The organism is Halosolutus halophilus (assembly GCF_022869805.1).
In the GTDB taxonomy this organism is placed as follows: domain Archaea; phylum Halobacteriota; class Halobacteria; order Halobacteriales; family Natrialbaceae; genus Halosolutus; species Halosolutus halophilus.
This window is the reverse complement of sequence record NZ_CP094974.1, coordinates 3,787,214-4,007,611: the sequence shown is the minus strand read 5'-3', so window position 1 is coordinate 4,007,611 and position 220,398 is coordinate 3,787,214. Positions and strand designations below refer to the sequence as shown.

Below are 220,398 nucleotides of genomic sequence, written 5' to 3'. Positions count from 1 at the left end.
GATATCTGCCTGGTCGAGCTCGTCGTTGTCCTTGAACTCTTCGATCGAGGGCGGCGGCGCGAGAGTAGCCATCCGCGTGCAGTGGCGGAGGAGTTTGAGATGGCGATGTTCGCCGATCTCCGAGGGAACGAGCCGGATGTTGTCGGAGAACTTCAGGAGGTGTCGACGATCGGCCTCGAACTGGACGTACCGAGCGTCTTCCCCGTTCGATCGGAGGCGTTCGCGAAGAGTATCGACCTCCGCACGAGGGTCGGAATCTGTCATGAAATCATGAATGTCCCAATGGATTGTAAGGGTTTGGCTAGATGCCGGCCCTTGGCTTATTCCACATTCCGTACAATCTTTCCGAATTATAGGGGCCAGACGCGTCGGAACGCGTCTCTCGTTTCCGTTTCCGTTCTTTCCGATAACTGTGATGTGCCACATTCCGCGATAGCGTCCGCTCTAGTAGAAGCGAAGGGGATTGACCGCGTGAGCCCCAGTCGATCCTACTCGGGGCCCGCGATCGACGCGTCCTCAGTACATCACCGAGCGTCCCGAACTCGAGGAGGACGCCGAGAACACGGTCTCTGCACCCGATCCGGAGCCCGCCGGAGAGGAGCAGACCGAGAACGTTCCGGTCCCAGACCCTGACCGATCCGAACGAGCATCTTGGAACGGTGGCGGAGTTGCTCGTTGGCAAGGGGTCGGCGGTAAAAACGGGTTGCGAGTTCTCTACCCCAGCACTGGCACCGCCAAAAGCACATTACCCGACGCCGCTCTCCTGGAGTAGTTAGGGATGCCAATTTCTCTGAACCGGAGTCAGCAGTTGGCCTCCCGAACTCCTCGAGCGCGATCAGTGTCCAACGCTACTGGGTTATCCGTTCATCCGCCCGATCGCGCGTCGGTGTCTGGATTCGTGGGAGCTAATGCTAATACCGGATCGGTTGCGATGGAGGAACTGACCGCAAACGCGGTGTCGGCGACTGAACCGACGTTCTGACGGATCTACAGCCCCGTCTCCATCGATCGACGTCGAGCACAGTTCGGACACCACAGGGAGCCATCGGTCCGAGAGAATTCTCGCTCGCCACAGTCAGCACAGCGGCCGTCTGGATACTGCATCGATAGTGACTGGACAACCTCGTGGTATCAGTTTTTGGATCGACTCGGCTCCTGCATCGCGTGCTGTCGCTGATCAGAATTCGACCGAAACGCGGGCCGGTCGCGATTTGAACCACGCCGAGACGGTCCTGGTCGTTCGCGTTGCTCACTTCCGGGGCTGGGACTCGTCTACTTCAAAATCGCTACGGGTCCGTTGCTGTCGACTCCCGGATTGTTCGTCGACGGAAAGCGGGCCGGGCGCGATTTGAACACGCGACCGTCTGGTTAAAAGCCAGACGCTCTGCCAGACTGAGCTACCGGCCCTGCGATTCGTACTATCGGTGAGTAGCGGTTAAACGTTTCTTTCTTCGTTGCCTGCGAGTGTCAGTGACAGCGACGGGTGTCGGCACCCGCCGCGGCACCGGGGATTACTCGAAGTACTCTTCGAGTGCCGCCGTGACTATCTCGCCGGGGTCGACGCCCTCGATCGAGGCGCGTCGACGGAGATCACGATAGCTCGCCGGTGAGAGCGCGACTTCGAGTTGCCCGAGTTGCACGCCGTGGTCGGCGAGTGCCCGCTCGATCGGCGTCCCGTCGTTGACGGCGCTGGCGACGCTACGGACTTCCCGGACGGTGAGGTCGCCGTCGAGGGCCGCCCAGGCGAGCAGGAGGCGCGCTTCGCCACCGACGCGGGCGATGTGTTTGGCGGCGGTCGGCGCGATCCGTCCGAGGGCGACCTGCTTTCGGACCGATCGCGGCAGGTCGTGGACGCGAGCCCACTTGCGGACGAACGAGACGGTCGTGTCGCCGCCGGCGCGTTCGGCGGCGGCCTTGTAGGACCCTTCGCCGCGGACGAGCGCGGCCGACGCGGCGGCACCGCGAAGCATGTAGAGGTGATCGCCGGCGGTGTCGCCGCTGGCGAACTGGCGGACGGTGTCGGCGGCGTCCGCGACGCTGTCGGGGTCGGTCGGATCGAACTGGACGGCCTCGCGGGCGTGGGGACCGGTGACCGATTCGTCGCCCCGGATGACGGGTGCGCCGACCGGCGATTCGCGGTCCGTCGGGATCGATCGACCGTGTTCGTCGCGGTCGATGGGTCGATCACCGGGACGGTTGTCGGTCATGGGATCTGGATACGGGCCTCGAGAGCAAAAAAGTCGCTACCGTGGCGAATATCTCGGCTCACTCCTCGCGCTGCTCGGCGAGGTGCTCCCAGATTTCCGTGCAGCCGGCCCCTTCCTCGACGTCGTCGAGGTGGGTGTCGTCGCGTTCGTCTCCGTCCTGCTTGCCCGGGTCCGGTTTGCATTCGACTGCGTCAGTCATCGGTCGCTCTTCGGGCGGTGAGTGCATAAGTACCGCTTCGCCCGCAAGCGATACCCGTACTCGGCCGTAGGGGTGATTGATGCCGCTATCTCGGTCGCCGACGAGAGACGGACGTCGCCGTCGGACTGCGAGCGCGGACCGCGTGGTGCGCCCACGGCAGGGTGGTGTCGATCCTGGTAGCGCTACGGGGGACCGTGCCACCGACCGGTGGCCGACGTGACGGCGGGCGGACGGCCGAACGGCGCGGCAAAAACGGCCGGTAAGCGTGGCGCTCGAACGAGCGGTCCCGGCCGTCGACGTGTCGACGGCCGGCGGCGATCGCGGACTCAGCCGTCGACGATCTGATCGTACTCATCGGGAAGCTGCGTGTGGGCGTCCGCGAGTTCCGGATCGGCTGCGGTCTCGCGGATCGCGCCCGAGACCGCGCGCCAGGTCGGTCGCGTCGCTCTCGTCAACGTCGGCGCGCACGACTGTCCAGCCACGTCGATCGATTGCTGATCGATACCGTCGACGCGTCCACCGCTTACGTCGCGGCCGTCGCGCGGGGCCGGATTTCGAGTGGGGGGTCGTTCGTCGTCGTGGACGCCACGGCCGACGGTGAAGATTCCGTCTGCGTCCAGATCTGGTACGAACTGGACGACGTGGCCGAGGCGTAGCTGCCGAAACACGCGTCGGAACTCGCGTGACGTCCGGACTGGTTGGCGGCCGACTTCGAGCGCCACGCCGATCGAGTCGCGGCCGCGGAATGACCTGCCGTCGCAGGCTCGCGACTTTTTCTGGCGGCCGGCGAACGAGTTCCGTGGTCACAGCATGAGCATGGACACGATCCAGGACCTGTTCGAGCACGGCCTCGAGGACCTCTATCACGCCGAGCACCAGCTACTCGACGCGCTCGAGGACCTCGAGTCGAACACCGAACGCGACGAGATCGCGAGCGCCTTCGCCGAACACCGCGAGGAGACCCAGGGGCACATCGATCGGATCGAGGAGGTGTTCGAGATGTTCGGCGAGCCGCCCGAGAAAGAGGAGTGTGAAGGAATCGAGGGGCTAATCGAGGAATACGAGGAGTTCACCGAGGAAGACCCGTCACAGGAGGTGCTCGACTACCACAATATGGCGGCCGCCGAGAAGACCGAGCACTACGAGATCGCGGCCTACGGCAACCTGATCCCGCTCGCGGACCAGCTCGGAATGGACGAGGCAGCCGATATCCTCGAAGAAAACCTCCGCGAGGAGCAGGACGCGCTCGACGAACTGAAAGCGCTCACCGAGGAGTTCGAGATGGACGCGATCCCGGCGGAGTGATTCCATGGGCGAGAACGATCCGGACGAGGACGCGGAGACCCAGTACGGCGGCACCGAAGACGAGGAGCCGACGACGTCGATCGACGACGACGAAGACGACGAGAACGCGGACGGCGAGTGACGGTCCTGATCGGCTCCCGGCCGATCGCTCTCAATTCTTGCAGTCGACCAGTACGCGGGGTTTCGGGTCGGACCGACGACGGATCGCGATCGGAACGGGCCGTCGATCGCGGACCGACGAACGATTCTCGGCGGTGAGAGGGTGCGAAGCGGTCGCCACCGTCGTCCGTCCGGATTCGCCGCTGGGTAGCGCTCGACGGTTCGAGTGTCGTCTCTGGCGTCGGAAATCAGTCATTACTTCTGTGTTTCTTGATGGCATATAGCACACGTATAGGGCCCTGCAGGTGGTGTGGCCGGTGTGAGTCGAGATGGCTGACGTTCCAACCAAAACGGCACGGGCGGAGTGGGGCACCAGGTTCGGGTTCCTGATGGCGATGATCGGCGCGATGGTCGGAGCGGGGAACATCTGGCGGTTCCCGTACGTGATGGGGAACAACGGGGGCGGCGCGTTCGTCCTCGCGTTCCTCACGTTGCTGTTCGTCCTCGCGGTCCCCGGACTGATGGCCGAGGTCGCGCTCGGCCGGTACACGAACAAGGGCGTCATCGGGGCCTTCCGCGACGTCGTCGGTCGCGGTGGCATGGTCGGTCTCGGCGTCGTCGTCTTGCTGGTCAACGTCGCCCTGATGTCGTACTACTCGCCGGTGATCGCGTGGACGCTGTACTACGCGGTCCACTCGCTGCTGTTCACTTTCACGGGGGCCGGCTTCGAAGCCGAGCCGTTCATGCTCAGCCTCTTCGATAACGCCGCGCTGATGATCGGGCTGCACACGGTCGTGATGGGCTCGATCGCCGCGGTCCTCGGACTGGGTATTCGACGGGGCGTCGAACGGATCGTCGTCTACGCCGTGCCGGCGCTCGTGTTCTCGCTCGTCATCATGGCGATCCGGGGCCTGACGCTTCCCGGGGCGACCGAGGGGATCACGTTCGCGTTCACGATCGACTGGGCGTACCTGACCTACAGCGACACCTGGATCGCCGCGCTCGGGCAGGCGCTGTTCTCGACCGGCCTCGGCTGGGGGATCGCGCTGACGATCGGCAGCTACCTGCGGGAGTACGACGACGTCCCGCTCGGTGGCGGCGTCTTCACCGCGATCGGCGAGTCGAGCGTCGGCATCCTCGCTGCGCTGGCGATCTTCCCGATCGTCTTCGCCGTCGGCGTCGAACCCGACGCCGGTGCCGGACTGGCGTTCGTCTCGCTCGTCCAGGTCTTCCCGGAGATTCCGCTCGGCGGCTTCGTCGCCATCCTGTTCTTCGTCGGCTTCTTCCTCGCGACCTTCACCTCGGGATTGCTGATCACCGAGGTGAGCGTCACGACGCTCGCCGAGGAGACGCGGTTCAGCCGCACCCAGACCGTGCTCGGGGTCTGTGGTGGAATCTGGCTGCTCGGCCTTCCGAGCGCGTACTCCGTGGACGTCTTGGACTACCTCGATTTCGTCTTCGGCAACTGGGGGCTGCCGCTGGCGACGCTCATGATCATCGGCATCATCGGCTGGGTGATGGGCCCCGAACGGATCCGCCTGCTCACGGTCAACCAGAACGCCGGCGTCTACATCGGACGCTGGTGGAACCCCGTCATCAAGTTCGTCATCCCCGCCGTGATGCTGTTCATCATGGCCTACTTCGCGTGGGAGAACCGCGGAACCCCCGAGTTCTACGGCGGGATCGCGGTGCTCGTCTCGTTCCCGATCATCGGCTACGCGATCATGTCGATCGTCGAGGGCCGACGTGGCCAACCGGACACTGCCGAAGTCCCCGGAGGTGACGACTGATGGCGCTGACGGCCGAGGTGATCGCGATGCTCGCCTTCACCCTGATCGCGTTCTACGGCGTCGCCGGCTGGGCGCTCGTCCGAACGCTGCGCCAGGAGGGAGAAAAAGTCGAGATCCTCGAACACCAGGTCCGGATGGACACCTACTCGCCGAAGGCGCTCGCCGAACTCCGCGAGTGGATCGAGGAGAACCCCGACGATCCGCTGATCGACGAGGCACGCGACCAGTACAACGAGTGCGTCGAGGCACTCAGAGAGACCGATCGGCACTTCTACGACTGGTCCGACGCCGAAATCGAGCGACTGGACACGGTCTGACGCGGGACGCGTACTTCTTTTATCGCTCGCTGTGTACCCACGCCTGTGACACTCCCCGTGTCGGGTTCGAACGGAACCGAGGGGCTGTCGATCCGGCCCGCAGAACGTGCAGACCTGCTCGCAGTCGTGCGCATCGAGAACGCCTCGTTCTCCCAGCCGTGGCCGTACGACGCGTTCGAACGGTTCCTCGGGGAACCCGGCTTTCTCGTGGCGACCCGCGACGGCCGCGTCGCCGGCTACGTCGTCGCCGACGTGACCGAGAACTTCGGCCGCGACCTGGGCCACATCAAGGACATCGCCGTCCACCCCGATCGTCGCGATTCCGGGATCGGCTCGGCGCTCCTCTCGCAGGCGATCGGCGTCCTCGGGGCCTACGGTGCCGACACGGTCAAACTCGAGGTCCGCGAGTCCAACGAGGACGCGAAACGCCTCTACCGCGAGTTCGGCTTCGAACCGCTCCGGCGGGTGCCGGGCTACTACGACAACGAGGAGGACGCGATCGTGATGCTCCGGAAACTGGATTGACGCGTGCGATCGGCCGGGGCGGCCGGGTTCCGCGTCGATCGGTCCCCCTCGAACCGAGGACGGGGACGTTTTACACCGCCCGCTCGTAGTCACGACCATGGGATACGCCTGCCCGGTCTGCGACGCCGAACAGGCCGACGCGGAGCACCTCGCGAACCACCTCGCGGTCACCGCCGCGCTGGGCCGCGAGGACCACCGCGACTGGCTCGAGGAGTACGCCCCCGACTGGGCCGATCGCGGCCCCGAGGACCTCGGCGAGATCGTCAGCCAGTACGCCCCCGAGATCGAGACGCCCGAGTTCGAGTCGGGCCACGGTCACGGGCCGACCTTCGAGGACGAACTCGCAAGGCAGAGCCGCGGGCCCGGTCGCGGCGCGATGACGAGCGAGGCCGAGAGCGTCCTCGAGGAAGCCCGGGAACTGACCCGGCAGATGCAAGACTCGAAGCCGGAGTCGGGGGGCGAAGACGCCGATCGAGACGACGGGGCGGGTCCGGACGGCGAGGGGGGCAGCGACGCGGGTACCGGAGACGGAAACGAAAACTCGTAACTCCCCCTCGACCGACTGGTCGCGTATGCACACGGTGGGGACGTTCAGTTTCGAGTCGGCCGCCGAGGCGCGCGATCGGTACGAGTCGATCGGGCCCGCGGCACAGACGGTCGTCCGCGAGGTCGCGACGGCCATGGAATTCGATCGCGAGGAGTACGACGAGCGAGTCACCGGCGCGGTCGTCGAGACGGCCCGGGATGCGCTCTTCGCGAGCCTGCTCGAAGTGCAGGTCGGCTCCCGCGAGGAGTACCGCGACTGGCGCGAGGTCTACGACGGCGCGGTGACCGAGGTCGGCCACGAGAACGTCGAACGGGTGGTCTGGCACGCCGGGCCCGAGGGCGAGGCCGTCGCGGCGACCTTTCAGGACGAGGAGGCGGCGGCGATCGCGACGCTGCGTCGACAGGCGTTCGGACGGCTCTATCGTGAACTCGTCGCGGGGACCTGACGGCGGGAGCCCAGCGGTTGTCGATCGCCACCCGCAGACCGGCCGTGACCGTCGGCGCGTGCGCAGGGTCCCGTTCCGGTAGCGGGCCCCCGATCGACGCTATTTATCACTGGATCCTGTAGGGCCGGGTATGGTCGAAGCCGCCGGTATCGATCTCCTCAACCTCCTCCTCGTGCTGACGCTGGCGTGGATCTTCGGGCTCGCGGTCGAGCGGGCCGGCTATCCGGCGCTGATGGGGGAACTCCTCGCGGGAATCGTCTTCGGACCGGCGGTGCTGGGAGTGTTACACGGGGGCGAAGCGATCGACGTCCTCTCGGAACTCGGCGTCTTCTTGTTGATGATCTACGTCGGCATGGAGGTCGACATCCACGACCTGTTCGAATTGGGCCCGCAGTCGCTGATGGTCGCGTTCGGCGGCTTCGTCGTCCCCTTCGGTCTCGGCTACCTGGTCGGCGCGGTCATCGGCGCGACGATCGAGCAGTCGCTGTTCATCGGCATCGCGATGGCAGCCACGTCGCTGGCAACGAAATCGCGGATCCTGGTCGATCTGGACATCCTCGATACGCGTATCGCGGGCGTCCTCCTCGGTGGCGCACTGCTCTCGGACGTGGGCGTGATGGTCGTGTTCGCCGGCGTCATGGGCTTCGTCGAAACGGGTGACGTGACGATCGTGGATCTCGGACTGGTCGCAGGGAAGGCGCTGCTGTTCTTCGCGGCCGCGCTGGTGGTCGGCGAGCGGTTCCTGCCGTACCTCTGGGGACAGCTCCAGACGTGGATGGAATACCACGAGTTCGTCGACAAGACCTCCGCGTTCACGATCGCGCTCGTGATCGCGCTCGTCTTCGCCTTCTTCGCGGCGCTCGCCGACCTCCACATGATCATCGGCGGGTTCGTCGCCGGGCTATTCCTGCGACAGTCGGAACTCGAGCCGGACATCTACGAGCACATGTACAGCGTCATCTACGATCTGGCGATGGGCTTTTTCGCTCCGATTTTCTTCGTCTCGGTCGCGTTCGAACTGACGCTCGACGTGTTCACGCGACATCTCGACTTGCTCGTACTCGTCATGGTGGTCGCCTTCGTCGGCAAAATCGCCGGCAGCTGGCTGTTCGCCCTCCCGACCAAGCTCTCCTCGAGGGAAGGTCTCGTCATCGGGTTCGGGATGAACGGCCGTGGAACCGTCGAGATCGTCATCGTCACGGTCGCGCTGTCGGCGGGCGTTATCGGACAGGAGTTGTTCTCGGTGCTCGTCTTCATGGCCATCTTCACGACGACGCTCGTCCCGCCGACCGTCAAGTGGGGCGTCGACTGGCTGCGGCAGGCGAACGAACTGGTTTCGACGGACGGGGTCGCCATCGATGCGGATTCGGAGTTCGGTGACACCTGATCGTGATCGTCGATCCGCGGACCTCCGCGATCGCCCGACGCAGCATCTACTCTGGACCTCCGCGATCGCCCGAAGCGGCACCTATTACAGTCGGGGACGAGAGATTCCATCCGATGACCGTACCCGACGACTGGGACCTCCGCGAGGAAGTACCCGAGTACGAGACGCCGTGGTACGACGGGGGCTACGACCTGCTCGAACAACCGGACGGCACCGAGAAACGGTACTACTGGGCCGACCTCCCGCCCGCGGTGGTCGTGGTGGCCCGGATCGACGCCGGCGTCCTCGCCGAGGCGACCGGGGACGGGGCCGTCGACGGCGGCGCGGACGGCGACCACCTCCTCTTCGTCGAACAGTTCCGGCCGACGATCCGCGAGACGCACCTCGAACTCCCCGCCGGGATCGTCGAGGACGGCGAGTCCTACACGACGGCCGCCGCGCGCGAACTCGAGGAAGAGACCGGCTTTCGCCCCTCGAGTACCGTCCTCCTGCAGGAGTTCGCCGTCGCGACCGGCGTCCTCCGGCACGATCGCGGGGTCGTCTACGCGGAGGGACTCGAACCCGGTCGACGCGAACTCGACAGCAACGAGTTCCTCTCGGTGACGACGGTCCCGATCGACGCGGCGCTCGGTCGGGCCCGCGAGCAACCGGCCAACGACTCGACGCTGACGGCGCTGTTGCTGGCGAAAGAAGACGGATTGCTCTGACCGGTGGTCGGCTCCGATCGCGTTGCAGGCGTCCGAGAGCGAGAACCGACCCGTGGGCTTATTCTTTCAGGGTTCCAACGACGATCTGATGGACGGCGAAATCTCCCCGGCGGAGGTACAGCAACTCCTCGAGGACGACGCAGACGTGCGAATCGTCGACATTCGCGACGAGCGAAGCTTCGAGCACAGCCGCATTCCCGACAGCGAGAACGTCCCGTTCCACGAACTTTCGAGTCGCATCGAGGAACTCGAGGGCGCGGACCACATCGTCACCGTCTGCCCGCACGGCGAGGCGAGCGTCCAGGCGGCCAGACTGATCGGGTCCTACGAGGGCACCGCCGACGCGCGCGTCGAGAGCATGGAAGGCGGCCTCGAGAAGTACGGCCTGCAGTACGGACTCGTCGCCGACGAGGACGCGTCGGAGGAGTCGACAGCGGACGCGGAATCGCCGTTCTAGGGCGAGTCTGTTCTCGCCGATCGGCGAGCCAGCGGCTCCGCGGGCGTCGGTCGCCGAAGAACGGAAATCGGTCGCGTCGTGATGCGTAGACGGCCGTGGTTCGGAAGTCGTCTCAGATCATCGCGGGCATCAGGCGACGTTGAAGCCGCGGTCCCGAAGGAACTCTTCGATGCGGCCCGTGTGGTTGCCCTGCAGTTCGATGTGGTCGTCCTCGACGGTGCCACCGCAGGCGAACTTGGACTTGAGATCCGACGAGAGACTGTCGAGATCGACGTCCTTCGGATCGAATCCTTCAACGATCGTTACCTCTTTACCGTATCTGCGCTCGTCAATGCGGATGTTGAGCTGTTGTTGGCCCTTGGCCACGTCCTCGCAGACGCAGAGTTCCTCGGGCAGCCCGCACGTCGAGCAGACTTCCGACATTACGTTCGACCGTACGAAATGGGCATATTAAACACTATCGGGACCCACACGCCGTCGCGCGGTTCTTTTTCAGTGTGACGAGAATGTATTCCCGTCACTGGCCGCCCAGCGCCGGGAGCCGATCGCGAACCAGGTCGTCGACGATCCCCATCGCCGCGTCAGCCGTCTCGCGATCGACGCCCTCGCCGTAGGTCGCCCGCTCGTAGGTCCGGACGACCCGGGCCGTGCGGGGATCGAGGTCGTCGTGCTCGGTCCGCAGCGCCGCCAGGTACTGTCGGCGCGACTCCGATCTCCGGCGTGGTCGGTACTGGTGTCCGAGGAGCCCTTCGAGTCGGCGATACGCGATCCGGGCGTCCTCGTCCGGGTCGTCCCCCCGCCGCTGCCAGTACAGCCGGAGCGCTCGCCGCGCCCGCGCCGTCGCGCTGGTTCGGTGGGCACCGGCCGCCAGCCCGACGAGGACCACAAGCCCGATCGCGGCCGTCTCGCGCGTGACCGGGACGGGGCTGCTCGCGTCGTCATCGTCGGTGCCCGTCCCGTCGCCTGGTTCGGTGCCAGAATCGGCGTCCGATGGATCGGTCCCGTTGAATTCGGAGGGGTCCGTCTCGTTGCCGTCGGTCGGATCGGACGTTTCGTTGTTCGTCTCGTTGCCGTCGTCCCGGGGATCGTCGGGATCCGGCTCGTCCTCGCCGTCGTCGATCGGGACGTCCTCGCTGGCGTCGGTATCGACGTTCTCCCGTCCGTCCTCGCGGGCCTGCTGGAGTCGCTCGTTGTGGACGTCCTCCCGGGCGTCGCCCGGGGTCGGATCGAACGCGACCCAGCCGTGGTCGGGGAAGTAGACTTCGACCCACGCGTGGGCGTCTAACCCGCGAACGACGTAGGTGTCGTCGGCGACCTGCTGGCCGGTCGTGTAGCCGGTGACGTACCGGGCCGGCACGCCCTCGGCCCGCAGCATCTGAACCATCGTGGTCGCGAAGTAGACGCAGTAGCCCTCCTCCATCTCGAACAGGAACTCGTCGGCGATGTTGCCCCCCGGCCGATCGACCTCGAGGGAGTAGTCCTTCGACGAGCGCAGGTACGACTCGATCGCGACGGCCTTCTCGTAGGGGTTGTCGGCGTCGCCGGTCACTTCGGCAGCCTGCTGCTCGAACCGGCGGGACGTGCTCTCGGGGAGTTGCAGGTAGTCGGACGCGTGGTCCGGGTAGTCCGTCCCGGCGGTCCGTAGCGCATCGGGGTCGCGGTCGATCGCTGCGCTCTGGACGACGTAGCTGTCGCCCTCGAGCAACGGTTCCGCGGGGCGGGGCTGACCGTGGGACGATACCATCGTCGTCCGGGTTATTCCGCCCTCGATGGCGAGCGGCTGTGGTGCGGTTGGCATGACGCCCAGTTCCGTCTCGGCGGTGACCCGTTGCGTGACGGTCTCGTATTCGCCGGGCGGTACTCCGAGCTGATCGTCGTAGGTCGTGTCCTGACCGGTCCGGACCCACTCGTCGCCGGTGAACCGATCGTAGACCCCCGTTCGCCAGTAGGACGGCTGTTCGGATTCGACCGTGAACCGGACCTCGGGCGAGAGGTCTACTGTGCCGCCGATCGCGGACCGTTCGTCGGCGAAGTCGATCGTCCCCTCGAGCGTGCTGGTGTCCCCCTGCCCGGTAAACGCCGGACTGGTCGTCTCCCCCGGCACGAACGTGACCGACAGCGAGAGGACGACGATCACCGCGACGAGAACCGCGAACAGGTCCGCCTGGGCGATCGAACCGCCCCGGCGTTCGAGTTCGCCGAAGCCGACGGCACCGGTGGCTGCGAGGGTGCCGAGCAAGACGACGGGCGTCTCGGCGTCCCCCGTCAGGACCAGGAAGAGCAGCGCGAGGCCGCCGGGCACGACGCTCAGGTCGTACCGGCCCCGGAGCGCGAGATACCACGAGAGGAAGACGGGGCCGGGCGCGAACCCGAGCGCCCAGACGTCGGCCGCGACCATCCGGAGCAGCGGGAGGCCGGTCGCCAGCGCGGCGCTGTCGGCGAGGAGTTCGTCGGTCGCCGACAGCACGGTCCCGATCCCGACGCCGGCCGTCGAGAAGTAGTACCAGAAGCCGAACAGGGTGACGGCCGCGGCGGCCCCCGTCGCGGTTCGCGGCCGGATCGTTCTGGCAAGGACCGTCGCCCCGAGCACCATCGCCGCGACGAGTAACAGGAGCGTCCCGGTGCCGCCCACGACGCGAGTCACGTCGCGCAACACGCTGACGTACGACGCCGTCAGCACCAGGACACAGCCGAGCGCAAGCAGTCGGAACGTCTCGGGGCCGATGGCTCCCTCGGTATCCAGTCCGATCGTCCGGTCGCGGGCGTCGGTACTCATGCGGTCACCCCCGACGAGGGACCGTCGTCCGCGCCTCCCCGGTCCGTCGTTCCGGTCCGTGTCCGTTCGTCTCGGTTCCCGTCCCTTCCGCCACGGCCGCGGAGCCGATCGAACGGGATCGTGCGGTCGTCGACGACGATCCGCGTTCCGTTCGCGTCGGCCTGGACGAGCACGTCGGCGTTCGTCCGCGCCCGTTCGTCGAGTTCGCCCGCCTCGACGACGGCGAGCAGTCCGAGGAGGTCGTAGTGGTGGTCGTGGCCCGATCCCGGCTGGCGGTCCGCCGCCGGGAGGGTGACGCCGACGTTCACGCCCTCCTCGAGCAGGTAGGTGGCGACGCTGGCGACCGCGGTCGCCAGGTCGTCGACCCGGGTCGGGGTACACTCCGCGGCGACGACCGCCGATCCGGCGTCGTCGTCGTTGACGTACTCCGTGACGACCAGTCCGTCGTCGGGGCGCTTGGCGGCTGACTTCCAGTGGACATCCCGCAGGGAGTCGCCGCGCTGGTACTCCCGGAGGTGATCGAACTCCTCCCGATCGCGCCGGGTCGCCGCGTCGGCGAGCAGGTGCAGGTCTCGATCGGTCCCGCCCCGGAGGTCGTAGACGGGCGGATAGACCAGGACTGACGCCGTCTCCTCGTATTCGAACCGGCGCTCGACGAGTCCGAAGAGATCGACGACGCTGATCGCGAGGGGGCCGACCCGGCGGTCGCCGCGTCCCTCGAGTCGGAGGTCGTAGCTGAACTCGGTCTCGCCGTCGAGTGTCGTCATCTCGGCCGGATCGGTCGTCGCCGTCAGGCCGTCGTCGACGGCGTCACGAACGGTCGCCGAGACGGCCCGCTCCGTCTCGATCGTCACCGCGATCGTCCGGGTTTCGCCGACGAACCCCTCGGCGACGGCACCGCGCCTGACGCGCGGCCGGTCGGCCAGGGCGGTCGTGATCGTTCCGGCGACCAGCACGACGAGCAGCGGCGTGACGACGGCGTTCAGGGCGCGGGGGCCGTACTGCCACCCCATCGCGATCGAGCCGACGACGACGACGACGACGGCCCAGCCACGTCGCGTGAGTCTCATGGGACGGGGACGTGCTCGAGTGCGTCCGCGACGACGTCGGGCCCGTCGCGGTCGCGGCTGTTCGTCTTGATCCGGTGGGCCAGCACGAGCGGCGCCTCGGTCGCGACGTCGTCCGGGATGACGTACTCTCGACCCTCGGTGACGGCGCGGGCCTGGGCGGCACGCAACAGCGAGATCGTTCCGCGGGGACTGACGCCGATGTGGGCGTTCTCGCGGGTGTATCCGACCAGTCCCGTCGCGTACTCCCGGACCGGCTCGTTCACCCTGACCCCCGCGACCGTCTCGCGGGCGCGCACGATCGTTTCGAGGTCGGCCACCGGTTCGAGCGACTCGATCGGGTGGTGGCCGACCGTCCGGCCGAGCAGTTCGGTCTCCTCCTCGGGTCCGGGGTAGCCGAGCGTGAGTTTCTTCATGAACCGATCGATCTCGGCGAAGGGGAGATCGTAGGTCCGGTTGGGTTCGACGGCGTTCTGGGTCGCGATGACGACGAAGGGGTCGGGTAACGCGCGGGTGTCGCCGTCGACCGTCACCTGCTCCTCTTCCATCGCCTCGAGCAGCGCGGCCTGCGTCTTTGGGGGTGCCCGGTTGATCTCGTCACCGAGGACGATGTTGGCGAAGACGGGCCCCTCGTTGAACTCGAACTCGCGGGTCTTCTGGTTGAACACGTTGACGCCGGTGACGTCCGTCGGTAGCAGGTCGGGGGTAAACTGGACTCGCCGGAACGTACAGTCGATCGACGTCGCGATCGATCTGGCGAGCATCGTCTTCCCGACGCCGGGGACGTCGTCGAGCAGGACGTGGCCGCGGGCGAGGATGGCGGTGACGACGTGTTCGATCGCGTCGTCGTGGCCGACGATCACGCGGGAGACGTTGGCCTCGATCTCTGTACAGAGATCGGCGACGGTCGATACCGGGAGGGCGTTGTGGTCGGGAGTTGCCATACCGCTGGAGTTCGGGGCTGGAGTGGGATCGGTCATAGATGAATCGAACGGGGACCGGAGACGCTGCTGTTGGTACGAAATCAGCGACACCGAAACATATGCTTTGTGTCGGATCGTGTTACTGTTCACCGGAACGATCGGTGCTCGCGTGACTGTCCGTCGGTCCACCCGGACTCGCGTGACGGCGGGTCCGTCCGACCGGGGTTGGCGAGTGGCGCCGCTGATCGGTTCGACGATCGGAAAACGATACCTCCTGTGACCTGGCTAGAGTCGTTCGACGTTCTCCGCGCGCGGCCCCTTCTCGGCCTCGACGATGTCGAACTCCAGTTCCTGACCCTCCTCCAGGTCAGGACCGCCGACGTCTTCCATGTGGAAGAACACGTCCTCGTCCGCGTCCTCAGTCTCGATGAACCCGTAACCGCCAGTGTCGTTGAAGAATGCGACCGTACCTTTCGCCATTGCAGGTCTACCAAACCACCTCGAAGATATAAATGTTCGGGAGAATACCGGTTGTTGCCCCGCGAGAAGCAAGTCGTTACCGCCACCAGCCGACGATTACCAGTTTTTGCAGTCGGGGCAGACGACCGCCCCGTCGTCCCGCCAGATCCGATCGGTCGTGCGATCACAGCGCGTGCACGTGTACTCGCCCCACGCGTAGGTCGACAGCGACGCCGCGTCCGTGGCGGGGTCGGCCTTATCACCGTCGTCCGACGCCGGATTCGAGGGAGACGTCGCGTCCGACTCCTTGGGAACAGTCTCGGGATCGTCGGTCTCCTCGTCGACCCCGGACGAGGCGAAATCCGAGAGCGTCGCGTCGTCGGTCATACCCATCGGTACGCACGGCGGAGGCATAGAAGCACCGACGGCGGCGGTGGCCTGTACGACCGGAATTCGGCGGGACGACGCCCGCGACCGGTCGGGAGGGCTTCCGGAGGCGCTCTCCACCGATCGATCGGCGCGTCCCTCGAGGGACTCACCGCTGGACCGGCACGGCCAAGTATTATCGGTGACAACCCCCGGACATGGACACCGTCACGCCGCTGAACGTCATCGTGGACAACCTCGTCGAAATGACCGAGCTCTTCACCAAGGTCGCGATGGGCGACGGACTCGCACCCCTGCTCGTCCTGATGGGGACGCTGCTGATCGTCTTCTCGGTCGCCGTTTTCGGCGCGTTGACCCTCGGTGCCGTCGGCAGCCTCTTCACCTCGAGCTAGTTCGGGCTCGATCGCTCTGGCCTACGCTTGCTCCTTCGTTGCGCTGGCCAGCGCCTCGCTCGCCCGTTCGATCGCGTCCTCCAGGTCCGGCCCGAGCGGCGAACCGACGACGATCCCGTCGACGTGTTCGAGGGCGGCCGCGAACTGCGCCGCGACCTGTTCCGTCGTCCCGGCGATACAGAAGGCGTCGATCATCGACGGCGTCACGTGGCCGAACGCCTCGTTCAACTTCCCCGCCTCGAGCGCGTCACTGACCGCGCCCGCCGCCTCGCGATCGATGTCGTGTCGATCGAGCACCGGATCGGCCGCGCCGCCGACGATGAACGCGACCGGTGGACGGGCCGCCTCGCGGGCCGCGTCTTCCTCACCGGCGACGCTCGCGCTCGCGAAGGCGAGCGACTCGAATGGACCGTGCGCCGCCGGCCGCTCTGCCAGCCCGTGCTCGATCTGGCCCGCTGCCCACTCCAGGTCGCGGGGATGGGCGGCGTTGACCAGCACGCCGTCGGCGTGTTTCGCACTCATTCGGAGCATGTGCGGGCCCTGTGCACCGACGTAGACCGGAATCTCGGCGGGGTCGAGATTGAGCGAGGCGTCCCGCACCGTGAACGTCCCCTCGTGGGTGACGGTCTCGCCCGCCCAGAGGTCGCGCGCGAGGTCGAACGTCTCGAGAACTCGACGGAGCGGACTGTCGCGATCGACGCCGAGGGTCGCGAGCGAGGATCGATCGCCGGCGCCGACGCCGAAGACCGCGCGGCCGTCGCTCACCTCGTCGATCGTCGCAGTCTGGGCCGCGAGTTTGACCGGGTGGGTCTCGTAGGGATTGACGACGCCCGGTCCCAGCCGTATGTCGTCCGTGGCGTCGGCCATCCGCGAGAGGACGACGAACGGATCCCGGTTGAAGTAGTGGCTGCTCGCGAACGCGACGTCGAACCCCTGATCCTCGGCCAGCGCCGCGAGCGAGGCGATCCGATCGGGCGGGTGTTCGGGGGTGAGTTCGATGCCCCAGGTCGTGTCCCCGCGCCCGTCAGCACTCATTCGGTATCTCCCCACTCCCACTCGCGGAGTGCCTGCCGGACGAGGTCGTCTTCGACGTCCCGGAAGAGTTCGTCGCTTCCCTCGAGGTCGCCGAACTCCCAGCCCCGGACGGCGACTGCGGGGGTCCCGTCCGCTCCCTCGCCGGTGACGAGATTCGCGGCTGCCGCGAGCTCGTCGACGACGGACTGGACGGTAACGCCGAGTTCGCGGCCGTCGCGATCGAGTTCGCCGCGCCAGTCGCGGCTCGCGGGCATCCCCGCCCAGCCGAGCGCGACGCCGCGCTGACCGTGGCGGAACGGCCGCCCGCAGGTGTCCGTCACGATCACCGCGACGTCCTCGACGCCCCGATCCTCGAGCCCCGATCGGATTCGCTCGGCGCTTTCGGCCGGCTTTTCCGGCAGCAGGAGGATGTCGTGGTCCGGCACGTTCGACCGATCGATCCCCGCGTTGACGCAGATGTGGCCGAAGTGCGTCTCCGTGAGCAGGAAGGGACAGTCGATCAGCAACTCGGTGCTCTCCTCCAGGACCGCCTGGGCGAACCGCGGATCCTTCTCCTCGCCGGCCACGTCCTCGATCCGGCGGGCGATCTCCTTCGCACGGCCGCTGACGGGGTAGTCCTCGAGATTCGCCGTGCGGCCCTCGGCCTTCGAGACGATCGTGCTCGCGACGGTGAGCACGTCGCCGGGTTCGAGGGCGGCCCGATCGGCGACGAGCGCGGCGACGTCGTCGCCGGGACGGATCTCGGGCAGGTCCGTCACTGGCTCCAGTTCCATACCGGAGGGTGGGCCAGCGACGTGAAAAACGCACCGTCACCGGAGAATCGAGCCAGCGACGGTCACGACCGATCGTCCCGGTCGGTCACCTTGCCGGCCGCCCGATCGGCCTCGATCGCCTCCTCGTCTCGATCGCTCGGATCGCCGTGCCCGCCGCCGCCGGGCGTTCGAACGGTAACCGTCGTCCCCGCCTCGACGTCGACGGTCGTCTTCGCCGGGACGGGGTCGCAGTCGATCAGATTCTCCCCGGTCGAACCGTCCTCGCCGCCGGCGACGCCTTTCGGGGCGTGACGGCGGCGCTCCGTGAGCAACGAGACCGTCGCGTCGGTCTCGACGGTGACCGATCGCTCGAGTCCCAGCCCGCCGCGGAACTCGCCGCGTCCGCCGCTGTCCGGCCGGAGCGCGTACCGTTCGACCCGCAGCGGGTACTCCGTCTCGATCGACTCGACGGGGGTGTTGAGCGTGTTCGTCATGCCGACCTGGACGCCGTCCATGCCGTCCCGGTCGGCGCGCGCGCCGAATCCACCGCCGATCGTCTCGTAGTACGTAACGGAGCCGTCACGCGCGCCGATGGTCAGGTTGTTCATCGTCCCCTGACCCTGTGCGGGGACGCGATCGGGCGCAGCCTCGGCGAGCGCGGTGAAGACCACGTCGGTCACGCGCTGGCTGGTTTCGACGTTACCGCCGACGACGGCCGCGGGCGGGTCGGGATTCAGGAGCGATCCCCGGGGCGCGTGGACGCTCACGGGTTCGTAACAGCCCTGGTTCGGCGGGATCTCGGGGTCCGTGATACAGCGGACGACGAAGTAGACCGCGCTCTTCGCCACGGCGAGCGGGGCGTTGAGGTTCCCCGCGACCTGGTCTGCGGTGCCCGAAAAGTCGACCGCGATCGTCTCGCCGTCGATCGTCACCGCGACCGAAATCTCGATATCCTCGTCGGTAACGCCGTCGCCTTCTAGGACGTCGATCGCCTCGTAGGTCCCGTCCGGCAGCGCCGCGATCTCGTCTTCGATCCGTTCGCGGGAGTAGTCGATCACGGCGTCGAAGCCGGCGAGGACGGTCCCGCGGCCGTGTTCGTCGAACAGCGCCGCGAGTCGAGTTTCGGCGCGGTCGTTCGCCGCCAGTTGTGCCCGGAGGTCGGCCCGGCGCTCGCGTGGATTACGGACGTTCGCGAGCACCAGCGATCGAACGTCTTCCCGGACCTCGCCGTCCTCGACGAGTCGGATCGGCGGCAGTCGCAGTCCCTCCTGATAGATCTCCTGCGCACCGGCGGGCATGCTTCCGGGAGCCATCCCCCCGACGTCGGCGTGGTGGGCCCGGGAGACGGCGTAGCCGACGATTTCCCGGTCGTCGGCGTCGTCACCGCTGACGCTCCCGTCGCCGTCGTGACCGTCGCCGCTGCCGGGCGCGATCGGCGAGACCATCGTCACGTCCGGCAGGTGGGTCCCTCCTGTGAACGGATCGTTGAGCACGAACACGTCTCCGGGCCTCGGGTCGTGCTCGCGCACGGCGTCGACGGCCGCGGGCATCGCGCCGAGGTGGACCGGGATGTGCTCGGCCTGGGCGATCATTCGCCCCTCCGAATCGAACAGCGCCGTCGAGCAGTCCCGGCGCTCCTTGATGTTCGGCGAGTACGCGCCGCGAATCAGGGTCTGACCCATCTCCTCGGCGACGCTCTCCAGTTGGTTGCGTAGCACTTCCAGCGTTACCGGATCGATACGTTCGTCGGAATCGGTCGCGTCGTTCGGCCCCGTCATCGATCGTCCACCTCTCGTTCCGTCGCTCGCGTCATCTCGAACGTCCCGTCTCCGAGGATCTCGCCCGCCCACGCCGGCGGGACGACGGTCGTACTTTCGGCCTGTTCGAGGATCGCCGGCCCGGACAGCAGCGTGCCCGCTTCGAGCCGATCGCGATCGAAGACGGTCGTCTCACAGGGCCCGGTTCCGGGGAAGTGCGCTTCGCGGGTGTCGACGAGCGCGTCGCCCTCGCCGTCGTGGCGGACGGTCGGTTCGGTACCGGGGACGGTCGCCGTCGCACGCAGGGTGACGACCTCGATCGCCTCGTCCATCGCGTAGCCGTAGGCCCGCTCGTGGGCGTCGTGGAAGCGGTCAGCGATCGTCCCCCGATCGACTGTCCCCTCTACCGGGACGGTCAACTCGAAGCTCTGCCCGGCGTACCGGCAGTCGGCCGCGCGCTCGACTCGCGCCCGATCGGGATCGGAGGCGTCCCCGAGTACGTCGGCGACGAGATCGTCGTAGACCGACTCGAGCGATCCCGTATCCGCGGCTTCGAGGTTCACGCCGACGGTTCGGGCCGCGTCGTAACTTTCGTCGGCCGCGAGCAGCCCGAACGCGGAGAGGACGCCGCCGGGTCGCGGGACGACGACTCGATCGATCTCGAGCGCGTCCGCGAGCGCGGCGGCGTGCATCGGTCCCGCGCCCCCGAAGGCCACGAGCGCGAACTCGCGCGGGTCGTGCCCCCGTTCGACCGTCACCGATCGGATCGTCCGGGTCATCGTCGCGTTGGCCACGCGGTAGACCCCGCGGGCCGCCTCGAGCGCGCCCTCGAGCCCGGCCGCGTCGGCCAGCCGTTCGAGCGCGTCGTGGGCCGCCGCGACGTCGAGGGTCATCTCGCCGCCGAGGGCGGTCTCGGGGCCGATGAAGCCAAGCACGACGTTCGCGTCCGTGACGGTGGGGTCGGTCCCGCCGCGCCCGTAACAGGCCGGCCCGGGGTCGGCACCCGCCGATCTCGGGCCGACCCGGAGCGCGCCGCCGGCGTCGACCCACGCGATCGAACCGCCGCCAGCACCGACGGTATTCACGTCGACCATCGGCGTCCGGATCGGCAGCCCATCGATCTCCGCGTCGGTCGTTCGTTCGGCCTGCCCGCCCCGGACGAGGCTCACGTCGCTGGAGGTGCCGCCCATGTCGAAGGTGACCAGTCCGTCCACGTCGGCGTCGTCGACGGTCGCCGCAGCGCCGACGACGCCCGCCGCGGGACCGGACAGCACCGTCGTGACGGCGTGCTCGCGGACCGTCTCGGCGTCGGCGATGCCGCCGTTCGCCTGCATGATCCGCGGGGCCGGAACCCCGACGTCTTCGGCCTCGTCGACTACCCGGCCGACGTAGCCGTCGATAGTCGGGCGGACGTAGGCGTCGACGGCGGTCGTTGCGGTGCGCTCGAACTCGCGAAACTCCGCGAGCACCTCGTGGGAGACCGAGACGGGGACGTCGAGTTCGTCGCGTAGCGTCTCGGCGACGATCGCCTCGTTCTCGGGATCGGCGTAGGCGTGGAGCAGACAGACGGCGACGGCCTCGACGTCCCGCTCGCGCAGCGTCTCCGCGAGGTCGCGGACCTCGTCGGCATCGACCGGTCGCTCGACGCCGTCGGTCGTCGTTCGCTCGTCGATCTCGAACCGCCGCTCGCGGGGGACCAGCGGGTCGGGCTTCTCGGCGTCCAGGTCGTAGAGGGACGGCCGGTCCTGACGACCGATCTCGAGGACGTCACGGAACCCCGCGGTGGTGACGAGCGCCGTCGTCGCCCCGTCGCGTTCGAGCAGGGCGTTGACCGAGACGGTCATCGCGTGGGCGAAGTCGTCGATTCCGGCCGGTTCGATGCCGGCGCGGTCGCAGGCCTTCCGGATGCCGTCGAGTACCCCGACGTGCTGGGCTCCGGTAGTTGGCACCTTTGCGGTGACGAGTCGATCGTCGACCGAGAGGGCCACGTCGGTGAACGTTCCCCCGACGTCGACGCCGATCCGGACCGCGTCGCCGGCCGTTCCGCGTTCGTCACAGGTCATCGCTGTGTCCTCGTTCGTACCGGAGCCTTGTCACGGATTCGTATTGGCTCTCCGTCGATCCCTACGCGGTTCGCAGGTCGACGGCGAGACTGCCGTCGTCGACGGTCGCGACGAACATCGTCGCCCGATCGGCCGGACTCGCCCCCGTCGCGCTGCCCGGGTTGAGCACGCGAACGCCGTCGACGATCGTGTCGACCACCTCGTGGGTGTGGCCGGCGACGGCGATCGGATCGGCGGACGATCCCGTTTCCGCGCGGGCCGCGTCGACGACTCGATCGTGCCACCCGGCCGGCGAACCCGTGCCGTGCGTGACGACGAACGTCGCGCCGCCGAGATCGACCGTCGCCGCGTTCGGCAGGTCGAGCGTCGCGGGGTCCACGTTACCGCGAACGGCCGTCAGGTCGCCGTCTGCGAGGTCGACGACCCGATCGTAGCTCTCGTTCGAGTCGAAATCGCCCGCGTGGATCGCGTGATCGGCGCGGCGAATCTCGGCCGCGACCCAGTCCGGGATGGCCCGCGCCCGCGTCGGCACGTGGGTGTCGGCGATGATCGCAATGCGGGACATATCCGACCGTTCGACGCCCGGTCCCGAAAGCGATTCCCTTCCGGCACCCGTGCCCTCGCGTATGACCGATCCAGCGGGAACGGACGCCGGCGATGGAGCGAACGGGTCCGGGGACGGGAACGGTGCGAGCCACGTCGTCACCGCGTTCCTCCGACACCGCGGGATGGTACTCCTCCTGCGCCGCAGCGACGCCGTCGGCACTTACCGGGGCCAGTGGGGCGGCGTCTCCGGCTTCGCGGAGGGCGACCCCGACGAACAGGTTCGCGTCGAGATCCGCGAGGAGGTGGGACTCGATCGGGAGGCCGTCTCGCTCGTCCGATCGGGCCGCCCCGTCAGGTTCGAGGATCCGGATCTGGGTCGTGGGTGGGCCGTCCACCCCTATCTGTTCGACTGCGGGACGCGCGATGTCGACCTGAGCGAAGAACACGACGCGTTCGAGTGGGTCTCGCCCACCGCGATGCTCGATTTCGACGACGACCGCGAGACGGTGCCAGAGCTGTGGACGGCCTACGAGCGGGTGGCACCGACGGTCCGATCGATCGCCGCCGACGACGAACACGGCGCTGCAACGCTCTCGATCCGGGCGCTCGAGGTGCTGCGCGATCGAGCGGGGCTGGTGGTTCAGGAACGGAGCGAGGCGACGTCGCCTCGGAACGGCGAACGGGGACCCCGCGAGTTCGGTGCCGACCCCGAGGGCGAGTGGGACGAACTCGCGGAACTCGCCCGGCGACTGCTCGAGGCCCGGCCGTCGATGGCCGTCCTCAGAAACCGGGTGAACCGGGCGATGGCCGAGGCGGGCGAGAGCGAGGCCGAGCCACCTGGCGCGCCCGCCGTGCTCGACGCGACGCTCGCGGGGATCGATCGCGCCCTCGCGGCCGACGACGACGCCGCGGCGACGGCGGCCGATCGAATCCAGGGATCCGTCGCGACCCTCTCGCGATCCGGGACGGTCCTCGATGCACTTCGAGAAGCGGCCCCCTCACGGGTGTTCGTCGCCGAATCCCGCCCCGCGGGGGAGGGAGTCGACCTCGCGGAGACGCTCGCCGACGATTGCACCGTCACGCTGCACACCGACGCGGCCGTCGCTCACGTCCTCGCCCGCGAGGACCCCGATCGGATCGTCGTCGGTGCGGACGCGATCCTCCCCGACGGCTCCGTGGTGAACAAGACCGGGACCCGGACGCTCGCGATCGCGGCCGATCGGGCGGGGATTCCGGTCTCCGTCGTCGCCGCCACGGACAAGGTCTCGACCCGCGACGAGGTGAACCTGGAGTCGGGCGATCGGCAGGCGGTGTACGACGGCGACGCGTCGATCGACGTCCTGAATCCGACGTTCGACGTGACGCCGGCCGACTGCGTGACCGAGTTCGTGACCGAACGCGGGGTGCTCGATCCCGGCGAGAGTGGGGCGATCGCCGAGGAGTTGCGCGATCTCGAAACGTGGCAGTCGAACGTCGAAGCGACAGACGCAAACCCCTCGACCCGTTAACTTCGGGTGGCGGCAGTGACGAGGTGTTACCCCCACTGAGCCCCGTGTGACGAGGGTTTTTCCCGAGCCGCCACTTCAACTCGGAGTCCGTTCGTCCAAAGCTTGAACCTCACCTCGTCCGTACCGGCGGGCATGCAGATCGATCTCGATCGACTCGGCGTCCACGACTCCGTCGAAACGGTGTTTCCACCCGCTGAACTGGCCGATTTCCTCGCCGGTCTTCCCGTCGACGTCGCCGTCGTCGACGACGACGAAATCGACACTTGCGACGCGATCGTCACGCTCGAACACCGGGACGCGTTCCTGGATCTCGACTGGGTTCACTCGATCCAGGCGGGCGTCGATCGGTTCCCGGAAGACGAGTTCGAGGCCGACGGCGTGGTGCTCACGAACAGCACGGGGATCCACGATCGGACGATCGGCGAGACGGTCGCGGGCTACCTGCTCTCGTTCGCCCGCCGGCTTCACGATCACGTCGCCGACCAGCAGGAGCGTCGCTGGGAGCGCCCCGAGTGGGACGAGGCGTTCACCCTTCCCGGGACGACCGCCTGCGTCGTCGGGACGGGGACCCTCGGGAGCGGCGTCGCGGACGTGCTCGGCGCGCTCGGCGTGCGCGTGACCGGCGTTCGTCGCTCCGCCGATCCCGTACCGGGATTCGAGCGGATCTACGCGACCGACGACCTGCACGACGCGATCGCCGACGCCGACTTCGTGATCGTCACCGTCCCGCTGACTGACGAGACGTACCACCTCTTCGGGGCCGAGGAGTTCGCGACGATGCGCGAGGACGCCTACTTCGTCAACGTCGCCCGCGGGTCGGTCGTCGACGAACCGGCGCTGATCGACGCTCTCCGGAGCGACGCCCTCGCGGGTGCCGCGCTCGACGTCTTCGAAACCGAACCCCTCCCCGAGGACTCCCCGCTGTGGGGGATGGACGAGGTGATCGTCACGCCCCACTGTGCGGCCTACACGCGGGACTACTTCCGGGACGTCGGCGAAATCGTCCGCGAGAACGTCGATCGCCTCGGGACTGGCGAAGAACTGCACAATCGAGTCGTCTAACCTCACCAAAACTCACAGCCGATCGCACCGCGAGCGCCACACCGCGGCGCGAGCGGACCGACGATCGATGTGAGCGAGCGACCGCGCGGAGCGAACGGAGAGAGGAGTGCTTTTGATCACCCCGTTGCCGAGCGAGCGACGCGAGTGAGCGCAGAGCAAAAGGTTGGGTTAGAAGAATTTAAACAGGTCGTCCCGGTTCTGCTCGTGGAGGTGGCTTCGGACGGCCTCGTTCAGCGGTTCGATCCGGCCCTTCTTGGCGGTGATCGGAGCGATCGTGTCCTGCCACTGTTTCCACGGCGGGTAGAGGCCGAGTCGATCGCAGAGTTCGTTCAGGCGCTCGTCCCTGTCGTCGACCTTGTCCATCTTGTTGACGGCGACGACGACCGGAATTCCGAGATCCCGGAGGAAGTGGAACATCTCGACGTCGTAGGGGATCGAATCGGGGCCGGAGTGGCGATCGATGATGTCGATAACGCTCTTGCCGTCGACGACGAGGATCGCGACGAGGATATTGTCGGCGTACTCCTCTATGTAGTGGACGATATTCGTCTTGATCTGTTCCCGGTAGTCCTCGTCGACGCCGCTCATGAACCCGAAGCCGGGAAGATCGGTGATGACGAAGTCTTCGGAGGCCCAGTCGTAGTGGTTCGGCTGACGGGTGACGCCCGGACTGCCACCGGTGTCGAAGTTGTGCCCCGTCAGTTCGCGCATGAGCGTGGACTTGCCCACGTTCGAGCGGCCGACGAGGGCCACCTCGGCGTCGCGATCGGGGCGCGTGTCGAACATACGTGGCGGTACGGTCGAGAGGGGATATAAGCTGCGTGACGGGAGTCGCGTGGGCCGCCTGTCGATCTCCTACAGGCGGGCGCCGACGAGGAAGCCGATCCCGATCGACGCGGCGGCGAACAGGACGAGGGCGACGAGTCGTCGCCGCGAGGGGGATCGATCGAGGTCGACGTGGCGACTGTCACGGGCGGTCCGGACGCCGAGCCACGCGAGCGACGCGCCGCCGACGGTCATGGCGACGGTGACGAACGGTGAACTCGTCGCGCCGGCCCTGACGGCGGTCCAGAGCCCGAACACACCGACGGCGGTCGCGACCGTCACGTGCGACGCGCCGAGCAGGACGTGCCTGGGCACGGTCACCGAACCGATCGTCAACTCGCTCGCGAGGCCGCTGGTGATCGACAGGACTGCCCCGAGGATCAGTCCCGAACAGAGCACGAGGACGATCGGATCGGCGAGGACGGTGAGGTCGAAGGCGGCGAGAAACGCGGAGACGAGGACGAGCAGGAACCCACCGAACCACGGGGCGGTACGGGACATCGTAGATCCGGATTTCACAACTCGGTCAAAGAAACTACCGCCGATTCGCCGAGCGTGATCGCAAGACTGTCCACGGAAGCATCGGGCTGCGTGGGAAAGTACATCAAATTAAAACCCCCGGACACGTCAATCCTCCACGTGCGGCTCGTACAGTTGACGGTTCCGACGGGCAAGCGCCAGACCATCCTCGAGATGCTCGACGATCGGGGGATCGACTACGTCGTCACCGACGAGGAGAGTAGCCGAGACTACACCGCGGTGGTCTACTTCCCGTTGCCGGCGGCGGCCGTCGAACCGATCCTCGACGAGGTTCACGAGGCCGGGATCGACGAGGACGCGTACACGGTCGTCGTCGACGCGGAGACGGTCGTCTCTCGGCGGTTCGCGGAATTGAAAGCGGAGTACGAGGAAAGCGACGTCGATTCCGATCGGATCTCGCGTCAGGAGTTGCAGGCCGAGGCCGACGAGCTAACGCCCACGTTCGAGATCTTCGCGACGATGACGATCATCAGTGCGGTCGTCGCGACGGCGGGGCTGTTGCTCGACTCGCCGGCCGTCGTCGTCGGCTCGATGGTGATCGCGCCGCTGATCGGGCCGGCGCTGGGCGCGAGCGTCGGGTCGGTGATCGACGACGAGGAACTGTTCCGTGAGAGCGTCACCTACCAGGCCGTCGGGATCGTGCTCGCGATCGCGGCGGCGGCGGTATTCGCGTGGACCGTCAAGACGACGAACATCGTCCCACCCGGCCTCGACATCGCCGCCGTCGACGAGATCTCCGAACGGCTCTCGCCGGACTTGCTGTCGCTCGTGATCGCGCTCGGGGCCGGCGTCGCGGGGATCGTGAGCATCGCGACGGGAATCTCCGTCGCGCTCGTCGGCGTCATGATCGCGGCGGCGCTGATTCCGCCCGCCGCCGCGGCGGGAGTCGCCATCGCGTGGGGCCAGCCGTCGGCCGCGATCGGGTCGACGGTGCTCGTGCTCGTCAACGTCCTCTCGGTGAACCTCGCCGGACTCCTGACGCTGTGGTACGTCGGGTACCGGCCGGACAACCTGTTCGCGCTCAGCGAAACCGAATCGCGCGTTCGGAGACGTGTGATCGGACTCGTCGTGATCGTGCTTATCTTCGCGGTCTTTCTCGGGGCGATCACCTACTACTCCTGGGAAGCCGGGAACTTCGAGAAGGACGCCCGTCAGGAGGTCGAACTCACCCTCGAGGAGGAGTACGAGCAGTTCCAGTTGCTCAGCCTCGAGGTCGTGATGAACGACGAGTACCCGTTCCGCGGGCCGGAGCGGGTCGTCGTCACCATCGGCGTCCCGCCGGGCGAATCCGATCCAGACCTGGCGAACGTGATCCACGAGCGAGTCAACCGCCACGCCGACGAGCCAGTCGCCGTCGAGGTCAGGTACGTCCAGGTCGTCGAGCGGTGACCGGCCGGCGATCGCCTCGTCGTCGACGGGTCACGAAACTGCCGGCAACGACGCGAACCGCCCGGATCGTCCCGAGACAGTTTACCGCTCCCGTAGCCGATCGAGCAGCGGAACGCGATTCGAATCGGCGTCGGCGCCGTAGCGAGCGTCGTCGTTGCTCGTGTCGGCGCTGTCGCGTTCGGTGCTCCCGAATCGTCGACGGAGCCACGTTCGCGGCCCGCCGATCCGGTTGATGAGATAGGTCGGGAAGTAGAGCGCGATCGCGCCGAGCGCGAGGAATCCGAGTCCCCCGACGTAGTTCCCCGATCGAAGGAACCCGATGCCGACGACGAACATGGGGCCGGCCATCGGGACGCCCGCCGCTATCTGGAGCATCCAGAAGAGACCGGGCCCCTTCATCGCGATCGTCCCTCCGGTGTCGATCTGTTCGCGATCATCGGCTCATCCCTCGAACGGCAACTCCGGTTCGTAGTCGATCGTCTCGACGGCCGCGTCGAGGACGTCCGCGACGTTCTCGCCGGTCTCGACGCTCATGACGTGGTCGGCGTCGGGATCGTCCGTCCAGCGCCCGCGCCGATCGACCTTGTTCGCCACCGTCAGCACGGGGACGTCCTCGAACTGGGCGACGATCGAATCGCGCAACTCGAGTTGCGATTCGAGCGGGTAGCCACACTCGCCGCTCGGGTCGACCAGTACGAGCATGCAGTCGCCGAGGTGCTCGATGGCGCTGACCGCCTGGGTTTCGATCTCGTTTCGTTCCTCCGGGGGTCGATCGAGTAGGCCGGGGGTGTCGACGATCTGGTAGCGGATGTGGTCGCGTTCGAAGTGGCCGACGCCGATCCCCTTCGTGGTGAAGGGGTAGGAGGCGGTCTCGCCGCGGGCGCTCGTGACGTCGTTGACGAACGAGGACTTGCCGACGTTCGGGTAGCCGGCGACGACGATGGTCGGTTCGTCGGGATCGATGTCCGGCAGGTCCCGCAGGTCGTTCCGGGACTCGTTGATGTACAGCAGTTCGTCGTCGATCTGCTCGACGATATCCGCGAGGCGAGCGAACGCCTGTTTGCGGTGCTTGCGTGCGGTATCCACGTCGGTCTTGCGCAGCCGCGGCTGGTACTCCTCGTGGATCTCTCGGGCCTTCCGGCTGGCCCACATTACTTCCGAGAGGCTCTGGCGGAGCCTGTCGACGTCGACGATCGCGTCGGCCAGTTCGTAGTAGAACGGGTGCACGTCGTCCTCGTATTCGAAGTCCGGCCACGCCGTGACCACGTTCTCTAAGTTGTCCGAGATGATGTTCGCGGCCGTCTGGAGCATCGACTGCTGGGCCTCGAGGCCGCCCTTGGCCCTGCCGGCCCGCGCCGCCCGCGAGAACGCTTTGTCGATCAACTCTTCCGACGTGGGCGTCGTCGGAAGGTCTTCGAAAATCATGTCCAGCACTAGACCGCCCGCCCATAAAAGGCCGTTCGTTACGCGCCGATCGAACCGAGGGTCGCGCTCGCGCGTTCGACGGGGCCGTCCGGAGTATGTCCGCCGGCAGTTTATCTTCGCCGCCCCCGTACGCACGGGTATGACAGACTGGCGTGCCGTCATCATCGGCTTCCTCGTCGTGACGGTGCTCGGAATCGTCGGCCTCGCGCTGCCGGGAATCGGCCAGCTCGGCGCCGGCCTGATTGGCGGGTTCGTCGCCGGCTACCTGGCGGGCGGCGGCCTCGGGAGCGGCTTCTGGCACGGCCTGCTCGCGGGCGCGCTCGGCGGAATCCTCGGCGGGCTGCTCGTCGCTCTCGTCGTGGCGATCGCCGGCTGGGGATTCGGCCCCGCCGGCGGGATCATGGGCGGATTCGCCGGGTTCGGTATCTTCGCGATGGCCGTGATGATCTCGCTGATCATGGCCCTCGAGAGCGCCGTCGCGGGCGCGATCGGCGGCGTGCTCAATCCCGGCACGCCCGATCGGCCCGCTCGCCGGTACTAGCACATCGTCGAGCGGCCGCCGACCGGGCCCGCCGACGGCCCCGTCACTGCGAGTCCTGGAGCGCTCTGAACGCGTCCCGCTCCGCGTCGATCTCTCACTGCGTGCGGACGCCGAGTCGCCGACAGACCGGGACCGGCGGACACCTGCCCTGGAGCGTGTGCTGAAACGGGGACGCAGCGACGACGGCTGACGGCGCGAGGTATCACCGATCGACCGTCGCTCCGAGGCCGAGCGAGAGCAGAATCAGCGCCGACGCGGTCGCTTCGAGCGTTCGTTCGACGTCCCACTCGCGATCACCGTTCAGGCCGAGGCCATTTCCCGGCAGCTCTCGGCACACTCCGGGAGGACCTCCGCGCAGGCCTGACAGTGTTCGTGATCGTGCTGTTCGCACTCCTCGGCACACTCCTCACAGAGGTCCGCACAGAGTTCGCCCAGTTCCTCGTGGTAGCCCGAATTGCGGGCCATGAACCGCGCGTGCAGCGAGGCGACGTCCGCCACGTCCCGGCAGAGCCGGATGCAGCGGGCCATGCCCTCACCCTCGTCCGCACAGGCGTCGGCACACCACTCACACACCTGTGCCGCCTCGAGACAGTTGTCGATACACTTCTGCATCTGGTCGTCCGCGTGCTCGATCTGTTGGATTGCCATCGAGAGTATCGATGGCCGGGAGTGGGATCAATCTGTTACGAGAGACTGCAAGCCCCACCGTCGGGACCTCGCCGCCGGACGTCTCGATCGGAGCTATCGACCCTGCGATCGGGCGTCTCGCTCGATCACCGCGTCGGTGTCGACTCGTCGTCGGGGTCGCTCGGCGTTCGCCGGTCGGATCGATCGCCGTCGCCCGACTCACCCTGGTTCGCATCACCCGTACTCGCCGGGGTCACGTCGGGCGGTCGGGCTCGTGCGGCCGGCTCGTCCGCCGTGTCGTCGCTCGCTCCCGGCGAGACCGCCGGGACGTCGACGACGTTCAGCGCGCGGCGCACGACGTCGCGGCCCTCGACGCCATCGACGGTGGCTTCGGTCGAGAGTACGACTCGGTGTGCCATCGTCGGCCCCGCGAGGCGTTTGACGTCGTCCGGGACCGCGAACGTCCGGCCGTCGATCACGGCCGCCGCCCGGGCGGCCTCGAAGACGCGCTGGACGCCCCGCGGCGAGACGCCGGTTTCGGTGCGGTCGTCCCGGCGGGTCGCCCGCGCGAGATCGATGATGTAGCGACGCAGTTTCCGGTCGACGGTGACGTCCTCTGTCAGTTCCTGCAGGGCGCGGAGTGTCTGTGGCGTCACGATCGGGTCGACGCTGGGTGCGAGCGACCGCCGGTTGGCGCGGCGCTCGAGCAGCCCCATCTCGCCCTCGACGTCGGGATAGCCCAGCGAGGTCTTGACGCTGAAGCGATCGCGCTGGGCTTCCGGGAGTCGGAAGGTCCCCTCCTGCTCGATCGGGTTCTGCGTCGCGATGACGACGAACGGCTGTGGCAGTTCGTAAGTCGTCCCGTCGACGCTAACCTGGCGTTCCTCCATGGCTTCGAGGAGTGCAGCCTGCGTTTTGGGTGGCGCGCGGTTGATCTCGTCGGCCAGCACGACGTTCGCGAACACCGGCCCCTTCGCGAACTCGAACTCGCCGGATTGCTCGTCGTAGATCGTCGAGCCGGTCACGTCCGCGGGGAGCAAGTCGGGCGTGAACTGGATGCGCGTAAACTCCAGTCCCATCGACTCGGCGATAACTCTGGCCGTCACCGTCTTCCCGGTTCCCGGGACGTCCTCCAACAGGACGTGGCCGCGGGCGAGGACGGCGGACAGCATTGCGTGGAGCACGTACCGATCGACGACGGCCGCCTCCTCGATCCGTTCGACGACGGCCCGGACCGCGTCGGCGCCTTCGTCGGCCGTGACGTTCGACGACGTCTCGTCCATACCCGACAGTCACGCTATACGTTTAAGAACTTCCTGTCTGCGATTTATCACTGCCGGGAGTACGCGTTTCGGAGTCCGTCGAGTCGATCGCGGTTTCCGTCGAGTCGAGCCCGAATACAGCTTATCCGCGTAACGGGAGCAAGAGAACGATCGCGCCGAGGGCGACCGCGGCGACGGCAGCGGTTCCGCCGACACCGGCGAAGACGCCGCTCCGGAGCGTCTCGAGGCCGACGGCGAGAAGCGTCGCCGCGACCCCGACGCCGATCGCGAGGACGCCGTGGAACAGTTCGAGCCGTCGCGTCTCGGGGATGTGGCCGAGTTCGCCGGTCACGCCGAGGCCGAACGTCGAGACGTCCCAGACGATGGCCGCGCCGGCGATACAGGCGAACACGAGCGCGGGGTGGCCCCGACCGAGTCCGATCGCGGCGATCACGAGGCCGGCGGCCGCGATCGCCGGCCCGCCGGCGCGGTCGGGGAGGATGCCGAGCCAGACGGCGACCACGCCACAGCCCACGACGACGACGAACGCGATCGGACCGACACCGAGGGTCAGGGCGACGAGTCCCACGACGATCGGCGTGAACAGGTACGGGAGGATCGCGATCGGTGCCACCACTGCGAGGGCGATGCCGACGGTGATCGCGGCACTGCGACGGGTAGTCTCGGTGCTGAACCGACGGGTGAGTCCCCGGAGCAGCACGGCCAGCAGGCCCGCGAGCACGCTGCCCGCTGCGATCGCGACGGACGGCCCGAGCACGTACCACGACGAGAGCGCGGCGAGGGCCGGGCCGACGATCGGCCCGGACAGCGGGAGCGCTGTGAGCCAGCCACCGAGGCCGAGCACGATCAGCGCGACGAGCACGACGGGCCCGCCGAGCAACACGGCCAGCAGGAGCCGACGCAGCGTCCCGAGACGCCGTTCCATTGCGGCCCGGCGATCGCGGCGGGTCAACTGCAGGACCGGGAGCCACCGGAGCGCGAGCAGAACGGCACCCGCCGTCGCTCCGAGGACGAACAGGAACCCGCCTAGCGAGAGCAGGGGAGAACTCTCGCCGATCAGCAGTTCCAGGCTTCGGCGGCCGACGACTCCGACGGCGACGATCGCTCCCAGGGCGAACGCGGCGACCAGCATCGAGGCGTACGTCAGCGCCGCCCCCTCGACGCTTCGTTTCACCCCGTCGTTACCGACGTCCGCCCAGGCGGCGCCGATCCCGAGCAGTGCGAGGGCGAAGCCGCTCACCGCGACCCCCTCTCGCGTCACGAACGGCGCGACGACGAGCAGCAGTATCGTCGCCGAGCCGAACGTCACCAGCAGGGCGTGACCGACGAACAGGTGGCCGAATCCCGCCCGATCCCGCTCGAGGAGGCCGAACCCGGCGACCGTCATGCCGACGACGAGCGCGAGCGTCGTCACCAGCGAGGGCTGGTCGAGCACGACGCCGGCGACGCCGACGAGCGCCACGATCACGAGGGTCGCGAGCCACAGGCTCGCCGCCCGCGGTCGTCCCTCGTCGCCGATCGCCGACGGTCGATCGAGACGGGGCCCCGCGATCGACATCTAGTCTTCACCTCCTGCGCCCGGTCCCCGGACCGGGCCAGTAGTACCGCCGCTACCGCCGCCGGTGGCCCCAGCGGTCAGCCGGCCGGAGAGCTTCGCGGCGGCGGCGAAGGCGTGCTCGATGATCAGCGGTAACGGCGTCCCGCGTCGCCAGTCGAACGTGCGGGCCCCGGCCGTCTGACACCGGGCGAGCCGCGTTCGCCGGCGGATCTGCGCGTGCTGGCCGCTGGCCGTGTTCTCGGGGACGATGTCGGGCGAGAGGACGACGGTGGGCAGGCCCGCACCGCGCCACGTCTCGACGCCGCCGATCGGGACGTCGTCCAGCAGCGGCGAGAACAGCGCGATCTGTGCGTCCGCCGGTGCGAGCTCGATCAGTTTGCGGTGCTGCTCGGCGGCCCGGTTCGCCTCGTAGCGCTCCGGGGCCGTCATCGACTCGCCCGGATTGCGTTCGCGGACCTCGCTCGGCGTCGTCGCGTCGGTCGCCAGCCGGAACAGATCGAGTGCGCGCGATCGCTGTTCGCGGCCGTTGCGCGGCTCGAGCCAGGCGAGCCCGGCGGGGCCGTCCCCCTCGAGCCCGACGATCGCGACCCCGACGTCGTGACCGTGTGCGAGCAGGTCGGTCAGCGCCCGCGTCGCCGCGTAGGCCGCGAGTTCGACGCCGGTGGGCCGACCGCGTCCGGCGACGACGTGGTTCGGACTCCGGGCGTCGACGACGAGGATCACCGAGGCGGCGACCTGCTGTTCGTAGTTGACCGTCGCGAGTTCCCCCCGCTTGGCGTACTGGCGCCAGTTGATCCGGCTGGCGGGATCGTCCGGCTGGTACTCCCGGGAGGAGTGGAAGGCGACGCCCTCGCCGGGCCGATCGGTCGTCAACTGGCCGATACGCTTTCGACCCGTCTCCTCGATCGGCGGTGCGTCGGCGTCGAGCCGACAGCGGAGCGTCTCGTCGCCCGCGGGAGCGGGAGTCGTCGTCGTGACTGCGCTCGCCCCGAGGCCGCGAACCCGGATCCGTGGCGGCTCGAACGCGTACTCGCCGCGCCGAGCGACCACGACGTACTCGACGGCGACGGTTTCGCCCGGTTCGAGCGTCGTCCCCGCACGCGGCGACCCGTCGAGGACGGCGAGATCCCGCGGGACGCCGTCGACGAGCCGGACGTCCGGGATCGTTCGATCGCTCTCGTTCGTCACCGTGAGGGTCACGGTGACCGGTCGTCCGGGCGGCGCGGGCGTCGGGGCCACCGACCGGGTAACGGCACACTCGCCCTCGTCGGGCGGGCGCACGCGCGAGAGCGCGCCGGCGGCCACGTAGGCAAGCGGGATGACAGCCCCCAGCAGCAGTACGCCGTTCCCGTCGGCGAGACCGGCGATCACGAGCGCGATCGTCGCAGCGATGGCGCCGCGCCACCGTCGCTGTCTCCTCGCCGGACTCCTCTCGGGTTGGTCGTCGTCTGTCTCGGCCCGTCCGGACGCTGCCTCGTCCGACGCGTCCGTTCTCGGTAAGTTGCCCGGTCGTCGATCGCGCCGCCGTCGCCGGTCACTCGTCGGACCCCCTCTCCGCGTGGTCGGGTCGGTGGTCGCGTCGCGTTCGGACGCCGTTTCGACCGTCGCGTTCGGCGCGGTTTCGTCGGCTGGTCCGGACGCCGCCCCGTCGGGTGCGTCGGGCGCGTTCGGCTCGGTTCCGTCGCTCGTCCCAGCTACCGATCGTGAGTCGGTCGCCGATCGGTCGGCTCCGGTCTCTCGATCGGGAGTCCGTGGTCGCGGCCCGCGTGCGATCGCGTCCGGGTCGACGGCGCGCTGTAACTCGCCGCCGGCACCGCGTTGTAACTCCTCGAGGCGGGGCTGCAGGACCGGGACGGATCGCGGGGCGGTCTGTCCCGGCACCGTCGGCAGGGCTTCGTCGGCAGCCTCGGCGACGGCAGCCGTCGCCCGCCGGATTCGGCGGCGAACGACGCGCTCCGGGAACAGCCACGCGCGCAGCCGATCGCGAAGCGGGCGCGGCGGCGGGTCCACGTCGGGCGACAGCACGCTCGCGGCGATCCGATCGTCGGTCCAGTTCCCGTCGTCGATCGCCTCCCGGGCGGCCGACCGGGACCGGCCGCCCTGTACGAGCGCGTCGGACAGCGTCTTCCGGAGGACGGGACGCGCGACCGCGAACCCGTCGTCGACGGTGTCGGACTCGCGAGCGGTTCTGCCGGCCTCCTCGACGACCCTCGCGAGGCCGTCGCTCGAGAGCGGCGGCTCTCGATCGGTCCGTTCGGGTGCCGGCGTCGCGAACCGATCGTCGTCGGCCCACGGAACGGCGGGGCCGGTCCCGCTCGCGTCGGGCGTCCCGCGGATCTTCCAGAGTCCGACGGCGATCGCGACGAGTGCGAACAGGATCGTCCCGCCCGTGGCCCCGCCCGACCCCGTCGGCTGGCTCCCGAGCCCGATCGTGATCCCGACCGCGACGAACGCCAGTCCGACGAGGACGACGAGTGCCGTTCGGAGCCGCGTCACGGCCGATCACCGCCCGTTCTCGATGACGAGCGATCGGGGTCCGTCTTCGATTCCGTTCCCGGTCCTCGATCGGAACTCGTTCTCGAGTCCGTCTCCGGCGCTCGATCGGGGTTCGGCTCCTCGTTCGACCCCGATCGATCGTCGGCCCGGCCTCCGTCCGTCGTCGTGGTGTCCCGCGTCAGCGCCTCGACAGCCTCGGCGGCGCGCTCACGGATGCGGTCCGACAGCGGCCGCTCGCCGTACTCGACCTCGCGGAAGAGCGTCGTCAGCTCCCGGACCGGCTCGCGCGGGTAGCCGGCCTCGTAGGCCGCGCGTTCGATCTCGCCTGGGGTGCGCGTCTGCCACTCCCCGGGAGCGACCTGCCGGGCGAAGGCCCGCCACAGCTCCCGGAACGAGGGCTGGGCCTCGTCGCCGGTCGCGTCGACGGCCGACGTCGACACGGCGTCGGCGGACTCAGTTCCGGTCGTCGACGGCTCGTCCTCGCCGGTCGATCGCAACCGGACGACGGCGACGACGGCGACGGCGAGTATCGCGGCCGCGACGAGGACGCCCCGCGCGCCGCCGACGACGTAGCCACCGAAGAGCAGCGGGACGGCCGCGACGACGATGACGAGCGCCCCGGTCGGGTGTTCCCGGAGCCACCCCGCAACCCGGCCGATCGCGGCGATCCCTCGCCTCGAAAGCGATCGGAGCCAGCCGGCCACCCTCGCGCGGAGGGCCGGCACCGATCGCGGGAGCGACGCGACCCACGCGCGCACGGTACCGGCGTCCCCCCGGAGGCGATCGATCAGCGTCTCGAGGTACCCGACCAGCGCGAGCGCGCGAGCGACGACCCACGCGGTGACGCCGCGCGTCGCGTCGCGGACTGCAGGCGGCTCCACCCCGGGGCTCCCGTCGCGAACCGCGACGGCACCGAGTCCGATCGCGGCGGCGGCGCCGAGGGCAGCGAGACCCGCGACCGGGCCGTAGAACGCCTCGACGACGAGGACGACGACCAGTCCGGCGACGAGGCCGGCGACGGCGATCGGACCGCGGACGCCGTGGGTCCGGTACGTCACGGCCCCGATCCCGGCGACGGCGATCGACAGCAGGAGTGCGACGCCGCCGTAGGCTTCGAGCAGGGTCACGGTCGCGGTCTGGTCCGTCGTGCCGACCGTCACCGTCGCCGTCGGATCCCGCGGCAACTCGACGGCCAGCATCCCGTCTGCGCCGGTTCGCCCGCGCTCTTCGCCGTCGATCGTGACGGCGGCGTCCGGAACCGGCTCCCCGTCGATTTCGGCCGCGACGTAGCCGTCGCTCCCCGGAACGGGTGCGAGGCCGCCGGGCAACAGGGCCGCCTCGAGGAGCAGGACGTCGACGGTCGCCGCGCCCGCGAAGTCACCGCGTTCGACCCGGACGTCGATCCGCTCGCTGCCGTCGTCGGGGACGGTGATCGTGGCGGTGCCGTCCGCGGCCGTCTCGGTCACCTGATCCCCGTCGACGGTGACGGTCGCCCCCCGCATCGGTTCGTCCTCGATGACCGCCCGGATCTCGATCGGGTCGCCGGGGTAGGGATCGTCGGCGACGGTGATCTCGACGTCGCCGTCGACCTCGTACTCGACGGTGCTGTTCGACTCGTCGCTCTGGGCGGCGGTCCTCGCCGATCCCGACAGGGCCGTCCCCGAGGTGGTGGTCTCATCAGCCGCGTCCGTCGACGAAACCGCCGCGTCCGGGAACGTGGCCGCCGCGCCCGACGACGAGACCGCCGGCCCGACGGCCCGACAGCTCGGGTCGCCTTCCGCACCGACGTGAACGATCAGTTGCTCGGCGTAGGGAACCTCCCCGGTCACCCGACCCCGCTCGTCCGTCTCGCCGATCGATCGGTCGTTGAACCGGACCGGGACGTCCGCGAGCGGTTGGCCCCGGTAGCTGATCATCGCCGTCACCTCGCGGCCCGGCACCGGGTCCCGATCGAGCGCGACCGTACACGTGTCGGTGACGCGATCGCCGTCCGGATCGATCGTCGTCTCTCCTCCGTCGCCGGGATCGAGGTCGAGCCAGTCGAGCAACTCGGTCCAGTCGAAGGAGATACCCGGGTCGTCGGTGCCGTCGCCCGAACCGGACCCGGGGTCGGGATCGATCTCGGTATCGGGATCGGCGTCGCCCTCCGGTTCCGGGGGTGTCGCGCCGTCGCCGGCGAACCCCGGCGAAAAAAACGCCGCGAGGACGAGTGCGAGCGCGGCGAGCACGACGAACGATACCTGCCGGTAGTCGAACCGATCGCCACTGGATTCGTCGCCCCTGGAATCGGCTGCCACGTGAAGTCACCTCGTCGTTCGAATCGGACCGTCGACCTGTCGTTCGTGCAACGTGTGGGTATCACCCCTCCCTCACCAAGAAACTAACCCGTCGATTGGGGGCCGGGCCGACGACGGCACGGGCGGATCCCTCGCCGTTGCCCCGTCGACGGCGCGGGGCAGTCCGCTCACCGACGAGCCCGAAGCTCCGCTTCGAGGTCTGCGAGATCCATGTCTTTCATCGAGAGCAACACGAGCAGGTGATAGACGATGTCGGCGGCCTCGTAGGCCACTTCCTCGTCGTCGTCGTCTTTCGCCGCGAGGACGAGTTCGGTCGTCTCTTCGCCGAGTTTCTCCAGCACCGCGTTCTCGCCCTTCTCGTGGGTGAACAGCGACGCGGTGTAGGACCCCTCCGGAAGCGTTTCCTTGCGATCCTCGATGACGGCAAACAGCTCCTCGAGTATATCCTCCATCTACATCTCACCGGATACGTTGCGGATGTCTTCCAGTTGCTCGAACTTTTCGCTGTCGTCTCGGCCGTCCTCGAAGACGTCTTCGGTCACTTCGATCGACGCGTTCGTTCGGGCGGCGAGCGCCAGCGAGTCGCTGGGCCGGGCGTCGATGACGGTCTCGCCCCGCGGCGTCTCGACGTGGAGATCGGCGATGTAGGTCCCGCCCTGCCCGTCGTCGCGTTGCTCGATCTCGCTGACGACGACCCGATCGATCCGGCTGCCGAGTTCCTCCATCACGTCGAGCAGGAGGTCGTGGGTCAGCGGGCGACCGATGTCGTCGGCCTCGAGGCCGCGGGCGATGCTGGTCGCCTCGTTGAACCCGATGAAAATCGGCACGACGTCGTTTTCGTCGTCGACGGCGAGGACGACCACTGGGACCGGTCCCTGGGGCGTCCCCGCGACGCGGACCGCATCGATGGATGCCTTCATACCCCCATGGATGCGTGCGAGGATGAAAAACCTGCCCGACAGCGAGTGCATGCACCGCGAGTGTCGGGCCGAGCGGTCCCGACGACGTGACCGATCGCCGTCCGCCGACTGCGTCAGTGTATCTCCTCTCCCGCCGGTACCGACGCGTCGTCGTTCTCGAAGAAGGCGAGCCCGTGAATCCGGCTGTCGGGGGTCAGTTCGGGATGGAAGGCGGTGCCGACGATCGGCCCGTCTCGGACGGCAACCGGCCGATCGTCCCACGTCGCGAGCACCTCGCACTCCCCGACCGCGTCGATCGCCGGGGCCCGGATGAACACCGCCGGGTACGGTTCGTCGTCGGCGAGACCGGAAACGGACAGCGGCACCTCGAAGCTGTCCTTCTGGCGGCCGAAGGCGTTTCGCTCGACGCTCACGTCGAGCAATCCGAGTTCGTCGACCCGATCGTCGCCCGCGTCGGTCGAGGCGACGATCAGCCCGGCACACGTCGCGAGCAGCGGCTTGCCGGCGTCGACGTGCGCGCGGATCTCCGGGGCGATCCCCTCGCTGTGGACGAGTCGGGAGATGGTCGTCGACTCGCCGCCGGGCATCGCGAGCAGGTCGCAGTCGGGGACGATCCCGGACTCGCGGATCTCGCGTACCGTAACCTCGTGGCCGTGCGCCCGTGCCGCCCGCTCGATGGCGTCCGCGTGTTCCGCGACGTCGCCCTGGACGGCGACGACGCCCGCAACCAGTGTCATGCGCTCCGCTATGGACGGGCCGTTCAACTACCTTACGAGGTTTCGCGCGTGACTCGGCCGGGTTCCGTGTAGCTCAATCCGGACCGGACGCCGTGACGCGCCGACCGAGAACCGCGCCGACGACCGCGGCCGCGAGGCCGGCGACCAGGGCGATCGTTCGTCGATGCACGGCCGCCCAGAGCTGCAGGCTTCGATCGCGGGCCCGCTCGTCGAACGGGCCGTGAGCGCCGAAATCCCCCGAGACCGGGTCGCGGAGGTTGTGTTCTCGATCGGGGTCGACGGGCTCGTCGGTCTGCTGGGCGTCGTATCCCCCCTGTGCGAGGTATCGGTCGAGTCGCCGCGGAACGAGTCGGTTGCCGAGGATCGCCTTCAGCGTCGGCCAGCCGACCCACAGTTCGTCCCGTCCGTGATCGACGGTCCAGACGATCGCGCGGGCGGCGACCTCGGGCTGGTAGATCGGCGGTACCGGCTGTGGCTCGCACGGCAATCGACTCTTCGCCCACTCGAACTGCGGGGTGTTCATCGCGGGCATCTGTACCATCGAGAGTTGCACGTCGCAGTCGTCGTGGATGAGTTCCGTCCGCACGGATTCGGTGTACCCCTGGATCGCGTGTTTCGCCCCGCAGTAGGCGGACTGGAGCGGAATGCCGCGGTACGCAAGCGCCGAACCGACCTGGACGATCGTCCCCTCGTCGCGCGGGCGCATCCGATCGAGCGCGGCCTGCGTGCCGTAGACGTATCCCAGGTACGTGACCTCGGTGACGCGACGGTACTCGTCGGCGGTCATCTCCGCGGACGGCGACAACACCGACACCATCGCGTTGTTCACCCAGACGTCGATCGGTCCGAACGTCTCCTCGACGGCTTCGGCCGCGGCCTCGATCGCGTCGGGATCGGCCACGTCGGTCGGGACGGTGATCGCCTCGCCGCCGGCCGCCTCGACGTCTTCGCGCGCGCCTTCGAGGCCGTCCTCGCCCCGCGCGAGCAGGCCGATTTTCGCGCCGCGTTCGGCGAACGCGCGAGCGGTGGCTCGCCCGACGCCGGCCGATGCGCCCGTGACGACGACGACTTCGGATTCGGTGGGTTCGGCTTCGGATACGGTGGATTCGGACATGGTCAGCTACTGAGGGGATTCAGTCGATCGACCGTCTCGACGGTCGCGTAGCGCTCCCAGCCGCCGTAGCGGTCCGCGATCGGGCCGCGCGGAACGCTGAGGACCAGGACGAGCGCGCCGGCGACGGTGGCGTTGATCGCGGCGATCGTCGGGACACCGGCGAGCAGCCACGGAGCGACGATGATCCACCCGGCCAGCGGGACGTTCAGGAACCGGACTGCCCGGGCGGGTTCGCCGGTCGCGATCACGGTGAACGAGACGACCAGCGAGCCGATCAGGTGGCTGCTGTCGGCCATGAGCCCCGTCGTCCCGAAGACGGTCGGCGAGAGCATGAGCCAGACGCCGAGGGCCATCGCGGCCAGCAGCGTCCACGGGATCGAGACGCCCCAGAACGGCTCGCGGATCGGGGAGTCGTCGATCGGCCGCGCCGTCGTCTCGTCGACGCCGGACTCCGCTTCGGGGAACGTCCCGCCCATCCAGAAGGCGGTCCAGAGGCTGTCGCCCTGTCGCATCAGCCGGACGAGGAACTGGCCCATCGCGACGATCTCGTCGACCGTCAGCGAGATCATCCACAGCATGCCGAAGGCCGACAGGAGACAGAGGGTACACCAGGTCCCGACCATGATCGGCTGCATGATGACCAGCAGCACCTGGACGAACCCGAGGGGAATCACGACGACGCCGAAGAAGGCAACCATCCACGGCATCGTGCGCCAGCGTCGCCGATCGCCCATGAATCCCATCAGGGCCTCGATCGAGTAGGCGACCGCGCCGAGGCCGGCGTCGGAAACCGGAAACGCCGCCGACACCTTCGACGTGAGGATCTGCTCGGTGCCCGTGCCGTACAGCGGATCCCACGCGCTACTGATGTACTCCAGCTGGAATGCGGCCATGTACCACGAGGCGAAGAAGCCGAAGATCCCGAGCGCGATCAGCGGGGCGCGCTGTGCGCCCGTCGAGGGGTTGTACGACCAGCCCGGGGGAACGGTCGGGCCGTCCATCTCCGAGCGCATCACGATGATGATCGAGAACGTCATCACCATGATGCCGACGAGGGTGTTGTTGGCGTACGCCGCGGCCGTCGGCGCCCAGAACACGATCGGCGAGAACACCAGCCAGAGGCCGACGAAGCCGTTGGCGTAGTTTGCGTAGCCGCTCTCCCGGTAGATCGTGAGGCCGGCCAGCGCAATGAGGACGACTCCGCTCACGATGCCGTTCCACCGCATCAGCGCGCTCTCGTACCCCAGCGTCGGCGTGCTCGCCAGGAGCCAGAACCCGAGCGAGATGATGGCGTACTGGGGCCAGATCTCCTCCGTCGGGTGGGCGAGCATCATGTCGCCCGGCCGCATCGAGCCGTCGTCCTCGCCGTTCCGATCGCCGCTCTCGTCGCCGTTTCCACCGTCGTCGGTCCGCGAGTCCCGTATTCGTCCGTCGGTCGTCACGGCGGTCGATTCGTCGTTCGAGTCGTGGTGTCTCTCGTCGCTCATTGGCCTGGTGTCTCTCGTTCGGTGTCGTTCGACTGGCGGACGATTTCCCCGCCGGACGCGGCAGCGTCGAGCGACTCGTCGAGGCCGAGCGGGGCCGGTGACGCCTCGCTCGAACCGGCCGCGTTTCCGAGGTAGAGCGCGCCGTTGAGGAGCCCGATGTGACTGTACGCCTGGGGGAAATTGCCCCGCTGTTCGCCGGTGTCAGGATCGATCGCCTCGGCGAGCAGGCCGAGGGAACTGGCGTATTCGAGGAGCCGTTCGAACCGCTCGGTCGCGTCGGCGGTCCGTCCCGATAACGCGAGCGCGGTGACGAGCCAGAACGAACAGACGGCGAACGGACTCGCCTCGCCGGGGAGCCCGTCGTCGCCCTCGTAGCGCCGCACGAGGCCGTCGTCGGTCGTCAGTCGGTCGATCGTCGCGTCGATCGTCCCCTGGACGCGATCGTCGTCGGGAGGGAGGAAGCCGACGACCGGAACGAGCAGATTCGCCGCGTCGAGCGTCTCCTCGTCGCCGAACGCCCGGACGAAACTGTTCGCACGCTCGCTGTATCCGCGCTCGAGGACCGCGTCCCGGACGTTCCGACGACACGCCCGCCAGCGATCGACCGGGGCCGACACGTCGTCGCCGGCGGCCTCGGCGAGTTTGATCCCGCGGTCGAGCGCCGTCCAGCACAGCACCTTCGAGTAGACGAACTGCTCGTAGTCGGACCGAACCTCCCAGATGCCGGCGTCGGGCTCGTCCCACCCCTCACAGACGTAGTCGATCAGATCGCACATCACCGCCCAGTCGTCGGTCGTCACGGGTTCGCCGTAGCGGACGCTCTCGTAGATCGCGAGGATCAACTCGCCGTAGACGTCGAGCTGGTGCTGGTTCTTCGCCGCGTTCCCGACGCGCACGGGGGCCGAACCGCCGTGTCCGCTGAGGTGATCGAGGGTCCGCTCCTCGGGGACGTCTTCGCCGTGGAGGCCGTAGACCGGCGGAACCGCCCCGGGATCGTGCTTGCGACAGTGATCGAGACAGAGTTCGAAGTACGATCGCGCCTCCGCCAGGTGGCCCAGTTCGGACAGCGCCCTGACCGTAAAGGCCGCGTCGCGGATCCAGTTGAATCGGTAGTCCCAGTTGCGGACGCCGCCGAGGTCCTCCGGCAGCGAGGTCGTCGGGGCCGCACACACCGCGCCCGTCTCGCGGTGGATGAGGAGTTTGAGAACGAGCGACGATCGAACCGCGAGATCGTGCCACGGCCCGCCGACGGGACAGTTCTCCCCGTCGCAATCGTGAATCCATTCTCGCCAGTAGTCGACGGTGTCCCGGAGCGTCTCCCGGTGGCACGACGGCTCGAGTGGAATCGCCGCGTCGTACCCCAGGACGAGCCAGCGCGTCTCGCCGGCCTCGATCGTCACCGTCGCGCTCGCCCCGTGCCCGTCGGCCGACGGATCGAGCGGGACGTCGCTCGAGAGGACGGCCCGTTCGTCGTCGCCGATCGCGACGACGCCGTCGCCCGTCGCGCCGTCGGTCGCCGGGTCGACCGCGGGTACGTCCCGCGCGTAGTCGAATCGCGGCTCGAACTGGACCTCGAACTCGAGCGGCCCGTCGTCACAGTCCAGTTTCCGGTAGACTGCGGGCGGATCGTCCGCCCCGGTCGCTTCGGCGACGGGCACGAAGTCGGTCACCGTCGCGGTGCCGCCTGCGGTCTGGAACGTCGTCTCGAGGACGTTGGTCCGATCGCGGTACCGCTGGACGGACTCGAACGACTGCGTCGGTCGAACGGCGAACCGCCCGCCGCGATCGGCGTCCAGCAGCGCGGCGAAGACGCTGGGCGATTCGACGTGCGGGAACGGACACCAGTCGATCGAGCCGTTACGGCCGACGAGAGCGACGGTGTTTCCGTCACCGATAGCACCGTAGTCCTCGAGTCGTTGGTATTCCATGGTCACTTGCGATCTCGGATCGGTTCGCGCACGGATCGGTCTCCGATCGCCAGACGATTCGTCCATATCGGTCCATCACGGTCTCTTTTTGGCAGTCATACGAAGGGACGACTCGGTGCCGGCGAGGGTCGCGACGTACGCGTTGTAGCCGGCGAAGCTCGCGACGACGGTCCCCGCGACGACGTCGTTCCACAGCGCCACTCCCTCGAAGCCGAGCGCGAACGGCGCGACGACGAGCCAGAGCCCCAGGATCGCGACGAGTCCCGATCCGATCGCACTCGCGGGGCGCCGTCTGGTCGCTCTGGCGTAGTTGGTGCCGGCCACGAGGACGATCACGGCGCCGACGATCGCGTCGTTCCACCGACCGATCGCTGGCGCGTCGAAGACGATCGGAGCGACGAGCAGCCAACAGCCGATGGCGCCGTTGCCGACGGCGGTCCATCTCGTGGTCGCGTCCATGGTCTCGAGTTCGCATGTGCGGCGATCGTAGCTCGCGTTCGAGTCGGTCGTGGCTCGCGTTCGATCCGATCGTGAGCGAGTGGCGATCGGAACGACGAATCGCGACCGTAGCGGTCTCAGGCCGACGCCATGTTCCGGCAGGTCTCTGCACACTCCCGGAGGACGTCCGCACAGACCTGACAGTGCTCGTGATCGTGTTGCTCGCACTCGTCGGCGCACTCGTCGCAGGCGTCGGCGGTGATCGCGGCGAGATCGGAGCTGTAGCCGGAGTTTCGGGCCATGAACCGTGCGTGCATCTCCGCCAGGTCGGCGACGTCCCGGCAGAGCCGGAGACACTCGGCCATCTCCTCGCCGTCGTCGGCACTCTCGTCGGCACACCACTCGCAGGCCTGCACGCACTCGAAACAGCTGTCGATACACTCCTGCATCTCCTCGTTCTCGCTCACGTGGTCGATCTGGGTCAGTGCCATTGCGGTCGATCGGAGGACCGCGATCCGTTTTGTTAGCCGCTTCCCACGACGCGCCGACCGAACGGTGAGGGACAAAATCCGCGACGGGCGCGGCGGTGTGACCGATCGGTGAGGACGGGGTTACGACGAATTACCGCCGGCTGGCGCGTCGGGTTCGCCGGCGAGCGATCGGACTCGACACGGTCGGATAGCCCGTCGTCGGTCCGATTCCCGCGTCGTCGCACCACTGAAATCACAGGCCGCAGGTTAACGGCTCCCGGAACTGTAGCCCGCGCTATGACCCACTCCGTCGTCCACCTCCTCGGGGTCCCCTTCGCGATCGTTGCCGGTACCGGGGCCGGGGTGTTCGCGCTCCTGTCCTGGGGCATCTTCCGGAACTCCCCCTTCGGGACGGCGATCGCCCTCCTCTCGCTCGGGATGGTCGCCCTGACGATCTACCACACGATGCTGCTCGTCGCGGGTCCGGAATCGCTGGCCCTTCACGTGCTCCGGAGCGCGGTGAACACGGTCATCGCGATCTTCCTCGGGTTGCTGATACTCCGGCACCGCCAACTCCGCCGGACTCGATCGGGAGGTGAGGCCTCGTGGACGGACTGACCCCCTTCGCCTGGTACAATCTGGCGATCGGAATCGTCGTCTCCCTCGAACTCCTGTACTTCCTCTCGCTCGAGGCGTCGACGACGGCGTACCGGCGGTTCGTGCTCGTTACCGTCGCCGGACTGGTCCTGGCCGTGATCGGCGGGCCGGTGGCCGAACTGGTCGCGCCGTCGCTGGTCCACTGGATCCACGGGATCGCCGCGCTGCTGGTCGTCCTGGGCCTCTACGATCCCGTGGCGAACGACGTGCGGACGACGGCGTGGAACCGAGCGCTCCTGAGCGAGCCGTCCCGCATCCGCCGGCCGGCCGAGTGGATGACGCCGATGGACGACGAGATCCTCGGCGCGTTCCACGGCACGGACCTCGTCCTGGCGCCGTCGATCGTGGCCTTCAACACCGGGTTCAGCCGAAAAGAGGTGAACCGTCGCCTGATCGAACTGGAGACACACGGGCTCGTCGAGAAGGTCGAACGGGGGAAGTATCGGCTGACGCGACGCGGCGAGCGATACCTTCGCGGACAGTCCCACGCCGCTCCGGCGACGGCGGACGAACCCGGCGTTCGGGGGTAGTCGGTCCACGCGAGACGGCCGGCGCTCGTCGTGCTCGGTGCGCGATTGGCGAGAAGGTGGGTGATGCCGACGTTACGAGACGAACGTCAGCAACTGGACCAGTACGCCCAGCATGACGCCGAACGCGATGACCGTCTTCGGATCGATACGGATGGCGTTCGAGTCCTCGGAGTCGAAGTACCGGACGAGTCCGGCACTGGACATCAGCCCACCGCTGTTCTGTCCTCTGTCCATACGCGTTCGTATGGCTCCCCGGAACTAAGTCTTTCGTTGCTCCCCGGTCCGATCGGGGCGGACCCGTCGCAACCGGCCCGCGATCGCCGTATCGTTCATTATCGAGTCCGTCGACAGTTACGAGCGAGGTATGATCGACTCGGCACTGGTCGACGACGTCAGGGAGATCATCGCGACGGACCCGGCGGGGTTCGGCGAGCGCGTCGACGCCGAAGCCCGGCGGCTCGAGGCCGACGTTCGCGAGGGGATTTTCGACAACCCGCAGGCGATCGTCGGCCTCGAGTACGAGTTATACGGCGTCGATCGCGAGACGGCCGCACTGCGTCGGGTCCCGCGCTGGTTACTGCGATTCATCGGGTTCGGCAAGGAGATGGGACTGCACAACGCGGAGATGAACACCAGCCCGCAGCCGCTGAACGCGTACGGGCTGGCCGCCCAGCACCGGGAGGTACAGGCGCGGCTCGCGGCCGCGCGGGAGCGGACGCGAACCGAGGGGATCGACCTCGTCAGCGACGGCATGTGGACGACCCCGCCGACGGGCGAGTCCGCGCGTCGCTATCTCACCGACACCGTCGATCGCGAGGGGATCACGGTCTCGACGAACGTGAGCGACGACGTTCGCTATCAGGCGATGTCGAACGCGCCGTATCCCGCCGGGATGGAACTCGACGCGCCCCACGTCGACCTGTCGGCGGAGACCGTCGGCCTCGAGTCGCTGATCACGTCGATCCAGCCCCACTATCAGGTCCCGCACGCGCCGGATCTCCCGGAGTACTTCCGGTACGCGATCCGGGTGGCGGGGCCGCTGCTCGCGCTCGGGGTGAACTCGCCGTTCTTCCCGCCCGAACTCTACGCGGACGACGCCGATCCCGACGCGGTGCTCGCCGACGGCCGGATGGAACACCGGATCGGCGTCTTCGAGAGCGTGATGAACCCGCCCGACGACGCGGACGTCCCGCCCAAGGTCCGCTTCCCCCGGGACGTCGAGAGCGTCGCGGAGTGTATCGATCGCATCGCGGCGGATCCCCCGATCGTCCCGGACGAACTCGCGGATCGCGGCCGGTTCGACGATCGGTACCGGCACCTCCAGTACAAACACGGGAGTTACTGGCGGTGGGTCCGGCCGGTCTTCGACGCGCCGACGAAGGCCGCGGCGAACGCGCGGATCGAGTTCCGGCCGCTTCCGGCCCAGCCGACCGTCCGCGACAGCGTCGCCTTCCTCGCGGCGTTCGCCGGGCTCATGGAGAGCCTCCCCCGGCGCGACCACCCGGTCGGAACCCTCTCGTGGGAGCGGGCGCGCGAGAACTTCTACGCCGCCGTTCGCGACGGCCTCGACGCGGAGCTAACGTGGATCGACAGCAACGGCGAACCGACGACCGATCGGAGCCGACTCTACGATGAACTCCTCGCGGCGGTGCGGGACGGCCTCGAGACCCGGGGACTCGACGAGGCGACGATCGATCGCTATCTCGAGCCCCTGTCGGCGCGGTTGGAGCACGGCACGACCCCCGCCGCGTGGAAGCGTCGCCGCGTGGCGGACCGACTCGCGGACGGCGCGTCGCTCGCGGACGCCATCGCCGGCACGCAACGGCGCTACGTCGACCACCAGCGCGAGACGCTCCTCGAGGGGTCGTTCGCCGACTGGCTCGCCTGAGGCGACGCGTCGACGGCGCCGGCCCCCGACGTCGCGTTACGACTCGGTGACGTCGGCGATCCGCGTCGTCCCCGTGGCCCGCGAGATGTGGACGTTGAACGCCCGGTCGTCGGTCTCCGCGTGAACGATCCAGTAACCGCCCATCTCGTGTGGCTCGTCGTCGATTTCGAGGGCGGCGGCGTCGATCCCTTCGGCCTCCTCGAGCGCCGTCCGGGCGGTGTCGATCGCCGCGTCGGCGTTCCCGACGGGTTGCTCGTCTTCCTCGGCTCGCGTGACCAGGACGGAACAGTCCGCGTTGCGCACCACGTGCTCGGTCACGCTCCCGAGCAGGAGTCGATCGATTCCCTTGCGGCCGTGGGTTCCCATCACGATGACGTCGATACCGTTGACGTCGGCGTACGTGAGGATCCGTTCGCGAGGATCGCCCTCCTCGACGGTCGTGACGACCTCGAGATCGTCGGGGGCGCGTTCGGCGACGCCCTCCGTCAGCGCGCGGCCGTGTTCGCGCATCGACTCGGAGACCTGGCTCTCGGAGAGACTCCAGGGCGTCTTCTCGTCGACGTCGACGGCGAACAGGACGTGAAGCGTCGCGTCGAACCGGTCAGCGATCTCGATCGCCTGTTCGACCGCTCGCGATGCGGGTTCGCTCCCGTCGGTGGGCACCAGAACGTGCTGATACATAGTCGGTGGTTCGACTGGCAAATATAAATTCGTGGGGCAAATGACCGGCCACCGAGAACGGACGGTCCGGATCGCTGGCCGGCGATCCCTGACCTGACGAACGGGTGACAGTACCGCGGCCCGCTGTTGTGCCACCCTCGTACGACTGGGAAACCCTTATGCGCGCTGCGTTGGAACTAGCGATGAACCGATGACTGTCACACTCAAGGACTTCTACGCGGACTGGTGTGGCCCCTGCAAGACCCAGGACCCGATCCTCGAGGAACTCGAGGACGACTGGGAGGGCCGATTCGAAGTCGAGAAAATCAACGTCGACGAACAGCAGGACGTGGCAAACGAGTACCAGGTACGCTCGCTCCCGACCCTCATCATCGAGAACGACGACGGGATCGTCGAGCGATTCGTCGGTGTCACGCAGCGCAACGATATCGAAGACGCGCTCGAGTCGGCTGGCGCGTAAGGAACGGACGATTCGTGCCGCTCGTTTTGTAGTCGACGTCACTCCGCAGTCACCCGTCGCGATCGAGCGGCGGCCGTCGCGTCCGTACGTTGCACACAATACGCGTCCAGTCGAATATCGAGTTCTATCGATTCCTATAGTAATGCGGCCTATTTCCTTGCACTTTCAACCAGTAATTGCGGACATTCCAGAACATTCATGGTGTGTCACTTCGTCCCCTCGAGTATGAAGCCCGACCTGGAGTCGTTCGGGGAGGAACTGGAGGACGTTCCAGAAATCGTCGCTTCGATCGACGAGATCGACGGCCGCCAGCACGTCGTCATCGCCGACATTACGCGAGACGACGTCTGGATGACGATGCCGGAGGCGGAGGCGCTCTCGACCGACGAGTGGCGGTAACGCCACGTCCTGCCCGCGCCGGTTCGGTCTGTCGCGGTCGCGGGCCGTTCCGATCCGACCGTCGTTCGGGTCCGACGCGATCGATCGTTCCGCTCACGGATTCCAGCAGCGTCGACCGACGGGTCGGGGCGTATCAGCCGGTAGTGAGCGACGCGTCGGTGCCGGGGTCGATCGCTAAACCCACTTCACGCCGACGTCGTGCATGTCCTCGTTGTACTTCGCGATGTTGATGACCAGCGGCGTGACGCTCTCGACCTCGGCGGCGTTGGCCAGCGGGCCGACGTCCAGGGCGCGCAGGCCCTCGATCTCGTTCGCGAGGGCCAGCACGGACTCCTTCGCGTCCTCGTCGTCCGCGACGACGAGCGTGTCGAGGTCGAGGTCGTTGTCGAGGTCCGACAGCGCGTCGGCCGCGAGGTTGTGGAAGGCGCCGACGACCGGTACTGCGTCGGGCGCGCGCTGAGCGACGAGTTCGGTGACGCTCCCGGCCCCGGGTGGATGGTAGTGGAGGCCGTCCTCGTCGCCCTGCATCCCGACGGCGGGCGTGACGAGGATCGTGTCCTCGTCGAGGCTGTCCGCGACGGCCTCGACCGTGTCGCCGGCGTAGTACGGCGGCACCGAGAGAACGACGACGTCCGCACGGTCCGCGGCCATCTCGTTCGCGAACCCCTTGACGGTCGATTCGGCACCTCGGTCCGCGAGTTCATCTTCGTACGCCGCGACCGCGTCGCGGGCCTTCTCGGGATCGCGCGAACCGATGAGGATCTCGTGGTCCGTATCGCGTGCAAAGCGCAGCGCGAGTCCTTCGCCGATGTCGCCGGTTCCGCCGAGTAGTGCGATTCGCATACGCCTGTCTCGGCACGGCACCCGAATAAAATGGTGGGGGTTCGGCCGATCTCGCCGGGATCACGGTTCGCGATCGGTGCGTTCAGCGGCTCCTCTCGTCGCCGGTTTCGACGGGATCGTTGGTCTCCGCGGTCGAGACCTCGACCGTCTCCTCGTCCCCTCCATCGTCCGGGACCGTTCCGATCTGCCAGGTATCGTCCGGCGAGGCGACGGTCCCGTCCGTACAGATCACCCACGGGACGACGCGACAGGTGTGACAGAGCCGATCGGCCGCGACGGAGAGCCGCGCGGTGTCCGACGCGCCGGCGAGGGCGGTCACGTCGAGGATCACGTCGGCCTGGGTCAGCCACCAGACGACCCGATCGAGGCCCCCGTCGGGGTCGGTCACGTCGAGTTCGAACGTGGCGGTCTCGTCGCGCGTGTACGAGTGTTCGTCCGGGTCCGGACTGCGGGCGTCGATCGACGGCGACGCGTTCCCGTCGTCGGTCACCGTAACCGTCCAGTGAGCCGCGTACGTTTCCGCCCCGTCGTCGGGAACGACGGCCGCGGCCACGTCGTGCGTCCCGGGCGACTCGAACGCCTCCCGCCAGTAGTGAAACCCGGTCTCCGCGTCGTAGGCAGCCTGCCAGGGCCCGCCGATCGCTCCGCCGGCGCGGTCGCCGTCGACCCACCAGACGGTCGTCCGTGAGGCGTCCGACTCGACGGTACCGGCTTCGAACAGCACCTCGGTCCCCGGCTGGACGGCGAGATCGCGATCGGGACGCCCGTCGGAAAGCGTCGCCGCGCCCGTCACGCCGACGGTCCGTTCGGCCGCGTCACCCTCGGTTTCCACTCGAACCGGGAACTCGGCGTCGGCCGGGACCGGGTACGTGTAGAAGCCGTGCGTGACCGTCGTCGTCTCGCCGGCCTCGATCGTCGTCCGCACGCGGCCGACGCGTTCGGGATCGTCCCCGACGACCAGGGAGACGTCGGTCCGGACGTCGCTCGTTCCGGTGTTTTCGACGGCGGCGGTCACTTCGAGGTAGTCCCCCGCACTGACGGGCGCGTTCGTCTCGACGATGGACACGTCGAGCGGAGTGCCCTCGCTGGGTCTCGCCGCCGGCCCGTCGTCAGCGCTCCGATCGGCACCCGTTCCGCGGACGACGGTTCCTGTCGAGAGAAGTACAGCTCCGGTCGAGACGCCTGTCAGCATCCGGCGTCGCGTTGGTCCGCTCATCGCGCCCATCTACCCCGCGTCGGTGATATAAAAGCGCGCTACCGTTGCGGGTGAAAGCCGCCGTTTCGAGCGCCGGTTCGGCCCCGTCTCCGCGGGTGACGCCAGTAGGCGCCCCCTGTGACGGTTCCACTGCGCGGAACTGTCCGCCCCCGCCGGTGACTCCGATCGAACTGGGGCACTCGCGTGCGCTCGAATCACGGTGCGTCGTCCTCGTCCGGATTCATCGCCGCCCCCAGTCCGCTGTCGTAAGCGTCGCGGTTCCGGACCTCGCGGATGCGCTGGTCGAGTCGCTCTTCGAGGGCCCGCCGGCGCTCCTCGTCGACGTCGGGGTCGTTTCCGAGCGCCTGCAGGTCCTCGCGAGCGGTTCGCAACACCAACACCGCCTCCTCCGTTTCGAGATCGGTCGCCCGAGCGAGACTCCGTTCGACGTCCGCGAGCGTGGTTCGGGTCACGGACGTGGCTTCGGGACCGAGTCGGGTGAACCCTGGCCCGTCAATGGTCGGGTCCCGGGGCGGCGACGCCGGATCGAATCCGTATCGCCTTCCCGTCTCGAGGCCCCGGAACCGGTATGGAACTCTCGATCGTCGATCTCGCGCCGATCCCGGAGGGTGGCACCGCGACGGACGCGTTCGAACACACGGTCGACCGTGCCAGGCAGGCCGAACGGCTCGGCTACTCGCGGTTCTGGGTGGCCGAACACCACGACTTCACCGACTCGGTCGCGAGCACGACGCCCGAAGCGCTGATTCCCCACGTCGCCGCGAAGACCTCCGACATCCGGGTCGGCTCCGGGACCGTGCTGCTCAACCACTACAGCCCGTACAAGGTCGCGGAGACCTTCAGCGTCCTCGACGCGCTCGCCCCCGGTCGAATCGACCTCGGCCTCGGTCGAGCGACGGGCAACCCGACGAGCGACTTCGCCCTCCAGCCGGATCGCAGCCAGCGACGGCGGACCGGCGACGATCACGCCGAGAAGATCGACGAGGTCGCGAAACACCTCCACGACGGGTTCGACGACGAGCACCCGTTCAGCGACCTCGAACTGGCCCGATCGGGCGACTCCGTGCCGGACGTGTGGGTCCTCGGCTCGAGCCCCTCGAGTGCGAAGATCGCCGGCCAACTGGGACTGCCCTACTGTTTCGCCGCGTTCATTCGACCGGAGCCGGCCGTCGAGGCGTTCGAGACGTACCGGGATCACTTCGACCCGTCGCCGTACGGCGCCGGCCCGGCCGAGCCCGCCGGCATGCTCGCGGTGAACGTCACCTGCGCCGAGACCGACGAGGAAGCGGCGCGGCTTCGCGCGACGACCGAGGCGTCCTCGCGCCTGCTCCGGAGCGGGCGGGTCGACCGGCTACCGATCCACTCGGTCGAGGGGGCGATCGACGTGCTCGGATCGGTCCCCGAACCGACGCGGACGCCGATCGTGCCCGGCGAGTGGCCGCGAGCGATCTCCGGCAGCCCGGAGACGGTGCGCGACCTGCTCGAGGAACTGACGTCGCAGGTCGGCGTCGACGAGGTCGTCGTCCAGAACCAGCTCGCCGATCACGAGGACACGCTCCGATCGCACGAACTGCTCGCCGACGCAGTCGGCCTCGAGCCCCGCCGAGGGGCCCGGGTCGGGTGACTTCTTGCCGTCCGTCGAGGGAGCATAGCACCCATTATCCCGACCACCGTTCTCGGGGTATGTCCAGTCCTGCCGTCATCGCGCACCGCGGCTACGCGGGCGTCGAACCCGAGAACACGATCGGTGCGGCGGTCCGCGCGGCCGATCGGGACGAGACCGCCATGCTCGAGATCGACGTTCAGCCCGCCGCCTGTGGGACGCCGGTCGTGATCCACGACGAGCGTCTCGACGGGACCCGCGACGGCCGCCCGCTCACCGACGCCTCGGGGCTCGTGTGGGAGACCGACCTCGAGACCGTCCGAGACGCGCGGGTGCTCGGTACCGACGAGACGGTCCCGACGCTCGCGGCGTTTCTCGAGGCGATTCCCGCCACCGTCGGCGTCAACGTCGAGTTGAAGAATCCCGGCACGGCGGACCTGCGGTTCGCCGAGTCGCTCGCTCCAAACGAACGCGCCGATCGTCGCGCGGTCTGGGAGCCGTTCGTCGATCGCGCGATCGACGACTGCGACGCCTTCGAGGGCGAGATCCTCTTCTCGTCGTTCTGCGAGGGCGCACTGGCTGCGGTTCGCGACGTCGCGCCCGACTACGCCACAGCGCCGCTCGTCTGGGACGATCTGGAGGCCGGAATCGAGATCGCCCGCCGCTACGACTGCGAGGCGATCCACCCGCCGCGGAACGCGATCGCCGGGACGCCGCTCGCGACCACCGAGTACGGGGGGTTCCCGGGCGGCGAGCCCGCGATCGACGTCGTCGAGCGCGCCCACGGCGAGGGTCGGGCCGTCAACGTCTGGACGATCGAGACCTGGACCCAGTTCGACCAGTTGGCCAGGGCGGGCGTCGACGGGATCGTCGTCGAGTACCCCGGGGTTCGCGAGGCGGGAACTTCGCGGTGAGGACGCTGGGTCGGGGATCAGTCGTCCGACTCCTGCGGTGGGAACGCCTCTCGATCGGGCTTCTTCGACAGGTCCTCGTTGGCCGGCCCCTCCAGTACCTCGCCGTCGGGGCCGAATCGCGAGCCGTGACAGGGACAATCCCAGCTACACTCGCCGTCGTTCCACTCGACGAGACAGTACATGTGCGTGCAGACGGCCGAGACGGCGTGCAGGTCGCCGTCGTCGTCGCGGGCGCAGGCGATCGGCTTTCCGCCCTCGCGGAAGACCCGTCCCTCGCCGGGATCGAGCGTCGACCGATCGGGCGTGAGCAGCGCCCGCGCCCAGTCGGTGAGGAACTCGCTCGCGGCGTCGGCGTTCTCGGTGACGGTCTCGCTGAACGAGGGCTTCGGCGTGAACCGGAGCGGATCGAACAGATCCAGCGTAGGCGGGCTCTCGCCGGCGATTTCTGCGGCGAGCAGGCGACCGGCGGTGACGCCGTTGGTCATCCCCCAGCCGCGAAAGCCGGTGGCGACGAAGACGTTCTCGGTGCCCGCGCCGGCGCGACCGACGAACGGAACTTTGTCGGCCGGCCGGTAGTCCTGGGTCGACCACCGATAGACGATCTCGTCGACGGAAAACCGATCGCGCGCCCAGCGGGCGAGCCTGCGGTAGCGATCGGCCGTCGAGCCTCCCTGGCCGGTCTTGTGGTTCTCGCCCCCGACGAGCAGGAACGTGCCCTCGTCGCCCCGATGGGTCCGGACCGATCGGTAGGGGTCGCCGGACCGGTAGTACATCCCCTCGGGTGGCTCCCCGTCGAGCCGGATTCCGAGCACGTAGGACCGTTTCGGGTACATCCGCGCGAAGTACCCCGCCCGATCGAGGATCGGGAAACCGGTTGCGACGACGACCTGCCGCGCGGTGACGGTTCCCGTCTCGGTCCGGACGCGACACGGAGTGCCGGGCTCGACGTCCGTGACGCGCGTTTCCTCGAAGACGGCCGCGTCGTCGTCCGCGCGGAGTTCGTCGGCGATCGCGAGCAGGTACGTCCGGGGATCGAACCACGCCTGGTCGTCGAACCGGACGGCGGCCGCCGCCCGCTCGAACGGCGGCACGGACGTGACGTAACTGGCGTCGATCCCCGCTCCGCGGGCGGCGTCGGCCTCGCGCTCGATCTCGTCCGGGCTGTCGCTGTAGAGGTACGAGGGGTGGCGCTCGAACCCGCAGTCGATCCCGAGGTCGTCGATTCGTCGCTCGACCGCGTCGATCGACTCCTCCTGGACGGTCGCGTACCGGCTGGCCCCCCGGCGGCCGAACTCCCGGCGCAGGTGGTCGTAGATCAACCCGTGCTGGCTCGTCAGCTTCGCGGTCGACTTGCCCGTCACGCCGGTCGCGACCCGATCGCGTTCGAGCACGGCGACCGAGTGGCCGCGATCGCGCAGTTCGATCGCCGTCGAGAGGCCGGCGATGCCGGCTCCGACGACGCAGACGTCGACCGTCCGATCGCCCTCGAGGGATTCGGCGGGTGGGTCGTCGTCGAGCGTGGTCGCGAGCCAGACCGAGATCGGTTCGCCCGGGAGGTCGTCGCCGCGGGAAAACTCCTCGCGCATTGGTCCATCCCGCTACACCGACGACGCCGAAAAAACGATGGGCGGATGCTGACGGGGTGCTGGTCCGTCGACCTGCGGAACGGTCGCTCGGCGATTTCGGGAGCGTGGTACCGGTCGCTACTCGGCGTCCAGCGCCGCCGCGATCGATTCGAGTTCGTCCTTCCGGAAGGGGCGATCGGTGCGGTCCGGGTCGTCTTCGTCCAGAACGTCGAGTTTCCAGAGAATTCCCGATCGCATCTGCGATTTGGGCGGGAGCGTGTGCGTCTCGATATCGTAGTTTACGGCGTCACAGATCGCGGCGAGCGCTTCTTTGGTGAACGCGGTCGATTCGACGCGTTCGTACCTCCCCACAGCCACTCGGATCTCGTTCCGGAGGTCGTTGACGGTTGGTGTCATACGGTCCGTAATGGCTGGATTCGTCGTGTAAATTTCGGTCGGGGTGTCGAACTGCCCGGACTCGGCCGTGTAAGCGTTTGACGATCGCTTTCCCGTCCTGGATCGTCGTTGCTCACTGGTCGTGCGAACGGAGGGCCGGAATATCTATCTTCTCTTGATCGTGGGCACGCTGCTCTTAGCATACGGTGCGTGGAGAGGTGTAACTGATGACAACCTTCATGAATTAATCATCGGAATGCTAGTTGTATGAGAGAGAATGAACGCCCTGAGCAAACTCGCCGCGTAACGATGAGTCAGCGCGGATACAAAGCCCCCAAGTTCCTCGCCAGACTGCTCTCGGGGCGCAAGAGCGACGAGTAGCGTACTCACACGTTTTTTCCTCCCTGGCGGCGATGCGACGACCGAAAATCTCCGGGACGCGACTGATACCGTTGCAGATAGAGACGGGGGCAACGGCCGAGGGAGCGGCCGCCGGAAGCAGAGAATCCGGACGGAATTGAAACGCCGTTCGCCTGTACTTACCGGCCTATCTCCTGCGAATAGGCACACGAGGTGGTGTGAACGAACAATGACGCCCGATACTGTACCGGCCGCAACCCGCCTCGATCACGCTTCCCCGAGCAGATCGGGGACCTCGTTGACGGAATCGAGGACCGCCGTCGCACCTTCGGCCTCGTACTTCCGACGGCCTTCCTCTCCGGTCAGTCCGCCGGTGAGGACGCCGATTCCGTGGTACTCTCGATCGGGGTCCGCCTCGTTCGCGTTCACGGCGGTCCGGACGTCGTCTAGCGTGTCCCCGACGAAGGCGACGCCGTCGGCGTCGAACCGCTCCGCGAGGACGGTCAGCGCCCGTGGATGGGGTTTCCCTTCCTCCCAGTCGTCCATCGTGAAGCGGTGCTCGATCGGAATTTCGTCGTCGAGACCGACCCGATCGAGGGCGATTTCGGCCTCCGCTTCCGGGCGGCCGGTCAGGATCCCGACGTCGTAGTTCGCGAGCAGGGTCTCGCGCGCCTCGTCCGCGAGGAGGACCGGTTCGTCGTGGATGAATCCGCGCGTCTCGAGGTCGGGGTCGCCGCCCTCGATCCCGCGGTAGAGGTCCGCCCCGAGGTAGAGTTGCTGGAAGACGTCCCGGAGCCGATCGGTGTCCAAACGATCCGTCACCCGCTGGGTGGCCCGCGCCCCGATCGCGTCCCGGACGACGGTCTCGGCCGCCTCGAGGCCGCCGCCCTCGGCGGCGACTTCGGCGGTAAAGTCCTCGATCGAGTCGCGGTACCCCTCGCCCGTCGCGAGGACGTAGAGCGCGGCGGCGTAGGTCAGTTCCCAGTCGTTGTTGAACCCGCCGGCGTCCTTGAACAGTTGAATGTCGGGTTTGCGGATCGTCCGCTCGTGGACGTGCTCGATCGAGTCGACGATCGCCCGCCGGTAGGAGTCGGCGACGTCGACGAGCACGCCGTCGACGTCTAACACGACGGCGTCTGCGTTCATACCCGTCCACTCGACTCGCCGAGAATAAAGGCGGTCGGATTCGGATCGCGAGGGCCGGGACGCCAAACCCCGGTCGTGGGACACGAACACGCGCGGCGAGGCGCTTCGTCTCGCTGGCGCCGCTCGGGCTACTCTAGCCGGTGCTGGCCGCGGCGCCGACGTTAGCGGGTCCGTGCTGCCGATCACCCTCCTGCTCCGCCCGGTCGACCCCGATCGCGACTATCCGGGCGGTCCGTCTTCGGCGGAAACCTCCGTCCATCGGAAACCGACTAACCGACGCATCGCATTCACGATGGATTCCCCGACGACGTGGTCGCGGTCCTCGAACGTGATTCGAGGAGCACGTGCGCTGGCACGCCCCTCATTTTTCCCTGTCGCCGTGGGACGTTCCACGATGGACGACAACGAACGCCCCATCCCACGACGGCAAGCGTTACGCGGCGGCGCGACGCTGTTCGGAATCGCTGGACTCGCGAGCGGGATCGGCTCGGCGGAACTCGAGCAGTCGTCGCAGGACGACGACGCGCAAGCGGAAACGCTGATCGCCTCGGACGGACGGGTCGACGTCGGACCGGACGAGAGCTTCGAGACGTGGCTGTACGACGAGCAGATCCCCGGTCCGGAACTCCGCGTGAGCGAGGGGGAGACGCTCCGCGTCTCGCTGGAAAGTCAGTTGCCCGAGGGGACGACCGTTCACTGGCACGGCGTTCCCGTCCCGAATCCGATGGACGGCGTTCCGAACGTCACGCAAGAACCCGTCTCGTCCGACGAGACGTTCGAGTACGAGTACGAGGCGTCGCCGGCGGGAACGTACGTCTACCACAGCCACGTCGGGTTGCAACTCGACAGGGGCCTCTACGGACCACTGATCATCGAAGCGGAATCACCGCACGTCGAGTACGACCGCGAGTACACGCTGCAGATCGACGATTACCTCGCGGAGAGTCCGGCCCTCGACTCGATCGAAGCGCCGCCGGGCGGAGATGGCGTCGGACCAGGCGGAGACGGCGACGGAATGGGTCCAGGCGATGGTGGTGGACCGGGAGACGGAATGGGGCCCGGCGATGGTGGTGAACCGGGTGATGGAATGGGTCCCGGCGATGGCGGCGGGCCGGGAGATGGCGGCGGCATGGGACCCGACGACGGAATGGGGCCCGGCGACGGACCGAACGGAAACGGCGATGGAATGGGCCCCAGCGATGGCACGGGTCCCGACGACGGCATGGGTCCCGATAGTCAGATGCTGGGCCAGCGACCGCCGTACGAGGGGCTGCTCGTCAACGGCCGCCTCCCCTCGGACCCGCCCGTGTTCGACGTCGAGGAGGGCGAACGCGTTCGTCTTCGGTTCATCAACCCCAGCAGTACCACGACGTATCGCGTCGGCGTCGGCGGCCACTCGCTGACCGTGACGCACGCCGACGGCCGACCGGTCGAACCGGTAGCCGTCGACTCGTTCGTCATGAGCATGGGCGAACGCTACGACGCGATCGTCGAGGCCGATTCCCCCGGCGAGTGGTCGATCGTCGCGGAACCGGTCGTCGGAACCGAAGAGCCTGCGGAGGCGAGGCTCCGGTACGCGGACGCGGACGGGGACGGGACCGCTGAACGGCCGCAGTTCGACGGCCGACGACTGGAGTACGACGATCTCGAGGCGCTCGAGCAACTGGATCTCGGCGGTAGCCCGGACCGGACGTTCGACCTCACGCTGTCGGGCGGAATGATGGGCGGCTCTGACTCCGACGCGTGGACCATCGACGGCGAGACGTACCCGGACGCCGACCCGCTCGAAATCAGCGAGGGCGAGCACGTTCGAGTCCGCATGATAAATCGCAGTCCGGCGATCCATCCGATGCACCTTCACGGTCACTTTTTCCAGGTCGGCGACGCGGTCAAGGACACCGTTCTCGTCGCGCCACACGGCGATCGGGTGACCTTCGACTTCCGGGCGGACAACCCCGGCGACTGGCTGTTCCACTGTCACAACGTCTATCACCTGGAACGAGGGATGGCTCGCGTGTTCGAATACGAGTGAGGGACGCGACCACGCGATCGCGTGGTGCGGTCGTTCGTCGCGCGCTCGCCTCGCGCTCCGGGGCGGACCGTCTCGTCGAACGTATTGCGGCGTCCCGCCGACGATGAAGCACACGCCCGACGCGTCAGATCGGACCGATGCCGACGAGCCACGACGCGCACAACAGCAGGCCCACTGCGTAGAAGAGGTCGGCCCACAGCCACGACAGCAGGTTCACGACGTAGATTACGACGACGACAGGGATCCCGAGCAGGACGATCGGCGATCGGCGCCACTCGGACCGCGATCGGGTCCAGAGGGTGTTCGCGTCGCCCGTACTCGGGAACGCCGACACGCCGATCGAGAGTCCAAACCAGGCCAGCCCGATCCCCGTCGCGATCGACCAGGCCGGAGTCGTTCCGGGGTCGCCGATCGTCTCGACGAGCGCCGCGAGCGCGAGGAAGACGGTGAACGCGATGAGGGTGTTGACGAGGAACGGGGCGACGCTGATCACGAAGGTGTCCCGGTATCGCGCCGGCTGTTCGTGGCGGACGTAGCCCGCCGGATCGCCGAGCCTGAAGTAGACGACCTCGACGACGGTGACGCCGACGAGATCACAGGCTCTCTTGTGGGCGAACTCGTGGACGACGATACCCGGGATCGCGAAGAGTCGCTCGCCGAGCCAGAGCAGGTAACCGACGCCGATCGCTGCCGCGACGAGCACCGCGACGGCTGCCACCGCGGCGACGGCGAGCAGCGCGTACTCGGACACCATCGATCCCTGAACTGTTCCCGGTCCGGATAAATCGTTCGCGTCTCGGTCCGGCGCGACGGATCACGTCTCAGGGCGACGACGATCGGGCGACGTACAGCGTCCCCTCCCGGATCGTCGTCCGCTCGACCGGGACGGCGGGTTGGTCGCCGCCCAGCGTCGTGAACAGGAAGTCGGCGTCGACCGCGCGGGCCACGTCGAGCGCGGGCCGGTGAAGTTCCGGCGGCAGGTTCCGGGCGTAGATCGCGTCCGCGTCGGCGTAGACCCCGCGATCGGGGTCGACGACGTCGTCGCGGACGAATCGCACGCCGTCGGGGACCTCGCGATCGTAGACGTCCGTTGCGGTGACGACAATCCCCCGTTGGGCGAGCGCCGCCGCGAGGTCGGTCCGGCGGCCGATCCCGACCTCGACGACCCGCTCGTAGTCGCACAGGTAATCGCGCATTGCCCGGGGATCGCGACGAGAGTGGGACACGGCGGGACGTTTATGCTGTCCGCGGCCTAAGCCCTTGCTATGCTCGTCGATATCGTGCCGGTCGGCAACGTCCCTGCACGGGTCAAGCGGGTCGCCTCGTCGGGGTTGCGATCGGTCTACGACTGCGACGTGACGATCAACGAGTCGCAGTCCGTTCCAAACGGCGCGTACGACTCCGGCCGGAACCAGTACTGTGCGGAGACGTTCATCCAGCTCGCCGAGCGCGTTGGCCGCGGTGAGAAGAACATCGCGATCACCCCCCACGACCTCTTCTACCGGCGACGAAACTACGTCTTCGGCCTCGCCTATCTCGACGGCAGCGGCAGCGTCGTCTCGACCTACCGACTCCAGACATCCAGTGACGGCGGCTTCTCGAACAAGAGTGCGTCCGACATCTTCCAGGATCGCGTCCGCAAGGAGATCGTCCACGAGATCGGTCACACCTACGGCCTCGAACACTGCGACAACAACCGCTGCGTGATGAACTTCTCGCCGACGGTCCGCGAGGTCGACATCAAGGAGAAGTCGCTGTGTGGTAGCTGTCAGCGACTCATCGGCTGAAATCGGGCACCGACAGCCACGACGTCCCGTCGGCTTCGGTACTCGCCCGCGAGTCGTTTCGTCTCGATCCCTCGTCACGTCCCGATCCCGGTTCGGACCGCGTGTGCGTCTCGAAAAAGCCCCACGTGAGGCGACTCGCATCGATCGCATCTGGGGCGGTGTAGTCACCCGGGCGGCCACCCGCCCACGCGTGGCCCATCCCGTCGACGAGCCACTCTTCGACGATGACGTTTCCGGTCGAGTCGCGGAACTCGCGTCGCGTGTAGCCGTAGGCACCGAACTCGCCCTTCTCGACGACGGCCGGAGCCGCGTCGACGAAGTCGTCCGCGGGTCTCTCGTTCGCAAGCCTCCCGTCCGCAGCCCCCCGATCGTGGCGATAGGCGAGGTTGCTCGCCCGCAGCGCCTGTGCGCTCGCCTGTCGCCCGTTCTCGACGGCGACCGTGTCGTCGGCCGTCCCGTGAACGACGATCGTCGGAATTCTGCGGGCGCGATCGCCCATCGCCTCGTACGCTTCCCGACCCTGCCGTTCGGGATCGGCACCGCCGCGGCGCATCCGGGAGAGCGCCGTGAGTGCGCTCGAGGCCGCCCCGTACGCGAGGCCGGCGTGGACTCCCGCGGCCGCGAACCGATCGGGGTAGGCAGCGATCGCGTGGGCCGCCATCGCCCCGCCGGCGGAGAGGCCGGTGACGTAGATCCGCTCCTCGTCCACGGGGTAGTCGTCGCGAACCGCGTCGACGACGGCGACGACGTCGGCGAGTTCGCCACGCCCTCGCGACGTGTGGTCGTCGTCGAACCAGTTCCAGCACCGTCGCGGGTTCGCGAGGATCGACTGCTTCGGATACGCGACGAGAAATCCTTCCTCCTCGGCGACGGCGTTCATCCCCGTCTCCTCGGCGAACTGGGCGGGCGTTTGTCGGCAGCCGTGTAGCATGACGACGAGGGGGCGTCGGTCGGTTGGCTCGTCACTGCTGACGCCGCCCGGGACGAACAGCCCGTACCCGCGGCCGTCGATCTTCCGGGCGAGGAACTCGCTCCCGTCGTTCGGTGACGCGATCGGCGTGAGCACGCCGGCATCGGCTCCCGAACCCGTCTGCCGGAGCAGCGTTCGTCGATTGGGGGGTTCCCGGGCGGCAGCGTCGTCGCTGGCGGTCATTCGTCGCCCTGTTCACAGTTCCACTATAAAATATGTGGACGTTCTCGCGCGTCGATCGATAGCGCCTACTGGTACTCGGGTAGCCGATCGGACCGATCCGATCCCTCGACGAACGGCAAGTCGGTCACCGTCGCGGGGACCTCCTCGCCGCCGACGCGAACCGTCACCTCGTCGCTCTCGAGTCCGTACTCGACGATGGCGAGCGCGATGACGTCCTCGAGCAGCGGGCTAACGCCGGCACGCGTCACGTCGCCGATCGAGGCGTCGCCGTCGAAGACGGCCGCGCCGGAGTCGGGGACCGGCGGGCCCTCGCTCTCGTCTCCAGTCTCGCCGCCGATCGTCAGCCCGATCAGCTGTCGGCTCGGCTGGCCCCGGTTCTCGACGCGGGAGACGACCTCCTGGCCGACGTAACAGCCCTTCTCGAAGTCCAGCGCGTTGCGCAGGCCGAGCACGTTCGGGATCGTCCCCTCGAGTTCGGTGTGGAACAGCGGCGAACCGGCCTCGAGACAGAGCGTGTCCCACGTTCGATAGCCGAACGGCGCGGCGTTGAGCCCGTGGTTCAGCAGGGTGTCGTAGACGGCCTCGGCGTCGTCGGCCGCACAGATCACCTCGTAGCTCTCCTCCCCGGAGAGCGCGTCGGTGCGGATGACGGTGACGCCCTCGTCGCCCATCGTCCCGCGAACGAACGAGTAGCGCCGCTCGGGCGAGCCAGCCTTGTTGAGGACGCTCGCGATCTTCTCGGTGGCCTTCGGGCCGTGGATCCCGAAGATGGCGTAGTCCTCGGTCGCGACCCGAATGTCGACGTCCTGAATGAACACTTTCTCGGACCACTCCTCAGCGAGGCTTTCGGCCTCCGTCGGCGGCGTAAAGAGCAGCAGTCGCTCGCCGGCGTTGTAGACGTAGAGTTCGATCTCGATCCCGCCCTGCGGGTCGAGCACGAGCGCGTAACAGCCCTGGCCGTCCTCGTCGGGTACCCGATTCGAGACGACGTTGTCGACGTACTCGACGCGATCGTCCCCTTCGACCACGATCACGCCGTAGGCTGTCTCGAGCAGTCCGACGCCGTTGCGAACGGCGCGGTGCGTTCGCTCCGGCCGCCCGTAGTGTTCGACGATCGTTCGGCCGTCGCGCTCGCCGAAGGTGGCCCCGAGATCGGTATGAATAGACTCGATGACGCTCATGCCTTCACAGACGTGCCTGGCACCCACAGGCGTTTCGATTCAAAAAGGAATTCGTTCGCGAAGCCACTCGCCGATCGACTGGTCGGGTTCCTCCTCGGTGGGCGCGTCGGGGACGACCCGCTCGTCGGGTTTGATCACCGTCTCGTCGACGTCCGACTCGGCGACGATCAGGTCGTCCGCCTTCAGCGTCCCGAGGGCCTCCTCGAGTTCGTCGATGTCGACTTCGACGGCCGCCCGGAGTTCGAAGACAGTCATCCCCTCCTCGGCGCGATCGACGAGCGCATCGAGTACCGCGACCTCCGTTTGCGCGCGGTTCCGGTACTCTCGCTTTGCTTTCATCTAGCTGTACATTCGACGACCCGGGATTTGACGTTTGCCGTTCGAGCGATAGCCGACGACGGGCGAAGCCGCAACGCGTGCGATCGGGTCGCCGCCGGACCCCGTTCCGACGGGTTCACGTCGAGCGATCGATTCCAGTCATCGATCGGCACTGTGCTCACGATTGATATAAATATGCAGTACGTTTTTTATGCCATGACCGGGTACGGTGTGACAATGGTCATGCGATGTTCGCTGCTCGGACACGACTACGGTGAATCCGAGGTCGAACGCGAGCGCGAAGAACGGGGCAGTGAGGTCGTCGTGACCGTCCAGGAGTACGAAGAGTGTGCCCGCTGTGGTAACAGACACGTTGTCAGCGAGAACACCGAGGTAACGAGCCTCAGTACCGGGGCGGACGCCGATCCACGACCCGACGATCCCGACGCCGACGCGACCGACGCCCAGTTTATCGACGCCGAGGCGGACGCCGACGTCGCCGGAGAAGACGACGAAATCGCCGTTCCCACGGACGAGAACGGTGACCCGGTCACGGACGACGGCGAAATTCTCGAGGACGAACCCGCCGACACCCGCGGGGACCGCGGTCACGGCGAGTGGCCCGACTCCGACGACGTCGGACCGCCGATCGGTGCCGAGCGCGAACCCGAGGAGTGGCCCGACCGCGACGAAACCGAACCGATCGACGACGACGCGGTCATTCTCGAGACGGACACGACGACCGAGGCGGCCAGCGATTCCGACCCGGTCGGCGTCGACGCGGAACCGCCGGACGCCGAAACGATCGAAGCCGAGCACGGCGGCGAGGTCGAGGCCGAGACCGGCGCCGAGTCGGGAACCGGCATCGAGCGGGCCGCGTCCGCACCCGCGCCGGCCGACGGCCGGGAGGGCCCCGCCGAGGACGCCCCGACCGAACTCTACTGTCCCGGATGCGGGCACGTCGCGGGGAGCAGGCGCAGTTCGCTCAGGACCGGCGACATCTGTCCGGAGTGTCGAAAGGGCTATCTCAGCGAACGACAGCGGTAACCGGAGACCCGAGACCACCGGCACCGATCGCCGCCGGCGAGCGGTTCGAACGGCGTCGTCCGTCACTGGCGATAACGTGTCGCAGGTCCACAACGTCGGCTATGAAAAGAGGTAAACACTCCGCCGTGTATTCCCTAATCCATGAAGGAGTACAAGATGCGCCGCGGTGAATATCTCGAGGAGCGAATCCCCGATATGGAAGCGACCATCGAGGACTACTTCGGTCCGATCACGGGCACCGAGGAGTACAAGGGGAGTGACCTGTACGTCATCGGGGAACCCGACAACCCCGTCTTCGAGAAAGTCGTCGTCGGGGCCGTCGAGTACTCCGGCAAGAAGGACAAACTCGGTGTCGAGTTCTACGAACGCGATCCGACGGAACTCGGCCCCGACGAACTCGAAGCCGCCGGCGAGGCCGTCGACGCGAAAAACGACTTCCTGCTCGAAGCGACGGGCCGTGACGCCAAATCCCGTCGCGACTCGATGAAGCGGAAAGTCGAGGACGATCCGGACCACGACTTCTAACCACCGACCTTTTGCTCTGCGGTCTCTCGGACTGTCCGGCAGCTATGCTGCGGCCAGCGCGACGTCCCTCGGCAAAAGGTCGATCGAAAGCCCCTCCCCTGGCTCGCGGCTCCGCCGCTTGCCTATCCGCGGCGCTTCGCGCCGCGCTCTCCGGGTCGGTCGTCGGCCCGCTCGCGGTGAGTTCCGGTGGAACAGCCTTCCCCGGGTCAGAACGACCACCGTGGTTCCGGTGGTCGTTCTTCCCGGCCGGTCGTCCCGACCGTGGAATCCGACGGATCGCTTCGAAACGGCTATCCGCGTGACGTCGAATCCCTCGAGTGATGGAGTTCACCGCGTTCCTCTTCGCGACGCTTCTCGCACACGTCGGGTTCGCGGTCTTCGTGACCGCTCACGCCTTCTGGACCGATCGCGACGCCGGCAAGTGGCCCTTCCTCACGCTGGCGTTCGGGCTGGCCGGTATCGCGGCCTACTTCTTCTACGACGAGACGGAGTCCGGACGGATCTGAGACCGGGCCTCGGGTCGCGGGAAAATCGAAATCGAACTATCAGGCCAGGAAGACGTGGCGCGGCCGATCGGCGAGCACGTCGCGGCCGAACTCGACGGTCTCGGAGAACGCGTCGCTGCGGAAGAATTCCATGGCGTCCTCGCGGGAGTCCCACCGGCTGGCGATGAACATGTCGTTCTCGTCCTCGAGGTTTTCCAGCAGGTCGCTCTTGCGGTGGCCGTCCATGTCGGCGAGCAGACCGGCGACGTCGCTGAAGGTGTCGACGAAGTCCTCGCGGTGGTCGGGTTCGACGGTGTAGAACATGCCCATCGTCCCCCAGGAGTCGTCGCTCGCGGGGCCGTCGCCCCGCTCGCCATCGGTACCAGCGGGCGCCCCATCGTCACCGGCTTGTCGAACGATGTCGGGAAGGTCGGCGAGGAATCCCGCGGCCGTGTTCGCGGCGCGCTCGGTTTCCCAGAGGCTGACGACGGCCGTCTCAGCGTCCGACGCGTCGTCACGCGGCTCGCGGGCCCCCCGCTCGCCGTTCCGAGGCGGCAGAGCCGCCTCGTTCGGCTCGTAGACGGCGGTCTTCACGTGCGTGTCGTAGTGATCGAAGTTCGTCCGCAGCCCCTCGACCTCCTCGAAGATGGCGTCGGGGTCTGCCGCGGAGTAGAGCACGACGGCGTGGACGTCCTCGCCGTGTGGCTGGCCCGCGTAGACGCCGATCTCTTCGAGTTCGCTTCGGACGTCCTCGTCACTGGCGTCGCCGTGGCCGCCGGACTCGTCCCCGCCGCGCGGATGACCGCCCGACTCCCCGTGTGGATGTCCGCCGGAATCGCCGTAGGTGTGGCCGTCGGACGGCCCGTGTGGGTGTCCCTGCTCGCTCTCGTCCTGCGGGATCCGATCGCCCGCGAGGTACGCGCCGAGCTGTTCGGGCGGGAATCGCCGTGCAGAGAGGAATCGGCCGAACTCCGCGAAGCGGGAACTCGAGGGATCGAAGCGCATCTCGTAGAGCAGTTCCTTCACGTCCATCGGATCGTCGCCGAACAGCGTGATCCCCCACTCGAAGTCGTCGAGGCCGATGCTGCCGGAGATGATCTGGGTGACCCGACCGGCGTAATCCTTGCCGATCTCGCCGTGGTTCGAGAGGTAGTCGGCGCGCTCGTCGAAGGGGAGTTCGTACCAGTTGTGGTCGGGTCCCCGTCGCTTGCTCATCGGGTAGAAACTCAGGAAGTCCGCGTCCGGAATGTCGGGTTTGAGCCGCGACTCGATGTACCGTTCCATCCCGGCGTCCTCCATCTCGCCGTCCTCCTCGAAGAACTCCTGGGACATGTACCCCGAAACCTCCGTCACGGAGAGATACGAGTCCGCACGCTCGGTGAACTCCGCGAGCGCCGTCCCCTCGAACTGGCGCTCGATCGCGTCGAGGTCGCCGAGCGACGGTCGCAGGTGCAAGAACAGCAGGTCTGCCTTGTGCCCGAGCACCGAGAACGTCGCCGACTCGCCCTCCTCGGCGTCCGCGACGGCTTCGCGGGAGGCGAGGTAGTCGATTCCCTCCTCGATCGCCCGCGTCCGTTCTCGCTCCGGGGCCGCCCGCCAGGCGTCCCAGTCGATCGACCGGAAGTCGTGCAAGACGTACCAGCCCTCTTCGGTCTGTGGCGGTTGCCGTCGGTCCATAGACGCCGGTTGGGGCGGCGACGCCAAGAAGGACCGGGTTTCGGCCCGGCGGTGCCGAGTCGCCGGACTGACCGTGAGATTTGAAGTCGTCAGAAGCCATTTACGTCCGACGGAGTAACGTCTCAGACACATGCGGAAAAGTGGGCCGCCGAAAGGAGTCATCGCCTATCTCGTTCTCGAGTTGCTCGAGGAGAAACCGCGGTACGGGTACGAGATTCTGAAAGAAATCCGCGAGATCAGCGGCGGCCACTGGGAGCCATCCTACGGTTCGGTCTATCCCATCCTCTACAAGTTCGAGGAGAAGGGGTGGGCCGAGCGGATCGAACGCGAGGACGAACCCGATCGGAAGTACTTCGAACTCACCGATTCGGGGGCCGAGGAACTCGCGGAACGCCGGGAGAGCAGCGCCGAGAAGGCCCGCGACTTCGCCGACGTCATCCTCGGCTTCTTCCACGTCTACGCCGCGTTCGCGACGGACGATCGGTTCGAGATTCCCGACCGAGACGGCGAGTGGCGGTTCGACGAGACGTTCAGCCAGTGGGTCGTCGAACAGGTCGTTCGCCACCACGAGCACTACTTCGATACGGAGTTCGAACGCATCGAGGACACGCCCGAGGAGTTCTACGATCGCCACGGGATCGAGCCCGAGGATTGAGCGACGGGAACGATCGCCAACAGCGGGAGCCGATTAGCCCGCGAGCAGTCCCGGCGCGAACAGCATCGCGAGGAAGCTGACCAGCATCGTGAGTCCGACGGAGGTCGTCACCATGCGAACCATCCCCCGGGTCGGATCGATCGGCAGCCGGGAGACGATCGCCTCCGTACTGGTCCGGAGGATGTGGCCGCCGTCCAGCGGGAAGGCGGGAATACAGTTGAAGAAGCCGAGTTGAACGTTGATCCAGCCGGTCCAGAACAGTACGTTCGCGAGGACGAAGACGGTGCCGTCCCCGAACGCGGCGAGTGCCCCCTGGGCCTCGTAGAAGTTCTCGATCCCGCCCGTGAAGCCGGCGAAGTTGAACGGGAGGCCGCCCGCGATGCCGATGATCGGCAAGAGCAGTGCGAGTCCGATCTTCCCGAGGAAGCTGTCGGTGATCGGGCCGAACCGGGTTTCGCCGTCGCCGCCCAGCATGGCGAGGTACTCGTCGGCGGGATAGAGCTGGACGCCGAGGTCGCTCACCGTCAGCCCGGAGACGCCGGGGTTCGGGGAGATACCCAGGAAGCCGTTGTCGGACTGGCTGTGCTCGCCGAGGGTGACGGTCGTTTCCTCGCGCTCGCCGTCGTGGTAGCCGACGACGGTGACCTCCTGGCCCGCGTTCGTCTCGTCGAGCGCCGACTGGAGGTCGGCGTAACTGTGGATCCGCTCGCCGTCGAAGGAGGTGACGACGAACGGACCCTCGATCGGTCCGATCGTCCCCGCGAGCGGTTCGTCCTCGATCACCGTGACTGCGGCCCCGATCGGCACCTCGAGATCGACCTGTTCGTCGGAGTCGCCCCGTTCGACCGTGAGGGTAACGACCTCGTCGTCGCCGACGGCGTCGTAGAAGCCGCGTTCTGTCGCGACCGCCTCGCCGTCGACGGCGAGGATCGCGTCCCCGACGGCGAGTCCCGTCGGGCCGTCGTCCATCGCCGCGGTGACGAGCAGCGATCGATCGACGGGGACCGTCTCCTCGCCGTTGAGTTCGACCGAGAGCTGGTCGCCCTCGGCGGCCTCGATCCGGTCCGCGAGGTCGGCGTTCGACTCGACGGGCTGGCCGTCGATCGCCGTGATCCGGTCGTTGGGCTCGATGCCGGCGTCGGCGGCGGGCGAGTCGGACGCGACGCCACCGACCGCGGCCCCGGGTGCGACGGCGATCGAACCGGCGATCGGCCCGAACAGCAGCGCGAAGGCGAGGAGCGTGATCGCGAAGTTGTTGGTGACGCCGGCGGCGAACATCCGCGTCTGGCCGCCGCGGGAGGCCGACTTGCTGCTCTCCTCGTCGGGTTCGACGAACGCCCCGATCGGGAGGATCGCGAGCATCGCGACGCCCATCGAATCGATGTCGATGTCCTCGACGCGACAGAGCAGGCCGTGGCCGCCCTCGTGGACCACCAGGCCGACGAGCAAGCCGATGACGATTCCGGGGGTCGCCGAGAGCGGCAGGAAGTCGTTGACGCCGGGGATGACGAGGACGTTCCGGGGTTGCTGAACGGTCGAGGAGACCTGTGGCGACGTGAGTGAGGTCAGCGCGGCCGAGAGCAGAAAGACGAACATGCCCACCATCACCACGAGCGAGATGCCGATCCCGAGGTTCGCCCACGCGCGCCAGAATCGCTTCGGCCGCGCGAGCCTGGTGAGAAACGCCCGGCCTCGTTTCGTGTGAATCGTCAGGATCGGACCCTGGGTCGCGACGAAACCGGGCAAGAGATCCATCTGTCGGAGCAGGACGATCCCGAGCCAGTAGATGGCGAGCCCGATGGCGGCCCACGTGAGGAGTTCCGAACCGAAGAGTTCGGGTGGCGAGACGAAGAGGGGGACGGCGTGTTCCATCGACCGTAAGTCCGGGAGGCGTTCTCAAATGGCTTTTGTCTGGCTGCCGGAATCGAATACGGCTGTCGTCTGGCTGCCGGAATCGAATACGGCTGTCGTCTGGCGGCCGAAATCGAACCCGGTATCGATCGGACTCCCCCTCGAAACCGACGTCCGCGCTATCGCTCGCGTCGAAGCCGGTCGACGACGAACTCCCGATCGACCTTCGCGAGGAAGGGGCCGAGTTTCGGCCCCTGCTCCTCGTCGAAGAAGAGCCGGTAGCCGGCGGCGAAGAAGTCACCGACGTCGACGTCGTGGCGCTTCGCGGTCTCGTAGATCTCGCCCTGGATCTCGTCGGGTTCGTGACCGGCCTCGATGAAGTCGGCGAGTTCCGCGAGCGCGTCCTCCGTGGCACTGTCGAAGTCGTGGTCCGGAATCTCGGTGCGCTTGAGTTCGTAGTCGAACTCGTTTTCGGTCCGGCGCGCCCAGTTTCGGGCCTTTTCGACCCGATCGAGAGCTCCCTCGACGGCCCACTCGGGGGCGTCCTCGGGGATGTGTCCCTCCCGGCGGGCGATCTCCTCGCGCAAGTCGGGGTCGTCCGTCATGCCGAGCACCGCAGCGAAGGTGTAGGGAAGGCGGACGCGCTCCGCCCTGGGTTCTTCGACGACGAGGGGGTAGACGCGATCGGCGAAGGCCTGCTCGTCCTCGTCGGCCTCGATCTCGCCGAAGTAGACGGCCTCGAGTCGATCGAACTCGTCGACCAGCTGGTCGAGGCGTTCGATGCTGAAGTCCCGCGCCTTCGCGGGGTCCTTCGCGAAGAAGTACCGCAGGACTTCGGGTTCGAGCAGTTCGAGCACCTCCGAGACGAGGATCACGTTCCCCTCGGAGGAGGAGAACGGCTCGCCATCGAGGGTGAACCACTCGTAGACCATCGGAACTGGCGGTTCGATCCCGAGGACGTTGCGCGCGACGTCCTGCCCGCTGGGCCAAGACCCCTCGGCGTGGTCCTTGCCGAACGGTTCGAAATCGACGCCCAGCACCTGCCACTGGGCGGGCCACTCGAAGCGCCAGGGGAGTTTGCCCTCGCGCAGCGTCGCGGTGCCCTCGTGGCCACAGCCCTCGATCGTGCGATCGCCGGCGTCCATGTCGGTGCACTCGTAGTCGACAGTGCCAGCGTCACCTGCGTCTAAATCGACGCTCGTCACCGTCTCCGTAATCTTCCCGCACTCCTCGCAGATCGGGTTGAACGGAACGTAGTCCGCGTCGACCTTGTCCTGGTACTCGGCGAGGACCTCGCGTGCCCGGTCCTGGTGTTCGAGGACGTAGCGGGTGACCGCCTCGAGGTCGCCGCTCTCGTACAGGTCCGTGTCCGAGAGCAGGTCGATCGGAACGTCGAGCGCGTCGGCGCTGTCCTGGATGATGGTCGCGAAGTGGTCGCCGTAGGAGTCACAGCAGCCGAACGGATCGGGGATATCCGTGTAGGGAACGCCGAGGTTGCGCCCGAGTGCGCCCGCGTCGACGTCGCCGAGATCGACGAGGTTGCCCTCGAGGTCACAGAGCGTGCGCGGCAGTTTCCGGAGCGGGTCGCGATCGTCTGCGGTGAAGACCTGCCGGACCTCGTGGCCGCGTTCGCGCAGCACCTCCGCGACGTAGTAGCCGCGCATGATCTCGTTGACGTTGCCGAGGTGTGGAACGCCCGAGGGCGAGATGCCGCCCTTGATCACGATCGGCTGATCGGGTTCCCGACTCGCGGGTCGTTCCTCTCCGCTCGTACTGTCCGTGGCCTCCCGCTGGTCGGCCACGCGCGCTTCCACCCGGTCGGCGACCGCGTCCGCCCAGAAGGCGTGGCGAGCGTCGTCGCCGTCCTCGCGCTGGAGGGTGTACGGACTCTCCGCGTCCGGGGCTCCTTCCGAGTCCGTGGTGCCGTCGTCCTGTTCGGAACTCATCGTTCGTTCTGGGCCCAGTAGGTCGGCTCCTCGCCCGCCCCGGCGGGGATGACGTCGGTCCCCTCGTGGTCACCGTGCCGGACGGCTCGCGCGATCCGATCGGGATCCGTCCCGTCGAGGACGATCGTCCGCATCCCCGATCGTTCGATGATCTTGGCCGCGAGCAGGTCGACCGGCGCGGAGGCACCGGCGTTCATCTCGAGGCCGGCGATCACGTCGACGAGGTCCGCGGCGGAGAGTTCGTCGTACTTCGTCGCGTCGGCGTCCTCGTTCGGATCGGCGCTGTAGACGCCGGGTACGCTGGTCGCGTAGACGAGCAGGTCGGCGTCGACGTACTCCGCGAGCGCAGCGCCGACGGCGTCGGTCGTCTGGGCCGGTGCGACGCCACCCATGACACAGACGTCCCCCCGACGAAGTGCCTCGCCGGCCTCCTCGTAATCCTCGGCGGGTGCGGTGACCGCGTCCTCGCCGAGTGCGGCGATGAGCAGGCGGGCGTTGAGCCGGGTGACGTCGATCCCCAACTGGTCGAGTTCGATTTCGTTCGCCCCCAGGTCGCGGGCGGCACCGATGTACTCGCGGGCGACGCCGCCGCCCCCCACGACGGCACCGACGCGACAGCCGTCCGCGACGAGGTCTTCGACGACGGCGGCGTGTTCGGCCACCCGATCGGCACCGGGTTCGGGCACGAGTACGCTCCCGCCGATAGAGACGACCACTTTCATGCTACAGCGGTGTAGCCGGGAGGCGATCATAAGGGTTGTCAACTGCAGAAGCACCGAGAACCGATCGCTCGGCAGGGAGTGACAGCCACGTCGACCGGGACGGGTGGGGACCCTCGCCGCCTCACTCGTCGAGCGGGAGGACGAGCGCCTCCCCGTCCCGATCGAAACTCGTCCCGAACTCGGCGGAGAGTTCGCGCACTCGATCGCGGGACCAGGCGGCCGCGTCCGGACTCGCTTCGTGGACCGCACAGCCGTCGATCTCGGTCGGCCGGAGCCGCAGTTCCGTCGGCGTCCCGTCGCCCGTCACCGACGCCTCGAACAGGAACCCCCGATCGTTGTGCAACTCGGCGTCGACCGCGTAGTCGTCGACGAAGTCGCCAGCGTCGTAGACGATCGGGGCCCCCTCGTGGACCTCGATCCCCTGGAAGACGTGGGCGCTGTGGCCGTGAATCAGGTCGACGCCCGCTTCGACCAGCCAGCGACCGAATTCCCGAAACGATTCGGGCGGCTCCGTGACCATGTTCGGCCCCCAGTGTAGTGACGCGACGAGCAGGTCCGGATCCGTCTCGCGTGCCCGTTCCAGCGCGTCCTGGACTCGGCGGCGCGTTTCCTCGTCGTCGACGTTCATCTCGATCCAGGCAGTTCCCGGCGATTCCTCGTCGGCCGCGTACTCCGGGGTGTTGTCGGTGAACGAGACGAACGCGAGATCGACATCGCCGATCGACACGACGGCCGGATCGAGCGCCTCGTCGATCGTTTCTCCCGCGCCGGCGTGGGCGATGCCCGCCTCGTCCAGGTGGTCGATCGTGTCCCGCAACGCCACTTCCTCGTAGTCGAGCACGTGGTTGTTCGCGAGCGCGCAACCGTCGACTCCGGCGCGCTCGAGCGCCGGCACGGCCCAGTCGGGGTTCGCCCGGAAGTGAAACGGGCGGTGGGTCCGTTGCCACTGCTGTCCGCGGGTCGAGAGCACGCACTCGAGGTTGATCACCAGTCCGTCGAGCGCGCGCAGTCGATCGAGGACGGATCCCCACACCGCGTCGATGGAGCGCCGACGCTGGCGATCGTCGACGAGTCGACCGAGCATCACGTCGCCGGTGAAGCCGATCCGGTGTGTCATATCTGCACGTACGCGATCCGGCGGGAAAGAGTTGACAGGGACGACGCGCGGCGACAGCTACAAAGTGTGACCGCACCATCTATTCGTATATGTACGTACTCGGCTGTCTGGACCGGGGGGCCGGCGACGAGAGACACGAGCAGGTCGTCGATCGGGTCGTCGATCGACTCGCCCGCGACGGGCGAGTCGGGGTGGTCCGATATGACGCGACCATCGCGGACGGCGCTCACGAGGCGCTCACGATCGGCGGCGACGTCACCTACGGGCTGGGTGCCGACGGCGACTGGACCGCCTCGGGGACGGGGATGTCCGTCGGCGACGCCATCGACGCGCTGGCACCGGACTGTGACTACGCGGTCGTCACCGGCGTCCCGGACCTCCAGTACCCCGTGCTCGCCGTGGGCCCCGACGACGCCGACGAACGGGACGACGTGCTCGCGACGGTCGAACGGGCCGGAGAACTCGACCCGGACGAACTCGTAACGGCACTCGAGGCCACGGACCCACACGAGACGCTCGACTCGCTCGTCGCTCGCGTCAAACGCTCCCCGGAGGCCGAGCGATCGGGTGCCATCGCGACCTTCACCGGCCGAGTGCGCGCGAAAGACGACCCGGACGACGCCCGCACGGAGTTCCTCGAGTTCGAGAAGTACGAGGGCGTCGCCGACGGACGAATGGCCACGATCGAAGACGAACTCGAATCGCGGGACGGCGTTCTCGCGGTCGAACTCCACCACCGGACCGGCGTCGTCAGGGACGGCGAGGACATCGTCTTCGTCGTCGTCCTCGCGGGACACCGCGACGAGGCGTTCCGGACGGTCGAAGACGGGATCAACCGCCTGAAAGACGAGGTGCCGCTGTTCAAGAAGGAAGTCACGGTCGAGGACGAGTACTGGGTTCACGAACGTTCGTGATCGTTTCGCATCGACCGCAGAGATTTTTGCATCCGAACCGTGATCGATCACAAGGGTTCTCGCGACCGTTCCGCGACCGATCGCAAGGGCTTTCTATTCGGCTATCGATGGTAGATTCAAGTTACGGAACTGACGCAGTGACGGACGATCCGACGCGATCGTTGCCAGCACGATAATACATTAGAATCGGTTTTAAAAAATCTAACCGATTCTGAGGACTTCGTAAAAGTTACTGTGAACTAGACTAAAAGGTCCATTAACCGCTGTATATCTGAATGCAATCGAAACGCCGCTAACCATCCGTTCTTTATAACATATCTCTCCCACAACGGGTGGATGTCGATGAGCACGACAGCCCACCCCTCCACGGAAAGCAAAGAACACCGCCTGAAACGCTACCTGCGCGAACGCGCAGAAGACGGAGAACTGTACTTCAAAGGGAAGTTCATCGCAGACGACGTCGGGATGTCCCCGAAGGAGATCGGCGCGCTGATGGTCAAGCTCTCGGAATCCGCGACCGATCTCGAGATCGAGAAGTGGTCGTACACGAGCGCGACCACGTGGCGCGTCGAACCCGCCTGATCGTCCATCGGTACACGCACGCGTAACACAGCCGTACACCTCACCCAACACCGTACACCTCACCCAACACCGTACACCTCACCCAACAGCACACCCTGCGATCACCGCATCGCCCGCCGTGCCGGCGCGTCGGTCGCCGACGCCATCCGGCATCGCCGACGACCCGACGATCACGCCTCGACGCTGCCGCCCGACGTGCTGGTCCCCGTCGGCGCGTCTCGCTTCGTTCCTGTCGTCACGACTGGTACGTCGGCGTGAGGACGCACCTCCCGTCGAAGACGGGAACTCCTGCCGACGACAGTCGATTTATACGAGGGGACGAGTAATCACGAGTGATGGAGGACGTCGATTCGTCCAGGTTCGAGCCGTCCGCGCGTGACGGACCGGTACTCGATGCGGGCCCGCCGATCGATCGCATCGAGTCCGTGTTTGCCATCTACGAGACGCGAACCGAGGACGACCGACTGGTCTACTACGGCGATCCGCTCCACCCGCCGGAGCAGGTGATCCGCGAGCTGTGGCCAGCGTTTCGGGAAGCGGGGTACGAACCGGAATTGACGATCCGCCACGGCGAGTACGTCCTCGTCGCCGAACCGACGGAGATCGGCATCGACGGGGTTCCGTGGACGAACCTGCTGCTCTTCCTGGCGACGATCGTCTCCACGCTGTTTGCCGGCGCCCAGTGGTACTACCTCGATCCGGGCTCCAATCCGACGGAGCTGGTACGCGCGTGGCCGTTTACCGCTGCGGTGCTCGGCGTCTGGAGCGTCCACGAGATGGGCCACTACGTGATGAGCCGCTACCACCGCGTCGACGCCTCGCTGCCGTACTTCATCCCCGTCCCGTCGCTCATCGGGACGATGGGTGCGGTGATCAAGATGAAAGGGCGGATGCCCGATCGGAAGGCGCTGTTCGACATCGGCGTCGCCGGACCGCTGGCCGGGCTGATCGCGACGATCGCCGTCACCGTGATCGGGTTGCACCTGCCACCCGTCACCGCGCCTCCGGGGATAGTCAACGATCCCGACGCGATCCAGATTAGCCTCGGCTATCCGCTGTTACTGGAGTGGCTCGCGGCGCTGTTCGACCAGCCGCTGTACCGGGACGATCCGACGACCGCGGTGAGTCCGGTCGTCGTCGGCGGCTGGGTCGGGATGTTCGTCACGTTCCTCAATCTGATCCCGGTGGGCCAGTTAGACGGCGGCCACATCCTCCGGGCGATGGCCGGCGAGTTCCAGGAGACGATCGCGGCGATCGTTCCGGGTGTCCTCTTCGGTCTCGCGGCGTACCTCTACTACGTGGTGGGACACGGCTGGTACGGGGTGTTCATCTGGGTGTTCTGGGGACTGCTCACCGCCGTGATCGCGGCGGTCGGTCCCGCCCAGCCGGTCGACGACGAGAGCCTGGGCCGCGGCCGGTTCCTGCTGGGCGCCATCACGTTCGCCCTCGGTGCGCTCTGCTTCATGCCGGTCCCGATCGAGATGATCGGGTAGTCGGTCGCTGGCTGCCGATGGTCTCGGTCCCGGTCGTCCAAATCGACGGTGAGATATCTCAGTGCGTGTACCCGCGATCGGCCAGCGGCTCCCCGTCCAGCGTGACCCCGTCCGCGACGACGGAGCCGATCGGCGTTACCGGGACGGTCGTCGCCGCACGAACCGTCTCGACCTCGGTCTCGGGGATCGTACAGACGAGTTCGAAGTCCTCGCCGAACGTCGTCGCCCGTTCGAGTGCCTCGTCCTCGCCGGCAGTCGTTTCGGCAACGGCATCGTCGATCGGGATCGGGTCCGACTCGATGGCGAACCCGCAGTCGCTCGCGTCCGCGAGCTGGTGGAGCGATCGGGCGAGGCCGTCGCTCGAGTCCATCATGGCCGTCGCGTGGGGGGCGAGCGCCCGGCCGGTAGCGACCCGCGGCTCGAACCGGAACAGGTCGTTCCCGCGGTCGTGATCCCCCCGATCGAAGAAGGCGAGCGCCGCCGCAGTTCTGCCCAGCGTCCCGGTGACGCAGACGACGTCGTCGGGCCGGGCTCCGCTTCGACGGACCGGGTCGGCCGTTCGTCCGATGGCAGTCGTCGAGACGGTGAACTCGTCGTGGCCGTCCAGGTCGCCGCCGACGTACTCGGCGCCGACGCCCTCGCAGACGTCGCTCGCGCCGCGAACGAACGCGAGCAGCTCCTCGGGATCGAATTCCGGCGCGGCGTAGGCGGCGACCGCAGCGATCGCCTCGGCACCCATCGCCGCGACGTCCGACAGCGACGCCCCGACGGACCGCCAGCCGGCCGTATACCTGGTCGTTCCGTCCGGAAAGTCCGTCCGCTCGTGGAGCATGTCCGTCGTCACGACCAGCCCGTCGACGATCGCCGCGTCGTCGCCGACGGGATCGAGTTCGTCCGCCAGTAGTGCCAGGGCGGCACGTTCGTCCATACCGACCGTTTCGCGTCCAGGGCGAAAAACGACCCGGACCCGTCGAGAACGGCGACCACGCTCGCAGAATACGATGGCCTTAAATGCCGCCGACGGGAATCACACGCCAATGGCTACGATGTACGACGTTCCGGCGGACGACCTCATCGAGGCGCTCGCCGAGGACCTCGAGGACCGACTCGACGAACCCGACTGGAGCGAGTTCGTAAAGACCGGCGTCGATCGCGAACTCCCGCCCGAACAGGAGGACTTCTGGGCGACCCGCGCCGCGAGCCTCCTGCGCAAGGTCGCCGATCGCGGACCCGTCGGCGTCGAACGACTCTCGACCGAATACGGTGGCTCGAAGAAGGGCTCGACCCGCTACCGCGTCGCACCCGACAAGCGCGCCGACGGCTCGAAGAACCTCATTCGAACCATCCTCCAGCAGCTCGAAGACGAAGACCTCGTCGACATCGCGGAGGGTGAGGGCCGCCGCGTCACCCCCGAGGGGCAGAGCCTGCTCGACGACACCGCCGGCGAGGTCCTCGAAGAACTCGATCGCCCGGAACTCGAGCGCTACGCGTAGACGATCACCGAGTAGTTTCGTTTTCACGACGTCGCTCACGTCGAGAGATCTCACTTTCCGCGGTCCGTAATCATTTTCCCGTCTGCAGGACAAAACTGGGATATAGCTATGAGCGGATCACCCGACGAGGAGAAACTCGAGGAACTCCGACAGAAGAAGATGGAGCAGCTCCAGGAACAGGCCGAGGCCCAGCAGGACAGCGAGGCCCAGGAGGCCGCCCAGCAGCAGGCCGAGGCCCAGAAGAACGCGCTCCTGCGCCAGCACCTGACCGACGACGCCCGCAAGCGGCTCAACACCGTCAAGATGAGCAAGCCGCAGTTCGGCGAACAGGTCGAACGGCAGGTCGTCACCCTCGCTCGATCGGGGCGCATCCAGGGCAAGATCGACGACGCGAAGATGAAACAGCTCCTCCAGGAGCTCAAGCCCGATTCGAAGAGCTTCGATATCAAGCGCCGGTAATGGACCTCGGACTGCTCTACAGCGGCGGGAAGGACTCGACGCTCGCAGCGCTTCTCCTCGACGAGTTCTACGACGTCACGCTGGTGACCGGCCACTTCGGCGTCACCGACGACTGGCGTCACGCCAGGGACACCGCGGAGACGGTCGGCTTCGCCTTCGAACGGCTCGATCTCGATCCCGACGTCGCCCACGAGGCCGTCGATCGGATCCGCGAGGACGGCTTCCCCCGCAACGGCATCCAGCTGGTTCACCAGCACGCCCTCGAACGGCTGGCCGGCCAGGGGTTCGACGCGATCGCCGACGGAACCAGGCGGGACGATCGGGTGCCGACGGTCTCGCGCGCGCAGGCCCAGAGCCTCGAGGATCGTCACGGCATCGAGTACATCGCTCCGCTGTCGGGCTTCGGCCGGACCGCAGTCGACCAGCTGGTCGACGCCCGTCTCGAGGTGACGGTCGGCCCGAGCGAGGAGATCGACCGGGCCGACTACGAGGCCGAGTTGCGATCGCTCGTCGCCGAGGCGGACGGGCCAGAGCAGGTAGCCGACTTCTTCCCGGCGCACGAGCAGACGTACGTCACGGACGTTCGCTGACGGACCGGCCCGTACTGGTATTCGCGACCGGCCGCGAGATCCCGGTGACGGCGGGAACGTTAATGAATTCATTACTGTTCGTTCCGTACGATAGTCGCGCCATAACGAAACCCGATGTCGTGGGAGGTGGACGCATGAGCGAACGCACGCCAGTCCAGGAGGTCTTCGCGGACGTCGACCCCGATCCGGACGCGATCTTCGAGGCGGCCGGTGCCGACACGCCGGCGGAGCTAATTGCCGGCGGCGGGAGACACGATCCGGTCGGGAACGACGCCGACGAGACGGGCGTCACAGACCTGCTCGGAAACCTGAAGGACGCGGCGGTCGAACCGACCGAGGCATCGGACGACCGGGGAGGGGCCGACGATCGGAGACGAACCGACGATCGAGAACCCGACGACGATCGATGTACGCCCGCGATTTCGTCCGGCGACTCGGCGACGGTTCCGGGGACCGCACCCGAGGAGTCGTCGACCGAGATGGAGATCACGTCCGGTGAACCGTCTGTGACGGTCGTTCCGGGTGACGGGGCCGTCATCGACGATCTGCTGGGTATCGATCCGACGCCGGATAGTCCGACGGCCGACCTGGAACTGGTCGGGCGCCCGACGGTCACGCGTGTGGCCAGCGACGCGTTCGGCGGGTCCTGATCGGCCGTCCCTCCCGACGGTGAGTCGATCTCGGACGGAGACCCCCGCTACCGGGTGCCGATCGGTGAAGACGATCGTCGCGTCGGCGAACCGGGCAAGCCACTCTCGAGGAGTCTCGAGGAGTACCTGACTACCGTACGGTCCTCCCGAGTATTTCGAGAATCACGTGGCAGGAGTATCGACCGAACCGATCGGCAGGGCGAATCGGACGGTCGGGACGCGGAATCGAGCCCAAAGGAAGGATAGAAGTTCGCCCTCGGCGAACGCCCTGTCATGTACGACCGGATCAAGGGCTTTCGAGACTTCTATCCCGGCGAGATGGCCGCGCGGCGGGCGACCATCGACGTCCTGGAGGAGACCGCGCGGAGGTACGGCTTCCGCGAGATCGGGACCCCGGCCCTCGAGCGGGCCGAGATGTGGACCGACAAGAGCGGCGACGAGATCGTGGACGAACTGTACGCGTTCGAGGACCAGGGCGGCCGCCACGTGACGCTGACCCCGGAACTCACCCCCACCGTGGCGCGGATGGTCGTCGCGAAACAGCAGGAACTGTCGAAGCCGATCAAGTGGTTCTCGACGCGTCCCTTCTGGCGCTACGAGCAGGTCCAGCAGGGTCGCCAGCGCGAGTTCTACCAGACGAACGTCGACATCTTCGGCTCGAGCGAACCCGAGGCCGACGCCGAGATCCTCGCGTGGGCGGCCGACGCCCTGACCGGTCTCGGCCTGACCGAGGAGCACTTCGAATTCCGCATCTCTCACCGGGACATCCTCGGCGGCGTCCTCGAGACGTACGACGCCGACGTGGACGTCGACGAGGCGATCCGGGCGGTCGACAAGTCGGAAAAGATCTCACGGGCCGAGTACCACGACCTGCTCGTCGAGGCCGGCCTCACGTACGACCAGGCCGCCGAGTTCGACGACCTCATCGCCAGCGGCGACCTCGACGCGGTCGAGGCGTTCGCCGAGACCGATCGCGTCACCGCCGCCGTCGAGAACCTCCAGAACGTCCTCTCGGCCGCCGAGGATTTCGGCGCGCGCGAGCACTGTACCATCTCCCTCGAAACGGCCCGCGGGCTGGACTACTACACCGGCGTCGTCTTCGAGTGTTTCGACTCCACGGGCGAGGTCTCCCGATCGATCTTCGGGGGCGGCCGCTACGACGACCTCATCGAGGGGTTCGGCGGCCAGCCGACCCCTGCGGTCGGCGTCGCGCCGGGACTCGCGACGCTGTCCCTGCTCCTGCAGCGGGCGGGGGTCTGGCCCGACGAGGAGGTCCAGACCGAGTACTACGTCCTCCAGGTCGGCGACACCCGATCGGAGGCCGCCCGGATCACTCGGGAACTGCGCGATCGCGGCCACGTCGTGGAGACGGACATCGCGGGGCGATCGTTCGGCAGCCAGCTCGACTACGCCGACTCGATCAACGCCGAGACGGTCGTCATCGTCGGCGAACAGGACCTCGCGAACGACGAAGTGACGATCAAGGACATGGACTCGGGCGACCAGGTCCAGGTTCCCGTCGACGAGTTCCCCGGCGATCGGGACCGGCCGACCTACGAGGACGTCGCCTGAGCGACTCACGTCTGCGTGCGAAGCATCGCTATTAAAGACCCTCCATCGAGTGGGGGAATCGATCGCGTTCCTGCCGAATGGGAGTTACAGCCGGTATTAACCTCCGAGAGAGCCAACTCTCATCTGTGAGGTGACGACCAATGGCAACCAATCAAGCAACCGTACAGTGGCTCGGGAAACAGCAGGAGTTCGAGTACGCCGACTCGGTCGCCGGCTACGTGATGGTCGGCGTGCGACTGATCGTCGGGTACTGGTTCCTCACCAGCGGGTGGGGGAAGTTCGCGTTCGTCGCGGGTGAGCCGTTCAACGCGGCCGGCTACCTGCAGAACGCCGAGTCGCCCATCGCGTGGCTGTTCGAGATCGTCGCCGGGACGCCCTGGCTGCTCGAGTTCACCAACGTGATGATCCCCCTCGGCGAGTTCCTCATCGGACTGGGACTCGTCCTGGGAGCGCTCGTGCGCCTCGCCGCCTTCTTCGGCGGCGTCCTGATGACGTTGTTCTACCTGGGCAACGCCGACTGGGCGCACGGCTACGTCAACGGGGACCTGATGGGTCTCATGTTGTTCGTGATCGTCGGCGTCTTCGCCGCGGGCCGCATCCTCGGCGTCGACGCCTACCTCGAACAGCTGGAGTTCGTGCAACGGCGGCCGTGGCTCCGCTACCTGTTCGGCTGATGGCGCGGGGGCCATGCCCGGCCGACCACTCGAACCGCTACCAGTGACTCTCTCCCGGATGTCCGAGACTCGACCACTGTGCCCGGCGATCGGATCCCGTCCGCTCGCCGTTCGATAGCAACCGACCGTTTCTCTCGGGTGCGAACCCGATCGATTCTCCCGTCCCCTACCGGCGGGACCGATCGACGGTCCCCGACCCCGGATCGATTCGATCGCCGGTCGTGACGCGGTCGGCCGCGTCACGCCGCTCGATCGGGCTGTGGCCGGTCTCGACGTAGTGGTCGATCATGGCCCGCCCGAGTTCCGTGATCTCGTCCTCGCTCGCTTCTCGCTGCCAGTCACAGGCATCACAGTACGCGATCGGCACGGTCGTGATTTCGAGGGCGATCGGGCTGAATGCGCCGGTTCATATGTCGCGCGTATTTGTTCTCGCCGGAGCCCTGGAGCGGCCGGGCCGGGCCAGCATTAACTATCGGGCCAGTGTACGGCATCCGATGGTCGACACGCCGAACGTCCTGCTCGTCCTCACCGATCAGGAGCGCTACGATTGCAGTGCACCGGACGGGCCGCCGGTCGAGACGCCGACGATGGATCGCCTCGCGAGCGAGGGGATGCGATTCGAGCGCGCGTGCACGCCGATCAGCATCTGTACGAGCGCTCGCGCGTCGCTGCTGACCGGGCAGTTCCCGCACGGACACGGGATGCTCAACAACAGTCACGAGGCCGACGCGATCCGGGCGAACCTGCCGTCCGTGATCCCGACCTTCTCGGAGGCGCTCGCGACGAGCGATAGCGGCTACGAACTCACGTACACGGGCAAGTGGCACGTCGGCAACGATCAGACGCCCGAGGATTTCGGCTTCTCCTACCTCGGGGGAAGCGACGTCCACCACGACGACATCGACGACGCGTTTCGCGAGTACCGCGAGGAGCGCGGAACGCCGATCGACGAGGTGGAGTTCGAGGAGGCGGTCTACACCGGCGGCGGCGAAGGCACCTTCGTCGCCGCGAAAGCCCCGATCGACGTCGAGGACACCCGCGCGTACTTCCTCGCCGAGCGGACGATCGACGCGATCGAGGCCCACGCGACCGACGGTCGGGACGGTCACTTCTTCCACCGGGCGGACTTCTACGGCCCACACCACCCCTACGTGATCCCCGAGCCGTACGCCTCGATGTACGACCCCGACGCGATCGAGCCGCCGGAGAGCTACGCGGAGACGTTCGACGGGAAGCCCCAGGTCCACGAGAACTTCGTCGACTACCGCGGCGTCAGGGGGTTCGACTGGGACATCTGGGCCGAAGTGATCGCGAAGTACTGGGGGTTCGTGACGCTGATCGACGACCAGCTAGAGCGGATCCTCGACGCCCTCGAAGAACACGGCCTGACCGACGACACCGCGGTGATCCACACGTCCGATCACGGCGACTTCGTCGGCGGCCACCGCCAGTTCAACAAGGGGCCGCTGATGTACGACGACACCTACCGCATCCCGCTGCAGGTGCGCTGGCCGGGCGCCACCGAGCCGGGATCGGTCTGCGAGTACCCCGTCCACCTGCACGATCTCGCGCCCACCATCCTCGAGATGGCCGACGTCTCGATCCCGGAGTCGTTCCACAGCCGCAGTCTCGTTCCGCTGCTCAGGGGCGACGACCCGGACGGCCGGCCCGACTCGACCTTCGCACAGTACCACGGCGAGGAGTTCGGCCTCTACACCCAGCGAATGGTCCGTACGGACCGATACAAGTACGTCTACAACGGCCCCGATATCGACGAACTGTACGACCTCGAGCGCGATCCCGCCGAACTCCAGAACCTGATCGACCACCCCGAGTACGCCGACGCTCGATCGGCGATGCGGAAGCGACTGATCGAGTGGATGCACGAGACGGACGATCCCAACCGCGGCTGGGTGCCGGACGCGTTGCAGGAACCGTCGTGACGCGATCGGGAGATTGCCTCCGGTCGGAAACGGGGCCGCGGACCGGAAGCGTACGTTTACGGTGCCGAAGCGGGTACCGTCCCACACATGATCGCCGACACCGACGGGACGGAGGGCGTCCGATGACGGGGGACAGTTCGAGCGAGCGAGCGGCCGCCCTTCGCGAGGAGGCGGCCGAGTACGAGGACCTGGCCGACGCGCTCGAGGACCTGGTCGTGGAACTTCGCGACGAACCGATCCCGGAGTCGCGACTCGAAGGGTTGTTCGACGAGGCGAGCACGAGCAACCCGGACATCTGGAACACCGTGACGGCGTTCATCGACGTCGAGGACGGCGACGCGATCGTCACGGACGAGTCGAAACTGGCACAGGGAAGCTGGGCACCCGAAATCGTCGAGGGCTGTGACACGATGGTCACGCTCGACATCGAGTACGGGATGATGCCCGACGACTTCAAGTACCGCGTCGGGAAGAAGCTGAGCCAGCAGATCGAGGAGTTCCGCGACCAGGCGGCCGAGGCGCGAGCGAAGGCATCCGAACTGGAGGAGAAAGCGGACGACGTCTGAGGCCGTCCCGTTACTCGATCGGAACTCGTTCTCGCTCGAACCGGTCGTCGATACCGTCCGCCCGCCAGCGCCACGAGCCGACTTCGAACGGCTCCAGCGAGACGATCACGTACGATCGATCGGGCCACGTGGCCCGCGCTTCGTCGGTCGCGCTCGGACGCGGCGGGCCGCGGGGGTGGGAGTGATAGAAGCCGACGATTTCCTCGTCGCGGTCCTCGAGGCGCTCGAAGATCGCGAGTTGCTCCTCGGGGTCGATCCGGTAGCGCGTCCGGGGTCGATCGGCGACGTTTGCCGCGGGATACTGCGATCGAACGCGGCTCCGGCCGTCGGGGTCGTACTCCCCGCCGAGAACGCCACAGATCTCGTCGGGGCGCCCCTCGCGGGCGCGTTCGACGATCGCGTCGCGAATCGCCGTCGGGAGAACGATCACGGGTTCAGTCGACCTCGGCTCGCGAGTTGCTCGCGGTGTCAGCGTCGCCAGTCTCCGCGGTATCGGCGATCCCCGTTCCGATCGACTCGAGGTCGTCGAACGGGACCGCGACGTCCCGGTCCGGCGCGCCGAACCGATCGGGTCGGACCATTCCTGCGATGGCCTCGAGCGTGTCCACGAGCCGCGGACCGGGCCGATTGAGGTAGTGGTGGCCGTCGAGCGCCCAGACACGCCCGTCCCGTACGGCCGCGAGATCGGTCCACCCCTCGCGATCGGTGAGGTCGCTCCGGTTCGCGGCGATCTGGTCGAGCCCGAACCCGCAGGGGGCGACGATCACGACCTCGGGATCGTACTCGCGAATATCGTCCCACTCCCGCGGGCGAGAGCGCTCGCCGACGTCGGCCAATCCGTACTCGCCACCCGCCCAGTCGACGAGTTCGGCCGTCCAGTGGCCCGCGATCATCACGGGATCGGTCCAGTCGAAGATCGCTACTCGCGGGCGTTCGCCGGCGTCGATGTCTGCCGTACGCTCCCGGACAGCGTCGATGCGCTCCTCGAGTTCCAGTCGGACCTCTCGAGCGCGATCTTCGCGGCCGGTCGCCCGGCCGATCCGATCGAGGTCGTCGAGCACGTCCGCGACGGAGTGGGGATCGGTGGTGACGACCTCGGGATCCGCGTCGTCGTCGGACTCCGTCCGACTGCTCGAGGCGCGTCGCGCCTCGTTGATTTGCTCGATCGCGTTCGCGACGACGATCTCGTCGACCGCACAGACGTCGCACATTCCCTGCGTGACGATCAGGTCCGGATCGAGATCGTCGAGCGTCTCGACGTCGACGTCGTAGACGCCGTCCTCGGTCTCTGCCGTTTCGAGTACCTGCCGATCGATCTCGGCGCTCGAGGCGTCGGCGTCGATTCGCGATCGGGTAATCGACGGGAGCGACTCGACGCCGGGGGGATAGTCGCACTCGTGGGAGACGCCGACGGGTTCGATGCCGAGCGCGGCGACGGTCTCGGTCGCCGAGGGGAGCGTCGTGACGATTCGCATACCGGTGGTAGGGACGCCGAGACCAAAAACAGCGGCGTCCCGGCGGTCGACGTCAGGGCGCAAGGTCGGGCCTCGAGGCGAAGCGTCAATCGTCGTCGGCAGGACGAGATTCGTCGTCGTCGCCGGCTGAACCGAGTCCGACGTCATCGTCGGTCGCGTCCGCGTCCGCACCGGGGTTCCCGTCCTCGATCTCGATCTCGGTCACCGATCGGGAGCCGATACCGGCGTCCGAACCGACGCTTTTGGCGGGTTCCTCGACGTCGAACTCGTCGGTCCCGAGTTCCTCGCCGTCCGCGGTGACCGATCCCTCGTCGATCTCGATGACGACGCCGTCGTGGTTCGGTTCGCGGCCGACGAGCTGGTTCGTCGCCATCTCGACCTCCCGGTTGACCGCCCAGACGAACCGGAGGACTGACTCGAGTTCGGTACCAACCTGTCGGACGGTCCGATCGGCCGACAGTTCGCCGAGGCTCCGGGCACCCTCGGGGTGGAGGTACTGGATCGGGTGGTCGTTCGGCACCTCCCGCAGGTCGACGTCGAACGACCAGAGGTACGGCAGCAGTTGCACCGCGTACCCCTGCGGTTTCGGTGCGCGCCGCCCCGCGGCGGTCAGGGCGATATTCACGGCGGGCGATTCCGCGTCGGTGTCGAAGTACAGGCCGTCGAAGCCCGGGATCGAGACTCGCATACGCGAACGGTCGGACTCGCCGCGGGTGAGTCCACAGTCGGCATGTTCAGCCTCGTTTTATACGAGCGATTCGCGTTCGTCGATCCCGGATCGACCGCTCCCCCTGGAAACCGATCGTGAGCACTCAGAACGTGTCGACGAACTTGTCCCGCCGGTAGAGGTCGAGTTCGCTCACGCTCGCCCCCTCGCGCGAGGCGGCGAAGACGATCGCGTCGGCGATTTCCTCGGGTTCGGTGGCCTCGTTCGGGTCGAAGGCCTCGGCGAACGTCGTCCCGTCCGCGGTCTCGAACTCCGTTCGAACCTCGGACGGATTGACGACCGTGACGCCGACGCCGTCGCCGCCGACCTGCGCGGCGACGCTCTTGGCGAAGCCCCGGACCCACCACTTCGAGGCGGCGTAGACGGGGTTGAACGATCGGGGGTACTGGCCGGCGAAGCTCCCGACGAAGATCAGGTGGCCCGACCGCTCCCGAACGTGTGGAATCGCCGCCCGCGTGGCGTAGAAGACGCCGTCGACGTTGGTCTCCTGCATCGTCTCGAACTGCTCGGTCGTCAGTTCGGCGACGTCGGTCCCGCGGGAGAGGCCGGCGTTGTTCACGAGCACGTCGATGCCGCCGAAGGTCTCGACCGTCTCGGCGATCAGGTCGTCGACGGCGGCCTCGTCGCGGACGTTCGTCGGGACGACCAGCGTCTCGGCGTCGTGGGTCGTCTCGAGTTCGTCGGCGAGTTCCGCCAGTCGGTCCTCGCTGCGGGCCGCGAGGACGACGTTCGCGCCCCTGTCTGCGAGCGCGCGACAGGTCGCCGCGCCGATACCGGAACTCGCGCCGGTAACGATCGCCGTTCGCTCATCGAGTCGGTTTTCCGATGCCATGTGGCGGTCATCTCCGGCCAGGACATTGGGTGCTTCGAAGAAGCGACGCCACGACGTGTTCGTCCGGTTCGACTCGAACTGCGACGCCGTCGTGGCACTGCGCCGGCGTGGTGGAGATTCTCGCGCGACCGCCAGTTCGATACCGTTTTGATGCGAGTAGCGTGAGCGTCGGTATGAACGAGGATCTTCGGTCGGGCGTACTCGACGCGCTCCCGCTTCAGCTCGGGATCGTTCCGTTCGCCCTCGTTACCGGAATCGCGGCCGCCGACGTCGGCATGACGCCGGCGCAGGCGGTCGGAATGTCGGCCATCGTGTTCGCGGGGGCGTCCCAGCTGGCCGCGATCGAACTGCTCGGCGCGAACGCGCCGCTGGCGGTCGTCGTCGCGACTGCGGTCGTGATCAATCTGCGGATGCTGATGTACTCGGCGTCGATCGCACCGCACTTCCGAACGTACCGCCGTCGGACTCGCGCGTACCTCGCCTACCTGCTCACCGATCAGGCGTACGCGATGTCGATCGCCGAGTACGCCGACGATCGCGACCGTGACAGGCGGTCGTACTATCTGGGAGTCGCCGCGAGTATCTGGCTGGTCTGGATCGTCGGCACGGCCCTCGGGGTCGTCGTCGGCGCCGGCGTTCCCGAGTCGTGGGGGCTCTCCTTTGCCGTCCCGCTGGTCTTTCTCGCACTCCTGGTTCCGGCGATGAAAGACCGCCCTCGGACCGTCGCCGCGATCGCTGGCGGCGCAGTTGCCATCGTCGCCGCGGACGTTCCGTTCAATCTCGGGCTGCTGGTCGGCGCACTGGCGGGGATCGCAGCCGGGTTGCTCTCGGCGAGGGGCGTCGATCGATGATCGACCGCGGTCCCGTCGCAATCTGGGGCGTCATCGTCGCGATCGGCGTCGCGACGTTCGCCGTTCGATTCTCCTTCATCTACCTGTTCGGACGGATCAGCGAGATGCCGACGCGCCTCCAGAAGCTGCTCCGATTCGTTCCGGCGGCGGTGCTCGCAGCACTCGTCGCACCCGCACTCGTCACGCTCGGCCCGACCGTCCAGGCGACGCTCCTCGACGAGCACCTGCTCGCTGGCGCGGTCGCCGCCGCGGTCGCGTGGCGGACGGAGAACGTCTTCGCAACGATCGCCACCGGGATGATCGCACTGTGGGTGCTGCGATTCCTCGTCCTCTGAGTCCGACGATTCGGTCTGCGATCGACCCGGGACGGAACGGCGATCGAATCGCAGGTCTGAGCCGTCGCGTGTCGGATCGCCGCGAACGATCGCCGCACTCGTTCGGCGGGAGGCGGCCGATTCAGTAGCCGCCGAGGTCGTACAGGTCGCCGTACTTCGACCGGACGTAGTCGAGGAAGTAATCCGCCGTGAATTCCTCGCCGGTCGCCCGCTCGATCAGGTCGGGGGTGGTGTACTGTTTGCCGTGCTGGTGGACGTTCTCGCGGAGCCAGCCGTTCAATTCGTTGAAGTCACCCTCGCGGACGGCGTCGTCGAGGTCGCCGAGATCGTCTTCGGCGGCGGCGTACAGTTGCGCCGCGAGGACGGAGCCGAGCGAGTAGGTCGGGAAGTAGCCAAAGGAGCCGTGCGACCAGTGGATGTCCTGCAGACAGCCCTCGGCGTCGGTCTCCGGACGGACGCCGAGGTACTCCTCGTACTTGTCGTTCCACGTTTCGGGAACGTCTTCGACGTCGAGGTCGCCCGAGATGAGCGCGCGTTCGATCTCGAACCGGATCACGATGTGGAGGTGGTAGGTGAGTTCGTCCGCCTCGACGCGAATGAGGTTGTCGTCGTAGACCTGGTTCGCGGCCTCGTAGGCCTCCTCGGGGGAGACGTCCTCGAGTTCCGGGAACCGATCGCGGGCGATCGGCAGGAAGTGGTCCCAGAAGGGACGCGATCGGCCGACGTGGTTCTCCCAGAGGCGGGACTGTGATTCGTGGACGGAGAGGTCGCGCGCCTCGCCGAGCGGGGTGCCGTAGCCCTCGTCGGGGAGCCCGAGCGTGTAGTTGGCGTGGCCGAACTCGTGGATCGTGGAGGTGATCGACCCGAGCAGGTCGTCCTCCTCGAAGCGGGTCGTCACGCGGGCGTCGAACTGGGTGCCGGAGGAGAACGGGTGCGGGGCGGTGTCGAGGCGGCCGCGATCCCAGTCGTAGCCGAGCGAGTCGAGGACGTCGCGGGCGAGCGCCTCCTGATCGTCGTCCTCGAATTCGCCCGCGAACGCATCGGTCGCCAGGTCCGCGTCGCTGTCGTCGATCGCGTCGATCAGCGGGACGAGTTCGTCGCGCAGCCGTTCGAGCACCCGTTCGGCCGTCTCGAGGTCGAGGTACGGCTCGTACTCGGCGAAGAGCACGGCGTAGGGATCGGCGTCGGGATCGATGTGGTTCGCGTACTCCCGCTTGAGTTCGACCAGTTTCTCGAGGGTGGGCGCGAAGTGGTCGAAGTCGTCCTCTTCCCTGGCCTGCTTCCACGTCGGGTGGGCGTTCGCGGTCGTCGCGGAGATTTCCTCGACGAGTTCCCCCGGGACGCTGGTCTCCCGATCGTACTGTCGGCGAACCTCACGGACGACCGCGGCCCGATCGTCTTCGAGGTCGCTCCCCTCCAGTTCGTCGAGCAGATCCCCGGTCTCGTCCGCGGTCAGGAGGTCGTGGCTGAGCGAGGACAGCGTCGAGAGTTGTTGTGCCCGTGCGGGCGTCCCCTCGTCGGGCATTACGACCTCCTGATCCCACCGCAGGATGCCGGCGGCGTTGCCGACGTTCGAGATGCGGGTGACCCGCTCTTCGAACCGTTCGTACGTATCGTCCGTCTCCTGTGAGGCCTGATCTGTCGCCATCGAGACCTACTTGCCGAGGCAATGGTATCAACGTCGTGGTCCCCGTTCCGCCCTGCCGTAACGGCACGGATCGCTTCCCGTCCTCTCGGAACGACTCGACTACCGAATCGCGTGACCGTCCAGCTACCGATTCGTTCACGCGCTCGCGGGCGGCCACGGCGAGAGAGAATACTCTGAAGTGGGCGTAGAACGTGCAAGCCGTGACCTGTTCGCTCGGACTGACGTGTTTTCGAGATATGGTAGTCGCATCATCAGTCATCGTGTTCTTCGTCAGCCTGCTCATCGGCGCGCTCGGCATCTACGTCGGTGCGCGAGTGATCGTCGGCGCGGGCAATTACGATCACGCCATCGTCACCGCCCTGATCGGAGCGATCGTCTGGGCGGTCGTCGGCTTCTTCGTCGGCTGGATCCCGCTTCTGGGGCCGTTGCTCGCCCTGCTGGCGTACATCGCCGTGATCAACGTCCGGTATCCGGGCGACTGGACCGCCGCTGCGATGATCGGCCTCGTCGCGTGGGTTACCGTCCTGATCGGCCTGTACGCCCTCGCTGCGGTCGGGATCACCGGGTTCGAAGCGGTCGGCATCCCCGGCGTCTGACCGGCTTCACCACGGGTCCGGACACACACCGTTAACCGCCTCGACGGACAAGACACGGCAAATGGGATTCTTCGAGGACCTCGGGCGAAAGGTCGGCCAGTTCACCCAGGAAGCGAAACGGACCGCGGCCGAGGAGGCACCGTACGCCTGCGAGGACTGCGGGGAGCGGTTCTACGCGGACCAGGCGGAGTGCCCGCAGTGCGGGAGCGAGAACGTGACGGAACGCGAGGCGCGATCGGACTGCGAGTGAAGCGAGGGCGGATTCCGAGACGAATTCTTCCATTTCGTTTCTCTGCTCCTGAAACTGCGCTCGCTCCTCCTCGATCTCCGCTCGAACGGTGACGGGGCCGGTTCCGTGGATTGTACTGTCTTTTTCACTATCCCCTGTCCAGTATCCGAACGGTTACCGGAGCCAGCCCTCGGCCGCCCGTCGGTAGATCTCGGTACAGCGCTCGAGGACGTCGATCGAGACGCTCTCGTCGTCGGTGTGGGCCTCGCCGGGTTCCGCCGGCCCGCAGACGACACACTCCGTCCCGGCCCGGGCGAGCCAGCCGGCGTCGGTCGCGTGCGGTTTCGTCACGAGTTCGGGTGCGCCGGACTGGGCGGCGTCGGCCGCGTCGAGGACCGTCTCGGCGAAGGCTTCGTCCCCACACCGCATCGGCGGCAGGTCCTGTTCGACGGTCCACTCGACGCCAGGGAGTTCCTCGACCCGTTCGATCGGGGCGCGTTCGCCGGGAACCGTCCGCTCGTCGACCGTGATCGCACAGCGATCGGGGACGACGTTCCACGCGGTCCCACCCTCGATTTCGGTGACGACGACGCTACCCGTGATCGTCTCGCCGGCGACCTCCATCGAGGGCGGTTCCAGATCTCGGATCAGGTCGACGGCGTCCGTCGCGCGGTAGATCGCGTTCTCGCCGGCCTCGGCCTCGCTGGCGTGAGCGGATTCGCCGCTGGCGGTGATCGTACTCCCCCGACGGCCCTTGTGGACGACGGCGACGTCGGTGACGCCGGGCGCGGAGTACCCCGTCGAGCCTTCCCCGACGATCGCGTAGTCGGGCGCGAACCCCTGCTCGATCGCGTGGCGTGCGCCGACGCCGCCGACTTCCTCGCCGACGAAACTCGCGAAGACGAGTTCTCCGGCCGGATCGGCGTCGCCGAACTCCGGCCGGTGCTCCGAGGTGCCGGGGACCTCGCTGTCTCGAAAGGCGATCATGGCCGCCGCGACGGCCCCCTTCATGTCCGCGGTCCCGCGACCGTAGAGCCGACCGTCGCGTTCCTCGACGACGTACTCGCCGCTATCGTCGCCAGCGTCGGTCACCTGCGAGTCCGCCGGCGCGACGACGTCGTGGTGGCCGACCAGTGCCAGCGTCTCCCCGCCGGTTCCCTCGCGTGCGATCACGTTACCGACCTCGTCCCGCCGCACGTCGGCGTCGGTCTCCCGGCGGAGCCAGGTTTCGATTCGATCGCCAGCCCCGGTCTCGTCCTCGTGGCTCGGGATCGAAACGAGTTCGCGCGTCAGATCGACGATCGTCATGCGGGCGTCTTCGGAGGCCAGGGAGTTGAGACCACCGGCGGCGGCACCGTCCCGCACGCGCAAGCGGCGCCTCTCACTGCACCTTCTCGTACACCGGCGTTCGATCGGGATCGTCGTCGCTCGTCAGCCGATCCACGCTCTCGCCGACGTCCTGCAGGCTCGCGGTCTGTTCCTGGCTGGCCGCGGCGACCGACTCGGCTGCGCCGGCCACCTGATCGGCCGTCTCGGAGAGTTCGGCGATCGAATCCGCGATCGACTCGACGCTGCGTGCCTGCTGGTCCGTCGCCGCCGCGACGTCGTCCATGCCGGTCGCCGTCGACCGGGCCGACTCGTGGATCGCCTCGAGCGAGTCGACCGTGTCGCGAATCCGTTCGGTTCCGGTGTCGACCCGCGCGACCGTTTCGTCTGCCGTCTCGATCGTGGCTGCAGCGTCAGCCCTGACCGATTCGACGGTATCTTCGATCGCCCGGAGGTCGGACTGGGTCTGCTCGGCGAACGACCCGACCTCGTTCGCGATGACCTCGAGCGCGCTGGTCGCCTCGGACCCGCTCGGGTCGCGGGACGCCTCGATCCTGGCGTTCTTCGCGAGCATCGACGTTCGTTTGGCGAGGTCGTCCAGCCGATCGACGATCCCGTCGATCTCGTCGGTGCGGTCCTCGAGCGACGAGACCGCCGACGAGACGTCGTCGACGGCCGTTTCGATCGTCTCGAGTTCCGCGAGCGCCTCGTCGGCCGCGTCGACCCCGTCGGCGGCGAGGCGCTCGGTGCGCTGGCTCTCGGCGTGAACCTCGTCGGCGATGCTCGCGACCGCGTCGATCGCAGCGCTCGCCTCGCCGACCTCGCTCGCCGCCCGATCGATCGACGCAGCCTGGGTCGCCGCGTGCGTGCTGATCGTCTCGGCACGCTGTGCGACGACCGCGCTCGCCTCGCGCAGTTCGTCGATCGGCTCCTGGACGTCGGCTTCGACGTCACGTGCGAGCCGTTCGCGGCGCTCGATCGAATCCTCGAGGCGCTGGGCGTAGGAGTCGAGGTACGTGTCGGTGGCGACCTGCAGGTCGAGGTTGAGGATCCGCAACAGCGCGAGGACGTCCATCATCCCGTCGTCGATCGCTTCCCGGATCGTCTCCTCGAACGACTCGTCGAGACCGCCCCCGTCGTCGCGTTCGCTCTCGCCGAGGCCCAGTGCGCCGACGAGCCGATCGAGACCGTCGTCGCGCTCGGTCTCGCGGTCCGCAGCCCACTCTTCGATCGCAGCGACGACCTGGTCCTGGACGCGCTCGTTCAGCCGCGACATGATGAGGTCGTAGTAGACGCCGTACTGCCCGACGTAGTGTTTCAGGGGCATGTCGAGCAACTCGTGGAGTTTGCCGATCCGGGCCCGGTTCTCGAAATACGCCCGGTCGTAGTCGCCGGTCGCGAGCGAGACGAGATAGGCCTGCTGGGTCCGTTTGAGGGCATCGACGCCCTTCGGCGATCGATCGATGATCTCGCGGGTCTCCTCGTACTGGAGGAGATTCTCGTAGAAGTCGTCGGCGATCGCCGTCCGATTCTCCCGCAGGAGTTCCTCGAGGTCGGAGAGACGGCGTTCGTCCTCCCGATCGAAGCCGATAAACTCCTTTCGCCGGGCGATCTCGTCCTCGTCGAGTCCGATGTCCTCGACGAGTTCGTCGACGTCGAGATACGGGTTCAGTCCGCCACGACCGAACGACACGTCGGAGTCCATGCACGAAAGCGTTCGGCTCCGGTGTTAAGCTTCGCCGTCACTTCCCACCGGACTGGAACGTCACGAAGTTCCGAAAGGTACCGGAAACAGCGACGATCCGCGGGGCAAGTCGCTCTCCGCGGGTGAACACCCTTATGAGCGTACGTGACCGAGTTCGGGTATGCACGTCGTGCCGGATACGAGCGTGGTCATCGACGGCCGCGTCTCGGCGACGATCGAAGACGGGCAGTTCGAGGGAGCGACGATTTCGGTGCCGGAAGCCGTCGTCGCGGAACTCGAAGCGCAGGCCAACGACGGAATCGAGACCGGCTGGGACGGGTTAGAAGAGCTCCAGCGGCTCGCCGACCTCGCCGACGAGGGCGTCGTCGACCTCGAGTACGTCGGCGAGCGGCCCAGCGCGATCGAGCGCGGCCACGCCTCCGAGGGCGAGATCGACGCGCTCATCCGCGACATCGCAGAGGATCTCGAGGCCACGTTCATCACCAGCGACGTCGTCCAGGCCGAGGTCGCCCGGGCGAAGGGCCTCGACGTCGAGCACATCTCCCCCGAGTCCAGGGACGTCGGTACGCTGTCCGTCGAGGAATTCTTCGACGACCAGACGATGAGCGTCCACCTCAAGACGGACACGGTGCCGATGGCCAAGCGCGGCGAACTCGGCGAGATGCGCTACGAACCGATCGCCGACGAACCGACCGACGAGGAACAGATGGACGAGTGGGCTCGCGAGGTCGTCGACGGCGCGAAGGAGGCCCCGGGCGGCTTCATCGAGCTTTCGGAACCGGGCATGAAGATCGTCCAGTTCCGGGACTACCGGATCGCGATCGGCCGCCCGCCGTTCGCGGACGGCATCGAGATCACGGCCGTGCGGCCGATCGCCCAGACCGACATCGAGGACTACGAGCACGCCGACGAACTCAAGGAACGACTCCTCGAGCGCCAGCGCGGCGTCCTCATCTCGGGGTCGCCCGGTGCGGGGAAGTCGACGCTCGCCCAGGCGGTCGCGCGCTACCTCAACGACCACGAGTACGCGGTCAAGACGATGGAGAAACCGCGCGACCTGCAGGTCGGCCCCGAGATCACCCAGTACACCGAACTGGGCGGCGAGATGGAGAAAACCGCGGACGCGCTGTTGATGGTCCGGCCCGACTACACCATCTACGACGAGGTCCGCAAGACCAACGACTTCGAGGTCTTCGCGGACATGCGTCTCGCGGGCGTCGGCATGATCGGCGTCGTCCACGCGACCCGGCCGATCGACGCCCTTCAGCGACTCATCGGTCGCGTCGAACTGGGGATGATCCCCCAGATCGTCGACACCGTCGTCTACGTCGAGACCGGCAAGATTGCGAAGGTATACGACGTCAAGACGGAAGTCAAGGTCCCGGCGGGGCTGACCGAGGAGGACCTCGCCCGGCCGGTCATCCTCGTCACGGACTTCCAGACCGGCGAACCCGAGTACGAGATCTACACGTTCAACCGGCAGGTCGTCACCGTTCCCCTCACTGACGAGGAGGGCAGTCCCGCCAGCGAGTCCGGCGTCGATCGCATCGCCAAACAGGAGATCGAACGCGAGATCCGATCGGTCGCGCGGGGCTACGTCGACGTCCAGCTCAAGAGCCAGGACACGGCCGTCGTCTACGTCGAGGAGGACGACATCTCGAGCGTCATCGGCAAGGGCGGCGGTCGCATTACCGACATCGAGAACCGGCTCGGGATCGACATCGACGTCCGGACCCACGACGAGAACCCGAACTACGGCGCGGGCGCTGGCGGCGCTGGCGGAGGCAGCGCGAACGGCGGCGGTACCAGCGGGGCCAGTGGAACCGGCCAGATGGTCCAGCCCGAGATCACCTCCCGCCACATCGTCATCCCCGTCGACGGGAACCACGGCGAGACCGTCGAGGTACAGGCCGCCGGCGACTACCTCTTCACCGCGACGGTGAGCCGCGGCGGCGAAATTCAGGTGTCTCGGGGCAGCGCGATCGCCGACGAGCTAGAGCAGGCGATCGATCGGAAGGACCCGATCACGGTCGTGCCCTCGTAGGTACTCCTACCGCGAGCGTTCGATGCTCGACTCTCGGGTCGGGTTCGGGCCGAGCCCTATGGCGACCAGATCCGCTGTTCTCGATCCAGTAGCGTCACGACGACGACGTGCGGGAGCGTCAGCACGGCCATCGTCACCAGATAGACCGCGAGGACGTCAGCGACGGACGCGGGAGTCCGCGGGACGGAGATGCCGATACCCACGAGTACGATCAGTCCGCCCGCAGTCAGCGGGGCGGCGTCACGGGCGAACTGCCGCCACGCGGTCCCGATTCCCCCTCGTTCGAGCGCCGCACCGGCGACGGGGTCGACGAGCATCGTTCGAAGGCTGTGCCGGAGGGCGTGCCAGAAGCAGAAGTAGAGGCCGATCGCGAGGATCGGTGGCACGACCGCGAAGTACGCGACGAGGCCGATCGTCTCGGTCAGATCGACCAGCCACGGGCCACGGCCATCCGGCCCCGATCGGACGAAGCCGAGGAGCAATGCGAGCGCGATCGCAGCACCGAAACCGATCGCGACGGCCGTCCGGACCGGCGGAGTGAACGCTGGCTCGAGCGCAGCCGCCGCGTCGGGGTCGAACAGCCCGACGAGCGTCTCGGCGACGAAGGCGTACTGCGCCGGAAACGCGAACAGCGGGACGAGCATCGGGATTCCACCCCGGACGACGAGGGCGAGGAGTCGGCCGAGTCTCGCCTCGAGGTGCTCGGCGCCGACGAGTGCGAGCAGGGCGTAGACGTCTCCCTGTCCCCAGTGGACGACCGTAACGAAGATGAACAGGACGAACGCGGCGGCGGGGGCGAGAAACCAGACGACGGCGTACGCGGTGCCGACGAGCAGATAGAGGAGGCCGACGAACGCGAGCGAGCGGGCGGTGACGGGGTCGCCCCGAGCCCTCGGCAACACGAGGTGATCGACGGCCCCGTGGGGCAACCCGAGGACGACGACGCTGAGTGCCAGCGGAACGTACTGGTAGGCGAGCGGCGGCGAGCCAGCGACGGCCGTAATACAGATCGCGACGACGATGGGAAGCAGGCCGAAGCCGAGGCTCAGGCGGGCGGCCCGCCGTCGGCCCGCGGCACCTGCGCGGGTGGCACCGCTGCGAGGGATCGTGTCACCGGTCATCGGAACTCGCGGCGAATCGGGCCACCACCCCGGAGAGGGACGGGTGTTCGTGGACGCGATCGAGCAGCCACATGTACATGACGATTCCCTGAACGATGAAGGCGTTGGTTACGAGAAAGAACAGCGCCTCCTCGGCGGGGAGGCCCAGCAGCGTGTATCCGATCGTGTGCCCATCCGAGATGACCCAGATGCCGAGTTCGATCGCGATCCGGTCGACGATCCAGAGGTAGATCGTCGGGACGGCGATAGCGACCACTACCGGTCGACGAACGGTCCAGAGGTACGTGAGGCCGAATCCCCACTGGACGGCGAGGACCGGACCGGCCCAGAGCAACAGCCACCCGAGGTAGTACGTCGAGGTGTCGCCGGTCAACGACCATCCGACGCCGGCGATCGAGAGGCCGCCTGCGATGCCGACCAGCCGATGTGCGAGGGGGATCGCCAGCGACCGATCGGCAGTTGCTGGCACCTGAAACAACCAGAACGCGGTCAGTGTCGGCTGGAGGACGAAGAAGAGGTACTCCTCGATCGGAGTGTGCCAGACGGTCGCGACGACCGCCCCCTCGCCGTACCACCAGACGCCCTCGGGGATCAGGTGATTCGTCAACGGCGTCGTGTAGACGAGGGCGAGGCCGATCATGATTCCGAGTCCGGAGAGCGGTCGAACGCCCCGCCAGGCCCGATCGCGTCGGAGCGTGAGCCAGCCCAGAGCCAGGATCGGCGGCAGGACGAAGGCCAGGTGAACACCGGCGTACGTGAGTGGAACGGTCATGAGCGTGTGCCGTCGGTTCTGCCCGGAACGGGGGTCCCGTGACCGGGCTAGGGCCAGCGCCGGCAAAGCCCCGAATCCAAACTGGTTAGGGACGATCGGGACACGAGGCCGCAGGTCGGCACCAGTACGAGCGCTGGACCGGGACCGGTTCGGTCAGTCGTCCGTCGACGCGAGCCCTGGCATGGTGGCACCGTAGTCCGCACCACCGGTGATCGAATCCGGTTCGTCGACGACGTAGAACATGGCGAGGAACGTCACGACGTACTTCGTGATAACGTCGAGGATGCTGTAGCCCCACGAGGTGATCGCGACGTCCAGGATCGCGAACCCTTCGACGCCGAGCGCCCAGAGGATCGGGTAGCCGAACCAGCCGACGACGGTGAGGAGTTTGAGCGTCCGGAACAGGTCCGTCGTTCCCGCCCGCTCGGCCTCCGCGGTCCAGTCGACGAGGATGACGTACACGATCACGAGGAAGAAGATCGACCCCAGGACGAACCACCACCAGCGCAGCACCAGCGAGGACGTCGTCAGGGCGGCCGCCAGGCCGGTGACACACATCGCGATCGTGAACGCACAGGTCGTGAGGATCTTCGGCCAGTTCGACCCGGCGATCATCCCGAGCGCGATCAGGATGAACGGCGTGGAAAAGGTCCACGTGAGGTACCGACCCCACATCACCAGCACGCCGTCCTGGCCGGCCGTCGTCGCACCCGCCGCCGGGTGGCCCGCCGGCATCTCGACGACGCCCAGCGTCAGCCCCGACGTGAGTCCGGTGTAACTCGAGATCGAAACGACCGAGATCAGCATCAGCGCGGTCGCGATCGCCTTCGATCGCGGATCGGTGAGGTTCCGTCCGAGATAGGCGATTCCGAGGATCGTGAGTCCGGCGAGGACGATGTTGACGACGAACGACAGCGCGAGTACGGTGTTGTCACCACTGAAGACGTACTCGAACAGTTCCGCGTCGGTCGGGCCGTTTTGGAGGACGTGAGTTCGTACGCCGAACGCGAACGCGGCTAGTGACTGCATGCGTACAGGTTACTTCAGCATCATTACACATAAACGGGTGTCCGTGCCGATACAGATACTCACGGGCGTTGAGCGATCAGCGATCGGTGAGAGCCGCGGTGGCGACGAGAGACGAGCGAGACGCGGCGTCGCACTCGATCGGGTTCGAGCGAGCGATGCGGAATTCGTCACGCGGCCGCGGCGGACGGCGTGACGGCCCGTTTCAGGACGGAGCGGCTCCGGAGCAGGACCACCCCGAAGCCGACCTTCGCCGAGAGGTCGAGCACCATGAACGCGGCCGTCTCCCAGTACAGCGGGAGGATGCCGAACGTCCCTTCGGTGCCGAGGATCCAGACCACTGGGTAGAGGAGCCACAGCACGATGACCAGGTTGCGAAGGGTGCCGAACAGCGACGCGGCCTCAGGAGACCGGTCGCGCGCGTTCTTCGAGAGGGTCCCGACGAGGACGTACAGCAACGCGAGCAGGGCGCCGGTGCTGATACCCCACCACGCGATCCGGGTGCCGGGGGTCGCCGCGAACGTCGCGATCGCGCCGGTCCCGATCATGAAGACGTCCAGACCGATCAGCGTCGCGATCGTGTTTCGGTTCGCGCCGGCCAGCAGCGAGAGGTCGAGCAACAGGAGCGGTGTCGTGAAGAGCCAGTCGGCGTACCGCGCCCAGTAGATCGTGAGCGCCTCGTCGCCGACCATCACCTCGGTGACGCCAAAGCCCGTCGCCATCGCGAAATACATCGCCGCGGCGATCGTCGTGATGAAGATCGTGACGATGTAGAACTCCTGCATCTTCGGGTCGCGAACGCCGCGCCCCTGACCGATGAAGTACAGGGTTCCGAGGGTCATTCCGATCGTTCCGATCCACAGCCACAGGGATTCTGGACCGACTGCTACGGTCATACCCGAAGGTAGCGACGTACAAAATATACCGGTTAACCCTAACGAAGATAACCACCAGTCAGGAGTGTATGTCCGGAATTTTGACTCCGGACGCGAAACCGGAGTGTATATTTCGATGCCCCGTGTTCGGCCACCTGACCCGACGGCCGATCACGCTTTCGAACCGATGACCTCGACTGACCCGGACGATCCGATCGCGGACGCACTCCTCGGCGAGTCGACGTACGAACGACTTCGAGTGGAGCGATACGCGCTGATCAAGCCACGGATTCCGCAAAAGCTCGTCTACCAGAGCGGTCTGTTACTCGCGCTCGCGCTCGTCGTGCCGATCACCGCCACCTATCCGTCTTCGGTACGAGCAGCCTTCCCGGGCGGCGAGCCACTGTGGGCGTCGCCGCTCGTCCTCTGGGTCGGCGTGTGCGCCGGCGGGATCCAGCTGGGAACCGCGACGTGTCTCGTCGCGGTGGCGATCGCTCGCCGGAGCCGCGAACCACAGCTCTCGGAGTCACAGGCGCACACGTTACTGAACGTCGAGGACGTCGCGTCGATGTTCGGGCTGGCGACCGGGGGGTTCGCCATCTTGCTCACGGTCGGATTCTTCTTGCTCGGCCACGTCGGCAGCGAGACGTTCGAAGCGGTCATCGTGGCCGCCCCGCGAAACCCGTACGGACAGACTGGCGTCTCGGTCCCCGTGATCGCAGTCGGCACGGCAGCGGCGATCAGTTCCGGCGTCGTCTACCTGCTCAGCCGGCATCTCGCGTCGAAGTCGGCCTGAAAACGCGGACCTGGCGAGGTCGCTCGAGCACCCACCGCTTCGCGAGTCCGGACGTTGAGGTATCGATCGGCGATCGTTTCACCAGAATGGATACGACCTATATTTGTTTAAGGAAAACGCACTTATGGGGACACACGTTTCGATATATCGTGAAATGGTTGTGGTCTGGATCACATGACTGCCGATATCGTTACGAACGATCGTCTGCGCACTGCCGCCGAGGATCGGGCACGAACCGGGTCGTTCATCACGGGCAAGGCGGAACTCGAGGCGGTTCGACGGTCGATCCGATCGGATATCCGTGACATCGTTTCGGACGCGGACGCGACCGGCGTCATCGTCGCGATGAGCGGCGGAATCGACTCGACCGTGACGACCGTACTGGCCGTCGAGGCGCTCGGCGGCGATCGCGTCCTCGGACTCGGACTGCCCTGTCACAAGGCCGACGAGGCCGGTACCAGCGAGGCCCGGACCATCGCGGACGGACTGGGCATCGAGTTCAGCGAGATCCAGTTGCGACCGCTGCTCGAGGCCTTCGAGGAGACGGCCGCGAGGGACCTCGAGTCTCCGGTGGCGAGAGTGGAGAGCGATCGACCGCACGAGCGCAACTACGCGATCGGGAACGTCGTCGCTCGATTGCGGATGTGCTGTGCGTACTACGCGGCGAACCGCCGGTCCCGCCTGGTGCTCGGCACCGCGAACCGATCGGAGTTGCTGCTCGGCTACTTCACCAAGTACGGCGACGGCGCGGCCGACGCCTACCCGATCGGCGATCTGTACAAGACGGAGGTCCGGGCGCTCGCGAAACGGCTCGGCGTGCCGCGACGGATCGTCAGCAAGGAACCGACCGCCGGCTTCTGGGCCGACCAGACCGACGCGGAGGAACTCGGTGCGAGCTACGAGGTCATCGACCCCCTGTTGCGCCGACTCGTCGACGAGGGTGCGTCGATCGAGGCGGCGGCCGACGCGGGCGGGATCGATCGCGGAACCGCTCGCGACGTCGCGTCGCTGTCCGCCGCGACCGCTCACAAGCGGGCGTTGCCACCGACGCCGGGGATCGCCGGTCGCACCAGCGATTCGGGCCCGTAGCAGCCCCGCGGGCCACTCGAACCGGGGACGCGCCCGGAACAGTTGACGGCGAACCGATCGCAGTCCAGTCGCTACCGGTCGGATTCCGTCCGGTACACCTCCGGGTTGCGCCACCAGAACAGCCCCCACGAGAGCAGGAACCCAGCGCCCATCGCGATGATGTCCCGCGCGAAGTCCCACAGGCCGAGGTCGACGATCACGACGAGCGCGATGGCCGAACCGAGCGCCGCACCGCTGACCACGAATAGCACGTCGCCGACGATGTGTTCCCGCGAATTGTCCCAGTAGTGTTGTCGGTCCTCGTCCTGCCAGACGCCCACGTAGATCAGGACCGGCGACATGGCGCTGATGATCGTGATCACCTGGTAGTCCTCCGGCAGCGGGAGCAGGAACACGTTGACCAGCGAGGCGACGGTCGACGCCATAATCAGCCCGAGTAGCAGCCAGCCCCACTGTGGTATCGTCTCCTTGTCCATGCACGGGGACGGTCACCGCGGGAAAATAATCCTGCCGTTTGGTCGACGTTACTCGGCGCAGCAGGCGTCTTTCTTCGGGGACTCCTCGACGCCGTTGCCGTCGGCCGCGACCGGTTCCTCGATCCGGTAGAGGCTCTGGCGGGCGTCCGCAAAGTAGATATCCTCGTCGACGATTCCGATTTCCTCCAGGCGTTCGAGTGCGTATCGCACTGTCCGGGCCGAGAGCATCGATTCCTCGACGATCTGTTTCTGCGTCAACGGACCGTCGTACTCGAGAACTTTGAAGACCAGTTTCGCGCTCGGTGGCAAGTCTTCGATTTCCTCCCCGTCGGTCTCTGCCATATTACGATTCGAAAGCACCCAGCAGTATAAAAGTTGAGCCTTACAGGGAGGGTAATCCAGGATAGGTTTCTATACCACTCCCGGCGAAAAATACACATCTGGCGTCTGAAGCGCGAATTATTGTCATATTTGACCACTCAGTCAGTCAGGGGCGGGAGACCCGACTCCCCGTCGGCAGCCCCGGTTATCCTTCGCCGATCATCCGATCTTCGTCCGCCCACTCCTGCTGGCGCAGTTCGTACTTCTGGGTCTTGCCGGTCGCCGTCTTCGGCAGTTCCTCGACGTACTCGATCCGGCGGACGACCTTGTAACTCGCGAGTCGATCGCGCGTGAACGCCGTCAGTTCGTCGGCCGCGACCGGGGGATCGTCAGGATCGCCGTTCGACGGCACGACGAACGCCTTGGGCGTCTCGCCCCACTCCTCGCTCGGGGCCGGGATCACCGCCGCGTCCGCGACCGCGTCGTGATCGAACAGGGTGTCCTCGAGTTCGATGCTCGAGATGTTCTCCCCGCCGGAGATGATGATGTCCTTCTTGCGATCGCGGAGCGCGATCATCCCGTTCTCGTCGACGGTCGCGAGGTCGCCCATGTGGTAGTAACCTTCGAGGCGATCGGAGAACGCCTCCTCGGTCTCCTCGGGTTTGTTCCAGTAGCGATCCATCACCTGGTTGCCGCGGACGACGACCTCGCCCAGGGTCTGGTCGTCCTGTGGAACGTCGTTCCCGTCCTCGTCGACGACGCGGACGTCGGTGCCGAGCACGCCCATTCCCTGGCGCTTCTTGATCTCGAAGCGGTTCTCGTCGTCGATGAGGCGCTTGGCGTCGGAGATCGTGATGAGCGGGCCGGTCTCGGTCGCCCCGTAGAGGTGCTTGAGGTACCAGCCGAACTCGTCCTCGACGGCCCGGATGGTCGCCTCCGGCGGCGCGCTTCCCGCAGTCGTCACCCGGACCCGATTATCGCCGCTCATCGAGGGCTCGTCGTTGTTTTCGTAGTAGTCGATCAACTGGTTGAGCACCGCTGGTGCGGCACAGAGGAAGGAGACGTCTTCCTCGCGGATCGACGAGACGACCTCGTCGGCGTTGACACCGCGCGTACAGACGTGGGTCGCACCCATCCCGGTCACCGCGTAGATGTGCCCCCAGCCGTTTACGTGGAACATCGGCAGCGTCCACAGGTAGATGTCGTCGTCGGTGATCTCGTGGTAGATCGACATCAGGTAGGCGTGGATCGTCTCCGTCCGGTGGGTGCGGCAGACGCCCTTCGGATCGCCGGTGGTCCCTGACGTGTAGTTGATCGTGATGATCTCGTCCTCGGCCATCTCGGGCCGATCGAAGTCGGTCCCGGCGTCTGCGAGCACATCGTCGAACTCCTCCCACGAGCCGTCGACGGCGTCGGCGTCGTTCGTGACGAACGTCTCCGTCGGCACGTCGTCGCGGATCGCCTCGATCTTCTCGGCGTACTCGTAGTCGGCGTAGATCGCGTCGACGCCGGCGTCCGCGAGAATGTACTCGTAGTCGTCGGGCGTGAGCCGGTAGTTCAGCGGCGTGAAGATCGCCCCGATCCCCATCGCGCCGTAGGCCGCTTCGAGGTGGTAGTGCGTGTTCGGATCGAGCACCGCGACTCGATCGCCCTTCTCGATCCCCCGCTCCTGGAGTGCCGCGGCGAACCGATCGGCGCGCTCGCCGAACTCGGCGTAGGTGAACCGCTCGCCGTCGGCGCCGACGATCGCGGTCTCGTCGGCGTAGTAGGTCCGTGCCTGGTCGAGAAAGTCGGTCACTACGAGTGGCGTTTCCATACGGATCCTTCAGAAACGACAATGATACACATTTCGATCTATCGCTCTCGCCCCCTGGCTTCGATCGCAGTGTGACAGCCAGCAGCACTTCCGCCGATCGTGTGCCAGCACCCGAACAGCGCTCGGACGCGGTGATCGGCCACCGAAGCCTTCGGCGTCGTCGAACGCTGGCAGTCGACGCCAGTGCCTGTCGAGCGGCGTGTTACTGCGGGGCGGTCGGAGTAGAACGGGGCTACGGGACTGATGCAGAATGCGAACGGCTTTTTACCGCCGATGACTGAGTTCGGTGCATGTCGACCGAATCGATCAGCGACCGACGCGAACACATCCGTTCGATCAGCGTGACGGCCCTCGCCGCGCTGATCGGCGTCGGCGCGGCCCTCGTCTCCGCGACCTGGATCGGGCTCTCCAGCGACGCGGCGACGGACACGCGGGCGCTGATGCTCATCGCAGGCGCGATCCTGGTACAGTTCCCGCTGCTCGGCGCGTCGGGGATCTACGACGAGGACGAAGTGGGTCCGAAACACTACCTCTTCGTCACGTTCATGACGTTCTCCATGTGGTTCGTGACGTGGGGAATCCTGCTCAGCGCGGGGGCAGGCAGCTGACATGGCCGACGACAGCATCGCCGTCGTAGATCTCGATCGGTGCCAGCCCGATCGGTGTAGCTACGAGTGCAAGAACTACTGCCCGCCGAACCGGACGGGCAAGGAGTGTATCACGCTCCGGGGCGAGGAGGCCGCCCAGGGCCAGCCCGACCAGGTCCACATCTCCGAAGAGATCTGTCTCGGCGAGAGCTGTGGCATCTGCGTCGAGAAGTGTCCCTTCGACGCGATCGAGATCATCAACCTCCCCCAGGAACTCCAGGACGATCCCGCCCACCGCTACGGCGAGAACGCGTTCTCGCTGTACGGACTTCCCGCACCACAGGAAGGGCAGGTCACGGGGATTCTGGGTCCGAACGGGATCGGGAAGACGACCGCCGTCCGTATCCTCGCCGGTGAACTCGAACCCAACCTCGGTCGTCACGAGGAGTCGCCGGGGTGGGACGAGGTCCTCGAAGCCTACCGCGGAACCGAACTGCAGGACTACATCGCCGACGTCCGCGACGGCGAGGTTACCGTCGCCCGGAAACCCCAGTACGTCGACCAGATTCCCGAGCAGTTCGACGGCAACACCCGTCAGCTGCTGGAGCGAACCGACGAGCGCGGTGCCCTCGACTCGATCGTCGAACGGCTCTCGATCGGTCCCGTCATGGAGCAGTCGATCGACGACCTCTCCGGCGGCGAACTCCAGCGCGTCGCGATCGCCGCGACGCTGGCCCGCGACACGGACTTCTACTTCCTCGACGAGGTCACGCCCTACCTCGACATCGGCCAGCGCGTGACCGCGGCGCGGCTGATCCGCGAACTCGCAGAGGACGAGGACAAGTCGATGCTCGTCGTCGAGCACGACCTCGCGATTCTCGACCTGCTCGCGGACACGCTCCACGTCGCCTACGGTGAACCCGGCGCGTACGGTGTTATCACGGCACCCAAGTCGGTCCGCAACGGGATCAACGAGTACCTCTCGGGCTACCTCGAGAACGAGAACATGCGGATCCGGCCGGACCCGATCGAATTCGAGGAACACGCGCCCCGGACCGCGACCCACGGCGACGTCCTCGTCGAGTATCCCGACCTCACCAAGAGCTACGGCGACGGCGAGTTCACGCTCGACGTCGACGGCGGCGAGATCCGCGAGAACGAAGTGCTGGGCATCGTCGGCCCCAACGGGATCGGGAAGTCGACGTTCGCGAAGCTGCTGACCGGCGATCTGGAGCCCACCGCGGGCGACGCCGATCTCGACCTCGAGATCTCCTACAAGCCCCAGTACGTCACGATCGATCAGCACATGCGGGTTGACGCCTTCCTCTCCTCGATCACGGACCAGTTCGGCTCCTCCTACTGGAACACCGAGATTGCCCAGCCCCTGCAGCTAGAGCGGATCATGGAACAGAACCTCTCCGATCTCTCCGGCGGGGAGCGCCAGCGGGTCGCGATCGCGGCCTGCCTCTCCGACTCCGCCGACCTCTACCTGCTCGACGAACCCTCCGCACACCTGGACGTCGAACAGCGGGTCCAGGCCACGAGCGCGATCCGGCGCTACGCCGAACAGCAGGATGCGACCGTCATGGTCATCGACCACGACATCTACACGATCGACCTGCTCGCCGATCGCTTGATGGTCTTCGACGGCGAACCTGCGGTCAACGGCCGCGCCAGCGCACCTCAGCCCATGCGCGACGGCATGAACGAATTCCTCGCGAACCTCGAGGTCACGTTCCGCCGCGACGAGCGCACCTCCCGGCCCCGGATCAACAAGCCCGAGTCGCAACTCGATCGAGAGCAGAAGCGCGAGGGCGAGTACTACTACGCGCCCTGAGTGCGGTCTCCATCCTCGTTCGGGTTCCGTTCCTCGAGAATCGTCTCGGGATCGACGACGTCGACTACTTCGGAACCCACCCGTGGTGGACCGGGCAGGCCGACGACGAGACGCCCGACGACGCGATTCTGTTGCTCGATCCGGACGCGATCGACCGCGGAATCGTCGGCACCGACCGTTGACGACATCCTGTCCATTGCTACCCACGATACTATCTGCGGGTCTATTGTGGCTCCAATATGCGCTACCTGGAGATTACGGTCCCGAAGGGGAAGCGACCGGCCGTGCTCGACATCCTCGAGGACGAGGGGATCGACTACGTCGTCAGCGACGAGACCAGCGGCAGGGGATACGCCGCGGTCGTCCGGTTTCCGGTCCCGACGCAGGCCGTCGAACCGCTTCTCGATCGCCTGAAGCGGGTCGGCATCGGCGACGAGGCCAGCGTCGTCGTGATCGACGCCGAGACGGTCATCTCCGAACAGTTCGCGACGCTCCGGGACCAGTACACGCACGGCAGTCAGGCGGGCGCGCGCACCTCCAGACAGGTGCTTCGCACGAAAGCCGACGAACTCACGCCGCCCTTCGCGATCTACGCGGTCATGCTGCTCATCAGTGCCGTCGTCGCGACGTCGGGACTGCTGGCCGACTCGCCCGCGGTCGTGATCGGCGCGATGGTCATCGCGCCGCTTCTCGGCCCCGCGCTCGCCGCTAGCGTCGGGATCGTCACCGGCGACGATCGACTCAAGTTGACCGGCTTTTCCTACCAGGTCGTCGGCGTGATGATGGTCATCCTCGCCTCGATCGGTCTCGCCGCGCTCGCCCGCCTCGCGGGACTCGAACCTGGGGGGGTCGACATCGTCGTCGCCACTGAACTCCAGGAACGGGTCGCACCCAATCTGTTCTCGCTCGCGGTGGCACTCGGTGCCGGGATCGCCGGGATCCTGAGCCTCACGAGAGGGTTTTCGGAGGCCATCGTCGGCGTCATGATCGCCGCGGCGCTGATCCCGCCGTCGGCCGCGGTCGGGATCACGGTCGCCTGGGGCATGTACGGCGCGGCGATCGGCGCGGGCGTACTCGTCATCGTGAACGTCCTGTCGATCAACCTCGCCGCGCTGGCCACGCTGTGGATCGCCGGCTATCGGCCGCAGGGGCTGTTCGAGGTGTCGCCGACCCGGACGCCGACGTACACCTACGCGGCGATCTTCGGGATTGGGCTGCTGGTGCTCACCGCTCCGCTCGCCAGCGTCACCCTGCTGGATTTCCACACGACCGAACTCCAGTCGGCAGCCGAGGACGAGGCCGAGACGGTACTCGCGGAACCGGCGTACGGCGACCGCGAGGTCGACGAGGTCGAGGTCGAACTCGACGGCGACTACCCGATCCAGTCGGTCGATCGGATCGTCATCACGGTGACCGGGCAGGACCCCGGACCGGAGCCGGGGCTCGCCGATCGGCTTCACGAGGAGATCAGGCCCCACAGCGACGAGCCGCTGGTCGTCGAGGTTCAGTACATCGTCGCCGAACGGCGCGGTAGTAGTGATGACGCCGATCGGCAGCTCGTTTCGGATCTCGAACAGTGACGCCGCAAACGAGCCGTGAAAAACGGAGTTACGCCGCCGGCTCGACGTTCTGGTTCATCCGGAACAGGTTCTCCGGATCGTATTCCGTCTTCAGTTCGACCAGCCGATCGTGGTTCGCTCCGTAGGCGAGGTTCTCTTCGCCCTCGCGCTCGCTGATGAAGTTCACGTAGACGCCGCCGGTCGCGTACGGGGCCATGGCGTCGAAGAACTCCCGGGACCAGGCGATACACCGATCGTCGTCCGCGGGATCCTCCCAGCGCGTGTGGACGTTCATCCCGTATTCCGCGTCGCGGTGGGGAAACGCCGTCGCGTCCGCCGGGACCCGTCCCATCGCGCCGCCGATCTGCCCGAAGAAGATCTCGGACTGCGGTGACGGGAGGTCTCGTGCGTACTCGATCACGGTATCGATGGCGTCGTCCGAGACCGTACTGAAGTTGTGTGACTTCCAGTAGTTCCGTGCACCCGGTTCGAGCAGTGGATCGAACGCTTGCTGGAACGCCGCGTAGTCGTGTGGTCCGACGGTATCGGCGATCGGATCGCCGTACTCCCGGATCGGAGCGAGCACGTCCTCGCCGTCCGCCATATCACCGGCGTAGAAGGGGACCACGACGAGGACGTCCTCCCCGTGGACGTCCTCCGGAAGGAACGGGAGCGGTGGTGCCTTGCGCAGGACCATCCAGACGGTCGACTCGTCCGGTGCCGCCTCGTTGAAGTCCCGCACGTGCCGGATGACGTCCGGCGCGTCCGCGCCGTGGTAGACGACCATCCCGGCGAGTACCTCCGGTCCGACCTCGTGGAGGTCGAACTCGAACGACGTGACGACGCCGAAGTTGCCGCCGCCGCCGCGGATCCCCCAGAACAGGTCCGCGTTCTCGTCCTCGCTCGCGTGTCGCAGTTCGCCGTCCGCAGTCACGACGTCGACGCTTCGCAGGTTGTCCACGCTCATCCCGTACCTGCGAGTGAGCCAGCCGAACCCGCCGCCGAGCGTGAGCCCCGCCACGCCGGTCGTGGAGTTGATTCCGAGCGGGGTCGCCAGACCGAACGCCTGGGTCTCGTGATCGAAATCGGCGAGCGTCGCTCCCGGTCCGACGCGGGCCGTCCGTGCGTCCGGGTCGACACGAACCTCCGTCATCGCCGAGAGATCGAGCATCAGACCGTCGTCACAGACCGCGTTTCCGGCGATGTTGTGGCCGCCGCCGCAAATCGCGAGGAGCTGGTCGTGTTCGCGTGCGAAGTTCACCGTCCCGATCACGTCCGACACCCCCATCGCGCGAACGATGAGTGCCGGCGATCGATCGATCATGCCGTTCCAGATCGATCGCGCCTCGTCGTAGTCTGGATCCCCTGGCTGGAGCAGGTCGCCGTGAAGCCCCTCGCCGAAGCCGCGTATTGCACCGTCGTCTACGGGCGTAGTAGTTACTGCCATGTCGCTCACACTCCGTAGGTCACGCGGGGGGATATAGTTTCACATAACCAATAATTAAGATATGATCCGAACCGTGAAACACCCGAAATTCGTCCTCTCGGGCCGGGATTCGAGGTCGGGAACCGGCTCGCGGCGCGTCACCGCCCGGTCATATCCGCGTCGTAGATCGTCGTGTAAATCGTATAACCCCTTTATTCTCGTCGACGGCGTACCTGGTTCATGGCATCGGTAGGCAAATCACCAGGTGAGAAGGCGCTCGCCTCCCTCCCGGGCGGGGCCGTTCGATCGTTCGAAGCCGACTTCTTCGGCGACGTGGTTCTCCCGGCGGACCCGGAGTACGAAGAGGTTCGACGGATCTGGAACGGCATGATCGATCGGTATCCGGCGATCGTCGCCCGCTGTGACGGCACCGCGGACGTCGTCGCGGCGGTGAACTTCGCCCGCGAACACGACCTGCCGCTCGCGGTCCGCGGCGGCGGCCACAACGTGGCGGGAACGGCCATCTGCGACGGTGGCATCGTCGTCGACCTCTCCGCGATGAACGGCGTGCGCGTCGACCGCGAGAAACAAACGGTCCGCGTCGAGGGCGGCGCGACCCTGGGCGACGTCGATCGCGAGACGCAGTTGTTCGGTCTCGCGACGCCCCTCGGGGCCGTCTCGGAGACCGGCGTCGCCGGACTGACGCTCAACGGCGGCTACGGCCACCTGACCCGGCAGTACGGCCTGGCGCTGGACAACCTGCGGAGCGTCGACGTCGTGACCGCGGACGGCCGGGTCCGGACCGCCAGCGCCGATCGGAACGCGGACCTCTTCTGGGGGATCCGCGGCGGTGGCGGGGCGCTCGGGGTGGTCACCTCCTTCGAGTTCGACCTCCACGAGGTCGGCCCCGAGGTGTACGCCTTCTTCGAGTGGTTCCACGGCGACGACACGGCAGCGCTGATGGAGCGCTACCTCGAGTGGACCGCGGACGCGCCGCGCGAGGCCGGCGTGCTCGCGTTCACCGCACACGTCCCCGACCTGGAGGAGTTCCCCGAGGAGTCGTGGGGCGAACCCGCCATGGCGATGCTCGGATCCTACCGCGGTGACCTCGCGGACGCCGACGACGTGTTTCGCCCGCTCCGGGATGGCGCGACGCCGATCGCCGACCTCAGCGGGCCGATGGACTACGCCGACCTGCAGTCGATGCTCGACGAGGACTACCCCGACGGACTGCGCTACTACTGGAAGTCCATCTTCCTGACCAAGGTCTCCGACGAGGTCGTCGACCTGATGCGTCGGTACACCGAGTCGGCCCCGTCGGCGCTCTCGACGGTCGACCTCTGGCATCTCGGCGGGGCGGTCGCGGAGGTGCCCCGGGATGCGACCGCGTTCTGGCACCGCGACAAGCCGTACATGCTCACCTTCGAGGCGAACTGGGAGGAACCGGCCGACGACGAGGCGAACGTGGCCTGGGGCCGCGACGGGATCGCGGACGCCTCGGACCTGCCGGTCGCGTCGGGGAGCTACGGCAACTTCCCGGGCATGAACGAAGATCCCGCGAAACGGCGCTTCGGCGACAACTACGAGCGACTGGTCGACCTGAAGACCGAGTACGACCCGGAGAACCTGTTCGGCGGGAACGGGAGCGTCGCCCCTCGGACTGCCGTCGACTGATGGGACGGCGTTCGTCGGTTGACGCTAGTAACTCGCCACCGTCGCAGACGGCCGCTCGGAACGAACGACTCGTCCGGGACCACTTCGCGGCAGTGTGGAACGACGGCGACCTCGGGCCGTTCGACACCGACGCGGTGAGCGACGACTACGTGTTCCACCACCAGTCGGACGACGACTACTCGGTCGACGAACTGCGGGGGGCCTGGGCGAACTGGCACGAGGCGTTTCCGGACCTCGGAAACGAAATCGAGGACCTGATCGCGACCGCGAACAGGGTCGTCGTTCGCTACCGGTTTTCCGGAACTCACGGGGCGGAGGCCATGGGCGTCCAGGCGACGGGGATCGCAGCCGAAACTGCTGGTATCGTCGTCTTCAGGGTCGAAGAGGGGCAGATTCTCGAGGCCTGGGCGATCGACGACACGTACGGACTCTTGCAGCAACTCGGTGCCATCACGGACGGCTGACGGAGAACTCGCGACCGTGTCTTGACTGCCGAGCGATACGCTCCCGATGCGTGTGCGTGGTCACCGGACCACACGGACGTTCCGAGCAGACACTCCGTTGCACCGGACGACGAGTTTGCAGCGTCTGCACGAACGGCACTGGTTGTCAGAAAGTCACTAGATACCTATCTTACCCTGACAATTGTACCGGTTCTCTGTGGAGGCACACCCGATATGGTATCAGAGCGAACACGACAGGAGATCGAACAGTCTCTTGGGCAGGTCCCAAGCTGGATAGAGATCCTTGCAGAGCCAGCGAGCGACCACAGTTGGGGGCTCTTTCGAGATCTTCAGCTCGGGGAGACCGAACTGTCCGAACGGGAGAAAGGGCTCATCGGAGTCGCTGTCGCATCCGCCATCAGCTGCCCTTACTGCACCTACTTCCACAAAGAGGAAGCGCGGATGGCGGACGTCACGGAGGACGAACTCGAAGAAGCTGTCAACCTTGCCTGTGCTACCCGGTACTTCTCGACGCTGCTCCACGGGAACGAGGTCGACGTAGACGACTTCGTCGACGAAACGTCCGAGATCGTCGACTACATCGAAGAGCAAGAGAGTGCCCCAGCAGACGACGACTGAATCGATCGTCTTCCGCAGTCGTTTTTCGCTCGCATCGGACGGAGACGAACTGCGAACCGGATCAGGGGTGAGCCGTGCTTCCAGCCGGTCCTCGCTACGACGAGCCACGAACGCTCCGTAGAACCTGTTCCGGGCGATCGAATCGATTCTCCCCGCGTCGGCAGAACGAGGCCGCGGTCGTGTGGCGGGAGCCGATCAGAGCTGGGTCGCCTCGACAGCGGCGAGCCCGTCGTTCTGCTCGACTTCCCAGACCCGCAGGACGAGGTGGGCCTTGCAGTAGTACTCGACCGTTCTGTTGCCGGTTTCGAGGTTCCTGAGGACGAGCTGGCAGTGCTCGTCACCCGAGCAGTCTGGGGAGAGTTCACACATGGTCGATACTCTCTCTACTGCGCTCGCCGATAAGTCTCTGTTGGTGGTCGAGATCGGTAGCGTCCGTCTCCGCCCGCCGTGGGATCCCTACGGGCCGTTTTCCGCCCGATCCCCGAAATTGCCGGTTTCGGTGCGCTTCCGCGTCGAACGCGGATTCGACCCGCCCCTCCCGACGTGGCACGTCAGGCCCGCGAGAGTAACGCTTTCAGGTGCTCCGTCGAGAACAGCGAGGTCGGCCGGTCCATGTGGACGCCGATCTCGCCCGAGAGGGTCCCGAGCCCGACGCGCTGGACCGGCTCCGGGAACGAGTACGCCCGCCGGAGCCAGTGGCCCAGTTCCATCTCGCGCTTCAGGTCGTCGCGCCACGCGTGTTCGTAGGCCGCGAGCGTCGTCGGCCGATCGGGGTCGATCTGCCGGGCGGCGTGGTCGGCGCTGGTCATGCCGTAGAGGATGCCGCCGCCGGTGAACGGTTTGGTCTGGGCGGCCGCGTCGCCGATCAGGAAGCCCCGCCGGGTCGTCACCCGATCGGGCGGGCCGATCGGGATCGCGCCCGAGCAGCGATGGGCAACGTCGATTTCGTAGCCGTCGATCAACTCCTCGAAGTGCTTGGTCACCTCGACGCCGGGCGGCGCGGCCAGCCCGTACTCGACGCCGGCCTCGCCGCGGGGGATGCGCCACGCGAAGAAGGTCGGGGCGGTGAGGTGGACGTCGACGAAGTCCTGGTGGTCGTTCTCCTCCGAGAACGCCAGCACGCCGTGGAGGAGTTCGCCGGGCTCCGAAAGGCCGAGCGCGTCCCGGACCCGCGAGCGGGCCCCGTCGCAGCCGGCGACCATCTTCGCCTCGTGCGTGACGGTGCCGTCCGGCCCGCTGGCGACGACCTCGACCCGATCGCGGTGTTCCGTCACCTCGGTGACGGTGCGTTCCTCGCGGACGTCCGCGCCCGCCTCGCGCGCGAGGTCGGCGAGGTGGCGGTCCAGTCCGACCCGATCGATGACGTTCGAGGCGACCTCGCGCTTGTAGAACGGGTAGGCGTCGCTGTGGGGGCCGCCGACGTGGAACCGCGCGCCGTAGATCTCGTTCTGGAACAGCTCCGCGCGGGCTCCCTCGCCGGTGAAGTTCCAGACGTCCGTACTGACGTGTCCGGAGCAGGCGAGCGGCGTGCCGACGGTTCCCTTCTCCAGGGCGAGCACGTCGTACCCGTCTTCGGCGGCCCGGCGGGAGAACCGCGCGCCGGCGGGGCCGACGCCCACGACCACGAAGTCGTACATATCTGGCCACTTTCTCCCGGCAGGTAAATATACTGCGGAGGGTCGCGACGCGTGATCGGGACGGCCGATCGGCCTCGGAGAGCACCCGCAAGCGTCCGGGACGGGCCCACGACTACAACTATGTGGGCGGCGCTGGTCCCCACAACTATGTGTGGCTCGGTAGCAGACACCGACCTGATCGACCTGAGTATCGGTCTCGAGGATGGCGTCGACAGCGAGCCGTTCCCGCCGAGCGTCGACGCCTTCGATCACGAGACCGGCGCGGAGCGACTCGCGGCCACGCTCCAGGAGCAAGGCTACGACGTGGCGGCCTCCGATTTCCCGGACGGGATGGGACTGGCGTGGGAGACGGTTCACGCGATCCCCCACGCGGGCACCCACCTCGACGCGCCGTGGCACTACGGGCCCGCCGTCGACGGCGAACCGGCGAAGACGATCGACGAGATCCCCCTCGAGTGGTGTCGCGGGAACGCGGTCGTCCTCGATTTCCGGTGGAAAGCGGCCGGCGACGAGATTTCGGTCGCGGATCTCGAGGACGCGCTCGCGGAACTGGGCCACGACCTCTCGGCCGGCGAGATCGTCCTGATTCAGACCGGTGCCGACGAGTTGTGGGGGACCGCCGAGTACCTGACGGAGTTTCCCGGCATGAGCGCGGCCGGCACGAAGTTCCTCGTCGAGCAGGGCGTCCGGGTCATCGGGACCGACGCCTACGGCTTCGACAAACCGTTCACGTCGATGGGCGAGCGTTACGAGGAGTCGGGCGACGAGGCCGAACTCTGGCCGGCCCACCTCGCCGGCCGCGAGGTCGAGTACTGCCAGATCGAGAAGATGGCCAACCTCGACGCGCTCCCCCGGCGGACCGACGTCCCGATCGTCGCCGTCCCGATCGCGATCGAGGGTGCCAGCGCGGGCTGGGTGCGGCCGGTGGCGATGCTCGACGGCGATGGCGGTGCCGGCGGAGGTGACGCGGCGTGAAACTCGCCACCTTCGAGGTCGAGACGGCGATCGGTCCCGTCGAGCGCATCGGGGCGGTCGACGCGTCGAGCGAGGACGCGGCCACTGCCGCGGGCGAGGCCACCCTGATCGACCTGACGGCGGCCTACGGCGCGGCCCTGGCGGCCGAGGGCGAACCCGCTCCGGCCGATCTCGCGCGGGCGCACGTTCCCCCGGAGATGATAGCCTTCCTCGAGCGCGGCGAACGGGCGATCGACGACGCCCGGGCGGCCCTGGCGTACGCGGCCGAGACCGACGCCGAACGAGGGCCCGGCGGTGCGCGGCTCCGGTACGACCCCGGCGAATACGACCTGCTCGCGCCGCTGCCGCGGCCGAACACGCTGCGGGACTTCATGGCGATCGAGGAACACGTCGAGAACAGCCTCGGCGGCGAGATCCCGGACGTCTGGTACGAGCTACCGGTCTGTTACAAGGGGAATCCGGACAGCGTCGTCGCGCCCGGCGAGACGGTCCAGTGGCCCGACTACTCACAGATTATGGACTACGAACTCGAAATTGCAGCCGTGATCGGGAAACGCGGCCGCGATATCGACGCCGCGGACGCCGAGGCGTACATCGCTGGCTACACAGTCTTCAACGATTTCAGCGCCCGCGACATCCAGGGCCGGGAGATGGAGGGGCGGCTGGGTCCGGCCAAGGGGAAGGACTTCGCGAACGGACTGGGCCCGTATTTCGTCCCACGTGAAGACATCGACGCGCTCGAGGACCCGATGACCGCCCGCATCGACGGCGAAGTCTGGTCGGAGGGCACAGTCGACGAGATGTACCACTCCTTCGCCGAGATCATCGAACACGTCTCCCAGTCCGAGACCCTGTATCCCGGCGACGTCATCGGCAGCGGAACCGTTGGCGAGGGCTGTGGCCTCGAACTCGGGCGGTGGCTCGAGGACGGCGATACGATCGAACTCGAGGTCGAGGGAATCGGCGTGCTCGAGCACACGGTCGTCGAGTGAGGTCGGCTACGACCGCCGGAACGGATGCGGGCCAGCGCTTCCGGTGTCCGAGGGGCTTACACCGTCGCGTCGCTAGGGAGGGCATGATCCTGTACTGGCACCGGCGCGATCGCCGCACGATCGACAACCGCGGACTGGCCGCCGCGATCGACGCCGCCGACACCCCCGTCCTTCCCGTCTACGTCTTCGATCCGGCCGTGACCGCTGAACTCGGCGATCGCAAGCGCGCGTTCGTCGATCGGACCGTCCGGGCGCTGCGCGAGCGCTATCGCGACCTCGGGAGCGACCTCGTCGTCCGATCGGGCCCCGCAGCCGAGGTACTGCCTGACCTCTGTGCCGAGTACGATATCGATCGCGTCGTCACGACCGCGTGTTACGACCCGAACCGACGAGCCCAGTCGACGGCGGTCGAGGCCGCGATCGACGTGCCGCTGGAATCGCGCGTCGATACGGTGCTCGTCGATCCCGGGACGCTCGCGCCCTCCTACCCAACCCACAGTCAGTTCCACAACGACTGGCAGACACGACCCAAACCGGCACCCGCCGAAGCGCCTGCGGCCACCGACCTCGCCGACGTCACCGACTCGGACCCGATTCCGATCGCCGCCACCGATATCGAGCTTCCGGAACCGGGCTACGGCGCCGCCCGCGAGCGACTCGACGCGTTCTGCGAGTCTGGAATTTACAGCTACGGCGACACCCGTGACGATCTCGCACTCGCCGTCGAAGCCCCGTCCGGCGCCGTCTCTCGACTCTCGCCGTATCTCGCCGCCGGCGCGATCGGCATCCGGGAGGTCTGGGACGCCGCCACCGACGTTCTGGAATCGGTCGATGGGAACGATCGATCGAACGTCGAGAAGTACGCTTACGAACTCTCCTGGCGGGAGGCGAACTATCATCTGCTGTACTACAACCCTGACCTCGCGAGCGAGAACTACAATGAGATCCCCAACGAAATCGCCTGGCGAAACGACGACGCCGAGTTCGCGGCCTGGACCCGCGGCGAGACGGGGTACCCGCTCGTCGACGCGGGGATGCGCCAGCTCGAAGCTGAGGGGTACGTCCACAACCGACCCCGGCAGGTCGTTGCGAGCTTCCTGACCAAACACCTCCTGATCGACTGGCGACGCGGCGCGGCGCACTTTCGCGATCGGCTCGTCGATCACGATCCGGCCACGAACGCCGGCAGCTGGCAGTGGATCGCCTCGACGGGGACGGACTCGGTCGACGTACGGATCTTCGATCCGGTGGCCCAGCTCGCGACGTACGATCCGGAGGCGGCGTTCGTTCGGGAGTACGTCCCCGAACTCGCCGCCCCGTCGATTCCGGCCGAACGGATCGTCGAGTGGCCCACGCTTCCGGCTGCGATTCGAACCGATCTCGCTCCCGACTACGCGGCTCCGATCGTCGATCGAGACGCGGCGTACGAACGGGCCCGGCGGGTCTTCGAGACGGCGCTCGGAAAACGGGGTGAGTGAGACGATGGTGTCCGACGGGGGTCAGTCCCGCTCGAGCAGTTCCCACAGCCGATCGGCGTCGCCCTCGAACCGATCGAGCAGCGCGCGTATCTCGGCGCGGTGATCGTCGGTGACCGCGACGTGGACCATTCCCTCGTCGGGCTGGCCGTAGACGACGCTCGCGCCCTCGGGGGCGGCGACGATCGCGGGGAGGACGACGAGGTCCTCTTCGCCCTCGACGAGGATCGTGGTCGGTTCCCCGCGTGCGAGTCCCTCGTTGAGGGCCCGGACGACGTCCTCGGAGATTTCGGCGGGCGGGTTCACGGCCTCTATGTGGGTCGACTCGGTGACGGTCTCGCGGATCTCCTCGTCGACGGCCGACCGCTTCGTCCGCTCGTCGACGAGCGCCACGTCCGGCGGCCGGCCGGCCTGGAGGAAGTGGTAGGTGACGACGTCCCCGACGGTGATCAGCGGCCCGTCGATCGCCTCGAGAAGCACGTCGGCGTCGGTCTCGATCGGGCCCAGCGGCTCCTTGAGTTCGTGCCGGAGGTCGTCGGGCAGGATCAGTAGCTGGTCGTCCGTTTCGGACGCCTCGCTGGAGTCGTCGCGAGTCACGTCTACCGGACCTTCAGCGCGTAGGCTCCCGGTTCGTCGACCTGCATCTCGGATGCGATCTCGCTGTCCTCGGGGTGGGCGATGACGACGTATCCCGCCCAGTCCTCGGTCAGCGACGAGGAACCACAGCTCTCACAGGAGTCGGCGTCCGCGTTGTTGACCCGGTGACACTCTCGACAGACGAGACGATCGGATGCCATCGTTATTCACCTGCGGTCGCTTCGCGCTTTTCGTATTCTTCCTCGAGCCAGCCGTGCTTGCCGAGGCCGGGCTGTTTCGCGGTGAGCCCGATCTTCGAGTCGCGGGGATTGCGCTCGTCGATGCTCTTGGTGACGATTCGCGCCCGGACGGCGTCGTCGACGCCGAGGGTGCGGTTGGATTCGTTCGAGGCGAGTTGCTGGTTCTCGCCGTCGAACGCGAGGTACTCGTCGCTGATCTGGGAGACGTGAAGCAAGCCGTCGACGGGGCCGATCCCGACGAACGCACCGAACTCGACGACCTCGACGATCGTCCCGTCGACGACCTCCTGCATCTGCGGGTCGAAGGTCACTGCGTCGAACTCGGCCTCGTAGTAGACGCCCGGCCGGTTCGGGAGTACCGTTCCCTCCCCGATGTCGTGGACCTCGGTGACGGAGACGACGCTGCCCACCTCTTCGTCCATGCGTCCTTCCAGTTTGTCCTGCAGCAGTCGCTTCACGAGATCCGGCGAGACGTCGCCGAGTTCCTCCGGCGGTACTTCTACCGTGTCTTTCAGCCTAACCCGTTTGTACATCTATGGTTGAGTGATCGCCAATTTGTTTCTCCCGCGTAATGCAATTACCGGTATACTCGCCTCGAGCACCCGGTCGCGCAGCGGGCGATCGTTCGTGACGACGTAGTCGACGTTGCCCTCGCGGGCGAGTTCGACCAGTGCGTCGTCGGCGTACGATGCTTCCGTGTCGACCACGAGACAGCGTTCGGTCGCCAGATCGTGTCCGACGTTCGCGGCCGTCCCCTCCGTTCCCCCCTTCTCGGAGAGACGTCGGAGTTCTTCGACGACCGGCTGTGGCGTCGTGGGCTCGTAGTCGTCGACGAGCCGATCGAGTTCGTCGAACAGCCGAACGTCGAGTTCGACCGGCATCATCAGGGCACTCGTATCGAGGGCGACCCGCGTACGCATACTCGTTCGTTCTCGCCTCGTAAACCGCTATCCCTGCAACGTTCCCAGCCCGATCAACCGCCACCGGGCGCCGATGCGGCGGTTGATCGCGATCTTCGCGCCCGGTTCGGCACAGACTGGCCGCTTGAGGTTGACCTCGCACTCGCCCTCGCGAGCGCTGGTCACGGCACCGACGGTCGTCGACGTCCCGACGGTCATCATCAGGGGTTCGCCGGTGCTGATCTCGTCGATCTCGCCGCCGTCGGTCCCGACGACGCGATCGAGGAGGTCGACGTCCATGGTGAACCCGTCCCACGTCTGGGGTAGCGTCCCCGGCGGCCCGGCCAGTCGCCCGGCCAGCGCGTCGCCTTTCGTCAGGGCGGGATCGAGTCCCGTCCCGACGCCGAGCAGTCCGCCCGGCGTGACGGTGTCGGCGTTCTTTCCGCCGGCTTGGAGCGATCGGATCGTCGTCTCGATCGGAACGTACTCGGTCTGGCCGCCCTCCTCGACTTCGCGGCCGGGGCGGATCTCGATTTCGTCGTCGACCTCGAGTTCGCCCTGGACGAGACTGCCGCCGAGGACGCCGCCGGCGAGGTCGTCGGCGGTCGTACCCGGCTTGTTGATGTCGAAACTGCGGGCGACGTGCATCCGGGGGTCGGCGTCCGGATCCCGATCGGGCGTGGGGATCTCCTCTTCGATCGCCCCGATCAGCAGGTCGAGGTTGACCTCCTGGCCTGCCGAAACCGGCACGACGGGAGCGTCTTCGGCGACGGTCCCCTCGACGAACGCCTGTATCTCCTCGTAGTTCTGCCGTGCCTGGTCGGTGCTGACGAGGTCGACTTTGTTCTGGGCGATGACGATGTTCTCGATCCCGATGATGTCGAGTGCCATCAGATGCTCCTCGGTCTGGGGCTGTGGGACGGGTTCGTTCGCGCTGACGACCAGCACGGCCCCGTCCATCAGCGAGGCCCCAGAGAGCATCGTCGCCATCAGGGTCTCGTGCCCCGGGGCGTCGACGAACGAGACGGTCCGCAGCGGCTCGCTTTCCGAGCCGTCCGGACACTCCTCCTCGACGGTGTAACACCCGGGCTCCTCGACGCTCTCGCAGTAGCGGAACGTCGCGTCGGCGTAGCCGAGTCTGATGGAGATACCGCGTTTCATCTCCTCGCTGTGCTGGTCCGTCCACGAGCCGCTGAGGGCTTGCACCAGCGTCGTCTTGCCGTGATCGACGTGACCGACGAGCCCGATGTTCACCTCCGGTTGTCCATTTCCTACCATAAGACGGTGAGTAATCTTGGGAGTAGCTATCCCCGTGCGCCTGATAAAGGTTGCGAGCTACACCTGCGTCTTCGGGCATCCCGATCGATCGGGACGCTTCGCCGGCTTCGAGTTTGTCGACCAGCGCGGCGACCTGCCGCTCTCGTACGGATCTCGCGAGTCTCGATCGACGATCGCGTCCGCGAGGTCAGTGGACTCCGGCTGTACGTCGGACCCGGAGTCCGCTCCAGCGAACGTCGACAGCGCCTTCGTCACGGCTATCGAACCGATCCGGGGTCGAACGCATTACGGCTGTCGAACGGAGGTGAGGGCGAATGGGCGTGGGTTCGAATCGTTCGATGCGGAGTACGTAGTTCACAATAGAACTATTAGGAACGGTTATCCCAGCTGCTGAACGTCTGTTCCGTATGGGCACCGACTCGCTGAAATTAGGGTTCGTCTGTGTGCAAAACGCCGGCCGGAGTCAGATGTCCGCCGCGTTCGCGGAACGGGAACGAACTCGTCGCGGGCTCGAGGACGAGGTCGAAATTCTGACCGGGGGAACGCGCCCCGCAGACGAGGTCCATCCCGAAGTCGTCGAGGCCATGCGGGAACTCGATATCGACGTGTCCGATCGGTCCCCTCGTGAGGTGTCGACCGCCGAACTGAACGACTGTACGGTCGTCGCGACGATGGGGTGTTCGACGCTCGATCTCGACGCCGACGTGGCCGTCAGGGACTGGGCACTGGACGATCCGCACGGGAAATCCGCGGACGAGGTACGGGCGATCCGGGACGACATCGAACGCCGAGTCTCCGACCTCTTCGACGAGTTCGTGGACGACGAGTAGCCGTCTGCCCTCCCGCCGTGTTTCGATCGACTCTTGTCGCCGTGTTTCCATCGTCCCTTCGCTTCGGATTCCGCTGACCCGAACGATACGGATCGGACGTGGAAACAGTGCCGTCTGACGACCTCACGGTGCAGTAGATTCAAGTATCGTCTCATTGGACGGCGAGATATGGCCCGTTCGAACGAATCAGCGCTGGAACAGGAAACGGTCTACAGGGAGTACATCAAGGACGTCCGGATTCTCGAAGTCGAGTCTCCCGACGACGAACCGGGCTATCGGTTCGAGGCACCGAATCACCCCGGTCTGGAGTTCGAGACGCCCGAGAAGGCGACGCTGTACGCCGACGTCTACTTCGACACGAACGGGTTTCGCGAGGCGGGAACCGGCGAAATCGGCATTCCACCGGCGATCGTCCAGTCGGGAATCGACGTGATCACCGCGTACATGCTCGCCCAACCCGACACGTCCAAAGACTGGGTCGCCTCGTTCTTCGGTTCGACCCACGAGGAAATCGACACGTACGTCTCCTGGGTCCGGACCCGGGCCGAGGAAGTCCGGCGAAAGGCCCGCGAAGAGGGCATCGAGTGATCGAACTCCCCCCTCGTCAACACGCAGGCATGACCGCGTCGTCGTGCCGTGTTTCAGATGCTTGGTTGATGTACCAGAAATATAATACAAACGTCGAAACCGAATACAGTATGTTACCTACGTATTTGTATAATACTGAACGTACACTTGTTTGTAAATATTATAAAGCTTGATATTCGGGTCCGATGGCACTTCGCTTGCATGGTAGAATTTACCAGACGAACGCTGATCGAGACGTCGGTCGCATCGGCAGTCGGTTCCGGGTTCGTCGACGTCGCAGGCGCACAGAACGACGACGAGTGGGAGGACTCGCCGACGGGCGGCGCACCCATGGTCAAGGGCCGGATCGATCGGCTGGCTCATACCGCACTCGGCGCCGAGGTCACCGGGCCGTTCGTGTTCGAGAACGGCGAGATGTTGTTCAGCCTCCAGCATCCCAGCACGGACAACCGCCCGCCGTTCGGGACCGCGGGCGTCGGCTGGCTGGCCGGACACCGGTTCGAGTCCAACGGCAGGAACGACGAGTTCGACGAGCTGGAACCGCCCCGGACGAACGAGCAACAGCAGCAGGTTCGCGTCGCCGGCGGCGAGTACGAACTCCTCGTCCAGAACGGCGATCCGATCGAGAACGGGACCGCGCGGTGGGGCCACCCGGAGACGCCTGACGGGACGCCGGTCGCCGAGTTCGCCGGCAGCCGGTACGGCGCCTACGGGAGCAACCCCGACATGAACTTCTTCGTCGCGACCGACGACGAGGGACTCGAGGGATACCTGTTCACGAACGTCGAGACGAGCCCCGGGAGCATCGTCCGGACGCCGATCTACCGGGATGAGGACGGCTGGGAGGCCGATCTCGACAACGCGATGAACCTGGAGAACACGGCGGCGTTCCGCGAACTCGGCGGCACCCGGATCAACTGCTACGGCGACAAAGCGCCGTGGGGGAACCCGATCTCCGCCGAGGAGGATTACGTCCACCCGCGGGCTTCCGGTCCGGCGACGATCGGCGAGATCCTGGAAGCGGGGTCCGGCGTCGGGCTCCGCGGTGCGAGTTCGTTCTTCAACCGCCCGAACCCCGCCGAACTCCCCGACGCACTCGCCGAGTTGTACGGGGACGAGAGCTGGTATCCACAGGGCGCGTGGGCGCTGGGCGGCGTGGAGATGCTGTCGTACTATCTCGGAGCCGATCCGGTCGACCAGGAGGACGGCGAGAACACGCACACGCCGATCGGCGAGGGGTATCCCAATCCGTACCGGACCGGGTACTGCGTCGAGATAACCGACCCGACGGCCGACGAACCGACGCCGGTCAAACACTACAACTGGGGCCGGGCCGCCTGGGAGTGTCCCGAGGTCCTGCCCGACGAGCGGACGGTGTACCTCACCTCCGACGGCTCGAACAAAGGCCTCTACAAGTTCGTCGCCGAGGAACCGATCACGAGCTACGACGATCGGATGGACGTCCGGGGCACCCTGTACGCGATCGAGGTCACCAACGCGCAGGCCGCCAAGAACCTGCCGCCCGCCGCGGTCAATCTGGAGGTCGACTGGATCGAACTCGGAACCGCGACGAACGCGGAGGTCGCCTCCTGGATCGCCGACTACGACGACGTCACCCAGGTCGACTACCTCGAAACCCACGCCGAGACGGACTGGGAGGACGACCTCGAAGCCGCGCTCGAGGAGGCCGACCGCGAAGTCGTCGAGAACGGCAATCGCGACTACATCACCGACGAGGAAATCGTCGAGTGGGCCGCCCAGTACGAGCGGCACGGACCGGACGGCGTCGACGAAGACCTCCGTCGGGTCCCCTTCCTGGAGACCCGGGCGGCGGCGAAGGAGATCGGTGCGACGATCGAGTTCCGCAAGGCCGAGGGGAGCGATACCATCGACGACGCCCAGCCCGGCGACTACCTGTACGTGGGGATCTCCGAACTGAACGACGGAATGGCCGACGACGATGGGTCCCTCCGGATGGAGCGCGTCGACGGCGGCGTCGTCTATCGGGCAGAACTCGAGGCCGACTACGACATCTCCCGGCTCGAACCGGTCGTCGTCGGTGCCGACGCCGCCGACCCGGCCAGTACCGCCGACGACGCCATCATCAACATCGACAACGTGATGGTACTGCCGGACCGGCGCGTGCTGCTCTGCGAGGACAACTCGCCGCTCCGCCGGAGTTACACCAACGACAACCTGTGGGTCTACGAACCGTCGACCCCACGAAATCGACCGAATCCCGATCGGTGATCGTGGCCCGATTCCGATCGGGGACCGGGCGCCCACTCGAAGCGGTAATCGCACGGCTGCCGTAGGCGTACTGGTCGCTCGAGGCGATCGGTCTCCAGCGAAATCGTCCCTGTTTTTCGCGATCTCGGACGAGATCAGTCCTCGACCGACGATTCCGCTCTCGCGTCGGCGATCTCGATCCCGTTCTCGGCGGTTCGGCGGATTTCTCGCCCCACCGTTCCGTGCAGGTAGGCGTCGGAGTCCGCTCGCACGGACAGGTCGTCATCGAGTCGGCGACTCGTCTCGCGAACGGCGGCCGTCGCCTCGTAGGCCCGTTCGGTCTCGCCGCCCAGCGCCAGTTCGACGACGGTTCGCGCGTCGGCTCCGACCGCCTCGAGTCGATCGGCGATCGCGTCCCCCGGCGGCCCCGACTGTCGCGTCGTCACCGACGCGATCTCCGCGGCGTGATCGGCGATTCGCTCGAGCTGTCGGGCGATCCGGTAGTCGCGAAAGGCGGCCATCCGATCGGTTCCGAGCCGGTCGATCTCGTGGACGTTCTCGAGTCCGCGGTGGAATCCCCGACCGACGAACGCGAACAGTCGATCGACGTCGTCGTGCCGATCGATCACTCGGCGGGCGAGATCGGTATCGTCGGTCAGGACGGCGTCGATGGCATCCTCGTACAGTTCCAGGGCGAGTCGCTGGGCCTGTGCGATCGTCTGCGGAAGCGACACCTCGCTGCTGTCGAGCAGATCCGCGACGGTCAGGCGGTCGCCGGCATCCGCCTGAATCGTGATCCCGATGAGTCGAGTGACCGTCCGTTCGAGTCGCCGGCGGACCTGCGGGTCGGCGTCGTCGAGTCCGGTGACGGTGATCCGATCGCAGCCGGCGGTGTACGCGCTCTCGATCCGCCGCAACACCGTCTCGTCGGCCGCGGTGCTGGCGTCGACGGTCACGGTTCGATCCCGCGACGACAGCGTCTCGGTCGCGGCGACCAGTCGATCCGCGTGCGGGTAGAGATACATCGGTTTCCCGGACTCGAGGCCCTGTTCGAGCGCCCACTCTTTCGGGAGGGACACGACGAACGTCGACGTCCCGGCGAGCTGTACCGTGCGTTCGACCGGTTCGAACGCGGTCTTCGAGAGCTGGTTCCCACGCATCAGTAGATCAGTTCGTCGTCGTTGTCGACCATGTACAGCGTTCGAGCCGCGATGTTGACCGCGTGATCCCCGACGCGTTCGATGTCACGGATCGTCAGCAGCATCCGGGAGACGTCCTCGAGCAGGTCGTCGTCGTCGCGCTCGGTCTCCACCAGGTCCTGCACCACGATCCGACTCGCTCGCTCGCACCGATCGTCGATCTCGTCGTCCATCGCGGCGACGTCGTGGGTCGCGGCGGCGTCGTCCGCGGCGTACGCTCGCATGGCGTCCTCGACCATCGCGACGGTCTCGGTGCCGACGTGTGTGATGTCGACGTCGGGGTAGCGGTCCCGTTCGGCCTGCTGGGTGTACTCGGCCAGGTTGACGGCGAGGTCGCCGATCCGTTCCAGGTCGGTGATGATCTTGAACGAGGCGGCGATAAAGCGCAGGTCTCCCGCGACCGGCTGCTGGAGCGCGAGCAACTCGATACAGTCCTGTTCGAGGTCGAGGTAGCGCCGGTTGATCTCGTGATCGCCGACGATCAGTCGCTCCGCGAGGTCCTCGTCTTTGGACTCGTAGGCCTCGATCGCGTTCCGGAACCGGTGACAGACGAGGTCGCTCATCTCGAGGACGTCTTCGCGCAGTTGCGTTAGCTGCTGCTGGTACTCGTTTCGTGACATGGTTAGCCGAACTTGCCGGTGATGTAGTCTTCGACGCGATCGTGTGCGGGGTTCTCGAAGATTTTCGCGGTGTCGTCGAACTCGACGAGTTCGCCGCCGGTGAGGAAGACGGCGGTCTTGTCGGAGATGCGGGCGGCCTGTTGCATGTTGTGCGTGACGATCACGACCGTGTACTCCTCGGCGAGGTCGGCGATCAGGTCCTCGATCTTCGAGGTCGCGATCGGATCGAGCGCCGAGGCCGGTTCGTCCATCAGGATGACTTCCGGATCGGGCGCGATCGCGCGGGCGATGCAGAGCCGCTGTTGCTGGCCGCCCGAGAGATCCAGTCCGCTCGAGTCGAGTTGATCCTCGACTTCCTCGAGCAACGCGGCCCGTTCGAGGGCCCGGTGAACGTTCTCGTCGACGTCGTCGGCCTTGTCCTGGACTTCCAGTCCGAAGGCGACGTTGTCGTAGATCGACTTCGGGAACGGGTTCGGCGACTGGAAGACCATCCCGATCTTCCGCCGGAGCGCGACGGGATCGACGTCCTCGTCGTAGACGTTCTTCCCGTCGAACAGCAGTTCGCCTTCGACGCGGGCCGCGTCGATGAGGTCGTTCATCCGGTTGATCGAGCGCAGGAACGTCGACTTCCCACAGCCGGACGGCCCGACGAGTGCCGTCACCTGGTTCTCCGGGATCGCCATGTCGACGCTCCGGAGCGCCTGCACGTCGTCGTAGAAGACGTCGACGCCTCTGGCCTCGATGATCGTCTCGGTACTCCCGGACGTCGATCGGGCGTCGATATCGAACGATTCGTCGAGCAACGATGCGCTCTCGGCGTCGGATGGGCTGGACTGGTCGGAGACGGCCGTTCCGCTGCCGTCCGTTCGCCGTTCGGTACCGTCGTCGGTCTGAGGTGTCTCGTTTCGGGTCATCTTACTCGTGTCGCTGGTACTTGTTCCGGAGCAAGATCGCCGTGCCGTTCATCATCAACAGCACGACCAGCAGGACGAGGACGCCGGCGGCGAGGACGCCGTGGTAGAACTCCGGCTTGGCCAACCTCGCCCAGGCGAAGATCTGTCGCGGCATCGCACTGAACAGGCTGAAGAAGGAATTCGGCGAGATGCGAACGACCGCCGCGACCCCGACCATCAGCAACGGCGCAGTTTCGCCGATCGCACGACCCAGCGCCAGGATCGTCCCGGTCAGGATGCCGGGCATCGCCCGCGGCAGGACGACGGTCCGGACCGTCTGCCATCGGGTCGCTCCCATCCCGTAGGCGGCCTGCCGCTGGGAATCGGGGACCGCCTGGATCGCCTCCTGTGCGGAGACGATGACGATCGGCAGGATGAGCAGACCGACCGTCAGACCGCCGACGACGACGATTCCGGGTCGCAGCCCGGCCGTGTTGACGAACAACGCCAGGCCGAGCAGCCCGTAGACGACCGACGGAACCCCGGCGAGATTCGCGACGTTGATCTCGATGAGTTCGACGATCGATCCGGGGAGCCCCTCGGTGGGTGCGTACTCCTCGAGGTAGATCGCGGCGCCGACGCCGACGGGGAACGCCGCGACGGCGACGACGATGATCATCATCACCGACCCGACGAGCGCGGGATAGATCCCGGCTTCGCGGGGCGTCCGGTTGTGGGCGGTGGTCAGGAACTCCCAGTCGAGCCAGACGGTCGGCCCGCTCAGGTCGGCCACTCCGACGACGGCGGCACAGACGGCCACCCCGATCGCGATCGCGACGGGAAACGCCAGTCCGGAGACGCCGTCCCCGCGCCTGAGAACCTGTTCGACGTACAGTCCGACCGGAACGGCGACGACGGTCGTCAGAACGATCCACGACGTCGCCGAGAGTCCGACGAGCGGCGCGGCGACGAGTCCGAGGGCGGCCACGACGACCGTCGCGCCGCCGGCGATGACGCCGGCGCGATCGCTCTTGCGCACGCGACGAATGCGCCAGCCGACCGCCGCCGCGATCGGGGCCGCGAACGTTCCGAGCAGCGACAGCGACGCCATCGGCAAGACGGGTGCCGAAAGGATCAGTTCCCGAAGGCTCGGTACGAGACCCGGAACTCCGACCAGTGCCAGCAGGGGAACGACCGTGACGACCGCGGCTCGCTCGAGCGCGCCGGCGTCCCGACGGCGGTCGTGGAGCGCGATCGCGCCGGCGGCGACGGCGGTGGCGACGACGAGCGCGAGCCACCCGTGTGGGCTGACGATGTGTCTGAAGACGATTCCGACGCCGCCGGCCAGCAGGGTCGCGGCGATCGGGAGTCCGAGCGCCGTGTACGCGACTTCTCCCGCCGGCGGGTCGTACCGGTAGTAGTACCCGGCCAGCCCGAGCGCCGGGAGCAGGACGGTCACGGCGACTGCGCCCCACCAGGCCGGATCGGCCGTCAGGGGTTCGATCGCGTCGGTCGCGACGTAGGCGAGGAACACGAACACGAGGAACAGCGCGAGCAGGGTCGCACCGAGACAGGCGGCCTTGAACAGCAGGCCGCGGACCTGGCTGACCTGCCCGTCCGCACCGAACCAGGCCCCCGTCGACTCGTCGGCGGTCGCCATCAGCGGCTCACCTCCTTCGCGGGCGCGGTTCTCGGATCCTTGGTCGTCGATCGTCTCATTGGTACTCCTCCCGGTAGCGTGCGGCGATGCGGTTGCTGAGCAGGTTCATCGTGAAGGTGATCGCGAACAGCGTCAATCCGATCGCGAACATCGAGTAGTAGCCGGCGGTGCCGCCGGATAGGTCCGTGGTGACCGCCTGCACCATGGCGGCGGTCATCGTCTGGCCGGAGTTGAAGAGGTTCGCGAGGGGATTCGAGGGATCGAACATGCGCGCTCGACTGCCGCCGGCCACGACGACGATCATGGTCTCGCCGATCGCCCGCGAGAGCGCCAGAATGTACGACGAGAAGATGCCCGATATGGACGCGGGAAGGACGATCTTCGTCGACACCTCGAACTTCGTCGCGCCGAGGCCGTACCCTGCCTGTCGGAGCGAGTCCGGGACCGCGCTCATCGCGTCCTCGCTGATCGAGGAGACCATGGGGATGATCATGATCCCGACCATGATCGACGCGGAAAGCAGGTTGAACAGGCTCAAATCGAGTCCGATCTGCTGGAGCCACGGCGTCAGATACACGAGCGCGAAGAAGCCGTAGACGACGGTCGGAATCCCCGCGAGGATCTCGAGCGCCGGTTTCAGTACCGATCGCATCCGATCGCTGGCGTACTCGCTCAGGTAGACCGCGGCCGCCGTACCGATCGGAATCGCGACGAGCGCCGAGACGATCGTTACCACGAGCGTGGCGCTTACGAGCGGCAGGATCCCGAGAATCGGGTTCTCGCTCCGCAGGACCCACTCCGTGCCGGTGAAGAACGCGACCGGCGCGACGCGTTGGAAGAAATCCACCGCGTCGATCGCCAGGGTCGCGATGATGCTGACCGTCACGAGAACAGTTAGCGCTGCACAGGCGAACAACAGGCCGTGATACAACCGTTCCTTTGCAATCCGTCCGTGTGCCGATCGGGTGAGATCGGCGTCGATTGGTGTATTACTCATACCAGTTCATTTAGATGCGAAAAATCGGTGTCGATAGCCGCGTTACTCGCCGGCCGCGTCTTCGAGTTTACTCGTGTTCTCGTCGACCATGTCCTGATTCGAGGGCACGTACCCGACCTCGTCTGCGATCCAGTCGGCATTCGAGTTCTCGAGGTAGTAGTTGATGAACTCGTAGACCTCCTCGCGCTGGAGGGCCTCCTCGGAGGGATAGATGAACAGCGGTCGAGACATCGGGTACGTCCCCTCGCTGGCCGCCTGCAGGCTCGGCGATCCGCAGTCGTCGCCCTCGCTCTTTTTGATGTCGATTGCTTTGACGCGGTCCTCGTTCTCGGAGTAGTAGGCGTAGCCGAAGTAGCCGATCCCGTACTGGCTGTTCTCGAGGCCCTGAATGATGGTGTTGTCGTCCTCGGTTCCTTCGTACTCGGTGGTGTGACCCCCGCCGTTGACGTTCTCGCTGAACCAGTCGTAGGTTCCAGAGGTGGTGTCGGGTCCGTAGCGTTCGATCTCCTCGTCGGGCCATTCGGAGTTGACGTCGGCCCACGTCTCGGCGGCGTCCTCGCCCCAGATCTGGGCCAGTTCGTCGAAGGACATGCAGTCGACCCAGTCGTTGTCGGGGCTGACCGCCATCGTGAGCGCGTCGCCGGCGATGTGCATTTCGATCGGCGTGACGTCGTTTTCGGCGCAGTGGTCTTCCTCCTCGGGCTTGATCGGCCGCGATGCCCCGTTGACGTCGGCGTCGCCGGGACAGAAGTGGTTCTCGAACCCGCCACCGCTGCCGGTCGGGTCGACCGTGACGTTGACGTTCGGGTACTGGTTCATGAATCGCTGTGCCATCTCGTCGGAAATCGGGAAGACGGTACTCGAGCCTTTGACGACGACTTCGCCCGAGAGTTCGCCGCTGCCGTTTTCCGCATCGGTCTCGGAGCAACCCGCGACTGCGATCGCCCCTATCGCCCCGCTCGACGCGAGGAACTTCCGTCGAGAGACTGTACCCACCGACCGCCCGGACTGATTGTCCGTCATCGGGTAGACGATTGTACAGCCCATATAAATACGATTCTAATTTCTATATATTGTATTTGCGGTATCTATAGTTGCGGACGTACGGGTCCGGAGCGATACGTACGAGTACATAGTGTTTCGTACTCGCCCGTCGTGTGGCCTGTAATGCTCCTTCTCGCGCCTCGAATCGCGGTTCGGGCAAGCGAGTTCTCCGATCGGTTCTCGGTTCGATTCGCAGTCCCGGTACCGTTCGATCGCAACTCTCGTCGGGATACCCGTCGCTCTTGGTTGGTATATAGGGCTATATTGATAGACGCTAACAACGGTAGCTTCACGTAGCCATCGGTACCAGTTCCCTCCGCAAAACGCCCCCAAAGCGCCTCTTTCGTGAGCTACTGTGGTGTCTCTATATAATCAGAGTGATTTATGTTCTCGGAGTCCAGACCCACCTCCCATGGAGACGCGCAAGGTCCAGGTGACCGGCGGATCGACGTACACCGTCTCGCTCCCGAAGACGTGGGCCACGGCTAACGACATTTCCAGCGGATCGACCGTCGAGATATACGCGCAAGACGACACGCTGATCGTCACGCCACAGCGCGAAACCAGCCACCAGGAGGGGACGCTCGACGTGGCGGCGCTCGACGGCGAGCAGTTGACCCGCGCCGTGCTGACGATGTACGTCAGCGGCTTCGACGTCATCCGACTCGAGGCGAACCGGATCACTACCGACCAGCGGCGGGCGATTCGAAGCGCCATCCAGGGGCTCATCGGCGTCGAGATCGTCGACGAAGGAACCGACTCCGTCGTCGTCCAGGACCTGCTCGACTCCTCGGAGCTGTCGATCGTCAACGCGGTCACCCGAATGCGGCTGATCGCGACCGCCATGCTCGAGGACGCGGTGACGGCGCTCGTCGAGAACGACGACGACGTGGCCCGCGACGTGATCGAGCGCGACGACGATGTCGATCGACTCTTCCTCGTCGTTTCGCGGATCTTCCGTGCGACCCTGCGATCGCCGCGGGCCGCCGAAGGGCTCGGCGTCTCTCGCGAGGACTGTTTCGACTTCCACTCGAGCGCGCGACAGCTCGAACGGGTCGCCGATCACGCCGTCAAGATCAGCCAGCTCGCGCTGAAACACGAGTCGATTCCCGAAGAGGTGGCGGAGGCGCTGCTCGATCTCCACGCGGATGCCGCCGAGATTCTCGAGCAGTCGATGGACGCCCTGTTCGCCGAGGATGGTGACGAGGCGACCGACCTCGGCCACGAGGCCCTCGAATCCGTGCTGACGATCGACGAACATACCCGCCGAATCGACGACATGCTTCGCGACCTCGACCCCATCAAGGCCCAGTCGCTCGGGCTGATCCTCGACTCGCTGTCCCGGAGCGCCGACTACGGCGGCAACGTCGCCGAAACCGCGTTGCAGAAGGCGGCTCCGCGACCGGGGCACCGCTGACCCGATCGGTTCGAGCCGATTTCTCGCCCTTCCCCGTCGTCGATCGCCCCGCTGTTCAGTCTCCGTGCGGCGAACGACAGCCTCGTCGCACCGACCAGCGGTGTCCACGCGCCGAACGTCACGTGCGCACTGAATCCCACGAAATGAAACCACAGTTACAGAACTGCGATTTAGGGAACTGTTTTGACAGTTGCTCGTGTACGTGCCCGTATGAGTCGATCGGACGTCGCGAGTGAGGGCGAGAGCCCGCTCGAGTGTACGGACTGTCTCGATCCCGCCGACGCGTTCGCGCTCGTCGGCAACGAGACGCGGTTATCGATCCTCGAGGCGCTGTGGGCGGCCGACGCGGAGCGCGTCTCGTTCTCGGACCTGCGCCGCGAGGTGGGGATGCGCGATTCGGCACAGTTCAACTACCACCTCCAGAAGCTGACTGGTCACTTCGTCACGCAGACGGACGACGGATACGCGTTCAAACACGCCGGCGAGAAGGTCGTCCGCTCGGTGATCGCGGGCTCGTTCACCGAGGACCCCTCGATCGAACCCTTTCCGGTCGAGGGGAGCTGTTACGCCTGCGACGGGCCTCTCGAGGCCAGTTACGTTGACGAACAGTTCACGATCCGGTGCCAGGAATGTGGCCGACGGCACGGCGAGTACGCGTTCCCGCCCGGCGGTCTGAACGATCGGACGCGCGAGGAGATCGCGGACGCCTTCGACCAGCGGGTTCGGCACCTGCACTGTCTGGCGGCCGACGGCGTCTGTCCGGAGTGCAACGGCCGGATGGAGACGCGGGTCGTCGAGGACGGCTCGTGTTGTCTCGGCGTCGGCCTTCGCGTCGACCACGAGTGCGCGCAGTGCGAGCACACGCTCTGTTCGGCCGTCGGCCTCCGCCTGCTCGATCAGTCCGACGTCGTCAGTTTCCACCGTGAACGCGGGGTTTCCCTCGACGAGCGTCCCTACTGGACGCTCCCGTGGTGCGTCTCGGACGAGTACACGCGCGTATCCGATCGCGACCCGCTCCGTCTCGAGGTGCGAATCCCGCTCGCGGGCGACGAACTGCGGGTGACGATGGACGAGGACCTCACCGTTCTCGAGACGCGGATCGACGACGTCTGACGAGGGCACCCTTTCGACGGGTCCCGGTTTCTCGGCCCGCTATCCGCTCGTCGCTGCACGTTTCCCGGTTTCTCGGCCCGCTATCCGCTCGTCGTCGACGGGATCCAGTCACCACCGGAGCGTTCCTGAAACGGATTTCAGTAGGACGCGTTACAAAAATATAGTTCAGATTACACTTATTCCCGTTCGGTGCGTTGACGTAGATACGATGACTACATCCAGACCATCGCGGACGGTCGACTCGATCGACGGGCGGAGTCTCGTCGAAACTGCCGTCGTCACGATCGGAACGACGGGTCTGTTCCTCGTGTCGGCGATCACCGCGCTCGTGGCGACAGCAGCCGTCGGCGACGAGCCACTCGTGACGGTCGTGGTCGCACTGGCCGTCGGGATCGGAACGATCGGCGCTGGCCTCGGCGGCGCGAGGCTGTTCGGCCGCTGGCTCGGCAGGCGTCTCGATCGACGCGCCGCAGTTCCCGTTCACGCCCGCTGAACACGCCGGATCGAACCGGCCAATCGGACGACTCGGCGTGTAGACTCCGTCGACCCCACGACTTTTGCCGATCGCGCTCCTCCCCAGCACCGTGTCCGAGTTCGCGTTCGAACTCGCGCTGTGTGCCCACCTCGAGGGGCGACGCGAGGGGATCGTCGCCCGGCAACTCGGCGGGAGCGTCGCCGAACCCGGAGGTCGGATTCTCGACGTCGTCCGCGTCGAGCCCGGGCCCGCGTTCGCCGATCGGGTCGCGCTCACGGCCGAGACGATCCCCGACGCCGCCATCGAGTCCGCCGTCGGCCCTGGCCGGGCGCGCTACTGGAAGGACGCCTTCGACTGTCACCCGGAACGGGCCCGCCGAGCCACGGAGCGAGCCCTCGAGATCGGCTTCTTCGAACGCGAACGCCGGCGCGGTCGCGACTACGTGCGACAGGTCGCCCGCTACCCCGACTGGTACGATCGGCTCGTCGGAATCGAGAACAAACCGGATCTCGGCCGGCCCGGGGACCTCGAAGCACAACTCCGGACCGACGTCAGCCTCGCGCTGGTCGACGAGGTGGTGCTCGCGACCGAGAGCTACGTCACGCGCGCCCACTTGAACCGCATCCCCGAGGAAGTCGGCGTCTGGCGGGTCCACCGCGACGATCGCAGCGTGCCGACCGTCGAGGACGATGGCCCACCCACTGAACGCGACCCCGTCGACGAGATCGAGGTCGTCCGCGAGCCGACGCCGCTGCCCGTCGACGACCCGGGGATCGAGCCGACCGGGTTCCACCCCGGTCGAACGGACGTCGCCGTCGTCTCCCCCGCCGAGAAGACGCGAACGCGCCGACGGACCGCCGAGCGCGCCTACGGCAAAGGCTGGCGAACGTACGCGTTTCCGGCCTGCGAGTCCTGCCGTCCGTCGACCGACGCCGGTGCGACCCTGCCCTTCTGTGAGTGGAAGGGACGCGTCGTCGACGCCCGATCGACGTGTGGCCCCTCGTGTGACGGTTACGAAGACGCACCGGCGCCGTCCGTCGATCTCGTGGCCGAGCGCGACCGCAGTACGCCGTGGCGGGCGGATCCGGACGGCAACCGACGCCACCAGTCCGGACTCGATCGCTTCGGGTGATCGATCGGCTCGCGGATCCGTCGTGGTCGGTTACGCCTCGTCCTCGTCGGCTGGGCGAACGCGAAACACGCCGGTGAACTCCTCGCCGTCCGCGTCGCGACTGCCGTAGAGATAATCGCCCTCCGCCCAGAAGAGTCGATCCCAGCTATCGCCGTCGGGAACCGTCGGCTCGGCTTCGTCCCACATGCACTCCTCGGGGACGTCGATCGGGTAGACGGCGTCGACCGCCTCCTGCCCCTCCCAGGTCCACTCGACGACGGTCGAGGAATCGATCACGAACCCTTCGGGGTCGAAGCCGTCGCCGCCGGGATCGACGCCGATCCCGACGGGATCCTCGCCGGTGCGGTCCACGAGGTCGTACTCCTCGATGACCGTCTCCGCGTCCCGATCGGCCGAGTCGCCGTCGTCAGGGTCGTCGGGTTCGCCGTTCGAGCCGTCGTCGCTGGGATCGTCGGCCTCGCCGTTCGAACCGCCGTCGTCACCGAGACAGCCCGCGAGCGTGGCGGCCGCGAGCGTCGCGCCGAGAATCCGACGTCTACGCCAGTTCATACGTCGAACAGGGAGGTCGACGCCCTTGAGCGCCGTGGTTGCGTCACGCTCGCCGAGGGTCGATCGGCGGCCACCGTCCGTCGCCGTTCGCTCCGGACGCGGGTGGCGCGATCGGGGGGCAGTCCTCGATTCGCCGGCTGATCTCAGTCGAGAACGTACTGCTCGCCGTCGATCGCCAGCGGCTCCGCGAACGCCTCGTCGGCGGGGTAGTAGTGGGCGAGGTGGACCAGTCGCGTCCGATCGGCTCCGAGTTCGGCGGCCAGCGCGAGCGCACCCTCCCGGGTCATGTGTTTCGTCCCGAACGTTCGCGGGACGCCGTCGGGCCCCTCGTGGCGGCCCCCGATCGGATGGTACTCACAGAGGTCGGCCGGGACGATACCGTCGGCCAGCAGGAGATCCGGCTCGGCGAGCGCCTCGCGCGACCGATCGGGGACGTCGTAGCTCGTGTCGCCCGTGATCGACAGTTTGGCACCCGTTTTGGGGTCTTCGACGACGACCCCGTAACAGACCAGCGGCGGGTGGTCGACGGGGACGAGCGTCACGTCGAATCCGCAGACGCGAACCGGTTCGAACGGCGTCGTCGGGTGGACGGTGATCGGATCGAGGTAGTGGTAGTCCGAGCGAACGGTCTCCGCGACGCTCTCGCCGGTCTCGGGGTCGGTCTCGTCGGCCGCGTAGACGGACAGCGAGTCGAAGACGCGAAAGGCGTTGCCGAGGCCGTCGAGGTGGTCGAAGTGGATGTGGGTGACGACGGCGGCGTCGGGCAGGGCGACCTCGTCCCGCAGGAACTGGTACCGAAAGTCCGGGCTGAAGTCGATCAGTAGCGACTCGCCGGTCCGAGCGTTCTCGACGTGGACCGAGAACCGGGTTCGTTCGACGCCGCGCTCTCGTGCGGTCTCGCAGGTGTCGCAGTCGCAGCCGACGGTGGGCGTACCGGTCGTGTCGCCGGTTCCGAGGAGCGTCACGCGCATCGATGCGGTGTTCACTCCACCGACTCCTCCCGGTCGAGTTCGGTCTCGTCTTCCCCGGATACGATGTCGAACGACCCGTCGTACTCGTGTTCCCGGAGCGTGTCCGGATCGACGTCACGAAGCACTGCCTCGTGGGTGGCCTCGAGGACGACCGGCGGCGCACAGCCGGCCTCTTCGGCCTCGCGCCAGCGGGCCAGACAGAGACACCAGCGATCGCCCGGGTCGAGCCCCGGAAACTCGAACTCGGGACGCGGCGTGACGAGGTCGTTTCCCCGTGCCCGGCTGAACCGGAGGAACTCCACGGTCACGACGGCACAGACCTCGTGCCGGCCCCGGTCCCCGTCGACGCGGCGACAGCAGCCGTCCCGGAGGTATCCGGTCGTCGGCTCGGTGCTACAGGGCTCGAGTTCGGTCCCGAACACGTTCCGGTCGGTGGGCATATCCGCCGTATCGGGCGGTGGGACGAAAAGGGTGGCGTCGCTCTCCCCCGGTGCACATGAGTGATGTGTTTTTTCATCACAAATATTAAGGTGGGACACTCGAACACACGAACCACCGTGAACCGACGAACGTTCATCACGACGCTCGCCGCCGCGACGGCGGCTTCGACCGTCGGAACGACCGCGAGCGCCGATCACGATACTGACGCTGCGGCGATCGATCTCGAGAGTGGCGACGGCTCCCACCACCCGGGCCCGCCCCGGTTCCTGCACGCGGACGAGGCGATCGTCGACCCGCTCGGCCACGAGACGGAGCCGCGAGATAGCCTCGCACCCTGGAATCCCGACGGGAACGCGAGCTACTCGTGGGCGGTCGTCGAGTCGCCCGACGGCGCCGACCCGGAACTCTCCGGCGACGACGTCGTCGAGTTCGATCCCGACGAACCCGGCGACTACCTGCTCGAACTGGCTGCCCCCGACGGCACCCATGAACTCACGGTCCGGGTCTATCCGGACGATTCCGAGGACGATCCGCGGCCGCGCGTCGACCTCGACGCCGCGGTCGTCGGCGGACAGGTGCTGTTGAACGCCACGGCGAGCGAACCGGAACGGGAGGACGTCATCGGGAGCGACCTCGAGGTGGAGTTCTACGTCGACGATCGCCACCGCGATCGACTCGACGGGCTTGACGGTCCGATCACGGCCGCCGATATCGACGATCGCGTTCGCGTCTACGCGGTCGCTGTCGGCACCCGCCACTCCGTCCCCGACGCGATCGACCTCGTTCCCGACGGCGACTCGATCGCCGTCGAACACCCCTACGACGTGCCCGACTGGGCCGAAGACGCCGTCGTCTACGAGATATTCACCCGCCGGTTCCCCGATCAGGACGACCCCACGTTCGACACGATCGCCGATCGCGTCGAACACATGGCCGACCTCGGCGTCGACGCAGTCTGGATGACGCCCTTCGTCGAGACCGATCGGGGCTTCGGCACGCCGCCGGAGGAAGGCGGACCCCACGGCTACCACACGGTCGACTACTTCGCCACGGATCCCGACCTCGGAACGATGGCCGACTTCGAGGCGCTCGTCGACGAGTGCCACGCACACGACATCGAGGTGATCTTCGACCTCGTCATCAACCACACCGCCGACAGCCACCCGTTCTTCGAGGCGGCGACCGATCCCGACCACCCCGACCACGAGAAGTACGTCGACTGGTACCGCTGGGTCGACCGCGACGACCTCGAGGCGGAGTTCTACTTCGGCTGGGGCGGCATTCCGAACCTGAACTACAACAACCCCGAGGTGCGCCAGTTCTGTCTCGAGGTGGTCGACTACTGGGTCGAGAAGGTCGACGGCATCCGCGCCGACGTCGGCTGGGGGGTCCCGCAGAGCTTCTGGCAGGAGATGTACGATCGGATCAAGCGCCACGATCCGGAGTTCCTCTTGCTCGACGAGACGATGCCCTACGACGTGGAGTACGCCGGCGGACTGTTCGACGTCCACTACGACAATCACCTCCACGCGGCGCTCGGGGACGCGGCCGACGGCAACCCCGAGGCGATCCTCGACGCCGTCGAACGCCGCCACGAGGAGGGTGCGCCCGACCACGCGCTGTTCCTCCAGTACGCCGAGAACCACGACACCGATCGCTACCTCGCGACCCACGACAGCGAGGCCCAGCGCGCCGCCGCCGCGGCGACGTTCACGCTCCCGGGCGTTCCGATGATCTACTATGGCCAGGAGACCGGGCTGCGCGACTGGCGCGAGGCGATGAACTGGGGCGACTTCGACGAGGACGTGCTCGACTTCTACGATCGCCTCGTCGATCTCTACCACGACCATCCGGCCCTCGGCCCGCGCGGCCGCCTCGAACGGATCGACTACGCGGCCGACGAGGGCGCGATCGCGTACGCCCGGTACGACCCGGAAACCGACAGGCGCGCGGTCGTCTTCCTCAACTTCGAGGCCGGCCCGCAGACGATCACCGTCGGCGACTACGTCCACGACGAGAACCTGCTGAGCGACTCGCCGGCGAACATGGAGTACCACGACGAGGACGGGTTCGCAGAGGTGACCGTCGGGACGGCCGTGATCCTCGAGGCCGACGAACCCGAGGGGTTCGTCCTCCCGAGCGACGCGCTCGTCGAGTGGCCCTCCGAGGAGGGAACCGATCACGGCCCCGGAACCTACACCTACCCCGAGACCGACGAGATCCCCGAGGGCGAGTTCGACCTCGCGTCGGTGACGATCGAGGCGGGCGAGGGCCACTACCGCATCGAGTACGAGTTCCACAACGAACTCACCGATCCGTGGAACGGCCCCCTGGGCTTCTCGCATCCGATGATGCAGGTGTACCTCCGCGATCCGAACGGCGAGGGCGGGACGACCGAGGCGCGCGAGGGCGTCAACGCCCAGTTCGAGGCCGAGTACCACCATCGCGTCGTCGCCGACGGGTTCGTCGACGAGTTCCAGCCTCGCGTCGAGGACGCCGCCGGGAACCACGTCAGCGACGTCGAACTCCGCTACGATCGCAACGAGGACCCGCGGACGATCACCATGACCGTGCCCGACGACGACCTCGACTACCTCCCGGAGGGCGAAGGCATGGCGCTCGTGTTCAGCATGGACGGCTACGGCGAGGGCCGCATCCGTCAGGTCGGCACCGACGGCGGCGACTGGTCGTTCGGCGGTGCAGAATCGTCCACCTCGCCGAACGTCATCGACATGGTGACGCCCGGCGACGTCGACCAGTCCGAGGCGCTCGACTACTCCGAGGACGAGGTTGCGACCATTCCGTTCGCCCCGATCGGAGACGTCGTCGAGGCCGACGATCCGGCCGAAGAGAGCGCCGGGGACGAGAACGAGGACGAGGGATCGTCCCCCGTCCCCGGATTCGGAGTTACCGCCGGTGCGGCCGGCGTCGCGGGCGGGGCCGCCTACGCCGCGTCCAAGGTGCTCGGCGACGCCGACGAGAGCGACGCCGTCGACGAGACCGAGTAGGTCTCCCCTCACTCGCGATTCGAGCCGAGTCACCGGTTCGCGATCGGCGATCGATCGGACTCAGTGACGAACGATCGGTATCGGACGGCGATCGCAAAAAATCAGTGATCGTGATCGTGGTCGTGGTCGTGCGAGTGGCCGTGATCGTGCGGCTCACCGCCGTCGCTCGCCTTCCCGAGATCGCCGCCGGCGACCAGCGCGTCGTGATCGCCGCCCATCATGTCCATGTTCTTCAGGGTGTCGCGCTCCTCGAACTCCTCGACCGCCTCGATGAGGTCGTCCTGAGTCAGCTGCGTCCGGTCCTCGGTCAGGGCCTCGAGCACGGCCTCGCGCAGGACCATCCGGAGATCGCTTCCGGTCAGCCCCGCGGTCGCCTCGGCGACGAGTTCCGGGTCGAACTCGTCGATGTCCATGGTCCGGGTGATGACCCGGAGGATGTCGGCCCGCATGCCGTGGTCGGGCTTGGGGAAGTTGATGATCTCGTCGAATCGCCGCCAGGCCGCGTCGTCCAGCTGGTCGGGGTGGTTGGTCGCGCCGATGAGCAGGACGTCGTCCTCGATGAGCGAGATGTTGTCGATGCTCTTCAGGAGGGTGTTGACCGCGCGCTTGAGGGCGGCGTGTTCGTCGCTGCTGCGGGTCTTGGCGACGAAGTCGAACTCGTCGATGAACAGAATGCACGGCGAGAGCCGCTTTGCGACCTCGAAGGTCTTGTCGACGTTCTTGGCCGTCTCGCCCAGGTACTGCGAGGTGATCATCGAGAGTTTGACCTCGACGAACGGCAGGTCCATGTCCTGGGCCAGCGCCTGCGCCGTGGAGGTCTTGCCCGTCCCCGGCGGCCCGACGAACAGGAGTTTGCCGATCTCGCGCAGTCCGATGTCCTTGAGGTAGTCGCGGTGTTCGATCGCCTTCGAGATCTTGTCGAGTTCGTTCTCCTGATCGTCGGTCAATACGAGGTCGTCCAGCGACATCTCGACCTCCTCGGGGGCGCGCACTTCCACGAGGTCGAGCATCTCTTCGTCCTCTTCCTCGTCGAAGTACTGATCGAGCAGGCCGTCGATCCAGACCCGATCGGCCTGGATCGGTCGGTTCCGATCGCGCGCCTTCTCGTAGTCGACGTCGACGTCGAACTCGTCGTGCTCGGCGAAGTGTCTCGCGAGCGTCGGGTTCTCGAGCAACCGCTCCTCGTCGACGCGGTCGACGAACCACTGCTCTGCGAGGTCCTTGTCGGCGAGCGTGATCGTCCCCGAGAACTCGTCGCGCTCGGTAAACATTAGCTCGGAGACGGCCGCCCACGGCTGATCGACGTCGGTCGCCTCGCGCGCGGTGCTGTTCGTTACCGAGAGCGGACGACTGATCCCGGCGGGTCTGTGGCGCTCACCGCCGCTCTCGCTCTCGTCGCCGTCGACGCCGCCGGTCCAGTACACTCGGCGGTACGACGGCGGGAGGTCGTTCTCGTCCAGTCGTCTGTCGTCCGAATACACGCTCGTCGTGAGCAGAAACTCGACGACATCGAGCGCCGCGTCACTCATTCGGTCAACGTATTCACCACATACCCTTAACGCCGTCGTCACGCGCAACGCGTGCGGTAGAATCTACAGCATACGGGTGGCAGTGACACGACACGCGGACCGGGCCGCCCGCAGATCGATTCCGCCCCCGATCCGGGGGCGAACGGCACAACGGTTTTTGTCTCTTGGCTCACACGCGTATACATGAACGTGTTGCTGGGACTCGCGGGAAGCGACGAATCGGTCACGGCGCTCCGACGGACGATCGAGCGCACGACGGAGGCCGACGACGACCTGACCGTCGCTCTCGTCGAGAAACCCGAAGCGGACCGCTCGCAGGACGAGATGTACCGGCAGGCGGACGACCTCCTCTCGGAGGCCGGGATCGAGGCCTCGATCGAACGCCTCGAGGGTGAGCCGGGCAGTTCCCTCGTTGATTACGCGGAACAGGGCGAGTTCGATCAGCTCGTCATCGGCGGCGGGACGCTTTCCCCGATGGGGAAGATTCAGCTCGGCCCGATCACCGAGTTCGTCCTACTGAACTCTCCGATCACGGTCAAACTGGTTCGATAACCATGTCGGGTTCGCGTCCGTATCCCGACGAGCCGGTAGGCCCGTTCCAGTCGCCGCCGACGACGTTCGAGGACGGTGACGGCCGAACGATCGAGGTCCGCGCGCTCGACGTCGACGAGGGGCTCGACGACGTCGTCGAGATGTACGTCCAGTTCGATCCGGCCGACCGCGCGCAGGGGATTCCGCCGACCGGCGAACAGCGCATCCGCAACTGGCTCGAGACGATCGGTGGGGACAGCGTCAACGTCGCCGCCCGCCACGACGGCGACGTGGTCGGCCACGCGATGCTCGTTCCCGATGCCGACGACCCGTCCCTGATCGAGGAGAGCGACGACCTCGAGTGGGAACTCGCGATCTTCGTCCTGCAGGACTACCAGCGGGCCGGGATCGGGACCGTCCTCCTCGAGAACCTGCTGGGCCGCGGGAGCGACCTCGGCATCGATCGCGTCTGGCTCACCGTCGAACGCTGGAACAACCCGGCGATCGCCCTCTACCGGCGCGTCGGCTTCGAGGCGACCGGTACCGAGAGCTTCGAACAGGAGATGGCGATTTTACTCGAATAAGCCGTCGCAGTTCTCGAACTGAGACGCGAGCTAGCGATTCGGGACCGTCCTTTCGAGGCGTTCACGACGTTTCGAGCCTGTGCTCCTCCCGGTTGAAACCCGCTCACACGGAGAGGACCGGCTGGCTGGCGTACGAAAGCACGTACTCGGCGGCCTTCTCGAGCACCTCGGCGGAGGTCCCCGTCACCGGTTCGCGCGGGAGGACGATGAAGTCGGCGTCGATCGCGTCGGCCGTGTCGAGGACGACGTTGCCGGGGTGGCGCGTCTTGCGCGTCTGGGAGAAGCCGTCGTCGACGGCGGTCGACAGCGGGACGCCGCGGTCGTCCGCGACGGCACCGATCTCGTCGAAAAAGTCCTGGGTGTTCTCTGCGACGGCCCCTTCGTCGACCGTGCCGGCGTCTAATCCCCGGACGACGCCGCGGCCGAGCACGTACAGTGCGTGCACGGAGGCGTCGTAGCGATCGGCGACGGCGACGGCGTACTCGACGGCAGTGGCTGACTCGTCGCTCCCGTCGACCGGTGCGAGAACGGTGTCGACGGTGAACGGCTCGCTGGCGTCCATACGCGCCAGTGCGTGTTCCGCTCTCAAAAAGGCTCCCCACGGTTCCCGGTCCGTCCGTCGGATGCGGCCCCGTCGCTCTCGTCGTTCGATCCGTCGATCCCGCCGTCGCCGTCGCCGACCGGGATCGATCAGGGGTGTTTAAGCGGTCACGGGCGCAATTCCCGCCCATGTTCGATACGGTCGTCGTCGCAACGGACGGCTCCGAGAGCGTGAAACGGGCCGTCGACGTCGCGTTCGATCTCGCGGATCGCTTCGACGCCGAGGTCCACGCCCTCTCGGTGGTCGACGCGAGCGAGGTCGACGCCTCGCCACAGCAACTTCGCGAGGAACTGCGGACTGCGCTCGAGACCACCGCCGACGCCGCGCTCGCGACGGTCGAGGAGCGGGCCGATCGGGAGGTGACGACCGCCGTCCGGGACGGACGACCCGCGGCCGAGATCTGCGAGTACGCCCGAGAGGTAGACGCCGACCTGATCGTGACGGGCACGCGCGGCCGTCACGGGGAGAACCGGCTCCTGCTCGGGAGCGTCGCCGAACGGATCGTCCGGACCTCGCCGGTGCCCGTCCTGACGGTCCGGCAACTCGACCCCGCGGGCGAGGGCGCTGCCGACGAGTCGACCGCCGACGCCTGAGCGGGGCACGCTGCGACGGTCGCAGACGCGTCCTGAAAGCGAAGATCGGCGGTTACTTCCCCGCCCGGCCCGCAGGGATCCTCATGGACGAGGAACTCATCGACAGCGGCGACTTGCCGATCGCCCGCAAGTCCGTGCTGCCGGGTACCGGTTTCTTCCTGCCGGACGCTCTCGAAGACGATCTCGAGGACGAGCAGACCGCGGCCGCGCTCGAAGGGGCCGAGGTCGCCGTCATCGCCGATCCCGACGCGGACGGGCTGGCGTGCGTCGCGCTCCTCCGGGAGGCCTACGACGACGTCACGCGCGTTCCGGAACCGGACGACGCTTCGGAGTCGACGGACGACGATGCCGGTGCGGGGTCGACGAGCGCGACCGACGCAGCCGACGCGATCGACGACGTCGAGGAACCCGCGGTCCTCGCCGGCGACGCCGACGATCCGCTCGACGCGCCCGAACCGACGCCCCACGAGGTCGCGCTCGTTCCGGCGAGTCCCCACGACGTCGAGGACGCGCTGGCTCGCGTCGCCGAGTACGGCGACGACGGGATCGACCTCTACGTCTGCGACCTCGCCCCGGACAGGTACGAGTACGTCGAGGAGGAACTCGCGGCGGCCGTCGACACCGCCTCCCGGGTCGCGTGGTACGACCACCACCAGTGGGACGACGCGGTCGCCGAGGCGGTCCGCGAAGCCGGGGTCGACCTCGTCGTCGGCGACTCCGACGAGGAGTGTAGCGCCGACGTGGTCTCCCGGTCGCTCGAGTACGAGTTCGGCCCGATGTACGAGGAACTGGCCGCCGTGACGCGGGATCACGACCTCTGGTTGCGCGAGGACCCCCGCAGCGACGACCTCGCGGACTACGCCTACTGGACCGATCCCGCCGAGTACGTCGAGGTCGTCCGCGAGTACGGCGTCGATCTGCCGGCGTGGGTCCAGGAGTTCGTCTCCGAGCGCCGAATCGAGAAGCGAGCGCTCATCGATCGAGCCGTCGGTCGCGCCGAGTTCCGCGAGATCGGCGGCTACACGGTCGGCGCCACCTACGGTCGCTGTTCGCAGAACGAGGTCGCCGAGGCGATGCGCGAGGAGGGCGCTGACGCCTCCGTGATCGTCAAACCCGCCGGCTCCGCGTCTATCCGGGGGACCGACGCGTTCGATCGGTGCCACGAGGTCGCTGGGAAGGTAAACGGCGGCGGCCACCCCAAGGCCGCCGGCTGCAAGCCCGACATCTACGACGACATGCTCGACTACGCGAACCACTGGACGACCCGCGGTTCGGTCGCGAAGCAGGTCATCCTCGACGCGTTCCGGGACGTCGTCTCGGACGAGCGCGAGGCTGGGGCGAGCGACGACGAGTAACCGGTCTGTACCACCGGAACCGCACTTTGGATTCGAGTTCGTGAGGGAGTCGTGGGCGACCGCTCGTCGCTCGAGGTGGCCGAAATACTGCCCACCGAGCAAGGCCGACGATCTCGAGGCGGCGATCGCAGACCGACGCGACCGACGCGTCCAGGAATTCGAATCGATCGCCGATCGACCGTCGAACTGACTCGATAGCCGGGACGGCGTTCTCGATCACTTCTGTGAGAGCACGTACCGCAACACGAGCTGCAGGACGTGGACGAACACGCCGGCCACGGCGATGTAAACCCCGATCGTCTGGAGGCCGATCGAGGCGTCGCGCTGGTCGCGCACCTGCCAGATCTCGTACCCCAGCCGCAGCAGGAACCCGAGGAAGATCAGGACGAAGCCGACCAGCAGGGCGGGCTGGACGAACGTGCCGACGAGGATCGCGACGATGCCGCCGATGAACGAGAAATTGGCGTAACGGCCCCAACTCTCGAACGTCTTCGATCGGGCGTAGACGTAGCCGGAGATGAGCGCGGTCAGCAGGGCGGTAACGATCGCCGTCACGCCGAGGATCGTCAGGTGTGTGTCTCGCGGGGCAAACCGGAGCACCCCCGCGCCGAAGACGCCGAAGGCGAGTTGTAAGATGACCATCCCGACGAACGCGATTCCCGTGTCGCCGTTCTTGACGCCGCGTTCGGCGACGAACTCGCCGGCCATGATCGCTACCCCGTAGACGAGCACGCCGACGATCGGTGCCACCCCGAACAGGTACTCGTTGACGTCTCGCAACGGCGTCGTGACGATCACGTACATGAGGGCGACGTTGATCGCCATCAGCGCGCTCGCCCCGCCGATCACCTGCACTTCGCGACTCGAGAGGCCGAACCCGCGATCAGTCTCGTGTGGGGTTTCGAAGGAGCTCACTGTCCAGTACTAGCCGATCCGCCCGCAAAAGGCTGGTCCTTGATCTCGTCCTCGGCGGCTGGGCCGGACCGGACGAGATCCACTCGCGATCAGGCGTCGGAATCGCTCGCGTTCCACCGATCGGAGTACGCCGCCCCGCATTCACACCGTCCGTAGGCGTGGATGACGTCGCCTTCGGCGTAGATGCCGCCGACGTCTTCGTTTTGCGCTTCGGCGAAGGCGAAGATGAACTGCGGGTCGTGGTTCCCGTCGCCCTCCTCGTCGGGGCAGGTGCCGTCCGTGAGATCGTCGGCGATCGGACTCTCCCGTTGCATCGCGGACTTCGCGAACTCCATCGCGCCGGTCCCCGTCGCGGCCTGGAAGGCACTCCGGCCACGTTCGCCGTCGACGACGATCAGCACGCCGCCGTCGACTCGCTCGCCGAACTGCTCGAGTCGATCGTCGTCGACGAACGAGTCGGCGAGAAACAACGCCACGTCCTCCAGGCGCTGGCCGGCGAGGAACTCCGCACGTGAATCTGTCATGGGTTTTGATCCTCGCTCGATGGGGAAAAAGGGCGCGTCATCGTCCGGCTTGGACGTGACCGTGACCGCGCTGGATGTCGTCCGATCGAGACGGGCGCCCGCAGTCTCGGGCGGGTCGAGGGTGTCCAGTCGCGGCTCGCGGGTGGCTGTCGCGGTCGCACTACCGCAATCGCTAGTCTTCGAGGTTCTCCGCGATCGATGACAGGCTGTCGCTCGGCGGTTCGCGTGCGTCGTAGTAGGCCGACTCCCCCGGGGCCCGGAGGCCGTAGAGGAAGTCGGGTTCGACGACGTCGACGAGGACCGAACCGCCCGCCGGGACGTCGTAATCGTCGATCCACGCCGACAGCCGATCGGTGCCGCCGCTCGGATCGCGTGCCAGATCCGGGGTCTCGTAAACGCCGGGGATCGACAGGTCGTCCCCCGTGAGCGCTCGCTCGACGCGTGCGAACAGTTCGTCACCGTCGAGGACGACGCGGACGACCTCGTCGGTCGGGAACGCGTCGCGGTCGTCTGTCGGGATATCCAGGCGGCGGCCGGTTGGCGTCTCCGCACACGTCGCTCGAACCGTCCGCACTGACGGGTGGTCGCTCGAAACGCGGTCTGCCATGATGAGAGTTGAAAGAGAACGCGGGGTGTTACTCGTCGCCGTCGTCGCCCAGCAACTCGTCGACGTCGCTGCTCCCGCGGTCGACGATCGAGGCGTTGATCTGCGCAACGGCGTCGGAGATCTCGCGGCCACGAACCGTGATCCGGCGGCGCTCGCCGTCACGCGACGGGTGATAGCCCGTCTGGCGCTCTTTCATCAAGACCTCCTTCAGGTTCGCCCCGGCGACCTCGGGGGTGAGCGGTCGGCCGGCCTCGTCGGAACCGCCGGTGATTTCGAGCGTGTAGCCGTCGAGTCCGACCGATCCGCCGTCGACTTCCTCGCCGATCGACTTGCCGATGAACCGGTTCGCGTCCTGTTCCTCCGCCTCGAGTTGGTAGGACGACCCGGAATCGGGGTCGCCGACGACGACAGTGAAACTTGCCATGCACGGGAGAAAACGGTCGGTGCTCAAAAACACATCGAAACGAGGGCCACGATCGGGCCGTCGATCGCCCTCGTGGCCGCTGTCGACGGGGCCGATCGGTCTCCGGCAGTGGCTCTGGAACCCATACGGCCCGACGGGCAGCGAACCCGGGGTCCCGTTCCGTGCGGACACGACAGCCCGCCCCGTGGGCGGTGGGATTTAGGACTCACACCGCCCACGTACGGGTATGGCGATCGATCCGGAGAGACTCGAAAGCCGACTGCGCGAGGAGTTCGGCGGCACGAGGGCCCAGTCACGGGTCGTCGTCCGGCAAGCCGTCGATCTCGCGGACTCAGGGCAGTACCACGAGGATGTGGGGGTCGATCTCACGACTCGCGTCGTCGTCGACGAACTGTCCGACGCTCCGGACGGGGGCCCGCCCGAACGGTGGAACTGGTGGATCGGCTCGCTGGAGCTCGCCTACGGCGGCTACGGTCGGTTCGGGATCAGGCAGTACCGGGCGTAGCGGCCCGGACCTCTCTTCACGAACTGTTTCGAACCGAAACCCCTTTTGCTACACTGACTACCTAGTCAGTTAGTGACTGATCCGGACGTTCGCGAGACCATCATGGTCGGGACCTACGAGGCATTGTGTGACCGCGGGTACACCGACCTCACCGCCCAGGACATCGCCGATAGGACTGACAAGAGCAAGTCGCTGCTGTTCTATCACTACGACTCCAAAGAGGACCTCGTCGCCGACTTCATCCGGTACCTCGTCGAGCGATTCGACGAGCGCGTCGCGGCTGTCAGCGATCGCCCGCCGGTCGAACGGCTGGCGACGTTCGTCGACTGGTTCCTCTACGGGGCCGGCGACGACGACCGTCGCTCCTTTCACACTGCCCTGCTCGAACTGCGGGCCCAGGCACCGTACAACGAGCGGTACCGCGAACAACTGCGACGGAGCGACGAACGACTTCGCGAGACGCTGGAGGACATCCTGCGGGACGGTATCGCGTCCGGCGACTTCCACGAGCACGATCCCGAGGAGACGGCCGCATTGCTGATCGCTGCCTTCGACGGCGCTCGCATCCGGCAGTTGACGCTCGGCTGTGACACCTACCTCGATGCCGTCCGATCGGGCACCGTCGGCGCCGTCTTCGCGGACATCCTCGCCGACGACGTCACGTTCCCGGCCGATCGGCGGCCGACGACGACGCCGACCGGTGCGGCGGACGACGGGTTCGAGATCACCCTCGGCCTGACGGACGAGGGGCCCGACGATGCGGATCACGACGTGAATAAGAACGACGATGCGGATCACGACGGGAACAAGAAAGATGACGGGCGCGTAGCCGACGACGCCGACGAGAACGGGCGTGCAACCGACGCCGACGAGACCGAGGGCGAATGAGCGACTCTGGCGATCGATCCGTCGACGTTACCGACGGCGACCTGTTCAAACCGCTGGTCGTGCTCTCGGCACCGATCGTCGCCGGCCAACTGTTGCACGTCGGCTACAACCTCGCGGACACCTACTGGGTCGGGCGGCTCGGCGGCGACGCCGTCGCCGCGCTTTCCTACTCGTGGGCGATCGTCTTCCTGATGGTCAGCGTCGGCGGTGGACTGACGGTCGCGGGAACCGTCCTCGTCTCCCAGCACAAGGGCGCGGGGAACGTCGCGAAGTCGTCGCACGTCGCCGGACAGACGCTCTCGTTCGTCACGCTCGTCGCGATCGCCTTCGCGATCGTGGGCTACGCCCTGTCACCGTGGCTGATGCGCATGATCGGCGCCGAACCGGGCAGTGACGCGTTCGTCTACGCCGTCTCCTACACCCGGATCATCTTCGTCGGCGTCTGCTTCATGTTCTGGTTCTTCATCTTCGACGCGCTCTCTCGCGGGTGGGGGGACACGCGCACGCCGCTGTACCTGATGATCGTCAGCGTCGCCCTCAACGTGATCATCGATCCGGTCCTGATCCTCGGGTTCAGTGAGAACCCCCTCTTCGCGTGGTTCGGTGCGACGGGGCTGGAGGCCACGCTGTACGAACTGAGCGGGTTCGACGGCTACGGCGTCGCGGGGGCCGCCGTCGCCACGATCTTCTCTCGCGGGGTGGCCGCCAGTATCGGCCTCTTCCTGCTCTTTTCCGGACGGGTCGGGCTCGATCCGTCGCTGTCGGACCTGCGGCTGCAGGCCGAGACGGTCCGGAAGATCATCGACATCGGCGCGCCGACGGCGACCGAACAGGGCGTCCGATCGTTCGGGCTCACCGTCCTCACGGCGCTGATCGCGCTGGCCGGGACGGACGCGGTCGCGGCGTACGGGATCGTCAACCGCCTCTCCTCGCTGATGTTCCTCCCGGCGCTCGGGCTCGCACGCGGGACCGAAACCGTCGTCGGCCAGAACCTCGGCGCGGAGCAGGTCGACCGAGCCAAACGCGCTGTCAAACTCAGTTCGGTAATGATCGTCGCCATCTTCGCCGTCGTCGTCGCGGCGGCGTATCCGTTCGGCGAGGAGATCACGGCGGTCTTCATCGAGGGCGAGGAGTCGGCGCAAGTAATCGAATACGGGGCCGCGTACGTCCTGATCGCCGGCCCCTCGTACGTCTTCCTCGGGGTCTTCCAGGTCCTGCTCGGCGGACTCCGCGGGAGCGGTTCGACGCGCGCCGCGATGGTGCTGTCGATCCAGGAACTGTGGCTGTTTCGCATTCCGATCGCGGCGATCGCGATCGTCGTCTTCGATATGGGCGTGACCGGGGTCTGGTACGCCGTCGCGATCTCGTACGTCGCGTCGGCGATCACGACGGCCGCGTGGTTCCTGCGAGGGACCTGGACCGACAACGTCGTCACCGACGACGTACCCGCTGCGACGCCCGAACCCGGTGACTGAGACCGGCGGCCATCGTCCTCGACCAGCGCGATCGACGATCGAAAGGCTGCAATTCCGCCGAGCGGCCTGCATCGTTCCGACGCCGGGTCCCGTGGCACTGCTCGAGAGGGTAACACGGATTGCGCTGGACCTCGAAGGGGAACCGATGAGTGAACCGACCCGTCCGCTCTGGCCAGCGTACCTCCTGTCGGTGTTCGTCGCCGGCCTCGGGCACTGTTATCTCGGCCAGTGGAAGCGTGGGGCGGCCTGGTTCGGCAGCTACGTCCTCGCGCTCGCGTTCCTCAGTGCGCGGACGCTTTCGGGTGCGCTCGAACCGGGCGACCCGTTCGTCGTCGCGGCGTTGCAGTTCGACACGGTCAGTTACACCGACGTCGCGTTCCCGCTCGCCGTGCTGGTCGTTTGCCTGCTCGACGTCTATCTCGTCGGACTCGCCCAGTTCCGGACCGGGTCGGCGAACGGTACGCCGGCGCGCTCGGACGGGACTTCCTGATCCCGAGCACCGCGATGTGACAACTAGTCTCTTTGCCTTCGACGGGAATGATTCCGTCGAGGGATCGAACAGTGATGAACGGGACTCGGTCTACAGCAGCAGTTATCGGCGGCTCAGTGTCCGGACTCGCCGCAGCGACGGGACTGAACGATTTACCATCGGTTTCTCAGGTGACCGTCTACGAGCGACAGGAGTACGACGAGAAGCGAGTCGATTGCGGCGAGGCGATAAACGATGCGACGCTGGTACCGCTCGAGAAGACGCCCGAGAACGGATTCGTCAACGACGTCGACGGGTTCCAGCTCCGCGTTTACGACGGCACTGCTCGCCCGATCGAGGCGCGTCCGCTGTCGACGTCGAACTTGCGATGTGCACCCGGATACATCTGCGAGCGAGACGTCGTCGAACGACGGTGGGCGGACCACCTCGCGTCCAGGGGCGTCGAATTCCGCACCGGACGATCGGTCTCACCGGACGAGTACGCGGACATCGTGGAGACGTACGACTACATCGTCGACGCGTCGGGCCAGCCCTCCCTGACGCTCAAATCGAAGGGGAAAACGCGAGACTACACGGGCGATATGGTCGCTCTCAACGCGACCGTCGAGGGCGACTTCTCGGCGTACGTGAACCGGCCGCGCATCTTTTTCGAGGGATACGTCGGCTACGCCTGGTCGTTTCCGAAGTCCGAACGCCACGCGAACGTCGGAATCGGGTGGGCGGGTGACCGGCGCCCGGACGATTATTTCGCCGCGCTCGAGGCTGCTGCCGAGCGGAACGGGTTCCCGATACCGGAACGGGACCGAGTCAACATCTACACGATTCCGAAAGGTCCGAGCCTCGACCCTGCCAACGCGTACTATCCCGAGGAGAACGTGTTTCTCGTCGGTGATGCAGCCGGAATCGCCAATCGGTATCAAGGGGAGGGAATCTGTCAGGGGATCAGATCGGCGTATCTCCTCACCGACCTACTCGGGGCCGGGAACGAGTCGTCGTATCCACGAGCGTTGTACGATCTGATGCAGTCGGAGTACCGGCTCGCTCACCTGATGCGCGGCGTCTGGGTCGAACACGAAAATCCCGAGTTGTTAGCAGCCGTCGCGGAGACCCTCGACGGTCTGACGATCGACGACATCACACGACGACCTGCAACCGTGATCCGCCGGGTCGCGAGACGGCCGACGACCGCGGCCAAACTGCTCTCCGACGTCGGCATGGTCCGGCGGCTCTACGATTCCTATACTGACTCGTGGGAATACACCACTGGGAAGCGGTCGTGAGGCTTCTGGGATGGATCGCGGCGTTTACGGCCAAACGCCTAAACGCGGGCCTCTCGTTTTGGTTGCCATGCCACCGGAGTCGGACGACGTCCGCGTGTGGCTCGTCGAGCGAGGATACAACAACCGCGACCTCATCGTACTCAAGTATGCGACCCCGGAGGGTGATCGGGTCTTCCGGAAGGAACTCGCATCGCAGGCCGTCGACATGGAGTCGGTGACTGCCGCCAAAGACGTCTCCGAAGACAACCTCGAAACCGTCGACGAGACGGCCGCACAGGACCGGTACGCCGACGAAGCTGCGCGAATGGCGGCCGAACACGATCCCGACGATCCGGTCTGACCTCTCCCACGACTGCGGTCTGGGGCGTTCACACTGCTTCCACTGTAACAGCCGCGTTCGACGGCGACGCCGATGCGTGCCCGCGTCGAACTCGCCGCCGGGAGTTACCGGACCCGTCACGCAGTGGCGGCATCGGACTCGTCCCGGGAGGGCCAGCCGCGCTCGTCGGAGTCGACGAGACCGAGCAAAATTCGTCGACGATCGCTCAGTTCGTCGAGGGACGAGGCGAACTCGTCGTCCGAGACCGTCGGAACGTTTCCCTCGCGGAGACGCCCGATGTCGGGCGCCGGCGGCGTCCGGTCTGCGGGTTCGACGAACGTGTGCTGAAGCGTCCTGAGGTAGTTCTGAACGCTCGTCCGAGCACTCCGGACGAGAATCGCGTCGGGTTGCGCTTCTTCCGGGACGCCACACTGGAGGAGCGTCAATACTTCGTCCAGAATCACGATACCGAGTACCGATGCCTCGTTCGGTTGCTGGCTGTAGAAATAGTGAAGGATCGGGTACGCCTTGTGGTTCGTTGTAAGGGTATTGAGCTGCGTCGTGATCGCGTTTAGCGGCAGATCGAGTCCGCGAAAACCGTCCCCGTCCCAGCTCGTTCGAACGATCTCCTCGCTCGTCGTGCCGAGTCCGCTCACGGTACCGGCGAACGAACGCTTCTGCGTGACGGCATCGAGGAGCGACAGCATGTACGTGATGCTCAACGTGATAAAGAGGAGCCCGCTCGCGGACGCCAGGATGGTCAGTAGCTGCCACAGATCCCCTCTCGGAGCGAAATCACCGATTCCCAGCGTGAATATCGCGTACCCGGCGAAATAGACCCGATCAGCCCAGGTGATCGGCCCCCGGTGCAGCGTATCGATGAGGGCGTGCTCGCCACTGGCAAAGACAAGCGTCCAGCCGCCCCACAGGAGGACGATCCACACCGAGAGGCCGAGCGTGAGAATCAACGGTCCCGAGAGACTGAGAAGGCGATCGTTTCGAGGCCCGACCGTCCGTAGCACCTGCCACGTCCGCGCCATCAGCAGGGACGTTAGTGGGCCGGCACCTTCCGAGATCCAGAGCGTCGTCCAGAGGAGGTCGACGGTAACACTTCCGAGCAGAACGACGCCGAGAAGGAAGTACCCACCGTTCATCCTGTTATCGGGTCAGGGAACGTCAACGCTACTGCGGTATCGTTCGTCCGCCGTGGCTCGCTTCCGCCGCCGCCGTCCGCGTTCGCTTTCCGCGATCGTGTCACTACGATCCTGTCGTCCTCGATGCCAATCACGTACCTGCTTTCGACACAATGGTCCGTCGATTTCGGTCGCGAATGCGGCGGAGTACCGTTCGAACGGAACGAGTCGGGAGCGCGTCGCCCGCGATGTGCATCTCGATCGACGGTCGAGGATGACCCGATGTGGCTCCGCTAGTCCGCTGGCTGTGGTTTCTGCGGTGCGGACACCCCCGGCAAACTCGGGAGGTCGAGATCGACCCGACGGAGGAACTGGGCGTTGATCGCGACGATCACCGTACTGAGCGACATGAGCAGGGCGCCGATCGCGGGTGAGAGGAGGATCCCGATCGGCGCGAGGATGCCCGCCGCGAGCGGAAGCGCGAACACGTTGTAGCCGGCGGCCCAGACGAGGTTCTCCTGCATCTTCCGGTAACTGGCCGAGCTCAGTTTCACGAGGCGGACGACGTCCATCGGGTTGTTCTGAACGAGGATGATGTCCGCCGACTGGACGGCGACGTCCGTCCCGGACCCGATGGCGATGCCGATGTCGGCGCGCGTCAGTGCGGGCGCGTCGTTCACGCCGTCGCCGACCATCGCCACGAACTTGCCCTGCTCCTGGAGTTCGGTCACCTTCTCGTCCTTGTCCTGGGGCAATACCTCCGCGAAGACCGTGTCGATGCCGAGGTCGTCGGCGACGGCGTGGGCCACGTCTTCGGAGTCGCCGGTCAGCATCGCGACTTCGATGCCGAGTTCGTGGAGCGCGTCGACGACCTGGTAGCTCTCCTCGCGGACGACGTCCGCGAGAGCGAACGCTGCGACGAGTTCGCCCTCGCGGCTCGCGGTTTCTCCGCTCACTCGGTTCGAGGGATCGCTGGGCTCGCCCTCGCGGGTCGCGTGTCGCTTCGCTCCCGCTCGCTCGTTCGAGGGCTCACTTCGTGCGCCCTCGCGGACCAGATAGACCACCGTCTGTGCGTTTTCGCCGGCCCGTTCTGCGAACGCCGACAACTCGGACGGGACGTCGGTATCGAGGTGTGACAGGAGATTCGGGCCGCCGACGTGTACCGTGTCGCCGTCGACGGTCGCACGCACGCCGCGGCCCTTGAGCGCCTCGAAGTCCGTCGCGGTTCCCGCCGTGACGCCCCGCTCGTCGGCGGCTTCACGAATCGCTCGGGCGATCATGTGTTCGGAGTCGCCCTCGACGGTGGCCGCCAGTGCGAGCGCCTCGTCCTCGTCGACGTCGCCGACCGTTTCGACGTCGACGACGCCCTGTTCGCCCTTCGTGAGCGTCCCGGTCTTGTCGAAGACGATCGTGTCGAGGTTCCGGGCCTGCTCCATGGCGATCCGATCGCGGATCAGCATCCCGTTTCGCGCCGCGAGCGACGTGTTGATCGCGACGACCAGCGGGATGGCGAGTCCGAGCGCGTGGGGACAGGCGATCACCAGCACGGTCACGACCCGTTCGACGACCGTGGCAGTGGACGAAGCGACGACGGTCCACGCGACGGCGGTCACGATCGCCGCAGCCAGGGCGACGTAGAAGAGCCACCCTGCTGCCCTGTCGGCGAGTTGCTGCGTCTGGGATTTGCTCTCCTGGGCTTCCTCGACGAGGCGCATGATGCCCGCCAGCGTCGTCTCGTTACCCGTCGCGCTGATCCGAACGCGAAGGCTCCCGTCACCGTTGATGGTGCCGCCGATCACCTCGTCGCCCGGTTCCTTCGACACCGGTTTCGACTCGCCGGTGATCATCGACTCGTTGACGTCGGAGTCGCCCCTCTGAACGACGCCGTCGGCGGGGACGCTCGCCCCGGGACGGACGAGAACGAGATCGCCTTCCTCCAGGTCGCTCACGGGAATCGTCTCGGTGTCGCCGTCGTCGGTGATGCGTTCGGCAGTGTCCGGGAGGAGTTTCGCGAGTTCGTCGAGCGCGCTGGACGCTCTGCGGACGGACCGCATCTCGATCCAGTGGCCGAGCAACATGATGTCGATCAGCGTGACGAGTTCCCAGAAGAACGCCGACTCGGTCGGCAAGACGACGCTCGCCAGGCTGTAGACGAACGCGACGGTGATCGCCATCGAGATGAGCGTCATCATCCCCGGTGTGCGATCCTCGAGTTCCGGGACGGCCATGCGAAGGAACGGGGCGCCACCGTAGGCGAAGACGATCACCGCGAAGACCGGGTTGATCCACTCGCTGCCGGGGAACGCCGGCACCGAGAAGCCGAGCCACGCCTGGAGCGTCTCGCTGTACAGCAGTACCGGTACTGAGAGCAAGGTCGAGACGAAAAACCGCCGCCGGAACATCCGCTCGTGGCCCTCGTGCATCCCGCCACCACCGCCGTGACCGTCGTGATCGTGGCTCCCCCCGCCGCGTCCGTCGTGGCTTTCCTCGTGGCCGTACTGCTCGTCGACCTCCCGTTCGCCCTCGTCGGCGTCTTCGGCCTCTTCCTCCAGCATCGACTGTTCGACGCGCGGTTCGTCCCGCTCGTCACGGGGCGATTCCCGCCCGCCCGCGGGTTCGTCGTGACCGTCGTGACTCGAGTGCCGGTCGGACGAATCTCCGTCGCTGGGGGACTCCCTGTGATCGTCCATGAACTACCCTCGTCGGTACGACTACGCGACGACGGACGAAGGGTGTATGGCTTGCTCACGGAACGTCGAGGAGAAAGTCCCCGCCCTGAAGGGCGGGGAGAATGTCGAGGACAGTTGCGCTCGGATCGGCCGGGAGAACCCGATCGCCGCCGTTTCGAGGAGCGATCGGTCGGTCGGGGACCGGCGAGGGAAAACCGACGAAGAAAAACGGGTCGGGAGTATACCGTCGGTAATGGACATTCAGTTTCTCGGTGGCGCTCGCGAGATCGGCCGGAGCGCCGTTCTCGTGAACGACTCTCTTCTCCTCGATTTCGGGATGCTGACCGACAACCCGCCGCAGTTTCCGATCGAAACGCCGTCCCCCGACGCAGTCGTCGTCTCTCACGGCCATCTGGATCACGTCGGCGCGGTCCCTGCGCTGCTCTCCGGTGACTCCCGTCCCCCGATTCACTGGACCCCGCCGACCTACGAGTTGACCCTGACCCTCGCACGGGACACGCTCAAACTCCACGGGGGATCGTACAACTGTCCGTTCACCGAGACCGATCTCAGGCGCGTCACGCAGGTTTCGAAGACCCACGGGTATCGAGAACCGTTCGACGCGGCCGGCCACGAGGTGACGTTCTACAACGCGGGGCACATCCCGGGAAGCGCTCACGTGCTCGTAGACGACGGGGACACGCGACTCCTCTATACGGGTGACTTCCACACCGACGACCAGCGCCTGGTTTCGGGGTCTACCGCACGACCCGCCGCTGACGTCGTCGTCTGCGAGAGTACGTACTCCGACGTCGAACACGAGGACCGGTCCGCGGTGGAGGAACGCTTCGTCGAGAGCGTCGAGACGACGCTCTGGGAGGGCGGGACGGTCGTGGTCCCGGCGTTCGCGATCGGCCGAACTCAGGAGATGTTGCTCATCTGTGACGCCCACGACGTCCCGTGTTACGTCGACGGAATGGGAAAACGAGTGACCGAGATGCTCCAGCAGTATCCCGAGTTCCTCCGCGACGCGGACGCGTTTCGGCGAGCGAAGTCCCACGCACGGTTCGTCACCGGGCGCAACGGCCAACGAAAGCGAATCACCGACCAGCGGGCAGCGATCGTCACGACCAGCGGAATGCTGTCCGGCGGCCCCGCGATGACCTACATCCCCGAGATCCGTCGGCATCCGACGAACAAGATCGCGATGACCGGCTATCAGGTCGACGGGACGCCCGGCCGCGACCTGCTCGAGACCGGGACCGCCGAGATCGACGGCCGGGTGATGCCCGTGAGCGCGCAGGTCGAACAGTACGACTTCTCTGCGCACGCCGATCGCACGGGGCTCCTGTCGCTCCTCGAATCCTACCGGGACAGCGAGGTGCTCGTCGATCACGGCGATCGCTGCGAGGCATTCGCCGCGGAACTGCGGGCGGACGAGTTCGACGCGAGCGCGCCGGAACTCGGGGCGACGGTATCGATCGGGGTCGACTGAGCGCCTCTCGATCCAAATCGATCGGCCCGAACACGCGCGTATCTGCGACGGAGGTGCGTTGATCGTCTTCCAGCCCGAACGAGTGGGTATGAGACTCGACCGATCCGGTTCCTGCCCCCGCCCCACGTTCGGCCCCGACTTCGACGATCCCGATCGAGGTGCCCGCCGGTGACCCGGATCCTCGTCGCCTACGGTTCGACCGAGGGACAGACGGCGACTATCGCCGACCGGATGGGCGACGTCCTCGCGGCCGAGGGCCACGACGTGACGCTCGTCCACCTGAACCACCCGCCTGCAGGCCTCGAACCGGGGTCCTACGACGGCGTGATCGTCGGCGGATCGATCCATATGGGCTCACACCAGCAGTACGTCACCGACTTCGTGCACGACCAGCAGACGACGCTGAACCGGCTCCCGTCGGCGTTCTTCTCCGTGAGCCTCTCCAGTGCGTCGGCCGACCCCGAGGCCCGATCGGCGGCCGAGGGCCTCCTCGAAGAGTTTCTCGAAGAAACGGGCTGGGATCCCGACGGGACGCTGGCCGTTGCGGGGGCGCTGAAGTACAGCGAGTATGGGCTGCTCAAACGGTTCGTGATGCGCCGCATCGCCCGGAAGTCGGGCGGCGACACCGACGTCTCGCGGGATCACGAGTACACCGACTGGGACGCGGTCGAGGCGTTCGCGGCCGAGTTCGCGACGCTGCTCTGAATCGGACCGCCTCGGTCCGGCGACGGCGACTCGAGGAGACTCTCCCTCTATGGTCCCTGCCAGCGTAGTACGGCCGGTATGTTTGGACCGCTCGTGCACACACTGACCCGGACCCGACCCGACGGCGGGTCCCGACTCGACGCCGCCGACTCGGCGCTGCTGATCGATCGTCACCTCCCGGAGTACGACGTCACCCAGCACCGCCACGCGGTCGTCGTCGCCGATCCGGAGACGACCTACCGGGCGACGGTCGAAGCCGATATGATGGATACCGGTCCCGTCGTTCGCGCGCTGAGTCGCCTCCGGGATCTGCCGGCCCGACTCGGCCACCGGATACGGGGGACGCAACCGGCACAGTTTCCGGAGGAGTTGACGATCGATCGCCTCGGCGAGTCGGACGAGTGGTTCCTGATCGACGAGCGTCCGGGGGCGGAACTCGTCTTCGGCTCCGTCGGAACGTTCTGGCGGCCGTCGATCGAGTGGCGCGAGGTCGATCCCGACGCCTTCGCGGCGTTCGACGAACCGGGCTACGCCAAACTCGCGGTGAGTCTGTCGGTTCGGCCCTACGGCGCGCGGCGAACGCTGCTCACCTACGAGGCGCGGACGGCGACGACGGACGACGAGTCCCGACGGCGATTCCGTCGGTACTGGCGGCTCATCGGTCCGTTCGCCGGCTATCTGATGCAGCGAGCCCTGGAGCGCATGCGAACCGACGCGGAAGAACGTGCCGGTGATCGAGACGCGACGCGATCGGCGCCGGCGAGCGACGGTCTGGACGGGATGGACGGCGAATTCGACGGGGAACCGATCGGAACGTCGCGCCGGCGCTGGCCGTGGCTCCTCGCCGCCGTCTCGATCGCCGCAGGGTACCACAACCGCGTTCGACCGTGGCACCGGGAGTGGGGGACGACGCCGCGAGAGGCCGTCGGCGCGCTTCCTGGCGACGAATTCGCCCCGGAACCGGCGACGCGGGTGACACACGCGATCGAGATCGACGCGGCTCCCGACGCGGTCTGGCGGTGGCTCGTCCAGATCGGCCAGAACCGGGGCGGGTTCTACAGCTACGACGTCCTCGAGAACCTGGTCGGCGCGGACATCCACACCGTCGATCGAATCGTCCCGGAGTACCAGGAGTTAGCTGAGGGGGACACCGTCCGGCTGGCACCCGAGGACTACCCGATTACGACGCCGGAATCCGCGCCCGAGGTCGTCCACCTCGAGGAGGAGCGAGCGATCGTCCTCCAACCGCCGGTCGACTCGCCGACGTGGACCTGGGCGTTCGTGCTGCGTGAGATCGACGAGGGAACGACGCGGCTCGTGGCCCGGATGTGGTCGCCGGAGCCGTCCTCGCGACTCGACGCCGCGATCGACTACCTCGTCTGGGAACCGGCTCACTTCGTCATGGAACGCCGGATGCTTCGCGAACTCAAACGGCGCGCGGAACTGCAGGCGGCCGAGTCGACCGCCGTCCCGATCGGCGTCGAGTAGCCGATCGGAACGAGCGCCTGCGCCGATCGCCGGCGGGGACGGTCGGTTCACGTCGATTCGACCGGCTCCTCGAGAAGCGGAACCGGTTGCCGGGCCTGAAACCTCTTTTGAGGGGTTCGTGGTCGGTTGGCGCGGATGACGACCGATCCCGACGACCTCGAGTTGACCGACGCCGAACAGGAGGCGCTCCACGACATGCAACTCGGCATGGAGTACGTCCACCGGGCCTACGGGAGCCTGCTCGAGTTCCACCACCAGCTCGGGCACGCGATGGACCGGATGAGCGACGCCGAGGAGCGGCTCCGCGAGGCGGGGCACGACGAGTGGGCCGACGCGCTCCGCGACGACCACCTCCCATCGGGCGCGATCAGCGACCAGTGGACGTTCGAACTCGTCGAGGAGTTCTCGGGGGAGTTCCTCGAGGAGGTCGACGCCTTCGAGGACGCCGTCCGTGAGGAGTTGGCCGACGGAGTCGATCACGTGACCGAACGCCGGCAGAAACGCCGGCTTCGCGAACGTGCCGAGGACGAGGAGTGACCGGCGACGCCTTCGCTGCTGACGTGGCACGCTCGGCGACGAATCCGCTCGCCGGTCAGAGTTGGCCGCCGCAGAACGGACAGAAGTTGTAGACCCCGTCCGAGGGGATCTCTTCCTCGCATTCGGGACACGTCTCGACGGGCGTCTGGTCGGGACCGTACTGATCGAAGTCGTCGACGAATATCCGGGTGTCGGAGCCGGTTCCGTCGGTGGTCGAGCCGTCGTCCGCGCTAGCGTCCCCGCGGTCTTCACTCGCGGACCGATCGCTCCCTTTCGACGTGTCCGTGGCGCTCGTGGACCGTTCGTCTTCCTTCGACGTGTCCGAAGCGCGCCCGTTCGACGGCTTCGAATCGTCGCTGTCGTCCGAACTCGACCCGTCGCGATGACTGGGCGTCGATCCCGGACTGGACGGGACCACCACGTTCGAGCGACTGGCGCTCGACCTCGGGGCCGACGGTGCGCTGCTCGCGGCCGATCTGTCGGACGATCGAGCCGACTTCGAGGATACCCGGCCGGCACCGGCACCGCTGAGCTGTCGACCCGACGTGTTCGACCGAACTCGCGACACGAGGTCGAAGAGCGAATTCCGGAGGCGCGGGATCGACCAGTCGGGTCCGTCCCACCGTGACTGCGTACTGTAGAGCCTCCCGGCGCCGTAGAGTACTGTCACGAGAAGCGGAACGGCGATCACGACGGCCCGTGCCATCGGGGCACTCGTTCCGACCACGACTCCGTCCAGCGTCCGTGCGACCGGTCGCTCCGAACCGAGCATTCCGATGGCGAAGTCGACCAGTACGACGACGGCCGGGAGCGCCGTGAGGGAGGCGGCGACGAAACTCGTTCGTTCGCGGTCCTCGCGGTCCTCGCGGAGCGAGTCGATCGCGACGGTTCGGAACGCCAGCGCGTTCGCCGCGATCGCGATGGGGAAAAACAGCCACGACGACAGCTGTAGCGAGCCGGTATCCCAGATCGCGTACCCGATCGGAACGGCGAGGCCGAGGACCGGAACGAGTACCACGGGGAGCGGTTCGACGTCGTCGAACCACGATTCGAAGCAGTACCGATAGCCGGCGACGAGGAATCCACCGCCGCTGACGAGCACCAGCAGCGTCCCGAACCCGATCACGGCGTGTCCGACTTCCAGAACCGTGTCACCGGTTGCCACGGCGTCGGTCGCGACGCCGAGGACGACGGCGACGAGTTCGGCGAGAGCCAGCGTGAAGAACGTCACCAGTAGCGCGATGGGGACCGCCACCAGTTCCAGAAGAACGAGTGTTTCGTGATCGTTACCTGATCGGTTCGGGAGGCGCATCGTATCTCGATATCTTGTGTCTGACGTAAATAATTAGTGTTTGTTGATATCGGCTCCCGGAATCGCACGCAGCGGCCCGTGGCTTCGCGTCTCCACTCGTAAGTGGTTCTACGACTCCATTCGTAATCACAAGATAGCGTAATAGTAAGCCAGACCCCACTTTCGTTCTGGCATACTTTTTTCTATTGTGACTGAGAAAGTGCGCTGAATACCATGGCAGAACAAACCGAATTCAGTTGCGTCTCGTGTGAAACGACGTTCGATCCATCTCCGAACGGCGGATTCTGTCCGAACTGTGATACGCCACACCCGGACTACGAAGCACCGGCCGACGACGCCGACGGTACCGGAGGGGACGGCGACGGGGACGAAACCGGCGACGAAGCACCGGCCGACGACGACTCGGTCGAGGTAGAATACGCCGAGGACGAGGAGGACGAGGCCGAAGCCGACGCGGATGACGCCGAAGACGAGGACGACGACGGAGCCGATGTCGAAGGCGCCGAGGACGAGGCGGACGCCGACGACCCGGCGACGATCGAGTGCCAGTCGTGTGACTCGGCGGTCGACGCGTCGGCAGCGTTCTGTCCGAACTGCGGTGCGGAACTCGAGGACGAGGAAGACGAGAGCGAGGCGGACGAGGACGAGTCGGCGGAACTCACCGCCTGTCCGGACTGTGGCAACTCGGTCGACGACGAGGCGTTCTGTCCGGGCTGTGGAACGGATCTGGACGCGGTCCGCGAGGGTGGAGCGGTCGACGACGGTGACGACGGCGACGACGGCGACGACGGCGACGACGGTGACGACGACGCCGTCCCCGAGGAAGTCACGCTCGAGATCGACGGCGAACAGTACACGTTCGGTGACGGAGACGTGTTCGGCCGACGGGACGAGGAGTGGCTCGCCGATCTGGTCGCCGCCAGCGGCGGACGCGAGGAAGCCCGGTACCTCTCGGGCGACCACCTCGAGTTCTCGGTCGAAGACGACGGCTTCTACGTGACCGATATCAGTACGAACGGAACGAAACTCAACGGGACTGCCATGGACGGTTCCGACGCGAAACTCGAGGACGGTGACACGCTCGAACTCGCCGACCGTGCCGAAATCGACGTGATCCTGTAGTACGAACGGCGTGTCGTACGATTGGCGACTCGAGTCGCCGCGTGCGAAGCGGTGCTCGCGGCTCCACAGCCCGTGAGTGGCGTTAACTTGCCGTCCCGGGATAGCGTGGTTTCTCTCGGCCATCACGGACCGTTGTCGTGTCAGCGTACGCCAAATACCAGCGAAAAAGTTATCAGATCTTCCTGAGACGTATGATCAGTTACCGCAATGACGACCGACTTCTCAGTGGAACTCAATCGACCGTACGTACCGGAGAACGGCGGCGGAATCACCTGCGAGCTCACGATCGAACCGGACGAGGAGGCACACGACGAACCGACCGAGCGACACATCGCGCTCTGTATCGACAGCAGCGGCTCGATGTCCTACAAGAAGATGGACCAGGTTCGCAACGCGACGAATCTCGTCTTCGGGTTGTTGAACGACCAGGACTACCTGAGTATCGTCACGTTCGATACCGAGGTCGACGTCATCATGGACGCGACCCGATGGGGCGATATCGATCGCAGTGAGGCCGAGGACTATCTCGACGACATCGAGACTCGCGGCGGAACCGACATCTACGCGGGCCTCGAAGAGGCGCGAAAGTCGCTCCGCGGCCTCGACGAGGGTGAGGGGATCGCAAAACGAATCCTGCTGCTCTCGGACGGCCGCGACATCCGGCTCGAGGAACCGGACTTCGAACCGCTCGCGAAGGCGACCGCGGACGGCGGCACCTCGATCTACTCCGCCGGTATCGGGTCGAATTACGACAAAGGGATCATTCGGACGCTGGGCGAACACTCCCAGGGTCAGTGGGCCCACGTGGAGAATCCGACGGACATCAGGTCGTTCTTCGGGGACGTCGTACAGGAGGCGTCGACGGTCGTCGCGAACAATCCCGAACTGGTGATCGACCTGAAGGAGGGCTGTGAGGTCGGCGACGTCTACCGTCGGCTCCCCCAGATCCAGGAGGTCGACGTCGAGTACGCGGGCGGGAGCGCGATCGTGGGGCTTCCGGATCTGCTGGACCGTGAAAAACAGAAGGTCGTCCTGACCATGGACGCCCCGGCGGGCGAACTCGAGACGACCGCGGCGATCGCCGACATCGAACTACAGGCCGGGTCCGCATCGGCGACGACCGATATCTCGGTGACGTACACCGACGACGAGGAGAAACTGGCCATCCAGAACGAGGACGTCACCCTCACCTACCGCGAGACCGACCTCCGCACTCGCATCGCCCACGCCGACGAAGAAGAGGAACTCGACGACGTCAAGGATCTGATCGACGAGACCGAGGTCATCACCGGAGAGACGGAGATCACGGACGCACTCAGGGAGAACGTGACCCGGATCGAAGAGGGCGACGAGGAAGAGGTCCGCGAAATCCAGGAGAACACGACGGTCGTCTACGACGCCGGTCGGTTCGACTGAGGGCGGACGCACCTCGGGGGACGATTGTAAATATATCAGCTATCAATGAGCATGTCAGAGCCAACAGTCGGGGACGAACTCGCCGGTCGGTACGAGATTCGAGAACAGCTCGGGAGAGGCGGCTTCGGCGTCGTGTGGGGTGCAAACGACGTCGACACGGGGCGATCGGTCGCGCTGAAACACCCCAACTACAAGGGGAACGCGCCGGACGACCTCGTCGACAAGTACTTCAAACGAGAGACGGACGTCCTCGAGGACATCCGCGACGCGGGCGGCCACCCGAACATCATGGGGTACTACGGCAAAGAAGAGGGGTTCGGGATGCCGGTACTCGTCGTCGAACCGATCGACGGCGAGGAACTCGGCACGGTCGTCCGGAACGACGATCCGATCACCGACGACGACGAAGTTCGCGAGATCGGAATCGGGGTCTGTGACGCGCTGTCGTTCCTCCACGATCACGACCTCATCTACCGAGACCTCAAGCCGGACAACATCATGATCGACGGGGCCAGGGAACCGAAGATCATCGACTTCACCACGGCCAAAGGGTTCGTCCCCGAACGCGGCGGTGCCGAGTTTACGACGGGGGAGTCCTCGAGTTCCACGGCCGGGTCGTCGAACGCGGACTCGACCGTCCCGGGCGAGTTCAAACCGCCGGAACTGAATCAGGGCTCGGAACAGCGCCAGGGTCCCTGGAGCGACGTTTACTCGATCGGGAAGATCCTGTGTTTCCTCAAAGTGGGCTGGGTTCCCGACGACGACGGCGTCGCGCCGTCCGACTTCGGCATCGAAACGGCGCCGTACATGGACGAGATCATCGAGCGATCGACCCAGCACGATACCGTCGACCGGTACCCCAACGCGTCCGTCCTCAAACGGTCCCTCGAGAAACGGGACGCGACGATGCCGACGCAGGCGTCGGTCCACTGGCTCGGTCGCGACGAGCGGTGGACGATCAGTCCGGGCGACACCATCGGCAGGAAGACGGCCGACGGACCGCGCCCCTCGATCATGCTCGAGGACGATCGTCACAAGGCCCTCTCGGCGGTTCACTGTCGGTTCGACACCGACGGGGAGGGGAACTGGATGGTGATCGATACCAGTCTCAACGGCACCTACATCAGCAAACACGACGAACGGGAGTGGCACCTTCTGCTTTCGGAGGCCGGACAGGAGCGCCAGCGACGCCACGGCGAGTCGGTCCCGGCCGACCTCGAGGCGTCGACGGAACTCGAGGGAGGAGACACCATCGCACTGGTCAGTCCCTCCTATCCGGAACGGTTCTACTTCCAGTTCGATCAACAACCCGTAGAATGACTATGGAATACGCGAGTACCATCGACATCGGCGCACGGAAGCAACGACGCGGCGGAATCAACGAAGACGCCATCGCGACGGCGGTCTTCGAGAACCATCACCGGCAGACGGAACGGCCCGTCGGCATCTTCGTCCTCGGTGACGGGGTCGGCGGCGAGGACTGTGGCGACGTCGCCTCCCTGCTGGCGACGACCGTGGTCAGAAAGCGACTCACGGACGCCATCCTCGGACCGGGAACCGACGTCCCCGAACGGTTCGGCATCGACGCCTACGAGGGGACGCCACCGACGAGTGGCGCCAACCCGGCCGCGGCGCTCTCCGAAGATCGGATCCGAACCGCGATCCAGGAGAGCGTCAACGCGGCTCACCAGCACGTCCAGGAGTTCGCCGGCGAAATCGGAGGTCGGCCGGCGACGACGCTCGTCGTCGGCGTCTACGTCGACGGCTGTCTCTACTACGGCTGGGTCGGCGACAGTCGTATCTATCTCATCAACGAGCGACACGAAGAGGCGAGGCAACTCACGCGCGATCACGCCGTCACCAACGAACTGCTCGAGAAGGGCGAGATCGACGACGAGGTGTACGCGCGCATCCATCCCGACGCGACGGCCATCACGAACGTCGTCGGTGGCTCCGCCCACGGCCGACCGAGCGTGGACGTCGAGTTCGGTTCCACCGATGTCTATCGCGACGACATCATCATGTTCACGAGCGACGGGCTGATCGACGCCTTCCCGGACAACCGTTCGCTCCGGGATGAGTACCAGCAGGCGACGGATATGGAGGCCGTCCGCGAGTCGATCCTCGATACGCTGGTAACCGACGACGAGATCCGGGAGATCGTTCTCGGGGCCGACGGCCTCCAGGAAGCCGTCGAGCAACTCGTCTCGTTCGCCAACGAGCGCGGCGGCAAGGATAATCTCTCGGTCACGCTGGCCAGGGACTCCGACGCGAACGCGTCGCCCGATTCGCTTCCGTTCCGCGGCGCGGCGACTGACTTCCAGGAGATAACGAATCAAGAAACGATCATCGATCCGCCGGAAGACGACGCCGAGTCCGATTCCGGCGGCGGATCGGGGTCGTCCCGTAACGCGAGCGGGTCGAACGCCTCTCACGGCGGTTCGAACGCGTCGGGCGGGACAGCGAAGGTCGTCTCGGCCGGTGACGGCGACCCCCCGAAGGCAGCGGTCACGATCGCGGGCGACGAGACGATCTTCGAGATCGTCGACGGTGTCACCATCGGACGAAACACCGGGAACGGCGAACACGGCCCGAACATCGGTCTCGTCATCGACGACGACGAACCCGTCGAGCGAAATCACGCCCGCCTGGAACTCGACGAGGACGGGCACTGGCGCGTTCGCGATATCAGTGCTACCGGAACGTTCGTCGAGGCGGAGGGCGGAAAGTGGACGGTTCTTCTCTCCAGTAAAGGTGCGGAACTGCACCGAGAGCACGGCTTCGACCCGAGTGCTGCCGTCGAGGGCGACCTCGAGGAGACGTCGCGACTGCAAGACGGGACGGCGTTCACGCTCGAGGACCCCCGGAACGCCGACCCGATCACGTTCCGGTTCTTCTCGACGCTCGATCACGCCCGGAATCGGACGCGCTGGAGCGACCCGACCGGCGGGAGGCCCTTCAGTGGCTTCTGTACGTAGTCGGGCCGGTTCTCGACCGCCTGCGGCCGTCGAGCCGATCGGTCGCGGTGCGCGTCGAACGATCTCCCGCCGGAGCGTGACGTGATGACGACTGACGAACGGAACGGGACGACGGTCGACGATCGGTTCCGACTCGAGGAACGGATCGCCGCCGGCGGTCTCGCGACGGTCTGGCGAGCGACCGACTGCGAGCGAGGACTGCCGGTCGCGCTGAAGTGCGAGAACGACGGCTCACACGAGCGTGAGCAGGTCCGGGCGCACTTCCAGGGAGAACTGCAGTGGTTCCGCCGTTTCGAGGGCGACCCGAGTCCCGGTTCGCTCGTCCGCTTCGTCGACGGTGCGGTCAGCGGGGACGCGGTGTACGTCGCCACGGAACTGATCCGCCGTGGCTCGGTCGACGACGTCTTCGGCCGCGAGGGGCCACCGGCCCCCTCCCTCGAGAGCGTTCGCGAGATCGGCGGCCCCGTCTGCAGAGCGCTCGAGTTCCTCCACCGGAACGGCGTCTCACACCTCGATCTGAAGCCGAGCAACGTCCTCGTTCGTCGATCCGGCCAGCCCGCAGTGATCGACCTGAACGCCGCGGTCTCGACCGAGACGGACCCCGACGTCCGCTTCCGTCGCGATCCGTTCAAACCGCCCGAATTGACGCGGACGGGCGCTCGCAACGCGCCGATCGGTCCGTGGTCAGACGTGTACGCGCTGGGGGCGTTTCTCGCGTTTCTGATGACCGGAACGGCGAACGCGGAGTCGTCCGCGGCGCGAGAGGCGGTCGATCCGCAGGCTCTCCCCGCGAACTGCCCCGCGTCGCTCGCCGAACCGATCCGTCGTGCGACCGCACCCGACCACGGCGACCGGTTCGACGACGCCGGCGACCTGTACGACGCGCTCGTCCCGTTCCTCGACGTTCCCGATCGATCCGCCCGACTCGTCCACGAGCCGTCCGGACGCACCGTTCGCGTTCGTCCCGGCGACACCCTCGGCCGCTGGGCGGCGGACCGTCGGGTTCCGACCGTCGTCCTTCCCGACGACGAGCGGTTCCTCTGTCCGGAACACGCCGTTATCGAGTACGACGGGTCGGCCTGGCACCTTCGGGACCGGAGCCTCAACGGCACCTACGTTCGCGGGAGCGCCGACTGGGAGTACGTCCTCTCTCGGCACGGCCGCGAGCGCCGCCGCGACGCCGACGCGCCGCTGGCCCGACCCGATCCGCCGACGTCGATCCGGCTCTCGGACGGCGATCGCATCTCGCCAGTCAGCCCCGCGTACGGCTGCCAGTTAGCGTTCCGAACCGAGAAGTGAATCGCGAGTTCCAGGCCGGCGACCCCGGCGAGTCCGACCACGACGAGCACCGGACCGCCGACGCTCCGTACCGGGCCGGCCGAGGTCGGCACCGTCTCGGTCTCGTAGGTTTCGTACGGTTCGTCGTAGCGCTCGAACTCTCGATCGAGACCCGATCCGACTCCGGGACGGCGGCGATGCTACAGTTCGGTGAGTATCTCCTCGGCGAACCGGGTGAGCCCGCGTTCGGAATCGTCGTTCTCGATCGAGACGATCACGTGATCGACGCTCAGCTCGTCCAGTTCGCGGAAGTAGTCCCGGAACCACTCGGCGCCGGCTCGATACCCCAGGTGGAGCGGTTCGGGCTCCGCCGTCGGGTCGTCCGCGAGTTCGACGCGAACCGCCATCGCGAACGGTTTCTCGCCGGCGTCGGCGCGCCAGTTCTCGAGGTAGTCCTCGAGCGTTCGCTCCGGGAGGTGATAGAACAGCCAGCCGTCGCCGTGCTCGGCGATCCACTCCCGGGACTGGCGGGCGTAGCCCGTGGGCAACAGCGGGAGCGTCTCGGTCGTCGGCGACGGCACGACGTCGAGTTCGCCCTCGAGCGAGCCCCAGGCCCCTTCGAGTTCCGGGAACTCGTCCCGCCAGACGGCCCGAAGCGCCGTGACCGCCTCCCGGAACCGATCGCCGCGGGCGTCCCGATCGACGTCGAACGCCGGAAACTCCGGGTCGCGATCGCCGGTCGCGACGCCGAGGACGAGCCGTCCGTCTGAGAGCCGATCGACGGTCGCCGCTGACTTCGCGACGTGGAGCGGGTGGCGCAGCGTGAGGACGATACTCGCCGTCCCGAGCGCGACGTCGTCGGTGTGGGCGGCGACCTGCGAGAGCCACGGCCACGCGTCGAACGTCTGGCCCGCGTCGCCGAACTTCGGCCAGTAGGTCGGGACGTCACGCGCCCAGAGGCCGTCGAACCCGATCGTCTCCGCGTGGGCCGCGAGCCGCAATTCCTCGTCGACCGGGGGTGTCGATCGGTTCGCGCCCGTGAGCGGGAAGCCGGTGCCGAAAGTGAGTCCGTCGTCGTCGAACAGCCGTCGATAACCCGCGTTCTCGTGCCCGGATGCCATTCGGGTGTGGCTATCGGCTCCGTCTGCAAGAGGTCGTCGCTCTGCGACGCGATCGGGCGATCGAAGCCGCTGCTCGACGACGGCGCAGTCTCGAAAAATACGGATTCGGTCGCGGGCGGCGATCAGTCGTCGGCGGGCGCAGCGCCGCTGCCGTCTTCGGCCTGCTCTTTCGTCCAGGAGAGCTTGCCACCGGCCGCGAGGATCGCGCGTTCGCGTTCGGAGGCGTCCAGCGTCGCGGTGTACTCTTCGTCACCGACGCGGACGGTAAACTCTTCCTGGCCGCTGGTGACGGCCTCGTAGACGTCGTCGACGATCTCGATCTCGTCTCCCTGGTCGATCGACTCGTAGGTCTCCTCGTCGATCGTCAGCGGGACGATGCCGAAGTTGAAGAGGTTCGCGCGGTGGATGCGCGCGAAGCTCTGTGCGAGGACGCCCTCGATGCCGAGGTACATCGGACAGAGTGCGGCGTGTTCGCGCGAGGAGCCCTGTCCGTAGTTCTCGCCGGCGACGAGGAAGCCGCCGTCGGCCTCGAGCGCACGCTCGGCGAAGGTGTCGTCGACGCGCGAGAGCGTGAACTCGGAGAGTTTGGGGACGTTCGACCGGTACATCAGGATGTCCTGGGTCGCGGGGATGATGTGGTCGGTCGTGATGTTGTCCTCCATCTTGAGCAGCGCCTCGCCCCGAATGTCGGAGTCCAGCTGATCCTTCAGCGGGACGTCGCCGATGTTCGGGCCCTTGATGAGTTCGTCGTCGACGGCCTCGTCGGGGCTGATGAGGTCGGTCTTCGAGCCGGTGTACTCGTCGGGGAGTTCGACGCCGGGGGCCTCGAGGTCGCCGAGTTCGTCGGCGAGGTCGCGCGGGTCGACGATCTCGCCTTTGATCGCGGCCGCCGCCGCGACCTCCGGCGAACAGAGGTAGACGTTGTCGTCTTCGATGCCCGAGCGGCCCTCGAAGTTGCGGTTGAAGGTCCGCAGCGAGACGGAATCGGAGGACGGGACGTGACCGATCCCGATACACGCACCACAGGTGGCCTCGGAGAAGTTGACGCCGGCGGCCATCATCTCCGCGACCCACCCTTCGCGGGCGAGCATCTCGGAGGCCTGCTTGGAACCGGGCGCGACGATCGTCTCGGTCTCCATCGAGACTTCGCGGCCCTCGAGCATCTTCGCGACGGGGAGGATGTCCTCGTAGCCCCCGTTCGTACAGGAGCCGACGATGACCTGTTCGACGGACTGGCCGGCGGCCTCGCTGACGGGGACGACGTTGTCGGGCATCGACGGCTGGGCGATCAGCGGCTCGAGCTCCGAGAGGTCGACGACGATTTCGTCGTCGTACTCGGCGTCGTCGTCGGGCTGGAGTTCGACGTACTCGTCGCCGCGGCCGACGCGCTCGAGGTAGTCCTGGGTCTGCTCGTCGGTCGGGAAGATCGACGTCGTGGCGCCGAGTTCCGTCCCCATGTTGGTGATGGTCATCCGCTCGGGCGCGGTGAGCGTCTCGACGCCGGGGCCGGTGTACTCGAGGATCTTGCCGACGCCGCCCTTCACGGAGAGGCGACGGAGCATCTCGAGGATGACGTCCTTGGCGGTGGCCCACTCGGGGAGTTCGCCCTCGAGTCGGACGTTGACGATCTCGGGCATCTCGATGTAGTAGGGTGCGCCACCCATCGCGACGGTGACGTCGATCCCGCCGGCACCGATCGCGAGCTGGCCGAGGCCGCCGGGGGTCGGGGTGTGGCTGTCCGAGCCCAGCAGCGTCTTGCCGGGGGCCGCGAAGTTCTCGCGGTGGACGTTGTGACAGATCCCGTTTCCGGGGCGAGAGAAGTGAGCGCCGTATTTGCCGGCCGCAGAGCGGAGGAAACGGTGGTCGTCGGTGTTTTTGAAGTCGAACTGGTAGGTCTGGTGGTCACAGTACTGGGCCGCGACCTCGGTCTGGACCTCGTCCAGTCCCATCGCTTCGAACTGGAGCCAGACCATCGTGCCTGTCGTGTCCTGTGTGAGTACCTGGTCGATCTCGATCCCGATCTCCTCGCCGGTCTCGAGTTCACCCTCGACGAGGTGGTCGTCGAGAACCTTTTCGGTAAGAGTCTGTCCCATAGCACCCGAATCTCGGCTGTCCGTCGTGATAAAACCAGCGTGTTTCTGTAGGGATCGACCGTGTGGATTCCCCCTTCAGTGTGGCATTCTTCGAGTGATTTTCGCCAACTAACCTGACGTTCGTCGCTCGTGTCGCGGGCGATCGGAATCCAGGTCGTCGACGGTTCGATCGGACCGGGGCCGAACGAATCCCTTATCTCACTTCCGGAGCGTTGCGAGCATATGTTCCGTTCAGGTTCGTTCGTCGCCGACCACGTCTCGCCGCTCACCGAGGAGCAGGTCCAGCCCAACGGCGTCGATCTCACCCTCGACGTCGTCTTCCAGCAGCTGGAGCCGGGACGAATCGGCCGGGACGGCAAGCAGATCGGCGATCGGATCGCCCGTCCGCTCGAGGAACTCGAGCAGAAGGATCCGGATACCTACTACCTGCCCGCGGGGGCCTACGTCGCCCGCTACGGCGAGCGGATCGAAGTCCCGACCGGCCACGTCGGCTTCGTCTATCCGCGATCGTCGCTCATGCGCAACTCCTGTATGCTCAACACGGCAGTCTGGGACGCCGGCTACGAGGGCCGTGGCGAGGGGCTGTTGCAAGTCCACCACGACGTCGAGATCGAACGCGGGGCGCGGATCGCTCAGCTGGTGTTCGCCGAGGCGAACCACGAGGACAGCTACGACGGCAGTTACCAGGGCGAGAACCTGGAGTGACGATCGGCTGTCCCGGCGAAATTGGAGTGACGACCAGTTGCGTACCGGCGTGATACTCCGTCGACGCGCGAAAACGACGCCTGCAGAACCACGTCCTCTCGGCAGTGACGACCGACGGATTCGCTGTATTCTCCCCCGAAACGATCGGTAATACTGCCAGCCGCGTGGCTCCCGTCACGATCGACGTCTCTCGAAACCGAGTGTGACCGCCGGCCGGTCGTTCACGAACTCCGCGGTCCGATGTCCCCGGTGTGGATATCGGTGCGATTCGAGCGTCGCTGCTACTCGTCGCCGATCCCGATTTCGTCTTCTATCGCGTCCGGAAGGCTCTCACAGCGGTAGGCCGACAGGTCGTCTTCCGTCTCTGGTTCTCCGTCTTCTTCCTCGGGGCCACTACAGCCGGTCACGACCGCCGTCGCGGCTGCGACCTGGGGAACCGCGCCGGTGCGTCCGCGTCACCTCTCGGTCCATTGAATCGATCCGGGGAGGCCGCGGTCCACTGCGCACCGAGACCGATACGCGGCGAGCCAGCGCTCGCGCACCCGATCGACCGCGATCGATCGGGAACCAGCGTGAGGTGACTGACTGTCGTGCCGCTTCACTCATCGTTTTCTCCCTCGCCCGCCTACGCAGTGCCATGATGGCGACGACGCACGTGTTCGCGGGACTCGCAGTCGTCGCGCCCGTCGCCTACGCCGCGCCGGAGTTCGCCGGCCCGCTCGCGGTCGGCGCGATCGGCGGCGGTCTCGCGCCGGACTTCGATCTCGTCCTCGAGCACCGGCGGAGCTTCCACTTTCCCGTCGTCGGCGTCGTTCCGGCAGTGCTCGCGGCGGGTCTCGCGGTACTCGTTCCGTCCCCGGTCACCGTCGCCATCGCGGCGCTGGCGGTGGCCGCGTGGCTCCACGCGGCGAGCGACGCCCTCGGCGGCGGCCCGGAGATGGATCCCTGGACGAACCCGAGCGATCGGGCGGTCTACGATCACGTCCGTGGGCGCTGGCTGCGGCCGCGGCGGTGGATCCGGTACGACGGCGCACCCGAAGACGCAGCGCTCGCCGTCGTGCTCGCGGTGCTCGCCCTGTCCGTCTTCGACGGCTGGTTCGCTGCCGTCGTCCTCGGCGGCCTCGCGGTCTCGATCGTTTACGCCGGCTTCCGGCGGCGACTGGTCGCGTGGACGCCCGAGTGGCTCGAGTGACCGGCCGCCGCGTTCGCGCCGATTGCGGCTGCGAGTCGGAACGCTGATACCATCGTGCTTCGAGCCACCCTGTATGGTTGATACGTTCCTCGCCCAGACAGTGCACCTGCTCTTCGCCGCTATCTGGGCCGGTAGCGTCTTCTACGTCGCGTTCGTCGTGATCCCCCTCGCACGGGACGGGGCGTTCAACACGACGACGCCGCTCGAACGGATCGCGGGACGACTCACGATGATTTCGCGGGCGAGCGCGCTGGTCCTGTTTCTAACCGGTGGTCACCTCGCGGGGACGCGATACACCGCCGCCAGCCTCGTCGGGACCGTCAACGGGCAACTCGTGCTCGCGATGATCGCGCTCTGGCTCGCCTTCGCCGGACTCGTCGAGGTGGGATCCAAGCGGTTCGAGGCCGGTCTCAACGGGAAGAAACTCCGCGAACCCGCTGCCGACGCGTTGCCGTTCTACCGGGCCGCGGCGGTCGTCGGCCTCGCCCTGCTCGTCGTGGCCGGCGCGATCACGACGAACCTGTCGGCGTCCCTGTAATCTAGACCCGCTGACCACTCGTCGAAGATAGTACTCGAAGACGGACATTCTGCCGAAAGATACTTAATCGGTTACTGTTACGTACTCGCATAATGATCAGGGGTAAAGAGATCGGACTCTCGCTTCTCGCGGTCGGGACGGCCGCCGCTGCCGGATACGTGCTCCGAGCGGGGCGTTCGCGGAGCACCGCGGCACGATCGAAGGCGGATCTCGGTGCGCGCATCGTCGAGGACGTTCCGTCCGGCGCGACCGTCGTCGACGCGACGTCCGACCGTCTCGATCGAATTCCCGGCGCGCGACGCGCGATCGATCGGGCGGTCCGCAACGACGCGCGCGAGGAGTGGGAACACGTCACGCTCGAGCGCGACGGCGCGTGGACGGTCGTCGACGCCGTCCGGAGGTCGCTCCCGTACTACGACGCCACCGGCTGCGAGTACAATGGCGTCTACGTCCGCTACGAGGACCGGATCGTCGTCCTCGACGCGATCGGCTGGGCGCGACTCGAAGACCCGCTCCAGTGACGGCGCTGGCGGGCCACGTCTCCACGGATTGCCGGCCGGGGTCGTCAGCCGCCGTATTCGAACGACTTCCCTCCAATCGCTCTCCTGTCTCCGTCACGTCACCGCTTCCCCAGGGCCGACGCACCCGGGTCGCGCCGTGGGACCGATCGATCGAGCGTCGCCGGCCGCCGAATCACAACCCCTACTTCACAGCCCCGCCCAGCATCGACCATGCAACTGGGCGTAATCGGACTCGGACGCATGGGACAGATCGTCGTGGATCGCACGCTCGCGGCGGGGCACGACGTCGTGGCCTTCGACCTCGACGCGGACGCCGTCGCCACGGCCGCCGACGCGGGCGCGGAACCGGCCGACTCGATCGCCGACCTCGTCGATCGACTCGGTTCGGACAAGCGCATCTGGCTGATGGTTCCCGCGGGCGAGGCGGTCGACGTGACGCTCGAGGAACTCGAACCCCACCTCGACGGCGAGGACGTGGTCGTCGACGGCGGCAACTCCTCCTTCGAGGACTCCGTCCGCCGGGCGGAGTCCTGTCCCGCGGCCTACCTCGACTGTGGCACCTCCGGCGGTCCCGCGGGAGCGGAACTGGGCTTCTCGCTGATGGTCGGCGGTCCCGAGTGGGCCTACGACGAACTCTCCCCCGTCTTCGACGCCGTCGCGACCGGTCCCGACGGCCACGACCGGATGGGGCCCGCTGGCTCCGGTCACTACGTCAAGATGGTTCACAACGGCGTCGAGTACGCGCTGATGCAGGCCTACGGCGAGGGGTTCGAACTCCTCCACGAGGGCCGGTACGACCTCGACCTCGAGTCCGTGGCGTCGGTCTGGAACAACGGCGCCGTGATCCGTTCGTGGCTGCTCGAACTCTGCGAGGAGGCGTTCCGCGAGGAGGGGACCGACCTCGGCGACGTGGCGGACCGGGTCGAAGGCGGTTCGACCGGCACGTGGACGGTCCAGGAGGCCCTCGAACAGGAAGTGCCACTGCCGCTGATCTACACCTCGCTGGCCGAACGGTTCGGCTCGCGAGCCGACGACGGCCGGTTCTCGCGTCGGCTGGCGAACCGGCTCCGGTACGGGTTCGGCCGGCACGAGGTTCCGCGCCGGGAGTGAGACGGTAACACCGTCGGATTCCCCTCCCGATCGCACACCGCGTTCGCGAACCGATCACCGACCCGTATTTTTGATCGGTACCTCCAGCCGAGCGGTGAGGAACCGATCGGACGACGACGTCCGGCTTCTTCCTCTCTGATACGCTGTTGCTGAAATATTGGGCCATTTTCTTCACCTCTGCCACCCTCACCAGTAGTCATGAACACATCGGACACCTCTACGACGATCGCTGTCGCGGACGATCGGAGCCCCAGTACGGCCGTTATCGATCTACTCGCTCGCGTCAAGGGGGTCGATCCGCTCGATCTCGAGCCTCTCTACTCTGCGATCGATCCCGACGCGCTCGATGCGCTCTGCCGGTCGGGATCCGGCTTCGACTCGATCGAGTTCACCTACGGTGGCCACGGTGTCACCATCGCGGCTACCGACGGCGAACTCGAAATCACGATCGCATCCGAGCGGTCTCCAGTTAGTGAGTCCCCCGGTCACGAGACGGCGGACACCGAGTCGTCGCTGTAAGTCGTCGGCGACCGATCGGAAGGGGAATCGTTATGTCGCCGATCGGACTAGGTTGTCCCGAGGGCGCGTAGCTCAGTGGACAGAGTCCTTGGTTCCGGACCAAGATGTCGGGGGTTCAAATCCCTCCGCGCCCGTGCCCGCTCTCGGTCACACGCGCGTGAGCACTAACGTTCGAGTCGACCGGCCAGTCCATCGGCCTGTGCGCCCGATTCCTCCGTTTCTTGATCTGTCTCCGAGTCTGTTACGGAGGGCGATTTTCACTACCTGTATTTAAATCATACGACCGTTCTGACGTGTTCGTTACCAGCATCTGAAATCCGGCCAGACGCCGATAGAGAGAGTAACGGCGGCGTTCATGGATGGATGGGGATTGAACAGTGATGAACGGACGGTACCCGTTTATGATATTGATAATCTGTGGTAAACGATGCAAACCGACATCTGCAAGGGGGATGACGAATCGGGAACTTGGGACGAACCTGCAACAGCGGTCGTTATGATGGTCGCGGATGCGAAAGATGCTGATCCGCTCGATCTCGACTCGCTTTACGAGGTCGTCGATCCGGACGCACTTGCCGGGCTGGTCTCCCGCTCTGAAGGACCAGTTCGAATCGAGTTCGAGTACGAGGGATACGCGGTAACCGTACGAAGTGACGGTCACGTTCACATCGAATAACTCCTCGCGGCATATTTGAGGAATTGCTTCGGACGTCAGGTATCTCGAACGCGAGCGTGTAACGGCCGTCGCGATGCCGGCGCACGATTTCCTCGCCGGCCGTGCGGCCGTCGTCGGGGTGTGAATCTCGGCCGTCGTGGCGACCGCTGAGGCCTTCAAATCCCGACAACTGCAGGCTGAGAGAGAGGCGACCGAGGATTACTTACGTCCAGAGGATCGTTGTTGACCTAACCGAAACACGCGCTGTCCGTGGCGCAGTTGGGATCGAACGGTACTGCGAGGGACGCGATCGACGGCGCCCGTCTGCAGGCCCGATCTGTTCTCACACCGCCAGCCGTGCTGGCTGTACGACTGTCCCCCGGGACTGCTATGATCGGCTCCACCAATGGAAATTGAAATCGCGACGATCGGCGGCTACGAGGAAGTCGGGCGACAGATGACGGCTGTTCGCGCCGGTGACGACATCGTGATCTTCGACATGGGACTGAACCTGTCGAAGGTCCTGATTCACGACAACATCCGAACCGAGGGGATGCACAGCCTCGACCTGATCGACATGGGCGCCATCCCCGACGATCGGGTCATGAGCGATCTCGAGGGCGACGTCCGGGCGATCGTGCCGACCCACGGCCACCTGGATCACATCGGGGCGATCAGCAAACTCGCCCACCGGTACGACGCACCAGTCGTCGGGACGCCGTTCACGATCGAACTGGTCGAGGGAGAAGTCGACGACGAGCAGAAGTTCGGTTTCGACAACGACCTGCTCACGATGGAGGCCGGCGAAACGATGTCGATCGGCGACCACGGCTGCGAACTCGAGTTCGTCAACGTCACCCACTCGATCATCCAGGCGATCAATCCCGTGCTGCACACGCCGGAAGGGGCGATCGTCTACGGACTGGACAAGCGGATGGACCACACGCCGGTCATCGGCGACCCGATCGACATGGAGCGGTTCCGCGAGATCGGTCGCGAGGGCGACGGCGTCCTCTGTTACATCGAGGACTGTACGAACGCGAACAAGAAGGGCCGGACGCCCTCCGAGAACGTCGCCCGCGAGCATCTGCGGGACACCCTCTACAGCATGGAGGACTACGACGGCGGCATCGTCGCCACGACGTTCGCGAGCCACATCGCCCGGGTGAAGTCGCTTATCGAGTTCGCGCGGGAGATCGGCCGTCAGCCGATCCTGCTCGGCCGATCGATGGAGAAGTATTCGGGGACCGCGAAACGGCTCGGCGTCGACTTCCCGTCGGACGTCGAAATGGTCGGGTATCGCCGGTCGATCGACCAGACCCTGGAACGGATCATGAACGACGGGAAGGGGAACTTCCTGCCCGTCGTGACGGGCCACCAGGGCGAACCGCGGGCGCTGCTCACGCGGATGGCACGCGGCGAGACGCCGTACGACCTCGATCCCGGTGACAAGGTCGTCTTCTCCGCCCGCGTCATTCCGGAGCCGACGAACGAGGGCCAGCGCTACCAGGCCGAAAAACTGCTCGGCATGCAAGGGGCACGGGTCTACTCCGACGTCCACGTCTCGGGTCACCTCCGTCAGGAAGGCCACTACGAGATGCTCGACGCGCTCCGGCCGGAGCACCTCATCCCTGCCCACCAGGAGATGAGCGGCTTTTCGGGGTACGTCGACCTCGCGTCCGATCGCGGCTACACGCTCGGACGTGATCTGCACGTGACGTCGAACGGGAACGTGATTCAGCTGGTTTGAACCGACGCTCGCGGAGCGTCCTCGAGCGGTCAACAGGGACCCGATCGCGATTTGAAGTCCCTGTCGCCCGTACCGTCGCGTATGGATCCCGAACGGTTGCGAGTCCTGGCGACCGACGGCGTCGTCTTCGTCGACGGGCAACTCCTCCTGATGCAACGCGACCACGAGCCGTACGACGGTGACTGGGTGTTACCGGGTGGACTCGTCGAACGCGGCGAGACCGCCCGGTCCGCGTGTGAACGCGAGGTCGCGGAAGAAGTCGGGATGGACGTCACCGCCGATCGGTTCGTCGGCCTGTACGACGAACCCGATCGGGACCCGAGAGGGAACGTCAGCGCGGCGTTTCGCTGCGCACCGGTCGCCGGTGCCGAGCCACGGCCGCTCGAGGAGGCCCGGGCAGTCGACCTGTTCGATCCCGAAGACCTGCCCGCGATGGGGTTCGATCACGAGACGATCGTCACCGACGCGCTCGATGCGGCGGGAAGCGACGGGTAGCGATCGATCGCTGCGCCGGGGACCGGACGTTGTCATCACCACTCCGTCAGTGCGTTCGTCCCGTGGAACCACACCAGGATGGCGAGGAACGACCCGACGCCGGTCAGCGCGAACGCACCACCGACGTAGAACACTGATGCCATGTTCACTTCGTACATGAGCCAGCCGCCCAGCAGGGGCGCGATAACGCTTCCCGGACGCCAGACGAGTTCGCGAATGCCGAAACTCGAGGCGACGCCTCCGTCGTCGGTTCCTTCGTCGGCGAACAGCGCCATGCTCGCCGGCTCGCGGAAACTGTCCGCGATTCCCAGCAGCCCCGAGAGGGCGACGAGCGGCAGGAACGCCGGCGAAACCGCACCGAACAGCGTGACCTGCGCCGGGACCGTTCCGGCTGGTAGCCACGCCGGCAGCGCCGCGCCCGCGAGCACCGTCGGAACCGTCACGACGAGTTCGGACGGCGACCCGAGCGCCGCTCCGATCGCCGGCGAGAGGGGAACGAACAGCGCGATCAGTCCGTACGCTCCTCCGCCCGCGAAGACGAACAGTGCTCGTCCGTACCCGTCGGAGAGTCGGCCCGTGAACGGCTGGCAGCACATGTTGGTGAACTTCTCGGCGACGACGGTAAGCGCGACCGCGAGGCCACCGTAGGCCAGCCCGCCCTGCGCGGCGGCGACGCCGGCGAAGATCGGTACCCACGTTCGAACCAGCGTGACCGAAAACGCGTACTGGAAGCGAAAGCTCGAGAGGGTGAGGATGCGCCGGTTGAGCGCGAGGTCGGCGAACGGGAAACCGGGGATGCGCGTCTCGTCGGCCTCGAGGTAGCGGAGCGTGCCGAGCCACGCGACGAGCAGCAGGCAGACGATGATCGCGAAGATCGGGCCGAACCCGAACGCCTCGTAGAGCGTCCCCGCGCTGAGACTCCCGCCGATCGACGCGGCGAAACTCGCCGCGTTCGCCTTGCCGATGTAGTTCGCTCGCGTGCCCCCCGCGGCGAGTTGACCGACGAGCGACAGCGACATCAGCCCGGAACCGGTGACGGCGACCCCTTGCAGTGCGCGGATCGCGATGAACGAGAGACTCGAATCGACGACCGGGAACAGCCCGTAGACGCCGATTCCGATCCCGAGGACGACGAGCAAGACAGTTCGTTTGTCGAAGCGGTCTCCCGCCCACGCGATCGGGACGACGGCGGCCGTCTGGGCGAGCGTGAACCCCGTCGTGTACAGTCCGACGACGAGTCCGGCGCTGATCGTCAGGCCGAGGATCGTCGTTCCGGTCGGTTCGAGCGTATTGATGTAGTACGGCAGCAGCGTGATCAGCGTGATGAACCCGAACCCCTCCGCGAAGCGGGCGAGATAGAGGGCCCAGAACTGCAGTCGATCGTCGTTCACACGGCTCCTTTCGAAGACGGCGAAAAAGAGGCTTCGAAACGAAGCACTGGCTGCGGCGCCGCGCTCCGGGACGCCGTCGGAGCCACAGCCACGTGGCAGCGCTCGAGCGCGTCGATTCCCGCTCTCTCGGCGGCAGCCAAACGATTATACTCCGTGCACTTCGAACCCCCACCATGGATCGCTTTCGAAACACGGGACAGCCGGACTGGGACTGGTGGGGACGGCTCTGGCCGACGCCTGGCGAAACGCTCCGGCGACTCGGGGTCGCGGCCGGTGACTCGCTCGTCGAAATCGGGAGCGGGAACGGCTACTTCGCGCTCCCGGCCGCCCGGATCACCGACCCCGCCCCGGTATACGCCCTCGACCTCGACGAAACCCTGCTCGCGGAACTCGAGACAATCGCCGACCAGCAGCGGATCGAAAACGTCGTTCCCGTCCGCGGCGACGCCCGATCGCTCGCATCCCACCTGCCGGAACCGATGGACGTCTGCCTGCTCGCGAACGCGTTCCACGGGATCGAGGACCCGACGGCGTTCGTCGAACAGGTGTGTACCGCGCTCGAGACCGCCGGGTCCTTCGTCGTGATCAACTGGTTGCCGCTCCCGAGAACGGAGACGACGGTCGCCGGCGATCCGCGAGGACCGCCGACCGAACTCCGACTCTCGCCCGCCGAAACGCGGACACTCGTCGACGACGCCGCCGACTTCGATCGGACGCGGCGGGTCGATCTGCCACCGTACCACTACGGACTCGTCTTCGAGCGATAGCCGGTCGTCGCTTCGCGTGGGCCCTGCATTCAGAGAGCGATCGGGCCGCGCTGCTTCTGCCCCTCGATTGGTCACCTCCGCCAATACTGTTCTGCCGACTCGATCGATCGTGGATTTGGAGTCAGACGTTAGTGGCTGCGGCCCGACAGGACGAATATGATCGAGCCGACCCTCGTCTACGACGACGACTGCGGCTTCTGTACGTGGTGGGCCGAGTACGTCGACGATCGGACGGACGTTCGAATCGTCGGGTTCAGCGATCTCACGCCCGAGTTGCGCGAGCACCTGCCGGAGTACTACGAGGAGTGTGCACACCTCGTGACCGACGAGCGGGTGTACTCCTGCGGGGCGTCGATCGAAGAAGCGCTCCGCCGATACGACAGCGGTGGCCCCGTCGGCGACACCATCGAATTCCTGCGGAACTTCGAGGACTACAGGCGCCTCCGCGAGGGGGCGTACCGGCTCGTCGCGGACAACCGCGACCTGTTCGGCCGGGTCCTCTCGCGGACGCCGGCGGCCCAGCGCCCGTCGCGGGAGGACCGCTGATCACGGCCCGATCGGGTTCGCGCCCCGGACCCGCCCCGGTCGTCGGGGCCCGCTACCCCTCGTACTCGTCGAGCCACGATCGGACCGCAGCCTGCAGCGCGCCGGTCGTGCTCCCGAGGTTCAGGAGCTGGTACCCCGCGTCGGCTTTCTCGTTGACGTCGTCCATACCGAATCCGAGTCCGCCAAGGGGGACGTCGGCGTCGAGCGCACCCTCCCGAATCTCGGCGACCGCGCCCTGTACCTCGTCGTGGGTCGGTTCGCCGGGGTGACCGAGCGAGACGGCCAGATCGAGCGGGCCGGCGAACACGAACCCGAGGTCCGGCACGGCCAGGATCTCGTCGAGGTTCTCGATCGCCGCGGGGGACTCGATCGTGACGCCGACGACGATCTCCTCGTCCTCCGTCTCGACGTAATCGTCGGTCGTTCCCCATCGGCTCGCGCGGGGATTGGCGAAGCCGCGTTTTCCGGGGTCGCCGTCGTACCGGAACCGTGACGCCTCGACGGCCCGTCGAACGTCGTCCGCGGTCTCGATCCGCGAGACGAAGAGATTCCGGACGCCGGCATCCAGCGTCTTCCGGACCATGCCGGGATCGGGTTCCGGCAGTCGGACGAGGAGTTCGGTGCCGGAGACGTCCGCCGCCCGCAGGAGGTCGGCCATTCGCTCGCCGTCCCACGGACTCGGGCCAGCGTGTTCGAGGTCGATCCAGACGAACTCGAGGCCGAGGTCGCCGTAGAACTCGACGAGTTCCGGACTGTACGTGCTCTCGAGGACGCCGAGTGCAACCTCGTCGCCTTCGAGCGTCTCGCGAAGGTCGTTCGTTCGTGGTGCCGAAGCCGGTGCCATGCTCGTGACGGACCAGACAGATCCGGATAAACCTTCGCGCGGCCTGTTCCGGGGATCGGAGCTCGATTCGGCAATCCCAGTTCCGGCGTCGGTCCGGCGAGCGGCGGTGGAGTATCCATCGATCGCCCACGGGGATTCTTCCGCCAGTGAAACGAACGGCGCGTATGGAGCACGTCTCGATCGACGAAATCGATCCGGAGCCGTACGAAAACGCGTGGCAGTCCGATCGACGGGCGCTGTCCGACCCGCTGAACGCGACGAACCTTGCGATCACGCGCTACGCCCTCGAACCGGGCGAGCGGTTCAGCGGGTCGGTGCACGCCCACGCGGACCAGGAGGAGGTATTCGTCGTCCTCGAGGGGACGGCGACGTTCGAGACGAGGGCCGGCGACGTCACGGTCGAGAAAGACGAGGCGATCCGGTTCGCTCCCGGCGAGTTCCAGTCGGGATACAACGACGGCGAGGCGGACCTCGTCGCGCTCGCGATCGGCGCGCCCAGGGAGACCGAGGACGTTCGGATCGATCGGATTCCCGTGCTCGACGATCGGGACGTCGCGTGTCCCGACTGCGGACACGATAGTATGCGAATCCCGGACGAGAGCGATTCGGGGCTCGTCTGTCCGGCGTGCGGTGCCGAACTGGATCCGGAGTGACCTGACGGAGAGACGAATCTGACGGCGGAGCTCACTCCCAGAGCCGATCGACGTGTTCGCCGAGTTGGCCGAGACCGTCGGCGATCACGTCGCGACAGTCGGCTGGAAACGACGTGTCTTCACCCGGCGTCTCCGCGTCCGGTGGCGGGTGAACGAGGTCGCGCGCATTGTGCGCGTTCGGGTGGCGATCCCATCGGCACTTCCACTGGCTCCTGTCGGTGTCCTGCTCCGAGTAGTGAGCACTGAAATCGTCGGGCTCGGGGCGAAAGAGCCGGTGACGTCGTACAGCGCATCGATCGGGATCGGGCCCGGAAAGCCGCTTTCCTCGCCGATCTCGAAGACGAACCCCATCGTGCCCGTGAGTCGCGTGCCGATCTGCCGGATGAGAAATCGGTCAAAACGGGAAGAACGACAACTGAGAGACACTATTGCGGCATCGTGACCGTCTAGAACCCAACACACTCATGGTTCCCGAACCGAAAACTCCGGCAAGATGGACCGCAGAACTGTCCTGGCCGGCGCGGGAAGCATCGGACTCGCGAGTCTCGCGGGCTGTCTCGGCCTCACTGGGCTCGATTCACACGAATCCCAGCCCGCGGGCGTCGAGGCAGGCGTCCGCGAGGAGACCGGGTACGAACAGACCGAGATCGAGTCGCTCGAGATCGAAGAGACGTTCGAAGTGGGGCCCTACTCGGAGACGATCACGGTGACGAATCACCTCACCGAACACGAGAAAGCCGTCGACATGGGACCGCTCGGCAACGCCCGGGGAGCCGTCTTTCTGCTCCTGACGACGCCACAGGTTTCGATCGCCGGACGGGAGTTCAACCCGGTGGGGGAGATGTCGACCACGGAACTCGTCGACCTGGTCGAGGACAACTACGACGGCATCGACGACATCAGCCGGGAAGCGGACGAGACGGTCACGGTCCTCGATCAGGAAACGACGATGTCCCGATTCACCGCCAGCGCCGAGTTCGAGGGCCAGTCCGTCGACGTCTTCTTGCATCTGACCGAGGCCGTCGAGACCGAGGACGACCTGCTGGTCGCGATCGGCGTCTATCCGTCGCAGGTTCGGTCCATGGAGGAGTCGAACGTCCACGACCTCGTGGCTGGCGTCGTCGAGGAGGCCGACGAATCCGAAAGCACCGGCAGTGCGGACGATGGCGGTGACGGCGCCGACGGTGACGAGTAAAGCGGCGACAACGAGACCGACGAGGAAGACGACGGCTTCTCGAGCCTCTCGAAGCCATTCTGGCGACCCGTAGCTCGCCGGTTACGTTCCACGGGGCGTGGCCGATCGCCCCCGTCGTGATCGAACTCGGTTCCCTGGCCGATCGTCCTCGTGACCGATCTCACCACCGCCACCGACGGTCCGTTCCGATCGAGACGGTGAGCACGCCGTTGTGGTAGTGGGCCTCGCGCTCGTCGGTGAAGCCGTGTCGGCGCGTCGGCGGCGTGACGGTCCAGACGGCGTCGCGCGCCTCGCGGGCGACCGCGATCCGAACGCGGGTCGTGCCCGCTTCGACCGTGACGTCGTCGACGTCGGCGGGGGCTGCGTCGACGACGACCGTCAGACGCTGGGTGGATCGATCGTACAGGCAGCGAGCGGAAAGCGAGTAAGTCTCGGCGGACGTGGCGGGTGGCACGGGACCACGTACCGACGGATGACGGAAACGATTCCGCGTGCATACGTGTCCGCTTCATATCGGCGAGTGCGGGTGCGATCGCGATACCGTCGGCTGCCCGGTCAGCGAAATCGACCGCGATCGACGATCGGGCGACGCGCACTAGAGGTAGCCCAGGTCGGCCAGCCGCTCTTTCGTTCCCGCTCGCATCTCGACCGCCTCGGTATCGTCGACGTCCGCGATCGGGTCGAACCGGGACTCGAGCCGGTCTCGGAGCGCCCGTGCCTGTGTGCGCTCCCTGGTGGCGACGTCGTCGTGCTCGGCCGGATCGGTCGGGACGTGGTGGAGTCGCTCGAAGCCGTCGTCGCCGTGGACGTACTTGTACTCGGTCGTCCGAATCGCCCGCAGGCGCCGATCGAACTCGCGAACGCGATCGGGAATCTCGCCGAACCGCGCCTCGAGGCGCTCGATCGACGGCTGGGGCGCGACGTACTCGGCGAAGACCGCATCCCGCGGCTCGGTGTCGGACTGCGGGTGGAACGATCGACTCGAGCCCTGCGCGAGGAGGTCGGGATCGTCGACGCCGACCGTCTCCAGCAGCGTCGCGGGAAGATCGAGGAGTTGGACGAGATCGCGACGACGGCCGCCGCCGGTGAACGCTCCGCCGTGGATCGCCAGCGGGACGTTCAACAGCGTGTCGTAGAGGTTGTACTGGTGACCGAAGAAGCCGTGTTCGCCGATGTGCTCGCCGTGGTCGCCACAGACGACGAACAGGGTGTCGTCCCACTCGCCGGCGTCCTCGAGTGCCGTCCAAAGCCGGGAGAGCTGGTCGTCGACGTAGGCGAGTTCGGCCCGGTAGAGCCCCCGGAGCAGCGCGAACTCCCGATCGGACAGCTGGTAGTCGTCGCAGTCGTAGGCCCGGGGATCCTGCCTGACCGCGGTCGCCTCCTCGTAGGTCGCGCCGGCAGGGAGAAACTCGTCGGCGTACTCCCGTGGCGGATCGTACTCGACGTGGGGTTCGATGAAGTTACAGAACAGGAAGAACGGCCGATCGTCGGTGCGGCCGCCGAGCCAGTTCTCGATCCAGTCGACCGATCGGGCCGCGCCGTCGTCACCGGCCGGCTGGAGCAGTTCGCTGTAGAGGATGTTGGCGGCGTTGACCAGCGGATTGCCGTCGAAGAGGCGGTTCCTGGTCGCCTGGAGCTTCTCGTTTACGTCCTCGCCGCGGACGACTGCGCCCATGTCCGCGTCGGACTGGATGTACTGCCAGCCCTTGCGGAGATCCTCGAACCCCTGATCGAAGCCGAACTCCTCGGTAATCCAGGTGTTGTTCGAGACGCCGATCGTCTGGTAGCCCGCGTCGGCGAACGCCTCGGGCAGCGTCCGCAGGTCGTCGTCGAGGTAGGTGTGATCGCCGTGAGTGCCGTGTTCGGAGGGGTACAGGCCGGTGAACAGCGACGCGTGGGAGGGGAGCGTCCACGGCGCGGTCGCGAACGCGTTCTCGAACGCGGTCCCCTCGGCTGCGAGGCGCGACAGTGTCGGGGTGGGTTGCGGCCCGTCGCACTCGTGACCGCTCGACAGGGGTGCGCTCCGGGACGCTTCACCGACGCCGTCGGCAGGCCCGGTTCCGTCCCGGTCGTCCGGAAACGCACCGACGCTCTTCGATCGTGCCGTATCGAGGATCACGAGAACGACGTTCCGCACAGTAGTGTGTGACTTCGGGTCACGCTCGTTGGACTCGCCCATAGATGGGGGTACCTCCGCCGCTCGTAGGGAAGGTCACCCACCCGGAGTATGCAGGCGATTCACGATATCGCGTACACGTTCGAAATCCGTTTTTCCGCTATTCGTACGGACCGGACCACTCCCCCGGATTCCCGCCCGCTTCTCTCGCCGTTCGTTCCCGAGGGACGATCACGCGGAACGGCCCTCCCTCGTCACGAAATGGGTGTCGGCGATCGGACGGCCACAGAGCGGACACCCGCTCCGTATCGCGACCGATCGCTGTCGCTCGTCGAACTCGAGGCGTGCCGTGCAGTCCGGACAGGTAAACTCGTATCTCGCCATGGACGTTCCTCCTCTATCCGGACGGAGGACGGCTAGCAGGGTGGCTTGCCATCCTCGATATCGGGGCCGTTTAAGACACGCACCCGTCGTGGGGTTCGAGCTGATCGACGATCGCCCCGCTCTCGTCGTGTATTTCGTCTCGATCGGTGTCGACGTACCTAACACGCTGGCACTCCTCCGTCGAATCGATGCCTACGCGCGCGTTCCGGATCGCCTACGACGGTACCGGCTACCACGGCTTCCAGCGCCAGCCCGACGTTCCGACCGTCGAGGATGCCATCTTCGGCGCACTCCGATCGCTCGGCGCGTACGATCCCGACGCCGATCGCGAGGGCCCCGATCGGCCGGCCGGCTACGCCGCCGCCGGCCGAACCGACGCGGGCGTCTCCGCCCTCGCCCAGACGATCGCCCTGGTGGTCCCCGACTGGCTCACGCCGCGCGCGTTCGACGCCGACCTCCCCGCGGACGTCCGGGCGTGGGCGGCCGCCGACGTATCCCCGTCGTTCCACGCCACGCACGACGCCACGCGGCGGGCGTACACGTATCACCTGTACGCGCCGCCCGCCGACGGCGATCGAACTCGGACCGACGACACCCCTCTCGACGGCGGCCTGGGTGCACGGGTCGACGACGATCGGTTTCACACGGCCTGCGAGGCGCTCTCCGGCAGGCACGACGTCCACAACCTCACGCCGGACGATCGCAACACCGAGCGAGACTTGACCGTCGAGGCGACGCGGGACGGCGACGTTCTCGTGATCACCGTTTCCGCGGGCGGGTTCGCCCGCGAACTGGTTCGGCGGGTCGTCTCCCTGGCACACGCCGTGGGGACCGGCGACGAGACGCCCGAAAAGATCGATCGAGTTCTCGCATCCGATCCGCTGCCGGGCCACGAGGGAATCGCGCCCGCGCCGCCCGAACCGCTGGTCCTGACCGACGTCGCGTACCCGGACCTCGAATTCACGATCGACGAGCGGGCGGCCGAGAGCGCCCGGGCCGTGTTCGAACGCCGGCGGATCGATCGGCTGACGGGCGCGCGAGTGGCCGGGCAAGTGGCCGACGGGATCGACTGACCCCTCGTCGGTCGGTCGACACCCCGATCGATCCGCCGTCGATCGACTCCGGTCGACCCCGGATCCCGCTCGCGCCGGATCGGACTCGGGTACACTTTTTATCGCCGACCGCACACGCCGGAGCATGGATCTCTCGCCGGAGGAGTACGGAGCGTACTGGCGGGCGTCGATTCGGGTCGCAGCCGGCATCCTCGTCGTCTTCCTCAGCTACCGGTTCGTCGTCGCGGGGCTGTTGTCACACGGAAACGCCGGCGCGATCGCGCTCGGAATCGTCCTGTTCGCCGCGCTGGTCGCCGCCGGGAGCTACGTCGCGATGCTCGGAATCGCGCGCGTCGTCCGGACCGCGGTCGACGCCGAAATGCGCGGATAGCCCGGGACCCGAAACCGATCGTGGACAGGGTTATTTCCCTTCGACCCCCTACGGGTTCGTATGAGTGAATCCCCGTCGGACCGATCCCCGGAAGACGAGATCAGAGACGCCGTCTCGCTGTTTCTCAGGCGGAACTTCCCGCAGATCGAGGCCCACGGCGGCGACTTCGCGATCACCGGCGTCGACCGCGACGAGCGCCACGTCTCGATCACCCTCAGCGGCGCCTGCGACGGCTGCGGGATCAGCCCGATGACGACCCAGGCGATCCAGCAACGGCTCCCGGGCGAGATCGACGCGATCGATCGCGTGTCGGTCACCCTCGGCTTCGACGGGATGGCCGGCGAGGGGACCCCGCGCGACGTGCCGGAGGACGTCCCGTTCTAACGATCGTCCGCTGATAGGCTCGCCTTCCACGATTCACCCGTCGATCGCAACACTGTCTCGCGATCGAGGCTGCGGTGACTGGGAGCCGACCCTACGACTCCCACGCGGCGGGCCAGACGTCGGCCGCGCGCATCCCCGGTTCGTAGTCCTGATCGCGGAGCCGATCGCGGAGGTCTGCCTCGTCGACCCGTGGCACGTCCGCTCGCGTGAGTTCGCGAACCAGCAGCGCCGTCAGCATCGCGTGTTCGCGCAGGTTGCGCGGATCGACCTTGTCCCGCGTATCCGCCGTCGTGTGCCCCCAGCCACGGCCGCGCTCGCTCCCTTCGGGCGGTTCGCTGTGCAGTTGCAGCGCGGGGACGCCCGCCCGCAGGAACGGCCAGTGGTCGCTGAACGGGTGCGGCTCGGGCTCCCGGCCGATCGGCTGTCCGACCTCGTCGGCGACGCGCTCGGTCACCTCGGCCATCGTCTCCGAGCCGTGCGTGAGCGCCCGCAGGTTCCGGAACCGGCCCGCGCCGTCGACGTTGACGACCGCCCGGATCGCGTCCGGATCGAGGTCGTCGGCCAGCGCCTCGGCACCGAGCAGGCCGATCTCCTCGCAGCCGACGCCGGCGATCCGCACCGGACACGCGAGTTCGTCCTCGATCGCCGCGAGGGCCCTCGCGGCACCGACGACGGTGGCGATCCCACAGCCGTTGTCGAGTGCACCCTCGCCGACGTCGTGGGCGTCGTAGTGTGCGAGGACGAGTACCTCCTCGTCCGCGTTTTCACCTGGGACACCTCCGAGAACCCCGTGAACGTTCTGGCTCGACCCCCGGCGGGTCGTCGCGTCGACGCGGATCCGCGCTCTCGCTCCCCGATCGGCGTACTCGCTCAGCCAGTCGTGGGTCTCGGCGCTGACGCCGACGCCGGGGACGGCCGCCTCAGCGTCGAATCGCAGCGCCCCCGTCGGCGGTAACTGACCAGGGACGTGGTTGGCGAAGACGAACGCCGCCGCGCCGGCGGCGACCGCGTGCCCGAACTTCTCCATCCGGTGGACGAACCGCTGGTCGGGGGGCGTCGTCGTGCTCGCGACGGCGATGCCGCCCTGGACGACCGATCCCGCCGCTTCGATCTCGTCGGGCGTGCCGTAGCCGACGTCGACCAGCGGCCCCTCGATGTCCCCCGGCGGGGAGTACGGGAGCGCGATGGCCTCGAAGGATCGATCGATCGATCCGGTGCCCTCGGTATCGCTCCCCCGCGTTGGCTGGTCGCCGACGACCGCGAACTCGGTCTCCCCGCGCTCCCAGTACTGCACGGGAAATTCGTCGATCCGGACGTCCGCGAGGCCGGCGTCGGCGAACGCTTCCCGGACGAGTTCGGCCGCTCGCCGTTCGCCGGGGGAGCCCCCCATCCGGTGTGGCAGTTCGGTCAGTCGCGTCAGCAGGCCCCACGACCGATCGTCGGTCCACGCGCTTCCGAGTGCACGTGCGGCGTCGTCCGTGAGAACTGGTCCAGGTCCACGTTCCGTCATACCCCCTTTTTGTCCGGCCATCGGCAAAAGCCGTCGGTACGGTCGGCGCTCGCGATGCTCCGACACGTTTTACCACTGCCGTTGCAAACGGAGCCCTATGAGTTCCGTTCCAGAGCGCTCCGAGATCGACGAGGACTATACCTGGGATCTCGAGAGCATCTACGCCAGCGACGACGACTGGGAGGCGGCCTACGAGGCGGTCGCCGATCGAATCGACGACCTCGCGGCCTACGAGGGAGGGGGCGCCGACGACGCCGACACGCTGCTCGCCGTCCTCGAGTTGCGCGACGAGATCATGCGCGACGTCTCGACGGTATCGGCCTACGCCCGGATGCGCCGCGACGAAGACACCACGAACCAGCACTACCAGGCGCTTTCCGCCCGCGCACAGTCGCTCGCGGCCGACGCCCAGTCCGCGGCTTCCTTCATCGAACCGGAACTCCAGGAACTGACTCGCGAGGAGTTCGAGGCGATGGTCGAGGCCGAACCCGACCTCGAGACGTACGACCACTACGTCGACGACGTGCTCCGAATGAAGCCCCACACCCGATCGGCCGAAGTCGAGGCCCTGCTCGCGGACCTGAGCGAGGTTACGGGGGCGACCGGCGAGGTGTACAACATGCTCTCGAACGCGGACATGGAGTTCCCCACCGTGGAGGATCCCTCCGGGGAGACCGTCGAAATCACCCAGAGCAACTTCGTCAACCTGCTCAAGCGACCCGATCGGGAGTTCCGCCAGCGCGTCTACGAGGCGTACTTCGACGAGTGGGCGTCGGTCCGGAACACGGTCGCCGCGTCCTACAAGAACAGCGTCAAGGCCGACGTCAAGACGGCCCAGGCGCGCAACTACGATACCGCCCGCGAGGCGGCGCTCGACGGCCCCAACGTCCCCGTCGACGTTTACGACACGCTCGTCGACTCCGTTAACGACAATCTCGACAAGCTCCACCGCCACGCTGAACTCAAACGGGAGGCGCTTGGCGTCGACGAACTCCGGATGTGGGACGTCTACATGCCCCTGACGGGTGACGAGGGGCCGGACGTCGACTACGACGAGGCGACCGACCACGTCGTCGCCGCGCTCGAACCGCTCGGCGAGGAGTACCGGTCCCGCGTCGCCGAGGGCCTCGGCTCACAGTGGGTCGACGTCTACGAGAACGAGGGGAAACAGTCCGGCGCCTACTCCGGGGGCACCTACGACACCCAGCCGTTCATTCTGATGAACTACCAGGACGACATCTCCTCGATGTACACGCTGGCCCACGAACTCGGCCACTCGATGCACTCCGAGTTGACGAAGGAGGAACAACCCTACGTCTACTCGGGCTACGAGATCTTCGTGGCCGAGGTCGCCAGTACGGTCAACGAGGCCCTGCTGACGACCCACCTCCTCGAGACGGTCGAGGATCCGGAGTTCCGAAAACACGTCCTCAACGAGTTCCTCGAGCGCGTCCGTTCGACCCTCTATCGCCAGACGCTTTTCGCCGAGTTCGAACACGAGGCCCACCGACTCGAGGAGGCGGGCGAACCGCTAACCGCCGATCGACTCGACGACCTCTACCACGATCTCAAGGCCGAGTACTACGAACCGGCGGCGATCGACGATCGGATCGCCCGCGAATGGATGCGCATTCCCCACTTCTACCGCGCGTTCTACGTCTACCAGTACGCCACCGGAATCTCGGCGGCGCTCGCGATCGTCGACACCATCCTCGATGAGGGCCGGTCCGCCGCGGAGGACTACCTCGCCTTCCTCCGGCGGGGTTCCCGGGAGTATCCGCTCGACCTCCTCCGGATCGCCGGCGTCGACATGAGCAGTTCGGACCCGATCGATCGGGCATTGGAGAGTTACGGCCAACGACTCGACGAGATGGACGCGCTGCTATCGTAGCGGTCGAGCCGGTTCTCGCCCGAACTCGATCGCCACCCTCGCCGTCACGGAACGACGCCGTCGGAAGCGGCGGCCCCGAGGCCGACACGCCCGATCGCAAACAGCGCGACTGCGAGGAGTCGCGCTCCGACGCTCACCGGCGGCGACGCGACGACCCAGCCGATCGCGAGCGGCGTCGTCCCGAGCGCGTACAGCTGGTTCCATCGAACCGTCCGGCCGGCGAGACCGATCTCGTCCCGGTCAAAGGACAGTACGTCCACGGTGCCGGCCCCGGCAAGCAGAATCACGCCGGCGATCGACGAGCGGCGATGGCCTCGAGATGCCCGGCAGTCGTCTCGTTCCGTCGGAATCTCTCCCGTTGACACCTCCTGAACGCTCGGTCGTGGAAATCCGGCCGGGACCCAAAGGCACATTTATCGTCGGGGACTTATCGGTGCACGTTAGGATGTCTCGAAGCCCGTCTATCCCCGATCGACCCCACCGCGATATCGATCCTGATCTGCCGGACGACGAACGGCTCGAGGCGCTCCGCGGCCACTACGAGGACCTCGTCGAAGTCAACGAACAGCTGTCCGACCAGCTCGACGACGCCGACGACCGCCGACAGCGCCTCCGTGAGAAAGTCGATCGCGTCGAACGCGAGAACGAGACGCTCAAGAGTTCGTCGCTGTACATCGCGACCGTCGAGGACGTGATGGAGGGCGACGAAGTGATCGTCAAACAGCACGGGAACAACCAGGAAGTGCTCACCGACGTCTCGCCCCGGATCGTCGACCGGGTCGAGCCCGGCGACCGCGTCGCCGTCAACGACTCGTTTGCGATCCAGACGGTGCTCTCGACCGAGACCGACGCGCGCGCACAGTCGATGGAGATCACCGAACGGCCCGTCGTCAGCTACGCGGACATCGGCGGCATCGACGAACAGGTCCGCGAGGTCCGCGAGGCCGTCGAACAGCCGCTCACCCAGCCCGAGATGTTCCAGGAGGTCGGCATCGATCCGCCGAGCGGCGTCCTCCTGTACGGCCCGCCGGGGACGGGCAAGACGATGCTCGCGAAGGCCGTCGCCAACGAGACCGACGCCACCTTCATCAAGATGGCCGGCTCCGAACTCGTCCGCAAGTTCATCGGCGAGGGCTCGCGGCTCGTCCGCGACCTCTTCGAGATGGCCCGCGAACGCGAACCCGCCATCATCTTCATCGACGAGATCGACGCGATCGCCACCCGCCGCACCGAATCCAAGACCTCCGGCGACGCCGAGGTCCAGCGCACGATGATGCAACTCCTCTCCGAGATGGACGGCTTCGAGGCCCGCGGCGAGATCCGCATCATCGCCGCCACCAACCGCTTCGACATGCTCGATCGGGCCATCCTCCGGCCCGGCCGCTTCGACCGCCTCATCGAGGTCCCCGAACCCGATCGGGACGGCCGCGAGCAGATCCTCGCGATCCACACCCGCGGCATGAACGTCGACGACGACGTCGACTTCGCGGCGCTGGCCGACGAGACCGAGGGCTACTCCGGAGCCGACATCGAGAGTCTCGCGACCGAGGCCGGCATGTTCGCGATCCGGAACGATCGGGACGAGGTCCGCCACCAGGACTTCCTCGACGCCTACGAGAAGATGGAGCAGGACGACTCGAGCGACGTGATTTCCTCGCCCGGATACTTCTACCAGTAACGACCTTTTGCTCTGTCGTTCGAGAGAGCGACGCTCTCTCGTGATCTCGAAGTACCGAAGGCACTTCGATGAGTCGTCGGAAGACATTCGGTCTTCCGAGATGACGAGACGCCAAAGCGTCTCGAACCACGTGTGGTCACTTTGCGACCACACTCGGCAAAATCCTCAAAGGAGGGCGACGCGCTCTTTTGGACGGGGCGATTCCGGAGAAATCGCTTGCAGTCGGCGCAAAGCGCCGACGACCCTCGCTCGCGGTGAGCGGTCCTACAACTGTTGCCTTCCTTTCCCCGACTCACGACGCCCTCAGTTCTTCGGGCGTCGCTCGTGGCCACTGGTGGCCGTGTCCGTGGCTGCCGATCGCGGATCGCAACTCCTTACGCCGTCCGTCCCCGACCCGTAGACATGAGTACGATTCGAGTCGTCTGGGGGTCTGCCTCCGGGCCCACGGCGATGGCCTCCTACGACGCTGCCCTCGCGGACGCCGGCGTCGAGAACTACAATCTCGTCCCCGTCTCCTCCGTGATTCCCGCGGGCGTCGACGTCGAAGCCGTCGGCACCGCTCCCGACCTCGGCCCCGCCGGCGATCGCCTGACGGTCGTCGAAGCCCGGGCGACCACCGCCGAACCGGGACGGGTTAGTGCGGCCCTCGCGTGGGCTCAGTCGATCGACGACGGACCGGGGCTGTTCTACGAGACGGCCGGCGAGATGGACGGCGAAGACGTCGAACGGCGCGTTCGCGAGGGCCTGGCAGCGGGACAGGAACTTCGAGACTGGGCGTTCGGCGATCCCCGCGTCGCCGTCGAGAGCGCACCCGCCGAGTCCGGAACCCACACGACGGCGCTGGTGCTTGCGGTCTACGGCGAGAGCGAACCCGTGCTCTGAGGACGAGAGTGGCCGAAGGCGAACCCTTTTCACCCCCCAGAACTATGGTAGCGACACACACTTCTCATGAACGGAAATACGCCGTACGCAGGGCTGCCGGGAGAAACGGGTGCTGGTCAGCGTGCAGCGGCGGACGTTCCGGACCTCTCGAGCGCCCAGAAGCGAGTGCTCAACCGTGACGTCTCACGGATCGCCGCCCGGACTCGCGAGTTCCTCCCCAGCGAGTACGTCGTCGACGCCGACGTCTCCCGCGGCATCTCCGGTCCCCAGGTCACCGTCGCCGTCCGTCCACCGGTCGGCCACGCCGTCAGTGCCGGCTTCACACCCGAACTGGAGGAAGCTCCCGAGGAGGTCATCACGGCCGACGAACGAGACGAAGTCGCCCGTGGCCTCGCCGCGAGCGCCGCGTTGCAGGTGAAACAGGCCGTCAGCGACAACGTGACGCCGACCGGGAAGTAGCGTCCGACTGCCCCGTCCGACTTTTCCCGTCGATTCCGGTTCGACTCAGTACAGCAGTTGCTCGAGTTGGTGTCGCCGCCGTTCGAGGTCGACCGCCGGTTCGATCGTCGGCTCGGCCGCGAGTCGATCGATGACCAGTAGCGGGTCCGTCCCTTCCCGTTCGACGGCCCGGAGCAGCGTCTCGATCGCGTCGCGGTTGGTCGCCAGCGAGCCACACAGGTGGAGTGCGAGCGCGAGCGGCACCGCTCGCGCGGGTCGCGCCGGGAACGCGCCGCTAATGCGTGAAAAGTCGGGATCGTCGCCGTCGTCGCGGGCGTCGGTGGCAGCCGGTGGTGCTGGATCGACGGTGAGACAGTGGGGACAGATCGTCACTTCGGCCGCGGATTCGGGCGCGTACTCGCGGTAGTCGTCCGGAACAGCAGCGGCGATCGTCGATTCGGTTCCACAGTGTGAACAGGCCATCGGGGTGTCAGTCCCTCCCGGGACGGTTTCGACGTGTTCCTGCGGTCGATCGCACCATTGCGGTCGGTTCGGGAGCCGCGGGACTTACTGGTCGGCCGTCGGCGATCGGGCGGCGGTACTCGGCTGGGTTTCCTCGAGGGCCTTCGCTTCGTCGTCGCCCTCGTCTACGTCGGCTTCGGCCATCGCTTCGGCCTGTCGCTCTTCTTTCTCCTCCCGTTCTTTCTTGTCCTTGATCTTCTTCAGGCGGAACGTCTCCTCGCGTTCCTGTTCCTCGAGTTTTTGCTCGATGTACTCCTGACTCTCGTAGAGGTCGGGCAGCAACTTGAACTCGAGCGCGTTGACCCGGCGCTTGGTGGTCTCGATCTCCCGGAGCATCTTCTTCATCGCCGTCTCGACCTCCGCGGCGAGGATGATGCTCTCCAGGAGGTCCTCGTAGGCCTCGGCGGCCTCGTCGATGCGGGCGGAGGTGCCCATGATCCCGTAGCCGCGCTGATCGAGGCTCTTGGAGACCCGCGAGGACTCGATCTGGGGGACGACGACGCCCATGATGTTCTTCGACTCGGTGGTGATCTCGGGGTGTTCCTGCAGGGCTGCGGCGGCTCCTCGAACCGCGACGTCGCCCTCCATGGCCCGGGCCATGTTGATCTTCTTCTGGGCCTGCTCGTAGTCGTCGGCGAGGTCGCCACGGACGTCCTGGGCCTTGTCCAGGATGTCCATGAACTCCATGATCAGCCCGTCCCGTTTCTTTTCTAAGGTCCCGTGCCCGCGTTCGGAGAGTTCGATCCGATCCTCGATCTCCATCAGGTTTTTGCGGGTGGGTTTGACGTCCTTGGCCATCTTGTGGAGGGTTTGCGCCCCCAGTCGGATAACTGTTTACAGTTTTGCCGGCCGCCCGGACGCCCTCGCGGACTCAGCCGAGGAAGAGGTCGGCCATCGTTCCGGACGACTGGCCGCGGTAGAGTTCCGAGTAGCCACAGTTGGTGCAACTGATTACCATAAATCGACGGTTCTGGATGTCGAAGAACTTCGATAGCCCGGTCCCGGTCGTCGAGATCTCGTCGATCTCGGTTTCCGTGTGGTCGCACTTCGGACAGCCGCGATCGTCGTCTTTCATACCCACGTCTTCGTGTCATACGACAAATTCTTTGTGTTTGGAACGCCAGTCCTCACCTATCGATGTCCGGGTCAGGTGCGTTCGCCCTCGTCGTCCTGCTCGCCCTCGTGCTCCCGGTTGTGCTGTGGCTGGCGATCGAGAACGAGACGTCCGATCCCACCGTCGTCGACCGGGCGGCGGCGGAGCGAATCGCGACGGAACGCGGCGGACGGACCGCTTCGCGATCGGGCGACGGTCCGGACTCGTCCGCCACTGATCGGACCGCTCGCGACGAGCGAGGGGACGAGGACGACCGGCAAGCCGACCCCGGGTGGGGCCGTCGGGACGACGACGAACGGGACGAGTGGGGCGATCGGAGACGTCCCTAGCGGCCGGCGGCCGCCCGTCCTTTCGACTGGTCTCTCTGGTCTCGGTTCCCAGACGCGCGTCGTTCGCGACCGTCGCGATCGTACCCTTGCTCGGCGTCGATCGCGATCGAGACGGCGGCGTCGATCGACGAACCGACGGCTATCGAGAAACTCTCCGGAAAAAGAACGTCTCTGCTCGCGTATCGTCTCCCCGCTCGCTGTACCGCGGTCCGGAGGACCGCGCTCCCGGTTCAGTCGTCGACCTGGACGGCCGAGACTGCGGATCGACGTGAAACGCCTCCCGGTTCAGTCGTCGGCCGTCACTTCGGCGATTTCGGACTCGTCCTCGCGGTAGTGCTCCGCGATGAGGTCCTCGTCGATCCGGTTGAGCGCCTCCTTCGGGAGCATCGAGAGCAGGTCCCAGCCGAGTTCGAGCGTCTCGGCGATCGAGCGGTTGGTGTCGTACCCCTGCTGGACGAACTCCTCCTCGAAGCGATCGGCGAAGTCGAGGAACTTGTTGTCCCGCTCGGAGAGTGCCTCGCGGCCGACGATGTTCACGAGGTCGCGCAGGTCCTCACCTTCCGCGTACGCGGCGTACATCTGGTCGGAGACGTCGCCGTGGTCTTCGCGGGTGAGTCCCTCGCCGATCCCGTCGTCCATCAGCCGCGAGAGGCTGGGCAGGACGTTGATCGGCGGTTCGATCCCCTGGCTGTTCAGGTCCCGGTCCATCACGATCTGTCCCTCCGTGATGTAGCCGGTGAGGTCGGGGATCGGGTGGGTGTCGTCGTCGCCGGGCATGGTCAGGATCGGCAACTGCGTGACCGATCCCTCGCGGCCCTCGATACGACCGGCGCGCTCGTACAGCGTCGCCAGGTCGGTGTACATGTACCCGGGGTAGCCACGGCGACCCGGAACCTCCTCGCGTGCGGCACCGATCTCGCGGAGCGCCTCGCAGTAGTTGGTGATGTCGGTCAGGATGACCAGCACGTGGTACCCCTTCTCGAAGGCGAGGTACTCCGCGGTGGTCAGGGCGAGTCGCGGCGTGACCGTTCGCTCGACTGCGGGGTCGTCCGCGAGGTTCATGAAAACGACCGATCGCTCGAGCGCCCCGGTGCGCTCGAAGTCCTGCATGAACTCGTTTGCTTCTTCCTGGGTGATCCCCATGGCACCGAAGATAACTGCGAACTCGGTGCCCTCGTCGTCGCCGCCTTCCTCTTCCGGCACGGTCGCCTGTCGGGCGATCTGCAGGGCGAGTTCGTTGTGTGGCAGCCCCGACCCGGAGAAGATCGGCAGCTTCTGGCCACGAACGAGGGTGTTCATGCCGTCGATCGCCGACACGCCGGTCTGGATGAACTCCTCGGGGTACTCCCGCGAGAAGGGGTTGATCGCCTCACCGACGATGTCGCGACGTTCCTCCGGAACGATCTCGGGACCGCCGTCGATCGGGTTCCCCGAACCGTCCATCACCCGCCCGAGAAGGTCCTCGGTGACGGGCATCTTCATCGTCTCGCCCAGGAAGCGAACGGAGGCGTTGCGGTCGATCCCGCCGGTGCCTTCGAACACCTGGATCGCGACGACCCCCTCGCTCGATTCCAGTACCTGTCCGCGCAGCGTTCGCCCGTCTTCGGTCTCAATCTCGACGATCTCGTCGTACCCGACGGGTTCGTCGACCTCGGCGAACACCAGCGGACCGCTGATTTCGGTGATTGTCTGGTACTCTTTCATTGTTAGTACAGCGCTCTGATCTGGTCTTTGAGGTCCGATTCGATCTCGTCGATGAACTCGTCCCACTCCTCGGCGGTGCCCATGCGGTTGAGCCGCGGGATCGCGTCGACGTCCGTGATCTCTTCGACCGGGACGCCAGCCTCGAGTGCCTCGAAGGCCTCGTCGTTGAACGTCTTGATCGCTTCGAGCATCCGGTAGGTCTTCTCGGGCTCACAGTAGGTGTCGACGTCGTGGAGCGCGTTCTGCTGGAGCCAGGCCTCACGGATGTAGCGTGCGACCTCCATGGTGAGCTGCTGATCCTCCGGCAGCGCGTCCTTGCCGACGAGCTGGACGATCTCTTGCAGTTCGTCCTCCTCGTCGAGTACGTCGACGGCCCACTGGCGGGTCTCCGCCCAGTCGTCCGCGACGTTGCTCTCCCACCACGGGTCGAGCTGGTCCTTGTACAGCGAGTAGGACTCGTTCCAGTTGATCGAGGGGAAGTGCCGACGTTCCGCGAGGTCGGCGTCCAGCGCCCAGAACGTCTTGACGATACGCAGCGTGTTCTGGGTGACCGGTTCGGAGAAGTCTCCACCCGGCGGCGAGACTGCCCCGACGACCGAAATCGATCCTTCGCCCCCGTTGATCAGCTGGAACTTGCCGGCACGCTCGTAGAACTCCGAGAGCGCAGCCGCCAGATACGCGGGATACCCCTCTTCGCCGGGCATCTCCTCGAGTCGACTCGAAATCTCCCGCATGGCCTCCGCCCACCGCGAGGTGGAGTCGGCCATCAGCGCGACGTCGTACCCCATGTCGCGGTAGTACTCCGCGATCGTAATCCCGGTGTAGATACAGGATTCGCGGGCCGCGACGGGCATGTTCGACGTGTTGGCGATGAGGCAGGTCCGGGCCATCAGCGGGTTCCCGGTCTGCGGGTCGGGCAGTTCCGGGAAGTCCTCGATGACCTCGGTCATCTCGTTGCCGCGCTCGCCACAGCCGATGTAGACGACGATGTCCGCGTCGGACCACTTGGCGAGTTGCTGCTGGGTGACGGTCTTCCCGGAGCCGAACGGCCCGGGAATCGCCGCCGTCCCGCCCTTGGCGAGCGGGAACAGCCCGTCCTGAACGCGCTGTCCGGTTACGAGGGGTTCGGTCGGCGTCTCTTTGTCACCGGCGGGCCGGGCTTCACGAACCGGCCACTCCTGGTGCATCTGGATCTCTTCGCCGCTATCGAGTTCGACGACGGTCTCCTCGACCGTGAACTCGCCGCTCTCGACCGACGTGACCTCGCCGCCCTCGTAGTCGGGCGGGACCATCACCTTGTGATCGATCGTGACGGTCTCGGGAACGGTCCCGACGATGTCGCCGGATTCGACGGTGTCACCTTCTTCGACCTCGGGGGTGAACTCCCACTTTTTCTCGAGGTCGATCCCGGGGGCGTCGACCCCGCGGTCGAGGAACGCCGTCCCCATCTTCTCCTCGAGGACGTCCAGCGGCCGCTGGACGCCGTCGTAGATGGAGTCCAGCATCCCCGGTCCGAGGTCGACGGCCAGGGGTTCGCCCGTGTTCTCGACGGGTTCGCCCGGGCCGACCCCGGAGGTCTCCTCGTACACCTGAATCGTGGTCAGGTTCCCTTCGATCTCGATGACCTCGCCCATCAGCCCTTCGTCGCCGACGTAGACGACGTCGTTCATCCGGGCGTCGAGGTCCGTGGCGGTCACGACCGGACCGCTCACGCTTTCGATTACACCGTCTTCGTCGACGGATTCGATGTCTTCTGCCTGGCTCATAGTTTAACTCTCGTCCTCGTCCATCAGGTCGATACCGATCGCACGTTTGATCTGGTCGCGCAAGCCGCCGCCACCGGTGCCGCCGCCGATCGTGACGACGACCGGTTCGACGCTCGTCTCGACGTCCTGTCGCACGTTCCGCGACAGGTACTCGAGGTCCTCGTCGTGCATGACGACGATGCCGACGCCCTCGTCCTCGAGGACGTCCGTGACGGCGTCGTCGAGTGCCGCGTCCTTGTCGTCGTCCGGCACGTTCTCGAATCGGCGCACGCCAGCGAGGCGGAAGCCGGTCGTGAACTCCGGACTGCCGACGACTGCGATTTCCTGGCTCATAGGATCACCAGCTCTTCTTCGATCTCGCTCTCGGAGAGGCCGACCTCTCGACCCCGCGCGATCGCGCGGATGTTCTCGACCTCGCGTTCCTTCGCGAGGATGTACGCCAGCACGGCCGAAACGGAAACCGGATAGATGCTCGAGAGCGTATCCGAATACTCGAGCAACGCAGCGTCTAGTGCGTGCTCGAACTGGATAAGGCTGTCAGCTCCGCGCAACCGATCGAGGGCTCCCGAGAGCCGATCGCCGTACCGCTTGTTCTCGGCGATGTGATCGACGAGTTCGTCGTAGTTGCCGACGAGGCGGCTCAGTTCCGACTCGTCGAACAGGACGCCGCCCTCGATGTAGTAGGCCGCCGGATCGAGGTCGGCACCGCTTCGCGAGAGGCGCAGCGCGTTCCGGGCGTTCAGGAAGTCGATCTCGGCCTGCAGGAACTCGATGTACTTCGCTTCCGGCCCCTCCCGGGGCTCCTGTCCCGGGCCGGGGGAGACGTCCTCGAGCAGGCGCTCGTAGAACTCCCGGTCGAGGGCGTTCTCGAGCGGGACGAGCGCACCCGTTTCCTCGAACTCCTCGTAGGCCTCGGTGAGGGGCTCGTAGTAGACCGTCCGATCGAGTACCTCGATCGCGTCCTCGATCGTGTCGACCTCGAGCAGCCGATCGACCGTTCGATCGTCGAGTTCGCCGGCGCGGATGAGGTCGGTCCTGATCTCCTCGGGGTCGGTGTCGGTGTAGATCCCGCGGAAGATCGTCTTGACGTTCCAGACGTCGAACTTCCGGAGGTACCGGGAGATGAGGGCGTACAGTCGCCCTTCCGACCAGTCCAGCAGGTCCTGGAAGTGCTTCGCGAGGTTCCGGTTCAGCGCGTACTCGATCAGGTCGACGCCCGAGAAGCGCGCTCCGAGTTCGTTGATCTCGCGCTCGTACTCCGATTCTTCCATGAACCGCGCGATCTCGCTCGGCCCCATCCGGACCAGTTTCCGATAGTCCTCGTCCGCGAACAGCGAGGCTCGGCGCGATCGCACGCGACCGATCACGTACTCGGGATTCGAGGCACCGAGCGTCCCGGACTCCGGATTTGAGCCTCTCGTATTCATTGCTCGAAGAGTCGGTTGCTGATCTCCCGGAGGTTGTCCTCCCAGACGTCTTCGAGCACCGAGTCGAACGTGTTGTTGACTCGAACGCGGGACTGCTCGCTCTCGACGACGACGCCGCCGAGACAGTCGTATTCGCCGGCGTACTCGTAGCCGTCGTAGTCCGCGAGGATCGACTCGATCAGCTCCTTGTCGTCGGCGCGACCGTAGACGCTGACGTCGTCGCCGGCGTCGAACTCGCCGCTCGCGGCATCGAGAAGGTCGCGAGTGAGTTCTTCGCGGGTGTCCTCTTCGAGGGCGGCGAGTTCGTCTTCGACCTGCTCGCGAACCTCGCCGAGGACGTCACGGCGTGCCTCCAGGCGTTTCTGTTTCGCCTCCAGTTTGGCACTGGAGAGTCGCTGTTCGCGCAGCTGCTCGATCTCGCGTTCGACCTCCTGCTCTGCGGTCGCGACGATCTCCTCGGCGTCCGCCTCGGCGGCCGATTCGATCTCTTCGGCGCGCGTCTCGCCCTCACTGCGGATGTTCTCCGCACGCGCGTGGGCTTCTTCTCGAATGTCTTCTACGACTGTATCCAAACTCATTGGTGAGAGAAAGGGGGTGTGCTTTTAGACGATGAAGACGACGACCAGAGCCAGAATCACGAGCGTCTCCGGAAGGACGGTCATGATCAGGCCGGGAACGAACATCTCGTCGTCTTCGGCGATCGCACCGACAGCGGCGGCGCCGATACCGCGCTCGGCGTAGCCCGCCGCGAGTGCGGCGAGACCGACGGCGATTGCCGCGGCACCCGAGTTCTCGAGGGTCGGTCCGCTGGCTTCTTGTGCTTGCAGTGCAACGTCGGCGAGTTCAGGTCCAAGGTCCATCATGATTGATTAATTCTCTGGGTAATTTCGATCGTGTCCGAACGGTTCGTAGTTCTCCCCACCGCCCTCATAAAACTTGTTAAAGAATTCGACGTACTCGAGGCGCACAGCCTGTAAGCCGGCGCTTGTCACGCCAAGCGCTAGCACGAGAATGTGTCCGAGTACGAGGATGACGAGGCCACCGAGCAGGGCCGCAGTGCCCGAGTGCATGAGGCCGCTAAAGACGACTTCGGCACCCTCTCCGTAGTGTTCAGCGACGTAGCTCGGATCGTGATTCGTCAGGAAGTGGAACTCCCCATCGGGATCCTCGTACGCACCGAAGAACAGCAGGTTGACCACGAACGCCATGCCGGCCTTCGCGAGCAACACCGCCGCCATCCGGGTGTACGAGAAGACGTTGACGAGCACGTCGAGCGCCTCAACGACCTCGACGGGGTCGCCGACGATCAAGAGCACGAGCCCGAGAATCGCCATCAGGAGCGGGACGCCAACTGCGAACCCGCCGACGGAGAACACTTCCATAACGGGGAAGCCCTCGAAGCCGATCGGGAACGGTCCGTCGGAGGCGAACGTCTCGAACAGGAACGCCGGCTTCGTGCTTTCCTCGGGATTGGCCGCGTCGAAGCCCTGGACCGAGAAGATCCAGATCCAGATCCCGTTGAGTAGCAGGATCCACGAGCCGCTGTGCGTGACGGCGTCTTTGACGCCGTGGCTCAGGTTCTCGTAGAAGTCCACGATGTACCCGATGTTGAGGTGGACGATGCCGGCCAGCACGCTGATGACCATCCAGCCGAGCGCGAAGTCGGCGGCTGCTGGCTCGAGCCCCTTGTTCAGTGGCAGGAGCTCGGAGTTGAACGTGTCGTGCCAGATGACCTCTCCGAGGACGTGCAGTCCGAAGATTTCGCCGTAGACGATCCCGAAGAGGATCGTGAAGACGCCGGCCCAGATCGTGACACCGCCGAGACTGGTGATTCCCTTGCTGTCGAACTGCGTGGCCATGTACGCGCCGATGGCCACGTAGAGGATCCCGTATCCGACGTCCCCGATCATGAACCCGAAGAACGCCGGGAACGTCAGGAACAGGAAGATCGTCGGGTCCAGTTCGCTGTATTTCGGTCGGTTGACCGCCTGCACCAGCAGTTCGAACGGCTTGGCCGGGGCCGGATTGTCCTGTACCGTCGGCGGTTCGTCGCCCATCGTGACCGCCGATCCGCCGTCCGTGACGGCCTTCTGTGGCTCGTCGTCCGCTTCGGCGGCGCTCTCGTCTTCGTCGGCCGCTGCCGGTGCACCTTTCTGGACGTCTTCGGTGCGATCGTGTGCCCCGTGGCGGTCGTAGTCCGCTCGTTCTAGCTCTTCGATCTCGACGCTGTCACCGACGGCGTCGTTCAGCGCGCCGACGAGCGTGTCGTACTCCTCGGTCGGGATCCAGCCCTCGGCGATGAACGCGTGGTCACTCGTCGCGAACTGCAGCGGCGCTTCCGCGCGCTGGACCTCGATCGAGAGTTCTTCTTCGACGCGCAGGAGGAACGAGCCCTCCGTCCCGCGGATCTGTTCGAGATCCGCGTCGATCTCGTCGAGTTTCGACTCGAGTTCGCGCTTTCGGGTCTCGAGTTCGTCGACGTACGCCTCGGGACTCTTCTCGGTCTCGGGCACCTCGTGGCGGGTGAACTCCACGCCGACGAGGGCGTCGTCGACGACGCCGGGGTCGGCGTCCTCGGTGGGTGCGGCGACGATCGCCACGACGTTGCCGCCGGTGAACGTCTCGAAGGCCCGGACGTCGTCCGACGCGGCGACGGCCGCCTCGACGTCGTCCTGGGAGCCTTCGCCGACGAGCACCTCGACCGACTCGTAGCCCGACAGCAGATCGAGGTCGATCCCGAGGTCTGCGAACGGGGCGACGCGGTCGATCCGCTCTTCGACCCGGCGCAGTTCCTCGCGGACCTCGTTTCGCCGGTCGTCGAGGTCGTTGACCCGCGTGCGGATCTCCTCGAGTCGCTCCTCCCAGTCGTCCTCGATCGTGCCCGGCGCGACGTCCGCGTCGGACAGCCCGAGCGTACTCTCGAGGGCGCGGACGGTCACCAGCTTCTCGGAGGCGTCTTCGGCCCCCTCGATCGGGTTGCCGTTGTCGAATCCCGCCCACGAGCCGTCGTAGTCCGAGAGGTGTACCAGGTTCAGTCCGTGGACCGTCTCGATGACCGTGGGCATCACGCCCTTGGAGCCGGCCACCGAGACTTTGCTCATCCGTTCAGGTCTGAGCATGGACGTCCTCCTGGAACAGTTCGACGACGTGGGCGGTCACTTCGTCGACCCGGTCCCGGGCGCGCTCGGCGAGTTCCTCACGCTCCTGTTCACCCTCTTCGAGGACGCGCTCGCACTCCGCGTCGATTTCTTCGCGAGCTTCCTCCAGGCGGCGCTCTTTGAGCTCCTGCGCCTCCTGTTCCGCTTCCGTGCGAATTTCCTCGGCACGTTTCCGGGCCTCGGCGATTCGCTCGTCGCGGTCGTTTGCTGCCAATGCGACGATGTCGTCGGCCTCTTCTTCCGCCGACTTAATTCGTTCGAGAACCTCTGGCCTCGGCATACTCTAAGCAAACGGATGTTTGCCAGAGCGCGTATATGGTAGTTGCGAAAGCGCCTCGCCGCGCTCGTCGCGTCTGAGGGAGTAGTTCGGGATTACCGGGCTCCCGGCCCGTCGGGAACGGCAGACATATTTTGATCGGACCGAAACTCCCGTACAATGGGAGTTCTCGAGAACAAGGCCCGTGCTCGACTGTTCTACAAGTACCTCTCGAAGGTGTACGACCAGGTCAACCCGTTCGTCTGGACGGAGGAAATGCGCGCGGACGCGCTCTCCCTGCTCGACCTCGAGGACGACGCGACGGTGCTCGACGTCGGCTGCGGGACCGGCTTCGCGACCGAAGGGCTCCTCGAGCACGTCGACGAAGTGTACGCGCTCGACCAGAGCGAACACCAACTCGAGAAAGCCTACGCGAAATTCGGTAAACGCGGCCCGCCCGTGCACTTCCACCGTGGCGACGCCGAACGGCTCCCGTTCGCGACAGACACCTTCGACGTCGTCTGGTCTTCGGGTTCGATCGAGTACTGGCCGAACCCGATCCTCGCGCTCCGGGAGTTCCGCCGGGTGGCGGCCCCCGGCGGCCAGGTGCTCGTCGTCGGACCCAACTATCCCGACAATTTCCTCGCACAGCGACTCGCCGACTCGGTAATGCTCTTTTACGACGAGTACGAGGCCGATCGAATGTTCAAGACCGCCGGTTTCGAGGACGTCAAACACATATTCCAGGGGCCGTCGTACGACCCCGACGTCGCGATCACGACGATCGCCCGGGTCCCCGAGTAAACGGCCGCAGTCCGGCGGTCGCGTCGAGCCCCCGTCTTCGCTGCCCGTCGCCCGTGCCCCCTCTCACTGACTCGCCGTTTCGAGCGTCGCGATCCGGTGGCCGTCGACGACCAGCGTGACCGTCACCGGATCGCCGCGCTCGATCTCGGGACTGTTCGTTTCGGCGACGGTGACGCCTGCGACCGTCCCCGATCGCCACGTTGGATCCGATTTCGCGTTGAACGGTCCCGTCGGCGCACCGTCGAACCCGTCGGCCCCGACGAACGGCACCGGCGGCTGGCTGGCCAGTTCCGTGCCGTCCACCGTGACAGTCACGGAGAGCGCCTCCACGTCGATCGCGTCGCCGGCGACGTGCTCGATCGTGATGGTCGACGTCGAGGCGTCGGCGGCGAGGTCGAACGCCGCGGTCGGTGCCGTCGATTCGATCGTCCACGATCCGACACCGGCGGCGACGACCGCACCCAGACAGACGGTGAGCGCGATCAACGCGACGACGCCGACGACCGGACCGATCCCTCGCGTCCCGCCTTCGCCGCCGTTCGGCGAACTCGCCCTGCTCACGCACTGCTCTGGTCCCTCGATCCGTTATAAACGTTCGTCCGATCGTCGTCGCGGTCGGCCCGTTCCCGACCGACGCCGGGCCAGTCGAACCAACTCGATAGCGGAGTTATCGACGCTGGATCCCCAGAACCGACGAATCCGAACGTATCGTCACGTCGGAGTCGGCGACTCGCGTGCCGCGCTCTCCTCCCGGGTGGCGTCGCCGGTCACGGAGCGTCCGAGACCTCGACCTCGATACTGCTGGACTCGGTCTCGACCGTCAGGTTGTACTCTTCCGCGGGCGGGGCGAACCAGATGCTCCCGTCGCTGCCGGTCTCTCCGATCGCGAATCCGTCGACCGTGACCGACGCCGGTACCGACTCGTTGGTCTCGGCATCGCGTACCGTTACCTCGACCGGTCCGCTCGCCGGCGTCTCGTTGACCGTGACCTCGAGTCCGTTTTCGGACCAGGTCGTTTCGGTCGCCGTCGGCAGCGACGAGGGATTCAACACCTGGACTTCCCGGTAGACGCTCGCCGTATGGCCGCCGAAATAGGCGGTGAGCTGGCCCTGATCGTGGTTGGCCTGGATCTGGTAGAGGTTCGCCGCCTCGATCGATCCCGCTTCCGCCGATCCACGGTTTTTGTCGTCGAACACCCATGGGTAGCGTTGTATGGCGTGTTCGTAGGCGTCACTGATATCTTCGAACTCGCTGACCCACTCCGGACCGTTCCGGTTGTCGAACCGGGTCGTCTCACGGACGTAGTCGCTCTCGAGATACGAGAGGGTGTACCCGGGTCCGGTTGCGGTCGTTTCGACGACGACGAGGGCGTCGTCGGTCTGGCCACGTGCGGCCGATTCGAGGCGTTCTCGCATCGGCGTCCGGTGCATCTCGAGTTCGTCTCGATCGTCCTGAGTGGATACCGAGTACCCCGGAATTCGATCCGCTCGGTCCTCGATATCGAGGAGCGCGTTCGAGAGGATCTCGGCTTCCCTGTGGTTTCGCAGCACGACCTGCAGTAGCTCGGTCGTCGACGTGTCGCCCTCGGCGTGCGCTATCACGGCCCTCCTCTCCCGAGCTTCGAGCTCGTCGGCTCGCTCTCTGATCCGCTCGTGTGCGCGTTCGATCATCGCCTTCCGCTCGTCGACGCTCGCCTCCTCGAACTCACGATCGAGGATGACGTACTGGGCGTGATCGGTCCGGAGTTCGTCGTCGTTCGTCACGAGTAGCGTCCCGAGATCGGCTCCGAACACCGCGTATTCGCGTCTGGTCTCGCCCTCGAGCGGGAGACGGCTGGTCGTCTCGTCGGCTGCCGCGTCGTTCGTCGTCCGTTCCTGTAGCGCTGCCTGGAACTGCGCCCCGTCTCCGGGACCCGCTGCGACGGGAATCGCGACGAGTGAGCAGACGAGAAGTAACGCGAGGAGGGCGGGGGTCGCGCTGTTCATCGACCCACCGTACGAACTCCTGATACAAAAACCGGTCGCAACGACGAATTGCAAATATCTCGGCATTTTAAGGTCATTTTACTCCCATTTCGTCCCAATTCGAGGCTCTTCGAGCCCTCGCGTTCCGGTCGGTGGTCGTACGCGTTCAGGGGTAACGTTCCATTTTTCGATGGAAAGTGTTTTTTCCCCCGGGCGACCACGCTGTTAGTACGCATGCGGGTATCCACCGCCGTTGCACTCGCTCTCACAGCCCTCCTCACGATGTCTTTCGTTGGGGCGGTGGTCGCTACGCCGGCTTCGACTGCCGCTGCGTCCGAGTATGCAGGGACGGAGTCGGTCGGTGATCGGTCAGTGCCGGAATCGTCCGTCACGACGCGTTCACAGTCGGTAACCGGTTCTCCGAGTCTGGCGGCCGCCCAGTCCTCGCTCGCTCCCGCCGATCCGAAGCAGGTGTTCCGGATCAACGTCACCAGTACGGGTGACGCGACGTGGACGATACAGAGTCGGTTCCTCCTGACTACCGAGGAGGAGGAAGCGGCGTTCGCCGAGTACGCCGACGCGATTTCGAGCGGAAAAAGGGACGCAACGTACGATATGCAGCAATTCGAGACGTTCCGGCAGGACGCACAGACAGAGACGAACCGGGAGATGCGTCTCGAGAACGCCGGTTGGGACGAACCGCGCATCGTCTCCCCCGAGGAAGCGGGAATCGAGTCGACTGCCCAGCAGACCGACGGCGATTCGGAGGTCCGGGTCGGCGTCATCTCTTACTCGTTCACCTGGACGAACTTCGCGACCGTCGACGAAGATCGGATTTACTTCGGAGACGCCTTCCAGACCGACACGGGCGTCTGGATGTCGTTGACCGATGGGCAGCGACTGGTCATCGAATCGCCGTCCGGCTACGCTCTCGAGACGCCGACCACGCTCAAGTGGGACGGACCACATCAGTTCACCGGTGACGAACTCGAGATCGTATTCGTCCGTAGCGCCGGTAACGGTTTCGTGTTCGGGATTTCGAAGTGGATGGTCGCCGCCGTCCTCGGCTTCGTCGTCGTCGGAACTGGCGGCTATTTCCTCGCACGCCGAGCGCCGAGTATCGACCTTCCACCGCCGCTCGATCACTTCGTCGAACGCCTGGCCGGCCTTCCGATCGTCGCCCACCTCGGTCGGATCTACTCGCGGGTCTTCGCTCGAAGCGGACGGGGCGATTCCGACGCGTTGTCCACCACCGACACCGACGGAGGAACGTTTCAGTCGACCCACGAGTCGGCAACTGCCCCCGGTGGTCCCGACACGACGGCTCCATCCGGAACGGAACTCGAGTTCGAAGAGATCGACCCCGAACTCCTGAGCGACGAGGAGCGCGTCCACCGAATGCTCAAGCGAAACGGTGGGCGAATGAAGCAGGCCTCGATCGTCAAGGAAACCGGCTGGTCGAACGCCAAGGTCTCGCAACTGCTCTCACAGATGGACGACGACGGCGAGATCGAGAAACTTCGGATCGGCCGCGAGAATCTGATCACGCTGCCGGACGTCGATCCAACCGAGGTCAACTGATCGTCACGGATCGCCGGTTCGCGATCGGCAATCCACGCTGCTCTCGCTCACGAATCGCCCGTCTCCGAATCGCTGGTGTTTGTCTCCGAGCCGTCGGGATCCTCGTCTGCGTCGTCCGCGTCTCCAGTTGCATCGTCGGTGTCGTCAGTTGAATCGCCGGTGTCCGAATCGTCAGTGTCGGTTTCGGCATCGGTCTCCGGGTTGAAGTGGATCTCCGTGCCCACCGCGTCGTAGATGTCGTCCCAGTCCTTGTCCTCGTCCATCAGGAAGACCTCGACGGTCAGCGAACCTTCGCCGAATTCTTCGATCCCGGCCGGTCGAACGTCGATGTGGAACGTGCCGTTTTCTTCCATTCGGACCTCACTCGTGCGTTCGACTATCTTCTGCGTGTCTTCGTTGATCTTGACGAAGAAGTACGGCTCACCCACCACGTCTCCGTGTTCCGGCGGATCGACGTTCTCCATACTGGTGTTGGCGACGACTTCGAGGTTGAAATTCGAGTAGCCGTCGCCGCTCGCTGCCGGTTCCTTGTCGACGAACTCGACGCTCTCGATCCGATCCTCGCGCTTGTTTTCCAGCGGTCGGTTCGGTTCCGCCGGCGGGTGCCACTCCGCGTCAGCGGTGTCGTCTTCGTCCGATTCCGTCCCGTCATCGGCCCCGTCAGCGTCGTTATCGTTTTCGTCGTCGCCGTCGTCGGGTGCACCATCTTCCCGGTCCTCGATCTCGCTCGATTCGGTCTCGGTCTCGTTCGTCGGTTCGTCCGCGAACGCTCCCCCGAGAGCACCGCACCCCGAGAGGAGCACGGCCAGTGCCACTGCGACGGTGGCGACGGTTCGAAATTGCATCGTAGACGTCCGTTCCGGGACGCTCCTCATTATTACACTCTCGATAAGCGGTGGCTACCGAGTCGACACCAGACGGGCCGTGAGACCTGTGACTCGCCCGTTTTCCCGTCGTTGAACGCAACGAAAGGATCCCTATGGAGTGCCCAAAGCGATGCGCGTCTGTTCACGTCGGTTCGCATCGTCCTCGAAACGCGCTCCCCGCGAGAGCGCCGCTCTCGCTGGTCGTCGATCGTTTCATTCGCGAAAACGGCGCGCAGTCGATCGGGTCTTCGACGCTCACCGCCTCTTCACCGGTCGCGGGACAATACCTGCGCGAGCGGCGTCCGCTCGACGACTACTACGCTAACGGCGTCCGCTCGACGACCACTACGCTAACGGCGTCCGCTCGACGACCTGCCCGTCGTACGTCGGGTACTGTTCGACGATCTCTCCCTCGTCGAGATCGCCTTCGTCGATCATCTCCTCGAGCAGCCACCACGCGACCTCGACGTGGTTCGTTTTGACGGTGTAGAACTCCTCGGGAACGCCGAGTTCCTCGAACCGTTCCGGCGCGGCCGTCGTCTTCCCGTAGACGAGCGTGCCGTCGTCCGTGATATCGTCGAACTCGCGGCGGATGTTCCTGGCCATCCGCTTCAGGCGGCGACGGTGCTGGGCGGCGTCTTTGAACACCGACGTACAGAAGTAGACCTTCTCGTGGTCTCCCATCACGTCGAGGATTTCCTCTCGATCGCCGTCCACCGCACTCATGTGGTCCTCCTTGAGTTCGAACCCCTGTTCCTGCATCCGGCGGTAGTTGCCGTCGCTCATCTCGAACTCGTTGACGTTACAAAAGTCCGCGGCCCCTTCGTCCAAGAACTCGAGGAACTCCTCTTCGGCCCGAATGCCGGGAATCTCGAACGCGGGGGTGAGCCCTTCGTCACGAGCGACGTAGAGGATGTCCTCCCACTCGGTGCCGTGGAGGTCACCCCACTGTTCGTACGGCGGGTGGAACCGAATCTCGTCGAGGCCGGCATCGGAGAGGCGGCGCATGTTCTCGCGACCGCCGGTGATTCCGGTGTAGAGGTGCGTGTGGTGGTCCTCGCCGAACTCGTCTTTCAGCAGTTCGAGGTAGTGGCAGGTCCGATCGAGGGCCTCCTGTGGCTCGCCGCCGGTGATGGACGTTCCGAGGGCGTCCATCCGGTGGGCCTCCTCGAGGACGTCCGCGTCGGTCTCGACGAGGCGTTCGTTGGCGTAGACGTCGGTGACGTTCTTCCGGTTCTTGCCGAGCGGGCAGTAAAAGCAGTCGCGCTGGTCGCAGTAGCCGTAGACGAACAGCACCATCTTGCCGCCTTTCGCGCACTGCTCACAGCCCCTGGAGATCATTCGACGCTAGCTACCGGTCCGAGCCTCAAAAGCCGTGCGAAACGCACCGATCGTCTCTCTCGACCGGCGACGTAACTTCACGGGTAGCTCGGGCTCGATCACGGCGCGTACGGGCGACGGCGGTGCGCGGTTCGAGATCGACGGCGTCAGGGCCGCGAGGACCGAAACGCGGGTCGAATCGCCCGACGCGTGACGATCGCGGGTCGCGTCCCTCGCACCGTTCGCACCGATCCCGATCGATCTGTCCTCCCAGAAGAGGGAAATACTGCGGCGTGTAACGACGAACCGATGCTGCTGGTCCTGTGTGTCGACCTCGACGACGACCTCGGTCGAAAGACCGGTTTCTCGACGCCCGTCATCGGTCGCGACGCCGTCGAGGACGCAGCCGTCGCGCTCGCGACCGCGGACCCCGAGGACTCCGATGCCAACGTGATCTTCCAGGGGTTGCACATCTACGACGACCTCGACGAGCGCGACGAGAGCGTCGCCGTCGCGGTCGTCACCGGCAACGACGACGGTGACGTCCAGGCCAACCGCGAGGTTGGCGAGGAGGTCGACACCGTCCTCGCGAGCCTCTCGACCGCCGAGGACGTCACCGCGCTCGTGGTCACCGACGGCGCACAGGACGAATCCGTCATCCCGATCATCCGATCGCGGGTCCCGATCGACGGCGTTCGCCGGGTCGTCGTCAGGCAGGCCCAGAACCTGGAGTCGATGTACTACACGTTCAAACAGGTGCTGGACGACCCGGAGACGCGAGGGACGGTGTTGATCCCGCTGGGAATCCTCCTGCTTATCTACCCCCTCGCGCTGATCGGCACCCTGCTGGACATGCCGGGGTTCTTTCTCGGGACGACCTCTGCCCTGCTCGGTCTCTATCTCATCTCGCGGGGGCTCGGGCTGGGCGACCGGCTCGACGCGACCGTCGAACGGGCCCGCCGATCGCTCTATGCCGGCCGGACCACGCTGCTCGCGTACGTCGTCGCGGCCGCCTTGCTGGTCATCGGCGGCGTCAGCGGGCTGGACGCCCTCGAGGCGAAACAGGCGTCGACGGTAGGCGAAGTCGGCGTCTTCGTCCAGCTCGCGGCGCTCGTGTTCGGTTCGATCCAGTGGTTCGCCGCCGCCGGGATCACCACGAGCCTCGGCCAGATCACCGACGAGTACATCGCAGGGACCCTCGAGTGGCGATACCTCAACGCCCCGTTTTACGTCCTCGCGATGGCGATCGTCCTCCACGCGGTGAGTGCGTTCTTCCTGGACGAGGTCGGGATCGCGTACCTCGCGGCGGCGCTCACGGCCGGCACGCTGCTCGGGATCGTGAGCACGCTCACCTTCGCCGTCGCCGAATCTAGATTCTCCGAGGGCGGTCGACAGCCCGACAGCGCGTCGCGGTGAGCGCCGCCGTCAGCGCTCCCGCTCGACCACGAACTCCGCCAGTTCCTGCAAGTAGCCGCGAGCCTCTCGGTCGACGACGTCGACCCGATCGAGCGCGTCGATGGCCCGATCGGCTTCCGTCTGTGCCCGTTCGTTCGCCTCCTCGGGGGTGAGGTCGGTCACCTGGACGACCGAGGGCCGCTCGAGGGCGGCGTCGTGGCCGGTCGGCTTGCCGAGGTCGTCCGCGTCGGCGACCGCGTCGAGCACGTCGTCCCTGATCTGGAAGGCGACCCCGACGCGTTCGGCGTACTCGCCGAGCGCCTCGACGGTGAAGGGATCCGAGCCGGCGGCGATCGCGCCGAGTTCGGCCGCCGCCCGGAACAGCGCGCCGGTTTTTCGCCTCGCGAGGGTCATGTACTCCCCTTCGTTCGTCGGCTTGGCCGACAGCTCGGTCGCCTCGCCGATCCCGAGTTCCACCATCGCCTCGGCGACGACCTGCGTGGCGTTCGGGTCCGCGGAGAACAGCGCGAACGCCTCTCCCAGGAGCCCGTCGCTGGCGATGATCGCCGGCCCGTGACCGAACTCGGTCCACGCACTGGTCGTCCCGCGCCGTAACTCGGAGCGATCGATGATGTCGTCGACGACCAGCGAGGCGTTGTGGACGAGTTCGATCCCGACGCCGAAATCGACGGCGTCTTCGGCCGACCCGCCGACGGTCTCGCAGGCGAGGATGGTGACCATCGGTCGAACGCGCTTCCCTCCGGAGAGCGTGACGTGCCGAACTTCTTCGCTGAGCGTCTCGGGATCGACTCCCTCGACGACGTCGACGAGGCGCTCCTCGATCAGCGCCCGACGGCGCTCCAGAAGTTCCATTGGCAGCGCTTAGGACGGGGTTACAAAGTACGTGACGGTTCCGCCGAACCTACGACTCGTCGACCTGATCGAACGAGAACGGGTCGTCGGTTCGTTCGGGCTCTGACGCGCCGGATTCGGACTCCGTCGTGGCGGAGTCCGCGTCGTCGGCTTCGGCCGTGTCGTCGTCCTCGTCGACCGATCCGTCGGCACCGTCCTCGAAGGCCAGTTCGGTGCCGGTCTCCGAAGCCCAGGACCGGGACTCTCGATCGGTCTCGAAGCGGTCGAGCGCCTCGCTCAGGCGGGCCGCCTGTCCGGCGAGCGAGTTCGCGCTATCCGACACTTCGGCGAGGGACGACGTCTGCTCCTCCGCTGCCGCCGCCACGTGCTGGGCTTCCTGTGCCGTCGTCTCCGAGATGTCGGCCGCAGCCGACGTCATCGAGACGACTTCCTGCGTCGAGGCGGCCTGTTCCTCGGTCGCAGCGGAGATTCCCTGCACGCCGTCGTTGGTCTGGCTCGCGTAGTCCGCGATCTCGTCGAGCGCTGCCGCAGCGTTCTCGACGGAGTCGACGTGCGTCGAGATGCGATCGGCGGTCTTCTGGACCTCCGCCGCCGTGTGGTCGGTCCGCTCGTTGATCCGCTCCAGTCGCTGCTCGATGTCCTCGGCGGTCTCTTTCGTGTCCTTCGCGAGCTCTTTGACCTGGGACGCGACGACGGAGAACCCGTTCTCGCCGTCTTCGCCGGCATTGCCGCGTGAAGCCTCGATGTTGGCGTTCAGGGCGAGCATGTTCGTCTGCTGTGCGACGTCAGAGATGAACTCGACCAGTTCGTCGATCTGCTCCATCTCCTCCTCGAGCGCCTCGATGGCGGCGACGGTTTCGGCCGACTCCGATTCGATCTCGTGCATCCCGTCGATCGCTTCCTGTGCCGCTTCGCGTCCGTACCGGCCCGTTTCGGCGGTCTGCTCGGCGAGGTCGGCGACCTCGTTCGACGACGCCGCGATCTGCTCGGTCGTCGTCGAGAGCCCGCTCATTTCGTTCGAGACCGCCTGCAGATGCTGGTTCTGTCGATCCGCGCCGTCGGAGATCTCCTGGACCGACTCGGTCACCTGCTCGGAGGCCGATCTGACCTCTTCCGCGCTCGTCGTCACCTCTTCGCTCGCCGTCGCCACCTCGGTGGCGAACGTCTTGACGTTCGCGGTCGTCTCCTCGAGTTCGTCGACCATCGAGTTGAACGAGCGGGCGATGTCGGCCATCGCCTCGCTCTCGCTCTCGGGATCGAGTCGCTGGGTCAGATCGCCGGCGGCACACTGTGCCATCACGTCGCGGTACTCGTCTGCTTTCGACTCGAGATGCCGGTTGATCGACTCGGTCTCGGCGCGGGCCTGTTCGGCGTCCTCCCGAGCGGATTCGGCCTCCACGATCTGTTCGCGCAGCGACGTGCGCATGTTGTCGAAGCCGTTGTACAACCGGCCGATCTCGTCGGTCCGGGACGTCTCGAGGTCGACGTCGAGATTTCCTGCCTCCATCTCTTCGGTCCGATCGCGCAACTCGGCCAGCGGGACGACGGTCTGACGCCCCAGGATGGCCCCCACGACACCGAGCGTGAGCAGACTGACGAGCACCATCACGATGACGTTGGTGCCGACGTCGGTCGCGACGCCGTAGGCCTGTTCGGTCGGGACACTCGTGACGGCGACCCACTGGGTGGCACCGACCGGAACGTACGCCTGGACGTAGTCGTTGGATTCGATCCGGGTCACTCGTCCGCCGAGGGCGGCTTCCGTGGCGTCGTCGTCGAACGATATCTCGTCGATCGACTCCTGCTCGGCCTGCAGTACCGCGTCACCGTCCTCGTCGATGATGGCCGTCGAACCTGCCGCGCCCTCCTGGTGGAGTTGCTCGACGCGGTACTCGAGCGTGCCGATGACGACGACGACGCGATCGTCGCGTTCCGGAACCGGGCTGGCGAAGGCCATCACCTGATCGCCGAGGGAGTCCGACTCGAATGCCTGCTCGGAGTTCCAGACCGCCTCGTCGAACACCAGTTCGCCCGCGAGGTCCGCCTCCGTCCACGGTTCGTCGACATCGGCGAACGACTCGCCGCGGAGTTCGGCGTTGGTACTGGTGACCACTTCGCCGGTCTCCGTATCGACGTAGTGGATCGCCCGCACGTCGACGGACATTCGCGCTTGCTCTTCGATGATCCTGCCCTGGACCTCCTGTGGATCGCCGTCCTGGAGGACGGGCGACGTCGACGCCGTTCGCGTCTGGACGCGCATCGTTCCGACCCATTCGCCGATCGAGTTCGCCTGTAACTCGGCGGTCGATTCGAGCTGATCGTTCGACTCGGTCCGGACCGTCCCGTCGATTTCGGCGTAGCTGACGGCGCCGACTGCACCAATGACGAGGACGACAGCCAGAATCGAGACCACGAATTTCACGAGATACCGTCGCCTGATGAACGACGGTACCAGTTCTTCGAGTTTCGTCATCACGTACTCACCCTGTCGATTTCGGTAATTCCGCTGTCCGCACTCTCGTCGAACTTCCAGTACTCGAACGTTGCGTCCTCCACGTCGCCGTACTCGTCGAAGACGATCGAACTCGAGGCCCCACGATACTCGACGTTCTCCCCCTGCGCTGCGAGTTCGAGTCCTTTCGGGAGCTGTTTCGGGTAGATTACCTCGCCGGGGCCCCAGGTTACCCGCTGCATCGCGTTCCTGATCGCCGCCCCGTCGTTCTGCCCGGCGAAGGCGTTCGCGAGTAATAGGACGGCCGTCGCATCGTAGGCGTGGGCCGTGAAGATTCCCGGTTCGGCGTCGTAGGTGTCCTTGAACATCTGTACGAAGTCGTCCTCCCTGGGTCCGGCGTTGGCCGCTGCGACGCCTCGGATTCCGTCGATCGAGTGGTCGGTCGCCTCGTGGAGACCGCCGTCTCGCAGTCCGTCGGTGACCAGAATGTCACCCTCGTAGCCGCCGCCGATCAGGTCGTCGAACAACTGCGCACCCGTCTTGGGGTAGCCGATCACGATCATGAGTTCCGGATCGTCGGCCGTCGCCCGCTCGATGGCTTCGGTGTAGGAGTCCCGTCCGGTTTCGACGGGGACCTGTACGGAGACCGTCCCGTTGTGGGAGTTCCGGAACGACCGGGTGAACGCCCGACTTAGCTGCCAGCCGTAGTCGTTGTTCACGTAGAGCGTGGCCGCGTTCTCGCGACCCAGGTCCGTCGACGCCTGTTCGGCGAGGACGGCTGCCTGCAGTGAGTCGGAGAGGGCGGTCCGATAGACGAGTCCGGCATCGTTCAACGCCGTGATCGTCGGCGACGTCGACGCCGGCGAACAACTGACGACTCGGCGGGGAATGAGCACCTGCTGGGTCGCCTGTAACGTCACGTTGGAGGCCGCCGGCCCGTTGACCATCGGATACCCGGCTTCGACGAGGCGAGCAGCCTTCTCGACTCCGGCCCTCGCGGACGTCTCCGTGTCCGCGACCTCGTAATCGATCCCGAGAGCGATTTGGTCTCGGACCTGTTCGATCGGAAGTAATGCGGCGTCTCGAATCGGTTTCCCCACAGAACCGAGACCTCCGCTGATCGGCTGCATCACCCCAATTTTGAGCGTACGATCCGTGCCACCACCGTCTCCGTCGTCGACGTTACGTCCGGGAATGGAACTGAGACAGCCGGCGAGGCCGCCGCACCCAGCGACCCCGATGGTTGTCAGTAGATTCCGTCGACTCGATCGGAACGACATAGGAGTCGTATCTAATCAGTAGTACATATGTGTTCTGGACTCTCACTACAAGATTCATATAGTGGGTGCCATATTGGGCGCTATTCTTCCGGTCTCGGTTAATATTTCTAACGAATGTACAGTATTTCATCAGAACATTCCGCGTTACAAACGCCTACGCCCGGAATACTACTAAACGGTCGGGCAAAATCCGATCGATTCTCGCAGTTTCACGACGTTCGATGTACGCAGCGACCGACGGAAGCCCGTGTACGGGTGCCGGTATCACGCTTGACTGCTCGTCCCCACGACGTGCTATCTCGCTTTCGTGCGAATGTCGTCCAAAAAAGCCGCTCACTCGGCCTCCGGCTTCGCTCGCGATCGTCTCGCTTATCCGCCGAACTCTTCCGTGAGTGCCGGCACGACGTCGAAGAGGTCGTCGTGGATCGCGTAGTCGGCGATGTCCATGATCGGCGCGTTGGGGTCCGTGTTGATCGCGACGATCGTGTCGGATCCTTTCATGCCGGCGACGTGCTGGACGGCGCCGGAGATGCCGATCGCGATGTAGACGTCGGGCGTGACGACCTTTCCGGACTGGCCGACCTGGCGGTTCTTGGGCAGCCAGCCGTTGTCGACGATCGGGCGCGAGGACGAGACCGTCGCGTCGAGCGCGTCGGCGAGGTCCTCGATGATCGGGATGTTGTCCTCCTCTTCGATCCCGCGGCCGACGGAGACGAGCACGTCGGCCTCGCTGATGTCGACGTCGCCGCCGGCGACTTCCTCGAAGCCGTTGACAGACGATCCGATCGCGTCCTCGTCGATGTCGGCGTCGAAGGCCTCGATCGCGGCGTCACCGGTCCCCTCTGCGGCGGGCCACTCGGCACCGCGAATGGTGACGACGGCGTTGTCGGCGAGTTCGGACGTCGTCTCGACCTTGCCACCGTACATCTCGCGGGTCGCGATCAGCGTCTCGCCGTCGGTATCGAGGTCGACGGTGTCGGTGACGATCGGCAGGCCGAGGCGGTTGGCGACGGCGGGCGCGTAGTCGAGGCCGTTGACGCTGTTGGGCGTGAGGACGTACTGCGGGGCGAGGTCGTCGTACAGCTGGACGACCGCCTGCGTGTAGACGTTGTGGTTGAACTCCTCGCCCTCGTCGACGGTGTGGATGACGTCGACGCCGTCGCGATCGAGTTTGTCGGCGAACTCGTCGACGGTGCCGCTGATGACGGCGAGGTGGAGGTCGCCACCGGTTTCGTCTGCGAGCTGGCGACCGGCGGTGATGATCTCGTAGCTGACGTCGCGCAGGTCGCCGCGGCGGTGGTCCGTGACCGCGAGGACGTCCGTCATGGTGCCACCCCCTTCTCGCGGAGCAGGTCACCGAGCTCCGACGCCGTCTCCTCGGCACTGCCTTCCCAGATCGTGACGTCGCTCTCGCTCTCGGGTTCGTACATGTCAGTCAGTTCGAGCTGGGACTCGATCGCGCTCTCGTCGACGCCGATGTCGGCGAGGCTCTGGACGTCGAGTTCCTTGCGCTGTGCCTGGCGGATGCCCCGCAGGCTGGCGTAGCGCGGCTCGTTGATCCCCGTCTGGATCGTCAGCACGGCGGGGAGTTCGATCTCGGTGAGCTCCTCGACGCCGCCTTCGAGTTCGCGGCGGACCGAGGCGATTCCGTCG

Annotated in this window: 229 protein-coding genes, 2 tRNA genes and 2 pseudogenes (2 of these 233 only partly in view); 106 read left to right on the top strand and 127 right to left on the bottom strand. The window is 66.5% G+C overall.

The genetic code is table 11. The features are described from left to right. The 5 genes from MUG98_RS19785 to MUG98_RS19765 all read right to left on the bottom strand — a co-directional run. Positions 1-264: the beginning of a site-specific integrase gene (locus tag MUG98_RS19785; protein WP_265109140.1), read on the bottom strand. The gene continues 1,101 nt to the left of window position 1, outside the view; the window shows 264 of its 1,365 coding nt (coding positions 1-264); the start codon lies at positions 262-264; the stop codon falls past the left edge of the window. Positions 265-1,333: 1,069 nt separating this feature from the next. Then, positions 1,334-1,407, bottom strand: a tRNA-Lys gene (locus tag MUG98_RS19780). A gap of 104 nt (positions 1,408-1,511) precedes the next feature. After that, positions 1,512-2,207 (bottom strand): DUF7119 family protein, encoded by a 696-nt coding sequence (locus MUG98_RS19775; protein WP_265109139.1) that lies wholly within the window; start codon positions 2,205-2,207, stop codon positions 1,512-1,514. A gap of 58 nt (positions 2,208-2,265) precedes the next feature. Continuing rightward, positions 2,266-2,406: a hypothetical protein gene (locus MUG98_RS19770; protein WP_265109138.1), complete on the bottom strand. Its 141-nt coding sequence runs from the start codon at positions 2,404-2,406 to the stop codon at positions 2,266-2,268. A 326-nt stretch (positions 2,407-2,732) separates the two neighbouring features. Next, positions 2,733-3,074: a hypothetical protein gene (locus MUG98_RS19765; protein ID WP_265109137.1), complete on the bottom strand. Its 342-nt coding sequence runs from the start codon at positions 3,072-3,074 to the stop codon at positions 2,733-2,735. Between the two features lie 142 nt (positions 3,075-3,216). On the opposite strand from MUG98_RS19765, the gene MUG98_RS19760 reads away from it, so the two are divergent. From MUG98_RS19760 to MUG98_RS19720, 9 genes are all read left to right on the top strand, one after another. Then, positions 3,217-3,711, top strand: a complete 495-nt coding sequence (locus tag MUG98_RS19760) for a DUF892 family protein (RefSeq protein ID WP_265109136.1) — start codon at positions 3,217-3,219, stop codon at positions 3,709-3,711. Between the two features lie 488 nt (positions 3,712-4,199). After that, complete coding sequence (locus MUG98_RS19755) at positions 4,200-5,600, top strand: sodium-dependent transporter (protein ID WP_265112492.1); 1,401 nt, start codon at positions 4,200-4,202, stop codon at positions 5,598-5,600. Further along, entirely contained in the window at positions 5,600-5,917 is a 318-nt protein-coding gene (locus tag MUG98_RS19750; protein ID WP_265109135.1) for a DUF8026 family protein, read from the top strand. Before MUG98_RS19755 ends, MUG98_RS19750 begins: the two co-directional genes overlap by 1 nt. 45 nt (positions 5,918-5,962) lie before the next feature. Then, complete coding sequence (rimI, locus tag MUG98_RS19745; protein WP_265109134.1) at positions 5,963-6,442, top strand: ribosomal protein S18-alanine N-acetyltransferase; 480 nt, start codon at positions 5,963-5,965, stop codon at positions 6,440-6,442. 97 nt (positions 6,443-6,539) lie between these two features. Beyond that, complete coding sequence (locus MUG98_RS19740; protein ID WP_265109133.1) at positions 6,540-6,989, top strand: DUF5810 domain-containing protein; 450 nt, start codon at positions 6,540-6,542, stop codon at positions 6,987-6,989. A gap of 25 nt (positions 6,990-7,014) precedes the next feature. Then, entirely contained in the window at positions 7,015-7,434 is a 420-nt protein-coding gene (locus MUG98_RS19735) for a DUF5809 family protein (RefSeq protein WP_265109132.1), read from the top strand. Between the two features lie 130 nt (positions 7,435-7,564). Beyond that, positions 7,565-8,821 carry a cation:proton antiporter gene (locus MUG98_RS19730; protein ID WP_265109131.1) on the top strand — a complete coding sequence of 419 codons (1,257 nt, stop codon included), beginning with the start codon at positions 7,565-7,567 and terminating at the stop codon, positions 8,819-8,821. A 113-nt stretch (positions 8,822-8,934) separates the two neighbouring features. Further along, positions 8,935-9,528 carry an NUDIX hydrolase gene (locus MUG98_RS19725; protein WP_265109130.1) on the top strand — a complete coding sequence of 198 codons (594 nt, stop codon included), beginning with the start codon at positions 8,935-8,937 and terminating at the stop codon, positions 9,526-9,528. Positions 9,529-9,616: 88 nt separating this feature from the next. Further along, complete coding sequence (locus MUG98_RS19720) at positions 9,617-9,985, top strand: rhodanese-like domain-containing protein (RefSeq protein WP_265109129.1); 369 nt, start codon at positions 9,617-9,619, stop codon at positions 9,983-9,985. A gap of 129 nt (positions 9,986-10,114) precedes the next feature. On the opposite strand, the gene yciH is transcribed toward MUG98_RS19720, so the two are convergent. The 6 genes from yciH to MUG98_RS19690 form a co-directional block, all read right to left on the bottom strand. Beyond that, the gene (yciH, locus tag MUG98_RS19715; protein ID WP_098725285.1) at positions 10,115-10,408 is read right to left on the bottom strand and encodes a stress response translation initiation inhibitor YciH; all 294 of its coding nucleotides are present in this window, start codon (positions 10,406-10,408) and stop codon (positions 10,115-10,117) included. A gap of 94 nt (positions 10,409-10,502) precedes the next feature. Further along, positions 10,503-12,761 carry a transglutaminase TgpA family protein gene (locus MUG98_RS19710; RefSeq protein ID WP_265109128.1) on the bottom strand — a complete coding sequence of 753 codons (2,259 nt, stop codon included), beginning with the start codon at positions 12,759-12,761 and terminating at the stop codon, positions 10,503-10,505. Next, positions 12,758-13,831, bottom strand: coding sequence for a DUF58 domain-containing protein (locus tag MUG98_RS19705; protein ID WP_265109127.1), 1,074 nt, complete (start codon positions 13,829-13,831; stop codon positions 12,758-12,760). Before MUG98_RS19705 ends, MUG98_RS19710 begins: the two co-directional genes overlap by 4 nt. Next, positions 13,828-14,808, bottom strand: coding sequence for an AAA family ATPase (locus tag MUG98_RS19700; RefSeq protein WP_425601059.1), 981 nt, complete (start codon positions 14,806-14,808; stop codon positions 13,828-13,830). Before MUG98_RS19700 ends, MUG98_RS19705 begins: the two co-directional genes overlap by 4 nt. Before the next feature lie 228 nt (positions 14,809-15,036). After that, a complete protein-coding gene (locus MUG98_RS19695; protein ID WP_250140794.1) occupies positions 15,037-15,231 on the bottom strand; it encodes a cold-shock protein in 195 nt (64 codons plus the stop codon). A gap of 96 nt (positions 15,232-15,327) precedes the next feature. Further along, positions 15,328-15,597 (bottom strand): DUF7573 domain-containing protein, encoded by a 270-nt coding sequence (locus MUG98_RS19690; RefSeq protein WP_265109125.1) that lies wholly within the window; start codon positions 15,595-15,597, stop codon positions 15,328-15,330. Positions 15,598-15,794: 197 nt separating this feature from the next. Between MUG98_RS19690 and MUG98_RS19685 the strand changes: the two genes are divergently transcribed. Next, positions 15,795-15,989, top strand: coding sequence for a DUF8024 family protein (locus MUG98_RS19685; protein WP_265109124.1), 195 nt, complete (start codon positions 15,795-15,797; stop codon positions 15,987-15,989). Between the two features lie 21 nt (positions 15,990-16,010). Here MUG98_RS19685 and MUG98_RS19680 read toward each other — a convergent pair whose 3' ends face one another. From MUG98_RS19680 to MUG98_RS19660, 5 genes are all read right to left on the bottom strand, one after another. After that, a complete protein-coding gene (locus tag MUG98_RS19680; protein ID WP_265109123.1) occupies positions 16,011-17,024 on the bottom strand; it encodes a 5,10-methylenetetrahydromethanopterin reductase in 1,014 nt (337 codons plus the stop codon). Beyond that, on the bottom strand, positions 17,021-17,797 hold the full coding sequence (locus tag MUG98_RS19675; RefSeq protein WP_265109122.1) for a coenzyme F420-0:L-glutamate ligase: 777 nt from the start codon (positions 17,795-17,797) through the stop codon (positions 17,021-17,023). Before MUG98_RS19675 ends, MUG98_RS19680 begins: the two co-directional genes overlap by 4 nt. 62 nt (positions 17,798-17,859) lie before the next feature. Continuing rightward, entirely contained in the window at positions 17,860-19,554 is a 1,695-nt protein-coding gene (locus MUG98_RS19670) for a hydantoinase B/oxoprolinase family protein (RefSeq protein WP_265109121.1), read from the bottom strand. Then, the gene (locus MUG98_RS19665; RefSeq protein WP_265109120.1) at positions 19,551-21,596 is read right to left on the bottom strand and encodes a hydantoinase/oxoprolinase family protein; all 2,046 of its coding nucleotides are present in this window, start codon (positions 21,594-21,596) and stop codon (positions 19,551-19,553) included. Before MUG98_RS19665 ends, MUG98_RS19670 begins: the two co-directional genes overlap by 4 nt. Before the next feature lie 61 nt (positions 21,597-21,657). Further along, positions 21,658-22,161 carry a metallophosphoesterase family protein gene (locus tag MUG98_RS19660; protein WP_265109119.1) on the bottom strand — a complete coding sequence of 168 codons (504 nt, stop codon included), beginning with the start codon at positions 22,159-22,161 and terminating at the stop codon, positions 21,658-21,660. A gap of 61 nt (positions 22,162-22,222) precedes the next feature. On the opposite strand from MUG98_RS19660, the gene MUG98_RS19655 reads away from it, so the two are divergent. Next, positions 22,223-23,650 carry an eIF2B alpha/beta/delta subunit family protein gene (locus tag MUG98_RS19655; protein WP_265109118.1) on the top strand — a complete coding sequence of 476 codons (1,428 nt, stop codon included), beginning with the start codon at positions 22,223-22,225 and terminating at the stop codon, positions 23,648-23,650. A 132-nt stretch (positions 23,651-23,782) separates the two neighbouring features. Then, entirely contained in the window at positions 23,783-24,712 is a 930-nt protein-coding gene (ddh, locus tag MUG98_RS19650) for a D-2-hydroxyacid dehydrogenase (protein WP_320443089.1), read from the top strand. 168 nt (positions 24,713-24,880) lie between these two features. On the opposite strand, the gene engB is transcribed toward ddh, so the two are convergent. Then, on the bottom strand, positions 24,881-25,498 hold the full coding sequence (gene engB / locus MUG98_RS19645) for a GTP-binding protein EngB (protein WP_265109117.1): 618 nt from the start codon (positions 25,496-25,498) through the stop codon (positions 24,881-24,883). A 69-nt stretch (positions 25,499-25,567) separates the two neighbouring features. Then, on the bottom strand, positions 25,568-26,038 hold the full coding sequence (locus tag MUG98_RS19640) for a DUF7994 family protein (protein ID WP_265109116.1): 471 nt from the start codon (positions 26,036-26,038) through the stop codon (positions 25,568-25,570). Between the two features lie 138 nt (positions 26,039-26,176). Between MUG98_RS19640 and MUG98_RS19635 the strand changes: the two genes are divergently transcribed. Beyond that, positions 26,177-27,466: a TIGR00341 family protein gene (locus MUG98_RS19635; protein ID WP_265109115.1), complete on the top strand. Its 1,290-nt coding sequence runs from the start codon at positions 26,177-26,179 to the stop codon at positions 27,464-27,466. An 81-nt stretch (positions 27,467-27,547) separates the two neighbouring features. On the opposite strand, the gene MUG98_RS19630 is transcribed toward MUG98_RS19635, so the two are convergent. Next, the gene (locus tag MUG98_RS19630) at positions 27,548-27,865 is read right to left on the bottom strand and encodes a hypothetical protein (protein ID WP_265109114.1); all 318 of its coding nucleotides are present in this window, start codon (positions 27,863-27,865) and stop codon (positions 27,548-27,550) included. Positions 27,866-27,907: 42 nt separating this feature from the next. Further along, the gene (locus MUG98_RS19625) at positions 27,908-28,891 is read right to left on the bottom strand and encodes an NOG1 family protein (RefSeq protein ID WP_265109113.1); all 984 of its coding nucleotides are present in this window, start codon (positions 28,889-28,891) and stop codon (positions 27,908-27,910) included. A 139-nt stretch (positions 28,892-29,030) separates the two neighbouring features. Here MUG98_RS19625 and MUG98_RS19620 point away from each other — a divergent pair, with 139 nt between their 5' ends. After that, complete coding sequence (locus tag MUG98_RS19620; RefSeq protein ID WP_265109112.1) at positions 29,031-29,432, top strand: DUF5518 domain-containing protein; 402 nt, start codon at positions 29,031-29,033, stop codon at positions 29,430-29,432. Between the two features lie 202 nt (positions 29,433-29,634). On the opposite strand, the gene MUG98_RS19615 is transcribed toward MUG98_RS19620, so the two are convergent. From MUG98_RS19615 to MUG98_RS19550, 15 genes and pseudogenes are all read right to left on the bottom strand, one after another. After that, the gene (locus MUG98_RS19615; RefSeq protein WP_265109111.1) at positions 29,635-29,769 is read right to left on the bottom strand and encodes a hypothetical protein; all 135 of its coding nucleotides are present in this window, start codon (positions 29,767-29,769) and stop codon (positions 29,635-29,637) included. After that, positions 29,733-30,080, bottom strand: coding sequence for a four-helix bundle copper-binding protein (locus tag MUG98_RS19610; protein WP_265109110.1), 348 nt, complete (start codon positions 30,078-30,080; stop codon positions 29,733-29,735). The genes MUG98_RS19615 and MUG98_RS19610 overlap by 37 nt, the downstream gene beginning before the upstream one ends. A 125-nt stretch (positions 30,081-30,205) precedes the next feature. Continuing rightward, positions 30,206-31,342, bottom strand: coding sequence for an AAA family ATPase (locus MUG98_RS19605; protein WP_265109109.1), 1,137 nt, complete (start codon positions 31,340-31,342; stop codon positions 30,206-30,208). 121 nt (positions 31,343-31,463) lie between these two features. Further along, positions 31,464-32,900: a hypothetical protein gene (locus tag MUG98_RS19600; protein WP_265109108.1), complete on the bottom strand. Its 1,437-nt coding sequence runs from the start codon at positions 32,898-32,900 to the stop codon at positions 31,464-31,466. Next, the gene (locus MUG98_RS25445; protein WP_345779805.1) at positions 32,901-34,292 is read right to left on the bottom strand and encodes a DUF58 domain-containing protein; all 1,392 of its coding nucleotides are present in this window, start codon (positions 34,290-34,292) and stop codon (positions 32,901-32,903) included. Positions 34,293-34,883: 591 nt separating this feature from the next. Beyond that, positions 34,884-35,396: pseudogene (locus MUG98_RS25590) on the bottom strand (DUF7269 family protein); the annotation flags it as partial. After that, on the bottom strand, positions 35,393-37,693 hold the full coding sequence (locus MUG98_RS19590) for a DUF4129 domain-containing protein (RefSeq protein ID WP_265109106.1): 2,301 nt from the start codon (positions 37,691-37,693) through the stop codon (positions 35,393-35,395). The gene MUG98_RS19590 and the pseudogene MUG98_RS25590, both read right to left, overlap by 4 nt. Before the next feature lie 167 nt (positions 37,694-37,860). Next, positions 37,861-38,145, bottom strand: a complete 285-nt coding sequence (gene hisE, locus MUG98_RS19585) for a phosphoribosyl-ATP diphosphatase (RefSeq protein ID WP_265109105.1) — start codon at positions 38,143-38,145, stop codon at positions 37,861-37,863. After that, positions 38,146-38,613, bottom strand: coding sequence for a bifunctional nuclease family protein (locus MUG98_RS19580; RefSeq protein WP_265109104.1), 468 nt, complete (start codon positions 38,611-38,613; stop codon positions 38,146-38,148). A 113-nt stretch (positions 38,614-38,726) separates the two neighbouring features. Further along, entirely contained in the window at positions 38,727-39,350 is a 624-nt protein-coding gene (gene pdxT, locus MUG98_RS19575) for a pyridoxal 5'-phosphate synthase glutaminase subunit PdxT (protein ID WP_265109103.1), read from the bottom strand. A 73-nt stretch (positions 39,351-39,423) separates the two neighbouring features. Next, the gene (locus tag MUG98_RS19570; RefSeq protein ID WP_265109102.1) at positions 39,424-40,464 is read right to left on the bottom strand and encodes an SDR family oxidoreductase; all 1,041 of its coding nucleotides are present in this window, start codon (positions 40,462-40,464) and stop codon (positions 39,424-39,426) included. A 2-nt stretch (positions 40,465-40,466) separates the two neighbouring features. After that, positions 40,467-41,951, bottom strand: coding sequence for a vitamin K epoxide reductase family protein (locus MUG98_RS19565; RefSeq protein WP_265109101.1), 1,485 nt, complete (start codon positions 41,949-41,951; stop codon positions 40,467-40,469). Further along, a complete protein-coding gene (locus MUG98_RS19560) occupies positions 41,948-43,879 on the bottom strand; it encodes a glycoside hydrolase family 15 protein (protein WP_265109100.1) in 1,932 nt (643 codons plus the stop codon). Before MUG98_RS19560 ends, MUG98_RS19565 begins: the two co-directional genes overlap by 4 nt. 75 nt (positions 43,880-43,954) lie before the next feature. Continuing rightward, on the bottom strand, positions 43,955-44,338 hold the full coding sequence (locus tag MUG98_RS19555; protein ID WP_265109099.1) for an SPW repeat domain-containing protein: 384 nt from the start codon (positions 44,336-44,338) through the stop codon (positions 43,955-43,957). A 116-nt stretch (positions 44,339-44,454) separates the two neighbouring features. Further along, on the bottom strand, positions 44,455-44,808 hold the full coding sequence (locus MUG98_RS19550; RefSeq protein WP_265109098.1) for a four-helix bundle copper-binding protein: 354 nt from the start codon (positions 44,806-44,808) through the stop codon (positions 44,455-44,457). Between the two features lie 276 nt (positions 44,809-45,084). On the opposite strand from MUG98_RS19550, the gene MUG98_RS19545 reads away from it, so the two are divergent. Further along, the gene (locus MUG98_RS19545; protein WP_265109097.1) at positions 45,085-45,405 is read left to right on the top strand and encodes a hypothetical protein; all 321 of its coding nucleotides are present in this window, start codon (positions 45,085-45,087) and stop codon (positions 45,403-45,405) included. Further along, positions 45,393-45,974, top strand: a complete 582-nt coding sequence (locus tag MUG98_RS19540; protein ID WP_265109096.1) for an ArsR family transcriptional regulator — start codon at positions 45,393-45,395, stop codon at positions 45,972-45,974. Before MUG98_RS19545 ends, MUG98_RS19540 begins: the two co-directional genes overlap by 13 nt. Before the next feature lie 72 nt (positions 45,975-46,046). Here MUG98_RS19540 and MUG98_RS19535 read toward each other — a convergent pair whose 3' ends face one another. Continuing rightward, positions 46,047-46,208 carry a preprotein translocase subunit Sec61beta gene (locus tag MUG98_RS19535; protein WP_265109095.1) on the bottom strand — a complete coding sequence of 54 codons (162 nt, stop codon included), beginning with the start codon at positions 46,206-46,208 and terminating at the stop codon, positions 46,047-46,049. Positions 46,209-46,338: 130 nt separating this feature from the next. Between MUG98_RS19535 and MUG98_RS19530 the strand changes: the two genes are divergently transcribed. Continuing rightward, positions 46,339-47,862, top strand: coding sequence for a glutamate-cysteine ligase family protein (locus MUG98_RS19530; RefSeq protein WP_265109094.1), 1,524 nt, complete (start codon positions 46,339-46,341; stop codon positions 47,860-47,862). 36 nt (positions 47,863-47,898) lie between these two features. Here MUG98_RS19530 and MUG98_RS19525 read toward each other — a convergent pair whose 3' ends face one another. Next, complete coding sequence (locus MUG98_RS19525; RefSeq protein WP_265109093.1) at positions 47,899-48,543, bottom strand: universal stress protein; 645 nt, start codon at positions 48,541-48,543, stop codon at positions 47,899-47,901. A gap of 190 nt (positions 48,544-48,733) precedes the next feature. On the opposite strand from MUG98_RS19525, the gene MUG98_RS19520 reads away from it, so the two are divergent. Both MUG98_RS19520 and MUG98_RS19515 read left to right on the top strand, forming a co-directional pair. Further along, positions 48,734-49,003 (top strand): thioredoxin family protein, encoded by a 270-nt coding sequence (locus MUG98_RS19520; RefSeq protein ID WP_265109092.1) that lies wholly within the window; start codon positions 48,734-48,736, stop codon positions 49,001-49,003. Between the two features lie 225 nt (positions 49,004-49,228). Continuing rightward, on the top strand, positions 49,229-49,402 hold the full coding sequence (locus tag MUG98_RS19515) for a DUF7556 family protein (protein ID WP_265109091.1): 174 nt from the start codon (positions 49,229-49,231) through the stop codon (positions 49,400-49,402). 174 nt (positions 49,403-49,576) lie between these two features. On the opposite strand, the gene npdG is transcribed toward MUG98_RS19515, so the two are convergent. The 3 genes from npdG to MUG98_RS19500 all read right to left on the bottom strand — a co-directional run bounded on the left by npdG (position 49,577) and on the right by MUG98_RS19500 (position 51,913). Then, positions 49,577-50,245, bottom strand: coding sequence for an NADPH-dependent F420 reductase (gene npdG, locus MUG98_RS19510; RefSeq protein WP_265109090.1), 669 nt, complete (start codon positions 50,243-50,245; stop codon positions 49,577-49,579). Between the two features lie 82 nt (positions 50,246-50,327). Next, positions 50,328-51,461, bottom strand: a complete 1,134-nt coding sequence (locus MUG98_RS19505; protein WP_265109089.1) for a hypothetical protein — start codon at positions 51,459-51,461, stop codon at positions 50,328-50,330. 194 nt (positions 51,462-51,655) lie between these two features. Continuing rightward, positions 51,656-51,913, bottom strand: a complete 258-nt coding sequence (locus MUG98_RS19500) for a hypothetical protein (protein ID WP_265109088.1) — start codon at positions 51,911-51,913, stop codon at positions 51,656-51,658. A gap of 116 nt (positions 51,914-52,029) precedes the next feature. Here MUG98_RS19500 and MUG98_RS19495 point away from each other — a divergent pair, with 116 nt between their 5' ends. Then, on the top strand, positions 52,030-53,085 hold the full coding sequence (locus MUG98_RS19495) for an LLM class flavin-dependent oxidoreductase (protein ID WP_265109087.1): 1,056 nt from the start codon (positions 52,030-52,032) through the stop codon (positions 53,083-53,085). 59 nt (positions 53,086-53,144) lie between these two features. Next, a complete protein-coding gene (locus tag MUG98_RS19490) occupies positions 53,145-53,978 on the top strand; it encodes a glycerophosphodiester phosphodiesterase (protein WP_265109086.1) in 834 nt (277 codons plus the stop codon). A 17-nt stretch (positions 53,979-53,995) separates the two neighbouring features. Here MUG98_RS19490 and MUG98_RS19485 read toward each other — a convergent pair whose 3' ends face one another. From MUG98_RS19485 to MUG98_RS19475, 3 genes are all read right to left on the bottom strand, one after another. Continuing rightward, positions 53,996-55,564 carry an FAD-dependent oxidoreductase gene (locus MUG98_RS19485; protein ID WP_265109085.1) on the bottom strand — a complete coding sequence of 523 codons (1,569 nt, stop codon included), beginning with the start codon at positions 55,562-55,564 and terminating at the stop codon, positions 53,996-53,998. A 117-nt stretch (positions 55,565-55,681) separates the two neighbouring features. Further along, entirely contained in the window at positions 55,682-55,960 is a 279-nt protein-coding gene (locus tag MUG98_RS19480; RefSeq protein ID WP_265109084.1) for a hypothetical protein, read from the bottom strand. Positions 55,961-56,566: 606 nt separating this feature from the next. Next, a complete protein-coding gene (locus tag MUG98_RS19475; protein WP_265109083.1) occupies positions 56,567-57,445 on the bottom strand; it encodes a TIGR01548 family HAD-type hydrolase in 879 nt (292 codons plus the stop codon). A 394-nt stretch (positions 57,446-57,839) separates the two neighbouring features. Between MUG98_RS19475 and MUG98_RS19470 the strand changes: the two genes are divergently transcribed. Further along, a complete protein-coding gene (locus MUG98_RS19470; RefSeq protein WP_265109082.1) occupies positions 57,840-59,477 on the top strand; it encodes a multicopper oxidase family protein in 1,638 nt (545 codons plus the stop codon). 124 nt (positions 59,478-59,601) lie between these two features. On the opposite strand, the gene MUG98_RS19465 is transcribed toward MUG98_RS19470, so the two are convergent. After that, on the bottom strand, positions 59,602-60,231 hold the full coding sequence (locus MUG98_RS19465) for a metalloprotease family protein (protein ID WP_265109081.1): 630 nt from the start codon (positions 60,229-60,231) through the stop codon (positions 59,602-59,604). A gap of 67 nt (positions 60,232-60,298) precedes the next feature. Beyond that, positions 60,299-60,703: a UPF0146 family protein gene (locus MUG98_RS19460; RefSeq protein ID WP_265109080.1), complete on the bottom strand. Its 405-nt coding sequence runs from the start codon at positions 60,701-60,703 to the stop codon at positions 60,299-60,301. 39 nt (positions 60,704-60,742) lie between these two features. Between MUG98_RS19460 and MUG98_RS19455 the strand changes: the two genes are divergently transcribed. Further along, positions 60,743-61,264, top strand: a complete 522-nt coding sequence (locus tag MUG98_RS19455; RefSeq protein ID WP_265109079.1) for an archaemetzincin family Zn-dependent metalloprotease — start codon at positions 60,743-60,745, stop codon at positions 61,262-61,264. Here the strand turns inward: MUG98_RS19455 and MUG98_RS19450 are convergent. From MUG98_RS19450 to MUG98_RS19440, 3 genes are all read right to left on the bottom strand, one after another. Beyond that, positions 61,254-62,417: an extracellular catalytic domain type 1 short-chain-length polyhydroxyalkanoate depolymerase gene (locus MUG98_RS19450; RefSeq protein WP_265109078.1), complete on the bottom strand. Its 1,164-nt coding sequence runs from the start codon at positions 62,415-62,417 to the stop codon at positions 61,254-61,256. The two genes, MUG98_RS19455 and MUG98_RS19450, sit on opposite strands and share 11 nt — an antisense overlap. A 65-nt stretch (positions 62,418-62,482) precedes the next feature. Then, entirely contained in the window at positions 62,483-63,598 is a 1,116-nt protein-coding gene (gene ygfZ, locus MUG98_RS19445) for a CAF17-like 4Fe-4S cluster assembly/insertion protein YgfZ (RefSeq protein ID WP_265109077.1), read from the bottom strand. A gap of 39 nt (positions 63,599-63,637) precedes the next feature. Further along, positions 63,638-63,937 carry a DUF6432 family protein gene (locus MUG98_RS19440; protein ID WP_265109076.1) on the bottom strand — a complete coding sequence of 100 codons (300 nt, stop codon included), beginning with the start codon at positions 63,935-63,937 and terminating at the stop codon, positions 63,638-63,640. A gap of 216 nt (positions 63,938-64,153) precedes the next feature. On the opposite strand from MUG98_RS19440, the gene MUG98_RS19435 reads away from it, so the two are divergent. From MUG98_RS19435 to MUG98_RS19425, 3 genes are all read left to right on the top strand, one after another. Beyond that, entirely contained in the window at positions 64,154-64,963 is an 810-nt protein-coding gene (locus MUG98_RS19435) for a DUF7093 family protein (RefSeq protein ID WP_265109075.1), read from the top strand. Positions 64,964-65,104: 141 nt separating this feature from the next. Beyond that, positions 65,105-65,488 (top strand): DUF5611 family protein, encoded by a 384-nt coding sequence (locus MUG98_RS19430; RefSeq protein WP_265109074.1) that lies wholly within the window; start codon positions 65,105-65,107, stop codon positions 65,486-65,488. Positions 65,489-65,808: 320 nt separating this feature from the next. After that, complete coding sequence (locus MUG98_RS19425) at positions 65,809-65,994, top strand: hypothetical protein (protein ID WP_265109073.1); 186 nt, start codon at positions 65,809-65,811, stop codon at positions 65,992-65,994. Between the two features lie 39 nt (positions 65,995-66,033). Here MUG98_RS19425 and MUG98_RS19420 read toward each other — a convergent pair whose 3' ends face one another. Continuing rightward, positions 66,034-67,650: a heme-binding protein gene (locus MUG98_RS19420; RefSeq protein WP_265109072.1), complete on the bottom strand. Its 1,617-nt coding sequence runs from the start codon at positions 67,648-67,650 to the stop codon at positions 66,034-66,036. Positions 67,651-67,780: 130 nt separating this feature from the next. On the opposite strand from MUG98_RS19420, the gene MUG98_RS19415 reads away from it, so the two are divergent. Next, positions 67,781-68,305, top strand: coding sequence for a PadR family transcriptional regulator (locus MUG98_RS19415; protein WP_265109071.1), 525 nt, complete (start codon positions 67,781-67,783; stop codon positions 68,303-68,305). Positions 68,306-68,338: 33 nt separating this feature from the next. On the opposite strand, the gene MUG98_RS19410 is transcribed toward MUG98_RS19415, so the two are convergent. The 4 genes from MUG98_RS19410 to MUG98_RS19395 form a co-directional block, all read right to left on the bottom strand. Continuing rightward, the gene (locus MUG98_RS19410) at positions 68,339-70,177 is read right to left on the bottom strand and encodes a site-2 protease family protein (RefSeq protein WP_265109070.1); all 1,839 of its coding nucleotides are present in this window, start codon (positions 70,175-70,177) and stop codon (positions 68,339-68,341) included. A 158-nt stretch (positions 70,178-70,335) separates the two neighbouring features. Continuing rightward, positions 70,336-72,102, bottom strand: coding sequence for a lysine--tRNA ligase (gene lysS / locus MUG98_RS19405; RefSeq protein ID WP_265109069.1), 1,767 nt, complete (start codon positions 72,100-72,102; stop codon positions 70,336-70,338). Next, on the bottom strand, positions 72,099-72,824 hold the full coding sequence (pyrH, locus tag MUG98_RS19400; protein ID WP_265109068.1) for a UMP kinase: 726 nt from the start codon (positions 72,822-72,824) through the stop codon (positions 72,099-72,101). Before pyrH ends, lysS begins: the two co-directional genes overlap by 4 nt. Before the next feature lie 121 nt (positions 72,825-72,945). After that, the gene (locus tag MUG98_RS19395; protein ID WP_265109067.1) at positions 72,946-73,941 is read right to left on the bottom strand and encodes a CapA family protein; all 996 of its coding nucleotides are present in this window, start codon (positions 73,939-73,941) and stop codon (positions 72,946-72,948) included. A gap of 89 nt (positions 73,942-74,030) precedes the next feature. On the opposite strand from MUG98_RS19395, the gene MUG98_RS19390 reads away from it, so the two are divergent. From MUG98_RS19390 to MUG98_RS19380, 3 genes are all read left to right on the top strand, one after another. Next, on the top strand, positions 74,031-74,855 hold the full coding sequence (locus MUG98_RS19390) for a molybdopterin synthase (RefSeq protein ID WP_265109066.1): 825 nt from the start codon (positions 74,031-74,033) through the stop codon (positions 74,853-74,855). Positions 74,856-75,191: 336 nt separating this feature from the next. Next, entirely contained in the window at positions 75,192-75,437 is a 246-nt protein-coding gene (locus MUG98_RS19385) for a DUF7123 family protein (protein ID WP_265109065.1), read from the top strand. A 335-nt stretch (positions 75,438-75,772) separates the two neighbouring features. Beyond that, the gene (locus MUG98_RS19380; RefSeq protein WP_265109064.1) at positions 75,773-76,930 is read left to right on the top strand and encodes a site-2 protease family protein; all 1,158 of its coding nucleotides are present in this window, start codon (positions 75,773-75,775) and stop codon (positions 76,928-76,930) included. A gap of 58 nt (positions 76,931-76,988) precedes the next feature. Here MUG98_RS19380 and thiL read toward each other — a convergent pair whose 3' ends face one another. Then, positions 76,989-77,858 (bottom strand): thiamine-phosphate kinase, encoded by an 870-nt coding sequence (gene thiL, locus MUG98_RS19375; protein WP_265109063.1) that lies wholly within the window; start codon positions 77,856-77,858, stop codon positions 76,989-76,991. A gap of 109 nt (positions 77,859-77,967) precedes the next feature. Between thiL and MUG98_RS19370 the strand changes: the two genes are divergently transcribed. From MUG98_RS19370 to MUG98_RS19345, 6 genes are all read left to right on the top strand, one after another. Further along, positions 77,968-78,423, top strand: coding sequence for a 30S ribosomal protein S19e (locus MUG98_RS19370; protein ID WP_265109062.1), 456 nt, complete (start codon positions 77,968-77,970; stop codon positions 78,421-78,423). Between the two features lie 108 nt (positions 78,424-78,531). Then, the gene (locus MUG98_RS19365; RefSeq protein ID WP_265109061.1) at positions 78,532-78,882 is read left to right on the top strand and encodes a DNA-binding protein; all 351 of its coding nucleotides are present in this window, start codon (positions 78,532-78,534) and stop codon (positions 78,880-78,882) included. Further along, positions 78,882-79,472, top strand: coding sequence for a DUF7411 family protein (locus MUG98_RS19360; RefSeq protein WP_265109060.1), 591 nt, complete (start codon positions 78,882-78,884; stop codon positions 79,470-79,472). The genes MUG98_RS19365 and MUG98_RS19360 overlap by 1 nt, the downstream gene beginning before the upstream one ends. A 134-nt stretch (positions 79,473-79,606) precedes the next feature. Beyond that, the gene (locus MUG98_RS19355) at positions 79,607-80,122 is read left to right on the top strand and encodes a hypothetical protein (protein ID WP_265109059.1); all 516 of its coding nucleotides are present in this window, start codon (positions 79,607-79,609) and stop codon (positions 80,120-80,122) included. Positions 80,123-80,395: 273 nt separating this feature from the next. Then, entirely contained in the window at positions 80,396-81,694 is a 1,299-nt protein-coding gene (gene hisS / locus MUG98_RS19350; RefSeq protein ID WP_265109058.1) for a histidine--tRNA ligase, read from the top strand. A 140-nt stretch (positions 81,695-81,834) separates the two neighbouring features. Further along, positions 81,835-82,368 (top strand): DoxX family protein, encoded by a 534-nt coding sequence (locus tag MUG98_RS19345; protein ID WP_265109057.1) that lies wholly within the window; start codon positions 81,835-81,837, stop codon positions 82,366-82,368. A 166-nt stretch (positions 82,369-82,534) separates the two neighbouring features. On the opposite strand, the gene MUG98_RS19340 is transcribed toward MUG98_RS19345, so the two are convergent. After that, complete coding sequence (locus tag MUG98_RS19340; RefSeq protein WP_265109056.1) at positions 82,535-82,735, bottom strand: hypothetical protein; 201 nt, start codon at positions 82,733-82,735, stop codon at positions 82,535-82,537. Between the two features lie 127 nt (positions 82,736-82,862). Between MUG98_RS19340 and MUG98_RS19335 the strand changes: the two genes are divergently transcribed. Together MUG98_RS19335 and MUG98_RS19330 are read left to right on the top strand one after the other, a co-directional pair. Beyond that, positions 82,863-84,311: a sulfatase family protein gene (locus MUG98_RS19335; protein ID WP_265109055.1), complete on the top strand. Its 1,449-nt coding sequence runs from the start codon at positions 82,863-82,865 to the stop codon at positions 84,309-84,311. A 122-nt stretch (positions 84,312-84,433) separates the two neighbouring features. Further along, positions 84,434-84,877, top strand: a complete 444-nt coding sequence (locus MUG98_RS19330; protein WP_265109054.1) for a hypothetical protein — start codon at positions 84,434-84,436, stop codon at positions 84,875-84,877. A 10-nt stretch (positions 84,878-84,887) separates the two neighbouring features. On the opposite strand, the gene MUG98_RS19325 is transcribed toward MUG98_RS19330, so the two are convergent. The 4 genes from MUG98_RS19325 to MUG98_RS19310 all read right to left on the bottom strand — a co-directional run bounded on the left by MUG98_RS19325 (position 84,888) and on the right by MUG98_RS19310 (position 87,911). Further along, entirely contained in the window at positions 84,888-85,307 is a 420-nt protein-coding gene (locus MUG98_RS19325) for a desampylase (protein WP_265109053.1), read from the bottom strand. A gap of 4 nt (positions 85,308-85,311) precedes the next feature. Then, positions 85,312-86,352, bottom strand: coding sequence for a cobalamin-binding protein (locus MUG98_RS19320; protein ID WP_265109052.1), 1,041 nt, complete (start codon positions 86,350-86,352; stop codon positions 85,312-85,314). 85 nt (positions 86,353-86,437) lie between these two features. Then, the gene (locus MUG98_RS19315; RefSeq protein WP_265109051.1) at positions 86,438-87,040 is read right to left on the bottom strand and encodes a hypothetical protein; all 603 of its coding nucleotides are present in this window, start codon (positions 87,038-87,040) and stop codon (positions 86,438-86,440) included. Between the two features lie 124 nt (positions 87,041-87,164). Beyond that, a complete protein-coding gene (locus tag MUG98_RS19310; protein ID WP_265109050.1) occupies positions 87,165-87,911 on the bottom strand; it encodes an SDR family oxidoreductase in 747 nt (248 codons plus the stop codon). A gap of 173 nt (positions 87,912-88,084) precedes the next feature. On the opposite strand from MUG98_RS19310, the gene MUG98_RS19305 reads away from it, so the two are divergent. Together MUG98_RS19305 and MUG98_RS19300 are read left to right on the top strand one after the other, a co-directional pair. Beyond that, complete coding sequence (locus MUG98_RS19305; protein WP_265109049.1) at positions 88,085-88,762, top strand: AzlC family ABC transporter permease; 678 nt, start codon at positions 88,085-88,087, stop codon at positions 88,760-88,762. Then, positions 88,759-89,097, top strand: a complete 339-nt coding sequence (locus tag MUG98_RS19300; RefSeq protein WP_265109048.1) for an AzlD domain-containing protein — start codon at positions 88,759-88,761, stop codon at positions 89,095-89,097. The genes MUG98_RS19305 and MUG98_RS19300 overlap by 4 nt, the downstream gene beginning before the upstream one ends. A gap of 121 nt (positions 89,098-89,218) precedes the next feature. Here the strand turns inward: MUG98_RS19300 and MUG98_RS19295 are convergent, their stop codons facing one another. Then, positions 89,219-90,745: a carboxypeptidase M32 gene (locus tag MUG98_RS19295; RefSeq protein ID WP_265109047.1), complete on the bottom strand. Its 1,527-nt coding sequence runs from the start codon at positions 90,743-90,745 to the stop codon at positions 89,219-89,221. A gap of 236 nt (positions 90,746-90,981) precedes the next feature. On the opposite strand from MUG98_RS19295, the gene MUG98_RS19290 reads away from it, so the two are divergent. Then, positions 90,982-91,341, top strand: coding sequence for a hypothetical protein (locus tag MUG98_RS19290; protein WP_265109046.1), 360 nt, complete (start codon positions 90,982-90,984; stop codon positions 91,339-91,341). Between the two features lie 61 nt (positions 91,342-91,402). Continuing rightward, positions 91,403-91,591, top strand: coding sequence for a hypothetical protein (locus MUG98_RS19285; RefSeq protein WP_265109045.1), 189 nt, complete (start codon positions 91,403-91,405; stop codon positions 91,589-91,591). 153 nt (positions 91,592-91,744) lie between these two features. Here the strand turns inward: MUG98_RS19285 and MUG98_RS19280 are convergent, their stop codons facing one another. Beyond that, positions 91,745-92,878, bottom strand: coding sequence for a M20 family metallopeptidase (locus tag MUG98_RS19280; RefSeq protein WP_265109044.1), 1,134 nt, complete (start codon positions 92,876-92,878; stop codon positions 91,745-91,747). Positions 92,879-92,951: 73 nt separating this feature from the next. After that, positions 92,952-94,601, bottom strand: coding sequence for a globin-coupled sensor protein (locus MUG98_RS19275; protein ID WP_265109043.1), 1,650 nt, complete (start codon positions 94,599-94,601; stop codon positions 92,952-92,954). 160 nt (positions 94,602-94,761) lie between these two features. Here MUG98_RS19275 and MUG98_RS19270 point away from each other — a divergent pair, with 160 nt between their 5' ends. After that, positions 94,762-96,645: a PINc/VapC family ATPase gene (locus MUG98_RS19270; protein ID WP_265109042.1), complete on the top strand. Its 1,884-nt coding sequence runs from the start codon at positions 94,762-94,764 to the stop codon at positions 96,643-96,645. A gap of 56 nt (positions 96,646-96,701) precedes the next feature. On the opposite strand, the gene MUG98_RS19265 is transcribed toward MUG98_RS19270, so the two are convergent. The 4 genes from MUG98_RS19265 to MUG98_RS19250 form a co-directional block, all read right to left on the bottom strand. Further along, entirely contained in the window at positions 96,702-97,766 is a 1,065-nt protein-coding gene (locus MUG98_RS19265; protein WP_265109041.1) for a Brp/Blh family beta-carotene 15,15'-dioxygenase, read from the bottom strand. Further along, the gene (locus MUG98_RS19260) at positions 97,756-98,538 is read right to left on the bottom strand and encodes a lycopene cyclase domain-containing protein (RefSeq protein WP_265109040.1); all 783 of its coding nucleotides are present in this window, start codon (positions 98,536-98,538) and stop codon (positions 97,756-97,758) included. The genes MUG98_RS19265 and MUG98_RS19260 overlap by 11 nt, the downstream gene beginning before the upstream one ends. Positions 98,539-98,691: 153 nt before the next feature. Next, on the bottom strand, positions 98,692-99,567 hold the full coding sequence (locus MUG98_RS19255; RefSeq protein WP_265109039.1) for a bacteriorhodopsin: 876 nt from the start codon (positions 99,565-99,567) through the stop codon (positions 98,692-98,694). Between the two features lie 167 nt (positions 99,568-99,734). Continuing rightward, positions 99,735-100,406: a bacteriorhodopsin gene (locus MUG98_RS19250; RefSeq protein WP_265112490.1), complete on the bottom strand. Its 672-nt coding sequence runs from the start codon at positions 100,404-100,406 to the stop codon at positions 99,735-99,737. A 220-nt stretch (positions 100,407-100,626) separates the two neighbouring features. Between MUG98_RS19250 and MUG98_RS19245 the strand changes: the two genes are divergently transcribed. After that, positions 100,627-101,235, top strand: a complete 609-nt coding sequence (locus MUG98_RS19245) for a hypothetical protein (protein WP_265109038.1) — start codon at positions 100,627-100,629, stop codon at positions 101,233-101,235. A gap of 174 nt (positions 101,236-101,409) precedes the next feature. After that, the gene (locus tag MUG98_RS19240) at positions 101,410-102,324 is read left to right on the top strand and encodes an NAD+ synthase (RefSeq protein WP_265109037.1); all 915 of its coding nucleotides are present in this window, start codon (positions 101,410-101,412) and stop codon (positions 102,322-102,324) included. A gap of 71 nt (positions 102,325-102,395) precedes the next feature. Here the strand turns inward: MUG98_RS19240 and MUG98_RS19235 are convergent, their stop codons facing one another. The 3 genes from MUG98_RS19235 to MUG98_RS19225 all read right to left on the bottom strand — a co-directional run bounded on the left by MUG98_RS19235 (position 102,396) and on the right by MUG98_RS19225 (position 104,937). Next, complete coding sequence (locus MUG98_RS19235; RefSeq protein WP_265109036.1) at positions 102,396-102,800, bottom strand: hypothetical protein; 405 nt, start codon at positions 102,798-102,800, stop codon at positions 102,396-102,398. A 48-nt stretch (positions 102,801-102,848) separates the two neighbouring features. Continuing rightward, positions 102,849-103,142 carry a winged helix-turn-helix transcriptional regulator gene (locus MUG98_RS19230; RefSeq protein WP_265109035.1) on the bottom strand — a complete coding sequence of 98 codons (294 nt, stop codon included), beginning with the start codon at positions 103,140-103,142 and terminating at the stop codon, positions 102,849-102,851. 184 nt (positions 103,143-103,326) lie between these two features. Continuing rightward, on the bottom strand, positions 103,327-104,937 hold the full coding sequence (locus tag MUG98_RS19225; RefSeq protein WP_265109034.1) for a long-chain-fatty-acid--CoA ligase: 1,611 nt from the start codon (positions 104,935-104,937) through the stop codon (positions 103,327-103,329). Positions 104,938-105,227: 290 nt separating this feature from the next. Here MUG98_RS19225 and MUG98_RS19220 point away from each other — a divergent pair, with 290 nt between their 5' ends. After that, positions 105,228-105,545, top strand: a complete 318-nt coding sequence (locus MUG98_RS19220; RefSeq protein ID WP_265109033.1) for an EMC6-like membrane protein — start codon at positions 105,228-105,230, stop codon at positions 105,543-105,545. Position 105,546: 1 nt separating this feature from the next. Continuing rightward, positions 105,547-107,361, top strand: coding sequence for a ribosome biogenesis/translation initiation ATPase RLI (locus MUG98_RS19215; RefSeq protein ID WP_265109032.1), 1,815 nt, complete (start codon positions 105,547-105,549; stop codon positions 107,359-107,361). Here the strand turns inward: MUG98_RS19215 and MUG98_RS19210 are convergent. Then, the gene (locus MUG98_RS19210) at positions 107,349-107,558 is read right to left on the bottom strand and encodes a hypothetical protein (RefSeq protein WP_265109031.1); all 210 of its coding nucleotides are present in this window, start codon (positions 107,556-107,558) and stop codon (positions 107,349-107,351) included. The two genes, MUG98_RS19215 and MUG98_RS19210, sit on opposite strands and share 13 nt — an antisense overlap. Before the next feature lie 42 nt (positions 107,559-107,600). Between MUG98_RS19210 and MUG98_RS19205 the strand changes: the two genes are divergently transcribed. After that, positions 107,601-108,941: a TIGR00341 family protein gene (locus MUG98_RS19205; RefSeq protein ID WP_265109030.1), complete on the top strand. Its 1,341-nt coding sequence runs from the start codon at positions 107,601-107,603 to the stop codon at positions 108,939-108,941. A 28-nt stretch (positions 108,942-108,969) separates the two neighbouring features. Here the strand turns inward: MUG98_RS19205 and MUG98_RS19200 are convergent, their stop codons facing one another. Continuing rightward, positions 108,970-110,367, bottom strand: coding sequence for an FAD-binding oxidoreductase (locus MUG98_RS19200; RefSeq protein ID WP_265109029.1), 1,398 nt, complete (start codon positions 110,365-110,367; stop codon positions 108,970-108,972). A 219-nt stretch (positions 110,368-110,586) separates the two neighbouring features. Here MUG98_RS19200 and MUG98_RS19195 point away from each other — a divergent pair, with 219 nt between their 5' ends. From MUG98_RS19195 to MUG98_RS19185, 3 genes are all read left to right on the top strand, one after another. Beyond that, complete coding sequence (locus tag MUG98_RS19195; protein WP_265109028.1) at positions 110,587-112,020, top strand: FAD-binding oxidoreductase; 1,434 nt, start codon at positions 110,587-110,589, stop codon at positions 112,018-112,020. Then, positions 112,020-112,484 (top strand): ester cyclase, encoded by a 465-nt coding sequence (locus MUG98_RS19190; RefSeq protein ID WP_265109027.1) that lies wholly within the window; start codon positions 112,020-112,022, stop codon positions 112,482-112,484. The genes MUG98_RS19195 and MUG98_RS19190 overlap by 1 nt, the downstream gene beginning before the upstream one ends. A 213-nt stretch (positions 112,485-112,697) precedes the next feature. Continuing rightward, the gene (locus MUG98_RS19185; RefSeq protein WP_265109026.1) at positions 112,698-113,102 is read left to right on the top strand and encodes a carboxymuconolactone decarboxylase family protein; all 405 of its coding nucleotides are present in this window, start codon (positions 112,698-112,700) and stop codon (positions 113,100-113,102) included. A gap of 195 nt (positions 113,103-113,297) precedes the next feature. On the opposite strand, the gene MUG98_RS19180 is transcribed toward MUG98_RS19185, so the two are convergent. Both MUG98_RS19180 and MUG98_RS19175 read right to left on the bottom strand, forming a co-directional pair. After that, complete coding sequence (locus MUG98_RS19180) at positions 113,298-113,471, bottom strand: hypothetical protein (RefSeq protein ID WP_265109025.1); 174 nt, start codon at positions 113,469-113,471, stop codon at positions 113,298-113,300. A 182-nt stretch (positions 113,472-113,653) separates the two neighbouring features. Next, positions 113,654-114,739, bottom strand: coding sequence for a geranylgeranyl reductase family protein (locus MUG98_RS19175; protein ID WP_265109024.1), 1,086 nt, complete (start codon positions 114,737-114,739; stop codon positions 113,654-113,656). A 147-nt stretch (positions 114,740-114,886) separates the two neighbouring features. Here MUG98_RS19175 and MUG98_RS19170 point away from each other — a divergent pair, with 147 nt between their 5' ends. From MUG98_RS19170 to MUG98_RS19160, 3 genes are all read left to right on the top strand, one after another. Next, a complete protein-coding gene (locus tag MUG98_RS19170) occupies positions 114,887-115,714 on the top strand; it encodes a cyclase family protein (protein ID WP_265109023.1) in 828 nt (275 codons plus the stop codon). After that, complete coding sequence (locus tag MUG98_RS19165) at positions 115,711-116,706, top strand: fumarylacetoacetate hydrolase family protein (RefSeq protein ID WP_265109022.1); 996 nt, start codon at positions 115,711-115,713, stop codon at positions 116,704-116,706. The genes MUG98_RS19170 and MUG98_RS19165 overlap by 4 nt, the downstream gene beginning before the upstream one ends. Before the next feature lie 83 nt (positions 116,707-116,789). Beyond that, on the top strand, positions 116,790-118,184 hold the full coding sequence (locus MUG98_RS19160) for a cryptochrome/photolyase family protein (protein WP_265109021.1): 1,395 nt from the start codon (positions 116,790-116,792) through the stop codon (positions 118,182-118,184). A 21-nt stretch (positions 118,185-118,205) separates the two neighbouring features. Here the strand turns inward: MUG98_RS19160 and MUG98_RS19155 are convergent, their stop codons facing one another. Genes MUG98_RS19155 through MUG98_RS19135 form a run of 5 tightly spaced genes read right to left on the bottom strand, consistent with a single transcriptional unit; the run spans position 118,206 to position 121,194 of the window. After that, positions 118,206-118,778 carry a GTP-dependent dephospho-CoA kinase family protein gene (locus tag MUG98_RS19155; protein WP_265109020.1) on the bottom strand — a complete coding sequence of 191 codons (573 nt, stop codon included), beginning with the start codon at positions 118,776-118,778 and terminating at the stop codon, positions 118,206-118,208. Positions 118,779-118,780: 2 nt separating this feature from the next. Continuing rightward, positions 118,781-118,978: a transcription elongation factor subunit Spt4 gene (gene spt4 / locus MUG98_RS19150; RefSeq protein ID WP_250140677.1), complete on the bottom strand. Its 198-nt coding sequence runs from the start codon at positions 118,976-118,978 to the stop codon at positions 118,781-118,783. 2 nt (positions 118,979-118,980) lie between these two features. Further along, complete coding sequence (locus MUG98_RS19145) at positions 118,981-119,550, bottom strand: DNA-directed RNA polymerase (protein WP_265109019.1); 570 nt, start codon at positions 119,548-119,550, stop codon at positions 118,981-118,983. Beyond that, positions 119,551-119,937 carry a type II toxin-antitoxin system VapC family toxin gene (locus tag MUG98_RS19140; RefSeq protein WP_265109018.1) on the bottom strand — a complete coding sequence of 129 codons (387 nt, stop codon included), beginning with the start codon at positions 119,935-119,937 and terminating at the stop codon, positions 119,551-119,553. Between the two features lie 27 nt (positions 119,938-119,964). Then, positions 119,965-121,194 carry a translation initiation factor IF-2 subunit gamma gene (locus MUG98_RS19135; RefSeq protein WP_265109017.1) on the bottom strand — a complete coding sequence of 410 codons (1,230 nt, stop codon included), beginning with the start codon at positions 121,192-121,194 and terminating at the stop codon, positions 119,965-119,967. Between the two features lie 407 nt (positions 121,195-121,601). Between MUG98_RS19135 and MUG98_RS19130 the strand changes: the two genes are divergently transcribed. The 3 genes from MUG98_RS19130 to MUG98_RS19120 all read left to right on the top strand — a co-directional run bounded on the left by MUG98_RS19130 (position 121,602) and on the right by MUG98_RS19120 (position 124,862). Beyond that, positions 121,602-122,024: an arsenate-mycothiol transferase ArsC gene (locus tag MUG98_RS19130; RefSeq protein WP_265109016.1), complete on the top strand. Its 423-nt coding sequence runs from the start codon at positions 121,602-121,604 to the stop codon at positions 122,022-122,024. 168 nt (positions 122,025-122,192) lie between these two features. Beyond that, the gene (locus MUG98_RS19125) at positions 122,193-122,612 is read left to right on the top strand and encodes a hypothetical protein (protein ID WP_265109015.1); all 420 of its coding nucleotides are present in this window, start codon (positions 122,193-122,195) and stop codon (positions 122,610-122,612) included. Between the two features lie 201 nt (positions 122,613-122,813). Beyond that, positions 122,814-124,862, top strand: a complete 2,049-nt coding sequence (locus MUG98_RS19120; RefSeq protein ID WP_320443088.1) for an alkaline phosphatase PhoX — start codon at positions 122,814-122,816, stop codon at positions 124,860-124,862. 134 nt (positions 124,863-124,996) lie between these two features. Here the strand turns inward: MUG98_RS19120 and MUG98_RS19115 are convergent, their stop codons facing one another. The 6 genes from MUG98_RS19115 to MUG98_RS19090 are packed head-to-tail and all read right to left on the bottom strand — an operon-like array spanning position 124,997 to position 131,233. Further along, positions 124,997-126,001, bottom strand: a complete 1,005-nt coding sequence (locus MUG98_RS19115; protein ID WP_265109014.1) for a PhoU domain-containing protein — start codon at positions 125,999-126,001, stop codon at positions 124,997-124,999. Then, a complete protein-coding gene (gene phoU / locus MUG98_RS19110; protein ID WP_265109013.1) occupies positions 126,001-126,660 on the bottom strand; it encodes a phosphate signaling complex protein PhoU in 660 nt (219 codons plus the stop codon). The genes MUG98_RS19115 and phoU overlap by 1 nt, the downstream gene beginning before the upstream one ends. Positions 126,661-126,662: 2 nt before the next feature. Then, entirely contained in the window at positions 126,663-127,574 is a 912-nt protein-coding gene (pstB, locus tag MUG98_RS19105; protein ID WP_265109012.1) for a phosphate ABC transporter ATP-binding protein PstB, read from the bottom strand. A gap of 1 nt (position 127,575) precedes the next feature. Then, complete coding sequence (gene pstA / locus MUG98_RS19100) at positions 127,576-129,213, bottom strand: phosphate ABC transporter permease PstA (protein ID WP_265109011.1); 1,638 nt, start codon at positions 129,211-129,213, stop codon at positions 127,576-127,578. Positions 129,214-129,268: 55 nt separating this feature from the next. Continuing rightward, entirely contained in the window at positions 129,269-130,210 is a 942-nt protein-coding gene (gene pstC, locus MUG98_RS19095; RefSeq protein ID WP_265109010.1) for a phosphate ABC transporter permease subunit PstC, read from the bottom strand. A gap of 42 nt (positions 130,211-130,252) precedes the next feature. Then, a complete protein-coding gene (locus MUG98_RS19090) occupies positions 130,253-131,233 on the bottom strand; it encodes a PstS family phosphate ABC transporter substrate-binding protein (RefSeq protein WP_265109009.1) in 981 nt (326 codons plus the stop codon). 433 nt (positions 131,234-131,666) lie between these two features. Between MUG98_RS19090 and MUG98_RS19085 the strand changes: the two genes are divergently transcribed. From MUG98_RS19085 to MUG98_RS19070, 4 genes are all read left to right on the top strand, one after another. Further along, the gene (locus MUG98_RS19085) at positions 131,667-132,671 is read left to right on the top strand and encodes a phosphate uptake regulator PhoU (RefSeq protein WP_265109008.1); all 1,005 of its coding nucleotides are present in this window, start codon (positions 131,667-131,669) and stop codon (positions 132,669-132,671) included. 210 nt (positions 132,672-132,881) lie between these two features. After that, entirely contained in the window at positions 132,882-133,784 is a 903-nt protein-coding gene (locus MUG98_RS19080) for a winged helix-turn-helix domain-containing protein (protein ID WP_265109007.1), read from the top strand. Positions 133,785-133,992: 208 nt separating this feature from the next. Then, a complete protein-coding gene (locus MUG98_RS19075) occupies positions 133,993-134,277 on the top strand; it encodes a hypothetical protein (RefSeq protein WP_265109006.1) in 285 nt (94 codons plus the stop codon). A 91-nt stretch (positions 134,278-134,368) separates the two neighbouring features. Continuing rightward, positions 134,369-135,391 (top strand): DUF5787 family protein, encoded by a 1,023-nt coding sequence (locus MUG98_RS19070; RefSeq protein WP_265109005.1) that lies wholly within the window; start codon positions 134,369-134,371, stop codon positions 135,389-135,391. Between the two features lie 30 nt (positions 135,392-135,421). Here MUG98_RS19070 and MUG98_RS19065 read toward each other — a convergent pair whose 3' ends face one another. The 3 genes from MUG98_RS19065 to MUG98_RS19055 form a co-directional block, all read right to left on the bottom strand. Further along, positions 135,422-135,940, bottom strand: coding sequence for a cupredoxin domain-containing protein (locus tag MUG98_RS19065; protein WP_265109004.1), 519 nt, complete (start codon positions 135,938-135,940; stop codon positions 135,422-135,424). 143 nt (positions 135,941-136,083) lie between these two features. Next, positions 136,084-136,911 (bottom strand): MBL fold metallo-hydrolase, encoded by an 828-nt coding sequence (locus MUG98_RS19060; protein WP_265112489.1) that lies wholly within the window; start codon positions 136,909-136,911, stop codon positions 136,084-136,086. Positions 136,912-136,922: 11 nt separating this feature from the next. Then, the gene (locus MUG98_RS19055; protein ID WP_265109003.1) at positions 136,923-137,351 is read right to left on the bottom strand and encodes a DUF2237 family protein; all 429 of its coding nucleotides are present in this window, start codon (positions 137,349-137,351) and stop codon (positions 136,923-136,925) included. A 117-nt stretch (positions 137,352-137,468) separates the two neighbouring features. Here MUG98_RS19055 and MUG98_RS19050 point away from each other — a divergent pair, with 117 nt between their 5' ends. After that, positions 137,469-140,360, top strand: a complete 2,892-nt coding sequence (locus MUG98_RS19050; RefSeq protein WP_265109002.1) for a glucodextranase DOMON-like domain-containing protein — start codon at positions 137,469-137,471, stop codon at positions 140,358-140,360. 101 nt (positions 140,361-140,461) lie between these two features. Here the strand turns inward: MUG98_RS19050 and MUG98_RS19045 are convergent, their stop codons facing one another. Further along, positions 140,462-141,889, bottom strand: coding sequence for an ATP-binding protein (locus MUG98_RS19045; protein ID WP_265109001.1), 1,428 nt, complete (start codon positions 141,887-141,889; stop codon positions 140,462-140,464). 183 nt (positions 141,890-142,072) lie between these two features. Between MUG98_RS19045 and MUG98_RS19040 the strand changes: the two genes are divergently transcribed. Together MUG98_RS19040 and MUG98_RS19035 are read left to right on the top strand one after the other, a co-directional pair. Continuing rightward, a complete protein-coding gene (locus MUG98_RS19040; RefSeq protein ID WP_265109000.1) occupies positions 142,073-142,441 on the top strand; it encodes a universal stress protein in 369 nt (122 codons plus the stop codon). A 2-nt stretch (positions 142,442-142,443) separates the two neighbouring features. After that, a complete protein-coding gene (locus tag MUG98_RS19035; RefSeq protein WP_265108999.1) occupies positions 142,444-143,004 on the top strand; it encodes a GNAT family N-acetyltransferase in 561 nt (186 codons plus the stop codon). A gap of 103 nt (positions 143,005-143,107) precedes the next feature. On the opposite strand, the gene MUG98_RS19030 is transcribed toward MUG98_RS19035, so the two are convergent. Next, the gene (locus MUG98_RS19030) at positions 143,108-143,566 is read right to left on the bottom strand and encodes a universal stress protein (protein ID WP_265108998.1); all 459 of its coding nucleotides are present in this window, start codon (positions 143,564-143,566) and stop codon (positions 143,108-143,110) included. A 167-nt stretch (positions 143,567-143,733) separates the two neighbouring features. Between MUG98_RS19030 and MUG98_RS19025 the strand changes: the two genes are divergently transcribed. Further along, positions 143,734-144,198, top strand: a complete 465-nt coding sequence (locus MUG98_RS19025) for a universal stress protein (protein ID WP_265108997.1) — start codon at positions 143,734-143,736, stop codon at positions 144,196-144,198. Between the two features lie 83 nt (positions 144,199-144,281). After that, a complete protein-coding gene (locus MUG98_RS19020; protein WP_265108996.1) occupies positions 144,282-145,553 on the top strand; it encodes a DHH family phosphoesterase in 1,272 nt (423 codons plus the stop codon). A gap of 216 nt (positions 145,554-145,769) precedes the next feature. Here the strand turns inward: MUG98_RS19020 and MUG98_RS19015 are convergent, their stop codons facing one another. From MUG98_RS19015 to MUG98_RS19000, 4 genes are all read right to left on the bottom strand, one after another. Continuing rightward, positions 145,770-146,468 carry a hypothetical protein gene (locus MUG98_RS19015; RefSeq protein WP_265108995.1) on the bottom strand — a complete coding sequence of 233 codons (699 nt, stop codon included), beginning with the start codon at positions 146,466-146,468 and terminating at the stop codon, positions 145,770-145,772. Positions 146,469-146,557: 89 nt separating this feature from the next. After that, a complete protein-coding gene (locus tag MUG98_RS19010; protein ID WP_265108994.1) occupies positions 146,558-146,992 on the bottom strand; it encodes a DUF5807 family protein in 435 nt (144 codons plus the stop codon). Between the two features lie 172 nt (positions 146,993-147,164). Further along, positions 147,165-147,599: a DUF7112 family protein gene (locus MUG98_RS19005; RefSeq protein ID WP_265108993.1), complete on the bottom strand. Its 435-nt coding sequence runs from the start codon at positions 147,597-147,599 to the stop codon at positions 147,165-147,167. A gap of 28 nt (positions 147,600-147,627) precedes the next feature. Continuing rightward, positions 147,628-148,023 carry a 30S ribosomal protein S6e gene (locus MUG98_RS19000; RefSeq protein WP_265108992.1) on the bottom strand — a complete coding sequence of 132 codons (396 nt, stop codon included), beginning with the start codon at positions 148,021-148,023 and terminating at the stop codon, positions 147,628-147,630. Positions 148,024-148,246: 223 nt separating this feature from the next. Here MUG98_RS19000 and MUG98_RS18995 point away from each other — a divergent pair. The 6 genes and pseudogenes from MUG98_RS18995 to MUG98_RS18970 form a co-directional block, all read left to right on the top strand. After that, positions 148,247-148,528, top strand: a pseudogene (locus MUG98_RS18995) (WNWW family protein); the annotation flags it as partial. A gap of 72 nt (positions 148,529-148,600) precedes the next feature. After that, positions 148,601-149,416: a TetR/AcrR family transcriptional regulator gene (locus MUG98_RS18990; RefSeq protein WP_265108990.1), complete on the top strand. Its 816-nt coding sequence runs from the start codon at positions 148,601-148,603 to the stop codon at positions 149,414-149,416. Then, on the top strand, positions 149,413-150,891 hold the full coding sequence (locus MUG98_RS18985; RefSeq protein WP_265108989.1) for an MATE family efflux transporter: 1,479 nt from the start codon (positions 149,413-149,415) through the stop codon (positions 150,889-150,891). Before MUG98_RS18990 ends, MUG98_RS18985 begins: the two co-directional genes overlap by 4 nt. Positions 150,892-151,036: 145 nt before the next feature. Continuing rightward, complete coding sequence (locus MUG98_RS18980) at positions 151,037-151,381, top strand: hypothetical protein (RefSeq protein WP_265108988.1); 345 nt, start codon at positions 151,037-151,039, stop codon at positions 151,379-151,381. A 170-nt stretch (positions 151,382-151,551) separates the two neighbouring features. Next, positions 151,552-152,661 carry an NAD(P)/FAD-dependent oxidoreductase gene (locus MUG98_RS18975; RefSeq protein WP_265108987.1) on the top strand — a complete coding sequence of 370 codons (1,110 nt, stop codon included), beginning with the start codon at positions 151,552-151,554 and terminating at the stop codon, positions 152,659-152,661. A gap of 67 nt (positions 152,662-152,728) precedes the next feature. Next, positions 152,729-153,001 (top strand): DUF7967 family protein, encoded by a 273-nt coding sequence (locus tag MUG98_RS18970; RefSeq protein ID WP_265108986.1) that lies wholly within the window; start codon positions 152,729-152,731, stop codon positions 152,999-153,001. Between the two features lie 116 nt (positions 153,002-153,117). Here MUG98_RS18970 and MUG98_RS18965 read toward each other — a convergent pair whose 3' ends face one another. Continuing rightward, positions 153,118-154,134, bottom strand: a complete 1,017-nt coding sequence (locus tag MUG98_RS18965) for a potassium channel family protein (protein ID WP_265108985.1) — start codon at positions 154,132-154,134, stop codon at positions 153,118-153,120. A 272-nt stretch (positions 154,135-154,406) separates the two neighbouring features. After that, a complete protein-coding gene (locus MUG98_RS18960) occupies positions 154,407-156,803 on the bottom strand; it encodes a heavy metal translocating P-type ATPase (RefSeq protein ID WP_265108984.1) in 2,397 nt (798 codons plus the stop codon). Positions 156,804-157,035: 232 nt separating this feature from the next. On the opposite strand from MUG98_RS18960, the gene MUG98_RS18955 reads away from it, so the two are divergent. From MUG98_RS18955 to MUG98_RS18940, 4 genes are all read left to right on the top strand, one after another. Further along, positions 157,036-158,277 (top strand): MBL fold metallo-hydrolase, encoded by a 1,242-nt coding sequence (locus MUG98_RS18955; RefSeq protein ID WP_265112488.1) that lies wholly within the window; start codon positions 157,036-157,038, stop codon positions 158,275-158,277. 168 nt (positions 158,278-158,445) lie between these two features. Next, on the top strand, positions 158,446-158,982 hold the full coding sequence (locus MUG98_RS18950; protein ID WP_265108983.1) for a flavodoxin domain-containing protein: 537 nt from the start codon (positions 158,446-158,448) through the stop codon (positions 158,980-158,982). Positions 158,983-159,060: 78 nt separating this feature from the next. Continuing rightward, positions 159,061-160,470, top strand: a complete 1,410-nt coding sequence (locus tag MUG98_RS18945; protein WP_265108982.1) for a hypothetical protein — start codon at positions 159,061-159,063, stop codon at positions 160,468-160,470. Positions 160,471-160,605: 135 nt separating this feature from the next. Beyond that, positions 160,606-161,007 (top strand): hypothetical protein, encoded by a 402-nt coding sequence (locus MUG98_RS18940; RefSeq protein ID WP_265108981.1) that lies wholly within the window; start codon positions 160,606-160,608, stop codon positions 161,005-161,007. A gap of 55 nt (positions 161,008-161,062) precedes the next feature. Here MUG98_RS18940 and MUG98_RS18935 read toward each other — a convergent pair whose 3' ends face one another. Continuing rightward, positions 161,063-162,262 carry a zinc ribbon domain-containing protein gene (locus tag MUG98_RS18935; protein WP_265108980.1) on the bottom strand — a complete coding sequence of 400 codons (1,200 nt, stop codon included), beginning with the start codon at positions 162,260-162,262 and terminating at the stop codon, positions 161,063-161,065. Between the two features lie 270 nt (positions 162,263-162,532). Here MUG98_RS18935 and MUG98_RS18930 point away from each other — a divergent pair, with 270 nt between their 5' ends. The 5 genes from MUG98_RS18930 to MUG98_RS18910 all read left to right on the top strand — a co-directional run bounded on the left by MUG98_RS18930 (position 162,533) and on the right by MUG98_RS18910 (position 169,134). Further along, positions 162,533-163,441: a double zinc ribbon and FHA domain-containing protein gene (locus tag MUG98_RS18930; protein ID WP_265108979.1), complete on the top strand. Its 909-nt coding sequence runs from the start codon at positions 162,533-162,535 to the stop codon at positions 163,439-163,441. Positions 163,442-163,648: 207 nt separating this feature from the next. Continuing rightward, on the top strand, positions 163,649-164,857 hold the full coding sequence (locus MUG98_RS18925; protein ID WP_265108978.1) for a vWA domain-containing protein: 1,209 nt from the start codon (positions 163,649-163,651) through the stop codon (positions 164,855-164,857). A gap of 51 nt (positions 164,858-164,908) precedes the next feature. After that, on the top strand, positions 164,909-166,177 hold the full coding sequence (locus tag MUG98_RS18920; protein ID WP_265108977.1) for a protein kinase domain-containing protein: 1,269 nt from the start codon (positions 164,909-164,911) through the stop codon (positions 166,175-166,177). Continuing rightward, a complete protein-coding gene (locus MUG98_RS18915) occupies positions 166,174-167,835 on the top strand; it encodes a protein phosphatase 2C domain-containing protein (protein ID WP_265108976.1) in 1,662 nt (553 codons plus the stop codon). The genes MUG98_RS18920 and MUG98_RS18915 overlap by 4 nt, the downstream gene beginning before the upstream one ends. Positions 167,836-167,919: 84 nt before the next feature. Continuing rightward, on the top strand, positions 167,920-169,134 hold the full coding sequence (locus MUG98_RS18910) for a serine/threonine protein kinase (RefSeq protein ID WP_265108975.1): 1,215 nt from the start codon (positions 167,920-167,922) through the stop codon (positions 169,132-169,134). 179 nt (positions 169,135-169,313) lie between these two features. On the opposite strand, the gene MUG98_RS18905 is transcribed toward MUG98_RS18910, so the two are convergent. Then, positions 169,314-170,234, bottom strand: coding sequence for a TIGR03571 family LLM class oxidoreductase (locus MUG98_RS18905; RefSeq protein ID WP_265108974.1), 921 nt, complete (start codon positions 170,232-170,234; stop codon positions 169,314-169,316). A 122-nt stretch (positions 170,235-170,356) separates the two neighbouring features. Then, positions 170,357-172,327, bottom strand: coding sequence for an aconitate hydratase (locus MUG98_RS18900; RefSeq protein ID WP_265108973.1), 1,971 nt, complete (start codon positions 172,325-172,327; stop codon positions 170,357-170,359). Positions 172,328-172,549: 222 nt separating this feature from the next. On the opposite strand from MUG98_RS18900, the gene MUG98_RS18895 reads away from it, so the two are divergent. Next, entirely contained in the window at positions 172,550-173,032 is a 483-nt protein-coding gene (locus MUG98_RS18895; RefSeq protein WP_265108972.1) for a deoxyuridine 5'-triphosphate nucleotidohydrolase, read from the top strand. A 281-nt stretch (positions 173,033-173,313) separates the two neighbouring features. Here MUG98_RS18895 and MUG98_RS18890 read toward each other — a convergent pair whose 3' ends face one another. Continuing rightward, a complete protein-coding gene (locus MUG98_RS18890; protein WP_265108971.1) occupies positions 173,314-173,439 on the bottom strand; it encodes a hypothetical protein in 126 nt (41 codons plus the stop codon). Between the two features lie 230 nt (positions 173,440-173,669). On the opposite strand from MUG98_RS18890, the gene MUG98_RS18885 reads away from it, so the two are divergent. From MUG98_RS18885 to MUG98_RS18845, 9 genes are all read left to right on the top strand, one after another. Next, positions 173,670-174,224 carry a metal-dependent hydrolase gene (locus tag MUG98_RS18885; protein WP_265108970.1) on the top strand — a complete coding sequence of 185 codons (555 nt, stop codon included), beginning with the start codon at positions 173,670-173,672 and terminating at the stop codon, positions 174,222-174,224. A gap of 73 nt (positions 174,225-174,297) precedes the next feature. Beyond that, positions 174,298-174,762 carry a copper resistance protein CopD gene (locus MUG98_RS18880; protein ID WP_265108969.1) on the top strand — a complete coding sequence of 155 codons (465 nt, stop codon included), beginning with the start codon at positions 174,298-174,300 and terminating at the stop codon, positions 174,760-174,762. Between the two features lie 92 nt (positions 174,763-174,854). Then, positions 174,855-175,283, top strand: coding sequence for a hypothetical protein (locus tag MUG98_RS18875; protein WP_265108968.1), 429 nt, complete (start codon positions 174,855-174,857; stop codon positions 175,281-175,283). Positions 175,284-175,493: 210 nt separating this feature from the next. Then, positions 175,494-176,393 carry a phosphogluconate dehydrogenase (NAD(+)-dependent, decarboxylating) gene (gnd, locus tag MUG98_RS18870; protein ID WP_265108967.1) on the top strand — a complete coding sequence of 300 codons (900 nt, stop codon included), beginning with the start codon at positions 175,494-175,496 and terminating at the stop codon, positions 176,391-176,393. Positions 176,394-176,591: 198 nt separating this feature from the next. Then, complete coding sequence (locus tag MUG98_RS18865) at positions 176,592-176,912, top strand: HalOD1 output domain-containing protein (RefSeq protein ID WP_265108966.1); 321 nt, start codon at positions 176,592-176,594, stop codon at positions 176,910-176,912. 61 nt (positions 176,913-176,973) lie between these two features. Next, a tRNA-Arg gene (locus MUG98_RS18860) sits at positions 176,974-177,046 on the top strand. Between the two features lie 293 nt (positions 177,047-177,339). Beyond that, positions 177,340-177,588, top strand: coding sequence for a HalOD1 output domain-containing protein (locus MUG98_RS18855; protein WP_265108965.1), 249 nt, complete (start codon positions 177,340-177,342; stop codon positions 177,586-177,588). Positions 177,589-177,973: 385 nt separating this feature from the next. Then, positions 177,974-179,317: a ribonuclease J gene (locus MUG98_RS18850; RefSeq protein ID WP_265108964.1), complete on the top strand. Its 1,344-nt coding sequence runs from the start codon at positions 177,974-177,976 to the stop codon at positions 179,315-179,317. Between the two features lie 81 nt (positions 179,318-179,398). Beyond that, complete coding sequence (locus MUG98_RS18845; RefSeq protein ID WP_265108963.1) at positions 179,399-179,812, top strand: NUDIX domain-containing protein; 414 nt, start codon at positions 179,399-179,401, stop codon at positions 179,810-179,812. A 35-nt stretch (positions 179,813-179,847) separates the two neighbouring features. Here MUG98_RS18845 and MUG98_RS18840 read toward each other — a convergent pair whose 3' ends face one another. Then, a complete protein-coding gene (locus MUG98_RS18840) occupies positions 179,848-181,203 on the bottom strand; it encodes an MFS transporter (RefSeq protein ID WP_265108962.1) in 1,356 nt (451 codons plus the stop codon). Positions 181,204-181,376: 173 nt separating this feature from the next. Here MUG98_RS18840 and MUG98_RS18835 point away from each other — a divergent pair, with 173 nt between their 5' ends. Continuing rightward, the gene (locus MUG98_RS18835) at positions 181,377-181,970 is read left to right on the top strand and encodes a class I SAM-dependent methyltransferase (RefSeq protein WP_265108961.1); all 594 of its coding nucleotides are present in this window, start codon (positions 181,377-181,379) and stop codon (positions 181,968-181,970) included. A gap of 156 nt (positions 181,971-182,126) precedes the next feature. Next, entirely contained in the window at positions 182,127-182,516 is a 390-nt protein-coding gene (locus MUG98_RS18830; RefSeq protein WP_265108960.1) for a DUF393 domain-containing protein, read from the top strand. Positions 182,517-182,568: 52 nt separating this feature from the next. On the opposite strand, the gene MUG98_RS18825 is transcribed toward MUG98_RS18830, so the two are convergent. After that, positions 182,569-183,360 (bottom strand): HpcH/HpaI aldolase family protein, encoded by a 792-nt coding sequence (locus MUG98_RS18825; RefSeq protein WP_265108959.1) that lies wholly within the window; start codon positions 183,358-183,360, stop codon positions 182,569-182,571. A 164-nt stretch (positions 183,361-183,524) separates the two neighbouring features. On the opposite strand from MUG98_RS18825, the gene MUG98_RS18820 reads away from it, so the two are divergent. Continuing rightward, positions 183,525-184,013 (top strand): cupin domain-containing protein, encoded by a 489-nt coding sequence (locus tag MUG98_RS18820; RefSeq protein ID WP_265108958.1) that lies wholly within the window; start codon positions 183,525-183,527, stop codon positions 184,011-184,013. Positions 184,014-184,044: 31 nt separating this feature from the next. On the opposite strand, the gene MUG98_RS25675 is transcribed toward MUG98_RS18820, so the two are convergent. Continuing rightward, entirely contained in the window at positions 184,045-184,404 is a 360-nt protein-coding gene (locus MUG98_RS25675) for a toxin-antitoxin system TumE family protein (RefSeq protein WP_486606257.1), read from the bottom strand. 102 nt (positions 184,405-184,506) lie between these two features. On the opposite strand from MUG98_RS25675, the gene MUG98_RS18815 reads away from it, so the two are divergent. Beyond that, positions 184,507-185,208, top strand: a complete 702-nt coding sequence (locus tag MUG98_RS18815) for a DUF6517 family protein (protein WP_265108957.1) — start codon at positions 184,507-184,509, stop codon at positions 185,206-185,208. 160 nt (positions 185,209-185,368) lie between these two features. Here MUG98_RS18815 and MUG98_RS18810 read toward each other — a convergent pair whose 3' ends face one another. The 3 genes from MUG98_RS18810 to MUG98_RS18800 form a co-directional block, all read right to left on the bottom strand. Continuing rightward, positions 185,369-185,662, bottom strand: coding sequence for an Hsp20/alpha crystallin family protein (locus MUG98_RS18810; RefSeq protein ID WP_265108956.1), 294 nt, complete (start codon positions 185,660-185,662; stop codon positions 185,369-185,371). A 141-nt stretch (positions 185,663-185,803) separates the two neighbouring features. Further along, complete coding sequence (locus MUG98_RS18805; protein WP_265108955.1) at positions 185,804-187,387, bottom strand: sulfatase; 1,584 nt, start codon at positions 187,385-187,387, stop codon at positions 185,804-185,806. A gap of 168 nt (positions 187,388-187,555) precedes the next feature. Beyond that, complete coding sequence (locus tag MUG98_RS18800; RefSeq protein ID WP_265108954.1) at positions 187,556-187,708, bottom strand: DUF7560 family zinc ribbon protein; 153 nt, start codon at positions 187,706-187,708, stop codon at positions 187,556-187,558. A 188-nt stretch (positions 187,709-187,896) separates the two neighbouring features. Here MUG98_RS18800 and truA point away from each other — a divergent pair, with 188 nt between their 5' ends. The 3 genes from truA (at position 187,897) to MUG98_RS18785 (ending at position 189,535) form a co-directional block, all read left to right on the top strand. Further along, positions 187,897-188,781 carry a tRNA pseudouridine(38-40) synthase TruA gene (gene truA, locus MUG98_RS18795; RefSeq protein ID WP_265108953.1) on the top strand — a complete coding sequence of 295 codons (885 nt, stop codon included), beginning with the start codon at positions 187,897-187,899 and terminating at the stop codon, positions 188,779-188,781. Positions 188,782-188,905: 124 nt separating this feature from the next. Beyond that, positions 188,906-189,151, top strand: coding sequence for a hypothetical protein (locus tag MUG98_RS18790; RefSeq protein WP_265108952.1), 246 nt, complete (start codon positions 188,906-188,908; stop codon positions 189,149-189,151). Between the two features lie 60 nt (positions 189,152-189,211). Then, positions 189,212-189,535: a NifU family protein gene (locus MUG98_RS18785; protein WP_265108951.1), complete on the top strand. Its 324-nt coding sequence runs from the start codon at positions 189,212-189,214 to the stop codon at positions 189,533-189,535. Positions 189,536-189,626: 91 nt separating this feature from the next. On the opposite strand, the gene MUG98_RS18780 is transcribed toward MUG98_RS18785, so the two are convergent. Continuing rightward, the gene (locus MUG98_RS18780) at positions 189,627-191,045 is read right to left on the bottom strand and encodes a M28 family peptidase (protein WP_265108950.1); all 1,419 of its coding nucleotides are present in this window, start codon (positions 191,043-191,045) and stop codon (positions 189,627-189,629) included. 97 nt (positions 191,046-191,142) lie between these two features. Here MUG98_RS18780 and pepF point away from each other — a divergent pair, with 97 nt between their 5' ends. Further along, positions 191,143-192,936 (top strand): oligoendopeptidase F, encoded by a 1,794-nt coding sequence (gene pepF / locus MUG98_RS18775; RefSeq protein WP_265108949.1) that lies wholly within the window; start codon positions 191,143-191,145, stop codon positions 192,934-192,936. A gap of 44 nt (positions 192,937-192,980) precedes the next feature. Here the strand turns inward: pepF and MUG98_RS18770 are convergent, their stop codons facing one another. Then, positions 192,981-193,301: a DUF7994 family protein gene (locus MUG98_RS18770; protein WP_265108948.1), complete on the bottom strand. Its 321-nt coding sequence runs from the start codon at positions 193,299-193,301 to the stop codon at positions 192,981-192,983. 80 nt (positions 193,302-193,381) lie between these two features. Here MUG98_RS18770 and pan2 point away from each other — a divergent pair, with 80 nt between their 5' ends. The 3 genes from pan2 to MUG98_RS18755 all read left to right on the top strand — a co-directional run bounded on the left by pan2 (position 193,382) and on the right by MUG98_RS18755 (position 195,955). Beyond that, positions 193,382-194,614 (top strand): proteasome-activating nucleotidase Pan2, encoded by a 1,233-nt coding sequence (gene pan2 / locus MUG98_RS18765; RefSeq protein ID WP_265108947.1) that lies wholly within the window; start codon positions 193,382-193,384, stop codon positions 194,612-194,614. A 402-nt stretch (positions 194,615-195,016) separates the two neighbouring features. Next, positions 195,017-195,496, top strand: a complete 480-nt coding sequence (locus tag MUG98_RS18760; RefSeq protein WP_265108946.1) for a pyruvoyl-dependent arginine decarboxylase — start codon at positions 195,017-195,019, stop codon at positions 195,494-195,496. A gap of 66 nt (positions 195,497-195,562) precedes the next feature. Then, positions 195,563-195,955, top strand: a complete 393-nt coding sequence (locus MUG98_RS18755; protein WP_265108945.1) for a DUF5811 family protein — start codon at positions 195,563-195,565, stop codon at positions 195,953-195,955. Between the two features lie 45 nt (positions 195,956-196,000). Here the strand turns inward: MUG98_RS18755 and MUG98_RS18750 are convergent, their stop codons facing one another. The 3 genes from MUG98_RS18750 to MUG98_RS18740 form a co-directional block, all read right to left on the bottom strand. Beyond that, on the bottom strand, positions 196,001-196,417 hold the full coding sequence (locus MUG98_RS18750; RefSeq protein WP_265108944.1) for a DUF6276 family protein: 417 nt from the start codon (positions 196,415-196,417) through the stop codon (positions 196,001-196,003). Between the two features lie 84 nt (positions 196,418-196,501). Continuing rightward, positions 196,502-197,254 carry a V-type ATP synthase subunit D gene (locus tag MUG98_RS18745; protein WP_265108943.1) on the bottom strand — a complete coding sequence of 251 codons (753 nt, stop codon included), beginning with the start codon at positions 197,252-197,254 and terminating at the stop codon, positions 196,502-196,504. A gap of 73 nt (positions 197,255-197,327) precedes the next feature. Then, positions 197,328-197,531 carry a zinc ribbon domain-containing protein gene (locus MUG98_RS18740; RefSeq protein WP_265108942.1) on the bottom strand — a complete coding sequence of 68 codons (204 nt, stop codon included), beginning with the start codon at positions 197,529-197,531 and terminating at the stop codon, positions 197,328-197,330. Between the two features lie 62 nt (positions 197,532-197,593). Between MUG98_RS18740 and MUG98_RS18735 the strand changes: the two genes are divergently transcribed. After that, positions 197,594-197,899 (top strand): DUF8143 family protein, encoded by a 306-nt coding sequence (locus MUG98_RS18735; protein WP_265108941.1) that lies wholly within the window; start codon positions 197,594-197,596, stop codon positions 197,897-197,899. Positions 197,900-198,184: 285 nt separating this feature from the next. Here MUG98_RS18735 and MUG98_RS18730 read toward each other — a convergent pair whose 3' ends face one another. From MUG98_RS18730 to ahaH, 8 genes are read right to left on the bottom strand one after another with little or no spacing between them, the layout of a single operon-like run. Then, positions 198,185-199,603, bottom strand: coding sequence for an ATP synthase subunit B (locus MUG98_RS18730; RefSeq protein ID WP_265108940.1), 1,419 nt, complete (start codon positions 199,601-199,603; stop codon positions 198,185-198,187). A gap of 2 nt (positions 199,604-199,605) precedes the next feature. After that, positions 199,606-201,369 (bottom strand): ATP synthase subunit A, encoded by a 1,764-nt coding sequence (locus MUG98_RS18725; RefSeq protein WP_265108939.1) that lies wholly within the window; start codon positions 201,367-201,369, stop codon positions 199,606-199,608. Between the two features lie 3 nt (positions 201,370-201,372). Further along, a complete protein-coding gene (locus tag MUG98_RS18720) occupies positions 201,373-201,702 on the bottom strand; it encodes a V-type ATP synthase subunit F (RefSeq protein WP_265108938.1) in 330 nt (109 codons plus the stop codon). After that, entirely contained in the window at positions 201,699-202,796 is a 1,098-nt protein-coding gene (locus MUG98_RS18715; protein WP_265108937.1) for a V-type ATP synthase subunit C, read from the bottom strand. Before MUG98_RS18715 ends, MUG98_RS18720 begins: the two co-directional genes overlap by 4 nt. Further along, the gene (locus MUG98_RS18710) at positions 202,793-203,374 is read right to left on the bottom strand and encodes a V-type ATP synthase subunit E (protein WP_265108936.1); all 582 of its coding nucleotides are present in this window, start codon (positions 203,372-203,374) and stop codon (positions 202,793-202,795) included. The genes MUG98_RS18715 and MUG98_RS18710 overlap by 4 nt, the downstream gene beginning before the upstream one ends. A gap of 24 nt (positions 203,375-203,398) precedes the next feature. Further along, positions 203,399-203,659, bottom strand: a complete 261-nt coding sequence (locus MUG98_RS18705; protein WP_265108935.1) for a hypothetical protein — start codon at positions 203,657-203,659, stop codon at positions 203,399-203,401. 6 nt (positions 203,660-203,665) lie between these two features. Further along, positions 203,666-205,915, bottom strand: coding sequence for a V-type ATP synthase subunit I (locus MUG98_RS18700; protein ID WP_265108934.1), 2,250 nt, complete (start codon positions 205,913-205,915; stop codon positions 203,666-203,668). Beyond that, positions 205,902-206,234: an ATP synthase archaeal subunit H gene (ahaH, locus tag MUG98_RS18695; RefSeq protein ID WP_265108933.1), complete on the bottom strand. Its 333-nt coding sequence runs from the start codon at positions 206,232-206,234 to the stop codon at positions 205,902-205,904. The genes MUG98_RS18700 and ahaH overlap by 14 nt, the downstream gene beginning before the upstream one ends. 156 nt (positions 206,235-206,390) lie before the next feature. Between ahaH and MUG98_RS18690 the strand changes: the two genes are divergently transcribed. Beyond that, the gene (locus MUG98_RS18690) at positions 206,391-207,014 is read left to right on the top strand and encodes a methyltransferase domain-containing protein (protein ID WP_265108932.1); all 624 of its coding nucleotides are present in this window, start codon (positions 206,391-206,393) and stop codon (positions 207,012-207,014) included. A 63-nt stretch (positions 207,015-207,077) separates the two neighbouring features. Here the strand turns inward: MUG98_RS18690 and MUG98_RS18685 are convergent, their stop codons facing one another. Together MUG98_RS18685 and MUG98_RS18680 are read right to left on the bottom strand one after the other, a co-directional pair. Beyond that, positions 207,078-207,575 carry a type IV pilin N-terminal domain-containing protein gene (locus MUG98_RS18685; RefSeq protein ID WP_265108931.1) on the bottom strand — a complete coding sequence of 166 codons (498 nt, stop codon included), beginning with the start codon at positions 207,573-207,575 and terminating at the stop codon, positions 207,078-207,080. 206 nt (positions 207,576-207,781) lie between these two features. After that, entirely contained in the window at positions 207,782-208,999 is a 1,218-nt protein-coding gene (locus MUG98_RS18680) for a DUF7096 domain-containing protein (protein WP_265108930.1), read from the bottom strand. Positions 209,000-209,350: 351 nt separating this feature from the next. On the opposite strand from MUG98_RS18680, the gene MUG98_RS18675 reads away from it, so the two are divergent. Next, positions 209,351-210,559, top strand: a complete 1,209-nt coding sequence (locus tag MUG98_RS18675; protein ID WP_425601058.1) for a helix-turn-helix transcriptional regulator — start codon at positions 209,351-209,353, stop codon at positions 210,557-210,559. Between the two features lie 47 nt (positions 210,560-210,606). Here MUG98_RS18675 and MUG98_RS18670 read toward each other — a convergent pair whose 3' ends face one another. Further along, positions 210,607-211,404 (bottom strand): hypothetical protein, encoded by a 798-nt coding sequence (locus tag MUG98_RS18670; protein ID WP_265108928.1) that lies wholly within the window; start codon positions 211,402-211,404, stop codon positions 210,607-210,609. Positions 211,405-211,770: 366 nt separating this feature from the next. Then, entirely contained in the window at positions 211,771-212,766 is a 996-nt protein-coding gene (locus tag MUG98_RS18665) for a radical SAM protein (protein ID WP_265108927.1), read from the bottom strand. Positions 212,767-213,054: 288 nt separating this feature from the next. On the opposite strand from MUG98_RS18665, the gene MUG98_RS18660 reads away from it, so the two are divergent. Then, on the top strand, positions 213,055-214,161 hold the full coding sequence (locus tag MUG98_RS18660; RefSeq protein WP_265108926.1) for a DUF373 family protein: 1,107 nt from the start codon (positions 213,055-213,057) through the stop codon (positions 214,159-214,161). A 9-nt stretch (positions 214,162-214,170) separates the two neighbouring features. Here the strand turns inward: MUG98_RS18660 and MUG98_RS18655 are convergent, their stop codons facing one another. The 5 genes from MUG98_RS18655 to MUG98_RS18635 form a co-directional block, all read right to left on the bottom strand. After that, positions 214,171-215,013 (bottom strand): polyprenyl synthetase family protein, encoded by an 843-nt coding sequence (locus tag MUG98_RS18655; protein WP_265108925.1) that lies wholly within the window; start codon positions 215,011-215,013, stop codon positions 214,171-214,173. A gap of 49 nt (positions 215,014-215,062) precedes the next feature. Then, on the bottom strand, positions 215,063-217,486 hold the full coding sequence (locus MUG98_RS18650; RefSeq protein ID WP_265108924.1) for a methyl-accepting chemotaxis protein: 2,424 nt from the start codon (positions 217,484-217,486) through the stop codon (positions 215,063-215,065). After that, positions 217,486-218,745: an ABC transporter substrate-binding protein gene (locus MUG98_RS18645; RefSeq protein WP_265108923.1), complete on the bottom strand. Its 1,260-nt coding sequence runs from the start codon at positions 218,743-218,745 to the stop codon at positions 217,486-217,488. Before MUG98_RS18645 ends, MUG98_RS18650 begins: the two co-directional genes overlap by 1 nt. 369 nt (positions 218,746-219,114) lie before the next feature. Next, positions 219,115-220,071, bottom strand: coding sequence for an electron transfer flavoprotein subunit alpha/FixB family protein (locus tag MUG98_RS18640; RefSeq protein ID WP_265108922.1), 957 nt, complete (start codon positions 220,069-220,071; stop codon positions 219,115-219,117). Next, a protein-coding gene (locus MUG98_RS18635; protein ID WP_265108921.1) for an electron transfer flavoprotein subunit beta/FixA family protein crosses the window boundary here: on the bottom strand, positions 220,068-220,398 show its 3' portion. It continues 461 nt past the right edge of the window; only the last 331 of its 792 coding nucleotides appear in the window; its start codon lies beyond the right edge, outside the window; its stop codon occupies positions 220,068-220,070. Before MUG98_RS18635 ends, MUG98_RS18640 begins: the two co-directional genes overlap by 4 nt.

Bases quoted from the DNA above. Each gene is read 5' to 3' on its own strand.
- MUG98_RS19775 (WP_265109139.1), bottom strand. From the start codon at position 2,207: ATGACCGACAACCGTCCCGGTGATCGACCCATCGACCGCGACGAACAC.
- MUG98_RS19770 (WP_265109138.1), bottom strand. From the start codon at position 2,406: ATGACTGACGCAGTCGAATGCAAACCGGACCCGGGCAAGCAGGACGGA.
- MUG98_RS19760 (WP_265109136.1), top strand. From the start codon at position 3,217: ATGAGCATGGACACGATCCAGGACCTGTTCGAGCACGGCCTCGAGGAC.
- MUG98_RS19755 (WP_265112492.1), top strand. From the start codon at position 4,200: ATGGCGATGATCGGCGCGATGGTCGGAGCGGGGAACATCTGGCGGTTC.
- MUG98_RS19750 (WP_265109135.1), top strand. From the start codon at position 5,600: ATGGCGCTGACGGCCGAGGTGATCGCGATGCTCGCCTTCACCCTGATC.
- MUG98_RS19740 (WP_265109133.1), top strand. From the start codon at position 6,540: ATGGGATACGCCTGCCCGGTCTGCGACGCCGAACAGGCCGACGCGGAG.
- MUG98_RS19735 (WP_265109132.1), top strand. From the start codon at position 7,015: ATGCACACGGTGGGGACGTTCAGTTTCGAGTCGGCCGCCGAGGCGCGC.
- MUG98_RS19730 (WP_265109131.1), top strand. From the start codon at position 7,565: ATGGTCGAAGCCGCCGGTATCGATCTCCTCAACCTCCTCCTCGTGCTG.
- MUG98_RS19725 (WP_265109130.1), top strand. From the start codon at position 8,935: ATGACCGTACCCGACGACTGGGACCTCCGCGAGGAAGTACCCGAGTAC.
- MUG98_RS19720 (WP_265109129.1), top strand. From the start codon at position 9,617: ATGGACGGCGAAATCTCCCCGGCGGAGGTACAGCAACTCCTCGAGGAC.
- yciH (WP_098725285.1), bottom strand. From the start codon at position 10,408: ATGTCGGAAGTCTGCTCGACGTGCGGGCTGCCCGAGGAACTCTGCGTC.
- MUG98_RS19710 (WP_265109128.1), bottom strand. From the start codon at position 12,761: ATGAGTACCGACGCCCGCGACCGGACGATCGGACTGGATACCGAGGGA.
- MUG98_RS19705 (WP_265109127.1), bottom strand. From the start codon at position 13,831: ATGAGACTCACGCGACGTGGCTGGGCCGTCGTCGTCGTCGTCGTCGGC.
- MUG98_RS19700 (WP_425601059.1), bottom strand. From the start codon at position 14,808: ATGACCGATCCCACTCCAGCCCCGAACTCCAGCGGTATGGCAACTCCC.
- MUG98_RS19695 (WP_250140794.1), bottom strand. From the start codon at position 15,231: ATGGCGAAAGGTACGGTCGCATTCTTCAACGACACTGGCGGTTACGGG.
- MUG98_RS19690 (WP_265109125.1), bottom strand. From the start codon at position 15,597: ATGACCGACGACGCGACGCTCTCGGATTTCGCCTCGTCCGGGGTCGAC.
- MUG98_RS19685 (WP_265109124.1), top strand. From the start codon at position 15,795: ATGGACACCGTCACGCCGCTGAACGTCATCGTGGACAACCTCGTCGAA.
- MUG98_RS19680 (WP_265109123.1), bottom strand. From the start codon at position 17,024: ATGAGTGCTGACGGGCGCGGGGACACGACCTGGGGCATCGAACTCACC.
- MUG98_RS19675 (WP_265109122.1), bottom strand. From the start codon at position 17,797: ATGGAACTGGAGCCAGTGACGGACCTGCCCGAGATCCGTCCCGGCGAC.
- MUG98_RS19670 (WP_265109121.1), bottom strand. From the start codon at position 19,554: ATGACGGGGCCGAACGACGCGACCGATTCCGACGAACGTATCGATCCG.
- MUG98_RS19665 (WP_265109120.1), bottom strand. From the start codon at position 21,596: ATGACCTGTGACGAACGCGGAACGGCCGGCGACGCGGTCCGGATCGGC.
- MUG98_RS19660 (WP_265109119.1), bottom strand. From the start codon at position 22,161: ATGTCCCGCATTGCGATCATCGCCGACACCCACGTGCCGACGCGGGCG.
- MUG98_RS19655 (WP_265109118.1), top strand. From the start codon at position 22,223: ATGACCGATCCAGCGGGAACGGACGCCGGCGATGGAGCGAACGGGTCC.
- ddh (WP_320443089.1), top strand. From the start codon at position 23,783: ATGCAGATCGATCTCGATCGACTCGGCGTCCACGACTCCGTCGAAACG.
- engB (WP_265109117.1), bottom strand. From the start codon at position 25,498: ATGTTCGACACGCGCCCCGATCGCGACGCCGAGGTGGCCCTCGTCGGC.
- MUG98_RS19640 (WP_265109116.1), bottom strand. From the start codon at position 26,038: ATGTCCCGTACCGCCCCGTGGTTCGGTGGGTTCCTGCTCGTCCTCGTC.
- MUG98_RS19630 (WP_265109114.1), bottom strand. From the start codon at position 27,865: ATGAAGGGGCCCGGTCTCTTCTGGATGCTCCAGATAGCGGCGGGCGTC.
- MUG98_RS19625 (WP_265109113.1), bottom strand. From the start codon at position 28,891: ATGATTTTCGAAGACCTTCCGACGACGCCCACGTCGGAAGAGTTGATC.
- MUG98_RS19620 (WP_265109112.1), top strand. From the start codon at position 29,031: ATGACAGACTGGCGTGCCGTCATCATCGGCTTCCTCGTCGTGACGGTG.
- MUG98_RS19610 (WP_265109110.1), bottom strand. From the start codon at position 30,080: ATGGCAATCCAACAGATCGAGCACGCGGACGACCAGATGCAGAAGTGT.
- MUG98_RS19605 (WP_265109109.1), bottom strand. From the start codon at position 31,342: ATGGACGAGACGTCGTCGAACGTCACGGCCGACGAAGGCGCCGACGCG.
- MUG98_RS19600 (WP_265109108.1), bottom strand. From the start codon at position 32,900: ATGTCGATCGCGGGGCCCCGTCTCGATCGACCGTCGGCGATCGGCGAC.
- hisE (WP_265109105.1), bottom strand. From the start codon at position 38,145: ATGGAGGATATACTCGAGGAGCTGTTTGCCGTCATCGAGGATCGCAAG.
- MUG98_RS19580 (WP_265109104.1), bottom strand. From the start codon at position 38,613: ATGAAGGCATCCATCGATGCGGTCCGCGTCGCGGGGACGCCCCAGGGA.
- pdxT (WP_265109103.1), bottom strand. From the start codon at position 39,350: ATGACACTGGTTGCGGGCGTCGTCGCCGTCCAGGGCGACGTCGCGGAA.
- MUG98_RS19570 (WP_265109102.1), bottom strand. From the start codon at position 40,464: ATGTCCGAATCCACCGTATCCGAAGCCGAACCCACCGAATCCGAAGTC.
- MUG98_RS19565 (WP_265109101.1), bottom strand. From the start codon at position 41,951: ATGAGCGACGAGAGACACCACGACTCGAACGACGAATCGACCGCCGTG.
- MUG98_RS19560 (WP_265109100.1), bottom strand. From the start codon at position 43,879: ATGGAATACCAACGACTCGAGGACTACGGTGCTATCGGTGACGGAAAC.
- MUG98_RS19555 (WP_265109099.1), bottom strand. From the start codon at position 44,338: ATGGACGCGACCACGAGATGGACCGCCGTCGGCAACGGCGCCATCGGC.
- MUG98_RS19550 (WP_265109098.1), bottom strand. From the start codon at position 44,808: ATGGCACTGACCCAGATCGACCACGTGAGCGAGAACGAGGAGATGCAG.
- MUG98_RS19545 (WP_265109097.1), top strand. From the start codon at position 45,085: ATGACCCACTCCGTCGTCCACCTCCTCGGGGTCCCCTTCGCGATCGTT.
- MUG98_RS19535 (WP_265109095.1), bottom strand. From the start codon at position 46,208: ATGGACAGAGGACAGAACAGCGGTGGGCTGATGTCCAGTGCCGGACTC.
- MUG98_RS19530 (WP_265109094.1), top strand. From the start codon at position 46,339: ATGATCGACTCGGCACTGGTCGACGACGTCAGGGAGATCATCGCGACG.
- MUG98_RS19525 (WP_265109093.1), bottom strand. From the start codon at position 48,543: ATGTATCAGCACGTTCTGGTGCCCACCGACGGGAGCGAACCCGCATCG.
- MUG98_RS19520 (WP_265109092.1), top strand. From the start codon at position 48,734: ATGACTGTCACACTCAAGGACTTCTACGCGGACTGGTGTGGCCCCTGC.
- MUG98_RS19515 (WP_265109091.1), top strand. From the start codon at position 49,229: ATGAAGCCCGACCTGGAGTCGTTCGGGGAGGAACTGGAGGACGTTCCA.
- npdG (WP_265109090.1), bottom strand. From the start codon at position 50,245: ATGCGAATCGCACTACTCGGCGGAACCGGCGACATCGGCGAAGGACTC.
- MUG98_RS19505 (WP_265109089.1), bottom strand. From the start codon at position 51,461: ATGAGCGGACCAACGCGACGCCGGATGCTGACAGGCGTCTCGACCGGA.
- MUG98_RS19495 (WP_265109087.1), top strand. From the start codon at position 52,030: ATGGAACTCTCGATCGTCGATCTCGCGCCGATCCCGGAGGGTGGCACC.
- MUG98_RS19490 (WP_265109086.1), top strand. From the start codon at position 53,145: ATGTCCAGTCCTGCCGTCATCGCGCACCGCGGCTACGCGGGCGTCGAA.
- MUG98_RS19485 (WP_265109085.1), bottom strand. From the start codon at position 55,564: ATGCGCGAGGAGTTTTCCCGCGGCGACGACCTCCCGGGCGAACCGATC.
- MUG98_RS19480 (WP_265109084.1), bottom strand. From the start codon at position 55,960: ATGACACCAACCGTCAACGACCTCCGGAACGAGATCCGAGTGGCTGTG.
- MUG98_RS19475 (WP_265109083.1), bottom strand. From the start codon at position 57,445: ATGAACGCAGACGCCGTCGTGTTAGACGTCGACGGCGTGCTCGTCGAC.
- MUG98_RS19470 (WP_265109082.1), top strand. From the start codon at position 57,840: ATGGACGACAACGAACGCCCCATCCCACGACGGCAAGCGTTACGCGGC.
- MUG98_RS19465 (WP_265109081.1), bottom strand. From the start codon at position 60,231: ATGGTGTCCGAGTACGCGCTGCTCGCCGTCGCCGCGGTGGCAGCCGTC.
- MUG98_RS19455 (WP_265109079.1), top strand. From the start codon at position 60,743: ATGCTCGTCGATATCGTGCCGGTCGGCAACGTCCCTGCACGGGTCAAG.
- MUG98_RS19450 (WP_265109078.1), bottom strand. From the start codon at position 62,417: ATGACCGCCAGCGACGACGCTGCCGCCCGGGAACCCCCCAATCGACGA.
- ygfZ (WP_265109077.1), bottom strand. From the start codon at position 63,598: ATGAGCGTCATCGAGTCTATTCATACCGATCTCGGGGCCACCTTCGGC.
- MUG98_RS19440 (WP_265109076.1), bottom strand. From the start codon at position 63,937: ATGAAAGCAAAGCGAGAGTACCGGAACCGCGCGCAAACGGAGGTCGCG.
- MUG98_RS19435 (WP_265109075.1), top strand. From the start codon at position 64,154: ATGGTCATGCGATGTTCGCTGCTCGGACACGACTACGGTGAATCCGAG.
- MUG98_RS19430 (WP_265109074.1), top strand. From the start codon at position 65,105: ATGAAGGAGTACAAGATGCGCCGCGGTGAATATCTCGAGGAGCGAATC.
- MUG98_RS19425 (WP_265109073.1), top strand. From the start codon at position 65,809: ATGGAGTTCACCGCGTTCCTCTTCGCGACGCTTCTCGCACACGTCGGG.
- MUG98_RS19420 (WP_265109072.1), bottom strand. From the start codon at position 67,650: ATGGACCGACGGCAACCGCCACAGACCGAAGAGGGCTGGTACGTCTTG.
- MUG98_RS19415 (WP_265109071.1), top strand. From the start codon at position 67,781: ATGCGGAAAAGTGGGCCGCCGAAAGGAGTCATCGCCTATCTCGTTCTC.
- MUG98_RS19410 (WP_265109070.1), bottom strand. From the start codon at position 70,177: ATGGAACACGCCGTCCCCCTCTTCGTCTCGCCACCCGAACTCTTCGGT.
- lysS (WP_265109069.1), bottom strand. From the start codon at position 72,102: ATGAGTTCCGAACAGGACGACGGCACCACGGACTCGGAAGGAGCCCCG.
- pyrH (WP_265109068.1), bottom strand. From the start codon at position 72,824: ATGAAAGTGGTCGTCTCTATCGGCGGGAGCGTACTCGTGCCCGAACCC.
- MUG98_RS19395 (WP_265109067.1), bottom strand. From the start codon at position 73,941: ATGACACACCGGATCGGCTTCACCGGCGACGTGATGCTCGGTCGACTC.
- MUG98_RS19390 (WP_265109066.1), top strand. From the start codon at position 74,031: ATGTACGTACTCGGCTGTCTGGACCGGGGGGCCGGCGACGAGAGACAC.
- MUG98_RS19385 (WP_265109065.1), top strand. From the start codon at position 75,192: ATGTCGATGAGCACGACAGCCCACCCCTCCACGGAAAGCAAAGAACAC.
- MUG98_RS19380 (WP_265109064.1), top strand. From the start codon at position 75,773: ATGGAGGACGTCGATTCGTCCAGGTTCGAGCCGTCCGCGCGTGACGGA.
- thiL (WP_265109063.1), bottom strand. From the start codon at position 77,858: ATGGACGAACGTGCCGCCCTGGCACTACTGGCGGACGAACTCGATCCC.
- MUG98_RS19370 (WP_265109062.1), top strand. From the start codon at position 77,968: ATGGCTACGATGTACGACGTTCCGGCGGACGACCTCATCGAGGCGCTC.
- MUG98_RS19365 (WP_265109061.1), top strand. From the start codon at position 78,532: ATGAGCGGATCACCCGACGAGGAGAAACTCGAGGAACTCCGACAGAAG.
- MUG98_RS19360 (WP_265109060.1), top strand. From the start codon at position 78,882: ATGGACCTCGGACTGCTCTACAGCGGCGGGAAGGACTCGACGCTCGCA.
- MUG98_RS19355 (WP_265109059.1), top strand. From the start codon at position 79,607: ATGAGCGAACGCACGCCAGTCCAGGAGGTCTTCGCGGACGTCGACCCC.
- hisS (WP_265109058.1), top strand. From the start codon at position 80,396: ATGTACGACCGGATCAAGGGCTTTCGAGACTTCTATCCCGGCGAGATG.
- MUG98_RS19345 (WP_265109057.1), top strand. From the start codon at position 81,835: ATGGCAACCAATCAAGCAACCGTACAGTGGCTCGGGAAACAGCAGGAG.
- MUG98_RS19335 (WP_265109055.1), top strand. From the start codon at position 82,863: ATGGTCGACACGCCGAACGTCCTGCTCGTCCTCACCGATCAGGAGCGC.
- MUG98_RS19330 (WP_265109054.1), top strand. From the start codon at position 84,434: ATGACGGGGGACAGTTCGAGCGAGCGAGCGGCCGCCCTTCGCGAGGAG.
- MUG98_RS19320 (WP_265109052.1), bottom strand. From the start codon at position 86,352: ATGCGAATCGTCACGACGCTCCCCTCGGCGACCGAGACCGTCGCCGCG.
- MUG98_RS19315 (WP_265109051.1), bottom strand. From the start codon at position 87,040: ATGCGAGTCTCGATCCCGGGCTTCGACGGCCTGTACTTCGACACCGAC.
- MUG98_RS19310 (WP_265109050.1), bottom strand. From the start codon at position 87,911: ATGGCATCGGAAAACCGACTCGATGAGCGAACGGCGATCGTTACCGGC.
- MUG98_RS19305 (WP_265109049.1), top strand. From the start codon at position 88,085: ATGAACGAGGATCTTCGGTCGGGCGTACTCGACGCGCTCCCGCTTCAG.
- MUG98_RS19300 (WP_265109048.1), top strand. From the start codon at position 88,759: ATGATCGACCGCGGTCCCGTCGCAATCTGGGGCGTCATCGTCGCGATC.
- MUG98_RS19295 (WP_265109047.1), bottom strand. From the start codon at position 90,745: ATGGCGACAGATCAGGCCTCACAGGAGACGGACGATACGTACGAACGG.
- MUG98_RS19290 (WP_265109046.1), top strand. From the start codon at position 90,982: ATGGTAGTCGCATCATCAGTCATCGTGTTCTTCGTCAGCCTGCTCATC.
- MUG98_RS19285 (WP_265109045.1), top strand. From the start codon at position 91,403: ATGGGATTCTTCGAGGACCTCGGGCGAAAGGTCGGCCAGTTCACCCAG.
- MUG98_RS19280 (WP_265109044.1), bottom strand. From the start codon at position 92,878: ATGACGATCGTCGATCTGACGCGCGAACTCGTTTCGATCCCGAGCCAC.
- MUG98_RS19275 (WP_265109043.1), bottom strand. From the start codon at position 94,601: ATGGACTCCGACGTGTCGTTCGGTCGTGGCGGACTGAACCCGTATCTC.
- MUG98_RS19270 (WP_265109042.1), top strand. From the start codon at position 94,762: ATGCACGTCGTGCCGGATACGAGCGTGGTCATCGACGGCCGCGTCTCG.
- MUG98_RS19265 (WP_265109041.1), bottom strand. From the start codon at position 97,766: ATGACCGGTGACACGATCCCTCGCAGCGGTGCCACCCGCGCAGGTGCC.
- MUG98_RS19260 (WP_265109040.1), bottom strand. From the start codon at position 98,538: ATGACCGTTCCACTCACGTACGCCGGTGTTCACCTGGCCTTCGTCCTG.
- MUG98_RS19255 (WP_265109039.1), bottom strand. From the start codon at position 99,567: ATGCAGTCACTAGCCGCGTTCGCGTTCGGCGTACGAACTCACGTCCTC.
- MUG98_RS19250 (WP_265112490.1), bottom strand. From the start codon at position 100,406: ATGACCCTCGGAACCCTGTACTTCATCGGTCAGGGGCGCGGCGTTCGC.
- MUG98_RS19245 (WP_265109038.1), top strand. From the start codon at position 100,627: ATGACCTCGACTGACCCGGACGATCCGATCGCGGACGCACTCCTCGGC.
- MUG98_RS19240 (WP_265109037.1), top strand. From the start codon at position 101,410: ATGACTGCCGATATCGTTACGAACGATCGTCTGCGCACTGCCGCCGAG.
- MUG98_RS19235 (WP_265109036.1), bottom strand. From the start codon at position 102,800: ATGGACAAGGAGACGATACCACAGTGGGGCTGGCTGCTACTCGGGCTG.
- MUG98_RS19230 (WP_265109035.1), bottom strand. From the start codon at position 103,142: ATGGCAGAGACCGACGGGGAGGAAATCGAAGACTTGCCACCGAGCGCG.
- MUG98_RS19225 (WP_265109034.1), bottom strand. From the start codon at position 104,937: ATGGAAACGCCACTCGTAGTGACCGACTTTCTCGACCAGGCACGGACC.
- MUG98_RS19220 (WP_265109033.1), top strand. From the start codon at position 105,228: ATGTCGACCGAATCGATCAGCGACCGACGCGAACACATCCGTTCGATC.
- MUG98_RS19215 (WP_265109032.1), top strand. From the start codon at position 105,547: ATGGCCGACGACAGCATCGCCGTCGTAGATCTCGATCGGTGCCAGCCC.
- MUG98_RS19210 (WP_265109031.1), bottom strand. From the start codon at position 107,558: ATGGACAGGATGTCGTCAACGGTCGGTGCCGACGATTCCGCGGTCGAT.
- MUG98_RS19205 (WP_265109030.1), top strand. From the start codon at position 107,601: ATGCGCTACCTGGAGATTACGGTCCCGAAGGGGAAGCGACCGGCCGTG.
- MUG98_RS19200 (WP_265109029.1), bottom strand. From the start codon at position 110,367: ATGGCAGTAACTACTACGCCCGTAGACGACGGTGCAATACGCGGCTTC.
- MUG98_RS19195 (WP_265109028.1), top strand. From the start codon at position 110,587: ATGGCATCGGTAGGCAAATCACCAGGTGAGAAGGCGCTCGCCTCCCTC.
- MUG98_RS19190 (WP_265109027.1), top strand. From the start codon at position 112,020: ATGGGACGGCGTTCGTCGGTTGACGCTAGTAACTCGCCACCGTCGCAG.
- MUG98_RS19185 (WP_265109026.1), top strand. From the start codon at position 112,698: ATGGTATCAGAGCGAACACGACAGGAGATCGAACAGTCTCTTGGGCAG.
- MUG98_RS19180 (WP_265109025.1), bottom strand. From the start codon at position 113,471: ATGTGTGAACTCTCCCCAGACTGCTCGGGTGACGAGCACTGCCAGCTC.
- MUG98_RS19175 (WP_265109024.1), bottom strand. From the start codon at position 114,739: ATGTACGACTTCGTGGTCGTGGGCGTCGGCCCCGCCGGCGCGCGGTTC.
- MUG98_RS19170 (WP_265109023.1), top strand. From the start codon at position 114,887: ATGTGTGGCTCGGTAGCAGACACCGACCTGATCGACCTGAGTATCGGT.
- MUG98_RS19160 (WP_265109021.1), top strand. From the start codon at position 116,790: ATGATCCTGTACTGGCACCGGCGCGATCGCCGCACGATCGACAACCGC.
- spt4 (WP_250140677.1), bottom strand. From the start codon at position 118,978: ATGGCATCCGATCGTCTCGTCTGTCGAGAGTGTCACCGGGTCAACAAC.
- MUG98_RS19145 (WP_265109019.1), bottom strand. From the start codon at position 119,550: ATGTACAAACGGGTTAGGCTGAAAGACACGGTAGAAGTACCGCCGGAG.
- MUG98_RS19140 (WP_265109018.1), bottom strand. From the start codon at position 119,937: ATGCGTACGCGGGTCGCCCTCGATACGAGTGCCCTGATGATGCCGGTC.
- MUG98_RS19135 (WP_265109017.1), bottom strand. From the start codon at position 121,194: ATGGTAGGAAATGGACAACCGGAGGTGAACATCGGGCTCGTCGGTCAC.
- MUG98_RS19130 (WP_265109016.1), top strand. From the start codon at position 121,602: ATGGGCACCGACTCGCTGAAATTAGGGTTCGTCTGTGTGCAAAACGCC.
- MUG98_RS19125 (WP_265109015.1), top strand. From the start codon at position 122,193: ATGGCCCGTTCGAACGAATCAGCGCTGGAACAGGAAACGGTCTACAGG.
- MUG98_RS19120 (WP_320443088.1), top strand. From the start codon at position 122,814: ATGGTAGAATTTACCAGACGAACGCTGATCGAGACGTCGGTCGCATCG.
- MUG98_RS19115 (WP_265109014.1), bottom strand. From the start codon at position 126,001: ATGCGTGGGAACCAGCTCTCGAAGACCGCGTTCGAACCGGTCGAACGC.
- phoU (WP_265109013.1), bottom strand. From the start codon at position 126,660: ATGTCACGAAACGAGTACCAGCAGCAGCTAACGCAACTGCGCGAAGAC.
- pstB (WP_265109012.1), bottom strand. From the start codon at position 127,574: ATGACCCGAAACGAGACACCTCAGACCGACGACGGTACCGAACGGCGA.
- pstA (WP_265109011.1), bottom strand. From the start codon at position 129,213: ATGGCGACCGCCGACGAGTCGACGGGGGCCTGGTTCGGTGCGGACGGG.
- pstC (WP_265109010.1), bottom strand. From the start codon at position 130,210: ATGAGTAATACACCAATCGACGCCGATCTCACCCGATCGGCACACGGA.
- MUG98_RS19090 (WP_265109009.1), bottom strand. From the start codon at position 131,233: ATGACGGACAATCAGTCCGGGCGGTCGGTGGGTACAGTCTCTCGACGG.
- MUG98_RS19085 (WP_265109008.1), top strand. From the start codon at position 131,667: ATGGAGACGCGCAAGGTCCAGGTGACCGGCGGATCGACGTACACCGTC.
- MUG98_RS19080 (WP_265109007.1), top strand. From the start codon at position 132,882: ATGAGTCGATCGGACGTCGCGAGTGAGGGCGAGAGCCCGCTCGAGTGT.
- MUG98_RS19075 (WP_265109006.1), top strand. From the start codon at position 133,993: ATGACTACATCCAGACCATCGCGGACGGTCGACTCGATCGACGGGCGG.
- MUG98_RS19065 (WP_265109004.1), bottom strand. From the start codon at position 135,940: ATGAACTGGCGTAGACGTCGGATTCTCGGCGCGACGCTCGCGGCCGCC.
- MUG98_RS19060 (WP_265112489.1), bottom strand. From the start codon at position 136,911: ATGCGCGTGACGCTCCTCGGAACCGGCGACACGACCGGTACGCCCACC.
- MUG98_RS19055 (WP_265109003.1), bottom strand. From the start codon at position 137,351: ATGCCCACCGACCGGAACGTGTTCGGGACCGAACTCGAGCCCTGTAGC.
- MUG98_RS19045 (WP_265109001.1), bottom strand. From the start codon at position 141,889: ATGAGTGACGCGGCGCTCGATGTCGTCGAGTTTCTGCTCACGACGAGC.
- MUG98_RS19040 (WP_265109000.1), top strand. From the start codon at position 142,073: ATGAACGTGTTGCTGGGACTCGCGGGAAGCGACGAATCGGTCACGGCG.
- MUG98_RS19035 (WP_265108999.1), top strand. From the start codon at position 142,444: ATGTCGGGTTCGCGTCCGTATCCCGACGAGCCGGTAGGCCCGTTCCAG.
- MUG98_RS19030 (WP_265108998.1), bottom strand. From the start codon at position 143,566: ATGGACGCCAGCGAGCCGTTCACCGTCGACACCGTTCTCGCACCGGTC.
- MUG98_RS19025 (WP_265108997.1), top strand. From the start codon at position 143,734: ATGTTCGATACGGTCGTCGTCGCAACGGACGGCTCCGAGAGCGTGAAA.
- MUG98_RS19020 (WP_265108996.1), top strand. From the start codon at position 144,282: ATGGACGAGGAACTCATCGACAGCGGCGACTTGCCGATCGCCCGCAAG.
- MUG98_RS19010 (WP_265108994.1), bottom strand. From the start codon at position 146,992: ATGACAGATTCACGTGCGGAGTTCCTCGCCGGCCAGCGCCTGGAGGAC.
- MUG98_RS19005 (WP_265108993.1), bottom strand. From the start codon at position 147,599: ATGGCAGACCGCGTTTCGAGCGACCACCCGTCAGTGCGGACGGTTCGA.
- MUG98_RS19000 (WP_265108992.1), bottom strand. From the start codon at position 148,023: ATGGCAAGTTTCACTGTCGTCGTCGGCGACCCCGATTCCGGGTCGTCC.
- MUG98_RS18985 (WP_265108989.1), top strand. From the start codon at position 149,413: ATGAGCGACTCTGGCGATCGATCCGTCGACGTTACCGACGGCGACCTG.
- MUG98_RS18980 (WP_265108988.1), top strand. From the start codon at position 151,037: ATGAGTGAACCGACCCGTCCGCTCTGGCCAGCGTACCTCCTGTCGGTG.
- MUG98_RS18970 (WP_265108986.1), top strand. From the start codon at position 152,729: ATGCCACCGGAGTCGGACGACGTCCGCGTGTGGCTCGTCGAGCGAGGA.
- MUG98_RS18965 (WP_265108985.1), bottom strand. From the start codon at position 154,134: ATGAACGGTGGGTACTTCCTTCTCGGCGTCGTTCTGCTCGGAAGTGTT.
- MUG98_RS18960 (WP_265108984.1), bottom strand. From the start codon at position 156,803: ATGGACGATCACAGGGAGTCCCCCAGCGACGGAGATTCGTCCGACCGG.
- MUG98_RS18955 (WP_265112488.1), top strand. From the start codon at position 157,036: ATGGACATTCAGTTTCTCGGTGGCGCTCGCGAGATCGGCCGGAGCGCC.
- MUG98_RS18945 (WP_265108982.1), top strand. From the start codon at position 159,061: ATGTTTGGACCGCTCGTGCACACACTGACCCGGACCCGACCCGACGGC.
- MUG98_RS18940 (WP_265108981.1), top strand. From the start codon at position 160,606: ATGACGACCGATCCCGACGACCTCGAGTTGACCGACGCCGAACAGGAG.
- MUG98_RS18930 (WP_265108979.1), top strand. From the start codon at position 162,533: ATGGCAGAACAAACCGAATTCAGTTGCGTCTCGTGTGAAACGACGTTC.
- MUG98_RS18925 (WP_265108978.1), top strand. From the start codon at position 163,649: ATGACGACCGACTTCTCAGTGGAACTCAATCGACCGTACGTACCGGAG.
- MUG98_RS18920 (WP_265108977.1), top strand. From the start codon at position 164,909: ATGTCAGAGCCAACAGTCGGGGACGAACTCGCCGGTCGGTACGAGATT.
- MUG98_RS18915 (WP_265108976.1), top strand. From the start codon at position 166,174: ATGACTATGGAATACGCGAGTACCATCGACATCGGCGCACGGAAGCAA.
- MUG98_RS18910 (WP_265108975.1), top strand. From the start codon at position 167,920: ATGACGACTGACGAACGGAACGGGACGACGGTCGACGATCGGTTCCGA.
- MUG98_RS18905 (WP_265108974.1), bottom strand. From the start codon at position 170,234: ATGGCATCCGGGCACGAGAACGCGGGTTATCGACGGCTGTTCGACGAC.
- MUG98_RS18900 (WP_265108973.1), bottom strand. From the start codon at position 172,327: ATGGGACAGACTCTTACCGAAAAGGTTCTCGACGACCACCTCGTCGAG.
- MUG98_RS18895 (WP_265108972.1), top strand. From the start codon at position 172,550: ATGTTCCGTTCAGGTTCGTTCGTCGCCGACCACGTCTCGCCGCTCACC.
- MUG98_RS18885 (WP_265108970.1), top strand. From the start codon at position 173,670: ATGATGGCGACGACGCACGTGTTCGCGGGACTCGCAGTCGTCGCGCCC.
- MUG98_RS18880 (WP_265108969.1), top strand. From the start codon at position 174,298: ATGGTTGATACGTTCCTCGCCCAGACAGTGCACCTGCTCTTCGCCGCT.
- MUG98_RS18875 (WP_265108968.1), top strand. From the start codon at position 174,855: ATGATCAGGGGTAAAGAGATCGGACTCTCGCTTCTCGCGGTCGGGACG.
- gnd (WP_265108967.1), top strand. From the start codon at position 175,494: ATGCAACTGGGCGTAATCGGACTCGGACGCATGGGACAGATCGTCGTG.
- MUG98_RS18865 (WP_265108966.1), top strand. From the start codon at position 176,592: ATGAACACATCGGACACCTCTACGACGATCGCTGTCGCGGACGATCGG.
- MUG98_RS18855 (WP_265108965.1), top strand. From the start codon at position 177,340: ATGCAAACCGACATCTGCAAGGGGGATGACGAATCGGGAACTTGGGAC.
- MUG98_RS18850 (WP_265108964.1), top strand. From the start codon at position 177,974: ATGGAAATTGAAATCGCGACGATCGGCGGCTACGAGGAAGTCGGGCGA.
- MUG98_RS18845 (WP_265108963.1), top strand. From the start codon at position 179,399: ATGGATCCCGAACGGTTGCGAGTCCTGGCGACCGACGGCGTCGTCTTC.
- MUG98_RS18835 (WP_265108961.1), top strand. From the start codon at position 181,377: ATGGATCGCTTTCGAAACACGGGACAGCCGGACTGGGACTGGTGGGGA.
- MUG98_RS18830 (WP_265108960.1), top strand. From the start codon at position 182,127: ATGATCGAGCCGACCCTCGTCTACGACGACGACTGCGGCTTCTGTACG.
- MUG98_RS18825 (WP_265108959.1), bottom strand. From the start codon at position 183,360: ATGGCACCGGCTTCGGCACCACGAACGAACGACCTTCGCGAGACGCTC.
- MUG98_RS18820 (WP_265108958.1), top strand. From the start codon at position 183,525: ATGGAGCACGTCTCGATCGACGAAATCGATCCGGAGCCGTACGAAAAC.
- MUG98_RS18815 (WP_265108957.1), top strand. From the start codon at position 184,507: ATGGACCGCAGAACTGTCCTGGCCGGCGCGGGAAGCATCGGACTCGCG.
- MUG98_RS18805 (WP_265108955.1), bottom strand. From the start codon at position 187,387: ATGGGCGAGTCCAACGAGCGTGACCCGAAGTCACACACTACTGTGCGG.
- MUG98_RS18800 (WP_265108954.1), bottom strand. From the start codon at position 187,708: ATGGCGAGATACGAGTTTACCTGTCCGGACTGCACGGCACGCCTCGAG.
- truA (WP_265108953.1), top strand. From the start codon at position 187,897: ATGCCTACGCGCGCGTTCCGGATCGCCTACGACGGTACCGGCTACCAC.
- MUG98_RS18790 (WP_265108952.1), top strand. From the start codon at position 188,906: ATGGATCTCTCGCCGGAGGAGTACGGAGCGTACTGGCGGGCGTCGATT.
- MUG98_RS18785 (WP_265108951.1), top strand. From the start codon at position 189,212: ATGAGTGAATCCCCGTCGGACCGATCCCCGGAAGACGAGATCAGAGAC.
- MUG98_RS18780 (WP_265108950.1), bottom strand. From the start codon at position 191,045: ATGACGGAACGTGGACCTGGACCAGTTCTCACGGACGACGCCGCACGT.
- pepF (WP_265108949.1), top strand. From the start codon at position 191,143: ATGAGTTCCGTTCCAGAGCGCTCCGAGATCGACGAGGACTATACCTGG.
- pan2 (WP_265108947.1), top strand. From the start codon at position 193,382: ATGTCTCGAAGCCCGTCTATCCCCGATCGACCCCACCGCGATATCGAT.
- MUG98_RS18760 (WP_265108946.1), top strand. From the start codon at position 195,017: ATGAGTACGATTCGAGTCGTCTGGGGGTCTGCCTCCGGGCCCACGGCG.
- MUG98_RS18755 (WP_265108945.1), top strand. From the start codon at position 195,563: ATGAACGGAAATACGCCGTACGCAGGGCTGCCGGGAGAAACGGGTGCT.
- MUG98_RS18750 (WP_265108944.1), bottom strand. From the start codon at position 196,417: ATGGCCTGTTCACACTGTGGAACCGAATCGACGATCGCCGCTGCTGTT.
- MUG98_RS18745 (WP_265108943.1), bottom strand. From the start codon at position 197,254: ATGGCCAAGGACGTCAAACCCACCCGCAAAAACCTGATGGAGATCGAG.
- MUG98_RS18740 (WP_265108942.1), bottom strand. From the start codon at position 197,531: ATGAAAGACGACGATCGCGGCTGTCCGAAGTGCGACCACACGGAAACC.
- MUG98_RS18735 (WP_265108941.1), top strand. From the start codon at position 197,594: ATGTCCGGGTCAGGTGCGTTCGCCCTCGTCGTCCTGCTCGCCCTCGTG.
- MUG98_RS18730 (WP_265108940.1), bottom strand. From the start codon at position 199,603: ATGAAAGAGTACCAGACAATCACCGAAATCAGCGGTCCGCTGGTGTTC.
- MUG98_RS18725 (WP_265108939.1), bottom strand. From the start codon at position 201,369: ATGAGCCAGGCAGAAGACATCGAATCCGTCGACGAAGACGGTGTAATC.
- MUG98_RS18720 (WP_265108938.1), bottom strand. From the start codon at position 201,702: ATGAGCCAGGAAATCGCAGTCGTCGGCAGTCCGGAGTTCACGACCGGC.
- MUG98_RS18715 (WP_265108937.1), bottom strand. From the start codon at position 202,796: ATGAATACGAGAGGCTCAAATCCGGAGTCCGGGACGCTCGGTGCCTCG.
- MUG98_RS18710 (WP_265108936.1), bottom strand. From the start codon at position 203,374: ATGAGTTTGGATACAGTCGTAGAAGACATTCGAGAAGAAGCCCACGCG.
- MUG98_RS18705 (WP_265108935.1), bottom strand. From the start codon at position 203,659: ATGATGGACCTTGGACCTGAACTCGCCGACGTTGCACTGCAAGCACAA.
- MUG98_RS18700 (WP_265108934.1), bottom strand. From the start codon at position 205,915: ATGCTCAGACCTGAACGGATGAGCAAAGTCTCGGTGGCCGGCTCCAAG.
- ahaH (WP_265108933.1), bottom strand. From the start codon at position 206,234: ATGCCGAGGCCAGAGGTTCTCGAACGAATTAAGTCGGCGGAAGAAGAG.
- MUG98_RS18690 (WP_265108932.1), top strand. From the start codon at position 206,391: ATGGGAGTTCTCGAGAACAAGGCCCGTGCTCGACTGTTCTACAAGTAC.
- MUG98_RS18680 (WP_265108930.1), bottom strand. From the start codon at position 208,999: ATGAACAGCGCGACCCCCGCCCTCCTCGCGTTACTTCTCGTCTGCTCA.
- MUG98_RS18670 (WP_265108928.1), bottom strand. From the start codon at position 211,404: ATGCAATTTCGAACCGTCGCCACCGTCGCAGTGGCACTGGCCGTGCTC.
- MUG98_RS18665 (WP_265108927.1), bottom strand. From the start codon at position 212,766: ATGATCTCCAGGGGCTGTGAGCAGTGCGCGAAAGGCGGCAAGATGGTG.
- MUG98_RS18660 (WP_265108926.1), top strand. From the start codon at position 213,055: ATGCTGCTGGTCCTGTGTGTCGACCTCGACGACGACCTCGGTCGAAAG.
- MUG98_RS18655 (WP_265108925.1), bottom strand. From the start codon at position 215,013: ATGGAACTTCTGGAGCGCCGTCGGGCGCTGATCGAGGAGCGCCTCGTC.
- MUG98_RS18650 (WP_265108924.1), bottom strand. From the start codon at position 217,486: ATGACGAAACTCGAAGAACTGGTACCGTCGTTCATCAGGCGACGGTAT.
- MUG98_RS18645 (WP_265108923.1), bottom strand. From the start codon at position 218,745: ATGTCGTTCCGATCGAGTCGACGGAATCTACTGACAACCATCGGGGTC.
- MUG98_RS18640 (WP_265108922.1), bottom strand. From the start codon at position 220,071: ATGACGGACGTCCTCGCGGTCACGGACCACCGCCGCGGCGACCTGCGC.